Here is a 230,686-nt window from a genome sequence, read left to right as displayed (position 1 = left end):
AGCAGGTCGAACAGGCCGATGATGATCACAAGGCTGGTGTCCTTGAACAACGCGATAAACGTGTTGACGATACCGGGGATCACCAGCTTCAAGGCTTGCGGCAGAATCACCAGGCCCATGCTGCGCCAGTAACCCAGGCCCATCGCGGCAGCCGCTTCGTACTGACCTTTAGGGATCGCCTGCAAACCACCACGCACCACTTCGGCCACATAGGCCGACTGGAACAGGATCACGCCGATCAACGCCCGCAGCAGCTTGTCGATGCCCATGCCTTCAGGCAGGAACAGCGGCAGCATCACCGAGGACATGAACAGCACGGTGATCAACGGCACGCCGCGCCAGAACTCGATGAACGTCACGCAAATCACACGAATTGCCGGCATGTTCGAACGCCGTCCCAGCGCCAGCACGATGCCCAGAGGCAAGGCGCCGGCGATACCGACGGTGGCGATCACCAGGGTCAGCATCAGGCCGCCCCACTGGCTGGTCGCCACGTTGGTCAGGCCGAAGATCCCGCCGTGCAACAGGAAGAACGCAATGATCGGGTACAGCACCAGGAAGCTCAGGCCGTAGATCGCCTTGCGTTGGAAACGCGAGATGAACAACGGTGCCACGCCAACGATGGCCAGCCACACGGTCAGGTCTACACGCCAGCGCAGGTCGCCGGGGTAGTAGCCGTACATGAACTGCCCAAAGCGCTGTTGGATGAACACCCAGCAGGCGCCTTCTTTCGTGCAATCGGCGCGGGTCGTACCGACCCAGTTGGCGTCGAGGATGGCCCAGTGCAGGATCGGCGGCACCACCAGGTAGATCAGGTAGAACGCCAACAGCGTCAGCAGGGTGTTGAGCCAACTGGAAAACAAGTTGGCGCGCATCCATGCCACCGGGCCGAAGACTTTGCTCGGCGGCGGCATATCAGGTTTGAAAGTATGCGTACTCATGGGCGTTTCCTCACCGCTCGATCAGCGCAATGCGCTTGTTGTACCAGTTCATCAGCAGGGAAATGCTGATGCTGATCGCCAGGTACACGCTCATGGTGATGGCAATGACTTCGATGGCCTGGCCGGTCTGGTTGAGCACCGTGCCGGCAAACAGCGAAACCATTTCCGGGTAACCGATACCGGCGGCCAACGACGAGTTTTTCGCCAGGTTCAGGTATTGGCTGGTCAGCGGCGGAATGATCACCCGCAGGGCTTGCGGGATGATGACCTTGCGCAGCGTCGGCCCAGGGCGCAGGCCCAGGGAGCGCGCAGCTTCGGTCTGGCCGTGGCTGACGGACTTGATGCCCGAACGCACGATCTCGGCGATAAACGCTGCCGTGTACACGGTAAGCGCCAGGGTCAGCGCCAGCAGCTCAGGGATCAGCACCCAGCCGCCGACAAAGTTGAAACCTTGCAGCGTGGGCATTTCCCAGTGCAGCGGTGCACCGAAGATCAGGGCGCACAACGCCGGGATCACGAAGAACAGCGCCAGGCCCGCCCAGAATTTGTGGAACGGAACGCCGGTGGCTTCAAAGCGTTTGTTGGCCCAACGCGCCATCGCCACGATTGCCACGATCGCCACCACCACACTGGCCACAAACGGCCAGAACCCATCAGCGGCCAGCGCTGCCGGCATATTCAGGCCACGGCTGCTGACAAAGAAGGTGTCGCCGAAGTTATGGCTGTTACGCGGCCCCGGCATGGTCAGGAACACCGCGAAGTACCAGAACAGGATTTGCAGCAGCGGCGGAATGTTGCGGAACACTTCCACATACACGGTCGCCAGCTTGTTGATCATCCAGTTCGGCGACAGACGCGCCACGCCGATGATGAAACCGAGCAAGGTCGCCAGGACCACGCCGATCACGGTCACCAGCAGGGTATTGAGCAAGCCGATTACAAAGACGCGGGCATAGCTGTCCGATTCGGTGTAGTCGATCAAATGCTGCGCGATGCCGAACCCGGCACTGCGCTCAAGAAAGTCGAAACCCGAGGTAATGCCTCGGTGCTGAAGGTTGGTCTGGGTATTGTCGAAGAGGTACCAGCCCAGCGAGATCACCGCCACAATCGTGATGATCTGGAAGAGCCACGCACGCACTTTGGGATCGCTGAAGCTGAGCTTCTGCTTTGGTGCGCCGATTTGATTTTGCATGAAGTGCCCCGGAAAGAATGGAACAGAACATCACCCGGTGGTTGGCCCACCGGGTGACAGAACCATCAGCGATCAGCGCACAGGGGGTGCGTATTGAATGCCGCCGTTGTTCCACAGTGCGTTCAGGCCACGGTCGATTTCCAGCGGGGTGCTCTTGCCGAGGTTGCGCTCGAACACTTCGCCGTAGTTACCGACTTGCTTGACGATCTGTACGACCCAGTCTTTCTTCACTTTCAGGTCTTTGCCGTATTCGCCGTCAGCACCGAGCAGACGTGCAACGTCCGGGTTCTTGGTGGATTTGGCTTCAGCTTCAACGTTTTTGGAAGTGATGCCGGCTTCTTCAGCGTTGAGCATGGCGTAGCCAACCCAGCGCACGATGGCCAGCCACTCGTCGTCGCCGTTACGCACGACTGGGCCCAGCGGTTCTTTGGAGATGGTTTCCGGCAGAACCACGTAGTCCTTCGGCGCGGCCAGCTTGCTGCGCTGGGCGAACAGTTGGGACTTGTCGGAAGTCAGTACGTCGCAACGACCGGATTCCAGCGACTTGGCGCTTTCGTCGGAGGTGTCGAAGGTGATCGGGGTGTATTTGAGGTTGTTGCCACGGAAGTAGTCGGAAACGTTCAGCTCGGTGGTGGTACCAGCCTGGATGCAGATGGTTGCACCGTCCAGTTCCTTGGCGCTTTTTACGCCCAGCTTGTTGTTAACCAGGAAGCCGATGCCGTCGTAGTAGGTGATGAAGCCTGGGAATTTCAGGCCCATGCCGGCGTCGCGAGAGCTGGTCATGGTGGTGTTACGGGACAGAATGTCGACCTCGCCAGACTGAAGCGCGGTGAAACGCTCCTTGGCGTTCAACTGGCTGAACTTGACCTTGGTCGCGTCGCCGAACACAGCAGCAGCGACAGCGCGGCAAACGTCAGCGTCGATCCCGAGGATCTTGCCGCTGGCATCCGGTACCGAGAAACCCGGCAAGCCGTCACTCACGCCGCATTGCACGAAGCCTTTCTTCTGCACGGCGTCCAGAGTGGCGCCAGCTTGGGCGAAACCACTGACACCCAGTACAGCGGCCGCGGAAACGATGGCCAGGGTGGATTTCAATACCTTCATTCAAACCTCCAAATACGCTCTTGTTGTGTCGGAGCTCGAACCTCAGCGCACCCTTATGAGGCGATATTGACCCGTGTTGGTTTTTTTTAGGGTCAAGCGGCATGAGGCTGTCGCAGTAATTCCAGCGGCTATCCCATAAACGGCAGTCACTGATAGTGTTACCGTCCCGGGATAGTTCTGACATCGACCTACACATAGCAAGCGCCGTACCAGAGTGGTGGCTGAGTCGTTTCAGCCCATGGTCAATAGGAAAAGATTCAACCTTGCGACATTCTCTTAACAGATCAACCTATGACGCACCGTTCCGTCGCACTTAATCGGAGCGCACGCACATTTATGGAGCAGACATGACCGAACCCTTGATTCTTCAGCCCGCCAAGCCCGCAGACGCCTGCGTAATCTGGTTGCATGGCCTGGGTGCCGATCGCTACGACTTTTTGCCGGTGGCCGAAGCGCTGCAGGAAAGCTTGCTGACGACGCGCTTTGTATTACCCCAAGCGCCGACCCGCGCGGTGACTATTAATGGCGGCTACGAAATGCCGAGCTGGTACGACATCAAGGCCATGAGCCCGGCCCGTTCGATCAGCCTGGAAGAGCTGGATGAGTCGTCCAGAATGGTCACCGATTTGATCAAAACTGAAAAAAGCAGCGGAATAGACGCCTCGCGAATTTTCCTCGCCGGTTTTTCCCAAGGTGGCGCGGTGGTTTTCCACACAGCGTTTACCAAATGGCAGGGTGCCTTGGGTGGCGTCATCGCCCTCTCCACCTACGCGCCCACTTTCAGCGATGAGCTGGAATTGTCCGCCAGCCAGCAGCGCATTCCCGCTCTGTGCCTGCACGGCCAGCACGACGAGGTGGTGCAGAACGCGATGGGCCGTACGGCTTACGAACACCTGAAGAGCCGTGGTGTCACCGTGACATGGCAGGAATACCCAATGGGCCACGAAGTGTTACCTCAGGAGATACACGATATCGGCGCCTGGTTGAGCGCTCGCCTAGGCTGATACTCCGCATTTATGTAGCCGTATGACAGACACACTACGCCGCGCCCGATTCTTGCATTACACTGCCCGGCGTACATTCCTTAACCAATTAATGAGATCACCGTGCTCAAAGCACTTAAGAAGATGTTCGGCAAAAGCGAGGCTGAGCCGCTCGCGCCTGTCCCCAGTGCTCCTGTCCCCGCCTCCGGCAGCCGCAATGACGGCCAACAGCCCGACCGGACCGCACCTATCGCGCAGCCGAAGACGCCGCCGGTGACATCGCCCGAACAGGCAACCCCTCAGGCTGAAGCCGCGCCCGCCCCCAAGCCTCGCCGGGAACGCGCCCCTAAACCGCCGGTGATCCCATGGAAACTCGAAGACTTTGTCGTCGAGCCCCAGGAAGGTAAAACCCGTTTCCACGACTTCAAACTGGCCCCGGAACTGATGCATGCCATCCAGGACCTGGGCTTCCCGTACTGCACGCCGATCCAGGCGCAGGTATTGGGCTTTACCCTTGCCGGCAAAGACGCCATCGGCCGTGCCCAGACCGGCACTGGCAAGACCGCCGCGTTCCTGATCTCGATCATCACCCAGCTGCTGCAAACGCCGCCGCCGAAAGAGCGCTACATGGGTGAACCGCGCGCGCTGATCATCGCCCCGACCCGGGAGCTGGTGGTGCAGATCGCCAAGGACGCCGCCGACCTGACCAAATACACCGGCCTTAACGTGATGACCTTCGTCGGTGGCATGGACTTCGACAAGCAGCTCAAACACCTCGAAGCCCGTCACTGCGACATTCTGGTAGCGACCCCTGGCCGCCTGCTGGACTTCAACCAGCGCGGCGACGTGCACCTGGACATGGTCGAAGTGATGGTGCTGGACGAAGCCGACCGCATGCTCGACATGGGTTTCATCCCGCAAGTGCGCCAGATCATTCGTCAGACCCCGCCGAAAAACGAGCGTCAGACCCTGCTGTTCTCCGCGACCTTCACCGAAGACGTGATGAACCTCGCCAAGCAGTGGACCACCGACCCGTCCATCGTCGAGATTGAAGCGCTGAACGTCGCCAGCGAAAACGTCGAACAGCACATCTACGCGGTGGCCGGTGCCGACAAGTACAAACTGCTCTACAACCTGATCAACGACAACGGTTGGGAGCGCGTGATGGTGTTCGCCAACCGCAAAGACGAAGTACGCCGCATCGAAGAGCGTCTGGTACGTGATGGTGTCAACGCCGCGCAACTGTCCGGCGATGTGCCGCAACACAAGCGCATCAAGACACTGGAAGGCTTCCGCGAAGGCAAGATCCGCGTGCTGGTGGCCACTGACGTGGCGGGCCGTGGGATTCACATCGATGGCATCAGCCACGTGATCAACTTCACCCTGCCGGAAGTGCCGGACGACTATGTGCACCGGATTGGCCGTACTGGCCGTGCGGGCGCAGCGGGTGTGTCGATCAGCTTTGCCGGTGAAGATGACTCGTATCAGTTGCCGTCGATCGAGACGTTGCTGGGGCGCAAGATCAGTTGCGAGACACCGCCGACGCACTTGCTGCGAGCTGTAGAACGCAAACGCCCGTAAGCTGAAACCCGGTCAAAAATGTGGGAGGGGGCTTGCCCCCCGATAGCAGTGGATCAGTCGATACATAATTTGACTGACACACCGCTATCGGGGGGCAAGCCCCCTCCCACATTTGGTTCTGTGTTCGGCTGGCTACTTCCAGCGGTCCGCTGCAGCGTGGTCGCTGTCCCGCCCTTCCACCCAGCGCGAACCTTCTGGGGTGTTCTCTTTCTTCCAGAACGGCGCTCGCGTCTTCAAGTAGTCCATCACAAACGCACAGGCATCAAACGCAGCCTGGCGATGGGCACTGGCTGCCGCGACAAACACAATCGGCTCACCCGGCTCCAACGCGCCGACGCGGTGCAGTACGTCCAGCTTGAGCAACGGCCAACGCTGCTCTGCTTCCACGGCGATCTTGGCCAGGGCCTTTTCGGTCATGCCGGGGTAATGCTCCAAGAACATCCCCGATACGTCGCGACCATCATTGAAGTCGCGTACATAACCGACAAAACTCACCACCGCGCCCACGCCCACGTTGGCCGCGTGCATTGCGTTAACTTCAGCACCGGGATCAAACGCCTCAACCTGCACACGGATGGCCATGCTCAGCCTCCGGTCACGGGCGGGAAGAAGGCAACTTCGTCTCCGGCGTGTACCGGTTCGTCGAGACTGCACAACTCCTCATTGCGGGCGCACATCAGGCTTGGCTCGTTGAGGACTGCAAACTCCGGGTCACTGGCCAGGGCCAGGCGCACGGCATCCACGGTGGCAAACTCACCTTCCATCTCCAGCGAATCGAAGCCCACCGATTCGGCGTAGCGCGCAAAAAACAGGACGTTAATACTCATACTTGATCCGCCTTGAAATGCCCGCTCTTGCCGCCCAGCTTTTCCAGCAGGCGAATACTTTCGATGGTCATGCCGCGATCCACGGCCTTGCACATGTCGTAGAGGGTCAGCGCAGCGACGCTGGCTGCCGTCAATGCTTCCATTTCCACGCCGGTCTGCCCGGACAGCTTGCAGCGCGCCACGATATGAACCGCGTCCTCGCCATCGGCACTCAGTTCGACCTTGACGCCGGTGAGCATCAGCGGATGGCACAGGGGGATCAGATCACTGGTTTTTTTTGCTGCCTGGATCCCGGCGATGCGGGCCACGGCAAACACGTCGCCCTTGGGATGGGCGCCGTCGACAATCATTTGCAGGGTGCTTGGCAACATGCGCACCCGCGCTTCAGCCACCGCCTCACGGAACGTCACGGACTTGTCGGTGACGTCGACCATATGGGCGCGACCTTGGGAATCGAGATGAGTCAGCACAGCGATACTCCTGATCAGGAGCCGCGATTGTAAACCCAACACACAACAAAATGTGGGAGGGAGCAAGCCCCCTCCCACACTGACCGCATTTACAAATGAGACTCTGCGTATTCAGCCAGGATCGAACGTGGAACACCCTGCAGCGCAATGTGCACGCCGTTCGGGAAGTCTTTGAAGCGTTCAGTCAGATAGGTCAGCCCGGAGCTGGTCGCGGACAGGTAAGGGGTGTCGATCTGTGCCAGGTTGCCCAGGCACACCACTTTGGAACCGGCGCCGGCACGGGTGATGATGGTTTTCATCTGGTGCGGCGTGAGGTTCTGGCATTCATCGATCAAAATCAGGCTTTGCTGGAAGCTGCGACCTCGGATGTAGTTGAGGGATTTGAACTGCAACGGCACTTTGCTGAGGATGTAGTCGACGCTGCCATGGGTGTTTTCGTCATCCATGTGCAAGGCTTCGAGGTTGTCGGTGATCGCCCCCAGCCACGGCTCCATTTTTTCCGCTTCGGTGCCGGGCAGGAAGCCAATTTCCTGGTCCAGCCCCTGCACGGAGCGGGTGGCGATGATGCGGCGATAGCGCTTGGTCACCATGGTCTGCTCGATAGCGGCAGCCAGGGCGAGGATGGTTTTACCGGAACCCGCAGCGCCGGTCAGGTTGACCAAGTGGATGTCCGGATCGAGCAGCGCATACAGCGCCAGGCTCTGGTAGATGTCGCGCGGTTTCAGGCCCCAGGCTTCCTGGTGCAACAGGGGTTCCTGATGCAGGTCGAGGATCAGCAGCTTGTCGACCTGGATCTCTTTGATCCAGCCCACGAAGCCCTGTTCGTCGATGATGAATTCATTGATGTGCACGGCCGGCAGGTTGTCGATCAGTTGTACCTGGTGCCAGGTGCGGCCATGGTCCTGACGGGTTTCGACCTTGCTCACGAGGTCCCAGAAGGAACCGGTCACCGTGTGATAACCACGGGACAGCATTGAAACGTCATCGACCAGTTGGTCGGTGCTGTAGTCCTCGGCCGCGATCCCACACGCTCGTGCCTTGAGGCGCATATTGATGTCTTTGGTCACCAACACCAGGCGCAAGTCCTTGTCACGCGCGTGCAGGTCGATCAATTGGTTAATGATTTTGTTGTCGTTGAGGTTTTCCGGCAGCAGGCTGTTGGGCTCGCTGCGCTTGCTCATCAGAATCGACAGCAAGCCCTTGGGCCCGCTCTTGCCACGCTGGATCGGCACGCCGACTTCAACGTCCTCGGGTGACGCTTCGCCCAGGGTCTTGTCGATCAGGCGGATGGCCTGGCGGCATTCGGCGGCGACGCTGTGGTGCCCACTTTTGAGTTTGTCGAGTTCCTCAAGCACGATCATCGGGATGGCGACGTGGTGCTCTTCGAAATTGAGCAGTGCGTTTGGATCGTGGATCAATACGTTGGTATCAAGCACATAAAGGATTGGCTGGTCGGAAGAAGGGGTGCGTCCATGATCATCCATACTCGGTCACCTTTGTGGGAGCCAGTCGACGCAATACCACGACAGTGCTGCGCCTTGATTCGACCACCGACTGCACCTGAGTGACGTCAAGCGCAGTGCCCACATGAGGAGTCTTGGAAGACGCCACCTGTGTTGCAGGTTTCGGCGATCTGACTTCGTAATACCGCAAAACCCATGACAGGAAAAAGCACTTTGACGCTTTTTTGAAGTTTATTTTTCAGGATGACGAATAGCACTAGCCGAGTGCCATGCACCCCGTTAAAGTCGGAAGTCCGCCTGCATCGAAATGTCGCACAAAATCACCCCGAAAACGCCTCATACCCAACAGGGCCGGGCACTTCATCTTTTTAACGAAATGCTTCCCGGCAGTCCTGCCAACCCAAGCCACTCTGCGCCGTTGCCTGTAGCAACAGCGGCAATGCCACCCGCGCCTTGTCTTGAGTGTCGTGAAACACAATCACCCCTTTGCGCCATAGCAACATCAGTGTGAGCACGCGCTGCATCGACTCATCGGCCTTGAGCTTGCCTGGATCATCCTGGGAATCGATGTCCCACAACGCCACCTGCAAACCCTGGGATTGAAAGAAGCCCTGACTGTCCGCGCGGCGCTGGCCGTACGGTGGGCGGAACAGCGGCACGTAGTTTTCCGGCATCAGGTTCTGTACCAACGACGCACTGCGGGTGACGGAGCTCTGCCAGTCCACCCAATGGCTGTGGGAGCGGTACTGCCAACCCTGGGTGCCGACGCACTGGCCTTGGTACAACGCCTCCACTTGCGCGGCGGAACTGCGCTCGACACGGGTTTGCAAGCTGCTGCCGAGGGCAAAGAACGTTGCGTTCATCTTCTGCTTGCGCAGGTAGTCGGCGAGCCAGTCGGTATTGCCGCTGACCGGTGCAGGGCCGCCGTCGAACGTCAGCAGGAACAGGCGGTCGTTGAATTCGTCGCCATTGCGCTCATGGTCGCCAAACCGAGCAACTTCGCTGCTGATCTGCGGGAAAAGCGCGGCCTTTCTCAGCAGTTCGTCCAGGTAACGTTCATGGAAGGTATGGCTGGGGGCGGCCCAACCTATATAGAAGGAGTCTTGGCTGACTTCGAACTTGCCGGCCTGTTCGCGCAGGTCGTCCATGTTTTCCACCAGGTAGCAGAACGAGGCATCCACCTCGCAGCTCTGCTGGGCGACGGTGTAGTTTTCCAGCAGGCGTTGCCAGAGCTGGCGGCGCAGGTCGTCGATGGCGGCCTGGTTGATGATCCTCAGGCCCAGGCGCTGCTTGAGCGCCGCGTCATCCAGGGACTCGCTGGCCAACAGGCTGCGGGCGAACATCAGGATTTCGGCGCGCGAGGCTACGTCGAACAGCGCAGGGCTGCTGAGTTTTTCAGGCCAGGTGCCACGGTCCAGACTGGCTACATCCACCGGTGCCGCCTGGGCATTCAGGCACAGCAGGCAAGCCGACAACAAAAGCGCTATTCGCACGCAGGGTCTCCCTCTCCAGAGTCACCGGCCATCATAGCGGATCGCGCCTATCGCCATCATAGGTGGAGTCAAAACGCCCGAGCCCCTAGAATCCCCCCACGATTACAGGAGACGACTTCATGCTGACGGTGATTTCCCCCGCCAAAACCCTCGATTTCGAATCAAAACCGGCGACCCCACGCTTCACCCAGCCGCAGTTCCTGGACCATTCCCAGGAATTGATCGAGCAACTGCGTGAGTTCAGCCCAGCGCAAATCAGCGAACTCATGCATGTCTCCGACAAAATCGGCGGCCTCAACGCCGCACGTTTCGGCAGCTGGACCCCGGCTTTCACCCCCGAAAACGCCAAACAAGCCTTGCTGGCATTCAAGGGCGACGTGTACACCGGCCTCAACGCCGACACCTTCACCGATGCCGACTTCAGCTACGCCCAGGACCACCTGCGCATGCTCTCGGGCCTTTACGGCCTGCTGCGCCCTCTGGACCTGATGATGCCGTATCGCCTGGAGATGGGCACCAAACTGGCCAACGCACGTGGCAAGGACCTGTACGCCTTCTGGGGCACGCGCATCAGCGAATGGCTGAACGAAGCCCTGGCCGAGCAAGGCGATGACGTGCTGCTCAACCTGGCGTCCAACGAGTACTTCTCGGCGGTCAAGCGCACAGCCCTGAACGCTCGGATCATCAACACCGAGTTCAAAGACCTGAAGAATGGCCAATACAAGATCATCAGCTTCTACGCCAAAAAGGCCCGGGGCATGATGAGCCGCTTCGTGATTGAAGAACGCATCAACGATCCCGCCAAGCTCAAGCAGTTCGATGTGCAGGGTTATCGCTTCAATGCGGAGCAGTCCAAACCGGACAACCTGGTGTTTTTGCGCGATCACGCACCGGAATAAAGCTCTCAACAGCACCGATGTTCAAATGTGGGAGGGGGCTTGCTCCCGATAGCAGAGTGTCAGTCACTGATTGGGTGACTGATACACCGCTATCGGGAGCAAGCCCCCTCCCACATTTTTATCTGCGTTGAATCCGACAAACGCCAACGTTTTGACGTCAAAAAATATCCTTTCGCATTCCTAACGTTTCTTTCACTCGACATTTCTAAATTTTTTTCGTAGTGGCACCACTTTTTTAAAACACTAGTGGCACAAAACTATCTCTCCAAGCCAACTCCCTATAACTACTGGCCCAAATAGCAAGTGCTATCAATATAGTACTAGTGCCATCCCTCCTAATATTTCAAGAAATTTCAGCGCTCTAGATAGGCGGTCTGGAACTTCGTCCCAAAGCACGGCTCATACCACCGGTAACGAAATTCTCTGTTTCTGTAGGAGATGACTTACATGGCGACCAACGGAAGTAGCGAAGTTGTCATATTAAACTTTGACTCATTGGTCATATTGCCAACCGATTAATTAAGAGCGGCGACAAGGATGATTTGCTTCTCCCTATAAGGCCAGGGCTAAGCCTCCCCTAATGGTCAGTGACACAACCCAAGGCATTGATATTTAAAGGCTTGCCGCCTCTATCAAAGCCCTGCGGCACTGGCGCCAGGCCCTTCTCCCAGGAAGGCCGGCTGCATTTGAGGGCAGGTCCCAACAATAAGGCCAAGTTGCGCACAACTTGAGTGCAATCGTTAGTCACTCATTATTCAACATGCCTGTACGCGGTAAGTCGGCGTCTATTCGCCTAACTTTCGTGGCATTTGTGACGCTTGCAAACATGAACTCCGGCCATTAATTGGCATGATTAACACAGAGGTAAATGCGATGCGCATCAGCATATTTGGTCTAGGTTACGTTGGCGCAGTGTGTGCCGGTTGCTTGTCTGCCCGTGGCCACGAAGTGGTAGGCGTAGACATCTCCAAGGATAAGATCGACCTGATCAACGCTGGCAAATCGCCAATCGTTGAACCGGGTCTGGGCGAGCTGTTGAGCCAGGGTATCGAAACCGGTCGACTGCGCGGCACCACCAACTTCGCCGACGCCATCCGTGATACCGACCTGTCGATGATTTGCGTCGGTACGCCGAGCAAGAAAAACGGCGATCTGGAACTCGACTACATCGAAGCCGTGTGCCGCGAGATCGGTTTTGTCCTGCGTGACAAAGCCACCCGCCACACCGTCGTCGTACGTAGCACCGTACTGCCAGGCACCGTGGCCAACGTGGTAATCCCGATCCTCGAAGACTGCTCCGGCAAGAAAGCCGGCGTCGACTTCGGTGTCGCGGTCAACCCGGAATTCCTGCGTGAATCCACCGCCATCGCCGACTACGACTTGCCACCGATGACCGTCATTGGCGAGTTCGACAAAGCTTCCGGCGATGTCCTGCAATCCCTGTACGAAGAACTCGACGCACCGATCATCCGCAAGGACATCGCCGTTGCCGAGATGATCAAGTACACCTGCAACGTGTGGCACGCCACCAAGGTGACCTTCGCCAACGAGATCGGCAACATCGCCAAGGCCGTCGGCGTCGATGGTCGTGAAGTGATGGAAGTGGTCTGCCAGGACAAGACCCTCAACCTGTCCCAGTACTACATGCGCCCAGGCTTTGCGTTCGGCGGCTCGTGCCTGCCAAAAGACGTGCGCGCCCTGACCTACCGCGCCAGCACCCTGGACGTGGAAGCGCCGCTGCTCAACTCGCTGATGCGCAGCAACGAGTCCCAGGTGCAGAACGCCTTCGACATCGTTGCCGGCCACGACAAACGCAAAGTCGCCCTGCTGGGCCTGAGCTTCAAGGCCGGTACCGACGACCTGCGTGAAAGCCCGCTGGTAGAGCTGGCAGAAATGCTGATCGGCAAAGGTTTCGACCTGAGCATCTACGACAGCAACGTCGAGTACGCCCGTGTCCACGGTGCGAACAAAGATTACATCGAAGGCAAGATCCCGCACGTGTCGTCCCTGCTCAACTCGGACTTCGACGACGTGATCAATAACTCCGACGTGATCATCCTCGGTAACCGTGACGAGAAATTCCGCGCCCTGGCGCAGAACGCACCGCACGGCAAGCAAGTGATCGACCTGGTGGGCTTCATGTCCAAAGCCACCTGCGCGACCGGTCGCACCGAAGGCATCTGCTGGTAACAGCAACGGCAAGTTTCAGGCGGCGCGCGTTTCCATCCCCAGCGCTCGCCGCCTGAAACCTCCTTCACCTTCGGAAGATGCTTATGTCCAAGTTAAAACACGTACTACTGCAATCCGCCGGCTGGCTGTTCTTCCTCAGCCTGCTGATGGGTCTCGCCCTGCTGTTGCCGGCGAGTACGTTCGACTCCGAGTCGAAGAATTTTATTTTCCTGATTGGCGCCGTCGGTATCTGGCGCTATTCGATGGGTGCTACGCATTTCTTTCGCGGCATGCTGTTCTTGTACGTGGTCTACCCGCACCTGCGTCGTAAAGTGCGCAAGCTGGGCAAGTCTGCCGACCCGTCCCACGTGTTCCTGATGGTTACAAGCTTCAGGATCGATGCGCTGACCACCGCGCAGGTCTACAGCTCCGTGATCCGCGAGGCCATCGAATGCGGCTTCCCCACCACCGTGGTCTGCTCGCTGGTGGAAATGTCCGATGAGCTGCTGGTCAAGAGCCTCTGGGAGAAGATGAACCCTCCAGAGCACGTGAAGCTCGACTTCGTGCGCATCGCCGGCACCGGCAAGCGCGACGGCCTGGCCTTCGGTTTCCGCGCCATCTCCCGCCACTTGCCGGACGACCGCGCCGTGGTGGCGGTGATCGATGGCGACACCGTGCTTGCCGAAGGCGTAGTGCGCAAAACCGTGCCGTGGTTCCAGCTGTTCGGCAATGTCGGCGGCCTGACCACCAACGAGTTCTGCGAAGTACGCGGCGGCTACATCATGAGCGAGTGGCACAAACTGCGCTTCGCCCAGCGCCACATCAACATGTGCTCCATGGCCCTGTCCAAGCGCGTGCTGACCATGACCGGTCGCATGTCAGTGTTCCGTGCCAGCGTGGTCACCGACCCGGGCTTTATCGCCGACGTGGAAAGCGACTCGCTGCAACACTGGCGCCTGGGCCGCTTCAAGTTCCTCACCGGCGACGATAAGTCCAGCTGGTTCAGCCTGATGCGCTTGGGCTACGACACCTTCTACGTGCCGGACGCCGCGATCAACACCGTGGAACACCCGCCGGAAAAGAGCTTTATCAAGGCCAGCCGCAAGCTGATGTTCCGCTGGTACGGCAACAACCTGCGCCAGAACTCCCGCGCCCTCGGCCTGGGCGTACGCCGCCTCGGTCTGTTCACCAGCGTGGTGCTGTTCGACCAGCGCGTGTCGATGTGGACCTCCCTGCTCGGCCTGACCGTGGCGATTATCGCCACCTTCAAATACGGCGGCGCGTTCATCCTCGCGTACCTGCTGTGGATCGGTATTACCCGCCTGATCCTCACGCTGTTGCTGTCGTGTTCCGGCCACAAGATCGGCCCGGCTTACCCGGCGATTCTCTATTACAACCAGATCATGGGCGCGCTGGTGAAGATCTACGTGTTCTTCCGCCTTGATCAACAGTCCTGGACTCGCCAGGACACCAAACTGACCCGCGATTTGGCCAGCTTTCAACGTTGGTTCAACACCTGGTCGTCTCGGACCATGACCTTCTCCGCCGGCAGCATTTTCGTCGCCGTGTTGCTGATGATGGTCTGACCCTGCCAAGCCTGAATTAACTAGGAAATCGAAAATTATGAACAGCCAAGCAAACGTCAATGTTGTCCACGAATCCGAAGCCCAACGCCAACACGCACGGGTAAAAATCCCGGCCAAATTGCGCTTCTTCGGCAATGACGGCAAACCCACCGAAGCGCGGGTTCTGGACCTGTCCGCCGGTGGCCTGGCATTCACTGCAACCCAACCGCTTAACGTCGGCGAAGTGCACAAGGGCCGCCTGCAGTTCGTGATCGATAACCTCGGTCTGGCGATGGATGTCGAATTGCAGATCCGCTCTTACGACCGCCAGAGCGGCCGTACCGGTTGCCAGTTCCAGAACCTGGAACAGCAGGATATTTCCACCCTGCGCCACCTGATCACCTCGCACTTGTCCGGCGACATCGTGTCCATGGGTGACGTGCTGGCGACCCTGCAACGCGACAACTTCACCAAGGCGCGCAAGGTCAAGGACAGCGGCAGCGGCATGACCGCACTCGGTCGCCTGCGTGCAGTGACGTTCAGCGCGGGGATCTTCATCGTGGGCCTGGCGGCGTTCGGGTTTGTCTTCAAGTCGGTGTACGGCATGTACTTCGTCAGCCACGCCCAGGCCGGTCTGGTCAGCGTGCCGGGTATGAACGTGACGATGCCGCGCGACGGCACCGTGCAAAGCCTGCTCAAAGGTGACGCGATCGCCGCCAAAGGCGCGCCGCTGGCGACCTTCAGCACCAGCATGCTGGATGTGCTCAAGGGCCATTTGGACGAAGACCAGCTGCAACCGGCCAAGGTTGAAGAACTGTTCGGCAAGCAAATGACCGGCACCCTGACCTCGCCGTGTGATTGCGTGGTTGCCCAGCAAATGGTCGCCGACGGTCAGTACGCCAGCAAAGGCGATGTGATCTTCCAACTGGTGCCACGCGGCGCTCCGGCCAATGTGGAAGCGCGTTTCACCTATCGCCAGTTCGGCGACGTGCGCCCAGGTACGCCAGTGAGCTTCCAGGTTGCCGACGAAGACCAAGTGCGTACCGGCACTATCGTCAGCAGCACCAGCCTGAACAGCGCCGATCTGTCCTCCGACATCCGCGTACAGATCAAGCCTGATGCACCGCTGGACAGCGCATTCGCCGGCCGCCCGGTAGAAGTCACCAGCGACCGTGGCCCATCGCTGAACTGGCTGATCGATAAAGCCATGGCTGCCGGACTGTAAGCGAGGAGATGCCTGTGATGACGCGCCTAAAAACACCGCAATCCCTGTGGGAGCGGGCTTGCTCGCGATGGGATCAGCGCGGTTTGCCTGACGGACCGGGTCGCCTGTATCGGGAGCAAGCCCCCTCCCACATGGGTTCGGTGGCGTTGCTGGCTATTGCGGTGAGCCTCGCCGGTTGCGCCGGCCTGCCCGACCAACGCCTGGCCAATGAAGCGCTTAAGCGTGGCGACACCGTCACCGCGCAGCAGAATTACCAGCAACTGGCAGACCTGGGTTACAGCGAGGCCCAAGTGGGCCTGGCCGATATCCAGGTAGGCACCCGCGATCCGGCGCAAATCAAACAGGCCGAAGCCACTTACCGTGCAGCGGCAGACACTTCGCCGCGCGCCCAGGCTCGCCTGGGACGCCTGCTGGTGGCCAAGCCTGGCTCCACCGAAGCCGAGCACCATGAAGCTGAAGGCCTGCTGAAAAAAGCCTTTGCCAATGGTGAAGGCAACACCCTGATTCCACTGGCGATGCTGTACCTGCAATACCCGCACAGCTTCCCGAATGTGAACGCCCAGCAGCAAATCAGCAAATGGCAGGCCGACGGTTACCCGGAAGCCGGCCTTGCGCAAGTGCTGCTGTATCGCACCCAAGGCACCTACGACCAGCACCTGGATGATGTGGAGCGCATCTGCAAAGCCGCGCTGAACACCACCGATATCTGCTACGTCGAGCTGGCTACGGTCTATCAGAAACAAGCCGCGCCGGAAAAACAGGCCGAATTGCTCAAGCAGATGGAAGCCGGTTACAGCCGTGGCACCGTCACCGCCCAGCGCGTCGACAGCGTCGCCCGTGTGCTCGGCGATGCCACCCTTGGCACGCCGGACGAAAAAACCGCCCAGGCCCTGCTGGAAAAAATCGCCCCTGGCTACCCGGCGTCCTGGGTCAGCCTCGCGCAACTGCTCTACGACTTCCCGGAACTGGGCGACGTCGACCAAATGATGAAGTACCTCGACAACGGCCGCGCGGCCGACCAGCCTCGCGCCGAACTGCTCCTGGGCAAGCTCTACTACGAAGGCAAGTGGGTACCGGCCGATGCCAAGGCCGCCGAAGCGCACTTCGAAAAAGCCGTGGGCAAGGAAGTCGCTGCCGATTACTACCTCGGCCAGATCTACCGCCGTGGCTACCTCGGCAAGGTCTACCCGCAAAAGGCCCTGGACCACTTGCTGACCGCGGCGCGAAACGGCCAGAACAGCGCCGACTTCGCCATCGCCCAACTGTTTTCCCAAGGCAAGGGCACCAAGCCCGACCCATTGAACGCCTATGTCTTCAGCCAATTGGCCAAAGCCCAGGACACCCCGCAAGCCGTTGAGCTGGCCACCCAGCTTGAAGCACCGCTGACGCCGGAACAACGCGCCCAGGGCCAACGCCTGGTGCAACAGGAACTGGCCGCCCGCGGCACCCTGGCCCAGAGCACGTTGCAACTGCACGCCCTGGATGAAGAAGACGACGGCGAGGAATCCCTATGAAGCTCAATCCATTCGTCAAGGCCGGTATTGGCCTGACCTTCGCCCTGCTGTGGTCGTGCCCGACCCTGGCCGCGCTGACCGAAGCCAAGAACTTCGGCCTGGAAGTGAAAATCACCGGCCAGTCCGAAGATGACCGCGACCTGGGCACGCAAAAAGGCGGCGACGTCAACGGCGTCGGTATCGACCTGCGCCCTTGGATCTACGGTGAAAGCGGCAACTGGAGCGCCTACGCCATGGGCCAGGCGGTTGCATCGAGCGACATCATCGAGACCGACACCCTGCAACAGTCGGCCGACGACGAAAACCAGCAAACCACCAACAACGACCGCAAGACCAAGAAGAACTACTTGGCGATGCGTGAATTCTGGGTCGGCTACAGCGGCTTCACGCCCTACCCTGGCGAGATCCTCAAGCTCGGTCGCCAACGCCTGCGCAATGACGACGGCCAATGGCGCGACACCAACATCGAAGCGCTGAACTGGACCTTCGACACCACCTTGCTCAAAGCCAACGTGGGCGTCGCCGAACGCTTCAGCGAATACCGCACCGACCTCAAGGAACTGTCGCCTGTCGACAAGGACCGCCAGCACCTCTACGCCGACGCCGCTTACCAGTGGACGCCAGGCCAGTGGATCGGCTTGCGCGGTCATCACACCCATGACAACGGCAAGCTCGACTACCCGGAACCGGGTCAACCCACCGACTCGTTGGACAAGCGCGAAAACGGCGACCTGACCTGGCTCGGCATCGAAGCCAACAGCGACGCCTACAACTGGCGCAACACCAACACCGTCAACTACTGGGCAAGCGTGACGGGCATGCGTGGCGACCGCGACAAGGTCAACGCGTTGAAGTCCGACGGTTCGAGCCCTGATCAGGCCAAGCGCAGTGACAATCTCAGTGGCTGGGCCACCGATATCGGCGTGCGCCTGCGCCTCGACCCGCAGTGGCAAGTGGGTGCGGCTTACTCCCGCGCCAGCGCCGATTACGAGCAGAACGGCCTGCAAAGCAACCGTTCGAACTGGACCGGTACTCAGTCCCGCGTGCACCGCTTCGGCGAAGCGTTTCGCGGCGAGATGAACAACATGCAGTCCATGAGCCTGTTCGGGTCCTGGCAGTTGCGCGAGGACTACGACGCCAGCCTGGTGTACCACAAGTTCTGGCGCGTGGATGGCAACAAGCCGGTGAGCAGCAACGGCATTGCCGCGCTGGATAACACCACCGACGCCGCCGGTGACATCGTCGCCAGCACCTCCTTGCCACTGGCCGACGGCAAGAAAGACCTCGGTCAGGAGATGGACCTGGTCGTCACCAAGTACTTCAAGAAAGGCCTTCTGCCGGCCGCGCTCAGCCAGTCGGTTGACGAACCCTCGGCCCTGGTGCGTTTCCGTGCCGGTGTGTTCAAACCGGGCGACGCTTATGGCAGCAAAGTCGACTCCTACATGCACCGCGCCTTTGTCGACGTGGTCTGGAAATTCTGATGGGAGCCTGCGCAATGAATGCTCAAAGCCTACTCGTCGCGGCAATGCTGATGGCCAGCGCCACAGCGTTCGCCGATACGGCGGCCAAGGCGCCGACCATCGCCAAGGAACTGCAACAGGCCAAGACCTACACCATTTCCAGCCCGCCTACGGCGCCGCTGGAAATGGCCAAGCCGACCCTGCCGGACCTGTCGGGTTACACCGCCGCCGCGATGGAAAAGAAGATCGTGCGCAGCAAGCCCGGCAAAATCAGCATCCGCCGCATGATGCAGGAAGACGCCCTCAAGGACTTTATCGGCGGCGACAACAAGATGGCCGAATGGGTAGTGCGCCAACACGGCATTCCCCAGGCGATCTTTGTCGACGACGGCTACATGAACCTCAAGGACTTGCTGGGTAAAGTGCCCAAGCAGTACTTCAGCGAAACCTCGCCGGGTGTGTTCCTGGCCAAGTTGCCGATCGTGGTCGGGCGCAAAGGCATCCTGGACATCGATAACAAGACCCAGGAGCTGCGCCTGTCCCAACAGGCCGGTTCGTTCCTGATCAACGACGGCCAGTTGTTTGTGCGTGACACCAAAATCACCGGTTGGGACGAAAAGGCCAACGGCCCGGCGCTGTTCAAGTCGCCGAAGGAATTCCGCCCGTTCCTGCTGGCCTGGGGCGGCACCGAGACGTACATCTCCAAGACCAAGATGGCCAGTTTCGGCTACGCCAACAGTAAGTCGTACGGGGTGAGTATTTCCCAGTACACGCCGAACATGGCCAAGGTGCTCAAGCGCCCTGAACCGACCGGCTGGATCATCGACTCCGAGTTCTCGGACATGTGGTACGGCTTCTACTGCTATGAGACCACGGGCTTCGTGATCAAGGGCAATACCTACAAAGACAACATCGTCTACGGCATTGACCCCCACGACCGTTCCCACGGCCTGATCATCGCGGACAACACCGTCTACGGCACAAAGAAGAAGCACGGCATCATCATTTCCCGTGAAGTGAACGACAGCTTCATCTTCAACAACCGCAGCTACGACAACAAGCTGTCGGGCCTGGTGATCGACCGTAATAGCGTCAACAACCTGATCGCCGACAACGAGATCTACCGCAACCACACTGACGGCATCACCCTCTATGAGAGCGGCGACAACCTGTTGTGGGGCAACAAGGTGATCAGCAACCGTCGCCACGGCATTCGTGTGCGTAACAGCGTGAACATCAAGCTGTACGAAAACACCTCGATGGCCAACGGCCTGACCGGCGTGTACGGCCACATCAAGGATTTGACCGACACCGACCGCGACATCGCCCTCGACCCCTTCGACGCCAAGGTCTCGCTGATCGTGGTCGGCGGTGAGCTGGCAGGGAACGGCAGCGGGCCGCTGTCCATCGACTCGCCGCTGAGCATTGAGCTGTATCGCGTGTCGATGCTGGCGCCGACCAAATCCAGTGGCATCAGCTTCTCCGGCGTCCTAGGCGAACGCCAGGAAGAAATTCTCGACCTGCTGGTACGCCAGCAGAAAGCCGTGCTGATCGACCCTGTCGAACGCCAGACCGAAATGCAGGACTGAGGATGACCCTTATGCACCCACACATGATCAAACTGCTGAGCCTCTCGGGTCTGACCCTCGGCCTGCTCGCGGCCAGCCAGGGCGTACGCGCCGACGAACTGAAGGCACCGACCTTCACCGCCGAACCGTGCTGCAGCCTGTGCCCGGCCGCCCATGACGCGAAGAACTACACCACGCGCTACCAGCAGAACTTCACCACCCTGGTAGAAGCCCAGGGCGACTGGCTGTTCCGTACCCAGGAAGACTTGCGCACCGAATTCGACACCAGCCCCGCCGGCTACAAACGCATGCAACAACTGCACGATGCGTTCAAGGCCAAGGGCGTGGAACTGGTGGTGGTCTACCAGCCGACCCGTGGCCTGGTGAACCGCAACAAACTCAACCCTGAAGAGAAAGCCAAGTTCGACTTCGACAAGGCCCTGGGCAACTACAAAACCATGCTCGGCCGTTTCGCCAAGATGGGCTACGTGGTGCCGGACCTGTCGCCGCTCACCAATGAGCAACTGCCGGATGAACTGCCGGCCCACGATTTCTACTTCCGTGGCGACCAGCACTGGACCCCATACGGCGCCCAGCGCACTGCGAAAATCGTCGGCGCCAAAGTGCGTGCGATGCCTGAGTTTGCCGATATTCCGAAGCGTGAATTCGAGACCAAGCGCTCCGGGCGCATGGGCAAGACCGGCACCCTGCACAACATGGCCGGGCAATTGTGCGGCACCAGCTACGCGATCCAGTACATGGACCAGTTCACCACCGAGCCCAAGGGCGAAGCCGGTGACGGCGACCTGTTCGGCGACTCGGGCAACCCGCAGATCACCCTCGTGGGCACCAGCCACAGCGGCAAAAACTACAACTTCGCCGGCTTCCTGGAGCAGGAAATCGGTGCCGACATTCTCAACGTGGCCTTTCCCGGCGGCGGCCTGGAAGGTTCGATGATCCAGTACCTGGGCAGCGAAGAATTCCAGAAGACCCCGCCGAAAATCCTTATCTGGGAGTTCTCGCCGCTGTATCGCCTGGACCAGGAGACCATCTACCGCCAGATGATGTCGCTGCTCGACAACGGCTGCGAAGGCAAGACCGCGCAGATGACCGCGAGCACTACATTGAAACCCGGCAAGAACGAATTGATGGTTAACAGTTCGAACAAAGACCTGCGCAACGCCAACCATCAGGTTGATATCCGCTTCGCCGATCCATCGGTGAAAACCTTGCAAGCCACCCTCTGGTACATGAACGGGCGCCACGAGGACATCAAGATCGAGAAACCCGAAACATCCGATACAGACGGGCGTTTCGCCTTTGAACTGCGCACCGATGAAGACTGGGCCTCGCAGAACTTGCTGGCCGTGGAAGTGCAGGGCCCCGAAGCGGGCGCTGCCGCGCAGAAGGTCGAAGCGAAAATTTGCACACGCAACGTATTCCCAAGCGGCGGTCAGAAGACTGCCTCACTCGGGCAATGAGGTTACTTATGCAGAAGTTATGGATTCCATCGTTGCTGGGCCTGGCGATCTTCGCCGGCTCGGTCAACGCCGCCGCCCCACTGCGTCCGCCCCAGGGCTACTTCGCACCAATCGAAGCGTTCAAGACGGGCGACTTCAAGGAAAACTGCGACACCATGCCGACGCCCTACACCGGGCCTCTGCAGTTTCGCAGCAAGTACGAAGGCTCCGACAAGGCCCGCTCCACGCTGAACGTGCAGTCGGAAAAAGCCTTCCGTGACAGCACGGCCGACATCACCAAGCTGGAAAAAGACACCAGCAAACGCGTGATGCAGTTCATGCGTGACGGTCGCCCAGAGCAGCTTGAATGCACCTTGAACTGGCTGGTGTCGTGGGCCAAGGCCGATGCGTTGATGTCCAAGGACTTCAACCACACCGGCAAGTCCATGCGCAAATGGGCACTGGGCAGCATGGCTTCGGCCTATGTGCGTTTGAAGTTCTCCGACTCGCACCCGCTGGCCAATCACCAGCAGGAATCGCAGCTGATCGAAGCCTGGTTCAACAAACTGGCCGACCAAGTGGTAAGCGATTGGGACAATCTGCCCCTGGAAAAAACCAACAACCACTCTTACTGGGCCGCCTGGTCAGTGATGGCTACGTCCATCGCCACCAACCGTCGCGACCTGTTTGATTGGGCGGTCAAGGAATACAAGGTCGGCGTGAATCAGGTCGACGACCAAGGCTTCTTGCCCAACGAATTGAAGCGTCAGCAACGCGCCCTGTCGTACCACAACTACGCCCTGCCGCCGCTGTCGATGATCGCCAGTTTTGCCTTGGTCAACGGTGTTGATCTGCGCCAGGAAAACAACAGCGCGCTCAAACGCCTGGGCGACAAAGTGCTGGCCGGGGTCAAGGATCCGGAGATCTTCGAACAGAAGAACGGTAAAGAGCAGGACATGAAGGACTTGAAGCAGGACATGAAATTCGCCTGGCTCGAACCCTTCTGCACCCTCTACACCTGCGCGCCAGATGTGGTGGAGCGCAAACACGGGATGCAGCCGTTCAAGACCTTCCGCCTCGGGGGTGACCTGACCAAGGTCTACGACCCGTCGCACGAAAAAGGCAACAAAGGCAGCTGATGGAACACGGTTAGAAATGTGGGAGGGGGCTTGCTCCCGATGGCGGTGTAACAGTCGCCCTCTGTGTTGAATGACACACCGCTATCGGGGGCAAGCCCCCTCCCACACTTGAACCGCGCTTGCCAGTGAAATTGTTGTACCGCCCCCCCGTCTTTTCGTGGGGGGGTTTGGGGGGGCTGCGGCCCTTGACTGTTGGTTAAACATGGAGAGATCGGGATGGTTTTCTCGTCCAATGTGTTCCTGTTTCTGTTCTTGCCGATCTTTCTCGGCTTGTACTACTTGAGCGGGCAACGCTATCGCAACCTGCTGCTGCTGATTGCCAGCTACGTGTTCTACGCCTGGTGGCGAGTGGACTTCCTGGCGCTGTTCGCGGCGGTGACGCTGTGGAACTACTGGATCGGCCTCAAGGTCGGTGCAGCCGGCGTGCGCACCAAGCCGGCCCAACGCTGGCTGCTGCTGGGCGTGGTGGTCGACCTGTGCATCCTCGGCTACTTCAAGTACGCCAACTTCGGCGTCGACAGCATCAACGTGATGATGAAGTCGGCCGGCCTGGAGCCGTTCATCCTGACCCACGTGCTGTTGCCGATCGGGATCTCGTTCTACATCTTCGAGTCCATCAGCTACATCATCGACGTGTACCGTGGCGACACTCCGGCGACGCGCAACCTGATCGACTTTGCGGCATTCGTGGCGATCTTCCCGCACTTGATCGCCGGCCCGGTATTGCGTTTTCGCGACCTGGCTGACCAGTTCAACAACCGCACCCACACCCTCGACAAGTTTTCCGAGGGCTGCACGCGGTTCATGCAGGGTTTCATCAAGAAGGTCTTCATCGCCGACACCCTCGCGGTGGTGGCCGACCATTGCTTCGCCCTGCAAAACCCGACCACGGGCGATGCCTGGCTCGGCGCGCTGGCCTACACCGCGCAGCTGTACTTCGACTTCTCCGGCTACAGCGACATGGCCATCGGCCTGGGCTTGATGATGGGTTTCCGCTTCATGGAAAACTTCAAGCAGCCGTACATCAGCCAGTCGATCACCGAGTTCTGGCGCCGCTGGCACATCAGCCTCTCTACCTGGCTGCGTGACTACCTGTACATCACTCTGGGCGGCAACCGTAAAGGCACGCTGACCACCTACCGCAACCTGTTCCTGACCATGCTGCTCGGTGGCCTGTGGCACGGTGCGAACATCACTTACATCGTGTGGGGTGCCTGGCACGGCATGTGGCTGGCGATTGAAAAAGCCATTGGCCTCAATACCGCGCCGCGCAGTTTCAACGTCCTCCGCTGGGCCTTCACTTTCCTGCTGGTGGTAATGGGCTGGGTGATCTTCCGCTCCGAAAACCTGCACGTCGCCGGCCGTATGTACGGTGCGATGTTCAGCTTTGGTGAGTGGTCGCTGTCGGAACTCAACCGCGCCAACCTCACCGGCCTGCAAGTGGCGACCCTGGTGGTGGCGTACGCAACCTTGGCGTTCTTCGGCCTGCGCGATTTCTACACCAACCGCCCTGCTGAAAAAACCAAGCCTGTCGACCCAAGCCTGATCAAGGCGGTACCCGGCGACAACCCCGGCAGCATCCACCAGCCAGGTTTCACCGTTGGCCAGGACGCCGCCGTGCAACCGGCCTACTGGACCGCTGACTGGCCACGCTACGCCATGCGCGCTGCGGTGCTGCTGCTGTTCGTGGCGTCGATTCTCAAACTGTCGGCGCAGAGTTTCTCGCCGTTCCTTTACTTCCAATTCTGAGGGAGCCGACCATGACCCGTTCATTACGCGTCCTCTATATCAGCCTGTTCATGGTGCTGCTGTTGGCCCTGGGCGCCTGGTCGCTGCGTAGCTTCTTTGGCTTCAGCACCAACGCCGAGGCCACGGTGCTCAACGGCCGCTGGACCAAGGCCGTCGAGACTCACTACGACGACGAGTTCCCGATCAAGCGCCTTGGCACCAACCTCTGGGCGGCGCTGGATTACAAGCTGTTCAATGAAGGCCGCCCTGGCGTGGTGCTGGGCCGCGATCACTGGTTGTACAGCGACGAGGAGTTCAACCCCGCCGTCAACGAAGACCAGAACCTGCAAGGCAACTACGCGCTGGTCGAAGGCGTACGCCAGAAGCTCAAGGCCCAAGGCATCCAACTGGTGATGGCGATCGTGCCGGCCAAGGTGCGCCTGTACCCGGAACACCTGGGTGAAGTAAAACCGGCGAGCATCCACGCCAATCTGTACCAGGACTTCCATGCCCGTGTTGCCGCAGACAACATCCCTGCTCCCGACCTGCTCGGCCCGTTGCAACAGGCCAAGTTGAGCGGTAAGCAAGTGTTCCTGCGCACCGACACCCACTGGACACCGGACGGTGCCGAAGTCGCCGCCAAGCAATTGGCCAAGGCGATTGCCGACAAGACCCCGCTGAGCGGCGAGCCACAGCGCTTTGTCACCGAGGCTGAAAAGACCGAGCCACACAAAGGCGACCTGCGTCTGTTCCTGCCCCTGGACCCGCTGTTCGAAAACCTGATGCCGCCCAAAGAACCGCTGGAAAAACGCGTCACGCACCTGGCCGAAACCAAAGGCGACGACGCGCTGTTTGCCGACAGCGAAACCCCGGTGGCACTCGTGGGCACCAGCTACAGCGCCAACCCGAACTGGAACTTTGTCGGTGCGCTCAAGCAAGCCTTGGGCAGCGACGTCATCAACTACTCCGAAGACGGCCACGGCCCGATCCTGCCGATGCTCAGCTACCTGAAAAGTGATGACTTCAAGAACAGCCCGCCACAGGTGCTGATCTGGGAGTTTCCTGAACGTTATCTGCCCGTAAACAACGAAATCGGTGATGCCGACCCCGCGTGGGTTGCGCAACTTAAACAAGCCGGTTCGCGCCAACAGAACATGGCACTGAACACCCCAGCTATTAAAAATCAGAAATCCGAGACGCCCGACCGGGCGCAAAACTGAAAGAGAGGTAACTCACATGACTTTCACTACAACTCCTCGTCGTCTCGCTAAAACCCTGGCTATTGCTGCCGGTCTGAGCTTCGTATCCCTGTCCGCCTTCGCCGGTGGTGATGCCGCGCTCTACGGCCCTACCGCGCCAAAAGGTTCGAGCTTCGTACGTATCTATAACGCCAGCAACCAGGAAGTCAGCGCCACCGTCGGCAACACCAATCTCAACGAGGTTGCGCCACTGGCCAGCAGCGACTTCAGCTTCATGCCGGGCGGTGACTACAGCGCCAAGGTTGGTAGCCAGAGCCTGCCGGTCAAACTCGCCGCCGATCACTACTACACCTTGGTCAACAGCGGCAGCGGCCAACCTCAACTGATCGAGGAACCGCCGTTCAAGAACAAGCAAAAGTCTCTGGTGCGCGTGCAGAACCTCAGCGACAAGGCCCTGACCCTGAAGACCGCCGATGGCAAGACTGATGTGGTCAAGTCGGTGGCTGCCAAAGGCCGTGGCGAGCGCGAAATCAACCCGGTGAAAGTAAGCCTGGCGTTGTATGACGGTGACAAGAAAGTCGGCGATGTGAAGCCGGTTGCGTTGGAACGTGGTGAAGCGGCGGTGCTGTATGTCACCGGCTCGGGTTCGAGCTTGTCGCCAGTTTGGGTCAAGCGCCCGGTGTCGACCCGCTGATTAGCTTTTGAAATTGACGCTCCCCCTTGTGGGAGCGGGCTTACTCGCGAATACGGTGGTTCGGTAACAGATGTGCTGACTGAATCACCGCCATCGGGAGCAAGCCCCCTCCCACAGGCTCTGACCCAATTGATTCAAGGAGAAACACATGATCCCAGTAATCCTTTCCGGTGGTAGCGGCTCACGTCTTTGGCCGCTTTCCCGCAAACAGTTCCCAAAACAATTCCTGGCCCTGACCGGTGAGCACACGCTGTTCCAGCAAACCCTGGAACGCCTGGTGTTCGAAGGCATGGACTCCCCGATCGTGGTCTGCAACAAGGACCATCGCTTCATCGTCAACGAGCAACTGGCCAACCGTAAACTGGAATGCCAACGCATCCTGATGGAACCGTTCGGTCGCAACACCGCGCCGGCCGTGGCCCTGACCGCGATGATGCTGGTCAACGAAGGCCGTGACGAGCTGATGCTGGTGTTGCCTGCCGACCACGTGATCGACGACCAGAAAGCCCTGCAACGCGCCCTGGCCCTGGCCACCGTGGCTGCCGAACGTGGCGAGATGGTGCTCTTCGGCGTACCGGCGACCCGTCCGGAAACCGGCTACGGCTACATCAAGTCCACCAACGATTCGCTGCTGCCCGAAGGCGTGAGCCGCGTGCAGCAGTTCGTGGAAAAACCCGATGAAAAACGCGCCGTCGAGTTCGTCAAAAGCGGCGGTTATTTCTGGAACAGCGGCATGTTCCTGTTCCGCGCCAGCCGCTTCCTGGAAGAGCTGAAAAAGCACGACCCGGACATCTACGACACCTGCGTGCTGACCCTTGAACGCAGCCAGCAAGACGCCGACACCGTGTCCTTCGACGAAGCCACCTTCGCCTGCTGCCCGGACAACTCCATCGACTACGCCGTGATGGAAAAAACCCAACGCGCCTGCGTCGTACCGCTGAGCGCCGGTTGGAGCGACGTAGGTTGCTGGGCTTCGCTGTGGGCGGTCAACGATAAAGACGCCAACGGTAACGTCACCAAGGGCGACGTGGTAATCCAGGACAGCAAGAACTGCATGATCCACGGCAACGGCAAACTGGTGTCGGTGATCGGCCTGGAAAACATCGTCGTGGTGGAAACCAAGGACGCGATGATGATTGCCCACAAGGACAAGGTCCAGGGCGTCAAGCAGATGGTCAACACCCTCAACGAACAGGGCCGCAGCGAAACCCAGAACCACTGCGAAGTCTATCGTCCGTGGGGCTCCTACGACTCGGTGGACATGGGCGGACGCTTCCAGGTCAAGCACATCTCGGTCAAGCCGGGCGCCTGCCTGTCGCTGCAGATGCACCACCACCGCGCCGAACACTGGATCGTGGTGAGCGGCACTGCCGAAGTCACCTGTGACGAGAACGTGTTCCTGCTCTGCGAGAACCAGTCCACCTACATCCCGATCGCCTCGGTGCACCGCCTGCGCAACCCGGGCAAGATCCCGTTGGAGATCATCGAAGTGCAATCGGGCAGCTACCTGGGCGAAGACGATATCGAGCGTTTTGAAGATATCTACGGTCGCTCGACGCCGGTTGAACGTGGCGTGTCGGTGAAAACTATCGCGCAGTAAAACAGTCGTACAAGAAGCCCTCACCCAGCCCATTGCGTCCCCTATCCGCAGTGGGTTGGGTGGGGGCTTTTTGTTTGGGATTTGCGCTGGCTGTGAGGGCCTCATCGGGGGCAAGCCCCCTCCCACCTTCGACCGTATTTCAAAGGCTGTACGCGGATAAATGTGGGCGGGGGCTTGCCCCTCCTACATTCGACCGCACTCCAAAGGCTGTACGCGGATAAATGTGGCCGGGGGCTTGCCCCTCCCACCTTCGACCGCACTCCAAAGGCTGTACGCGGATAAATGTGGGAGGGGGCTTGCCCCTCCTACATTCGACCGCACTCCAAAGTGCTGTACGCGGATAAATGTGGGAGGGGGCTTGCCCCCGATGAGGCCGGCACGCCCACCACAGCACTCAAGGTAGCCAATCCCACCTACGCTTAAGTTAGGATGCTCGTTCCCTATTCGAGGTGGTCTCCATGTTCTTCGGCGTTCTCCTGATCATCACCTGGCTGATCCTCCTGCTACGCTACCCGGCCAAGGCCCTTCCGGTTTCCCTTGCTGCCTTAGCAGGCCTGGGTTGCGTGGCCGTCTGGGTGGTCTGGCTGGACAGCCGCGAAGCCTCGCAACTGGCCCGTCTTGAACTGCGCATCACCTACGCCCCGCAGGACTGCCCCGCCGACCGCCCGCTGAAACTGACCCTGAACAACGGCAACGACGTGCCGCTGACCGAACTGCGCTGGCGCGTCGCCGCCTATGCGCCGGGCGACACGGTCAACCTGGCCGATAACGTCTATGCTGCCCCGCGCTATCGAGGCCCCGGCGAATTGCAGGCCGGCGCGACGTGGGACGATTGTCTTCCCACCCCACCGCTGCGCCCCGGTTACCGCCCGCAAACCCTGGAATTTCGTGCCGAGCACCTGCAAGGCAGCTTCTCGGACTGACAAAGGACTGATCCATGCCCAACGTACTCATCACCGGATGTTCCAGCGGCATCGGTCGCGCCCTGACCGATACCTTCAAGGCTGCTGGCTTCGACGTATGGGCCAGCGCCCGCCGCCAGGACGACGTCGACGCCCTTAGCGCCGCCGGTTTCAACGCTCTGCAACTGGACGTTAACGACAGCGCCGCCCTGCAACACCTGGCCGAGCAATGGGGGGAGTTGGACGTGTTGATCAACAATGCCGGCTACGGCGCCATGGGCCCGCTGCTCGATGGCGGCACAGAAGCGATGCAGCGGCAATTCGAGACCAATGTGTTTTCCATCGTCGGCGTGACCCAGGCGTTCTTTCCCGCACTGCGTCGCAGCAAAGGCCTGGTGGTAAATATCGGCAGCGTTTCCGGCGTATTGGTCACCCCGTTTGCCGGCGCCTACTGCGCCTCCAAGGCAGCAGTGCATGCCTTGAGCGATGCTTTGCGCATGGAGCTGGCACCCTTTGGCATCCGAGTGATGGAAGTGCAACCTGGCGCCATCGATACAAGCTTTGCAAAAAACGCGGGCGCCCAGGCCGAGCTGTTGATCAACGAAAAATCGCCGTGGTGGCCGTTGCGCGAAGGTATCCGTGCACGCAGCCAGGCCTCTCAGGACAAGCCCACCCCAGCCAGCGTGTTTGCGGCGGATGTGCTCAAGGCGGTGCAACAACCACAGCCGCCGCGCCTTTTGCGCTCGGGCAACGGCAGCCGGGCGTTGCCGTTGATGGCGGCGTTGTTGCCCAAGGGGTTGCTTGAGACCGTATTGAAAAAGCGCTTCGGCTTGGCCGGAAAGCTTTAACCCTTCATAAAATCAATAAACGCCCGCACTTTCAGGGGCAGGTGCCGCGTGTCCGGATACACCCCATAAACCCCCTGTGGGGCGAAACGATGGTCTGCCAGCAAGCGGATCAATCGCCCAGCCTCCAGGTCATCCTGTACCAGCCATTGCGGCAGGACTGCCACTCCATGGCCGCGCACGGCAAACGCCTGGAGCACTGCAGCGCTGTCGGCCACCAGTGCAGCGGGCCCGGTGCGGAACTGATGCTCGCCACCCGAAGGGTCGGTCACGCTCAGTTCCGTCAAACGGCCATGGCCCAGCTTGGGCATGTGTTCCAGCTCATCCAGCGTTTGCGCCCCGGCAAGCGCTGGCGCCGCTACCGCAAACACCTCGAACGTCGACAACTGCACCGCGCGATGATTGGAATCCAGCAGCCGCCCCAATCTTATTGCCACATCAAAGCGCTCGGAGATCAAATCAGCGTGAGTGGAGGATGTGGATAAGTGAATGTTCAAGTCCGGGTGCTGGCTGCGGAAAGCTTCCACCGCCGGGGCAACCACGGCCAGCGCATATTCCACTGTGGTGGTGATGCGCAGGGTGCCCTTGAGCTGGGCATGCTCCGAGCGGGCTTCTTCCACGGCCAATTGCGCTTCTTCGAGCACGCGTGTGCAACGCAGGTAGAAGCGTTCGCCGGCATCGGTCAGCGCCAGCTGACGGGTGTTGCGGGTCAGCAAGGTGACGCCGAGTTCAGCTTCCAGGCGCTTGAGGTTGAAACTGACCACGGCGCGGGTCTGGCCCAGTAGATCGGCCGCTGCCGTGAGCGAGCCGGCCTCGACCACGGCCTTGAACGTATCGAATCGGTCCAGGCTTACCATCAGCCGGGCCCTCCCTTGTCAAAATATTTTTGACAAAGTAGCAGCCAAAGCGGCGTATCCCAAACTCGCCGTGACGCCTACCCTGCCGGCCTCTCTTGCAGGATCGCGCCCATGACCTACCCCTCGAAAGTCACCTGGATCTTTTTACTGGGCTTTGCCCTCGACCTGGTGAACATGTTCGTCGCCACGGTCGCCTACCCGGATATCGCCCGCGAATTGCACGCCTCGGTCACACAATTGGCGTGGGTGGGCAACGCCTACATGCTCGGCCTCACCGTGATTATTCCGTTCAGCGTATGGCTGGCAGCCATGATGGGTGAGCGCGGCTTGATGGTCGTCAGCTTGCTGCTGTTTGCCGGGGCGTCGGTAATGGTGGGGCAGGCGAGTTCGATTGAAGCGCTGATCGGTTGGCGTTTATTGCAAGGGTTGGGCGGCGGCCTGTTGATTCCCGTGGGACAGGCGATGGCTTATCGGCATTTTCCTCCCGCAGAGCGCAGCCAACTCACGGCCAGGGTGATGTCGGTGGCGCTGTTGGTTCCCGCACTGTCACCGGCGTTGGGCGGCTTGATTGTCGACAGCCTCTCCTGGCGCTGGATCTTCTATGCCAACCTGCCGCTGGCATTGATCACCTTGCTGCTCGCACAGCTGTGGATAAAACCCGACACCCCCACGCGTGTACGTCCCAAGCTGGAGGTGAGGCGTATTTTCAAACAGGTCAGCAGCCCTATGCTGCGAATCGCCATGCTGGTCTATTTGTTCATTCCCGGCGTATTCATCGGCACCAGCCTGATCGCCATCCTCTACCTTCACGACCTTGGATACGACGCCACCCAAACCGGCGCGCTGATGCTGCCTTGGGCAATGGCCTCGGCACTGGCGATTTTCCTCGGCAAAAAACTGTTCAATCGCTGCGGGCCAAAACCGTTGCTGATGGCGGGCATGGCGCTGCAATGCAGTGGCATTCTGGTGTTGAACGAACCGGCCCTGATTATTCCGGCCTACGCCTTGATGGGCCTGGGCGGCAGCTTGTGCAGCAGCACGGCACAGACGCTGGCGTTTCTCGACATCCCCGCCGAACGCATGGGCCACGCCAGCGCTTTGTGGAATATCAATCGGCAAATCAGCTTTTGCCTGGGCGCAGCCGCACTCAGTGCGCTGTTGTCGGCCTTGGATTCTTACGCCTTAACCTTCACGATTGCAGCAGCCTTGACCCTGCTGCCTCTTTTTGCAGTGCTGCGCCTGGATGCGTCCAGGATCCGCACATTGCTCCACCCTGCCAGTGAGTCTCCCTGATGATCGATTACAGCGATTTTTTTGAAGAAGTGATCCAGACCCACGTCGAGATCGAGCAATGGTTTGCCGGGGTTGCGCCAGAAGGCACCCTGCAAAACCTGCTTGCGCGCTTCTCGCCAGAGTTCAGCATGATAGCCCCCGCCACCGGCACACGCGTCAATGCCGCCGGGGTCAACGCGCTGTTCACTCGCCTGGGCGGAATGCGCCCGGGATTGAAAATCACCTTGAGTGAAATGACCGGGATTGACCGACATGCGCGCGGGGCCACGGTGACTTATCGGGAGCTTCAGGTGGATGACAGCGGCACTAGGACCGATCGCCGCGCGACCGTGGTGTTTGAGAAGCAGGCGAGTGGCGCGCTGTTGTGGCGGCATTTGCATGAAACTTATGTAGCGCCATGAAATAACTCACAGGCCTGCTCCTACAAAAAATAGCGAACGGCCCGACATCATTACCAGGAAACTATCCCCAGGATCTTTCACCTCTGTCTACTCACAGGTGAAAGGATGCCAAGCGATTTCCTGCGAAGCGGGGTGCCGGATGCGCACACCACAACTCGCCAGCGACTGACCAGCCTGCTGGACCTGCCCAAACTGTATCGAACCATTGATGCCGACCCGACCATCGTCGGGGCAGGTGTGGTGCATATCGGCAGCGGCTATCAGGTGACGGTGCTGCGCGAGTTTGTGCCGCTGTGCAGCATCAGGCCTAAGAGGGTGATTCTGCGGGAAGTGGCGCGGCCGGTGATGACTGCCGATGAGTATGCGCAGTGGTTGGCAAACTCACCGCGCGAGTCGCAGCTATGGCGCGAGGCAGCGGGGATGGCCTTGGCATGCAGTGGGGCTGTGATTGGGATTATCGTTGCCAAGGTAGGCATCGCGTCAGCGCCTATCAGTGCAGGTTCCAGCCTTGCAATTACTTACATTGCTTATACCGCTGCAGCCGCCAGTGCTTTGCAATGTGGCAACGGCATATGGAGAACCTACAAAGAACTAACCAACCCATCTGAAAACGACTATTACGACAGCCTTAGTTGGTATCAGGCAATGACCGTAGCCTTGGATGGCATTTCTTTGGTGGGTGCGGGCAGCACGACATTTGTCACGGTAAAGACTGTCATGACTATCAAAAATACGACAGGCCGCAACCTGACCGACATTTTGAGGCGTATGAGCCGACAGGAACGCGCAAAGCTGACATACGAAGTTCTGCGCCTGCAGAACCCTCGTCACTCTGGCGAAATAATTCGGTTAAAGCAGTTGGCCGGAACACTCCCCAAGCGCTTCAACAACGGCCAGTTACGCCAAGACCTTCTCATTCAACTCTCCGATCAGGTGGGTGCCGCTCTGGCAGTTACCGGCAGCGGCCTGTCCGGAAATATCAACCCTATTGTTATCGGCATTTATGAAGAGTTCAGCAGCCATGAACAATGACATCAACACCCTGCAAGATCCCCGAACGTTAACTCGATACACCCGACGTTTTGCATTCACTGTGGGTATGGGGGTCTCAATGAACTTAGTCAGCATTTCAGGCAACCTGTCACATAGCCTGTCGTATTACGCCCGAATAAATTATCTCCCTGTCGAATATGCGGTCGTGGCAAGCATGGCACTGCTACTGGCCATGTGCATTGGCCTGACCTTGGTGGCGGTGGGGTTTCGCTCTGGGCCGCCACTGCTTGCAGGCGTCGCGGCACTGAACGCCTTGCTTTCAGCAGGCTACTTGGGAAACAACCCGGTTACTTTGTTTGCATTATTTCCATTACTTCAATCGCTGTTCTGCCTGCTGATTTTAAATACAAGAAACCACCGCCGATTCGTCAGCATGCTGCGGGTCAAACGTCGAAGAAAGTTCAGAGCGAACGCAAAAACCTGAAGCGGTGCCCAATCTGCCTATCAACAAAAATCGAATGTGGGAGCCCCCTCCCACATTTCAGTTCGGCGTTTGGTTAACGATCACGGTGCAGGTGATGCCCGCCGCCAACAAAACGCCTTCCGGCACTTCATCAATGTGAATTCGCACCGGCACACGCTGGGCCAGGCGCACCCAGTTGAAGGTCGGGTTCACGTCGGCGATCAGCTCGCGGCTCTCGGGGTTGTCACGGTCGTAGATGCCTCGGGAGATGCTTTCTACGTGGCCCTTCAACGTCTCGCCGCTCATCAACTGCATATCGGCTTTGTCACCGACGTTCACATGGGGCAGCTTGGTTTCTTCGAAGAAGCCATAGACCCAGAACGAGTTCATACCCACCACGGCCAGCTTGGCTTCACCGATGCGCGCGTAGTCGCCACGATGCACGTTGAGGTTAGTGACGTAGCCATCCACCGCCGCCACGACCTGGGTGCGTTTCAAGTTGAGTTCGGCCGCTTCGAGTTGTGCCAGCGCGTGCTGGTAATCCGCCAGGGCCGAGTCGGCGATGTTGCTGGCGTCGTCGCGGTTTTCCTTGGAAATCACCAAGGCGTCGAGGTCGGCGCGGCGGTGGGCGTTGACCTTGCGCATCTCCCAGGTGGCTTTGCGCGAGGCCACCAACGATTGCGCTTGCTTGACCGCAATGCGGTAGTGCTCGGGGTCGATCTGCATCAGCAGGTCGCCCTTTTTGACCAATTGGTTATCGCGCACGGGCACGTCGATCACTTCGCCGGTAACGTCCGCCGCGACGTTGATGATGTCGGCGCGTACCCGGCCGTCGCGGGTCCATGGCGTTTCCATGTAGTGCACCCACAACGTGCGGCCAATCCAGATCGCCAAAGCCAATACCAGCAGGGTCGCAAGCAGGCTGAAAAACTTTTTCATCGGGGCATTCTCAACGGTAGACGGTCAGCGCCAGGGCGCCGAACAGGCAAACGAACAGGCTCAGGCGCAGCAACGCCGGGTGCCAGAAAAAACGGTACAGGTCGAAGCCGGCCAAGAAGCGGTCCAGCGCCCACGCCAGGCCTGCAGCGATCAGGAACATCAAGGTCATCGTCGGCATGTAGAGGCCGTGGAACGCGATTTCACGGGGCATGGGGGGATCCTTTAAGGGCCGCCAGCGGCGATTGCGGGTCGAGCAACGAGGTGCGGATAAAGTGCAGGTAGCTCTTCACCCGGCGCAGCGCCGAGGTGTCGAAGTGTGGGGCGAAGGGTTCGTCGGTGGCCTGCACGCGGCTGATCGCGTGGTCGACGGCGATCAGGCCGCGCTCCAGATTGCTCGCGCTGGGTTGCAGGAACAGCCGCACCAGCGAGCGGCCCATCACGCGGATCGCCTGGCGCCACGGCTGGGACTCGGCATACGCCGGGTGCACTGGCAGGATCGCTTGTTCCTTGCGCAACTCGATGATCGCGTGACCGACTTCCAGCACAACAAACATCCAGCGCAGCAAATCACGTTGTACCTGCGGCTGACCGACGGCGAGGCCATAGGCTTGGTGCAACAGGTCACGGGTGCGGCTTTCAAAACTCGACGCCAAACCCTTGAGCTTGCCGCTGATCGCGTACACCACCTGCTCGCGCAAATCCTGCTCCAGGCGGCGCCACAGCCAGCGGCTGTTGGGCGGCAGGATGATCGCGCCGGCGGCCGCACACACCAGCATGCCGATGATCATGGCGATGTAGTCGTTGATGAAGGTATAGGGGTTGTAAACCGTGAGATTGTCCGGCACCGAGCCCGTGCTGAAGAAAATCAGCAGGCCCACGCCAACGCCTGCGTACTGCGGGCGTGAGGCGAGGAAAGCACCGAGGATGATCACCGGCGCGAGCATCACGCACAGCAGCGGGAAGCCGTCGATCCACGGGAACACGAAGAACATTTCGACAAAGCCCACCAACGCTCCGATCAAGGTGCCGCAGGCCATCTGGAACGCCATGCGTTTCGGGTTGGGCGTGGCGGCTGACAGGCCGACGGTGGCGGCGGCAATCAGGGTCATGGTGGCGCCGCTGGGCCAGGCGGTCGCCACCCAATAACTGCCGAGTACGATCAGGATAAACGACGCACGAATCCCCGAAGCAGCGCAGGCCAGCCAATTGGTTTTCGGCGTGTAGGCTTCGTCCCAGTCTTCCCGCGCATGGCTGTGGTCGGCCAGTGAGGCATGGGTTTGCGCGTAGTTGTGCAGGTCGTCGACGAAGCGGTAAAGCAACTCGTAGGCGGTATGGAAATCCAGTTGCTCGGCCTCAGTGGGCTCACCTTCCTGGAAGGCCGTGCGCAGGCTGCGTACCTTGGCCGGCAGGCCGTCTTTGTAGGCCGACAGTTGGTTGACGAGGCGTGCCGCATCGGGGCTGGTTAATGCGCGACCGGAGAACCCATCGAGCACTTCGGCAAGGTCCTGCAGGCCGGGCTTGATCGCCGCCGCCACGTGATCCGCAGCATCCGTGCGCAGCCGTTCGAGCAACTGGTGCAAGGCATTGAAGCGCGTGGTTATGCTCATGAATTCGCTGTTGAGGCGACTGAGCCGGCCATTGCGCCGGCGCATATGCGGGTCTTCGAACACGGTAACGCTGCGCAGCCCTTCCAGGCCCACGGCTTCGGCGATGAAGCGCACGTTGCTGGCCTCGAAGCCTTCACGCTGGCTGCGCCCGCGCAAGCCATCGGTGACGAACTGCGCGAACACCCCGAAGCGCTGATACAAGGCATTGCGCATGGCGGCGCTGGAGGTCTGCGGCAGAATCGCAGCGCTCACCAGGGTGGAGCAGATAATTCCCAGGGAGATTTCCAGTACTCGCCAAACGGCCGCCATAAAGGCGCCATCAGGATGGGCCAGCGCCGGTAGGCCAACCATCGCCGCCGTATAACCGGCCAGCACAAACCCATAGGCGCGGAAGTTACGGTTGCGCGTCGCACCGGCGGTGCAGATGCCGACCCAGATCGCCAAGGCGCCCAGAAACAGTTCGGTGTTTTGCGCAAACAAGGCGATCAACAACACCATCACCGCAGAGCCCGTCAGGGTGCCGAGGAAGCGGTAAAAGCTCTTGGCGAACACCTGGCCGCTCTGCGGCTGCATCACGATAAACACGGTGATCATCGCGGTGCGTGGTTGCGGCAACTCCAGGCGCATGGCCAGCCACAGAGTGAGGAACGCGGCGATCAACACCTTGAAGATGTACACCCAGGTCACGCCGTCGCTGCGTGCCCAGTCGAAAAAACCACGGCGCCACTCAAGGGAATGCAGCCAGCGCAGCGGTGCAGGCAAGGGAGTCATTACAACCTACTCAGTGATCGAATACGGCGAGGGCCGCCGGGGTTTTGCTCGGGAGGGTCTTGGCGTCCTGCGGTGCGTCCTTGCCTGCTTCGAGGCCACCGCCCAGAGCGGTCACCAGCTCGGCGTGTGCGCTCAAACGCGCGGCCTGGACCTGCTGCTCGATCTGTTGCTGGCGAAACAACAGGGTCTGGGCGTTGAGCACATTGAGGTAATCGGTGAGGCCGCGCTGGTAGGCGATCATCGCGATGTCATAGGTTTTCTGCGCCGAGGCCACCGATTGCGCGGCGAAGCCTTGTTGCTTGTCCATGGATTCTCGGCGGATCAACTGGTCGCTGATGCCCTTGAGCGCATTGATCAGGGTCTGGTTGTAACGAGCAACGGCGATGTCGTAACCGGCGCTGGCTTCACCCAACTCGGCACGCAAGCGGCCGCCGTCGAAGATCGGCAAGGTGATCGCCGGACCGACGTTGTAGTTGAATTTCTTGCCCGCCAGAAACTCCAGCATGCCGCCGCCGGTGGCCATGTAGCCGAGGCTGCCGACCAGATCCACGTTGGGATAAAAACCCGCGTGAGCCACATCGATGCCACGGGCCTGGGCCGCCACTTGCCAACGGCTGGCGACCACATCCGGGCGCTGGCCGAGCAACTGCGCAGGCAGGGTGGACGGCAGTTTCAGTGGCGCGGCAAGGGACAGGCTCGGCCGTTGCAACTGCGCGCCCTCCCCCGGGCCTTTACCCGCCAAGGCCGCCAGTTGGTTACGGCTCAGGGCGATTTCTTCGTCGAGGGCGTCCAGTTGGCGGTGGGTTTCCGGCAGCGGGGTTTCGGCCTGGCTTACATCGAAGTGGGTGCCGATCCCGGCATCAAGGCGTTTGTTGGCCAGGTCGAGGATCTGCTGCTGCTGGGCCAACGTAGCGGCGACGATATCGCGGTTGGCGTAGTGCAACGACAGCTGTATATAGGCGCGCACCACGTTGTTCTGCAATTCCAATTGGGCCTGGCGCGCCTCGGCAGCGCTCATGTGCGCCAGGTCGACGGCACGCTCGGTGGCGTTGCTTTCGCGGCCCCACAGATCGAGGGCGTAGCTCAGGCCCAAGGATGAGTTGTTATCCCAGGTGTTGGCGCCGCTCAGTTCGCCGGGGCCGTAGAACTGATCCTTGGGCCAGTTGTGGCGCTTGAGGGTGGTGTCGCTGTTGACCTGCAACGACTCGGCCGACTCGGCAACCCCAGCCATCGCCCGCGCTTCTCGCACCCGCGCGGCGGCGATGGCCATGCTCGGGCTGCTGTGCGTGGCGAGTTCGACCCAATGGTTGAGTTGCGGGTCGCCGTAGGCTTGCCACCATTGCGCGGTGGGCCAATGGGCGTCCTGGGCGGCGCTCTGGATCGCTTCGTCGGTGGCCAGGGTATTGGCGTTCAACGCGTGGCCTTGGGGGGCGATTCCTCCGGTTCCGATGCAGCCGCTGATTGCTAACGATAAGGCCCAAACACTGAGAGTCTTCAGCTCTCTGCTGATGCGACGCGGCACGGCAAGCGAATTCCTGAGGTGGTGATGCGGGGAAGGTGGCGCAATTCTAGGGGGCGGGAGGAATGGCGATAAGCTGGCATTCCTGTGAATCTTTGTTACCGTTCAAGCGATAATCCGTTGGTAGGGATCACTGGACGGCGTAACTTTCTGTCACAATTTGTTATCTCCCCTGAGAACACTCCATGGACACTTTGCAAAACATGCGCGCCTTCAGTTGCGTGGCCGAAGCCGGCAGCTTCACCGCCGCTGCCGCCCAACTGGACACCACCACGGCCAACGTCTCGCGCGCGGTCTCCAATCTGGAGGCCCATCTGCAAACCCGCTTGCTCAACCGCACTACCCGGCGCATTGCCCTTACCGAAGCAGGTAAACGCTACCTGCTGCGCTGCGAACAGATCCTGGCCTACGTCGAAGAAGCCGAGGCCGAAGCCAGCGACGCCCATGCGCGCCCCGCCGGACAGTTGAAAGTGCACACCATGACCGGTATCGGCCAGCACTTCGTAATCGACGCCATTGCCCGCTACCGCCGCACCCACCCGGACGTGACCTTCGACCTGACCCTGGCCAACCGCGTGCCGGACCTGTTGGACGAGGGCTATGACGTGTCCATCGTGCTGGCCAGCGAACTGCCGGATTCAGGCTTCGTCTCCCAACGCCTGGGCATCACCTACAGCATCGCCTGCGCCTCGCCCGACTACGTCAAGGCCAAGGGCTGTGCACAGCGCCCCCAGGACTTGCTCAACCATGCCTGCCTGCGCCTGGTCAGCCCGGTGATTCAGTTGGACAAGTGGACCTTCAACGGCCCCGAAGGCCAGGAAAGCGTGGCGATCAACACCTCGCCGTTTCTGGTGAACTCGGCGGACGCGATGAAAACCGCGATCACCAGCGGCATGGGCGTCGGCCTGTTGCCGGTGTATGCGGCCATTGAAGGCCTGCGTAATGGCACCTTGGTGCGGGTCATGCCCACCTACCGTTCCCAAGAGCTGAACCTGTACGCCATCTACCCCTCGCGCCAGTACCTGGATGCGAAGATCAAGACCTGGGTGGAATACCTGCGCGGTTCGTTGCCGGAGATCCTGGCAGCGCATCAGGCGGAGCTGGTGGCGTACGAGTTGAGTGGCAGCCTGAGCGGTGCGCGGCTGGCGAACTGATTGCTACCAGGCGATACAGGTCAAATGTGGGAGGGGGCTTGCTCCCGATGGCAGTGGATCGGTCAATACATCTGGCGACTGACGCACCGCTATCGGGAGCAAGCCCCCTCCTACATGTTTCCCTGCCCACTTTAGGTCTGCCGTGTCCTGACAACAGTGGCAAGGAATGTTAGCTTGCTTGGCATTCTTCCGTAGTCGATGAGCCCGCCTGCCATGAAAAAGACTGTTCTCGCCTTCAGCCGCGTCACCCCAGCCATGATCGAACGCCTGCAACAGGATTTCGAGGTGATCGCGCCTAATCCCAAGCTGGGCGACATCAATGCGCAGTTCAATGAAGCCCTGCCCCACGCCCACGGTTTGATCGGCGTGGGTCGCAAGTTGGGCCGTGCGCAGCTCGAAGGCGCGAGCAAACTGGAGGTGGTGTCCAGCGTGTCAGTGGGCTACGACAACTACGACGTGCCGTACTTCAACGAGCGCGGGATCATGCTCACCAACACCCCTGACGTACTCACCGAAAGCACCGCCGACCTGGCGTTCGCCCTGCTGATGAGCAGCGCGCGCCGAGTGGCAGAGCTGGACGCCTGGACCAAGGCCGGTCAGTGGAAAGCCAGCGTCGGCGCGCCGTTGTTTGGCTGTGATGTACACGGCAAGACCCTGGGCATCGTCGGCATGGGCAATATCGGCGCGGCCGTGGCCCGTCGCGGGCGCCTGGGCTTCAACATGCCGATTCTGTACAGCGGTAACAGCCGCAAGCTGGAGCTGGAACAGGAGTTGGGCGCGCAATTCCGTAGCCTGGACCAGTTGCTGGCCGAGGCGGATTTTGTCTGCCTGGTGGTGCCGCTGAGCGACAAGACCCGTCACCTGATCAGCACGCGCGAGCTGGGGCTGATGAAATCCAGCGCGATTCTGATCAACATCTCCCGTGGCCCGGTGGTCGACGAACCGGCGCTGATCCAGGCCCTGCAGGACCAGACCATTCGCGGCGCCGGGCTGGATGTGTATGAGCAGGAGCCACTGGCGCAGTCGCCGTTGTTCCAATTGAGCAACGCGGTGACCCTGCCGCATATCGGCTCGGCAACCAATGAAACCCGTGAGGCCATGGCCAACCGCGCGTTGGACAACCTGCGCAGTGCTCTGCTGGGCGAGCGTCCGCAGGATTTGGTGAACCCGCAGGTCTGGAAGGGCTGATGTTAAGGGTCCTGATCGCGCCTACAGTTTCCTGCGGCTGGGTCGATAACCTTTCATAGATCGTCATCCCTGATCCACAGAAGGTTTTTATGTCCACCACCAAAGCCCGCGCAGACTCACTCTCACTTCTGCTCTTTACCTTGCGCAGCGGCAAGCTGATGGCCATCAACCTGCTGAAAGTCAGCGAAATTATTCCCTGCCCGCCGCTGACCAAACTGCCGGAGTCTCATCCGAACGTTAAAGGCATCGCCACCCTGCGCGGTGCCTCGCTGTCGGTGATCGACCTGAGCCGCGCCCTGGGCGAACGGCCCTTGGAAGACCCGAACGGCGGCTGCCTGATTGTCACTGACGTGAGCCGTTCCAAACAGGGTCTGCATGTGCAGGCGGTGAGCAAGATCGTGCACTGCCTGACGACCGACATCCGCCCGCCACCCTACGGCTCCGGCGGCAACCGTGCGTTTATCACTGGGGTGACTCAGGTGGAAGGCGGCCTGGTGCAGGTGCTGGACATTGAAAAAGTCATCCACGGCATCGCGCCGGCACCGATTGAAGCGGCGCCCACCGACTTGACCATGGAAGAAGCCGAAGTGCTCGGCAATGCGCGAATTCTGGTGGTGGACGACAGCCAGGTCGCCCTGCAGCAGTCGGTTCATACCCTGCGCAACCTCGGCCTGACCTGCCACACCGCGCGCAGCGCCAAGGAAGCAATTGATGTGCTGCTGGAACTGCAAGGCACCGCCGCGCAGATCAATGTCGTGGTGTCGGACATTGAGATGTCCGAGATGGACGGTTACGCCCTGACCCGCACCCTGCGTGAAACGCCAGACTTCCAGCATCTGTACGTTTTGCTGCACACCTCCCTGGACAGCGCGATGAACAGCGAAAAAGCGCGCCTGGCCGGCGCCAACGCGGTACTGACCAAGTTCTCATCCCCCGAACTGACCAAATGCCTGGTGGTGGCTGCGCAAACCGTGGCGCAACAGGGTCTGTAATCGGTGACGGCGTATTACCAACTGCTGCGCCGCGACCTCACTGCCGGCCTGCCCGCGCCACAATGGCCGGCCGGGACCGTGCTGGACCATTACCGTGACGCGTTGGCGCCAGCGATTCACGCCGTACTGCGCATGACCCAGGATCAGGGCGGTGGTCGTGTCGCCAACCTCGATGAATGGCGGCAACAGTTCGTCACCGATGCCGAATTCGACCCCACGCTGTGCCTGGTCGCCAGCAACGCCGACGGTATCCTCGGCGTAGCCCAGTGCTGGACCAGCGCCTTCATCAAGAACCTCTCCATACATCCTTGCGCTCAAGGCCAGGGGCTGGGCCGCGCGTTATTGCTGCACACCTTCCAGGTGTTCAAACAACGTGGTGAACCCTATGTGGACCTCAAGGTACTGGAAAGCAACCTACGCGCCCGGCAGCTGTACGAGAGCGCGGGTATGGTGTTTGTACTGCGCGATGTGGTCGAAGAGGACTGACAGGCGCTGGCGCATAACTTGCTTCCAGAGAATCGTACCGGTGGAAAGAGGTAAAAACCCGTCACCGTAACTGCGTGCCCTCTGACCTAGCCTGGTGACAGATCCGCCATGAACACCCATTTCTCCTGCGTCGGTTGCGGTAAATGCTGCACCGACCACCACGTCCCCCTGACCCTCGCCGAAGCCCGTATGTGGGCGGCGGACGGCGGTAACGTCATTGTTCTGGTAGAGGGATTCCTCGGTAGCGGACTGGGCCTGCCCCAACAGCAACGCGAGCACGCCGAACGCCGTTCGGTGGTGGTACCCAGCGGCAACACCGAAGCATTTGTGGCAATCACGTTTGCCGCCTACAACGCCGGGCGCTGCCGGAATCTTGACGAAGACAACCTGTGTCGCATCTATGAGCGTCGACCGTTGGTCTGCCGCATCTACCCGATGGAGATCAACCCGCATATCCCGCTCAACCCTGCCGCCAAGGATTGCCCGCCAGAATCCTGGGAACAGGGCCCGGCGTTGATCATCGGCGGCGAACTGATGGACCAGGAACTCGCAGCGCTGATCCAGCGTTCGCGCCAGGCAGACCGCGATGACGTGCAGACCAAGGAAGCGGTGTGCGCCTTGCTGGGCATTCGCACCACAGCGCTCAAGGGGGATGGGTTTACCGCGTACTTGCCGGACATGGGCGCATTTGCCCAGGCGATTGAGTTGGCAATTGATCAGCCGTCCGTGGCCAATGAGTGGGTGTTTCATGTGTCCGGGCTGGACATCGCCGAACAGGTGCTGGACGCCGGGGCGCAGATTGCTACCGAAGTGCCGGCCAACTACGCGTTTATTTCGTTGCGGGCTGCATAGTCTCTTTATCGACCTAACCCAAAAGCGCTCATGGCGCAGCGTCTAACCGGTAATGCCGGATTATCCGCTGATACTCACCATTCTGTTTCAGCTGTTCGAGGGCACAGTTGAGTTCCTTGCGCAGTGCGGTGTCGGGCTTACGCACCGCAATCGCCACGCCATCCCCCAGCAATGCGGCCGAAATGGGCGGGCCCAGGAAGTCGAAATCCCGACCTTCGTCGGTGTCGAGCAAGGCTTCGCGAATTTCTACGGTGCCTTGCAGGGTTGCGTCGATTTCGCCGGCTATCAGACTGCGGACCAAATCATTATTGAGCCAGAAGCTCTTGACGATGACGCCCCTGTGCGCCCACTTCGTACGGGCAAACGCTTCACGATTGCTCCCCAGCAATACGCCAACCCGCTTGCCCTTGAGCGACTTAACATGGGGCAGCAGGCCTGATGTGCTGCGGCCCACCAGCCGGGTGGTAAAGGGATAGAGGTTATCGGTGAAGCTTACCCAACGCCGCCGTTCCGACGTGGGCGCCATCCCCATGATCGCGTCGAATTTTCTGGCTTCAAGGGAGAGGAAGTCTTCGACAACCACTTGGTCGACCCAAACGCAGCGCGCATTCAACTGCACGCACAGGGCATTGCCCAACTCGATATTGAGGCCAACCAACTGCCCTTGCGGGTCGCGGCTCTGGAAGGGGGGGAATTGCGCAGCAACGGCGAAGCGGATTTCGCGACGCGTTTGATCATCGGCCGCAAGGGCATCAGCCGAAAACAACAGGGCAAGCACTACACAGATGTGTATCAGGGCCAAGGGAAACGTCCTTTTCCGGAAAGACCAGCGTCGCCTCGCTCCCCCCATGAACCTCGGGGGCAGAGCAAAGGCTGTGCAAGCTTTCAAGAAACGGCAGTGGACCTACAATCAGAAAGATCAGCAGAAGCTGTAGGCAACAATCGACACAATGTGCCGCTTGTTAACCTCAGCGTTTACCCATCGAACGACGGGTGCCCGGCGGCGCCATGCCCGGTGACTTGGTGTGGCCGTTTTTGGCACCGTTCTTGTACCAAGGCTGGGCGGCATTCTTGGCCCCAGCCAGCTCACCCGGCTTGAACGGAAACTTAAACGCCGGGATCTCGGCTTTTTCGACGCCTTCAGCGCTGGCCGGATCGACGATGTCGGTCGCGTCAACAGGGGGTTGTGTCGGGGAAGTCATGGAAGCTCCGGAGCGTGCAGAAAATGATGCGGGGCCGGCTTGCGGGCCACACTGGCGCGCAGTATACCTGCGCGCCTGAGATCTTTAACCACCGCCTGTACGAATGGTCGGAGTTTGCTGACAGCGCTGTCAGTTAGCAGTCACCCTGCTGACCGGGTTGAAGGGCTATAAAGATCACTCACTCTCCCCATCCTTTGCCCCGGCGCCTCACCCATGCAGATTCAACGAAAAACCGCCCTGATTGTGGGTGTCCTCGTGGTCGTAGCGATTGCAGCCTGGGCGCTGACCCGGCCGGCCAAGACCAAGCTGGCAGTACCGACCGCGATCCCGGTCCGGGTGGTGAGCGTGGTGCAACAGGATATCCCGCGTTTTGTCAGCGGCATTGGCACGGTGTTATCGCTGCACAGCGTGGTGATTCGCCCGCAAGTCGACGGCATCCTGACCCAATTGCTGGTCAAGGAAGGCCAACGGGTCAAGGCCGGCGACCTGCTGGCGACCATTGATGACCGCTCGATTCGCGCCAGTCTCGACCAGGCCAAGGCGCAGTTGGGCGAGAGCCAGGCGCAACTGCAGGTAGCGCTGGTCAACCTCAAGCGCTACAAGGAGTTGAGCATCGACGACGGCGTGTCCAAGCAGACCTATGACCAGCAACAAGCTCTGGTCAACCAGCTCAAGGCCACCGCCCAAGGCAACCAGGCCGCAATCGATTCGGCCCAGGTCCAGCTTTCCTACACCCAGATCCGCTCCCCCGTCAGTGGCCGCGTCGGTATTCGTAACGTGGACGCGGGCAATTTCCTGCGCACCAGTGATACCCAGGGCCTGTTCTCAGTGACCCAGATCGACCCGATTGCCGTTGAGTTCTCGCTGCCGCAGCAGATGCTGCCGACCCTGCAAGGCCTGATCGCCGCGCCTGCCCCGGCGAGTGTCGACGCCTATCTGGGCGCTGACACCGACGGCCAGACCGGCGACTTGCTCGGTGAAGGCCATTTGAGCCTGATCGACAACCAGATCAGCTCCACCACCGGTACCCTGCGCGCCAAGGCTGAGTTCAGCAACGCCTCCCAGCGCCTGTGGCCGGGGCAACTGGTGACCATCAAAATCCAGACCGCCCTCGACAAAAATGCCCTGGTGGTGCCGCCGACCGTGGTGCAACGCGGCCTGGACTCGCACTTTGTGTACCGGGTCAAGGGGGACAAGGTTGAGGTGGTGCCGGTGCAGGTCACCTATCAAAACAGCGACGTGAACATCATCACGGGTGTGCAAGCCGGTGACGTGCTGGTCAGTGATGGCCAGTCGCGACTCAAGGCCGGTGCTCAGGTGGAGGTGCTCAAAGAACCACCGCAAGTGATCCAGACCGTCGATGCCAAGGTGCAGCCATGAGCCGCTCGCCTTCAGCCTGGTGCGTCGACCACCCGGTCGCCACCCTGCTGCTGACCTTCGCCCTGGTACTGCTCGGGATGATTGCCTTCCCTCGCCTGGCCATCGCCCCACTACCGGAAGCGGAATTTCCGACGATCCAGGTCACCGCACAATTGCCCGGCGCCAGCCCGGACACCATGGCCTCATCGGTGGCCACGCCGTTGGAAGTGCAATTCAGTGCCATCCCCGGCATGACCCAGATGACCTCCAGCAGTGCCCTGGGCTCAAGCCTGCTGACCCTGCAATTCACACTCGACAAGAGCATCGACACCGCCGCCCAGGAAGTGCAGGCGGCGATCAACACCGCGTCGGGCAAGCTGCCCAGCGACATGCCGAGCCTGCCGACCTGGAAAAAGGTCAACCCGGCGGACAGCCCGGTACTGATCCTCAGCGTCAGCTCCGACAGCATGCCGAGCACCGAGCTGAGTGACTACGTGGAAACCCTGCTCGCGCGGCAGATCAGCCAGATTGACGGTGTGGGCCAGATCAACATCACCGGCCAGCAACGCCCGGCGATACGCGTGCAGGCCTCGCCTGACAAACTCGCCGCCATCGGCCTCACCCTGGCCGATGTGCGCCTGGCAATCCAGCAATCGAGCCTTAACCTGGCCAAGGGCGCGATCTATGGGGAAAACAGCGTGTCGACCTTGTCGACCAACGACCAGCTGTTTCACCCGGAGGACTACGCCCAACTGATCGTTTCCTACAAGGACGGTGCACCGGTTCAACTGCGAGATATCGCCAAAGTCATCAACGGTTCGGAAAACGCCTACGTGCAAGCCTGGTCCGGTGATACACCCGGCGTAAACCTGGTGATCTCGCGCCAGCCCGGCGCAAACATCGTCGAAACCGTGGACCGCATCCAGGCTGAACTGCCGCGCCTGCAAGGCATGTTGCCGGCGTCGGTGCAGGTCAGCGTACTGACCGACCGCACCAAGACCATCCGCGCCTCGCTGCATGAGGTGGAAGTGACGCTGCTGATCGCCATCCTGCTGGTGGTGGCGGTGATGGCGTTGTTCCTGCGCCAGTTGTCGGCGACGCTGATTGTGTCCAGCGTGCTCGGCGTGTCGCTGGTCGCCAGTTTCGCGGTGATGTACCTGATGGGGTTCAGCCTGAACAACCTGACCCTGGTGGCGATTGTCATCAGCGTTGGCTTCGTGGTGGATGACGCCATCGTGGTGGTGGAAAACATCCATCGCCATCTGGAAGCGGGCCTCGACAAACGCGAAGCGGCCATCAAGGGCGCGGGGGAGATCGGCTTTACGGTGGTGTCCATCAGCTTCTCGCTGGTGGCGGCGTTTATTCCGCTGCTGTTCATGGGAGGCGTGGTCGGGCGCTTGTTCAAGGAGTTCGCGCTGACGGCGACGTCGACCATCCTGATTTCGGTGGTGGTCTCGTTGACCCTGGCGCCAACCTTGGCCGCGCTGTTCATGCGCGCCCCGACCCACCCCGCCCACGACAAACCCGGCTTCAGCGAACGCCTGCTGGCCGGATACTCGCGCAACCTGCGCCGCGCACTGGCCCATCAACGCACCATGGCCGCCATTTTTGTGGTGACCCTGGCCCTGGCCGTGGTCGGCTACGTGTTTATCCCCAAGGGCTTCTTTCCGGTACAGGACACCGGCTTTGTGCTCGGCACCAGCGAAGCGGCGGCCGATGTGTCGTACCCGGACATGGTCGCCAAGCACAAAGCCTTGGCCGAGATCGTCAAGGATGACCCGGCGGTGCAGGCGTTTTCCCATTCGGTGGGCGTGACGGGCAGCAACCAGACTATCGCCAACGGGCGCTTCTGGATCGCCCTGAAAGACCGGGGTGATCGAGATGTTTCGGCCAGCCAGTTCATCGACCGCATCCGCCCGAAACTGGCCAAAGTGCCGGGCATCGTGCTGTACCTCCGTGCCGGCCAGGACATCAACCTCAGCTCCGGCCCTAGCCGTGCCCAGTACCAATACGTGCTCAAGAGCAACGACGGCCCGACGCTCAACACCTGGACCCAGCGCCTCACCGAAAAACTGCGTGCCAACCCGGCGTTTCGCGACCTGTCCAACGACCTGCAACTGGGCGGCAGCATCACCCACATCAGCATCGATCGTCAGGCGGCCGCACGCTTTGGCCTGACCGCGACCGATGTCGACCAGGCGCTGTATGACGCCTTCGGCCAGCGCCAGATCAACGAGTTCCAGACCGAGATCAACCAGTACCAGGTGGTACTGGAACTGGACACCCAACAACGGGGCAAGGCCGAGAGCCTGAACTACTTCTACCTGCGCTCGCCGCTGACCAACGAAATGGTGCCGCTGTCGGCACTGGCCAAGGTCGACCCGCCCACCGTGGGGCCGTTGTCCATCAGCCATGACGGCATGTTCCCGGCTGCCAACCTGTCGTTCAACCTGGCGCCCGGCGTGGCGTTGGGTGATGCGGTCGTCATGCTCAACCAGGCCAAGAATGAAATCGGCATGCCGACGACCATCATCGGCAACTTCCAGGGCGCGGCACAGGCGTTCCAAAGCTCGCTGGCCAGCCAGCCGTGGCTGATCCTTGCGGCGCTGGTGGCGGTCTACATCATCCTTGGGGTGCTGTATGAGAGCTTCGTGCACCCGCTGACGATTATTTCCACCTTGCCCTCCGCCGGTTTGGGCGCGTTGATCATGTTGTGGTTAATGGGGCAGGACTTTTCGATCATGGCGTTGATCGGCCTGGTGCTGTTGATCGGCATCGTGAAGAAGAACGGCATCCTGATGATCGACTTCGCCCTGGAGGCCCAGCGCGTGCGCGGGCTACCGCCGGAAGAAGCGATCTATGAAGCCTGCGTGACGCGGTTCCGCCCGATCATCATGACGACACTCGCCGCCCTGCTCGGCGCGGTGCCGCTGATGGTCGGCAGCGGACCGGGTGCAGAAATGCGCCAGCCGCTGGGGATAGCCGTGGTCGGCGGCCTGCTGGTGAGCCAGGCGCTGACGCTGTTCACCACGCCGGTCATATACTTGTACCTTGAGCGTTTTTTCCACCGGCCCAAACCAGCTGCCGAGCTGGCGACCACACACTGAGGCGGGTCATGCGCGTACTGATTGTTGAAGATGAAGAAAAAACCGCCGACTACCTGCACCGCGGCCTGACGGAACAGGGCTACACCGTCGACGTGGCCCGCGAAGGCGTCGAAGGTCTCCACTTGGCGCTGGAGAACGATTACGCGGTGATCGTGCTCGACGTGATGCTGCCCGGCCTCGACGGCTTTGGCGTGCTGCGTGCCTTGCGTGCGCGCAAGCAGACGCCAGTGATCATGCTCACCGCCCGCGAGCGCGTGGAAGACCGCATACGCGGGCTGCGCGAGGGCGCCGACGATTATCTGGGCAAGCCGTTCTCGTTTCTCGAACTGGTGGCGCGCCTGCAAGCCCTGACCCGGCGCAGCGGTGGTCATGAGCCAGTGCAAGTCACCGTCGCCGACCTGTGGATTGACCTGATCAGCCGCAAAGCCAGCCGCAACGGTGTGCGCCTGGACCTGACGGCCAAGGAGTTCTCGCTGCTCAGCGTGTTGGCGCGGCGCCAGGGTGAAATTCTGTCCAAGACAGCGATTGCAGAGATGGTTTGGGACATCAATTTCGACAGCGACGCCAATGTGGTCGAAGTCGCGATCAAGCGCCTGCGCGCCAAGCTGGATGGGCCCTTCGAACACAAACTGCTGCACACCATTCGTGGCATGGGTTATGTGCTGGAGAACCGCAGTGCCGTCTAATTCCATCGCCTTGCGCCTGAGTGGCATGTTCACGTTGGTGGCGCTGCTGATTTTTGTGTTGATCGGTGGCGCGCTGTACCAGCAGGTCGACCGCAGCCTCGGATTGTTGCCGGGCGCGGAACTGGATGCGCGCTACAGCGTGCTGGAGTCCTCGGTGAACCGCTTCGGTACGCCGGACCATTGGGTGAAGATCAAGGCCAAGCTCAAACTATTGAGTGAGGAAGACAAGCGCATCCGCTTCTGGGTAGTCAGCACTGATCCGAACTTCGAGTATGGCGAGCCGGATGCGCAGATCCGCGCCTTCGCCGAGGGCCCCAGCGGCAAGCGCGATTTGCATCTGCCGGGCTACACCCATCCGTTCAAAGTGCTGGTGAGCCAGTTTCCAGCCAAGGACCAGCGCCCGCCGTTGCGCTTCATGATTGCCATCGACACCGAGAACTTCCGCGCCACTCAGCATCACTTGCTGGTGGCATTGGTCAGCCTGGCGCTGGTTGGCGTGGTGCTGGCTGCGCTGTTGGGGTTCTGGGTGTCGCGCATTGGCCTCAAGCCCCTGGGTAGACTCTCGGATGAAGCGCGCAAACTCGCGCCGCCAAAACTCTCCGGACGCCTGCAACTGTCGCCACTCCCCCCGGAGCTCAAGCAGTTCGTCAACTCGTTCAACTCCACCCTCGACCGCGTTGAGCAGGCCTACTCGCGCCTGGAATCCTTTAATGCCGATGTGGCCCATGAACTGCGTTCACCGCTGACCAATCTGATCGGCCAGACCCAAGTGGCGCTGACCCGTGGGCGTTCGGCCGAGCATTATCTGGAAGTGCTGGAGTCGAACCTGGAAGAGCTGGAACGCCTGCGTTCGATCATCAATGACATGCTATTCCTCGCCAGCGCCGACCAGGGCAGCAAGGCCACCAAGCTGATCGAAAGCTCCCTGGCCGATGAGGTGGCGACCACGCTCGACTACTTGGACTTCATTCTCGAAGACGCTCAGGTGCGGGTGCAGGTCCACGGCGACGCCCAGGTACAGATCGAAAAAGCCCACCTGCGCCGTGCGCTGATCAACCTGTTGAGCAATGCGGTTCAGCACACGGCGCCGGGGCAGGTGATCGACGTGAACATTGACGTGCTGGACCATCAGGTGGCCATCGCCGTGACCAACCCCGGCGAGGCAATTGCCGGCGAGCACCTGCCGCGGTTGTTCGAGCGGTTCTATCGGGTGGACGCCTCGCGTAGCAACAGCGGGGCGAATCATGGATTGGGGCTGGCGATCGTCAAGGCGATTGCGTTGATGCACGGTGGCGACGTGTTTGTGCGCAGCGAACAGGGGGGCAATACCTTCGGCATTACTCTGCCGATGTAGGCCGCCCACATGGAATCAGATCCAATCACTGTTGCGATTTGGGCAACAGTCATTCTCTTGTTACACTCTATATCGTACCGCTCACCTGCGTTAATTTGACGCATCGATGAGCGCGGCGGCAAAGGCAGCTACCCGCTTACCCGAATTTCCCTCGACTTATTTCCAGGGCTCTACACTGGGAATCTGTCTTAAAGCCGCTGATATCAGCGGCTTTTTTTTGCCGTAAAAAAGGCCAGGCACACCCCCACGACATTGGCCGTTTTCGATAGACCAAAGGAGCTTTACCGGTGAAGAACTCGCTGACGTTCACCCCGTTATTCCTCGCGATTGCAGCAACGATCGTCCCCCTTGCCCACGCGGCAGACACTACCGCCACTGAAGGTTTTATCGAGGGCTCGCACCTCAACATCAACACCCGCAACTACTACATGAACCGCGACCGTCGTGACATTCATACCGATGACAGCAAGGAGTGGGGCCAAGGCTTTCTCGGCACTTTCGAATCCGGCTACACCCAAGGCACCGTCGGCTTCGGCCTGGATGCCCACGCCATGCTCGGCCTCAAACTCGACGGCGGTGGAGGCACTGACGGCTCCAGCATTCTTCCCTACGGCAGTACTGACGGCAGCGGCAAAGCCCCCGGATCGTTCTCCACCGCTGGCGCTACTTTGAAGATGCGTGCCTTTGATACCGAGTTGAAGGCCGGTGATCTGTTCCTCAACAACCCGGTCATCGCGGGCGGCCAGACGCGCATGCTGCCGCAGACTTTCCGCGGCGTGAGCCTAAGCAATCACAGCTTCGACGGTTGGATGTTCGAAGGCGGCCAGGCCAGCTTCACCAAGCTCTACAACCAGAGCGGCCACCGTCGCATTGGCACCAGCTACGGCGCCCTGCCGACTAACACCGACAGCCAGCACATGAACTGGGCCGGCGTTTCGTTCAGCGGCATTCCCGGCCTGACCAGCAACCTGTACGCCTCCGAACTCAAGGACGTGTGGCACCAGTACTACTACGACCTGGACTACACCTACGCACTCAATGACTTGGTCAGCCTCAACCCGGGTCTGCACTACTACCACACCCAAGACACCGGCCAGTCGTTGCTCGGCGGCATCGACAACAACACCTACAGCCTGCATTTCTCCGTGGGCGTGGGTAATCACAGCGTCACCGCCGCTTACCAGCGGGTCAACGGAAACACGCCGTTCGACTACATCGCCCAGGGCGACAGCGTGTACCTGGATAACTCCCAACAATACTCGGACTTCAACGGCCCCAACGAGCGCTCGTGGAAGCTCAAGTACGCCTATGACTTCGCCGGCCTCGGTATGCCCGGGCTGACCTCGGCGGTGTCCTACATCAGTGGCAAGACCGACCTGACCAAGGTCGACCCGCAAAGCAGAGGCTACAGCGCCTGGTACAGCGCCGATGGCAAAGACGCCAAGCACTGGGAACGGGATATCGACGTGAAATACGTGGTGCAAGGCGGCAAGGCCAAGGATTTGGCCATGCGCTTTCAATGGGCAACCAACCGCGGCAGCAATGGTTATTCGGCGGTTGACCGGGACGTGGATGAATATCGGGTGATTATCGACTACCCGATCAACGTATTCTGACCCCTGGAATCTTTCTTTTTAGCCAATGATTTAATTTTCATCGGGTAGAACTAAACTGCCAGCATTCACACCGCTGAAGTCTGCCCGATGAGTCAACGCCCTGTTCGTACCTCGCCTGCACATCCTGAGCTTTTTCTGATTCTGGGCAGCGGCCTCACGGTCGCCCTGATTGTGATTATCGTTGCGGCGTTGTTGGTCCGCGAACACGCCAGCACCCTTCAGGAAGCCAAACGTTCAACCACCAACATTGCCCAACTGATCAATGCCGACGTGCTGCGCAACGTTGAATTGTATGACCTGGCACTCAAAGGGCTGATTGCGGCCAAACAACGTGAAGACCTGTCCCAGGTGGCCGCGAGTATCCAGCATCTGGTGCAGTTCGACCTCGCCACCGCAGCGCCTTTCAAGGGCGAAGTGCTGTTATTGGACCCCACCGGCGCCGTTATCGCAGACTCATCAACGCTGCAGCCGACGCCGCGTAATTTTTCTAACCGCGATTATTTCCAGGTGCACGTAAAGGACAGCCAGGCCGGTTTGTTCATCAGCCGACCGTTCAAAATCCATTGCGACTGTGACCAGGTCTGGCGCATGGCATTCAGCCGGCGAGTATCGGGACCCAACGGTGAATTTGCCGGCGTTGCGGTCGCGACCATGCGTCTGGCGTATTTCGACCAGCTGTTCAACACCCTGACCATCGGCAACGGCAGCAGCGTCAACCTGCTCAACAACAAAGGCATTTTGTTGGCCCAACAGCCGCTGCTCGAACGCGACATGATCGATAAGGACTTGAGCGAGCGACCGAACTTCAAGCGCATGCTGAGTGAAGGCAGTGGCAGCTTCCAAGCCATCTCGGCTCTCAGCGGCAAGGAGCGCCTGTACACGTTCACCAACGTCGGGGAATTACCGCTGATCGTGGTAGTGGCACTGTCCAGTGAAGATGTATTCGCCCCTTGGAAACGCGCCGCGCTGCTGACCAGTGGCGCCACCGGCATCCTGTGTATAGGTCTGTTGTGGCTGACCTGGATGCTGCGTCGTGAACTGCGACGACGCTACCGCGCAGAACGGGTGCTGTCAGAACTGGCAGCCACCGACGCCCTCACCGGCCTGCCCAACCGCCGCATTCTGGATGAACGCCTGCGCCTGGAATGGGACCGCGCCCAACGCTCAACGGAGCCGATGACGCTTCTGATGATTGACGTGGACCACTTCAAGGCTTTTAACGATCGCCATGGCCATAAGGGGGGCGATGAAGCCTTACGCTCCGTGGCCCAAGTGATCGGCGGCAACATTCGTCGCCCTGCTGATCTGGCGGCGCGCTATGGCGGTGAGGAATTTGCAGTGGTGCTTCCGATTACCGATGCCAAGGGCGCACAGGTAATCGCCGAGCACATCCGCAGCAGCGTCGAACACTTACCGCGGATAGCCGGGGATGAGAGGCCGATTACTGTGAGTATTGGTATGAGCACCTGGGATAAGCACAGTCGTATGTCGTTGGAAGCATTGCTGCTGAGTGCGGACCAGGCGTTGTATGAGGCCAAGCATACGGGGCGTAATCGGATCGTGGATGCAGCGACGCTGTCATGAGGCATCAGACTAATGTCCACAGAAGACTTGCTGTCACAGCATTACTCACTACAACAGGCCCGCTTGCCGCAGCAAGTCTGTTCACCAGAAAAACAGCCATAAAAAAAGGCCACCCGAAGGCAGCCTTTAAAAACTAAAGAAAGAGAGTTGTTACTTACACCGCCGCAACGGGACGCATGTAAGAGATCGGTGCGGTGCTGGCATCTTCGAAGGTCACGACTTCCCAAGCGTCTGTCTGCTCAATCAACTTGCGCAGCAGCTGGTTGTTAAGGGCGTGGCCCGACTTGAAGCCTTTGAACTCGCCTATCAGGCTATTGCCCAGCAGGTAGAGGTCACCGATTGCATCGAGGATCTTGTGCTTCACGAATTCGTCTTCGTAGCGAAGGCCGTCTTCGTTCAGTACACCATCCGCGTCGACCACAATGGCGTTTTCAACGCTGCCGCCGAGTGCGAGGTTGTGCTTGCGCAGGTACTCGATGTCACTCATGAAACCAAAGGTACGGGCGCGGCTGACTTCTTTTACGAACGAAGTGCTGGAAAAATCCACGCTTGCACTTTGGGTGCGGTCACGGAATACCGGGTGATCGAAATCGATCTCAAAGCTCACTTTAAAGCCTTCGAACGGGACGAAGGTGGCGCGCTTGTCGCCGTCTTCTACTGTCACTTCCCGCAGAATGCGTATGAACTTCTTGGCTGCGTCCTGTTCTTCCAGGCCGGCAGATTGAATCAAGAATACGAAGGGTCCAGCGCTGCCATCCATGATAGGGACTTCGGACGCGGAGAGCTCGACGTAGGCGTTATCGATGCCCAGGCCAGCCATGGCCGAGAGCAAGTGCTCCACCGTGTCCACTTTGACGTCACCGTTGACCAATGTGGTCGACATAGTGGTTTCGCCAACGTTTTCCGCGCGAGCAGGAATCTGCACCACAGGGTCCAGGTCGGCACGAACAAACACGATGCCGGTGTCGACAGGTGCAGGTTTGAGGGTCAGGTATACCTTCTCCCCGGAGTGCAGACCTACACCTGTGGCACGGATAATATTCTTCAGGGTGCGTTGTTTAATCATGGCTTGGACCGCTTGAGCGCAAATTGCGAACTGGTATCAACAAAGGCTGGCGATAATAGCAGACCAGACCTTTGCTGAACACCAATCACCTTCATAGCCCTGATACATTCCATCAATCGGCCTGACGACGCAGGAATGCCGGGATGTCCAGGTAGTCCAGGTCATCTTGCGGATTCGGGCTACGGGACGCCGCAGCACCGGCCTGAGCCTGGTTGCGCATCACGGTCGGACGATCCAGGTCACGGTAGTTCACCGACGGCATTTCCGGGCGCACAGGCGCTGGAGCTGCAGCCGATTGGCTGGCGTGGCTGGCATGGTTTGTATGAACGGTGTTGTCGATAACCTTTACAGGCTTCTCGATTTTCGCGCCCAGGCCGGTAGCAACCACAGTCACGTGCAGTTCGTCGCGCATGTCTGGATCGATAACGGTACCGACTTTGACCATCGCGTGCTCGGAAGCGAAGGCTTCGATGATGCTACCCACGTCGGAGTACTCACCCAGGGACAGGTCAGGACCGGCAGTGATGTTCACCAGGATGCCGCGTGCGCCTTGCAGGTTCACGTCTTCCAGCAGCGGGTTGCGGATGGCCGCTTCGGTGGCTTCACGTGCACGGTTAGGACCGCTGGCGCAGCCAGTGCCCATCATCGCCATTCCCATTTCGCTCATGACAGTACGTACGTCGGCAAAGTCGACGTTGATCATGCCTGGGCGTTTGATGATGTCGGAAATACCGCGAACGGCACCGGCCAGTACATCGTCAGCCTTGGCGAACGCAGACAGCAGGCTCGCGTCCTTGCCCAGGATGGTCAGCAATTTCTCGTTAGGAATGGTGATCAACGAGTCGACGCTTTCAGACAGCAGACGGATACCTTCGTCGGCGATCTGCATGCGCTTGCGACCTTCGAACGGGAACGGACGGGTCACGACTGCAACCGTCAGAATGCCCATTTCCTTGGCCACTTCGGCAATGATCGGGGCCGCACCGGTACCGGTACCGCCGCCCATGCCAGTGGTGATGAACACCATGTTGGTGCCTTGCAGCACTTCGGCAATACGCTCACGGTCTTCCAAAGCGGCTTGACGGCCAACTTCCGGATTGGCGCCAGCGCCGAGGCCCTTGGTCACAGCAGTGCCCAATTGCAGGATGGTCCGCGCGCCGATGCTTTTCAGCGCCTGGGCATCAGTGTTGGCGCAGATGAATTCAACGCCTTCAATGTTGCTCTTGACCATATGGTTGACAGCGTTGCCGCCGCCACCGCCTACACCGATCACTTTGATGACCGGGCTGGCGGGGATGTTGTCTACGAGTTCGAACATGTTCCCTCTCCTTTCGTTATCTCTAGTTTTTTCGCCTACTGCTTACATCGGTGTTGCGGTAAAGCTTTAGAAATTGCCTTTTACCCAAGCCTGCAACCGTTCGAACAACGGCGCTTTGGCCTCGTCGTCGCTGCGGTAGCTGTCACGGATGCTCGGGCCCGACAGGGAAATGCCGTCGGTCTGCTTTTGCAGTCCGTACAACAGCAAGCCCACACCGGTGGAATAAATCGGGTTGCGCACCACGTCTCCCAGGCCTTTGACGCCATGGGGCACGCCCAGGCGGACCGGCATGTGGAAGATTTCCTCGGCCAGTTCGACCGCGCCTTCCATCTTCGAGGTGCCACCCGTCAGCACGATGCCGGCCGGGATCAAATCTTCGTAGCCACTGCGACGCAGTTCAGCCTGGATCAGGGTGAACAGCTCGTCGTAACGCGGCTCGACCACTTCGGCCAAAGCCTGGCGCGACAGTTCGCGCGGTGGACGGTCGCCCACGCTCGGAACCTTGATGGTTTCGCCGGCACCGGCCAACTTGGCCAGGGCGCAGGCGTAGCGGATCTTGATTTCTTCGGCGTACTGGGTCGGTGTACGCAACGCCATGGCGATGTCGTTGGTAACCTGGTCGCCTGCAATCGGGATTACGGCGGTGTGACGGATCGCACCCTCGGTGAAGATCGCGATGTCGGTGGTGCCGCCGCCGATGTCCACCAGGCACACGCCCAGCTCTTTCTCGTCGTCGGTCAGTACCGAGTACGCAGACGCCAGTTGCTCAAGAATGATGTCGTCGATTTCCAGGCCGCAGCGGCGCACGCATTTTTCAATGTTCTGTGCAGCGTTGACAGCGCAGGTCACCACGTGGACCTTGGCTTCCAGACGTACGCCCGACATGCCCAGAGGCTCGCGAACGCCTTCCTGGTTATCGATCACGTAATCCTGCGGCAGGGTGTGCAGCACGCGCTGATCGGCCGGGATCGCCACGGCCTGGGCGGCGTCGAGGACGCGCTCTAGGTCGGCGGCGCTGACTTCACGGTCACGGATCGCCACGATGCCGTGGGAGTTTAGGCTACGGATATGGTTGCCCGCGACGCCGACAAACGCCGAGTGAATCCGGCAACCGGCCATCAGCTGCGCTTCTTCGATAGCGCGCTGGATCGATTGCACAGTGGACTCGATGTTCACCACCACGCCCTTCTTCAGGCCCCGGGACGGATGCGTGCCAATACCGACGATTTCGATCGCGCCGTCTTCCCCGACCTCGCCCACCAGCGCCACCACTTTGGAGGTGCCGATATCGAGACCGACGATCATTTTGCCGCTTTGCACGTTTGCCATGGGTCCTGCCTCTTCTTAATTCTTCGCGACAGCGGGTTGCGCTGCCGTGGGCGCAGCCGGTTCACGCCAGCCGACGGCAAGGCCGTTGGCGTAACGCAGGTCGACGCTCGCAATGTTCGTAATCTGTTCTTTCAAGGTCTTGTCGTAGATGGCAATGAAACGGCGCATCTTTTCCACCAAGCGGTCGCGTCCCAGCAACAACTGGATGCCCGGGCCGGAACTGCCTGCCCCGGTCGTCAAAAACCAGCTACCCCGTTCACGCAGTTCCAGGCGTGCAATGGAGAAGCCCATTGGCCGCAGCATCTGGCTCAAGGCCTGGTACTGCTGCATTACTTGCTGCTGCGCCCGCTGCGGCCCGAACAGCTGCGGCAGGTGCTCATAGTTGGCCAGCTCACGTGGGGTGAACGCCTGGCCCTGGTTGTTCAACAGCGCTTCATCACCCCAACGGGCCACGGGCAGTTGTTCCTCCAGGCGGATCGTCACCTGGTCCGGCCACACACGACGAACTTCGGCGTGGGCGATCCACGGCATCTGTTCCAGCTCACCGCGCATACCGGCCAGGTCGATGGTGAAGAAGCTCGCGGCCAGGTACGGGCCAATGCGCTGCTGCACCGCTTGCTGGCTGATGTAGCTCAAGTCGCCCTGCACGCTGATCTTGGTGATCGGACGGTCGGCGTACGGCAATAGACGCTGCGCACCTTCGTAAGTGCCGAAACCCAATGCCACCAGCAGCACCGGCCAGAACAGCGCCTTGAGGAAACCAAAGTTGGCTTTCGGCAGGCGCGCCGACATCGGCTCTTTAGCCACCATTCGGCTGGCACCCCGTGGCACCGGCTTGCGGCTCGGTGCTTGTGGGGGCTGATGACGAAGCGATGCGCCTTTCATGTCCTTAGCCTCTTGGCTCAATGCTGGCGGCAAGAATTGCCAGCACCAACTGCTGGAAATCCAAGCCGGCTGCGCGAGCGGCCATAGGTACCAGGCTGTGGTCGGTCATGCCCGGCGCAGTGTTGACTTCCAGGAACCAGAACTCCCCTTGGTCATCCTGCATCACGTCTGCCCGCGCCCAGCCGGCGATACCCAGCGCCTCACAGGCCTTCGCCGTGAGGTCCATCAATTCCTGTTCCTTGGCTGCGTCAAGGCCGCACGGGACCCGATACTGGGTATCGGATGCCAGGTACTTGGCGTCGTAGTCGTAAAAGGTGTGGGGCGTGCCCAATGCGATAGGCGGCAATACTTGGCCACGCAGGGTGGCGATGGTGTACTCGGGACCCTGGATCCACTGTTCCACCAACACTTGCGAATCGTAGGTACTTGCCGCTTTCCATGCGTCGATCAATTCGGCGGCCGAGTTCACTTTGGCCATGCCGATACTGGAGCCTTCATGGGCTGGTTTGACGATCAAAGGCAGGCCCAGTTCCTTGGCTGCAGAAATACAATCGTCTTCGCTGCACAGAACAGCGTGACGCGGGGTTGGAATACCCAGGCTGTGCCATACCTGCTTGGTGCGCAGCTTGTCCATGGCCAGTGCGGAGGCGAGGATGCCACTGCCAGTGTAAGGAATACCGGCGCATTCCAGCAGGCCCTGCATGCTGCCGTCTTCACCGCCACGGCCGTGAAGAATAATGAAGGCGCGGTCGATCTTTTCGGCCTGCAGGCGGGCGAGGAAGTCATCGCCCACGTCGATACCAAACGCATTCACGCCGGCGCTTTGCAGGGCTTCGAGCACGGCGTTGCCGGACTTGAGCGACACTTCGCGCTCGGCGCTCTTGCCGCCGAACAGCACCGCCACACGGCCGAAGTCGGCTGGCGCGATTGTCGAAAACAGGGAGCCGTAGTCAGTGGTCATTTCGACTTCCCCTTCTCGGCGGCAAACAGCGGGCTCGCCAATAGTTTAGGGGCAAGGCCGCCGATATCACCTGCGCCTTGGCACAGCAGAATGTCACCAGCGCGCAGCAGCGGTTTGACGATCGGTGCCAGGTCCACACCGCGCTCGATGTAGATCGGGTCAAGCTGACCACGCTGACGAATGCTGTTGCACAGCTTGCGGCTATCGGCGCCCGGGATCGGTTCTTCACCGGCCGGGTAAACCTCCATCAACAGCAGCACGTTGGCATCGGCCAATACATTGACGAAGTCGTCATACAGATCGCGGGTCCGGCTGTAGCGGTGCGGTTGGTAGACCATCACCAGGCGGCGCTCCGGCCAACCACCGCGCACGGCCTTGATCACTGCGGCAACTTCAGTCGGGTGGTGACCGTAGTCGTCCACCAGCATCACGTCGCCACCCTCTACCGGCAGTTGGCCGTAGACTTGGAAGCGACGGCCGACACCCGCAAAACGCGACAGGCCTTCCACAATGGCTTCATCGCTGACGCCTTCATCGGAAGCGATGCAGATGGTCGCCAGGGAATTCAATACGTTGTGGTTGCCCGGCATGTTCACCGACACATCCAGCGGCTCACGGTCAGGACGCAGTACGGTGAAGAAGGTTTGCATGCCTTCCTGGCGCACATTGATCGCACGCACGTCGGCGTCTTCGCTGAAGCCGTAGGTCACGGTCGGACGCTTGACCAGCGGCAGGATTTCACGCACTACCGGATCGTCCAGGCATACCACGGCCAAACCGTAGAACGGCAGGTTATGCAGGAACTCAACGAAGGTTTTCTTCAACTTGTTGAAGTCACCGTCGTAGGTCGCCATGTGATCTTCGTCAATGTTGGTCACGACGGCCACAAGCGGTTGCAGGTGCAGGAAGCTCGCGTCGCTTTCATCGGCTTCGGCGATCAGGTAGCGGCTGGTGCCGAGCTGGGCATTGGTGCCGGCTGCATTCAGGCGGCCACCGATAACGAAGGTCGGGTCCAGGCCACCAGCGGCGAACACCGAAGCGATCAGGCTGGTCGTGGTGGTCTTGCCGTGGGTACCGGCGACGGCGATGCCGTGGCGATAACGCATCAACTCGGCCAGCATCTCGGCACGTGGCACCACGGGAATGCGGCGCTCAAGGGCGGTGGCCACTTCCGGGTTGGAAGTGTTCACGGCGCTGGACACCACCAGCACGTCGGCCTCAGCGGCGTTCTCAGCGCGGTGGCCGATGAAAATCTGTGCACCAAACGACTTCAGGCGCTCGGTGACCGGCGACTCTTTCAAGTCCGAGCCGGACACTTGGTAGCCCAAGTTCAGTAACACTTCGGCAATGCCGCACATGCCCACGCCGCCGATACCGACGAAGTGGATGCGACGGATGCGGCGCATCTCGGGTTGTGGCATGGCTTTCTGATTCTCAACCATGGGCCACCTCCAGGCAGATATCCACCACGGTGCGGGTTGCGTCAGGTTTGGCCAGGCGGCTTGCGGTGCTCGCCATGTTGTTGAGTCGTTCCGGTTGCATCAAAACCTCGGTCAGGCGTGCGGCCAAATCGGCGGCGCCAGTCGTTCTTTGCGGCAGCAGGAAGGCAGCGCCCTCCCCGGCCAAATATTCGGCGTTGCGGGTCTGGTGATCGTCGATGGCGTGGGGCAAAGGCACCAGCAAGGACGGCAGACCGGCGGCGGCCAGTTCACTGACGGTCAGCGCACCAGCGCGACAAACCACCAGGTCGGCCCAGCCATAGGCATGGGCCATGTCTTTGATGAAAGGCTGTACGTTCGCCTCGACACCGGCTTCGCGATAACGCGTGGCGGTGATTTCATCGTGGTTCTTGCCGGCCTGATGGAAGATCTCCGGGCGCAATTCCACAGGGAGTTGCGCCACCGCTTCCGGTAGCAATTTGTTCAATGGCTCAGCGCCCAGGCTTCCGCCCAGGATCAGCAGGTGCGCCTTGCGACCCGCGAGCGCTTCGCGGGCGATGTCCATAAACAGCTCGGTGCGCACCGGGTTGCCGGTGGTACGGCGCTTATCCGACACACTGAAAGTGTTGGGAAACGCTTCACACACCCGCGCAGCCAACGGCACCAGCAAGCGGTTGGCGGTGCCGGCCACAGCGTTCTGCTCGTGCACGATCACCGGCACACCGGCGAGCTTGGCCGCGACGCCGCCAGGGCCGGTTACATAACCGCCAAAACCGAGCACACACACTGGCTGCAATTCACGGATGACCTTGCGCGCCTGCCACACCGCCTTGAGCAAGACGAAAGGTGCCTTGAGCAAGGACAACTTGCCTTTGCCGCGCAGGCCTGTGACGTTGATCAGATGCAACGGCAAGCCGGCACTCGGTACCAATTCGTTTTCGATACCGCGCGGCGTGCCCAACCAATGCACGGTGTAGCCACGGTTCTGGAACTCGCGCGCACACGCCAGGGCTGGGAATACGTGGCCCCCAGTGCCGCCAGCCATGATCAGCACATTAGCGCCCATGGGTCGGCTCCTCGGCGAAGTCGCTTTCGCTGAACTCCATCTCTTCGCTGCCCAAGTGGGTTCGACTCTCCCACTCAATGCGCAGCAACAAGCCCAGACAGGCGCAGCAAATCACCAGCGAACTGCCGCCGTAACTGAGGAACGGCAAGGTCAGCCCCTTGGTCGGCAGCAGGCCGACGTTCACACCGATATTGATCAAGAACTGGCCGATCCACAGGAACGACAAGCCGTACGCCACATAGGCGGCGAAATACTGTTTGGCCTTCTCGGCCCACAAGCCGATGTACATGCCGCGTACGCACACGAACACAAACAGCGCGACGGTGCACAGCGAACCAACCACGCCCAACTCTTCGGCGAGTACCGAGAACACGAAGTCGGTGTGGGCTTCCGGAAGGTAGAACTGCTTTTGCACGCTATTGCCCAGGCCAACGCCCAGCCACTCACCACGACCAAAGGCGATCAACGCCTGGGTCAATTGATATCCGGAGCCAAACTGGTCGGACCACGGGTCGGTAAAGGTAATCAGACGCGCCATCCGGTAGGGTTGCGCCTGCACCAGGATGGTCACGGCCGCCACTGCCAGCACCACCATCAAACTGAAGCGGAACAGGCCCACGCCGCCGAGGAACAGCATCGCCGCGGCCGCGCCCATCATCACGACGGTGGCGCCGAAGTCGGGCTCCATCAGCAAGAGGCCGGCCATGGGCAGAAGCACGATGAATGGCTTGAAGAAGCCCATCCAGCTTTCGCGCACTTCCTTCTGACGACGCACCAGGTAACCGGCGAGATAGATCACCACGAACACCTTGGCGATTTCCGACGGTTGCACGTTGAACGCGCCGAAACCAATCCAGCGCATCGAGCCGTTCACCTCGCGGCCGATACCCGGCACGATCACCATGACCAGCAAGCCAAACGCGCCGATCAGCATCAGCCAACCGAGACGCTGCCAGGTGGCGATGGGGATCATCATGGTGACGATGCACGCACCCAGACCGATGATCAGGTACACCAAGTGACGGATCATCATGTAAAGGGTGTTGCCCGACTGCACGGCAGCCACTTCGGAAGACGCCGAGGTGATCATCACCAGGCCCAGGCCCAGTAGCGCGAGGCAACCGGCGAGCATTGGGAAATCAAGGTCGATGCCACGCCCGGTGATGATCGGCGACGGGTACGGCTTAATGATGTTTCTGAAATCAATGCTCATGCCAAGCCCTCCACGGCGCGGGCGAACAACTGGCCGCGCTCTTCGTAGTTCTTGAACATGTCGAAACTGGCGCACGCCGGCGACAGCAGTACCGCATCGCCTGGTTGGGCCAGGGCTTTGCATTGGGCAATGGCGTCGTCCAAGGAGGTGGCACGCACCTGTGGCACGGCGTCACCAAGCGCGGCGGCGATCAAGTCGGAGTCGCGGCCCATCAAGACCACGGCGCGGCAATGCGCAGCCACCGGTGCCTTGAGATCTTTGAAATCTGCGCCTTTACCATCGCCACCGGCGATCAGCACCAGCTTGCCGTCGATATCGGCGCCAAGCCCTTCGATCGCAGCCAGTGCGGCGCCGACGTTGGTGGCTTTGGAGTCGTTGTAATAGCTGACGCCATCGAGATCACGCACCCACTGGCAGCGGTGTTCAAGACCGGCGAAGGTGCGCAGGCTGGAGAGCATCGCGTCGAATGGCAGACCGACGGCATGGCCAAGCGCCAATGCCGCCAGGGCGTTGGACTGATTATGGGCACCACGAATTTTCAGCTCGCGCACTGGCATCAGGTTCTGAAATTCGAAGGCCAGGTATTTCTCGCCGTTCTCTTCGCGGATACCGAAGGCCTTGAAGTCGGGCTTGCCCAAACCGAAGGTCCAGCAGGGCATGCCCTCGCCCATCAGCGGACGGCTCAGGGCATCCTGGCGGTTGACCACAAATTGCTTGGCGCCGCGGAAGATCCGGTGCTTGGCCAGATGATATGCCGGCAGGCCGCTGTAGCGGTCCATGTGGTCTTCGCTGACGTTCAGAACAGTGGCGACTTCGGCGCCGAGGTCATGGGTGGTTTCCAGCTGGAAACTAGACAGTTCCATCACGTACAGCTCGATGTCGTCGCTGAGCAGGTCCAGCGCCGGGGTGCCGAGGTTACCGCCCACGGCCACGCGCTTGCCGGCCGCCATCGCCATCTCACCGACCAGTGTGGTCACGGTGCTTTTCGCGTTGGAACCGCTGATGGCTACGATCGGCGCCTTCGCGTTACGCGCGAACAGGTCGATATCGCCGGACAGCTTAACGCCACGGGCCGCAGCCGCTTGCAGGGCCGGTGTCGCCAGTGCCAGGCCGGGGCTCACGTAGAGCTCATCTGCGCGGCATAGAAACTCGACATCCAGCTCGCCACAACGCACTTCCACGTGCGGATAGTCACGGCGCAGCGTGACCAGCTCCGGTGGATTTTCCCGCGTATCGGCCACGGCAAACGACGTGCCCCGGTTCGCCAGGAAGCGAACCAGGGACATGCCGCTCTTGCCGAGGCCGACAACGATGCGGAAGTGGTCTGAAGCGATCAGGGACACTCGTTTCTACCTCAGTTTCAGGGTGGCAAGGCCAACCAGTACGAGAATCACAGTGATGATCCAAAAACGGACGATCACGCGTGGCTCGGGCCAGCCCTTGAGTTCAAAGTGGTGGTGAATCGGCGCCATGCGGAACACGCGGCGCCCGGTCAACTTGAAGGACGCCACCTGGATGACCACCGACAGGGTTTCCATCACGAACACACCGCCCATGATGAACAACACGATTTCCTGGCGAACAATCACCGCGATGGTGCCCAGGGCTGCACCGAGCGCCAGTGCGCCGACGTCGCCCATGAAGACTTGTGCCGGGTAGGTGTTGAACCACAGGAAGCCCAGGCCGGCACCGATCAGTGCGCCGCAGAACACAATCAGTTCACCCGCGCCCGGTACATAAGGGATCAGCAGGTACTCAGCGAATTTCACGTTACCTGACAGGTAGCAGAAGATGCCAAGCGCGCCGCCCACCATCACCGTCGGCATGATCGCCAGACCGTCGAGGCCGTCGGTCAGGTTCACCGCGTTGCTGGAGCCGACGATCACGAAGTAGGTCAGCACCACGAAGCCGATACCCAATGGAATGCTGGCGTCCTTGAGCATCGGGATGATCAGGGTGGTTTCCACTGCGCTTGGCGCCGTGGTGTACAGGAAGATCGCTGCGCCCAGGCCGAACACCGACTGCCAGAAATACTTCCAGCGGCTTGGCAGCCCCTTGGAGTTTTTCTCGATCACTTTGCGGTAGTCATCGACCCAGCCGATGGCGCCGAACAGCAGGGTCACCAGCAGCACCACCCAGACGTAGCGGTTGTGCAGGTCGGCCCACAGCAAGGTGCTGATGCCGATGGACGACAGGATCAACGCGCCGCCCATTGTCGGTGTGCCGGACTTGGACAGGTGCGACTGCGGGCCGTCATTACGAACCGATTGACCAATTTGCAGGTTCTGCAGGGTGCGGATCATCCACGGCCCCAAAAACAGCGACAAAGACAGCGCGGTCAGCACACCCAGGATCCCGCGCAGGGTCAGGTACTGAAAGACCGCGAAGCCTTTGTGGAACTGTTGCAGATACTCAGCCAGCAGCAGCAGCATTAATGTTTCTCCGTACTTGAGCCACACAAGGCCGCGACGACGTTTTCCATCACCGCGCTGCGCGATCCCTTGATCAAAATGGTTGTGTGTTTGTCTTGTTCTGCTGTGCCCAGCGCCTGAATCAACTCGGCCTGGGTTGCGAAATGTCGCGCACCTTGGCCGAAGGCAGCCACGGCATGGGCCATGTTCGTACCAACGGCGTAGAGGGCGTCGACTTTGCCTGCGGCATACGCGCCGACTTCGCGGTGGCCTTGTTCAGCCCAGTCGCCCAATTCGCCGATGTCACCCAGTACCAGCACCTTGCGACCGTCAAAACCGTTTAGCAGGTCTACAGCGGCATTAATGGACGATGGGTTGGCGTTGTAGGTGTCATCAATCACACGCATGCCGTTGGTTGCCAACTGCGCCACGGTACGACCCTTGACCGGTTGCACCGCGCCCAGGCCCGTGGCAATACCGAACAGCGAAACGCCCAAGGCATGGGCCGCAGCGGCGGCGGCCAGGGCATTGGCGACGTTATGGTTGCCCAACAAATTCAGTTGCACGTGTTCGTCACCTTGCGGGGTGTGCAAGGTGAAGGACGGGCAGCCACGGGCATCGACGGTGATGTTGGATGCATGGAAATCAGCCGCTGCGTTAAGCACGGCAAATGTCAGGACCTTGCGACCGGCGGCGCGTACACGCCAGGTCTCGAAGGCCTTGTCGTCCAAATTCAAAACCGCGGTGCCAGATGCATCCAGGCCCTCAAGAATCTCGCCCTTGGCTTCGACGATTTTTTCCGGTCCACCGAACTCGCCAACGTGGGCAGTACCGGCGTTGTTGATAATTGCTACGTGGGGCTTGGTCAGCGCCACGGTGTAGGCGATTTCGCCGATACGCGAAGCCCCCAGTTCGATCACTGCCGCCGTGTGTTCCGGGGCGAGTTCAAGCAGGGTCAGCGGAGCGCCAAAGTCATTATTAAGGTTGCCACGGGTCGCAAGCACCGGGCCGCGCGTACGCAGTACACCAGCAAGCAGTTCCTTGACCGTTGTCTTGCCGCTGGAGCCGGTAACGGCTGCGACAGGCTTATTAAAAGCAGCACGGTTCAGCGCACCCAATTGACCGAGAGCCAAGCGGGTATCCGCGACGAGCAGTTGCGGCAAGGTGGAGTCGGCGACTTCGCGCTGAACCAAGGCAGCCACGGCACCTTTGGCGGCCACTTCATTCAGGTAGTCGTGACCGTCAAAGCGCGGTCCGGCCAAGGCGACAAACAGTTGCCCAGGCTTGATCGCGCGACTGTCGATACTCACGCCATCGAAGCAGCAATCGCTCGACAGCATACGAGCGGACAGAGCCTGGGTCAGTTCGCTGAATTTCATCGCTTTAAGCATGGGCAACCTCCCAGGCGGTCAAAGCGTGATCGGCCTCGACCAGATCGGAGAAGGCATGACGCTCGCCATTGATTTCCTGGTAGTCCTCGTGTCCCTTGCCGGCCAGTACTATCACATCATCAGCGCTGGCACTGGCGATCAACTGGGCGATGGCGGCACCACGACCGGCAACGAAAGTAGCCTTGGACGCGTCTTTAAAGCCTGCGCGGATATCGTCGAAGATCTGGCTCGGGTTTTCGCTGCGCGGGTTGTCATCGGTGACGAGTACGCCGTCGGCCAGTCGCTCGACAATCTCGGCCATCAGCGGACGCTTGCCGCGATCGCGATCACCGCCGCAACCGAACAGGCACAGCAACTTCCCTTTGGCGTGAGGACGCAAGGCTTCGAGGACTTTTTCAAGGGCATCCGGGGTGTGGGCGTAATCAACCACCACCAGCGGCTGGGTGCCGCCACCCAGGCGCTGCATGCGACCGGCCGGACCTTCCAGCTTCGGCAGCACTTTGAGGATTTCGTCCAGGGCGTAATCCAGGCCAAGCAGCGCGCCGATAGCGGCGAGGACGTTGCTGAGGTTGAAGCGCCCGAGCAAGGTGCTGCGCAGGTGATGTTCGCCTTGGGGCGTTACCAACGTGGCGCGAACACCTTCGTCATTAAATTGGGCTTCGCGGCAATACAGGTACGCGCTGGAGTCCAGCAGGCTGTAGCTGATCAAACGCGATTCGCTGTCCTGCGCGGCCAACTGGCGACCGAACTCGTCGTCCAGGTTCACAACCCGGCACTTCAGGTCATTCCAGGCGAACAGCTTGGCCTTGGCGGACGCATACGCCTCCATCGTGCCGTGGTAGTCCAAGTGGTCGCGGGACAGGTTGGTCATCACCGCCACATCAAAGGCCAGGGCGGTTACGCGGCCCTGGTCCAGACCATGGGACGAGACTTCCATGGCAACCGCCTTGGCACCGGCCTTTTTCAGGTCGGCCAGGGTCGCTTGCACAGCAATAGGATTGGGCGTGGTGTGCAGGCCGCTTTGAAGCGCGCCATAAAAACCGGTGCCAAGGGTGCCAACGATGCCGCAGTGCTGGCCCAGCAGGTCAAGCGCTTGGGCAACCAGTTGGGTCACACTGGTCTTGCCGTTGGTACCGGTCACACCCACCAGATTGAGATGGCGGCTCGGATCGCCATAGAAACGCCCGGCGATGTCCGACAATTGCTTGGCCAAGCCTTTGACAGGGATCAGCGGCACGTCGGTGATCGGCAGCACGGTGGCGCCTTCCACTTCATAAGCCACGGCTGCGGCGCCGCGCTGCAAGGCGTCGGCGATATGCGCACGACCATCGACCTTGCCGCCTGGCACCGCCAGGAACAGGTCACCGGCGCGCACGTTACGGCTGTCGAGGGTCAACTCGCGAATCAGCAGATCGCGACCAGCGTGGGCGAAAATCTTATTCAGGCTAAGAGACATCAGCCGCGCCCTCCATTGGCTTTGACTGCAGCAACCGGTGGTCCGGCATTCGCTTGTTGAGTCGGCGGCAAGTTGTCCGGCGTGATGTTCATCAAGCGCAGGGTGCCGGACATAACTTTGCTGAACACTGGCGCCGAGACCAGACCACCGAAGTAACCGGCTTTGCTCGGCTCGTCGATCACTACAACAATGGCGTAACGTGGATCGCTCATCGGGCCAAAGCCGGCGAACAGCGAACGGTAGGAGTTTTCGGCATAGCCCTTGGTACCCACCGACGTTTTACGCGCGGTACCGGACTTGCCTGCCACGTGATACGCCGGCACCTGGGCACGGAATACGCCGCGCGGCGCTTCGATCACTTGTTGCAGCATGCCTTGCATAGTCTTGGCGACGTTTTCCGGGATCACCTGAGTGGCTTTCGGCGCTTCGTCGACGTGAATCAGGCTCAGCGGCACCATGCGACCGTTGTTGGCCAGCACGGAGAACGCGTGCGCCAGCTGGATTGCGGTTACCGACAGGCCGTAACCGTAGGAAAGCGTGGCGGTCTCAGCTTTTTTCCAGTCGCGGTAGTTCGGCAGGTTGCCGACACGCTCACCGGGAAAATCCAGACCGGTGGGTTGGCCCAAGCCGATTTTCTGCGCCAGGTGGTAGATGGTTTCACCGCCGATATCGAAGGCGACCTTACTCATGCCCACGTTACTGGAGTTGATCAGGATGCCTGTCAAATCCAACACCGGACCTTCGGTGCGCGATACGTCACGAATAGTGTATTTGCCCAGTTGCAAAGTACCTGGGTACACCTCGACCTTGTCGCTGGGTTTCCAGCGCCCGGTTTCCAGGGCGGCACTCATGGATATGGCTTTCATGGTCGAACCCGGCTCGAACACGTCGATCATGGCGCGGTTGCGCATCATCGCCGGCTGCAGGTTGCGACGGTTATTCGGGTTGTAGGTCGGCTGGTTGACCATAGCCAGGATCTCGCCGGTCTTCACGTCCATGATCACGAGGCTGCCGGCCTTGGCGCCGTTCTCGATGATCGCGTTACGCAGCTCGCGGTTGGCCAGGTATTGCAGACGCAGGTCAATCGACAACGCCAAGGGCTTACCGGCCTTGGCGTTTTTGGTGACTTGGACATCCTTGATCAGTCTGCCGCGCCGATCCTTGATGACTTGTCGTTTACCGGGAACACCAGCCAGCCATTCGTCGTAGGCCAACTCCACGCCTTCGCGGCCGTGGTCATCGATGTCGGTAAAGCCGACCATGTGGGCGGTGGTTTCACCGGCCGGATAGAAACGACGGAATTCCTCGATGCCGTAGACACCGGGGACTTTAAGGTCGAGCACTTGCTGGCCCTGCTCGGGGGTGAGGCCACGAACAAGGTAGATGAATTCTTTATTGGCTTGAGCCTCAAGGCGCTCGGCCAAGGCTTTTGGATCCTGGCCCAGTGCGGCAGCCAGTTGTGGCCACCTGTCCTTGGCAACCTGCAACTCCTTGGCGTTGGCCCACAGGGTAGTTACCGGCGTACTGACGGCCAGAGGCTCGCCGTTACGATCGGTAATCAGGCCGCGGTGCGCAGGAATCGGGATATGACGAAGGCTACGGGCGTCGCCCTGGCCGATCAGGAAGTCACGGTCGACGACCTGCAAGTCAATGATCCGCCAGGCAATCGCCCCCACCATCAATGCCAGCAACCCGAGCATCAGTCGGAAGCGCCATGGATAAAGTGCGCCCTCGAGCTTCATCATGGCGCCACCATGCGGACTTCGGCCGCGCCCGGAATGTGCATTTTCAGTTGTTCGGTGGCCAGAACTTCGATACGGCTATGGGCCGTCCAGGTGCTTTGCTCCAGGATCAACCGACCCCATTCCGCCTGCGCTTTGTCGCGCACACTCAATTCCCCGTACAGGGTGTTAAGCAGTTGACGGTTGTAGTGGGCGCTGTAGGACACCGCAATCGCGGACACCAGCACGCCGACAAACAGCAGCAACATAAAGAAGCTGCCGCCCGGCAGGGGCTTGGCAAAAAGCTTGCTCACCGCAGCTTCTCCGCGACGCGCATGACGGCGCTACGGGAGCGTGGGTTGGCCTTGAGTTCGGCTTCGGAAGCAAACTGCGCTTTGCCATGGATTTTGATTTTCGGCACAAAGGCTTCGAAACGCACCGGCAGGTTGCGCGGCAGGTTGTCGGACTCACCCTTGACCAACCGACGCATGAACAATTTGACGATGCGGTCTTCAAGGGAGTGGAAACTGATCACCACCAGACGACCGCCCACTTCCAAAGCGTCCAGCGCGGCTTCAAGACCAGCTTCCAGATCGCCCAGTTCGTTGTTGACGTGAATGCGCAGGCCTTGGAACGCACGGGTCGCAGGATTCTTGCCCTTTTCCCATGCAGGGTTGGCGACTTTGAGTACTTCGGCCAGGTCGGCGGTGCGTTCAAACGGCTGAATTTCACGGCGCTCCACCACGGCACGTGCCATGCGACCAGCGAAACGCTCTTCACCGTATTCCTTGAATACGCGGGTAATTTCTTCATGGGGAGCGGTGGCGATGAACTGTGCCGCACTGATGCCACGGGTAGGATCCATGCGCATATCCAGAGGGCCATCGTTCATGAAGCTGAAGCCGCGCTCCGGATCATCGAGCTGTGGCGAAGACACGCCTAAGTCGAGCAAAACCCCGGCAACCTTGCCCGCCATACCACGCTCGGCGACTTCAGCACCCAGCTCGGCAAAGCTGCGCTGCACAACGACAAAGCGGCCGTCTTCGGCCGCTAGCGCTTGCCCGGTGGCAATCGCTTGGGGGTCTTTGTCGAACCCGAGGAGCTTGCCGTCGGGACCGAGCTGGCTGAGTATCAACCGGCTGTGCCCGCCCCTGCCAAAGGTGCCATCCAAATAGCAGCCATCCGCGCGTACGGCGAGAGCCTCAACGGCTTCGTCAAGCAGTACGGTGATGTGGTTAAAGCCGCTATCAATAGTCACAGGATCAAATCACGCAGTTCATCAGGCATAGCGCCCGGTTGTTGAATAGCAGCCAGGTCAGCTGCAGAAACAGCATCCCAGGCATCTTCGTCCCACAATTGGAACTTGTTCAGTTGGCCAACCAGCATTGCGCGCTTGTCCAGCTTGGCGTACTCGCGAAGACGCGGGGGCACCAGGAAACGACCACTGCCATCGAGCTCAAGGTCGACGGCATTACCGATCAGCAAACGCTGCAGGCGGCGGTTTTCTTCACGCAATGAAGGCAGGGCGCGCAATTTGGTTTCAATCAACTCCCACTCATCGAGCGGGTAAACACATAAACAAGGATCAACAGCATCGATAGTGATGATTAATTGCCCGGAACTTCGCGAAATCAGCTCGTCACGATACCGGCTCGGCATGGCGAGACGGCCTTTTGCATCGAGACTGATAGCGTTAGCTCCGCGAAACACAGATGCGTTTCTCCAAATTTTAGCGTTTTACGTTCAAAAAACCCACTTTGTGCCACTTTCCGCCACTTGCGCACACTATAGGAATGCGCCCACCACACCGTCAAGGCGCGGATTCAAGGAAAAGCCTTACAGAACGGAGATTTAGGAGCGTAAAAGCAGGAGAAACCAGAGTTCGGCGGTATTTTTGACCCAATAAGGGCAAATAGCTCAAAGAGCTACGACTTAAAGTTAAAGTAATTTATTAAGAGTAAGATTTTTTTGGTATTACGAAGATGCATCTGCCAATGATTTGGCAGGGAAGGATTCTTGCGTTATTACCGGTTTTCTGCCCGAGACTCGGGCAGAAGGAAAAAGGTGGAGAGTCGATCTGTAAGCCGGGTTCTGTCTTGAACAGTCATTCGTCTACGATGGCCATCACTGGACATCTTTAGCAACCTACCCGGTCCCAGCGCGGGCCACGCCTTGGGACCCTATTTGGTCTTGCTCCAAGTGGGGTTTACCTAGCCACGAACTGTTGCCAGTCGTGCGGTGCGCTCTTACCGCACCTTTTCACCCTTACCGGTACCGAAGTACTTAGGCGGTTATTTTCTGTGGCACTTTCCGTAGGCTCACGCCTCCCAGGCATTACCTGGCACTTCGCCCTATGGAGCCCGGACTTTCCTCCCCCCCCTAATTTTCATAGAGGGCAGCGACTGTCCAATCGACTCTCCGCCGCGCAGGTTAACGGCACGGCGGCCTCAGGACAAGTAATAATAGTCACCAAGGCCATCACGTTCAGACGGAATACCGGTTTAACCCCGGAACTATTCAGCTTTCTGTTTATCCAGCGCAACTTGATACAACACATTCTTGCGCAGACCGGTAATTTCTGCAGCCAGGGCCGCGGCGCGCTTGAGAGGCATCTCCTTGAGGAGCAGGTCAAGAATACGCATGGCCTCGCTGCCGACCGCATCTTCGGCCTCCGGCGCCGTCCAGCCCGCCACCAGCACCACACACTCGCCACGCTGTTGATTGCTGTCGCCCTCGACAAATGCACGCAACTCCTCCAGCGGCAGCCCCTTGAGGGTTTCGAATGTTTTAGTCAGTTCTCGCGCCAACAATGCCAGGCGCTCGCCGCCAAACACCAATTCCATATCTTGCAGACATTCAAGGATGCGGTGCGGCGCTTCGTAGAAGATCAAAGTACGCGGCTCTTCCTTTACCGCTTCAAGACGCGCACGACGCCCCACTGCTTTGGCCGGCAGGAAACCTTCGAAAATAAACCGATCTGAAGGCAGCCCCGCGGCAGACAATGCAGCAATCAGTGCGCACGCACCCGGAACAGGCACTACATTGATACCAGCGGCCCGCGCCTGGCGAACCAAGTGGTAACCCGGATCAGAAATCAGCGGCGTTCCCGCGTCGGAGATCAGCGCCACATCGTCACCGGCCAGCAGGCGCACGATAAAGCGGCTGCCTTCTTCGCGCTCGTTGTGCTCGTGACAGGCGGCTAATGGCGTGCTGATACCAAAATGCTGCATCAACCGCTGGGAGTGCCGGGTGTCTTCCGCCGCGATCAATTTAACCTCGCGCAACACTTTCAGCGCCCGGGCACTGATGTCGTCCAGGTTGCCAATGGGCGTCGCCACGACAAAAAGCGAGCCTGCAGTGGAATTCAAAGGACCTGGAGCAGTCAAAACGCACACCTCGATGGTTGGCAAAAGCCGCATTGTAGCGCGTAGATGCTTTGAAAATATGCCATCACGGTCGATGCCGTTTCCGCCGCCGATTGCCTACAACAGCCCAATACCAACATTTGCACGACCTAAATCGACGGTTTCACACCAGTAACATCGCGCCTGGGCCAGTGCTTGGGTACAATTCCACGCTAATTTGATCGGTATCAGGAACACTTACATGATCGCTTGCCTGCGGCTGCTCTCTGCCCTCTGCCTCGCTGCCTTACTGGCGGCTTGCGCCAGCTCGCCCTCGTCCAGCCTTGGCGAACTTCCACGGACCCCGGATGCCAGTATCGAGCAACTGCTCGAACAGGCAACCACCGCCAAGACGCCAGAAAAGGCCGCATTGCTGCGCCTGAGTGCGGCAGACATGGCCTACAAACAAAACGACCCTGGCCGCTCGTCGCAAATTCTTGCCCAAGTGCCCCTGAATGCCCTCAAGCCGGCAGCACAAGTGTTCGCCAGCACCCTGGCCGCCGAGCTGGCCATGGCACGCAACCAGCCGAAGGCTGCGCTGACTGCCTTGAACCACGCTAGCCTGCAAAGTCTGAAGGACCTGCCGACTGAACAGCAGATTCGCACAGGTACCGTGCATGCTCGTGCTTATGAGGCTGATGGCCAGACCCTCAACGCCGCCCGCGAGCGTGTCGCCATGGCGCCACTGCTCACTGGCGATGCAGCCCAAAGCAATCACGAAGCCATCTGGACTTTGATTGCCGCACTACCTGCCGAACAGCTGCAAGCCAGTGGCAACCCGACCCTGGACGGCTGGATCACCTTGGCCCAGGCGGTCAAGGGTGCCGGCACGCTGGAGCAACAACAAGCCGCTATCGACACCTGGCGCGCGCAGAACCCCGGCCACCCGGCTGCCGTGCAGTTGCCAACACCGCTGACCAAGCTCAAGGAACTCGCAAGCCAGCCCTTGAGCAAGATTGCCCTGCTACTGCCCCAAGAGGGCCCCCTGGCTTCCGTGGGCAAGGCACTGCGCGAAGGCTTCATGGCCGCTCACTACCAGGCAGAACAAGCCGGGCAGAAGCCCCCGGTGATCGAGTTCTATGACAGCTCGCGCCTGACTTCCATCGACGACTTCTACGCCAAGGCCCAGGCTGCCGGCGTGCAATTAGTAGTCGGCCCACTGGAGAAGCCGCTGGTCAAGCAGCTCAGTGCGCGCCCGCAACTGCCGATCACCACCCTGGCACTGAACTACAGCGAAACCGATCAAGGTCCAGCGCAATTGTTCCAGTTCGGCCTGGCCGCTGAAGACGAAGCTCGCGAAGTCTCGCGCCGTGCCCGTGCCGACGGCCTGCATCGCGCTGCCGCGATGGTGCCCCGTGGCGAATGGGGTGAGCGCGTCTACAAAGCGTTCCGCCAGGATTGGGAAGCCAACGGCGGCACCGTCATGGGGGTCGAGTACGTCGACCAGCCGGTCGCCCTGGCCCAGCAGATTGCCGATCTGTTCCAACTGCGTAAAAGCGAAGGCCGCGCCAAGAGCCTGCAAAGCACCGTTGGTACTGACGTAGCGGCACAACCGTCGCGTCGCCAGGACATCGAATTCATCTTCCTGGCCGTCACTCCGCAACTGGCCCAGCAGATCAAGCCGACCCTGAACTTCCAGTACGCCGGTGATGTACCGGTCTACGCAACGTCCCACGTTTTCAGCGCCAGCGGTGACCGCAACCAGTACCTGGATATGACCAATGTGATGTTCTGCGAAACGCCTTGGCTGCTCAACACCACTGACCCGCTGCGCAACCAGGTTGCGGCGCAATGGCCACAAGCCAACGGCAGCCTGGGCCGCCTGTATGCAATGGGTGTCGACGCCTACCGCCTCGCGCCACGCCTTGGCCAGCTCAAGGCCCTGCCGGACACACGGGTTGACGGCCTTTCGGGCAACCTGGGTATCAGCGCCAACCAGCGCGTTGATCGCCAGATGCCATGGGCGAAGTTCGTCGGTGGCGAGATCCAACGCCTGCCGGACACCCCGCGCTGATGCCCGAGAGGTCCAGTGCGCAAAGCGGCAAGGATGCCGAACTTCAAGCTCTGCAACACTTGCAAAAACAAGGCCTGCGCCTGCTGGCGCAGAACTGGTTGTGTAAACGCGGCGAGCTTGATCTGGTCATGCTTGACGGCGATACAGTAGTATTCGTCGAAGTCCGCTACAGAAAACACGCACAATGGGGTGGCGCGCTCGCCAGTATCGACGGGCGCAAGCGTCAGAAGCTGATACTCGCCGCGCAGTTTTTCCTGCAAAAAGAGCATCGCTGGGCCAACTCCCCCTGCCGTTTCGACGTGGTTGCCATAGAAAGCACACCGTCAGGCAAGGCTGATCTGAACTGGCTCAAAGATGCCTTCGACAGCTGATTCGCCGGACATCTTCACCACACACTTTTGCTCTTTGCTTTGCGGGCTGCACATTCCTGTGCCAAATAGCCGCGCTAATTAAGGTCACACAGATGGACATGCAATCCCGAATTCGCCAGCTTTTCCAGGCCAGCATCGACACCAAGCAACAGGCGATGGACGTACTTGCACCGCACATCGAGCAAGCCAGTCAGGTCATGGTTAATGCCTTGCTCACCGAACGCAAAATGCTTTCGTGCGGCAACGGCGGTTCGGCCGGCGATGCCCAGCATTTCTCGTCCGAATTGCTCAACCGCTTCGAGCGGGAGCGTCCGAGCCTGCCGGCTATCGCCTTGACCACCGATTCGTCGACGATCACCTCGATAGCCAATGACTACAGCTACAACGAAATCTTCTCCAAGCAGATCCGCGCCTTGGGCCAACCAGGCGATGTACTGCTGGCGATTTCCACCAGCGGCAACTCGGCGAATATTATTCAAGCGATCCAGGCCGCACATGATCGCGAAATGATTGTCGTAGCATTGACCGGACGCGATGGCGGCGGCATGGCCTCGCTGTTGCTGCCCGAAGATGTTGAAATTCGCGTCCCGGCCAATGTCACCGCACGTATTCAGGAAGTCCACCTGCTGGCGATCCACTGCCTGTGCGATCTGATCGACAGCCAACTGTTTGGGAGTGAAGAATGACCGTTAACCGCCTCGGCCTCTTGGCCATTACGCTGTGCCTCGGCATCAGCGGCTGCAGCACGGCGATCACTGCGACACGTGACACCCCTATTCAGGATGACAAGGGCACCCGCACCTTCGGCAGCAAGATTGACGACTCGTTGATCGAAACAAAGGTCGAAGTAAACGTCGCCAAAGCCGCAACGGACTTGGGCAACGGTGCGTCGCGTATCGTCGTAACCAGCTTCAACGGCGTGGTGCTGCTCGCAGGCCAAACGCCGCGCGCCGACCTCAAGGCCCAGGCCGAACAGGCCGCTGCGTCGGTTCAGCGGGTCAAGAAGGTCCACAACGAATTGCAGGTCATGGATCCGATCACCCTGCTTGCCATCAGTAATGACGCGCTGCTGACCACCAAGATCAAAGCGCAGATGCTCACCGACAATGCGATCCCCGGCTCGCGCATCAAGGTCGTGACGGACAACGGCATCGTTTACCTGATGGGCCTGCTGACCCAGGCAGAAGCCACCCGTGCGTCCAACCTGGTACAGGGCGTATCCGGCGTGCAGAAAATCGTGAAGGTGTTCGAATACATCGACTGATGTAATCGACAGCCACAAAAAAGGGCGCCGTGCATTGACTGCACGGCGCCCTTTTTATTAGCCGTTGTTTACTGGTACTGCGAGTACGGGTTGCCTTGGAACTGGTTGTTCTGCTGTGGCGCCTGTTGCTGGGTGCCCGGCTGGCCGTACTGCTGGCCAGGGATTGGGCCCAGGTTAACTTCCACGCGACGGTTCTGAGCGCGACCGTTGACGTCGGCGTTGCTGGCAATCGGGTTATCCGGACCGGCACCACGGGCACTCAGGTTTGCACCGTTGACGCCTTGGGAGGTCAAGTAGTTGGCCACGCTCTGCGCACGACGCTGGGACAGGTCCATGTTCAGTTGGCGGCTACCGGTACTGTCGGTGTAGCCAACAATCTGGATGGTGTTTTGGTTGAACTGTTTGAGGGAGTTGGCCAGATTGTTCAGCGGCTGATAGAAGCTGCTGGAGATCGCATCCGAGTTGGTCGCGAAGGTGATGTTGCCCGGCATGATCAGCTTGATCTGGTCACCCTGGCGCTGAACTTCAACTCCAGTGTTGGCCATGCTCTCGCGCAGTTTCTTTTCCTGTTGGTCGGCGTAGTAGCCATAACCCGCGGCACCAGCACCCGCCACCACCGCACCGATCAGCGCACCCTTGCCACGGTTGTTATGGTCAATGGCAGCACCGGCCAACGCACCGGCAAGAGCACCGAGACCACCGTACTTGGCGGTTTTGCTCATACCGCTGGATTCATTATTCGCCTGTCCCTGGCTGCTGCCGTCATAAGGATTAGGTGAAGCGCAGCCGGACAAAAGGGCTACGGCGGTGGCGACTACAAGCAGACGACGCGGAGTGAACATGAAGAGAGCTCCTACTTTTTGCATTCTGTGGTGCAGAGGACATTGGCAATGGACCTTTGCCGAGTTTGGAACACGACAAATGGCAAAAATTCCGTGAACACTCGCGCAGCTGTAACGAAACGTTAGCCCGCATTACCGCTGTAGAAAACGTAGCAGACCCAGCCTGAACGCGACCTGCGTTTTTACTACAACAGATTACCCCTCATGAAACATGCATCAGCCCGCTTTCACCTCCTCAAGCCCGCACAAATGGATTCTCGCGCATCTCATCGCCCAGTCGCGTGTCCGGTCCGTGGCCGGTGACCACCGTGGCACTCTCGTCCAGCGTATAAAGCCGCTGCTTGATCGAGCGCACAATCGTGGCCTGGTCCCCACCCCACAAATCTGTACGCCCCACGCCACGACGGAAAAGCGTATCGCCGGCGATCAGCAGCTTGGCGTCCGCAAACCAGAAACTCATCGAGCCCGGCGTGTGACCCGGAGTATGCAAGGCAACGCCACAGCCGCAGGCTAACTCTTCATCATCTTCAAGCCAACGGTCTGGCGACGGCACGGGGGTATAAGGCACGCGAAACATCTGGCACTGCATTTCCAGGTTGTCCCACAGAAACTGGTCTTCCTTATGCAGGTGCAAGGTGGCGCCAGTTTTCTCTTTCAACTGACCCGATGCCAGGAAGTGATCGAGGTGGGCATGGGTATGGATGATGCTCACCACCTTGAGGCCCAGCGCGTCCAGGCGGGCCAGGATCAATTCATGGTTGCCGCCCGGGTCGACCACAATGGCTTTTTTAGTAATGGGATCGCCGATGATGGTGCAGTTGCACTGCAGGGGACCGACAGGGAAGGTTTCGCGTATGAGGGGTGGCTGTGCGGTTTCCATGAACGGGCCTCTGGTGCAAATTAACTGGGGGGTTGGGCAGTATCGCCACGATAATTGCACTATTAAAACAGACTGGGACCGCTTCGCGGCCCAACGCAAGCAAGCTCGCTCGCCACAAGAAGCTTACTCACACAAAAAACTCTCACCGCAAACGGTCAAGCGCTAACCAATCAACCTCAACTCCTGCGCCCTCGCCACCGCCTGAGTGCGTCGCTCCACGCCGAGCTTGCTGTTGATATGGCTGGCGTGAGTCTTGACAGTGTGCAGGGAGATAAACAGTCGGTTGCTGATCTCCTGGTTGGAGCAACCTTGGGCGATGAGTTGCAGCACTGCCAGTTCCCGGGCGCTCAGACTTTCATGACTAGGTGACGCGTGCACTTCAGCAACGGTAGGCAGAAGTGCCAGAAGGCTCTGATTCAGCAAGCCATGGGGATCCTTGCCGAGTTGCTCGCGCATCCAGTCCGGGTGGTTTTCCAGCAGCCTCTGGAAAGGTTGCAACGCCCCTCCGGCGCCAGCCTCAAGCGCTCGGGACAGTACCGGCCGCGCCTTGGCTTCCTGACCGCATTCCAGCAGCAACTGCGTCTGCTGGGCGAATGCCATCAGTGCAATCATCTGCCGCCCACAGCTATGAGCGTGTTGCGCCAGTTCGTCGAGCCGTTGCAAAGCAGCGTCGGGTTGATGACGAATGGCATCAAGGGCGGCTTGTTGCAGCCCGATATGTTGCGGCAAATGCGGGTGGAATTCCGGCGCAGCGGCAGCATGCTCGCCGTTGTAAGTCTGCCCCAGCCGCGTCAACCAGGCATCGGCCAGATCGGTGCGGCCTTGGGCCAGCCACAGCTCGCATTTGATCAGGGTGATCATCGCCAGATAGTAGATCGGCGGCACGTCCCAGATATGCATCAAGCGTTCGGCTTCGGCGAGTTCGGCGAAGGCTTTGGAAAAGTCATTGCGCCGCCCTTCGAAGCTGGCGATCACGCAATGGCCGATCAGTACGCTGATGTCGCGACAGGCGCGCGCCTCGGCCAGACCCGCCCGCAGGTGAGCGATACCGGCGTCAGGTTGATTACGCATTAACAGCAAATAGCCTTCGTACAACGACAGTCGCGCACGCACCGCATACAGCCTCTGCGGCGCCAGACCGTGCAAACGTTGCAGGCCCTGACGCACTTCATCAAGGGCACGCAGGATCTCACCGCGGGCCTGCAATACCCGCGCGCGGTCGTAATGGGCCAGGGCTTCGAACAAAGGGTTGCCGACGCGCTGCGCCAGTTCCAGGGATTCGCGGTTCAGGCCACGGGCGCGCCACAAATCGCCATCGGCGATGGCCAAGTTGGACAGCGTCGACAGACACACCAGGCGCTGGCCGTAACGCCGTTGCGGCAGGCTTTCCAACGCCTCACTGCAATAGCGCTGAGTCAATTCACGATCACCTCGGCCCCGAGCGATAATCCCGCTCAGCGCCAGCCATTGGGCCAGCATTGAGCGCTGTGCAGTGGCCGAGGGCGCCGGCAGGAAGCGACTGAGGTACGCGGACAATTCCTCCGCCGCATCCAACTGGCAGGCCAACCCCAATGCCCAGCTGTACAACACGATCAAGCGCGGTGTGCTGATCAGCAGGCTGTCGGGCAAGTCCATTTTCCAGCGCAGCAACATGCCGACATTCTGCTCGGCCAGCAGTTGCTCTTCGGACAGGTTCTGCACCAGGTTGGCCGCCACGTCGAGGTGCCCGGCGCGTAAAGCCTGCTCCACCGCCTCATCGATCAAACCCTGGGCGTTGAACCAACGACACGCGCGCAGGTGCAGGCTGGCGGCTGGCAATACATTGCTGCTCGCACGGCGGGTGCGCAGCAGGTCGGAGAATAAATGATGATAACGGTACCAGTGGCCCTGCTCGTCCAAGGGCACCAGGAACACTTGGTGCGCTTGCAGATAACGCAGGATTTCGGCGCTGTCATGAGCTTCGCGCACGGCGTCACACAGTTCGCTGCAGAAACGGTCCTGGGGCGCAGTGTCGAACAGGAACGCCTGCACTTCGGGTGGCAAGCAATCGATCACCTCCTCCAGCAGGTAGTCGCGGATCAGCCCTTCTCCACCGTGCAGGCTTTGCGGCAATGCGTCTTCGTTGCCGGCTTCGGAAGCCGCCAGCAGCCAGAAACGCAAACCGGCTACCCAGCCTTCGCTGCGGCGGATCAGGTTGTCGAGGGCCTCACCACTCAGGGAACTGCTGTGGCGATCCAATAGCGCCTGAGATTCGGCATGGGTCAGGCGCAGGTCTTGCTCGTGCAACTCCAGCAAGTGCCGTGACAGACGCAAGCGTGCCAGATGCCAGTCGGGGCGCTGGCGACTGGTGACCAATACCAGCAGGCCATCCGGCAAATGGTTGAGGAAAAACTGAAGACAACGGTCCAGCACCGGACCCTGGGCCAGATGATAGTCATCCAGTACCAGTAACAATGGCGCGCGCGTGGACAGGTGAACCGCGAGCTCATCAAGCAGGCCATCGAGCCATTCTTCAAAGGCAAAGGGCTGGTGACGCTGGCGCATTTTCAGCAAGCCCAGGGATTGAGCGCCGAGTGCGGGGAAGTAGTGTTGCAACCCCTCGAGCAGACGCTCAAGGAAGCGCCCCGGGTCGTTGTCCCGAGGGCTCAGCCCAAGCCATAGACTTTGCCAGTGAGCCGGCAGGCTCTGGCAGAACTCCACCGCCAGCGAACTCTTACCGAACCCCGCCGGGGCGCTGACCAGCAGCAACCGTCCTTCGAGACCAGCGCTCAGCCGTTCACACAGGCGGGGGCGCAGCACATAGCCGTCAGGCAGCGGAGGCCTGTAGAAGCGACCTTCCAGAGTCGGGATTACCGCACTGGCAGGCCCTTGGATTCGGGACAGATCAGTCATCGCCGGGCTCTTGTAGAAGGCTGTTGTCGGCATTGCAGATGTCCGCAGACTAGCGGTAAAAGCAGCAGCTTTGTAGATCTTTGCAACATTTGCCTGAAAAAGAACTGAGACAAAAAATATCGCCACAAACAAAAAGTGGGAGGGGGCTTGCTCCCGATAGTGGCGGATCAGTCAATACACGTGCTGACTGTCACACCGCTATCGGGGGCAAGCCCCCTCCCACATTGAGTTACTCGTGCCGCTTAGCGAACACCGTCCTGGCGCAGGGCCGCTGGGGTGAAGTCGCTGGTCGTGGCGGTGAAGCCGAAATCATAGGCCTGCTTCTCTTCGTTCTTCATGCCCAAAGCCAGGTAGCGGCCGGACTGCAGGTCGTAGAGGGTTTCCAGGGCATACCACGGCACCTGTTTGTCGTAGTAGTTCTCGGCATGGGCCTCGGCGACGCGCCACAGTTGGCCGCGACCGTCGTAGTGATCGATCACTGCCGCTTGCCAGGTGTCTTCGTCGATGAAGAAGTCACGCTTGGCATAGATGTGGCGCTGACCTTCTTTCAAAGTGGCGACCACATGCCAGACACGGCGCAGCTCGTAGCGCGTCAGGTCCTGGTTGATGTGGCCGGCCTTGATGATGTCAGCGTACTTGAGTTTCGGATCGTCGATCTTGTAGCTGTTGGAGGCGATGTAGATTTCCTTCTTGCCTTCCAGTTTCCAGTCGTAGCGATCCGGCGCACCGTTGTACATGTCGAGGTTATCGGAGGTACGCAGGCCGTCGGCGGCGGTACCCGGCCCGTCATAGGACACTTGCGGCGCCCGGCGCACACGGCGCTGGCCGGCGTTGTAGACCCACGCCGAACGCGGCTCCTTCACTTGGTCCAGGGTTTCGTGCACCAGCAGCACACCACCGGCCAGACGTGCCGGCGCGGTCACTTGCTGCTTGAAGTAGAACAGCACGTTGCCCGGGTTTTTCGGATCGAAGTCCTTCATCTTGTCGCGGAACACGAACTGGTCGCGAAAGTACACCAGGCTGTAGGAACCGTTGGTTTGCGGCGTGGCCTGGGTCACCAGGCGGGTCACGCTGCCACCGCGATAACGGGTGATGTGGTTCCAGATAACTTCCACGCCGCTTTTCGGGATCGGGAACGGTACGGCGGTTTCAAAGTTTTCCAGGCCGTTGCCGCCCGACACCAGGTTGGTGGTGGTGGCGTTCTTCTTGATGGCGGCGAACACATCCGCCGGCACGGTAGCGCCGCGATGGGTCGGGTAGACCGGCATCTTGAAGGTTTCCGGGTAACGCTTGAACATCGCGTACTGCCCCGGTGCCAGCTTGTCTTTGTACTGCTCGACGTTCTGCGCGGTGATGGTGAATTGCGGTTGTTCACTGGCGTATGGGTTGGCCAGGAAGCCTTTGGCATCCACAGCACCCGCGTTGGTAGGCAGTGGCGACCACTTAGGGATAGTGCCCGCCGCGTTACCGGCCATTTCAGCGCCCATCGGGGTCAGGCTCGTACCCAGCTTGGCGGCTTCATCCGCCGACACTGCCGCCATGACGTTACTCGCCAGGATCGACAGCCCAAGCACACCGACGTGCAACAGACTTTTGGTTATTTTCATGTTCTGGTTCTTCCTGAAAATACAGTGTGCTTAGAAGTTCGCGCCGAGGCTGAGGGCGACAAAGTCGCGATCATTCACCGTCGTGAACTTGCCACCAAAGAAGTTGGTGTAAGCCAGGCTGGCGGTGTAGGTGTTCTGGTACTCGGCGTCCAGCCCCAGGCTGACGGCTTTGCGACCCTCTTCGAAGTTAGCGCCAGGGCCAGGAGCATAGCCCTTGACGTCATGGGACCAGGCCACGTTTGGCTTAAGGTTTACACCCGCGAAGACGTCCGGGTATTCCCAGATAGCCCGACCGCGATAGCCCCAGGAAGTGGCAGTGGTGAAGCCATCGTTGTTGCAGTTGGTGCTCAAGCCGTTGGCGTTGGCAAGCCCAGCACCTTGCGCGGTGGAGGTATTCAGCGCGTTACAGGCATTGTTCGGAAGTGTGCCCGGGCCAAAGACAGGGTCACGGCCGTAGCGCACGTCCGACTTGCTTTCCAGACCACCCACATGGGTGACACCTACTTCACCAACCAGGGTCAAACGGCTGGCGCCCATGACTTGGTCGAAGAAGTGGGTAAACGTAGTTTGGAACTGACTGACCTCTTTACGACGATAGCCATGCAAATCCTGACCTGGCGATCCGTTGAGCAAGGAGGCATTACCCAAAACCGGGCCGCCAAGCGGCTTCACGCCAGCAAACAGAATGTCAGTGGAGTTCAACTGCACCGGCGCGTTCGGGCGATAGCTCAACTCACCGCTCCAGGCCGTCCCGGTAGGCAAGGTGGTGGAAAAGCTTAAGCCATACAGACGGATATCTTCTGGGTACTCGATGAAGTAGTTGGAGTTACCCGCGACTACCAGCGGCGCTAATTGCCCCACTTGCGCAGCACTGGCAAACGCCGCCCGAGAAGCGCCTTGCGCACTGAAAATCGGCGCCCGGCTGTGATAGTTCATGAAGTACGCACCGAACTCAGTGTCGAGCGGCTCGAAGTTGTAGTGCATCGCGGCGCCCCACTGACCACTGTCACGTGCGTCACGATCAGGACCGCGTTTTACCAAGACACCTTCATTGTTGATATCAACTCCACGGGCTGCCAACGCAGGCAAGAATTGCGCCGGGACAGCGGAGCGTTTATTCAGCACCCTCAAATTGTCTTTGCAGCCATCAGACACGATGTCCGGCTGTGAGAAGAACGTCCCGCAGTTATCCGTGACGGTCTGATCCCATTCCAACTGATAAAAGGCTTCCGCCGACAAGTTATCGGTCAGCGTTTGCGACACATAGAACATGTTGACCGGAATCAGGCCTTCCTTGATTTCGGCGCCCGGACGACGGAACGCAGACACGTCGATCGGGTTGATGGAGTTGATGCCGCCGCCGATGAAGGTACTTTCGCCCCAACTCACCACCTGCTTACCGAACCGCACGCTACCCGGCTGATCTGCAATCGCGTAGTTGTGGTAGATGAACGCGTCGAGAATCTGCCCGCCAGAAGACTTGGCGCCTTCTTTGCGGTTGTTGTCGCTGATGTCCTTGAACTCACGGCTCTCGTCCTTGAGTTCGAAGTCATACCAGTACTTGCCGCGCACGAATACACCGGTGTCGCCGTATTTCAACTCCAGGTCATGAATACCCTTGAAGATCTTCGAGAACGTTTCACCGCGCTTGAAGTTCAAGTGTCCATCATCGGAGGTCTGGGACAGGCCTTTACCACCGTTGTTGGCGCCGATCAGATCCTGGTTGGGCTTAGCTGTCGACCAACTCGCCCCCACCGAAAGCGACGAGTCAAAACTCCCTTCGATTTCACCGATATTGAAACTGACGCCGAATGCGGGCCCGGCGAGCGTAGAGGCGAGACTGACGGCCAGGGGCAGTCTTGCCCGGCGCCAGAACTGGTTTACTGAGGTCATCGACGCTACTCCATGTGCATTATTGTTATGGCAGTGAGTTCTTTCTGTGATGCTTGTAACGGCCGGAATACAACGATTCCAATGCCGCCTGGCAACTGAACCTCCATGGCCCGAAGCGACGCATCCTTGAAAAACTCTGGGTGGGACTATAGCCAGCAGGGGGTACCGCTTGATCCCTCTAAAGTGTGATTTGCATCACCAACCCGTCTGCCACAGCCCTTTCGCCATGTCGGCGAAGGCCGACGCGGCAAGGATGGCTGAAAATTGGCAAATCACAAGTGAGGGCGCGAGATAGAGCATCGCCGTGCCACGAGGGCACGGCAAATCAGCTCAGAGGGTGGACAGGAAGGTACTGTTGTTGGCCTGCCACTCGACGATGTCAATACGGATACGTTTTTTGTCGAGCTTACCGACACTGGTCTTGGGAATTTCGGTAACAACGGCGATCTGGCTCGGAATCGCCCACTTGCTCAAATGGCCCAGTTCGACAAAAGGCTTGAGGTGCTCCTTGAGCTCGCGGGCCCCTATCACATGGCCATCATGCACCACCAGCAGCGCAAACGGACGCTCGCCCCACTGCGGATCGGCGATGCCCACCACCGCTACTTCGCGTACCGCCGGGTGACGGCTGACCAGGTCTTCAAGGGCCAGGGAGGAGATCCACTCGCCGCCGGTCTTGATCACATCCTTGATGCGGTCGCGGATATCGATCACGCCAAATGCATCCAGCGTGGCCACATCGCCGGTGTGCATCCAGCCGCCGGCCCATAGCTCCGCGCCCTTCTGCGGCTCGTTGAAATAGCCCTCGCTGAGCCACGGCGCACGCAGCACCAGCTCGCCCTGGGACTCGCCGTCGGCGGGCAGGAAGTTGCCCTCGCTGTCGATGATTGCCGCGTCCACCAACGGCCCTGGCACGCCGGCCTTGATGCGGTAGGTGATGCGCTCGTCTTCGCTGCCGGCAAGTAGTTCTTCGTTGAGGTGGGCGCAAGACACCAGCGGCCCGGTCTCGGACATGCCGTACGCAGCGGTCAGCTGAATCCCACGCGCCTTCGCCGCCTCATACAACGTGCGATTGAGGGCGCTGCCACCGATGACGATTTTCCAACCGCCAAAATCGACGCCTTGGGCGGCCTTGGCGTTGAGCACCATTTGCAGGATGGTCGGCACGCAGTGGGAGAAAGTGACCTTCTCCTTGCGCCACAGCTCCACCAGGTATTCGGGGTCGTAGCGGCCGGGGTAGACCTGTTTCAAGCCGAGCATGGTCGCCACATACGGCAGCCCCCAGGCGTGCACATGAAACATCGGCGTGATCGGCATGTACACGTCGTTGGTGCCCAGCAGGCGCACGCTGTCGATGCAGCCCATGATGGTCGACACCCCGATGGTGTGCAGTACCAATTGGCGGTGGGTGAAGTACACGCCTTTGGGGTTACCGGTGGTGCCGGTGGTGTAGAACGTGGTCGCGACGGAATGCTCGTCGAAATCCTGAAAGTCGTACTTGGTGCTGGCGGCAGCCAACAGGGTTTCGTACTCGCCTACCAGGTTAGGCAGCTCGGCCGTTTTTGATTCACCGTCAGTGAGCAGCAGCGTCTTGTCGACGGTGGTAAGTTGCCCGGCGATGGCTTGGTACAAGCCCACGAACTCACTGTTGACCAGCACAAAGCGGTCTTCGGCGTGGTTCATGGTGTAGAGAATCTGTTCCGGCGACAGGCGCACGTTGATGGTGTGGATCACCGCGCCGATCATCGGGATAGCAAACATGCATTCCAGGTAACGATGGCTGTCCCAGTCCATCACTGCCACGGTATCACCGGCCTTTACCCCGGCTTCGGTCAGCACGTTGGCCAAGCGCGCGACCCGCTCGATCAGGGTCGGGTAGGTGTAACGCAGCTTGTCGCGGTAGACGATTTCCCGGGTCTTTTCGTAGCGGGCGCCGGACATCAACAGGCGCTTGATCAACAGCGGATATTGGTACGCACCTTCGGCGGGGGGAATAACACGGGTCTGCAACATACGAATCCCTTTTATGACTGCACGGTCTTGGCTGAACGATCTGCACTGTAGAGCGCTTATGTTTCAGCTAAATCAGCCAAAGGAATGATTTGCAGCCCCCAGTGAATGCTAGCTTTGCGCCATTATCCAGGGACACTAGAGGTCAAATGTGGGAGGGGGCTTGCTCCCGATAGCGGTGTTTCAGTCGACACATGTATTGACTGATCCACCGCCATCGGGAGCAAGCCCCCACATTCGATTGTGCTCACTTGAGACCCGCGTTTACTTCATGCTCGTGAACGCCAGTTTCACGCCGATTGCAATCAACACCGCCCCCATGGTCCGATCAAACCAGTGCCCCATCCGCGCAAAGCCTGCGCGCACGCGCTGCTGGCTGAACAACATCGCCACCAGGCAAAACCACAGCGCCGTCGCCACCGCCAGATACACACCGTAACCGGCCTGGATCGCCAGCGGCGTGTGCGGGTTGATCACTACGGTGAACAGCGACAGGAAGAACAGCGTGGCCTTGGGATTCAAGCCATTGGTCACGAAACCGGCGGTAAACGCGCCGCGCGGGGTGCGCTCGCCCGCTTCACGGTGCAACTCGCCCTCGGCGACAGGCTTGGCCGGTTGCGCGCGCAGGGCCTTGAAGCCGATGTACAGCAGGTAGGCCGCCGCCGCCCATTTCAGGGCGTTGAACAACACGATGGACTGGGAAACGATCAGGCCGATACCGAGCAACGAATAGCCCACGTGCAGAAAAATCGCCGAGCCCACACCCAGCGCGGTCCAAGTCCCGGCGCGACGGCCGTGGGTAACACTTTCGCGAACCACCACCGCGAAATCCGGGCCGGGGCTGGCCACCGCCAACAGGTGAATCAGGGCTACGGTCAAAAACTCGGCGGCGTACATATTCACTCCATTAAGTAACGGATTATTTCATCTGATAGGCTCGGCAGATTACGCCTTCGAACCCTGTCGCAAAAGGTACAGTTGATGACGAACAATCGCCGCGCCGTCTTCCTTGATCACCCGTCCCTGGACCTTGGGGACCTCGACCTCAGCGGTCTGAGAGACTGCTTCAGCGACCTGCAGCTGTACTCTGATACCACGCCGCTGAATGTGATTGCGCGCCTGCAAGGCGTCCAAGTAGTTATCAGCAACAAGATTGCCCTGAACACCGAAACCCTGGCGGCCTGCCCGGACCTCAAGCTGATCCTGGTATCGGCCACCGGCACCAACAACGTTGACCTCGACGCCGCCCGCGCCCACGGCATCACGGTGAGCAATTGCCAGGGCTACGGCACGCCTTCAGTGGCGCAGCATACGATCATGCTGCTGCTCAACCTGGTGACGCGTGTAAAGGACTATCAGCGCGATGTGAGCGCAGGCAAATGGCAAGAAGCCAAGCAGTTCTGCCTGCTGGACTACCCCATCGTCGAGCTTGAAGGCAAAACCCTCGGTTTGCTCGGCCATGGTGAATTGGGCAGCGCCGTGGCGCGGCTGGCCGAGGCTTTTGGCATGCGCGTAATTCTTGGGGCCATTCCCGGGCGCCCTGCACGTGCCGACCGCGTGCCCCTGGATGAACTGCTGGCCCAAGTGGACGCACTCACCCTCCACTGCCCACTCAACGAGCACACTCGCGACTTTATCGGCGCCCGCGAACTCGCACTGCTCAAGCCAGGCGCGTTTGTGGTCAACACCGCGCGCGGTGGCTTGATCAACGAACAGGCCCTGGCGGATGCCTTGCGCAGCGGTCACTTGGGCGGCGCGGCCACCGATGTGCTGAGCGTGGAGCCACCGGTCAACGGCAACCCGTTGCTGGCCGATGACATTCCCCGGCTGATCGTCACACCGCACAATGCCTGGGGCAGTCGCGAAGCGCGGCAGCGGATCGTCGGCCAACTGACGGAAAACGCCCTGGGCTTTTTCAGCGGCGCCCCGCTGCGCGTCGTCAGTTGATAAACTGCGCCCCTTTTCAAGGAGCAGACCATGGATCCGCGCAGTGAAGTACTGCTTCGTCAGGCCGAACTTTTTCAAGGCAACCTGCTGTTGGTGGGCTTGCCCGCCGACGACCTGCTGGGTCGCCTGCCCAACGCCCATGGGTGGTGCTGGCATGCAGGTGACCAAGCGGCGCTCGACGCACGCTTCCCGGACCGCAGCCAATTTGGCGTGAATGTGCCAGAGCGTGAGTTCGACGCCGCGGTGATTTTCCTGCCCAAGTCCAAGGACCTCACTGACTACCTGCTCAACGCCGTGGCCGCACGCCTGCCCGGCGCCGAGCTGTTTTTGGTCGGCGAGAAAAAAAGCGGTATCGAAAGTGCCGCCAAGCAGATGATCCCCTTCGGCAAGCCGCGCAAGCTCGACAACGCCCGGCATTGCCAGCTGTGGCAAATCACCGTTGCCAACGCGCCGCAAGCAGTGGAACTGGAGAGCCTGGCGCAAGTCTTCGAAGTGCCACTGGCCGAAGGTCCGCTCAAAGTAGTGAGCCTGCCGGGCGTGTTCAGCCATGGCCGCCTGGATCGTGGCACCGAGTTGTTGCTGGCGCATTTGGACAAATTGCCGAGTGGCCATCTGTTGGACTTTGGTTGCGGCGCCGGCGTGCTGGGGGCTGCGGTGAAACGTCGCTACCCGCACAACAGCGTGACGATGCTGGACGTGGACGCCTTCGCCGCTGCCAGCAGCCGCTTGACCCTCGCTGCCAATGGGCTGGAAGCCGAGGTGCTCACCGGTGATGGCATCGATGCTGCACCGATGGGTCTGAATGCGATCTTGAGCAACCCGCCGTTCCATGTCGGTGTGCACACCGATTATTTCGCCACCGAGAACCTGCTGCGAAAAGCAGCGAAACACTTGGCAAAAGGCGGCGAACTTCGCTTGGTAGCTAACAGTTTCCTGAAATACCAACCGCTGATTGAAGAGCATTTGGGCGTGTGTGCGATCAAGGCCGAGGGCAATGGTTTTCGCATCTACCGTGCCAAACGCGGCTGATGGCTATTTGAAAAAGAAGGCTTGCCGAATGGATTTTGCCTAGGCAGAATCCGCTCCGTCCTAGGGGAGTAGTCTCCCACGAGCGCCACGCTCGTCCGGCATACGTCAACATACTTGGTCAACAGACCATGGCGTATGCGACCCAGGAGTCCGCACAGACGGACCGGGGTTTGACAAGACCTATGACACGCACACCTTACCCGGGGCGGGAAGGCTGTACGTGTCATAGCCGTGTCGACCCGCCCCTGGAAACTTACCTGATGCTGGATTCATTACTCGTTCCTACCGCAATCGTTGCCTTGGCCGAAATCGGCGACAAGACGCAACTGCTCGCGCTCATTCTCGCTGCTCGCTTCCGCAAGCCTTGGCCAATCATCGCCGGCATCGTCGCCGCGACCCTGGCCAACCATGCGGCTGCAGGCGCAGTGGGGGCCTGGTTTGGCAGTTTTTTCTCGGATGCGGTGTTGCACTGGATCCTCGCAGCGAGCTTCTGCGCCACTGCGCTGTGGACCCTGGTGCCAGACAAACTCGACGATGACGAAGCCAGTACCACCCGCAAGTTCGGGCCGTTCCTGACCACGCTGATTGCATTCTTCCTGGCGGAAATCGGTGACAAGACTCAGATCGCCACGGTGATGCTGGCCGCGCAATATCCGGAGCTGTGGCTGGTGATTATCGGCACCACTCTGGGCATGTTGATTGCCAACGTACCGGTGGTTCTGGCGGGGAATTTCGCGGCGGAGAAACTGCCGCTGACGTTGATTCGTCGACTGGCGGCTACGGCGTTTTTTGTCCTGGCGATCGTGGCGGTGTACAAGGCCATGCAGAGCAGCGGCTGGATCTAAGGATCTAAGCCTGCAAACCCAATCCAATGTGGGAGGGGGCTTGCCCCCGATAGCAGTAGATCAGTCAATGCATCTGCTAACTGACCCAACACCATCGGGGGCAAGCCCCCTCCCACATTTGGATCTTCATCAGCCTTAGGACTTCTTGGCCTGTTGATACAACGGCATCACCTTAGGAATCGCCGCCTGCAAGGACGCGATTCGGCTGTCCGACGCCGGGTGAGTACTCATGAACTCCGGTGGCGAGCCTTCCGATGCCTTGGCCATCTTGTTCCACAGCGTGATGGCGGCGTTCGGGTTGTAGCCGGCGCGAGCCGACAGTTCCAGGCCGATCAGGTCCGCTTCGTTTTCATTGCTCCGGCTGTTGGGCAAGGTCATGCCGTAGTTGGCAACCGTGTCCGCCAATGCCAGGCTATCTTGACCCAAGCCGAACAACGCACCAGCACCCTGCTTGGCGATCTCGATACCGTACGCTTTGGACATTGCCTCACGACCGTGCTCGCGCAAGGCGTGGGCGATTTCATGGCCCATCACTGCTGCCAACTCGTCATCGGTAAGCTTGAGATTGTCGATCAGTGCGCTGTACACAAAGATCTTGCCGCCAGGCCCACAGTTGGCGTTCATCTCATCGCTTTTGATCAAATTCACTTCCCACTTCCACTGCGCTGCATCAGGACGGAAGGTGGGCGCCTGGGCGATCAAACGCTTGGCAATTGCCTGCACGCGCTTGGCGTTGGCGCTGGTCTTGTCCAACTGGCCTTTGGTACTGGCCTCACCCAGCGTCTGCTGGTAGGACTGGGCATACATCTGGTCGACTTCCTGACTCGACAGCATGCTGAACATGTATTGCTTGCGCTCAACCCCAACGGCGCCGCCGCTGGTGGTATTGACCGACTGACACCCAGCCAGCAGCATCGCCGCAGCCAATACACTTACCGCCAATGTTCTTTTCATCAACACTCTCTCCCTGAAAAAGACGCCCTGAAAAACGCCCTCAAAACATGGCGCGTATCGTAGGCGCTCATTTGTATCAGCGCCAGATACAACAGACGCGTAACCGCGGATTTTCGGATACATCCCACGGCGCCTTCAGGTTTAGGCCGGAGTCAGGCACTCCGGCCCATTGAGCTTGGGATCGTTGACCATATTAGCCAGGACCCGCTCGCGCAGTGGGATGGGCTCACTGGCCAATAGACCTTGCAGCACATGCAACGGCGTCTCGGGATCGAGCCAGGCGACCTGCCCTGCGGCATCAAGAATCAGCGGCCGGCGCTGGCTCTGGGCCGCCTGGGTCACCACCGCCGTGCTCAACCACACTTGCTCCTGCACAGGGTAGGCCTCCCAGATCGCCGCAAAAAACAACGTGGAGCCTTCCCCCGGCGTCAGCCAGTACGGGCGTTTGCGCTGGGTGCCGCGCCATTCATAAAAACCATTGGCGGGCAGCAGGCAGCGGCGCTGGCGAAAGGCCTCGCGGAACATCGGCTGCTCGGCGAGGGTTTCGGCGCGAGCATGGGCCGGGGTGCGGGAAAGGTCGGTCAGCCAGGGCGGCGTCAGGCCCCAACGGGCGCGGGCCAGGGTGTGATGGCCGTCGTTCAGGCGCTGGATCAGCACCGAATCATTCGGGGAGATGTTCCACTGGGCCTGCTGGTCAGCCGGAAAGCCTGGCAAGGCAGCAAAGGAGGGATTCCAGCGAAACAGGGCATAACGTCCACACATGGGGCAACACGACTCTTGGGTAAACCGGCCGACAGCCTAACAGACCAGCACGTCGGGGAAGCTGTCGGGTTCATCACCCGGCAGCGGTTGCGCCCCGATATAGGCAGTAATCAGCTCCCGGGCATCAGCCGCCCGGTCATTGTCTACTTCCAAACCCAAAAGTCCGAAGATCGGTAGCTCGCCGGTGCCGCCGAGCAAATGGCGCCCCACCAAATGTGCTTCGATGCCTTCGCTGGCGAGCATCTGTTGCAGCAGCTCGCCTTCCATCAGGTTTTCCGGTTCGTAGATTCGCTGCATGAGCTTGCCTGTTATTCGTTTTCACTGCGGGTTTCAAGCATCCACTCTTCACCATGGACCTGCAGGTCGAAAATAATCGGTCGGCAACATACCTGACAATCTTCTATGTAGGTCTGATCACCGCCGGATAAATCCACCGCTGTCTCTACCGTTTCACCACAATAAGGACAATCGTACGTCGTAGTTTCCAGCATCGCAGCCTCCAAGGTGACTTGTGCGTATAATCGCCGGTCTATTTACAGGGCTATTTCCGGCCGAGCCCATTACTCGGGCCGCACCCTGATATTTCCTCTACTTACCCTAGCCGTTTCTAACAAGAGAGCATGATGGGCGAATTCGATACCATCCGACCTTACAACGACAGCGAAGTCCCGGCAGTGCTGGACCGACTGTTCAGTGACAAGGCCTTTCTGGACATCCTGACCCACTTCCGCTTCCCGCGCTTTGCCGGCGCCCTGGGCTGGCTGCTCAAGCCGATGATTGCCCGCAAGCTGCGCCGTGAATTTGCCGGCGTCACCACCGTGGCTACGCTGCAGGACAAAGTCGAGTACTACGTCGACCATACCATTGACCGGGCGACCGATGGCGTTACCTACACAGGCGTCGAACAGCTCAAATCCGGTACCGCTTACCTGTTTCTGGCCAACCACCGCGACATCGTGATGGACCCGGCCTTCGTCAACTATGCCGTGTACCACGCCGGCCTGCCGACGCCACGCATCGCCATCGGCGACAACTTGCTGCAAAAGCCGTTTGTCAGCGACCTGATGCGCCTGAACAAGAGCTTTATCGTGCACCGCTCGATCACCGGGCGAAAGGAGAAGATGGCGGCGTTCAACCTGCTATCGGCCTACATCAATCATTCGATACGCAACGACTGCCAGTCGATCTGGATCGCCCAGGCCGAAGGCCGCGCCAAGGATGGGGATGACCGCACCGAGTCAGCCATCCTCAAGATGTTCCATGTCAGCCGCAAGGACGAGCCGTTTGCCGAGGTGATCCAGTCACTGAACCTGACGCCGGTATCCATCAGCTACGAGTACGACCCGTGCGATGCAGCCAAGGCCCGCGAGTTGTATATCCGCGCCACCACCGGGACCTACGTCAAGGCACAGGGTGAAGATGACGTGAGCATTGCCCTGGGCATCACCGGCTACAAAGGCCGCGTGCACATCAACTTCGCGCCGCCTATTAGCGAGCGCTTCGAAGACACCAAAGTGCTGGCCGTGGAAATGGATCGGCAAATTCTCGGCGGTTATCGGCTATTCCCGGTGCACTACCTGGCGTACGCCCAGTGGGCCGACGCCGACCCGCAATTGCAGGTGCCAAAGGCGGCCGAAGTGTTCCCGGCGGATGAGCTGGCGAAGGCGAAAGCTGAGTGGGAACGGCGCTTGAACGAATGCCCGGCGGAACACCGACCATTTCTGGTGGTGCAATATGCGACGCCGGTGCGTAATCAATATCGGGTCAAGGCCGGAATCCCGCTGTAAACACCGATCAGAAAATGTGGAAGGGGGCTTGCTCCCGATAGCGGTGAGTCAGCTAATGAATACTTGGCTGACACACCGCTATCGGGGGCAAGCCCCCTCTTACATTGGTTCTGCCGTGTTTTAGATTCGGGTGCTGAGCCAGGAAATAGCCAGCGCCAGCACCAGGCAGGCGAACCCGATGCGGTAAGCCACACGATTTGCCCGCTCGGTACGCGCGTCCAGGAACAGCATGGGCTGATCAATCGCGCGCGCTTCACTTTGCGCAGCCAGGTCAGCCATGGCGCGCTGCTCGCGCAGGCGGGTGATGGAGAGCAGCGCTGCACCGGAGCAGGCCACCAATAAAGCCACAACATTGATCAACAGTGCGGGCAGCGCCATCGCAAACCTCGGGTGAAACGGTGTCTGGGTATCGGTTCCGATATCAACCTGAACGGTAGAGGCGGCCAGCGCCAAACCGCTCCATCTTCCATGGACGGCTAATGTATCCAGTAATTTACGGCGTCACCTGAACGTCACCTTAACAAGCCACTCTGTTGCCCTTCGAACACTCAGGAGCTTGTCATGCTGCACGCGCACAACCAGGATCGGCTGTATCTAATTGCCCAAAGCGATGAGCAGGAGGCGCTGGTCGGCAGCCTGGCGTTCAACGTGCAGGACCGCCATTGGCTGGTCTATTGCGCCCTTGGCGGGCACCAGCATGCAGACTCGCCAGAGGCCGACCTGTTGACGGGTGTGAGCCTGCTGGACTTCTGTATCGACACCGCCGCGTGAAACTGCAGACGAAAAAAAACCGGGCACATGACTGAGCCCGGTTTTTATTTGGACGGTTACTGCGAGCTGAGCAATGAACCGATGCTTGGATCCTTGAACAGGCGAGTCAAGGCGTCGCTCAGGACGTCGCTGACCAGCTTGGTGTTGGTTTCCTGGTTCGGCGACATACCGAAACGCTGGTTCAACGATGCGCCGTAACGACCGCTATAGCGACGGGTGCCAGCGGTGACATCGGACTTGAAGGTTGCGCCGATGGCGGCTTCAGTCACATAGAGACCTTCTTTAGGCGACTGATACTTCAGCTCAGCCAAGGTGATGGTCAACTGAGGAGCGCCCGGCGCGTTGGCGCTCGGGGTAAAGCCCAGCAGGCGCACGGCGGCTTCGGCCTGAGCTTGCAACTTGGGCAGCACGTCCTGACCAGTCACCGAGATAAGCGCGGTCTCCGGGTACAAGCCCCCGCGAGAGCCCAACGTTGGCGAAGGACGACCATCCACTACACGCACCGACACTGGCTGACCATGACCCACTGGCGCCAACTGCGTGGTGAGCTTCGGTTGCGGGCTCAGTTGTTGCGGGCTGTTGGCGCAGCCAACCAAGGTCAAACTGGTCACAGTGATCAAACCGAACAACAGGCGTTGCAACATGCGCTTCTCTCCAGAAATCAGGTACCGACAGGCCGGCAGTATAACGGGGCGCCCCCGCAGGGAACTAGCGTCAGTTACAACCTATGACTCGTCGGCTCGACAGCGGTTCGCTGTCACCGATATGTAATAGCCGTTACATGGGCTCGTCATCCTCGCAAGGCATGCTTGGCCTCAATCTCAGGAGGTCTATCGCCATGCATTTTCTCTGGACGCTGTTTACGCGCAAACCTGCCCTTCGCCAGTTCGCCCGGCTTGATGCGCAAGGCCGCTGCCAGGCCTTCAAAGAGTGCAGCCAGCCGCCTTTGGGCGACGGCTGGGTGGAAATTGATGAAATCCGCCTGAGCTGGATGCACCACCCGCTGCCCGCCGGCGCCCGTGTCAGCCCACGCCCGGCGCGGTCGCCGCGGCACCAGCCGTTGGCCGCCTGACCGAAGACCTAATAAAAGTCATAAAACACGCCCATTTCCCTGACGTTCTTCGCTACAATCTCCCCCCGATTATAAGGACGTCTCCTGATCGGGCCTCGCAGCATCGTTAATGCCTCGGTATTAACTCCAAGAATCGCCCACAGAGAGCCGCCCACACAGATCGAGTGAAGCTGGCGCGCTTGCTGTTTCCTTTGCAAACCACCCGCCTTTACCGAATCTGCCAGAGCTGCCATTGCGCTCGGCCACTTGAGTTGTTTGCCCGTATTGCCGCGTGTCGGCAGATGTCTTGCGGGCCAAGTGCCAGGCTGAGGCAGCCCTTTTTTGAGGTTCACGTCTTCAAAAGAGCGTGAAAAAACGGGTTTTCACAACTTCACAAGAGTGTGGCGAGCAAATGAATAGTTTGGCGTTTGTAAAAGCACCATCAGCGTCTGGAACAGCCCAACCACACAGGACTGAGTACTCCTCAACAACCGGAGCTTGAGCCTGTCCGCTACGGATTGATTGCACGAATCGCACGCTTTGACCATAAGTCGAATTGCCACAGGCGCCCATGAATGCGTTCATAGGCAGATTAGGCCGGGCAGGAAGCGTGCGCCGAAGTTGCAAAGAATTGCGAAACGGACATGGCGATCCTGGCCATGGGTAACCTGGGGCAACACGTGAACCGCCCCGTCACTCCTGGCAGCCATGCCGTCAATTTGGTGCTGCAGATTTTGGAGACGCGTTAAATGGCGCATAACGAAGCAGTCGACGTAGTACTGGTAGGGGCCGGCATCATGAGTGCCACCCTGGCCGTATTGCTCAAAGAGCTCGACCCCGGCCTCAAGCTGGAAGTCGTTGAGCTGATGGATTCGGGTGCAGCGGAGAGTTCCAACCCATGGAACAACGCCGGTACCGGTCATGCCGGTCTGTGCGAGCTGAACTACACGCCGCAGGCCGCCGATGGTTCCATCGACATCAAGAAAGCCGTGCACATCAACACTCAGTTCGAGGTGTCGAAGCAGTTCTGGGCGTACCTGACCAAAAAGGGCACCTTTGGCTCGTCCAAGTCCTTTATCAGTCCGGTGCCGCACCTGAGCTTCGTACAGGGCGACAAAGGCGTGGACTTCCTCAAGAAGCGCTTTGAAACCCTCAGCCAGCACCACGCGTTTTCGGACATGCACTACACCGAAGACCGCAGCGAAATGGCCGAATGGATGCCGCTGATGATGCCGGGCCGCCCGCTCGACGAAAAAATCGCTGCCACTCGCGTAATGAATGGCACCGACGTCAACTTCGGCGCCCTGACCAATCAGCTGCTTAGCCATCTGACCAGCTCCCCGGATGCCCAGGTCAAGTACAGCAAGCGCGTGACCGGCCTCAAGCGCAACGGCGCCAGCTGGACCGTGAGCATCAAGGACGTCAACAGCGGTACCAGCCGTGAGGTGGACGCCAAGTTTGTATTCCTCGGCGCCGGTGGCGCGGCGCTGCCGCTGCTGCAAGCTTCGGGCATCGAAGAAAGTAAAGGCTTCGGCGGCTTCCCGGTCAGCGGCCAATGGCTGCGTTGCGACAACCCGGAAGTGGTCAAGCACCACCAGGCCAAGGTCTACAGCCAGGCCGCCGTCGGCTCGCCACCGATGTCGGTGCCGCACCTCGACACCCGTGTAGTGGATGGCAAGAAATCCCTGCTGTTCGGGCCATACGCCGGTTTCACCACCAAGTTCCTCAAGCACGGCTCGTTCCTAGACCTGCCGATGTCGATTCGTGCCAGCAACATCGGCCCGATGCTGGCCGTGGCCCGCGACAACATGGACCTGACCAAGTACCTGGTCAGCGAAGTGCGTCAGTCCATGGAACAACGCCTGGAATCCCTGCGTCGCTTCTACCCTGAGGCGAAAGCCGAAGACTGGCGTCTTGAAGTGGCCGGCCAACGGGTGCAGATCATCAAGAAAGACCCGAAAAAAGGCGGCGTGCTGCAATTCGGCACCGAGCTGGTAGCGGCCAAAGACGGCTCGCTGGCGGCGCTGCTGGGCGCGTCCCCAGGCGCTTCGGTGACGGTGTCGATCATGCTGGAACTGATTGAGCGCTGCTTCCCGGCCAAAGCCGCCGGTGAGTGGGCAGCCAAGCTGCACGAGATCTTCCCTGCCCGGGAAAAAGTGCTTGAGACTGATGCCGAGCTGTATCGCAAGATCAACACGCAGAACAACATCAGCCTGGAACTGGTTGAGCAAAGCAACGAGGCCGAAAGCTACGCTTGAGGCCTGGCTGCAATAAAAAAACGCCCCTCGGGGCGTTTTTTTGTGGCCGGGATAATCAGCCGCGAGCGTTTTTGATCAGCTCGATGTAATCGTCCGCGTTGCGCTGATCCTTGATCAGATCAACGAAGGTCTGCCCATGCTCATCCTTGCCATCCAGGTCCAGGCCGGCTTCCTTGAAAAAGCCCAGGAAGCGCTCAAAGTCGTCGATACGCAGGCCACGATAAGCCTTGATCAGTTTGTGCAGGGACGGTGAAGTCGCGTCGACCGGCTCGAAGTCCAGGAACAACTTGATCTGATCGTCGCCGATCTCATCGCCAATCACCTGTTTCTTATCTTTACGCATTACCGACTCCAGCCTGCAGACATTTACACGGGGTTTGAAGTCTACCTGCGAGCCGCGGGCTTCGAAAGCGCTGAAGAACCAATATGGGATCAATCCCCCACCACATTTATTCTTCAATGTTAGCGCTACTTGGTACGTACAACGCCGGTATGCAGGTCCGCCCAGATATGGCCGTTGGCGTAACTGAGGAACTGAACATACACCGTGTCATTGCGCAGCAAATCGACGATCACCCGGTACTGGGCCACCGGATAAGACAGCGTCAGGGTCTTGCTCTTGTCGTCAAACACCGGCTTTTTCAGGCTTTTACTTTCGGCATCGAAGTTGAGCACCACTTGGCTGATGCTCGCACCTTTGTTCAGGGGCTTGCCCTTCAGCCGGAGCATCAGTGGCGAGGTCACCGGGATAGGTTGCTGGTTGGATTGGCGCTGGTTGCCCACCACCACCGCGTACTCCGTGACTTGCAGCAACTGCTGCTGGTCAGGGCTTTCAGTCCGCAGGGTGAGGTCATCGGGAGGCAGAAATTGACCATGCATAGGCGCCGGTGCGGCGGCCAGGGGCAAACTCAGGGTCAGCGCCAGGGCGGCGCAAGTGCGAATCAACAGGCTCATGGACAGCTCCAGACGCAGGGGCCAAGCACGATAGCATGACAACCCTGCGCCGGGCCTGGATCACATACCTTTGACGGCGTAGATCCCATTGGCGTTGCGCCAGTAGCCTTTGTAGTCCATGCCATAACCGAAGATGTAGCGGTCGATGCACGGCAGGCCAACGTAATCAGCCTTAAGGTCCGGGCGAGCCTTGCGGTCGTGGTCTTTGTCGATCAGTACGGCGGTGTGCACTTTGCGCGCGCCGGCGTGTTTGCAGAAATCGATGATCGCGCCGAGGGTGTGACCTTCGTCGAGGATGTCGTCGATGATCAGCACGTCGCGGTCAATGAACGAGACTTCCGGCTTGGCCTTCCAGAACAGATCGCCGCCAGTGGTTTCGTTGCGATAGCGAGTCGCGTGCAGGTAAGACGCTTCCAGCGGAAATTGCAGGTGAGTCAGCAATTTGCCGGCGAAGATCAGGCCGCCGTTCATCACGCAAAAGACCACCGGGTTGGTGTCGGCCATTTCGCGAGTGATGTGGGCGCCAACCTTGGCGATCGCAGCTTCGACTTGCGCTTCGGTGTACAGGCAATCAGCCTCACGCATGATTTGACGGATATGCTCAAGATCAGCGGACATGGCGCTCTCCAAGGGGGTGCTGTGGCAAGAAAAGCGGGCGAAGGTACGCTTCTCATGCGCTCCGAGCAAGCCTTAATGGACTAACGTACTAGATGCCTATAGGACAACACCCTCGGATAGATTAATCTAGGCCGGTTTTTTTGCCCGCCGCCGGAGCCTTTCCCATGCCCACTCGCGAGATCCGCCACCCGCTGATCCAGCACAAGCTCGGCCTTATGCGCCGCGCCGACATTAGCACGAAGAACTTCCGTGAGCTTGCTCAGGAAGTCGGAGCGTTGCTCACTTACGAAGCCACCAAGGATTTGCCCCTGGAAACCTACGAGATCCCCGGTTGGGCCGGTCCCGTCCAGGTGGAAAAAATCGCTGGTAAGAAAATAACCGTGGTGCCGATCCTGCGCGCCGGTATCGGCATGCTCGAAGGCGTACTCAGCCTGATTCCGGGTGCCAAAGTCAGCGCCGTGGGCGTGGCCCGCAACGAAGAAACCTTGCAGGCTCACACCTACCTGGAAAAACTCGTACCGGAAATCGACGAGCGCCTGGCCATGATTATTGACCCGATGCTCGCTACCGGCAGTTCCATGGTCGCCACCATCGACCTGCTGAAGAAAGCCGGCTGCAAGGACATCCGCGCCATGGTGCTGGTCGCCGCTCCCGAAGGCATCGCTGCCGTCGAGAAAGCCCACCCGGACGTGCAGATCTACACCGCTTCCATCGATGAGCGCCTGAATGAACACGGTTACATCATCCCTGGCCTGGGCGACGCGGGTGACAAGATCTTCGGCACCAAGCAGAAGGACGCGTGAGCATGCAGGATGAATTCAACGACCCGCTTTGGCGCCAGATCCTGTCTGGCGCACAAATGCTCTTCGTAGCATTTGGCGCGCTGGTGTTGATGCCGCTGATCACAGGTCTTGATCCAAACGTCGCACTGTTCACCGCCGGCCTGGGCACGTTGTTGTTCCAGGTGGTGACAGGGCGGCAGGTGCCGGTATTCCTGGCATCGAGCTTTGCCTTCATTACCCCGATCATTCTCGCCAAGCAGCAGTTCGGCCTGGCGGCGACCATGGGCGGGGTAATGGCGGCCGGTTTTGTTTACACCTTCCTAGGGGCAGCGGTAAAGATCAAAGGCACTGGTTTCATCGACCGGCTGCTGCCGCCTGTGGTAATCGGGCCAGTGATTATTTCCATCGGCCTGGCCATGGCGCCGATCGCGGCCAACATGGCGATGGGTAAAGGCGACAACGGTGCCGAACTGATCCCGTACAAGACCGCCATGCTGATCTCGATGCCAGCGCTGCTCACCACGTTGATCGTGGCGGTGTTCGGCAAAGGTATCTTCCGCCTGGTGCCGATCATCTCCGGTGTGCTGGTGGGTTTTGCCATGTCGTTCTACTTTGGCGTTGTCGACACGGCCAAGATCGCCGCTGCGCCTTGGTTCGCCCTGCCCCACTTCACCGCGCCGGAATTCAACTGGCAGGCGATCCTGTTTATCGTCCCGGTGGCCCTGGCCCCTGCGATTGAACACATCGGCGGGGTGATTGCGGTGGGCAGCGTGACCGGTCGCGACTACCTGAAGAAGCCTGGCCTGCACCGCACCCTGCTGGGTGACGGGATCGCCACCACGGCAGCAGGCATGTTTGGCGGCCCGCCAAACACTACCTACGCCGAAGTAACCGGCGCGGTAATGCTGACCAAGAACTACAACCCGAAAATCATGACCTGGGCGGCGGCATTCGCCATCAGCCTGGCGTTTATCGGCAAGTTCGGCGCGCTACTGCAGAGCATTCCGGTGCCGGTAATGGGGGGGATCCTGTGCCTGCTGTTCGGCTCGATTGCCGCGGTGGGGATGAACACATTGATTCGCCACAAGATCGACCTGGGCGAGGCGCGCAATCTGGTGATTGTGTCGGTGACCCTGGTGTTCGGTATTGGCGGTGTGCTGGTGGGGACCGGAACTGGTCCAGATGACTTCGGCCTGAAGGGCATTGCTCTGTGCGCGGTGGTAGCGATTGGTTTGAACCTGCTGCTGCCGGGCAATGATGGCTGGAAGAACAAGAAGCCAGATGAGCCGTTGATCTAACTGCCAATACAAACCAATGTGGGAGAGGGCTTGCCCCCGATAGCAGTGTGTCAGTCAATACATTAACTGACTGATACGCCGCCATCGGGGGCAAGCCCCCTCCCACATTTGATTTCAGCGCCCGTTAAAGCTCGCCGAGGCCATCAATCAGCGCCTGGTTCTGCTCCGGCGTACCGATGCTGATCCGCAGGAACTGGGCAATCCGCTCCTGCTTAAAGTGCCGCACGATAATCCCTTGCTCACGCAGCTTGGCCGCCAGGCCGGCAGCGTCATGCCGTGGGTGGCGCGCAAAGATGAAGTTGGCCGCTGATGGCAGCACCTCAAACCCTTTGCCTTCCAATTGCGCGACTACTTTGTTACGGCTGTCGATCACCAACTGGCACGTCTTCTCGAAGTACTCACGGTCCTCAAACGCCGCTGCCGCGCCGACAATCGCCAAACGATCCAGCGGGTAGGAGTTGAAGCTGTTCTTGACCCGCTCCAGCGCCTCGATCAGGTCCGGGTGACCCACGGCCAAGCCCACGCGCAAACCGGCCAGTGAGCGCGATTTGGAAAGGGTCTGGGTCACCAGCAGATTCGGGTAGCGATCCACCAGACTGATGGCGGTTTCGCCGCCGAAGTCGATATAGGCTTCATCGACCACCACCACCGAATCCGGGCTGGCCTTGAGGATCTGCTCTACTGCGTCCAGCGCCAGCACGCAGCCGGTCGGCGCATTCGGGTTGGGGAAGATGATCCCGCCGTTGGGCCTGGCGTAATCCGCAACACGGATCTGAAATTTCTCATCCAACGGCACCGGGTCGGACTGGATGCCGTAAAGACCGCAGTACACCGGATAGAAGCTGTAGCTGATATCCGGGAACAGCAGCGGCAGGTCGTGCTGGAACAGGCCGTGGAAGATGTGCGCGAGCACTTCATCAGAGCCGTTACCGAGAAACACTTTGCCGGCGTCGACCCCGTAATACTTGGCCACCGCCTGCTTGAGCAGGTCGCTGTTGGGGTCCGGGTACAAACGCAGGTTGTCGTTCAACTCGGCCTGCATCGCGGCCAGTGCTTTGGGCGACGGACCGTAGGGGTTCTCATTGGTGTTGAGCTTGACCAGCTTGGTCAGCTTTGGCTGTTCGCCGGGCACGTAAGGCACGAGGTCCCTGACGAAGGGGCTCCAGAATTTGCTCATGTGTTATTTCCCTTCTTCCAGGATTCGATACTCAGCACTACGGGCGTGTGCGCTCAACGACTCACCACGGGCCAGCACCGAAGCGGTCTTGCCCAACTCGGAAGCACCTTGTGGCGAGCAAAAGATGATCGACGAGCGCTTCTGGAAGTCGTACACCCCCAGCGGTGATGAGAACCGCGCGGTGCCGGAGGTCGGCAACACATGGTTCGGGCCGGCGCAGTAGTCGCCCAGCGCTTCACTGGTGTGACGCCCCATGAAGATCGCACCGGCATGGCGAATCGACGGCAGCCAGGCCTGTGGGTCAGCCACGGACAGCTCCAGGTGCTCCGGGGCGATACGGTTGGCCACTTCGATGGCCTGTTCCATGTCACGCACCAGGATCAGCGCGCCACGGCCGTTGATGGATTTCTCGATGATCTCTGCACGGTCCATGGTAGGCAGCAGCTTATCGATGCTGGCGGCGACCTTGTCGAGGAACTCGGCATCGGGGCTGACCAGAATCGCCTGGGCGTCTTCGTCGTGCTCGGCCTGGGAGAACAGGTCCATGGCGATCCAATCCGGATCGGTCTGGCCGTCGCACACTACGAGGATTTCCGAGGGACCGGCGATCATGTCGATGCCAACCTGGCCAAAAACGTGGCGCTTGGCGGTGGCGACGTAGATGTTGCCAGGCCCCACCACTTTGTCGACCTTCGGCACGCTTTCGGTGCCGTAGGCCAGGGCCGCGACGGCTTGAGCACCGCCAATGGTGAACACACGGTCAACACCAGCGATGCAGGCCGCAGCCAGCACCAGTTCGTTGATTTCGCCGCGCGGGGTCGGTACCACCATAACCACTTCGGTCACGCCCGCCACCTTGGCCGGAATTGCGTTCATCAACACCGACGATGGATACGACGCTTTGCCACCCGGCACGTAGAGACCGGCACGATCCAGCGGCGTGACCTTTTGGCCCAGCACAGTGCCGTCGGCTTCGGTATAGCTCCAGGAGTCCTGTTTCTGCTTTTCGTGGTAGCTGCGCACACGCGCCGCCGCGACTTCCAGGGCTTCACGCTGAGGCGCAGTGATGCGCGTCAGTGCGAGCTCCAGGCGTTCGCGGGGAAGAATCAGATCGGACATGGACTTGACGTCCAGACCGTCGAACTGACGGGTGAAATCCACCAGCGCCGCATCACCACGCTCGCGCACGGCCTTGATGATGTCGAGCACCCGCTGGTTGACCGAGTCGTCGGACACGCTTTCCCAGCTCAGCAGATGATCCAGATGATGGGCGAAATCCGGGTCGGCAGCGTTGAGTCGGGCAATTGCAGTGGACGTGGTCATAGCGAGGGCCTCAATAGAATTGGCAAAAACTCAGGCGCCCTAAACTAGCAGTCGTTTCCGCTTGGGCACCTGAGAATTCTGGCTATGAGGCGGATAGACGGGCGCAGCCTTTCAGCTACGCGGGTAGGTCAACCGCGGTGTCGAGACTCCACTGCGGTGCGCAGGGTGTCGATCAACGCTTGGATACGGGCGTGCTGCATCTTCATCGACGCTTTGTTGACGATCAAGCGGGAGCTGATATCGGCGATGAAGTCCTGTGGTTCGAGACCGTTGGCACGCAGGGTGTTGCCGGTGTCGACCACATCGATGATCTTGTCGGCCAGGCCGATCAGCGGCGCCAGCTCCATCGAGCCGTAGAGCTTGATGATGTCGACCTGGCGGCCTTGCTCGGCATAATAACGCTTGGCGACGTTGACGAACTTGGTCGCCACGCGCAGGCGGCCTTTAGGCTCGACGTCACCGACACGGCCGGCGGTCATCAGCTTGCACAGGGCAATACGCAGGTCCAGCGGCTCATACAGGCCCTGGCCACCGTATTCCATCAACACGTCTTTACCGGCGACGCCGAGGTCGGCCGCGCCATGCTCAACGTAGGTCGGCACGTCGGTAGCCCGCACGATCAGCAGGCGAACGTCGTCCTGGGTCGTAGGGATGATCAGCTTGCGGCTCTTGTCCGGATTCTCGGTCGGCACGATGCCCGCTTCAGCCAGAAGCGGCAAAGTGTCGTCAAGGATGCGGCCCTTGGACAGTGCGATGGTCAACATGGGAAACGTCAGTCCTTCATCAGGCTATTGCTGTCCGGTCGCAAACGGCGCCAGACGCAGATCGAGGCCATGACAGCCTCGATTTGAAACAAATTCAGCATACTGCGAGCTGACACCGTCTGTAGTGAGTGGGCTTGCCCCACGCTGAATTGCGTAGCGACCCAAAAAACGGGACTGCTACGCAGTCCGGCGCGGGGCAAGCCCGCTCACCACAGTGACGGTGTTTTCAGCTCCGGGAACTAGCCCGGTACGCGGCGGATTTTAGCGCCGAGCATCTGCAGTTTCTCTTCGATGCACTCGTAACCACGGTCGATGTGGTAGATGCGGTCGATCAGAGTGTCGCCTTCGGCGATCAGCGCCGAGATCACCAGACTGGCCGAAGCACGCAGGTCGGTAGCCATGACTGGCGCGCCCTTGAGCTTCTCGGTGCCGGTAACGATGGCGGTGTTGCCTTCAACCTGAATCTTCGCGCCCATGCGGTGCAGTTCATACACGTGCATGAAGCGGTTTTCGAAGATGGTCTCTATCACGGCACCAGTGCCTTCGGCAATCGCGTTCAGGGAGATGAACTGCGCTTGCATGTCAGTCGGGAACGCCGGGTACGGAGCGGTCCGCACGTTGACGGCTTTCGGCCGCTTGCCGTGCATGTTCAACTCGATCCAGTCTTCGCCGGTGGTGATTTCGGCGCCGGCTTCGCGCAGTTTTTCCAGGACCGCTTCCAGGATGGTCGGATCGGTGTCCTTTACCTTGACGCGACCACCGGTAACGGCGGCAGCAACCAGGTAGGTACCGGTCTCGATGCGGTCAGGCATCACTTTATAGGTTGCAGTGTGCAGGCGCTCTACACCATCAATGGTAATGGTGTCGGTGCCGGCACCGGAAACCTTCGCGCCCATGGCGTTCAGGAAGTTGGCCAGGTCGACCACTTCCGGCTCGCGCGCGGCGTTTTGCAGGACGCTGCGGCCTTTGGCCAGGGCAGCGGCCATCATGATGTTCTCGGTACCGGTCACGCTGACGGTATCAAAGAAGAAGTTCGCTCCACGCAGGCCGCCTTCCGGCGCCTTGGCTTTGATGTAGCCGCCTTCAACGTCAATGACTGCGCCCATGGCTTCCAGGCCACGGATGTGCAGGTCCACTGGACGCGATCCGATAGCGCAGCCGCCAGGCAGGGCGACTTCGGCTTCACCGAAACGGGCAACCATCGGGCCCAGCACCAAGATCGACGCACGCATGGTTTTCACCAGTTCGTACGGGGCGATCAGGGTCTTGATGGTGCGTGGGTCAATTTCGACGGCCAGCTTCTCATCAATCACAGGCTCGATGCCCATGCGACCGAACAGCTCGATCATGGTAGTGATGTCGTGCAGGTGCGGCAGGTTGGCCACGGTCACCGGGCCATCGCACAGCAGGGTCGCTGCCAGGATCGGCAAGGCGGAGTTTTTTGCACCGGAAATGCGAATCTCGCCATCAAGGCGAGCACCGCCGGTAATAATCAATTTATCCATAAGAATCTCGACGCCTAGGGGGCTCAGGTGCGCTCGGCCCAGGCCGCGCGGCTGAAAAATTTCATAGTGACCGCATGGATGCTGCCATCGGTGATCCACGGGTTCAAATGGGCATAGATCTGCTGCTGACGCTTGACTGGGCTCAATGCCGCCAGTTCATCGCTAATCACGTTCAGCTGGAAGTTGCAGCCTTCGCCTTCAACTTCTACGGTCGTATCCGGCAGCTTTCCTTCAAGAAAGCTCTTAACTTCTAGGGCCTGCATGCTCAACCTCTATCGGCGCCCAGTGCGCACGGGTCGCACATCATACAAAAAAGCCCCGCGCCTGCGAACCCCGCATAGCAGGACTCTGACGGGGGGCTTCTCTAATAATGTGTATTAAGGATGCGCCAACAGCTCGGTCAGACCGGAAACTTCGGCAATTTCGCGCATGTCTTCGGGCAACGCACGGATGCTAACCGGCTTCTTAGCCGCTTCGGCATCACGCATGAAGCACAGCAGCAACGACAACCCGACACTGCTGGACTTGGTTACCGCTGAGCAATCCAGGACCAGCTCCGGCGCAGCGCTCGACTTGATCAGCGCTTGGCCATGCTTGCGCAGAGCCGGGCCGGTTCGGTAATCCAGCACCCCGCTGATGAACAGCTGGCCAGAGTCGCCGAGACGAACAGCCGACTCGGTCATTGCGCCGGCTTCCCAGCAGCTTTATCGGTTTCTTCCTTGGCCTTGGCGACTTCACCGGCCCAACCATTGATGGTTTTGTCCAGGTCGTTGCCATTGCGCTGCATGGCGTCGGCAAACTGGTCACGGAACAGCTTGCCGATATTGATGCCGTTGATGATCACGTTGCGCAGTTTCCACTCGCCGTTGATCTTCTCCAAGGTGTACTGCACCGGGTACACGGCACCGTTATTACCTTTGACGCTCATGTTGACGCTGGTGCGATCGCCCGACTCATCACCGGCTGGAGCAACGGTAATACCTTGGTTGTTGTACTCAAGCAAAGCGTTGCCATAGAACTGGAACAGGCCGCGCTTGAAGTTTTCCTGGAACGTCTGCATCTGCGCAGGCGTGGCCTTGCGCGAATATTTGACCGTCATGATGCTGCGTGAGATGCCTTCAGCATCGACGACCGGGCCGACGATGCTGTTGAGCGCTTCATAGAACTTGGTTGGATCTTGCTTGTACTGTTCTTTATTGGCCGTCAGGTCAGCCAGCATCTTGCTGGTGGTGTCCTGCACCAGTTCGTGCGCAGAACCTGCCGCGTTGGCCATCAATGGCAGTGCTGCAAGCAGTACCAGCAGGCCACGTCGCAAGGTAGAGATCATGAACAGATTCCTCATTTGGCGTCTTTATTGACCGTATTGAGCAAAAATTTTCCGATCAGGTCCTCAAGTACCAGCGACGACTGAGTGTCGTGGATGGTCGAACCATCCTTGAGCAGGGCTGTTTCCCCGCCCACGCTGACACCGATGTACTTCTCGCCCAGCAGCCCCGCAGTGAGGATAGATGCAGTAGAGTCGGTAGGCAGATTATCCACCTTCTTGTCCAGTTGCATCGTCACTCGCCCGGTGAAGCTGTCGCGATCCAGATCGATTGCCGTGACCTTGCCAATGGTTACACCGGCCATGGTCACTTTAGCTCTGACAGTCAAACCGGCGATATTGTCGAAGTACGCGTAAAGTTTATAAGTATCGGCGGTTGGGCTGGCCGAAAGACCGCTGACTCGCAGAGCCAGCAACAGTAAAGCCAGGATGCCAGCCAGCAAGAAAAGGCCGACACCGATTTCCACAGTGCGGTTTTGCATCAGAAGTCTCCAAACATCAAGGCGGTCAAAATGAAGTCAAGGCCAAGTACTGCCAGCGAGGCGTACACAACGGTCTTGGTGGTGGCACGACTGATCCCTTCTGAGGTGGGCTCACAGTCATAGCCTTGGAATACGGCGATCCAGGTCACTACAAAGGCGAAGACGATGCTCTTTATAATGCCATTGAGCACGTCACCACTGAAGGTCACGCTGTTTTGCATGTTGGCCCAGTAGGAGCCGTCGTAGACGCCAAGCCAGTCCACCGCTACCCACGAACCGCCCCAGATACCGACCACGCTGAAGATCATCGCCAGCAATGGCAGGGAAATAAAGCCGGCCCACAGGCGCGGGGCAACAATGTATTTGAGCGGGTCCACACCGATCATTTCGAGGCTGGACAGCTGCTCGGTAGACTTCATGTTGCCAATTTCGGCAGTCAACGCGGAACCTGCGCGCCCGGCGAACAGCAACGCGGTCACCACCGGTCCCAGTTCACGTAGCAGCGTCAGGGCAACCATCTGCCCCACTGCCTGCTCCGAACCGTAGCTGGACAGGATATTGAAGCCCTGCAACGCCAGCACCATGCCAATGAACACCCCGGAGACCACAATGATCACCAGGGACATCACACCCACCGAATGCAGCTGCTTGATCAACAGGCCAAAGCCACCGCCAATACCGCCGCGGCCGAGCAAGGCGTGGAACAGGAAAATCGTCGAGCGGCCGAGCACTTCGACGATGTCGATGCCGGAGCGACCGAAAAGGCGAACTTTCTCGATAAGAGATGTTTTGCGCATCAACGCTTCCCCAGAAGATCTGAGCGGTAATCCGCTGCCGGAAAGTGGAAAGGCACAGGGCCATCGGGGTCGCCGGTCATGAATTGGCGAATGCGCGGGTTGTCGGCGTTCATCAGCTCTTCAGGCGTACCCTGCCCCAGCACCTGGCCATCACCGACCACATAGAGGTAATCGGCAATGCTCGCGGTTTCTGCAAGGTCGTGGGAGACCACGATACTGGTGATACCCAGGGCATCGTTGAGCAGACGGATCAGTCGTACCAGCACCCCCATGGCGATCGGATCCTGACCGACGAAGGGCTCGTCGTACATGAGAATCTGTGGATCGAGGGCAATGGCTCGCGCCAGGGCCACACGGCGCTTCATGCCGCCGGACAGTTCGTCGGGCATCAGATCAATTGCGCCACGGAGGCCGACGGCCTGCAATTTCAGCAATACAATGTCGCGAATCATTTCATCGGACAGCTGGGTATGCACCCGCAGCGGAAACGCTACGTTCTCGAACACATCGAGGTCGGTGAACAGCGCACCGCTCTGGAACAGCACGCCCATATGCTTGCGCGCATCGAACAGATCACTGCGCGACAGCGTAGGCAGGTTTTGGCCATTGACCCACACTTCGCCGGCGCTGGGACGCAATTGCATGCCCATCAACCGCAACAGCGTGGTCTTGCCGCAACCGGACGGCCCCATGATGCCCGTGACCTTGCCACGGGGAATGCGAATATCGACGTTATTGAAGATGCTGCGCGTCCCGCGCTTGAAGGTCAGTCCCTTCAGCTCGACCGCGTAGGCGTTATCGGCACTCATCTAAACTCCTTGGGATGCAGCCTCTCACTCAGACACCACGCATGCGACAAACGTTTGCAACGGCGACGCATATAGATAGCCACATGGGCTGGGCGGACCGAACTGGCGGCGAACTATATCACTGCTGGTACAAGGCGCCCAAGGCCGGAACAGCGCTAGTTCAGTTTGGGGACAGGGAAAAAACGTTGCCGACTGTGTGACTGAGGATCGATCTCAGTCCCCTGCTGAATAAAGCCTGACGAACTTGCGTGAGGGAATTGATCATTACCGCTATAATCGCCGACTTTTCGTCAGGCTATACGATTTCAGACATGAGCCAATCCAGCGACCTTATCCAATCCGCACAACGCACCATCCGCCTCGAAGTCGAAGCCGTAGAAGGCTTACTGGCCCATATCGACGCAGATTTCGTACGCGCCTGCGAGATGATTCTGGCCAGCAAGGGCCGCGTTGTCGTGGTCGGCATGGGCAAATCGGGCCACGTCGGCAACAAGATCGCCGCCACCCTGGCGAGCACCGGGACCACGGCGTTTTTCGTGCATCCGGCGGAGGCGAGCCACGGCGACATGGGCATGATCACCAAAGATGACATCATCCTGGCGCTGTCCAACTCCGGTACCACCAACGAAATCGTGACCCTGCTGCCGCTGATCAAGCGCCTTGGCATCCAGATGATCAGCGTCACCGGCAACCCGGAGTCGACGCTGGCCAAGGCTGCCGATGTTAACCTGAACGTTCACGTCGCCCACGAAGCCTGCCCGCTGAATCTGGCACCGACCTCCTCCACTACCGCTGCCTTGGTTATGGGCGACGCTCTGGCCGTTGCACTGCTTGAAGCTCGCGGGTTCACCGCTGAAGACTTCGCGTTCTCCCACCCGGGTGGCGCGCTGGGCCGCCGCCTACTGCTGAAAGTGGAAAACGTTATGCATTCAGGCGATGAATTGCCCCACGTCCAGCGCGGCACTTTACTGAAGGACGCGCTGATGGAAATGACTCGCAAGGGCCTGGGCATGACCGTGATCCTTGAAGCTGATGGCCGCCTGGCTGGGGTCTTCACCGACGGCGACCTGCGCCGCACCCTGGACCGCACCATCGATATCCACACTGCGACGATCGATGCAGTGATGACGCCACACGGCAAGACCGCACGCCCTGAGATGCTGGCAGCCGAAGCATTGAAGATCATGGAAGACCACAAGATCGGCGCCCTGGTGGTTGTCGATAGCGACGACCACCCGGTTGGCGCCCTGAACATGCACGACTTGCTGCGTGCGGGAGTGATGTAAATGACCAGCGACCTGTTGCAACGCGGCAAAAACATCAGACTGGCGATTTTCGACGTTGACGGCGTGCTGACCGATGGCCGCCTGTACTTCCTCGAAGACGGCAGCGAATTCAAGACGTTCAACACCCTCGACGGCCAAGGCATCAAGATGCTGATGGCTGCAGGCGTGCAAACCGCGATTATCAGCGGCCGAAAAACTCCCGTTGTGGAACGCCGCGCACAAAACCTGGGGATTCCTCACCTGTATCAGGGCCGCGAGGATAAACTGGTAGTTCTGGACGAGCTTCTTGGCCAACTCAACCTAAGCTATGAGCAGGTCGCCTACTTAGGCGATGATCTGCCCGACCTGCCGGTCATTCGTCGAGTAGGGCTTGGCATGGCCGTCGCCAATGCGGCGGCGTTTGTTCGCGAGCACGCCCATGGCATCACCTGCGCCCGTGGTGGCGAAGGTGCAGCACGCGAGTTCTGCGAACTGATCCTGCGAGCCCAAGGCAGCCTTGAAGCGGCCCACGCCGCCTACCTATAGAGCGTTTTATGCTGAGCAAAAAGATTCGCAACTTCCTGTTATTCGGGGTCATTGCCGCGCTGTTCCTCGCGGTGGGCTACTGGAATATCAGTCCGGGGCGCTTCCTCGACCAGCCTGTTGCGCAGGTCGACGAGGGGGCCATCGACTATTACGCCACCAATGCCTATAGCGTGCAGTTCCTGCCCGACGGCAAGCTGCAGTACGAAATGACGTCGGACAAAGTCGAGCACTTGAAGGCCACCGAAGTCACTCTGCTGACTAATCCGGACCTGAACCTGTACCGCGGCACCGAATTTCCGTGGCATGTCACCAGCAAGCGTGGTGAGGTGAACCCCGACGGCACCGAGGTAGAACTGATTGACTCGGTACGTGTTGCGCGCACGGACGCCAAAGCCCGTGACACGGTGATTACCAGCAGTCGCATGACCGTATTCCCGCAGAAGCAATATGCGCAGACCGAGCAAGACGTTAGAATCGACGGCGCTGGCGGTGTATCGACTGGCAAGGGAATGAAAGCGTATTTGAAAGAAAGCAGGATACACCTGCTATCGAACGTAAGAGGACAGTATGAGGCTCGTTAAAACTCTCCCTATTTTGCTCGGTTTGGGCGCAGCACTGGGAAGCGTGAGCGCCTGGGCTCTGCCGAACGATAGCCAGCAACCGATCCACATCTCGGCTGACGATGCGCAACTGGATGACAAGCAAGGTGTTGCCACCTATACCGGCGGCGTAATCATCACCCAAGGGTCGATGAAGATCACCGGTAATACCGTGACACTGACGCGTACCCAAGCCGGTGACATCGACGTCGTGACCTCAGTGGGCAACCTGGCTTACTTCGAACAGAAGCAGTCCGCTGCCGACACTGGCCCGATGAAGGGCTACGGCAAGACCATTCAGTATCACGCCCAGCAGAATCGCATTGTGCTGATCGACCAGGCCAAGGTGCTCAGCCCCGATGGCAACTCCACGGAAGGTGAAAAGATCACCTATGACACCGTGAAACAGATCGCTAACGCCGGTCGTGCCAATGGCAGCAAGGTCACCGCACCGCGCCCACGCATCGACATGGTTATCCAGCCGAAGAAGAAGGCCGAGTAATGGCAACCCTGAAAGCCCAGCATCTGGCCAAGGCCTATAAAAGCCGTCAGGTCGTGCGCGACGTCAGCCTGTCGATCGACAGCGGCCAGATCGTCGGCTTGCTCGGCCCCAACGGCGCAGGCAAGACCACATGCTTCTACATGATTGTTGGCCTGGTCCAGGCGGATCAGGGTCGCGTACTGATCGACGACCTGGATGTCAGCCACCAGCCAATGCACGGTCGTGCACGCGCGGGTATCGGCTATCTTCCTCAAGAAGCATCGATCTTCCGCAAACTGTCAGTTGCCGACAACATTATGGCCATCCTTGAAACTCGCAAGGAACTGGACCGTGACGGCCGCCGACAGGAGCTGGAAAGCCTGCTGCAGGAATTCCATATCAACCACATTCGCGACAACCTTGGCATGAGCCTGTCCGGTGGTGAGCGGCGTCGCGTGGAAATCGCCCGCGCCCTGGCCACTGCCCCCAAGTTCATTCTGCTGGACGAACCGTTTGCCGGCGTCGACCCTATCTCGGTTGGCGACATCAAGCAGATCATCCATCACCTCAAGGCCAAGGGTATCGGTGTACTGATCACCGATCACAACGTGCGTGAGACCCTCGATATCTGCGAAACCGCGTATATCGTCAACGATGGTCAACTGATCGCAGAAGGCGACTCCGCCACCATCCTGGCCAACGAACTGGTCAAGGAAGTGTATCTGGGTCACGAGTTTCGCCTGTAAAGCCGCCTGCACAAACAAGGCGGTGGCAGGTCGTTTGCCTGATGCGCGGGAGTCAATGAAAACCTCCGGTTTTTTATTGTTACCGCGCTCTAGGCAAAGCCCTCGATATCAGGCATATAATTTGCTTATGTTTGGCGCTCACGCGCCCTGTCGTGGATGGCGCGTTGCGCCGGCGAATAAGGTGTTAAGCCCCTGCCATGAAACCATCGCTAGTCCTAAGAATGGGCCAGCAGCTGACGATGACACCGCAGCTGCAACAGGCCATCCGCCTGCTCCAATTGTCGACCCTGGACCTGCAACAGGAAATCCAGGAGGCCCTGGAGTCTAATCCGATGCTCGAACGCCAGGAAGAAGGCGACGACTTCGATAATGCAGACCCGTTGGCCGACAACATCGAGCAAAAACCCAACGCAGACGTGCAGGAACCGTCCTACCAGGAAACCGCCCCTACGGTGGATAACCTTGAGGAAGGCGATTGGAACGAACGCATTCCCAACGAGCTTCCCGTAGACACTGCTTGGGAAGACGTCTACCAGACCAGCGCCAGCAGCCTGCCCAGCAACGACGATGATGAGTGGGACTTCACTACCCGCACGTCCGCCGGCGAAAGTCTGCAGAGCCATCTGTTGTGGCAACTGAACCTCGCACCGATGTCGGACACCGATCGCCTGATCGCCGTCACCCTGATCGATTGCATCAATAACCAAGGCTATCTGGACGAGACACTCGAAGAGATTCTTGAGGCCTTCGACCCCGAACTAGATATCGAACTGGACGAAATCGAAGCCGTCCTGCACCGCATCCAGCAATTTGAGCCCGCGGGTATTGGTGCGCGCACCCTTAGCGAATGCCTGCAGCTGCAACTGCGCCAGCTGCCCGCCAAGACCCCATGGCTCGCCGAGGCCCAGCGCCTGGTCACCGAATACATCGACCTGCTCGGCAGCCGCGATTACAGCCAACTGATGCGTCGCATGAAACTCAAGGAAGACGATCTGCGCCAGGTCATCGAGCTGGTGCAAAGCCTCAACCCGCGTCCCGGCTCGCAGATCGAGTCCAGCGAGGCCGAATACGTAGTTCCTGACGTGATCGTGCGCAAGGACAACGAGCGCTGGCTGGTGGAGCTTAACCAGGAGTCAGTGCCACGCCTGCGAGTCAACCCGCAATATGCAGGTTTCGTGCGACGCGCCGACACCAGCGCCGACAACACCTTCATGCGCAACCAGTTGCAGGAGGCGCGCTGGTTCATCAAGAGCCTGCAAAGCCGTAACGAAACCCTGATGAAAGTCGCCACGCAGATCGTCGAGCATCAGCGCGGCTTCCTGGAATACGGCGATGAAGCGATGAAGCCTTTGGTTCTGCACGATATCGCCGAAGCGGTAGGCATGCACGAGTCGACGATTTCCCGCGTTACCACGCAAAAATTCATGCATACCCCACGGGGTATTTATGAGTTGAAATACTTTTTCTCCAGCCATGTCAGCACCTCAGAAGGCGGCGAATGCTCGTCCACGGCAATCCGCGCAATCATCAAAAAACTGGTTGCCGCGGAAAATCAGAAAAAGCCGTTGAGTGACAGCAAGATCGCTGGTTTACTGGAGGCACAAGGCATTCAGGTCGCCCGTCGAACCGTCGCCAAGTACCGCGAATCCCTTGGGATCGCGCCTTCCAGCGAGCGTAAGCGTTTGATGTGACGGGCGGGCCACAGCGTTCCAGTGGCGGGTATTCCTACCCGCCGCTTTATGCACTGGCAACGAAGGAGAAGCTGTATGCAAGTCAACATCAGTGGACACCATGTAGAAGTCACCCCTCCCCTGCGCGAATATGTCGAGCAAAAGCTGAAAAAGCTTGAGGGTCATTTTGACAAGATCACCAATGTGCAAGTGATCATGAAGGTCGACAAGCTTCAGCAGAAAATCGAAGCGACCCTACAGATTCCCGGTGGCGAAGTAGTCGCCAACGCCGAGCATGAAGACATGTATGCATCAATCGATGCCTTGACTGACAAGCTCGACCGCCAACTTAAAAAGCATAAGGAAAAGCAGCAGAGCCTTCTTCAGGGCACAGGCCGCTAACACTCCCCACCCATGATTCGACTTGAAACCATCCTGACCCCCGGCCGTTCCCTCGTGAACGTGCCGGGCGGCAGCAAGAAGAAAGCCCTCGAACAAATTGCCAACCTGATCAGCAGCCAAGTGCCTGAACTGGAGATGCAAGATGTCTTCGAGGCTCTGATTGCTCGTGAAAAACTGGGTTCCACCGGTTTTGGTAACGGCATCGCCATTCCTCACTGTCGCCTCAAAGGCTGTGAGACACCTGTCAGCGCGCTGCTGCACTTGGACGCGCCTATCGATTTCGATGCCATTGATGGCGCCCCGGTCGACCTGCTGTTTGTTCTGTTGGTCCCACAGGCCGCCACCGATGCGCACTTGGAACTGCTTCGGCAGATCGCCAGCATGCTCGACCGCAAAGAAGTACGCGACAAACTGCGCAGTGCCGGCAGCAATGAGGCGCTGTACCAAGTTGTCCTGGATGAGCAAAACGGGCAGTAATCATGCGTTTGATCATCGTCAGCGGCCGCTCCGGCTCGGGTAAAAGTACCGCCCTCAACGTTCTTGAGGACAACGGCTTCTATTGCATCGATAACCTGCCGGCCGGCCTACTGCCGGAGTTGGCGGAACTCGCTCTGATCCACACCGAGCTGGCGCAACCTCTGGTTGCCGTTTCGATCGACGCCCGCAACCTACCCAGCCACCTCTCTCGGTTCCCGGAACTGTTGGAAGAAGTGCGCGCCAAGCATATTCATTGTGATGTGCTGTACCTGGACGCCGATGAAGAGACGCTGCTCAAACGCTTCTCCGAAACCCGTCGACGCCACCCCCTCAGCAGCCCTCACCGTTCTCTGGCTGAAGCCATCGAGGACGAAACCAAGTTGCTGGGGCCGATCATTGACCTCGCCGACCTTAAGATCAACACCACCGGCCTTAACCTTTACCAGCTGCGCGATGCCATCAAACTGCGCCTGCTGAATCAGCCGGAGCCTGGCACGGCGTTTCTCGTCGAGTCTTTTGGCTTCAAACGTGGCATGCCGGTGGATGCCGATCTGGTGTTCGACGTGCGCTGCCTGCCCAACCCCTACTGGAAGCCAGAGTTACGCGACCAATCAGGGCTGGACCTACCTGTGGCTGAGTACCTAGCCGCGCAGCCGGATGTGGAGGAGATGTTCCAGGACATTTCCAGCTATCTGCTCAAGTGGCTGCCGCGCTTTGCCGCGAGCAACCGGGCCTATGTCACTATTGCCATTGGATGCACCGGCGGTCATCACCGTTCGGTATACCTGACCGAGCGCTTGGGCCAAGCACTGCAACAAACCCTCAAGAACGTCCAGGTTCGCCACCGCGACCTTAGCTGAAAGGAACACCTGCGCGATGCCCGCTCTGGAAATTGAAATCATCAACAAGTTGGGCTTGCACGCCCGCGCCTCGGCCAAGTTTGTCGGAGTAGCCGGGCAGTTCCCCTGCCAGATCAGGGCTGGACGCACACCTGAAAGCATGGTCGACGGCAAAAGCATCATGGCGATGATGATGCTGGCGGCCGGCAAAGGCACCAAAATTCATTTGAAGACCGAAGGCGAGCAAGACCAGGAAGCGATGGAAGCTCTGGTGGCGTTGATCAACAACTACTTTGATGAGGGTGAGTAACCTCACCCTTTGACACAAACGTGAAGCCGCAACGGCTTCACCCCAATGCGGTATCCATCGCCATCATCAAGCAAAATCCAATGCAGAGCCCCAAGCTGGCGAGCTTTTCGTGGCCATTGCGCCGCGACTCCGGGATCACCTCATGGGTCACTACCAACAGCATCGCCCCGGCAGCCAGCGCCAGCCCCAAAGGCAACAACACCTCGGCCAGGCTCACCAGCCAAGCGCAGAGTACGGCAAACACCGGTTCCACCAAGCCTGAAGCAGCACCAATCAGGAATGCCTTGGCCCGCGACATCCCTGCCCCGGCCAACACCAACGCAATCACAAGACCTTCGGGCACATCCTGCAAGGCGATGCCCATGGCCAAGCTGTCGGCATCCGGCATGCCGCCGCCGGCAGAGACGCCAACCGCCATGCCTTCCGGAATGTTGTGAGCAATGATAGCGAACACGAATAGCCAGATGCGCGGCGGTATCACCGGTTTGTCCGGCGTGCCCACCAGCATTTCTGGACTCGCGCCGGAGACCTTGCGGTCAACCAGATACAGCCCGAACGCTCCCAACATAATGCCGAAACTGATCAGCCCGCTCGCGCCCCAGGACGTAAGCCCCAGGCTTTCTGCAGCAGCGATACCCGGTACCACCAGTGAAAAGGCGGTTGCAGCCAGCATCACGCCAGCCCCAAAGCCCAGCAAGGTATCGCTCACGGCCACCGGCATCCGCCGAATCACCAATACCGGAACCGCGCCCAGCGCAGTACCGAGCGCGCAGATCGCCCCGCCCTGCAAAGCACGCAGGATGCGCGGTTCAAGGTCCAGCCAGGCCAGCCCGTGGGCCACCAGCAATGCAGTACCTGCCAGTAGCAGTAGCGAGCCAAGCGCATAGCGAAACAGTCGCACGCTGCCGATCGCCAGTGTTTCAGTGCCCATAGTCGGCCTTAGATCTTGTTATAGAGGTAAATGTCAGGCCATAGCAGCCTGATAGCGTGCGGCAACTTCTGGCCAGTTAATAACACTGTAGAAGGCATTGATGTATTCCGGGCGGCGGTTCTGGTAGCGCAAATAGTAAGCATGCTCCCATACGTCCAGGCCGAGGATCGGCGTGTTGCCGTTCATCAGCGGGCTGTCTTGGTTACCGCTGCTTTCCACCACCAAGGTCTTTTGCGGCGTAACGCTCAGCCAAGCCCAGCCGCTGCCGAAGCGGGTCAATGCGGCTTTGGTGAAGGCCTCCTTGAAACTATCAAAACCTCCAACTTGCTCGTCAATTGCCTTGCCCAATGCGCCCTCTGGCTTACCGCCCCCTTGAGGTGACATCACCGCCCAGAACAGCGAGTGGTTAGCGTGACCGCCACCTTGGTTGATCACGGCTGCGCGAAGCTTTTCCGGTATTTGGTGCACGCTGGACACCAGTTTTTCCACCGGCCAGCCGGCGAACTCAGTGCCCTCGACGGCGGCATTAAGGTTGTTGATGTAGGTCTGGTGATGCTTGGTGTAGTGAATTTCCATGGTTTGCGCATCAATATGCGGCTCCAGGGCATCGTAGGCGTAAGGCAAGGCAGGCAAGGTATAGGTCATATCAATGTGCTCCGTATTGAGGCGTAGTCGGTTGCGCCGCAGTACCGCCCAGCAAGCGATGGGTGCGCGGGTACTCGCCGTGATCGCTGATGAAATTCAACAGTTCGACGTAAGTCTTGCTGCTCTGGCGCAGGGCCGCCTCCCGCAGCTGCGGGCTCAGGCGCGCGTCCTGCATGGTCTGCAGCAAGCGCTGGTGAATGGCGCAAAGGTATTCGGCGCTTTCCTCAGGCTGATTCAAGTGCAGATGCAGGTCCGCCAGGTTGTGATGGGAAATGACGCAAGCCGCCACTGCTTCGTCGGCATTCGCCCAGCGTTCGAACAACACCTGGGCCAAGGCCAGGGCTTGCAAATAGGCCTCGCGAGCGTCAACCAACTCGCCTTGCATAAAGCAGCGATTGGCCCGTTCGATCGTGCGCTTCCAGTGCTCCATGGTGAGCCTCCAAAGCAAAGTCGGTGATTAAACGCCGCCAGCCGTGAGCTTTTCCGGATCCAGCAGGATTTCCAGTTGGCTGCGCGGCAAGTCGGTGTGTTCAAGGGCGACATCAATCACTGGACGGCCTTGCTGATAGGCCTTCTTGGCGATTTCAGCAGCCTTTTGGTATCCAATGATCGGGTTGAGTGCAGTAACCAGTATCGGGTTGCGCGACAGTGCTTCCTTGAGCTTGGCTTCATTGACCTTGAAGCTGGCGATGGCTTTGTCCGCCAGCAGGCGGCTGGAGTTGGCCAGCAGTTCGAGGCTGCTGAGCAGGTTCTGGGCGATGATAGGCAGCATCACGTTCAGCTCGAAGTTGCCGGATTGGCCAGCGACGGTAATCACCGTGTCATTGCCAATGACTTGTGCAGCCACCATGGCAGTCGCTTCAGGGATTACAGGGTTGACCTTGCCGGGCATGATCGAAGACCCCGGCTGCAGGCCTTCCAGCTCGATCTCACCCAGGCCGGCAAGTGGACCGGAGTTCATCCAGCGCAGGTCATTGGCGATTTTCATCAGCGATACGGCGGTGGCTTTCAGTTGGCCGGACACCGCCACGGCTGTGTCCTGGGAACCAATCAGCGCAAACAGGTTTTTACCCGGAGTGAATTTCACATCCGTCAGGCTGCTTAGTTGCTGACTGAAACGCGCCGCGAATTCCGGATGGGCGTTGATCCCAGTGCCCACCGCCGTTCCGCCTTGCGCGAGGGCCTGCAGGCTTGGCAGCAAGTCCTGCAGATGACCGATATTGGCTTTGAGTTGCTGCGCCCAACCATCGAGTACCTGACTCATACGGACCGGCATGGCGTCCATCAGGTGCGTGCGGCCTGTCTTGATGAACGGGTGAACTTCTTTGGCTTTCTGCTCGATCACCTGCACCAGGTGAAGAAGCGCCGGAAGCGTTTGCTCGTGCAATACCAGCGCCGCGCTGACGTGAATAGTGGTCGGGATAATGTCGTTGCTGCTTTGGCCGCAGTTGACGTGATCGTTCGGGTTCACCGCTTCGCCCAGCAAACGGCTGGCGAGGGTCGCGATCACTTCGTTGGCGTTCATGTTGGAGCTGGTACCAGAGCCGGTCTGGAAGATATCCACCGGGAAGTGCTGCATGAAGTCGCCTTCCAGCAACCCTTGGGCAGCATCAACGATGGCCTTGCCCTGCCCTTCGCTGATTTGCTTGAGGTCGACGTTGACCTTGGCGGCAGCAGCCTTGGCAAGGATCAAGGCGCGAATAAACTGTGCCGGCATACGTTGGTGGCTGATAGGGAAGTTGTTCACCGCGCGCTGGGTCTGTGCGCCATACAAGGCCTCGGCAGGCACTTGCAGTTCGCCCATGCTGTCGCGTTCGATACGGGTGTTACTCATCGTTAGATCCTTGCACCAGGTCGGAGTGGGAGATTGATGGCAGCAATTCGCACGTCGCCAATTGCCAGGCAAAGGTCTGCCAGCGCTTGAGGCGGCAGGCACAGTGGGAGAGTTTTTCCAAGTCGCGCAGAGGGCGCCAAGCCTGATCCAGACAAGTGGAACGCCAATGCCAAGGCAAGGCGATATCACTGGCGGTATCGATTAACAGGCGGAATGATGTTTCAGCGATCGTCCACGGATGAGTCGCAGTGCAGCACGCCAGGTATCGACCCTCATTTAGGTAATGTTCGATCAGGCGAGGTTCATCAGGATCGAGGCCGCATCGAATCTGACGACTCATCCAGCGCCAGCTTTCCAGGTACGGATCCTCATGCAGGACAGAACTCATGATCCACGCTCATTCGATAATGATATTTATTATTAAATGATATTGAGAATCAACGCAATGGCAGCATTGTGATCGCCCTGAATTCCAAGCACAAAAAAAGCGCGCTATCCGTGGGATAGCGCGCTTCTCAGAGAGGATCGATCAGCTGCCGGCGACAGTCATCCGCTCGATCAACACCGAACCGGTGCGAATATTGCTGCGCAGTTCCAGATCGTTACCGACGGCAACGATCTGCTTGAACATGTCACGCATATTGCCGGCAATCGTCACTTCCTGAACCGCGAACTGAATCTCGCCATTTTCCACCCAGAAACCCGCCGCGCCGCGTGAGTAATCGCCGGTGACCATGTTCAGGCCGTGCCCCATCAATTCGGTTACCAACAGGCCACGTCCCATACGCCGCAACAGCGCTGCCTGATCTTCATCGCCATGGGTCACGAACAGGTTATGTACGCCGCCGGAGTTGGCAGTGCTGGGCAGGCCGAGTTTGCGACCTGAGTAAGTACCCAGTACGTAAGACACCAACTCACCGTTCTCGACGAACGGCTTGGCGTACGTGGCCAGGCCATCGCCATCGAACGCCGAGCTGCCCATGGCGCGCATCAAGTGCGGACGCTCATCAATGGTCAACCAATCGGGAAACAGCTTCTGGCCAATGGCGCCTTCAAGGAACGACGACTTACGATACAGATTGCCGCCCGAAATCGCGCCAAGGAAACTGCCAAACAAACCGCCCGCCAGCTCCGCTGAAAACAGCACCGGCACTTCGCAGGTTGGCACCGGACGGGCGCCCAGGCGGCTAGCGGCACGTTGTGCGGCACGCTGACCAATGCTGACCGGGTCGGCCAGCAGTTCACCCTGACGGCTCACGTCATACCAGTAATCACGCTGCATCTGGCCATTGGCCTCGGCGATCATCACGCAGCTCAAGCTATGACGGGTGGATGCATATCCCCCGATAAACCCGTGGCTGTTGCCATAAACACGACAGCCTTGGTGAGTATTCAACGTGGTGCCATCGGCGTTCTTGATGCGGGCATCAGCATCAAACGCAGCGGCTTCACAGGTCAGCGCCAGCTCAATGGCCTGCTCGGGCGTAATGTCCCAGGCATGGAAAAGATCGAAATCCTTCAAGTCCTTGGCCATCAGCGCTTTGTCTGCCAGACCTGAGCTTTCATCTTCGGAAGTGTGCTTGGCAATCGCCAACGCGGCGGCCACAGTCTCGCGAATGGCTTCCGGGCCACTGGCGGAGGTACTGGCCGACCCTTTGCGCTGCCCCGAATACAAGGTGATGCCAAAGCCCTGGTCGCGGTTGAATTCAACAGTTTCCACTTCCCGCTGACGTACCGACGTCGACAGACCCTGCTCCAGCGAGACCGCAACTTCACAGGCACTGGCCCCCTGGCGCTTAGCCTCGGCAAGGATCTGCTCGACTTGTTCCTGCAGGGCCGGTAACGCTTGCGGACCGACGCTTTGGGCTGCACTCATGGTTTTCTCCACTCAAATTCTGCTTTCGGTTAAGGCCATCGAGCGACCGGGCCGGACAAGCGGCCCCCGACTGGTTATCATGGCGGCGTTTCTTTGCGGACTGCCACCATGGTTGATTCTTACGACGACTCCCTCGATGGGGAGAAAAGCAAAACCCAGGTCAAACGTGAGCTGCATGCTCTGGTTGACCTTGGCGAGCGCCTTACAACGCTCAAGAAAGACTTGATTGCAAAACTGCCACTGACCGACGAGATGCGCCGGGCGCTTGCTGACGCACCCAAGCACACTGCGAATATCGCGCGTAAACGGCACATCATGTTTATCGGCAAGCTGATGCGCGATCAGGACACTGACGCCATTCTGGCCTTGCTTGATCAAACCGATGCCTCCACTCGCCAGTACAACGAACGTTTCCATAATCTGGAACGTTGGCGTGACCGCCTGATCTCGGGCGATGACGCAGTGCTGGAGAAATTCGTGCTGGACTACCCGGATGCGGACCGCCAACAACTGCGCTCCCTGATCCGTCAGGCCCAGCATGAGCAGGCGCATAACAAGGCGCCCGCCACCAGCCGTAAAATCTTCAAATACATCCGTGAGCTGGACGAGACTCAACGCGGACTGCGTTGATGCCCTTCCCCGGGTGGCGGTCTTCGCCACCCGAAGCTCCATCCCTTACGACCCCGTGCCACCCACGGTGATCGCATCAATTTTCAGGGTTGGCTGGCCGACACCGACCGGTACTGACTGCCCATCTTTCCCGCACACGCCGACGCCGCTGTCCAGCGCCAAGTCGTTGCCGACCATCGACACCTTGCTCATGGCTTCCGGGCCATTGCCAATCAACGTTGCCCCTTTGACCGGCGCGGTAATCTTGCCGTCTTCGATCAGGTATGCCTCGCTGGTGGAGAACACGAATTTGCCACTGGTGATATCCACTTGGCCGCCGCCGAGGTTGGCGCAGTAGATACCGCGTTTAACCGAGGCGATGATTTCCGCCGGATCGCTTTCGCCACCGAGCATGTAGGTGTTGGTCATGCGGGGCATCGGCAGGTGCGCGTAGGACTCACGGCGGCCGTTACCGGTGCGCGCCACGCCCATCAGGCGGGCATTGAGTTTGTCTTGCATGTAGCCCTTGAGCACACCGTTTTCAATCAGGGTGGTGCATTCAGTGGGCGTGCCTTCGTCATCGACGCTCAGCGAACCACGGCGACCAGCCAAGGTTCCGTCATCGACAATGGTGCAGAGCTTGGACGCAACCATCTCGCCCATACGCCCGCTGTAGGCAGAGCTGCCCTTGCGGTTGAAGTCACCTTCCAGGCCGTGGCCCACGGCTTCGTGGAGCAATACCCCTGACCAGCCAGAACCCAGCACCACCGGCAGCGTACCCGCCGGGGCCGGAATAGCTTCCAGGTTCACCAACGCCTGGCGCAGCGCTTCACGGGCATAGCCCATCGCGCGGTCTTCAGTAAGGAAATAACGGTAGTCAGTACGCCCGCCGCCGCCATGCCCACCGCGCTCGCGGCGACCGTTCTGTTCGACGATCACACTGACATTGAAGCGCACCAAAGGCCGTACATCCGCCGCCAGGCCGCCGTCGGTGGATGCCACCAGGATGCGCTCCCACACACCGGCCATGCTCACGGTGACCTGCTGGATACGTGGATCCAGGGCGCGGGTAGCCGCGTCGATGCGCTTGAGCAAATCGACCTTTTCCGCCCGGCTGATCACTTCCAAAGGATTGTCCGGCGCGTATAGCTGGGCCACGTCCTGAGTGCTGAACGCTTGCACCGTGCCATTTTGGCCGGCGCGGGAGATCGAACGCGCTGCACGTGCGGCAAGACCCAAGGCCTCCAAAGTGATTGCGTTGCTGTAGGCAAAACCGGTCTTTTCACCGGATTGCGCGCGCACGCCGACACCTTGGTCGAGGTTGAAACTGCCTTCCTTGACGATGCCATCTTCCAGCGCCCAGGACTCGGAAATCTGGCCCTGGAAATACAGGTCAGCGGCGTCGATTCCTGGCCCGGCAAGATCGCCCAACACGGTTTGCAAGCTTTCGATGGTCACGCCACCGGGTGCCAGGAGGTGTTCACTGACTGAGGACAACAACTCGCTCATAGGTTTGGCCTTAAATTCATCGTTCTGAAGCAGGTCGCTGCGCGCCCTGCGAGAAAAAGCGCCGATGGTTGACCACCGGCATGCGCGCCCGTATCGACGCCTGTTCACTGCTATCGCGCTCGGCCAGCAACACCGCTTCGCCTTGATCCTGTTGTGTCAGCACACGCCCCCACGGGTCGACAATCGCGGCATGACCATGGGTTTCCCGTGGCCCCGGATGCACGCCGCCCTGGGCCGCCGCCAGCACATAGCACTGGGTTTCGATGGCCCGTGCGCGTATCAGCACGTCCCAGTGCGCGGCACCGGTTACAGCGGTAAAGGCCGAGGGCGCAGTGATCAGTTCAGCCCCCGCCGCCCGCAGCTCGCTGTACAGCTCAGGAAAGCGAAGGTCGTAACACACCGTAAGGCCCAAACGGCCGACCGGTGTATCCGCCACCACCACGTTACTCCCGAAAGCATAGTCGTCGGACTCCCGATAGCGACCCCGGGCATCCGCCACATCCACGTCAAACAAATGCAGCTTGTCGTACCGAGCAACGATTTCGCCATGATCATCGATCAACAGCGAGCAGGCATTGGATTTGGAGTTCGGTTGGTCCTTGGGCGGCAACGGCAATGTGCCGGCCACTATCCATAAGGTGAGGTCGCGGGCGGTCTGTTTCAACCACGGCAGGATCGGACCTTCGCCCAGAGCCTCAGCCCGACCGATGTCCGCCACGTCGCGGCGGCCCATTGCGGCGAAGTTTTCCGGCAGCACCGCCAGCTTCGCGCCGCCCGCCGCCGCTTTTTCCAACAAACGCCGAGCCTGTGCCAGATTGGCCAACACATCGCTCTGGCTGACCATTTGAATTACCGCAAAGGACATGAGCCGACACTCCGTAATGGGCATGCACCAAAAAAAGAGAGCCCCATGCTACTCCGCAGGCCCTCAGTTTGGTTTTTCAAATGGCTTGTCGAAGGTGATTTTTGGATCCTTCCACGGTCCTTCCACCTTGTATTGGACGCTGGCAAAACGCGAAACCCGATCACCAATCAGCTTGTCGATCAGGAACAAAGCCCCACCAATGGCAGGTGCACCGACGATCAGTGCAGCGATCGGCAGGTTGTTGGTCACAGGCAACGTCACCAACAACTTGGCATCGACGCGGTCAGCTACCAAGTCCAAGGTACCGTTCAGTTCCAAGTTGCTCGACGGCCCAGTCATAGTGATCGGCTCCCGCGTGACGAACACACCGTTGCTCGCCGCCAACAGGCCTTTGACTCGGTCATAGCTCAAGCCTTTGCCGAGCAGGTCGGAGAAATCCAGCCGCAGGCGTCGCCCGATGGAGTTGAAGTTGAGCAGACCGAACACCCGCAGCGCCTGGGCGCCACCTTCTACTTCAACAAACTGACCCTTTCGGAACGCTGCATCCAGGCTACCGGAGAAGCGCTTTGGCCCGACCCATGCCGGCGAACCAGGCCAACGCCCATCCACATCCAGATGGAAGTCTTCGCTGGTTACAGTGGGTGCATAGCCCCAGCCCTTGAGTACATCGGCGATATTTTTACCGTCCAGGCGGCCTTTGTACCAACTGCTGCTGCCCCCTGGAGCGCCTTCCCATCCGCCAGCGCCTTTGAGCTGCATGCCCTTCAGACCCAGGTCCAGATCGCTGAAAGCCAAGCCTTTAGTAGTTGGACGGATTTTTAGCGACCACGCGCCCAGCAGCTCGGGCCCCTGGAACAGTTGCGCAATAGCGATATCCAGAGCCGGAATATCCTTTGGGTCGATGCTGCCCAACGGGTCGGGGGCGTTTTCATCGGCCTGCACCGTAGGGTCCACCGCCGGTAGTTTTACGTATTGCAGGTTGACCCCAATCGGCGCGACCTTACTATCAGGCAAGGTCACACTGCCCTTGGCCTGCTGACTGTCGAACTGCAAGCCCCAGGCAACGGGTTTTCGGTCCAACTGCAGATTGACCTGATCGAACTGAGTGCCTAAACCGGTGAGCTTGCCTATCTTGAAGTCGGCACCGCTTAGCAGTTGCTTGGCACTGCCACCCGGATCGTTGCCGGCATACTGGCTCACCAGTTTTTTCCACGGATCGATGTCGAGCTCCGAAAGCACCCCACGAATGCGTAAGCCTTTGGCCGCGGGCAGCACTGCATCGCCATCGCCGAGGAACAACTCGCCACGGCCATCATTGAATTTGTCCGGCGGCGCAGCAAAGGTAAAGTTGGCCAGCTCACCGTAATCAAACCAGTAGCGTCGTTCGGCGCCCTGCAAGGTCATGCGGAATACGCTGTCACGCCCCTGGCTCGCTGGCATGCCGAACGGTGCAGGCAAGTCCACCGCAACACCCTTGAGATTGGAGCTGACCATCAACTGGCTGTCGGCACCGTCCAGGTTGAGCTGCAACTGATACGGAATATCACCGGAAACCGGCAACGGCTGGCTGATTTTCAACCACTCTGTCAGCCGCTTGACCGTCACCTGGCCCCTGGCGGTTACACGGGTGCTGATATTGCCCGGTTTGCCATCGGCAAAGATTTGCGCGGAGATCGGCCGGTCAAACGCCTGGGCCGTGATGTTCTCGCCACTGAGGCCCTTGGCGCTGTCGAAGCGGAAATTGCCCTTGAGTTGAGTCAGGTCCAGGGGTGGTTCAGCCAGTTGCAGGCGTGCCTTGTCGGTCTGGAAATCCACTACGATCTTGGGCTCGATGCCTTTAACAAGCGGAACATCCAGGTCCAACTTGCCTTGCAGGTCGCCTTCGCCTTTCCAGCCGGCAAAGGTGGAAGCGGTACCAATCGGCGCTTCTTGAAGGATCTTCAGCCCATCCCCCAGGCCGCCGGCAAAACTACCTGTCAGCAGCAGGTGACTTTCCTTGCCGGACGGTGCGTGGGGAATATTGACGTACACGTCCTTGACCTTGGTATCCAACAACTGGCCCTTGCTGGCCAGGATACGCACACCAGTCTCTTCGACAAACACCTCACCCTTAACCTTGCTCACATGAGGCCAGCCCGGCTGGAACGCTAACTCGGCGTCATGCACCTTGAAGAACAGGCTGATATTGCGCGAAGCCGGCAACGCGTCGTGATTCAACGAACCCTGATACTGGAAAAACCCTTGATCCACCGCCCCCTTGAGAATCGCCGTGCGCAGCCATTCATCAAGGGCTGGGCTCAGCACCGCAGGCAGGTACTTTGGAGTGAAACGCCCATCGCCGTCGACCATACCGACCCGCAGGTCCATGTAGTCTTCCTGGCTATGGTCGAAATGCAGGCGGATCAGGAAGTCCGCAGCGATCTTGCCTTCTTCTCCCAGCACCTTGATATACGGGGCGATGAGGGTGAAGCCTTCTTTATCCAGCTTCCAGGTCAGGCGCGCATTGGCCTGAAGATATTGCCAGGGCTTGGCGAAGATCGGATCGAGGTGCAGGGAAAAATCCTTGCTGTCCATGCGCAACTCGCCACCGCCCAAGTCGCCGCTGATACTGCCAGACACGTTTCGCGCGGCCGGTGCTCCGAAATAGGCGTCAAACCCGACCCGCTCAAGGTTGGCAGCAAAACTGACTTTTTGATCGGTCGTATCCTGAGGACGGAAATCCACCAGCACGTTGCGCAATAGGCCGATAGCCTTCAGATGCTCGACGGTCTTGGCGAAGCCTTCCGGCAGCGGCGCCAGAGCGTTCAGCAATGGCGTGATAGGGGTCAGGTCGAGGCGGTCAGCCTGCAGCTTCCAGACTTCCTGGTCCTTATCGGTGGCCAGAGTCTGTTGCAATTGCAGGCGCGACTCCCAGCGAGTTTCACCCAGGTTCATCGCCAGGGAATCAAACAGCACCTTAAGTCCCGTATCACTACGTTGCAGGTAAGCCGTGAGGGCCAGGTTTTCGATGAGCACTGGCTTGCGTTCTGCGTAGCGGCCTTTCACTTGTGGAGAGTTGAGGCGCACCACCGCGCTCTGCACAGTACCTTTGCCCCAGTTCAGCCAGAATTCACCGCCGGCTTTGAACTGCGTGAGTGTCCACTGCTGAGTCAGCTTGGCCGGAATCCACTTGGCCCAGTCGCTTTGCGGCAGGCTGAGGTAGGCCTGAACCTCGGCATCCTTCCATTGGCTGGCGCGAATGCGGCTGCGCAGGCTGAGCGCCATAGGCTGCCCGTCTGGCAGGGTCAGGCGTGCGTCCAGACGTTGACGGGTGATGCCGGTGTGCAGACTCAGACCCACGTAGGTCAACGTGACCGGTGCCTGATCGAACGGTTGCAAAGTGAGCTGACTGTCGAGCAAGGACACGCGCTTTACCATCTGCATGCGCTTGAGCAATTGCTCCGGATCCAGCGGCTGCTCGTCCTGAACCGGCATGCCCTGAAGCGCCCAATGACCGTCCTTGTCTTCCTTGGCGCTCAGTTGCAGACCGCTGACCTGCAGGTGCGCGAGACGCACCTCACGCGCCATCAGGCTGTCCCAGATAGCCGGCACCACTTCGACCTGGTCAAGACGCAAGGCACTGCTGCCCTCGCCGACCATCACGTCATGGGCCAGCAACACCGGGGCAAAACCGCTCCAGCGCCCTTCCAGGCTGCCGATGTGCAGCGGCACGCCCACCGCGGCCTGAGCCTTAGCTTCGACTTCGGCACGATATTCGGCTACCAGGGGGGTCAATTCACGACCCAAGCTCACATACACCGCCGCCAAAACCAGCAGCAAGGCGCACAGACCCAGGCCCCAGCGGGTCAAAGCGGCAAAAAAGCGTATCAGACGCTCCATGTCAGGCGACCCTCAAGGCAGTAGGCGGACGGCAGCTCAAGGTCTGCCGGTCTCGAAGAAAGAACGCGAATGGGGATCAGAGCAGCACCACGTCGTATTGTTCCTGGGAATACATGGTTTCAACCTGGAAACGAATCGTGCGCCCAATAAATCCTTCCAGCTCGGCAACGTTGCCGGACTCTTCGTCCAGCAGCCGGTCGACCACTTTCTGATTGGCAAGCACTCTATAACCTTCGGCCTGATAGGCCCGCGCCTCTCGTAAGATTTCCCGGAAAATCTCGTAGCAAACCGTTTCGGGGGTCTTTAACTTACCCCGTCCCTGGCAACTGCTGCACGGTTCGCATAGCACCTGCTCAAGGCTTTCACGGGTGCGCTTGCGCGTCATCTGCACGAGGCCCAGCTCGGTAATACCGATGATATTGGTCTTGGCGTGATCGCGTTCGAGCTGCTTCTCCAGGGTGCGCAGCACCTGACGCTGGTGGTCTTCATCTTCCATGTCGATAAAGTCGATGATGATGATGCCGCCCAGGTTGCGCAGGCGCAGTTGGCGCGCAATCGCAGTAGCGGCCTCAAGGTTGGTCTTGAAGATGGTCTCTTCGAGATTGCGATGGCCAACGAAAGCGCCAGTGTTGACGTCAATGGTGGTCATAGCTTCCGCCGGGTCCACCACGAGATAGCCCCCGGACTTGAGCGGGACCTTGCGCTCCAGGGCCTTCTGGATTTCGTCTTCGACGCCATACAGGTCGAAGATCGGCCGCTCGCCAGGGTAGTGTTCCAAGCGGTCAGCAATTTCCGGCATCAACTCGGCAACAAATTGCGTGGTTCGCTGGAAGGTTTCCCGCGAGTCGATACGAATTTTCTCGATCTTGGGGCTGACCAGGTCGCGCAACGTCCGCAGCGCCAGGCCCAGGTCTTCATAGATGACGCTTGGCGCACCGATGGTTTTGATCTGTGCGCCGATCTGATCCCACAGACGCCGCAGGTAGCGGATGTCCATTAGGATTTCATCAGCACCCGCGCCTTCAGCGGCAGTACGCAGAATAAAACCGCCCGCCTCTTTGATACCTTCGGCGGCCACGCAGTCGCTGACCACCTTTTTCAGGCGCTCGCGCTCGGCCTCATCTTCGATTTTCAGCGAAATGCCGACGTGGGCAGTACGCGGCATGTACACCAAGTAACGCGATGGAATCGACAACTGGGTGGTCAGGCGTGCGCCCTTGGAACCGATGGGGTCCTTGGTGACTTGCACCACCAGGCTCTGCCCTTCATGTACCAGGGCGCTGATGCTTTCTACCGCTGGCCCTTCGCGCAGGGAAATTTCCGACGCGTGGATAAACGCAGCGCGGTCCAGGCCTATGTCGACAAAAGCCGCCTGCATGCCCGGCAACACCCGCACTACTTTGCCTTTATAGATATTGCCCACGATCCCGCGTTTCTGGGTGCGCTCAACGTGCACTTCTTGCAGAACACCGTTCTCTACCACCGCCACGCGCGATTCCATCGGCGTGATATTGATCAGAATCTCTTCACTCATGGCTGGGTCTCGTTCAGGCGTTTTCACAATAGTGACCGATCGCTTAAGGCTGGGCGCTGATGCAAGGCGTTTAGCGCACGGTAAGGTTTTGCCAACAGGGTATGCCGAATTGGTCGAGCAGTTGCGCGGTTTCGCACACCGGCAGCCCTACTACGGCGGAATAACTGCCATTGAGGCCCGCGACAAACACCGAGCCAAGCCCTTGAATAGCATAGCCGCCCGCCTTGTCCTGGGGTTCGCCACTGTGCCAGTAGGCTGTCGCTTGTTCGACAGTGATCCCACAAAAACGTACACGACTGCTTACACATTGGGTTTCGCAGCGCTGGCCATCGGTGAGCGCGATGGCGGTGAGCACCTCATGCTCACGTCCAGACAAGGCCATCAACATCGCCAGGGCATCGGCCTGGTCTACCGGCTTACCGAGGATCTGACCGTCCACGATCACTGCCGTGTCGGCACCCAGCACACAAGCATCCAATGGATGATCAAGCGCAGCAAATCCGGCCAACGCCTTGCCGCGCGCAAGACGCTCGACGTAGGCAACAGCTGATTCATTGGTAAGAGGAGTTTCATCGATAGCGGCGCTGACCACGGTGAAAGGCACACCGATCTGGGTCAGCAATTCACGCCGTCTTGGGGAGCCCGAGGCCAGATAAAGCGAATTCATTGCAGACTCTCCCTGTGGGGTTCGATAACCAGGCAGAGCCTCGCAATCCATTCAATTGATTTTATAGCGTCGACGTAACCCACGCAGACCGAAACTGATCCAGGGCCACAACAGCGCACTGACCAAAGCAGGCAAAACCAGCGCCAGGGTCGGCTGACGGTTACCGGTCAAGGCACTGAGCCACAGTTGTACCAACTGCGCCAGGCCGAAGATCACCAGAATCACCAGGCACTGCTGCCACATCGGGAACATGCGCAAACGCTGCTGCAACGACAGCACCAGAAAGGTGATGAGGGTCAGGATCAACGCGTTCTGGCCCAGCAAGGTGCCATATAGCACATCTTCCGCCAAGCCCAGGAACATGGCTGTGACCATGCCCACTTTATGCGGCAGGTTCAGTGACCAGAAGGCCAGCAGCAATGCCAGCCAGAGGGGTCGCAAGATTTCCATGAATTGCGGCAGCGGTGAAACGCTGAGCAGCAGTCCAATGGCGAACGTCAACCAAACGATCCAGCCATTGCTCGAATGAGTACTGGCCATTATTCCTCCCTCTGCCGCGTGGTAGCCGCAGCTGCAGCTGGAGGCTTCGTAGCGGGCGTCGTGGTGGCGGGCGTGCTGACCGGCGGTTTCGCCGCGGCCGGTTTCACCGGATGCGCGTTATGGGCCGCGGGCTTGACCGGCGTGGCCACAGGCGCTGCAACTGCTGGAGTTGCCGCCGGAACAACGGGAGTCGCCGCGGCGGGCTTGGGTACGGTCGCGGGAATCACCGGCGCCGTGCCGTTTTTCTTGTCCTCCGCTTCCTGGGCCTGGGCGGCGTCGTTGGCGCGCTCTTCCGGGGTGCGGTTATCGCTGAACACCAGCAGCAGGTAGCGGCTGCGGTTCAAGGCGGCAGTGGGCACGGCGCGTACAATGGCGAAGGGCTGACCGGAATCGTGGATCACTTCCTTAACTGTCGCTACCGGGTAACCCGCGGGGAACCGCTGACCCAGACCGGAGCTGACCAACAGGTCGCCTTCCTTGATGTCGGCGGTGTCGGCGACGTGACGCAGTTCCAGGCGCTCGGGGTTGCCGGTGCCGCTGGCAATCGCGCGCAAGCCGTTACGGTTCACTTGCACCGGAATGCTGTGGGTCGTGTCCGTCAGCAGCAGAACCCGCGATGTGTAGGGCATCAGCTCTACTACTTGCCCCATGAGGCCACGGGCATCCAGTACCGGCTGCCCGAGGACTACACCGTCGCGCCCACCCTTGTTGATGATGATGCGGTGAGTAAAGGGATTCGGGTCCATGCCGATCAACTCGGCCACTTCGACCTTCTCGTTGACCAGTGCCGAAGAATTGAGCAGCTCGCGCAGCCGAACGTTCTGCTCCGTGAGGGCCGCGAGCTTTTGCATGCGCCCCTGCAAAAGCAGGTTTTCAGTCTTGAGTTTTTCGTTTTCGGCGACGAGCTCGGTGCGGCTGCCAAATTGGCTGGACACGCCCTGGAACAGACGTTGCGGCAGGTCGGTGATCCAGTAAGTCTGCATCAACACCAGCGACATCTGGCTACGCACCGGCTTGAGCAGTGAGAAGCGGGCATCGACCACCATCAGCGCGACCGAAAGCACGACCAGCACCAATAAGCGCACGCCCAATGAGGGGCCTTTGGCGAAAAGCGGTTTAATAAGCCGCTCCTCCCAGGCAAATGTTCTCTTTATTCATACGGCATCTAACCGGCCTGGATGCAGATTGAAGAAGATAAACGCCGACAGGCAGCACTGAGAAGTGCTGCCTGCGGGCGAAACATGGCGCAACCAACGAGCTTATTCGCTGGAAAGCAGGTCCATGGTGTGTTTATCCATCATTTCCAGTGCACGACCACCGCCACGCGCAACGCAGGTCAGCGGGTCTTCGGCGACGATCACCGGCAGGCCGGTTTCCTGGGCCAGCAACTTGTCGAGGTCACGCAACAGGGCGCCACCACCGGTCAGCACCAGGCCTCGCTCGGCGATATCGGAAGCCAGCTCCGGCGGCGATTGCTCCAGGGCGCTCTTCACAGCCTGAACGATGGTGGCCAGGGACTCTTGCAGAGCTTCCAGCACTTCATTGGAGTTCAGGGTGAAAGCACGTGGAACGCCTTCGGCCAGGTTGCGACCGCGAACATCGACTTCGCGAACTTCGCCGCCCGGGTAAGCGGTACCGATTTCCTGCTTGATGCGCTCGGCGGTGGATTCGCCGATCAGGCTGCCGTAGTTACGACGAACGTAAGTGATGATCGCTTCGTCGAAACGGTCGCCGCCTACGCGTACGGATTCGGCATACACCACACCGTTCAGGGAAATCAGGGCGATCTCGGTAGTACCACCACCGATATCCACCACCATCGAACCGCGAGCTTCTTCAACCGGCAGGCCGGCACCGATCGCAGCAGCCATTGGCTCTTCGATCAGGAATACTTCGCGGGCACCGGCGCCAAGGGCCGATTCACGGATGGCACGACGCTCAACCTGGGTGGACTTGCATGGAACGCAGATCAGCACACGAGGGCTGGGCTGCAGGAAACTGTTTTCGTGAACCTTGTTGATGAAGTACTGCAGCATCTTCTCGCAGACACTGAAGTCGGCGATCACGCCGTCTTTCATCGGACGAATGGCAGCAATATTGCCTGGTGTACGGCCGAGCATGCGCTTGGCCTCGGTGCCAACGGCAACGACACTTTTCTGATTACCATGGGTCCGAATGGCCACAACCGATGGCTCATTCAGAACGATACCGCGCTCGCGCACGTAAATAAGGGTGTTGGCAGTGCCCAGGTCAATGGAAAGATCGCTGGAAAACATGCCACGCAGTTTCTTGAACATGGGGAAAGGACCCTAGGCAACGCGTGGGTAAAAAAGTGCGGCAAACTCTAACAACGACAGGGATTTTGGGCAAGGCGCCAATGTGCTAAATTGGCCGACTTTCTGTGCACCAACCCCCACAATCGCGGCCTTATGACCGTAGAAATGCGGTAGTGTTCCGACAATCTAACACACGGACAGCCTCCGTTCTGTTTTCCACAGGAGATTCCCATGGCGCTTGAACGCTCCGACGTGGAAAAAATCGCGCATCTGGCCTCGCTTGGCCTCAATGACGCCGATCTTCCACAGACCACCGCAGCCCTGAACAGCATTCTCGGGCTGGTTGACCAAATGCAGGCCGTAAACACCGACGGCATCGAGCCCCTGGCTCACCCGCTGGAAGCGAGCCAGCGCCTGCGCGCAGACGTCGTGACCGAGCGCAATAATCGCGAGGCCTACCAGTCCATCGCGCCAGCGGTCGAAAACGGCCTGTACCTGGTTCCGAAAGTCATCGACTAAAGGGAAAGAGCCTGCAATGCATCACATGACTCTGGCCGAGATCGCCCGCGGTCTCGCCGACAAAACGTTTTCTTCCGAAGAGCTGACCAAGACCTTGCTGGCGCGTATCGCCGAGCTCGATCCCAAGGTCAACAGCTTCATCAGCATCACCGAAGAGCTGGCCCTGAGCCAGGCCAAGGCCGCCGACGTACGTCGCGCCAACGGTGAAAATGGCGCGCTGCTGGGCGCACCTATCGCCCACAAAGACCTGTTCTGCACCCAGGGTATTCGCACCAGTTGCGGCTCGAAGATGCTCGACAACTTCAAAGCGCCCTACGACGCCACCGTGGTATCCAAGCTGGCCGCTGCTGGGGCCGTGACCCTGGGCAAAACCAACATGGACGAATTCGCCATGGGTTCGGCCAACGAGTCGAGCTACTACGGCGCGGTGAAAAACCCGTGGAACCTGGAACACGTGCCGGGCGGTTCGTCCGGTGGTTCCGCCGCCGCCGTTGCCGCGCGCCTCCTCCCGGCCGCCACGGCCACTGACACCGGCGGCTCCATTCGCCAACCAGCCGCCTTCACCAACCTCACCGGTTTGAAGCCGACTTACGGTCGCGTTTCCCGTTGGGGCATGATCGCCTACGCATCCAGCCTCGATCAGGGCGGCCCTCTGGCCCGCACCGCCGAAGACTGCGCGATTTTGTTACAAGGCATGGCTGGCTTTGATCCGCAGGACTCCACAAGCATCGATGAGCCAGTCCCGGACTACAGCAGCAGCCTGAATACCTCGCTCAAAGGCCTGCGCATCGGCGTGCCGAAGGAATACTTCAGCGCCGGTCTCGACCCGCGTATCGCCGAATTGGTGCACAACAGCGTCAAGACGCTGGAAGGCCTGGGCGCCGTGATCAAGGAAATCAGCCTGCCGAACAACCAGCACGCCATTCCTGCGTACTACGTGATCGCGCCGGCGGAAGCTTCGTCCAACCTGTCGCGTTTCGACGGCGTGCGCTTCGGCTACCGCTGCGAAAATCCGAAGGACCTGACCGATCTGTACAAACGCTCCCGTGGCGAAGGTTTCGGCGCCGAAGTTCAACGCCGCATTATGGTCGGTGCCTACGCCCTGTCGGCCGGCTACTACGACGCGTACTACCTCAAGGCGCAAAAAATCCGTCGCCTGATCAAGAACGACTTCATGGCTGCCTTTGAAGAAGTCGACGTGATCCTCGGCCCAACCACGCCGAACCCGGCCTGGAAGATCGGCGCCAAGACCGGCGACCCGATTGCCGAGTACCTGGAAGACCTCTACACCATCACCGCCAACCTCGCGGGCTTGCCGGGCTTGTCCATGCCCGCCGGCTTCGTCGATGGCCTGCCGGTGGGCGTGCAACTGCTCGCGCCGTACTTCCAAGAAGGCCGCCTGCTCAATGTGGCGCACCAGTACCAGTTGAACACCGACTGGCACACTCGCACCCCTAACGGCTTCTGAGGAGAACACTATGCAATGGGAAGTTGTGATCGGGCTGGAGATTCATACCCAGCTCGCCACCCAATCGAAGATTTTCTCCGGTAGCGCCACCACGTTCGGCTCCGAGCCCAACACCCAGGCGAGCCTGGTAGACCTGGGCATGCCCGGCGTATTGCCGGTGCTGAACCAGGAAGCGGTACGCATGGCGGTGATGTTCGGCCTGGCGATTGACGCCGAGATCGGTCAGCACAACGTGTTCGCGCGCAAAAACTACTTCTACCCGGACCTGCCCAAGGGCTACCAGATCAGCCAGATGGAACTGCCAATTGTCGGCAAGGGCTACCTGGACATCCCGTTGGAAGACGGCACCATCAAGCGTGTCGGCGTGACCCGTGCGCACCTTGAAGAAGACGCTGGCAAGAGCCTGCATGAAGAATTCAACGGCGCCACCGGGATCGACCTGAACCGCGCCGGCACTCCGCTACTGGAGATCGTGTCCGAGCCGGACATGCGCAGCGCCAAGGAAGCCGTGGCCTACGTCAAGACCATCCACGCGCTGGTCCGCTACCTGGGCATCTGCGACGGCAACATGGCAGAAGGCTCACTGCGCTGTGACTGCAACGTGTCGGTGCGGCCAAAAGGCCAGGCCGAGTACGGCACCCGCTGCGAGATCAAGAACGTCAACTCGTTCCGCTTCATCGAGAAGGCGATCAACACCGAAGTACGTCGCCAGATCGAACTGATCGAAGACGGCGGCAAGGTGATCCAGCAGACCCGCCTGTACGACCCGAACAAAGACGAAACCCGCGCCATGCGCAGCAAAGAGGAAGCCAACGACTACCGTTACTTCCCCGATCCGGACCTGTTGCCGGTGGTGCTTGAGGATTCGTTCCTCAATGACATCCGCGCAACCCTGCCGGAATTGCCTCCGCAAAAACGCGAGCGCTTCCAGGAGCAGTTCGGCCTGTCGGTCTACGATGCCAGCGTATTGGCGTCCAGCCGCGAGCAAGCCGACTACTTCGAAAAAGTCGTGAGCATTGCCGGTGACGCCAAGCTGGCGGCCAACTGGGTGATGGTTGAGCTGGGCAGCCTGCTGAACAAGCAGGGCCTGGAAATCGACGAAGCCCCGGTGACCGCCGAGCAGTTGGGCGGCATGCTGCTGCGCATCAAGGACAACACCATCTCCGGCAAAATCGCCAAGACCGTGTTTGAAGCCATGGCGAGCGGTGAAGGCAGCGCCGACGAGATCATCGAGAAGCGCGGTCTGAAGCAAGTCACCGACAGCGGCGCAATCTCGGCGGTGCTGGATGAGATGCTGGCGGCCAACGCCGAACAGGTCGAGCAATACCGAGCGGCAGACGAAGCCAAGCGCGGCAAGATGTTCGGCTTCTTTGTCGGCCAGGCCATGAAAGCCTCCAAAGGCAAGGCCAACCCGCAACAGGTGAACGAACTGCTGAAAAGCAAGCTCGAAGGCTGAATGCGATGAATGGTCCGGTTGAGAATTCACGCTTAACTCGGACCCGCGGTGGGAGGGGGCTTGCCCCCGATGGCGGAGTGTCAGTCATTACTGTTTTGACTGAATCACCGCTATCGGCGACGAGCCCCCTCCCATATTTGTGATGGGGGCACCTTGATAATGAAGCGTCTATTAGGCCTATGCGCCCTGTTTTCACTACTGGCCGGCTGCGCCAGCGGCCTCATCAACCCCAACGGCTACGACGAAACCGGCACCGCCTCCTATTACGGAGCCCGGCACCATGGCAAGAAAACAGCCAGCGGTGAACCTTTCAACCAGAACGCCCTGACCGCCGCCCACCGGCAATTGCCCTTCGGCACCCAGGTCAAGGTCACTAATCTCGACAACGACAAATCCGTCGTTGTGCGCATCAATGATCGCGGCCCGCATACCCGCGGGCGCTTGATTGATCTTTCACGCAAGGCTGCCGAGCAACTGGGTATGCTGAGCAGCGGCACTGCACGGGTTCGCGTGCAAGCCCTGAGCAACTGAAGACGGAGCCCTGGCCATTTTCGGATTAACCGCCCTCTCGCCCTGGAGCCTGCTCGAACTGATCAGCGGGCTTGTGCTGCTGATCATCGGCGCCGAAATCCTGGTGCGCGCCGCGGTGCGCCTGGCGGCCAGCCTAAAAGTGCGACCGTTAATCATCGGCCTGACGATCGTGGCCTTCGGCAGCAGCGCGCCACAGATGACCGTCAGCCTGCAGGCCACCCTGGCCGGCAATACCGACATCGCCGTGGGCAGCGTAATCGGCAGCAGCATCTTCAACATCCTGGTGACCCTTGGCCTGTCGGCGCTGATCATCCCCTTGCGAGTCTCGCGTCAGTTGGTACGCCTGGATATACCGGTAATGATCCTCGCCGGCCTGCTGGTGTTTACCCTTGCAGCCAATGAAGAACTGACGCCGCTTGATGGTCTTCTGCTGCTGATTGCTTTGATGGCCTACCTTGGCGTGCTGCACTACCAGACCCGACACTCGCGGCGTCCACGCACGCTGGACACCGTGACCCAGGCGCCCTGGCTGAGCAGTGTATTGCTGATGCTCGGCGGTTTTCTGATCCTAGTGCTAGCCGGCCACCTGCTGCTCGGTGCGGCGGTGGACGTGGCCAGCGACCTGGGTTTGTCGGAACGCGTCATCGGCCTGACGCTTATCGGCGTCGGTACCTCGCTGCCGTGCCTCGCGACCTCACTGATTGCCGCCCTGCGCGGCCAGCGAGAAATTGCCGTGGGTAACGTGATCGGCAGCAACCTGTTCAACCTGCTGGGCGTGTTGGGTCTAACCGCGCTGCTGGCGCCATCGCCACTGTCGGTGTCGCCCAACGCCCTGGATTTCGACCTGCCGGTGATGCTCGGCGTGGTGGTGCTGTGCCTGCCGGTGTTTTATACCGGCTACCGCGTCACCCGCGCCGAAGGTCTGGTATTGCTGGGCCTGTACCTGGCGTATGGGCTGCACGTGATGTCGTTTACCACCGGCATGCCCCTGGCCAACAAGCTTGAACAATTGATGCTGTATTACGTCCTGCCAGCGCTGGTGGTGATCCTGATATTCACCTCGCTGCGCGCCTGGCGCCGCCAACACAAGAGGGAATCGAAATGACCGATCAGAAAAAGCCCGGGGTTGAGATGCGTCGCCAGGTCATGGGCGATGTATTCGTCGACCGCGCCCTGGGCAACGCCACCGACTTCACCCAGCCGCTGCAGGATTTCGTCAATGAACATGCGTGGGGCAGTGTGTGGAACCGCGAAGGTTTGCCGCTGAAGACGCGCAGCCTGATCACCCTCGCCGCCCTCACCGCGCTCAAGTGCCCGCAGGAGCTCAAAGGCCATGTGCGTGGCGCGTTGAACAACGGCTGTACTGTGGAGGAAATTCGCGAAGCGCTGCTGCATTGCGCGGTGTATGCCGGTGTACCGGCTGCGATTGATGCGTTCCGCGCGGCCCAGGAAGTGATCGACAGCTACCAGAAGGAAGGCTAGATCCAGCCACCCGCCTGCAATACGAAAATCCCAATATTCGTGGTCACTGCCGCCATCAGCGTAGTGATCACGATAATCGCCGCCGCCAGCTCATGATTCCCCTCGGCCGCCCTGGCCATCACGAAACTTGCAGCGGCCGTCGGCGCGCCGAAGTACAGGAACAGAATCCCCAACTCCGGACCGCGAAAGCCCAGCAGCCACGCGCCCAAGGTCGCGACAACCGGCAGCCAGACCATCTTCATCAAGCTCGCGCTCAGCGCCATATTGCCGCTCTTGCGCAACGCCGCCAGTGACAAAGTGCCGCCAATGCAAATCAAGGCCAGCGGCAAGGTGGTATCCGCCAGGTACTGCATGGATTTTTCCAGCCAGCCCGGCAGGCCAATCTGAAAAAACGCGAACGGCGCCGCCACGATGACGCTGATGATCAGCGGGTTGGCCACCACACTTTTGCAGATACTCCACGGGTCGGACTTGATCACCGGGCTGTACACCGCCAGCACGATGGTCGACAGGGTGTTGTAGAACAGGATGACCAGCGCCGCGAGAATCGCGCCGAGGGAAATACCGTAGTCGCCGTACATGCTGGCGGCCAGGGCCAGGCCGATCACCCCGTTATTGCCGCGAAACGCGCCCTGGGTGTAGATGCCCCGGTCTTCACGCTTGCAGCGAAAAATCGCCCAACCCCAAGCCAGGCCAAAGCTCGCCAGCGTGGCGACGGCAAAATAGATCAGCAAACCCGGTTTGAGCGCCGAGTGCAGGTCGGCATGCAGGATGCCCAGGAACAGCAACGCAGGCATGGTGACGTTGAACACCAGGGACGAAGCCGTGTGGATAAAGTTGTCGTTGATCCAGTTGATGCGCTTGAGCAGCACACCCAGGAACAGCATGGCAAATACCGGCGCGGTGATGGTGAGGGTGGTGAGGAAGATAGCCAGCATGCCGGGGAGAACCTTGGTGAGCGTCGTTAGGTGGCTAATGATAAGCCATACAGCCCAACGGCGCCCGGTAGACCGCTATCGGGGGGCAAGTCGAATCGTCGCACCGACCCTCCCACACTCGACCGCATTCCTACAGAATAAACGCGGTCAAACTGTGGGAGGGGCCTTGCCCCCGATGCAGGCGACTCGGTCTCAGGTAATGGGCGCCGGGTTAAACAACGTGATGTCGTTATGCAGCTTGTGATGCTCCGCCCAGGTCTTTTTCTTACCGCTGGCCACATCCAGATAGAAGTGGAACAACTCCCAACCCAGCTCCTCGATACTCGCACGCCCGGTAGCGATGCGCCCGGCGTCGATATCGATGAGGTCCGGCCAGCGCTGCGCCAGCTCCGTACGGGTCGACACCTTCACCACCGGCGCCATTGCCAGCCCGTACGGCGTGCCACGCCCGGTGGTAAACACATGCAGGTTCATCCCCGCCGCCAATTGCAGCGTACCGCAGACAAAGTCGCTGGCCGGCGTCGCACAAAAAATCAGGCCCTTGCTCTTGAAGCGCTCACCCGGACCCAGCACGCCGTTGATCGCGCTGCTGCCGGACTTGACGATGGAACCCAGGGACTTCTCGACAATATTCGACAACCCGCCCTTCTTGTTGCCCGGCGTGGTATTGGCGCTGCGATCTGCTTCGCCTTTGGCCAAGTAACGGTCGTACCAGTCCATTTCCCTGACCAACTCCTCGGCAACTTCCTTTGTTTGCGCACGAGAAGTCAGCAGGTAGATGGCATCGCGGACTTCGGTCACTTCGGAAAACATAACCGTCGCCCCAGCCCGCAACAACAAGTCAGAGGCGTAACCCAGCGCGGGGTTGGCGGTGATGCCGGAAAACGCATCACTGCCGCCGCACTGCATACCCAGGATCAGTTCGGATGCCGGCACGGTTTCCCGGCGGCGCTGGTCGAGCTTCTTCAGGCGGACTTCGGCCAAGTCCATGATCTGCTCGATCATCTCGGTAAAGCCGTGGCTGGAATCCTGCAACCGATACAGCCACGGCTCGCTCAGGTCGACCGAGCTGTCGTTGTCGTGCATCACCTGCCCGGCCTGCAATTTCTCGCACCCCAGGCTGATCACCAGGGCTTCGCCGCCCAAGTTCGGGTTGCGCGCCAGGTTGCGTACGGTACGGATCGGGATGTACGCATCTGTCGCAGTGATCGCCACCCCGCAGCCGTAGCTGTGGGTCAGCGCCACTACGTCATCGACGTGTGGGTACTTGGGCAGCAATTCGTCCTTGATGCGCTTGACCGCATGGTCCAGCACCCCGGTCACACACTGCACCGTGGTGGTGATGCCAAGGATGTTACGCGTGCCCACAGTACCGTCGGCGTTGCGATAGCCCTCGAAGGTAAACCCCTCCAGCGGTGCCTGGGTTTCGGGCACCTCGGTGGACAGCGGCAAGCTGTCCAGCGGTGGCGCGGTCGGCATGCGCAATTGATCTTCCTGGACCCAACTGCCGCGCGGAATCGGCGCCAGGGCGTAACCGATGGTCTGGCCGTAGCGAATAATCTGACCGCCTTCGGGGATGTCTTCCAGGGTCACTTTGTGGCTCTGGGGGATGAAATCCACGGTCACTAGGCCGTCCGGAAACTCGGTACCGGCCGGTACGCCCTGGTCATTGACCACGATCACTACGTTGTCGCGCTCGTGCAAACGAATGGAACGCGGCGAGTCGGCATGTTCAATCAACTGCATCACGGGGCCCCTCAGGAATGCGCTTCGGTTAGGTTGGTCAACTCTGGCCCCTTGGTTGGCGGCTCTTTGAGTACTACACGTTTGATCGGACCGACGATGACCAGATAGCTGAACACCGCCACCAGCGCGTTGGCGCCGACAAACACCAGGGCCCATTTAAAGGAACCGGTGGTGCTGATGATGTAGCCGATCACGATAGGCGTGGTGATAGAAGCCAGGTTACCGAAGGTGTTGAACAAGCCACCACTGAGACCGGCGATTTGTTTCGGCGAGGTGTCGGACACCACCGCCCAACCCAGTGCGCCAACGCCTTTGCCAAAGAAGGCCAAGGCCATGAAGCCCACCACCATCCATTCAACGTCAACGTAGTTACACGCGATGATGCTACTGGAGACCAGCAAGCCCGCAATGATCGGCGCCTTGCGGGCGAACGTCAGCGAATGGCCTTTGCGCAGCAGGTAGTCGGAAATGACCCCACCCAACACGCCACCGATAAACCCGCAGATCGCCGGCAACGAGGCGATGAAACCGGCCTTGAGGATGGTCATGCCACGGTCCTGCACCAGGTACACCGGGAACCAGGTCAGGAAGAAGTAAGTGATGCCATTGATGCAGTACTGGCCCAGGTACACGCCTAACATCATGCGGTTGGTCAGCAACTGGCGGATGTAATCCCACTTCGGCCCGTCGGTTTTCTTACCCTTGCCTTTGTCCTGATCCATATCGACCATCGCGCCATTGGCAGCGATGTGGTTGAGCTCAGCTTCGTTGATCATCGGGTGCTGGCGCGGGCTGTGGATCACTTTCAGCCAGATCAGCGAGAACACGATGCCGATCACGCCCATCACGATAAACACGTGCTGCCAGCCAAAGCGGTAGACGATCCAGCCCATCAGCGGCGCGAACAACACCGTGGCGAAGTACTGCGCCGAGTTGAAGATCGCCGAGGCCGTACCGCGCTCGGCGGTGGGGAACCAGGCCGCCACAATCCGAGCGTTACCCGGGAAGGAAGGCGCTTCGGCCAGGCCCACCATAAAGCGCAGCATGAACAGCGCAACAACCGCGGTGGATACACCGAACTCACCGACATAGCCTTGCAGCACGGTGAACAGTGACCAGGTGAAGATGCTCAGGGCGTAGACTTTTTTCGAGCCGAATCGGTCCAGCAGCCAGCCACCGGGAATTTGCCCGGCCACGTAGGCCCAACCGAATGCAGAGAAGATATAACCGAGGGTGACCGCGTCGATGCCGAGGTCTTTCTGCAGGCTGGAGCCCGCGATGGCGATGGTCGCCCGGTCGGCGTAGTTGATCGTGGTCACCAGGAACAGCATGAGCAGGATCAAATAGCGGACGTGAGTCGGCTTGGTCGCTTGCATGTAGAAGTACTCCCACTAATTATTTTTTTTGCGGGTAATAGTTTTGTGTTTTTAGCGTGGGAGCCGGCAGGCGTCCGGCCCCCACTGGGTGCAGCGTCTTACGAGCCGATGTAGCTGGTTTTCACCACTGTGTAGAACTCTTGTGCATAGCGACCTTGCTCCCGCGAGCCATAGGACGAGCCTTTACGGCCACCGAACGGAACGTGGTAATCCACGCCTGCCGTGGGCAGGTTGACCATCACCATCCCAGCCTGGGAGTGGCGCTTGAAGTGGTTGGCGTATTTCAACGATGTGGTGGCAATGCCCGCTGACAAACCGAATTCGGTGTCGTTGGCCATGGCCAGTGCTGCCTCGTAGTCCGCAACGCGCACAACGTTTGCCACTGGACCGAAAATTTCTTCACGGCTGATGCGCATGGCGGCTTCGCTGTCTGCAAACAGCGTCGGTGCCAAGTAGTAACCCTCGGTGTCACACGTCACCAGGCCGCCACCGCTGACCAGCCGCGCGCCTTCGCTTTGGCCAATGTCGATGTATTTCAAGTCCTGATCCAACTGAGCTTGGGAAACCACCGGACCGATGTCGGTACCGCTTTTCAACGCGTGGCCAACCTTGATCGACTTCATGCGCTCGGCCATGGCCGCGACGAACTGGTCGTGAATACCAGCGGTGACGATCAAACGGCTGGACGCGGTGCAACGCTGGCCAGTGGAGTAGAACGCGCTCTGTACCGACAGCTCGACAGCTTGCTTGAGGTCGGCGTCGTCGAGAATGATCTGCGGATTCTTGCCGCCCATTTCCAACTGCACTTTGGCCTGGCGCGACACGCAGCTGACGGCGATCTGACGGCCCACACCGACGGAGCCGGTGAAGCTGATGCCGTCGACTTTCGGACTGTTGACCAGCACGTCGCCTACCACGCGGCCGCTGCCCATCACCAGATTGAACACACCGGCAGGGAAACCGGCGCGGGAGATAATTTCTGCGAGGGCCCAGGCGCAGCCCGGTACCAGTTCGGCCGGCTTGATGACTACGCAGTTGCCGTAAGCAAGCGCCGGGGCGATCTTCCATGCAGGAATGGCGATCGGGAAGTTCCACGGCGTGATCAGGCCGACCACACCGAGCGCTTCACGGGTGACTTCAACGTTGACACCCGGGCGTACCGACGGCACGTAGTCGCCGGACAAACGCAGGCACTCACCGGCGAAGAACTTGAAAATGTTACCGGCGCGGGTCACTTCGCCGATGGCTTCAGGCAAGGTCTTGCCCTCTTCCCGGGCCAGCAGGGTGCCGAGCTCTTCACGGCGCGCGAGGATTTCGCTGCCAACTTTATCCAACGCATCATGACGCGCCTGGATACCGGACGTGGACCACGCCGGAAATGCTGCGCGGGCGGCGTCGATGGCAGCGTTGACTTGAGTGACGTCAGCCTTGGCGTATTCACCAATGACATCAGACAACTCCGAGGGATTGAGGTTGGTGCAGTAGTCGGCGCCGGTTACCCATTGGCCGTTGATGTAGTTTTCGTAACGTTGGACTTGGGACACGAATCTTCTCCTGACGCAAAAGGCCGCTGATTACTCAGCGGCCTTGTGAATGGGTTATTGCGGACCTTGCTTGTCGATCAGCGCGGCCAGGGCTTCGTATTCTTCCGGCAGCAAGTCGGTCAGCGGCGTACGCACTGGGCCTGCGTCATAGCCAGCGATTTTTGCGCCTGCCTTGACGATACTCACGGCATAGCCGGACTTGCGGTTACGGATGTCCAGGTAAGGCAGGAAGAAGTCGTCGATGATCTTGGCGACGGTGGCGTGATCATCCTTGGCAATAGCGTGGTAGAAGTCCATCGCGGTTTTCGGGATGAAGTTGAACACCGCCGAAGAGTAAACCGGCACGCCCAGAGCCTTGTAGGCAGCGGCGTAAACCTCTGCAGTCGGCAGGCCGCCGAGGTAGCTGAAACGATCGCCCAGACGACGGCGGATCGACACCATCAACTCGATATCGCCCAGGCCATCCTTGTAGCCGATCAGGTTCGGGCAGCGCTCGGCCAAACGCTCCAGCAACGGAGCGGTCAGGCGGCACACGTTACGGTTGTAGACCACCACACCGATTTTCACCGATTTGCACACCGCTTCAACGTGGGCTGCAACGCCGTCCTGACTGGCTTCGGTGAGGTAGTGCGGCAGCAACAACAGACCTTTAGCGCCCAGGCGTTCAGCCTCTTGGGCATATTCGATGGCTTGGCGTGTCGAACCGCCAACACCGGCGAGGATCGGCACGCTGGTGGCGCAAGTATCAACAGCGGTCTTTACCACTTGGGAATATTCGCTGGCCGCCAGGGAGAAAAACTCACCCGTGCCACCTGCGGCGAACAATGCGGTGGCGCCGTAAGGGGCCAGCCATTCAAGACGCTTGATATAGCCCGCTTGGTGGAAGTCACCCTGGGCGTTGAAATCGGTCACCGGGAAAGACAGCAGACCGTGGGAGAGGATGGACTTCAGCTCTTGTGGATTCATTATTCGAACACCCTGGGTAAAGACTTTCTGTCGAAAGATTGTTGTTGGTTTTGGTGATGTCGTACGTCATCGTACAACTATAAAAAGATTCGTCAACTGCAATTCATCGACCTTCGGTTTAAACGGTGTTGATAGAAGCGTTCTTGACGTAGGAAATTTATCCTCTATGCTCGTCAGTGCTGTATATACATACAGCCATTACGGAAGATTCCTACGACATAGCAAGGAGCTAACATGTCAGGTCTTGATCTCGTAGCACCCGAAAAAACTCAACCGATCCTGCGCTTCGAAGGTGGCGAACACACCGTCATCGGCGACGACACACTGTTGCGCTTCAATACGAACGCCCCGGCGATTCCCGCCCGGCAAGTCGAACTGCACCTACCCAATGGGCTGGCACTGACCTACGGCCAAGTGATTGCCCTGGGCGGTGACTTTTATGGCATTCCTGGCAAGCCGATCAGCGATGGCGCCTCCCCTGCCGAGCGCGTGCAACGCTTCACCGCTGCCTTTAACTCGCTGGCAGTGTTGCCGGCCTCACGGGACGAAGCAGGAAAGATTCTCGCGGTGATGCAAAAGGAAATCAGCGCGGTCAATCAAGCCATTAAAGATGGCAAACAACCCCATGAAGCCTATGACGCGCTGGGTGATACGTTGTCCGAGGAATGGAACCGAATCACCGGGGGCGGCAGTACGGTATCGGCGCTGGTTCCGCTGGGCCGTTACCTGAAACTGGCGGCGGACAACGCCGATCACTTCGGCGAATGGGCGCTATCGGCCTACCTGGCGGGGCATACGGCAGCGTTGCAACAGGCCGTGATAGCGCATCAAACCGGTACCGATCAGGCACTGGAGCTGGCGTATGCCATGAACAGTTTTGCTGATCACTTCTTGACCGATCTGTTTTCCGCGGGCCACTTGCGAGTGCCACGCAAGCAACTGGCGGCGGTGGTCACGCCGGGAGAGTTGGGCTCGCTGATCAGTCGCTTCATGCACGATGAAGACAGCAAATTCGGGCTGAAGGTGCGCAATGCCATGGGTGATGAGTGGCACGCCTATGGAGATAAGCGCTATTTCGATACCGTTGACGCAAACAATCGAGCACAGGTCAAACGCGCCGTTCAGGCATCCGCAGACGAGATCTTTGAGACCTTCATCAGTGGTATCGCGCCCTCCCCGGCCAACTTCAAGGCTCCACTGTATGTGCCGGATTTGAACGCAGCACAGAACCCGGCAAATAACTTTTCGCCATTGTTCAAGATGGAGGGTGACAAAGTGCTGCGCCGCAAGGACGTGAATGACCTGAACGACAAGCATTGGACCAATGATTGGTGGGGGTGGAGTACGTATTTGTTGCTTAAGGACTACAAGCCGAGCCCTCAGACCTAGACACTACCGTTTGTCGATACTGTGATTTCTAACAGTTATGCACAGTTCATACACGAGGGATAACAAACCTCAGGGGCTAAGGCATTAGCTCCTGAGGCGATTCGCTGTAGCTCTCCTGATACCTGAAGTCGCCGCATCAGGACGTCGCCATGCCCCATTCCGAATATGCCGACAACGGAACTGACACCACGAACATCAAGAGGTCGTAACGTGGCGCAGGTTCCAGTCCGTGCTTGATTCTGCTTCTAGAACTCACACTGAGAAGAGAGGTGCTTCATGAAAACCACTGATGAAATTTTCGGCCTACTGGCATCCGGTTTCGAAGCCAGTCGGGATGAAAAAGATCAAGACTTTGATCCCGATAGGCCTTTGGCTGAGCTGATCGCTGACAAGAAAGAAAGGCTTCGGGTGATCAACTCGTCAATGACGGAGCTTCATTTACAACTGCCCGACGACGTGGCCGAGAAACCAACACTGGACGAATTGGCTGCCTATATCCAATCCAGGCAACAGTCATAGAAAAACGCTGAATGGCACATCGTCACGCTAGACACCCTGATCACCAAGCCGCCCAGTGATACCAACCAGCGGCGGCTTGATCAGCATGCCCTTTCAGCCTCTTCATGGGCATGGCGCAGCCGTTCACGGCTGTTAGTCAGGTGCAAACGCATCGCCGCCCGCGCCGCATCTGAGTCCTGGCGGGCAATCGCCTCGTAAATCTCTTCGTGCTCACGGCTCAGGCGCCCCATGTAATGCTGTTGATCATCATGGGCCAGGCGCGCCGAATTCAAGCGGGTACGTGGAATGATGCTGGTGCCCAGGTGCGTCATGATGTCGGTGAAGTAACGGTTGCCGGTGGAGAGTGCGATTTCCAGGTGAAATGCGAAGTCTGAGGCGACGGCATCGCCGGCGTGCGCGGCGCTTTCATTCAACGCATCGAGTGCTGCACGCATCGCAGCCAACTGCTCTTCGCTACGACGCAGGGCCGCCAGGCCGGCAGACTCCACTTCCAGGCTGATACGCAACTCCAGAATCGCCAACACATCGCGCAGGGTCACGACCGTGGCGGGATCAATCCGGAAACCGCTGGGGCTCGGCGTGTCCAGCACGAAAGTGCCGATACCATGACGGGTTTCCACCTGCCCCGCCGCCTGCAAACGTGAGATGGCTTCGCGCACTACGGTGCGACTGACGCCATGGGCTTCCATGATCGCGGACTCCGTGGGCAGCTTGTCGCCCCGTTTGAGTTCGCCGTCACGGATCTGCTCAGACAGCACCGTGACCAATTCCTGGGCAAGGCTGCGGCGCTTGCGGGGAAGACGAGGGGCGGTGCTGGCGTTTTCCATGTGGAATCATCTATCTCGGTTGAGTAAAGAGGCATCATAGCCCATGGCGGTTGTACGATCACCGTTCAGTCGCGACTTTCACTTATATCCTTCACGCAAAAAAATGCCCCGACACAAATCGAGGCATTTTTCAGGCACACCCGAAGGCAAACGCCGATTACTTCACCACTTTCAGGCTAGGCCGGCCGCTAGGACGCGGTGGCTCGGCATCTGGTGGTGGCAGATCATCACCTTCTTCGCTTTCGATCGATTCGTCGTCCTCGAAAGGTGACTCCAGATCAAACACCATGCCCTGACCATTTTCCCGAGCATAAATCCCAAGAATGGCGCCAATCGGCACGTAGAGCGTGTGCGGTACACCGCCAAAACGCCCTTCGAAACTGACCGCCTCATTGTCCATGTGCAGGTGGCGCACGGCACTCGGCGATACATTGAGCACAATCTGCCCGTCACTGGCAAAACCCTGCGGTACCTGAACCGCAGGAAATTCGGAATTGACCAGCATGTGCGGGGTGCAATCGTTATCCACAATCCACTCGTAGAGCGCGCGGACCAGGTAAGGTCGACTGGAGTTCATCAACGGCTCCTTAAGCCTTAGCGCATATCGCGTTCGACACCAGACAGACTTGCCTGGAAAGCCTCACGCGCAAACTGGCGCTCCATGTAATCAAGCAGCGGCTTGGCCGGCCGCGGCAGTTCAATACCGAGAATCGGCAAACGCCAGAGTATCGGTAATAGGCAGCAATCCACCAAACTTTGTTCCTCGCTGAGGAAAAAAGGTTTATCGGCGAACAACGGCGAAACGCCGGTCAGGCTCTCGCGCAATTCCTTACGCGCCACGACACGGGCCGCCTCTTTGCTGCGCGAATCCAGAATCACATCCACCAGCCCACACCAGTCGCGCTGGATCCGATGGATCAGCAGGCGACTGTTGGCACGCGCCACCGGATATACCGGCAGCAAAGGCGGATGAGGATAACGCTCATCCAGGTATTCCATCACCACGGTCGACTCCCACAACGCCAGGTCACGATCGACCAGGGTGGGCAAGCTGCCGTAAGGGTTCACTTCGATCAGTTTTGGCGGATGACGGCCCGCCTCCACACTGATGATCTCGGCGCTGACACCCTTCTCTGCGAGCACGATACGTACTCGGTGGGAATAGTGGTCGGCGGGGTCGGAGTAACAGGCCAACCGATTGGTCACGCCCATGGCGGTCCTCCTCGCTTGTTGAAATTATCGGAAGCTCAAAAACGAGCGCGCCCAGAGAGCATCTCTGTAACGGCGGGTTAACCCGTTCGCTACGTATTCAGAGATGCCGCTGGGCGCGCAAGATTAACAGCAATTGCTTACGGTTGGATCAATGCACATCCTTCCAGTATTCGCGTTTGAGCAGATAGGCGAATACGAAGAAGAAAGCCAGGTACAGCAAGACGTAAGTACCAATGCGCTGGTGCTGCAGTTTGACCGGGTTGGCCGAGTAGGCCAGGAAGGTCACGAGGTTCTTGACCTTCTCGTCGAACTGCTCGTCAGTCAGCGAACCGGGGGTTTCGATCTTCAGTTGATCGCACGCTTCATGAGTCAAAGGCGTACCGGTCAACGGATCATATTGCTTCTTACCGTCTTCAACGACCTGGATCTGCTTGCATCCTACCACTTGCTTGCCCTGAAGGCCGACCAGAACGTTAGGCATGCCGACGTTCGGGAATACTCGGTTGTTCACGCGATAAGGCCGGGCCGGATCTTCGTAGAACGACTTCAGGTAGCCGTACAGCCAGTCGGTGCCGCGCACACGGGCTACCAGGGTCAGATCAGGCGGTGCGGCGCCGAACCAGGCCTTGGCGTCCGCCGGTTGCATACCGATATTCATGTGGTCGCCAATCTTGGCACCGGTGAACACCAGCTTATCCAACATCAGTTCGTGGGGAATGCCCAAATCATCGGCAACCCGCTCGTACCGCTGGAACTTGGCACTGTGACAGCCCATGCAATAGTTGGCGAACGTACGCGCGCCGTCTTGCATGGCAGCCTTGTCAGACACGTCGATATCGACTTTTTCCAGCTCCGGACCACCGTGCTCGGCAGCGAAGGACAGTAGCGGCAGCGCCGCAAGCATCAATGCAACGAATAATTTTTTCATCAGCCAGTCACCCTTTCCGGAACCGGTTTGGTCTTCTCAAGCCGGGTATAGAACGGCATCAGAATGAAGTAGGCGAAGTACAGGAAGGTGCAGACCTGCGACAGCAACGTACGTTCAGGAGTTGGCGCCAATACGCCCAACACACCCAGGATCACGAACGAAATGCAGAACACCCACAACCAGATCTTGCTCAGCCAGCCTTTGTAGCGCATGGATTTGACCGGACTTCGATCGAGCCAAGGCAACACGAACAGCACGGCAATGGCTGCACCCATGGCGATCACGCCCATGAGCTTGTCGGGGATGGCCCGCAAGATTGCGTAGAACGGCGTGAAATACCAAACCGGGGCAATGTGCTCAGGTGTCTTGAAAGCGTTGGCCTGTTCGAAGTTCGGCTTCTCCAGGAAATAACCGCCCATCTCCGGGAAAAAGAACACGATCGAGCAGAACACGAACAAGAACACGACCACGCCGACGATGTCTTTCACGGTGTAGTACGGGTGGAATGGGATGCCATCCAGCGGGATGCCGTTCTCGTCCTTGTGCTTCTTGATGTCCACGCCGTCCGGGTTGTTAGAGCCAACTTCGTGCAACGCCAAGATGTGCAGAACCACCAAGCCTAGGATCACGATAGGCAAGGCCACCACGTGCAAGGCAAAGAAGCGGTTCAGGGTGATACCGGAGATCAGGTAGTCACCACGAATCCACTGGGTCAGATCGTTGCCGATAACCGGGATCGCGCCGAACAGCGAGATGATCACCTGGGCGCCCCAGTACGACATCTGCCCCCAAGGTAACAGGTAACCCATGAAGGCTTCGGCCATCAGCGCCAGGTAGATCAGCATGCCGAAGACCCACACTAACTCGCGGGGTTTCTGGTACGAACCGTAGAGCAGGCCACGGAACATATGCAGGTACACGACGATGAAGAACATCGACGCGCCCACGGCATGTAGCAATCGAAGGATCGCGCCATGATTGACGTCACGCATGATGCCTTCGACGGAAGCAAACGCCTCCTCCGCTGACGGGGTGTAACTCATCGTCAGCCATACACCGGTCACGATCTGGTTGACCAGCACCAGAAGGGCCAGGGAGCCGAAGAAGTAGAAGAAGTTGAAGTTTTTTGGCGCGTAGTACTTGCTGAGATGGTCTTCCCACATCTTAGTGGCGGGGAAGCGCGCATCTACCCAATCCATGAACTTGCTCATCACGCGTTCTCCTTATCGAGGCCAATGACAATAAGGTCGTCAGTTTCGTAGGTATGCGGAGGCACGGGCAGGTTCAAAGGAGCAGGCTGGGACTTGTAGACACGACCGGCGAGGTCGTAGTGAGAACCGTGGCACGGGCAGAAATAGCCGCCGACCCAGTCCTTCCCCAGATCTGCCGGGGCTACTTCCGGGCGGAAGGTGGGCGAGCACCCCAGATGGGTACATAGACCAACCAGTAGCAGAATCTCTGGTTTGATCGAGCGCACTTCGTTTTTGGCGTAGGCGGGTTGGTCGGAATTCTCAGATTTTGGGTCAGACAACTGGCCTTCGATCTTTTTCAGATTCCCCAGGATTTCCTCAGTACGACGAACGATGAAGACTGGCTGGCCGCGCCACTCAGCAATCATCTGCTGGCCTGGCTCGATCTTGCTGACATTCACCTTCACCGGTGCACCTGCGGCTTTCGCCTTGGCACTGGGAAACCATGACCCCACGAACGGGACCGCAGCCCCCACCGCTCCTGCAGCACCCACCACGGATGTGGCTGCTACTAAGAAGCGACGCCGGCCTGCATTCACGCCGTCATTGCTCATTCAGTCCTCTCCCATCAGCTTTTTGGCCTGTTAAATCAGGCGTCTACTAAGTATTGAATCTTTACTTATAAAAATTTTGTCGGATGGTAATGAAAAGCCCCACGTATGACAAGGGAATTGCCCGAGGCTCTGCCTCCAGGCCTTGTAGTATAGGGGGTCTACGGATGTGGCAAGTTGTCACGGCGAAAAATCTAGATAAATCGCAGGCAATAAAAAACGCCCAGCTCCGTGAGGAGGCTGGGCGTTTTTGTGGAACGTAAAGCGAATTAACGCTTCGAGTACTGCGGACGCTTACGCGCTTTACGCAGACCGACTTTCTTACGTTCAACTTCACGAGCATCGCGAGTAACGAAGCCAGCTTTGCGCAGAGCGCCACGCAGGGTTTCGTCGTACTGCATCAGAGCGCGAGTGATACCGTGGCGAATTGCGCCAGCTTGACCACTTACACCGCCACCGATAACGGTGACATAGATGTCGAACTTCTCAACAGTCTCGGTCAGTTCCAGCGGCTGACGAACTACCATGCGGGCAGTTTCGCGACCGAAGAAATTTTCCAGAGTGCGGTTGTTGATCGAGATGTTGCCAGTGCCCGGACGCAGGAAAACGCGTGCGGTTGCGGTTTTGCGACGGCCAGTGCCGTAATTTTGAGTCGCCGACATAATGAACTATTCCGTTAAAACTTCAGTTCTTGGGGCTGCTGAGCAGCATGAGGGTGTACAGCGCCCGCATAGACTTTCAGCTTGCGAAACATATCGCGACCCAGTGGGCCCTTAGGCAGCATACCTTTGACCGCGATTTCGATCGGGGCTTCAGGCTTCTTGGAGATCAGGCCTTCGAAGTTCGAAGACTTGATACCGCCTGGGAAACCGGAGTGACGGTAGTACATTTTGTCTTGCGCTTTGTTGCCGGTAACACGTACCTGCTCAGCGTTGATGATCACGATGTAGTCACCGGTATCAACGTGAGGGGTGTACTCAGGCTTGTGCTTGCCACGCAGACGGCTGGCGACTTCAGTGGCCAGACGACCCAGGGTCTGACCAGCGGCGTCGACGACAAACCAGTCGCGCTGAACTGTTTCCGGTTTTGCAGTAAAAGTTGTCATTCTTTAATAGCCTCAGGGGCCGCCCTGTAAATTAGACGGCGGATCTTACTGAATAGTGCGTACTTTGACAAGTCAAAGGCAGCCGGATACAGACGCTATCGGGGGCTCGGGTCGGCGCGTCCGTTCAACGGCAAGATTCTTCGGCAGGCGGCGCATCACTTCCACTGCAGAAAGAGGTGGGCAATTATGCAGATTGCGAAAAAAAATTCAACCTGCTTTTATGATTGTTTTCCCCGAAGGAGTACCCGATGGATTATCGACAGCTGGGCCGTACGGATCTGAACGTGAGCGCGATAGCCTTGGGCACCATGACCTGGGGCGAGCAAAACAGCGAGGCAGAGGCCTTCGCGCAGATCGAGCGAGCCAAGGCCGCGGGGATCAACTTCCTCGACACGGCCGAAATGTATCCGGTGCCGCCCAAGGGCGACACCTATGCCACCACCGAGCGTTATATCGGTAATTACTTCAAAAGCCGTGGCGACCGTGCCGACTGGATCCTCGCCAGCAAGATCGCCGGCCCCGGCAACACCATCGATTACATCCGCGATGGCCACCTGCGCCACAACCGCAAGCACATCGTCGACGCCTTGGACGCCAGCCTCAAGCGCCTGCAAACAGACTGGATCGACCTCTATCAATTGCACTGGCCAGAGCGCAGCACCAATTTCTTCGGCCAACTGAGCTACAAGCACAAGGACGAAGACGACCTCACCCCACTGGAAGAAACCCTCGAAGCGCTGGACGAACAGGTAAAAGCCGGCAAGATTCGCCACATCGGCCTGTCCAATGAAACCCCATGGGGCACCATGAAATTCCTCGCTTTGGCCGAAGCCCGTGGCTGGACCCGTGCAGTGTCGATCCAGAATCCCTACAACCTGCTCAACCGCAGCTTTGAAGTGGGCCTGGCGGAAATCGCCATTCGTGAGCAGTGCGGCCTGCTGGCCTACTCGCCCCTGGCATTCGGCATGCTCAGCGGTAAATACGAAGGTGGTGCACGCCCGGCGAAAGCGCGTCTGACGGAATACAGCCGTTTCAGCCGTTACTTCAACCCGCAGTCGGAAGCGGCTTGCAGCCGATATGTTGCACTGGCTCGGGAGCATGGCCTGGACCCGGCGCAGATGGCGTTGGCGTTCGTGACCCAGCAACCGTTCGTGACCAGCAACATTATTGGCGCAACGTCGCTGGAGCAACTGGACAGCAACATCGCCAGTGCTGATCTGACGCTGTCGAAGGAAGTCCTGGAAGGGATTGAGGCGATTCAGAAGGATCATCCGAATCCTGCGCCTTGACTGATCTGTAGACCGCTATCGGGGGCAAGCCCCCTCCCACATTGGCATGCACTCCACGTGTGGGAGGGGGCTCGCCCCCGATGACGCTCCAAGACCAGCAAAAAATCAAAGCGCCCGCGCGATGATCTCCTTCATGATCTCATTGGTTCCCGCATAAATCCGCTGCACCCGAGCATCCGCCCAGGCTCGTGCAATCGGGTACTCCCACATGAAGCCGTAACCGCCGTGCAACTGCACGCATTCGTCGAGCACCTTGCATTGCAGGTCAGTGGCCCAGTACTTAGCCATCGCAGCTGTAGGCACATCCAGCTTGCCCTCCAGGTGCAGCGCCATGCATTTATCGACAAACACTCTGCCGATCTGAATCTCAGTCGCCATCTCCGCTAACTTGAACCGCGTGTTCTGGAAATCGGCAATCGCTTTGCCGAACGCTTTGCGTTCACGGGTGTACTCCAGCGTCCATTGCAACGCCGCTTCGGCTGAGGTGATCGCGCCGATGGCCACGGTCAATCGCTCCTGGGGCAGTTCCTGCATCAAGTAGGCGAAGCCCATGCCCGCCTGGCCCAACAAGTTTTCCTTGGGCACCCGCACGTCCTGGAAGAAAAGCTCCGAGGTGTCCTGGGCCTTCATGCCGACCTTCTCCAGGCGCTTGCCCTTGGCGAAGCCGTGCGTGTCAGCCTCCACCAGAAACAGGCTGGTCCCCTTCGCGCCGGCCTTGGGATCGGTCTTGGCCACGACGATTACCAGCTCGGCCAGATAGCCGTTGGTGATAAAGGTCTTGGAACCGTTGATCACATACTCGTCGCCATCCAGCACGGCGGTGGTCTTGACCCCTTGCAGGTCGGAACCGGCGCCCGGCTCGGTCATTGCGATGGCGGTGACCATCTCGCCGGAGATCAATTTGGGCAGGTATTTGTGCTTCAGCGCCTCACTGCCGTAATGCAGGATATAAGGCGCGACGATGTCCGAATGCAGAGAGAAACCAATACCGGTCAGGCCCAGCCGACTGATCTCCTCAATCACCACCGCACTGTAGAGAAAGTCCGCACCCAACCCGCCATACGCCTCTGGAAGATGGGAGCACAGCATCCCCGCCTCCCCTGCCTTGCTCCATAGAGTGCGGTCGATATACCCCTGTTTTTCCCATTGCCCATGGAACGGCGCAGCGTCTTTTTCGAGGAAGGTGCGCACGCTCTCGCGAAAGAGTTCGTGCTCAGGGCTGAACAAAGTTCTGGGAATCATGGGTCACCTGCGTGGATTGTCGGACAAAAACAAGCCCACAGAGCCTATGCCGCGAAAGCATGACAGGACACTGGACACATGCGACAAAAAATAAGACGATCCAGCCGTCTGGTGACCACTTTCCCCTATAAGAATAAATGAAATTATGTCTAACCAAATCTCCACGCCCCTGAGGCGCGTCAGCATTTTGGCCATTGATCGGGTATTCGCTTCGACCCTCATGCAAGCCAAGGATTTCTTCCACCTCGCAAGCCTGCGTTATGGCAAACAGCAAGGCCTGGGCCTGACGCCGGCGTTTGAAACACGCCTGGTGAGCCCGGATGGGCAATCGGTGCGCAGCTTCAGCGATGTGATCATGCCCGTGGACGGCGGCCTCGAAGACGCCGACATCATCGTATTACCGGCCTTCTGGGATGACTTCGACGCCCTGTGCACCCGCTACCCCCAAGTGCTGCCGTGGCTGCGTGATCAACACGCTCGCGGCGCCGTGCTCTGTGGCGAAGCCACCGGGGTGTTCTGGCTGGCGGAAGCTGGACTGCTCGATGGCAAGGAGGCGACCACCTACTGGCGCTTCTTCAATGCATTCAGCGAGCGCTTTCCCAAGGTCCAACTCAACCAGGACAAGCACCTCACCGACGCCGACAACCTGTATTGCGCCGGTGGCACTACCTCGGCGTGCGACCTGTATATCTACCTGATCGAACGCTTCTGCGGCGCCAACATCGCCCAGGCCGTGGCCCGTGACATTCTCTACGAAGTGCAGCGCAGCTACTCGCCGGGGCGTATCGGCTTTGGTGGGCAGAAGCTGCACCAGGACGTGATCATCCTGCAGATCCAGCATTGGCTCGAAGAGCATTTTGCCGACAAATTCCGCTTCGAAGACGTCGCCCGGGAGCACGGCATGAGCATCCGCAACTTCATGCGGCGCTTCCAGACCGCCACCGGCGATAAGCCGCTGCATTACCTGCAACGACTGCGTATCGAGACGGCCAAAGGCCTACTCTCGGGCAGCCGCAAGAGCATCAAGACCATCAGTTATGAGGTGGGTTACGACGATGCGAGTTTCTTTGCGCGGTTGTTCAGGCAACACACGGAGTTGTCGCCAAACCAATATCGCCAGCAGTTCCAGCAGGCCGCGTAAGCAAATGCGGGAGGGGGCTTGCTCCCGATAGCGGCGGATCAGTCAGTGCATCTGTTACTGAAAGACCGCTATCGAGGGCAAGCCCCCTCCCGCATTTTTTACTGTGTCGGTCTTAGGGTTTGTGCCCGCGCGACAGGAACTCGTGGGACTGCATCTCAAGCAAGCGACTCAGTGTGCGCTGGAACTCAAAGTTCAAGCGGCCGCCGGTATACAGGTCCTTGAGCTCGACTTCCGCCGAGATGATCAGCTTCACGTTACGGTCGTAGAACTCATCGACCATGTTGATAAAACGGCGCGCGATGTCGTCGGTGGTGACGCTCATCTGCTCCACGCCGCTCAAGATCACCGCGTGGAAAATCTTGCCCAGTTCGATGTAGTCGTTCTGGCTACGCGGACCGTCGCACAACTGGCGGAATTCGAACCAGGCCACGTCATCGCAAGTACGCAGCGCGATGATTTCGCGGTTCTCGATCATCAGCTTGTCGTTTTCCACCGCCTGGGTGCATTCCGGCGTCAGCGCGCGAAAGCTTTTGCGCAGGCTTTCGTGGGCGGCTTCATTCAGCGGGAAGTGGAACAGCTCCGCTTGCTCCAGATGGCGCAGGCGGTAGTCAACACCGCTGTCGACGTTGACGATCTCGGTGTTCTGCTTGATCAACGCGATGGCTGGCAGGAAACGCGCACGTTGCAGGCCGTCCTTGTACAAGCCGTCCGGCACGATGTTCGAGGTGGCGACCAGGGTCACGCCGTTCTTGAACAGCTCTTCCATCAGGGTGCCAAGGATCATGGCGTCGGTGATATCGGAGACGAAGAATTCATCGAAGCAGATCACCCGCGCTTCATCGGAGAAGCGCTTGGCGATGATGGTCAGCGGGTTTTTCTCACCCGGCAGGGTCTTCATCTCTTCGTGCACACGCTTCATGAAGCGGTGGAAGTGGGTGCGGACCTTTTCCTTGAACGGCAGCGCTTCGAAGAAGGTGTCGACCAGATAGGTCTTGCCACGGCCCACGCCGCCCCAGAAATACAGGCCTTTGACCGGCGCATGGTCTTTCTTGCCAAACAGCTTGCTGAGCATCCCTGGCTTGCTTTGCGAGGCCGCAACCAGGTCGTCGTACAGACGTTGCAAATGACGCACCGCCGTTTCCTGGGCCGCGTCATGGAAGAACTCAGGGCGTTTCAGATCAGCTTGATATCGTTCTAGGGGCGTCATAATTTCGTTAGCAAGGCAACAAAAACGGGCCGTCACTGTAACGACGGCCCTGGATAATGGCAATCAACCCTTGGTCGGGTTAATCCTCGATTGGGGTCAACGCGATGCGCAACGCTTGGATGGCGGCATCGCGGGTCGCGCTGTCGGCGAACTGAGCGCTGTCGGCCACGGCCGCGCCGTCCAGCCAAACGCTGAAGCCCAAGGCTTCAGGACGCACGTCCAGCATCACGCCACTTTGCAGCTGCTTGGTCACTGCGCCAGCGGCTTTACCGTCGGCAAAGTTGCGCGACAGCAGCAGTTGCTCGCCATCGGCAGCCAACAGGCGGAAGCGGAAGCTGCCGTCGTCTTCGCGAAAGCTCACAAAGCGCGCTGCTTTTGCGGCTTTCTTCTTGGCGCTGACCGGAGCAGCAGTCTGCTCTACGAATGAACGCAAGCCAACCGCCTCACGCAACTCGGCGAGGAAAGGTGCGGCCACGGCACGGGCCTTCTTGGCGCCGACCAGCAGCAGGTCTTCCATGTCCGACGGGCGCGACATCAGTTGATGATAGCGTTCGCGGGCTTCGCCCAGTTGGCCGTCCAACAGCTGGAACAGACGGCTCTTGGCCTCGCCCCAGCCCAGGCCTTGCAGCAGCTCGCCGCGGAACTCTTCTTCCTGGGCCTTGCTGGCAAACGCCTGATAGAGGGTGAACAGGTGCGAGTTGTCCGGGTCCTTGGCTTCGCCGGGTGCGCGCGAATCGGTGACGATCCGCGAGATGGCGTCTTTCATGTCCTTGGCGCTGGTGAACAACGGGATGGTGTTGTCGTAGCTCTTGGACATCTTGCGGCCGTCCAGGCCCGGCAAGGTGGCGACGCTTTCTTCGATCAACGCCTCGGGCATGGTGAAGAATTCTTTGCCGTTGCCGAACAGGTGGTTGAACCGCTGGCCGATGTCGCGGGCCATTTCCACGTGCTGGATCTGGTCACGGCCGACCGGCACTTTGTGCGCGTTGAACATCAGGATGTCGGCCGCCATCAGCACCGGATAGCTGTACAAGCCCATGGTGATGCCCGCGTCCGGGTCTTCGCCGGTTTCCACGTTCTTGTCCACCGAGGCCTTGTAGGCGTGGGCGCGGTTGAGCAGGCCCTTGGCGGCGACGCAGGTCAGCAGCCAGGTGAGCTCGGGGATCTCTGGAATGTCGGACTGCCGGTAGAAGGTCACTCGATCCACATCCAGGCCACCGGCCAGCCAGGTCGCAGCGATTTCCATACGCGAGCGCTGGATGCGCTGCGGGTCATCGCATTTGATCAGGGCGTGGTAGTCGGCCAGGAAGTAGAAGGAATCGGCGTTGGCGTCCTGGCTGGCCAGGATCGCCGGGCGGATCGCACCGGCGTAGTTGCCCAGGTGCGGCGTGCCAGTGGTGGTGATGCCGGTGAGGATACGGGTACGAGTCGTCATGGGTAATCGCTTATCAGACTGCTATCAATTCGAGAGGCGCGGCAGTACCAGATCCTTGAGATCGGTCAGCTTGCCATGAAAAAAGTGTCCGCATTCTGCCACTTTCAGCAGCTCATGGGGGCGATTCAGAGCCGCGGACCAGTCGTAGACGAGTTGCGGCTCGACCACTTCGTCGGTTTCCGGCTGGATCAGGGTCAACGGGCAGCCTTGGGGCAGTACATCCGTGTCGCGCAGGCGCATCACAGCGGCAGCGACCATAAACAGGTGTGCGAGTTTTTCGCCCTTGGCTTCCAGGCGACCACCGAGGCTGGCTGCCACATAACCACCGAAGGAAAAACCAAGTAAGGTCATCGGCAGTCCGGGATGTTTTTCCCGCAGCCAGGTAGCGGCCGCTTCAGCATCGTCGACTTCGCCAGTGGCCATGTCGTGGGTACCGGCACTCGCACCGACGCCACGGTAATTAAAACGCAGCGTAATCAAACCGGCGTCGCGGGCGGTACGTTGCAGGGTCGAAACGACTTTATTGAGCATGGTCCCGCCCTGCACCGGATTAGGGTGGCAGATCAGCGCCAGGCCACGTGGCTCGGGGTGATCCAGGTACAGGGCTTCCAATTGGCCTACCGGGCCATCGATCAAAACGGGGGTTTCACGCATGAGCAAGGAATGAACTCCGTGACCTCTCAAAGGGTCGACTCGTCTAGCTAAAAGTCTGTGCATGGCATCATTGCGAGCTTAATCGCGGTATACAGCGCAGGTTTGAGCCGTTAACGTAAAGCAAAGCCGTTTATAGAGGAAGGACTCGTGGAACACTCGCTCTTAGTTTGGTTGTTGCCGACTCTTGCCCTGGTTGCCGGTGTCGCCATTGGATTCCTGGTTGCTCGCCTGCTGCCGAATGCCGCGCCTAACCGCACGCAGCGTCAGTTGGATGACATTCAGGAACGTTTTGACAGTTATCAGAACGAGGTTGTTACCCACTTCAACAGCACCGCAAACCTGGTCAAGAAGCTCACTCAGAGCTATCAGGAAGTACAGGATCATCTCGCCGATGGCGCCAATCGCCTCGCCCTCGACGACATCACTCGTCAGCGTCTGCTGGCTGCGCTGCATTCCGATGCACCGCAAACTCCGCGGGAACGCCTGACCCCACCTCGGGAAAACCAGGAGCCACCACGGGACTACGCGCCAAAAACGCCAAACGCCCCAGGGATGTTGGATGAGCATTACGGCTTGAAGAAGTAAGTTATTTTCAAGCAATAAAAAAAGCCCGGTTGATCGATGATCAACCGGGCTTTTTGTTGGCCCTCGCCCTTGTGGGAGGAGGCTTGCCCCCGATGGCGTTAGATCAGTTGATACATGTGCAGACTGACACACAGCTATCGGGGGCAAGCCCCCTCCCGCATTGGTTTTCAGGCCACGGGCTGTTCTTGAAGCCACCCTGCCTCGATGCGCACATGCCGCCCATGGAAGCGCTTGAGGCTGCTGCGGTGGCCGACACTGACAATGCTCAGCCCCGGCAACTCATCGATCAGCGCCTTATACAGCGTCGCCTCATCCTCTTCATCCATCGCAGAGGTCGCTTCGTCCATGTACAGCCATTGCGGCGCGAACAGCAAGGCCCGGGCAAAGGCCAGCCGTTGTTGCTCGCCCGGTGAAAGCATGCGTTGCCAGTGGTTGGCCTCGTCCAAACGCGTGACCAGGTGCGGCAGGCGGCAGGTTAGCAGGACCTGTGCATAACGTTCTGCCGGGTAGGTGCTGTCGTCCTGTGGATAACTCAACACGGATTTCAACGTACCAATCGGCAGGTAGGGCTTCTGCGGAAGGAACAGATAACGCGCCGCCGGCATGCGAATGCTGCCGTAACCCTCCAGCCACAGATGGCCCATCGCGCGCAGCAAGGTGCTTTTGCCGCTGCCGGAACGGCCGCTGAGCATCAGGCGCTGGCCCGGTTCAACAATCATGTTGGCGTCGGTCAGCAAGTGGCGACCATCGCTCAGGTTCATGCCCAAGCCCTGCACTACCAGACGCTCGCCCTCCGCGCTGACCTCTATGGCTGCCGGGCGTTGCTCGTTTTCACTCATGGCTTGCTGGAAGCTCAGCAGACGGTCACTGGTAGCACGCCAGGCGGCCAGGTCGGTGTAAGCGCTGATAAACCAGCTGAAGTTACTTTGCACGTTGCCGAACGCCGAGTTGATTTGCATGAGCTCACCCAGTTCGATCTTGCCGGCAAAGTACCGTGGCGCGGCCACGACAAATGCAAAGACAATCGCAATCTGCTCATAGCCTGCGGTGAAGAATGTCAGGCGCTTGGACACCTTCATGATGTCCCAGAAGTTGTGCCAGACCTTGCCGAAACGCGCGCTCAAGCGCTGGTTCTCGTTGGGCTCGCCGTTGTACAGGGCAATGCTCTCGGCATTCTCGCGGACCCGCACCATGGAGAAACGCAGGTCAGCTTCGAAACGTTGTTGTTGGTTGCTCAAGCCAATCAAGCGGCGACCGATCAGATGGGTCAACCAACTGCCGACACCGGCGTAAACCAACGCACACCAGAACATGTAGCCGGGGATGGTGATGCCGAACACTTCAATGCTACCCGACACGCCCCACAGGATGACGGAGAACGACACGAGGCTGACGACATTGCGCAGCAGCCCGAGGCCAAGACTTAACGTGTTCGAGGTGAAGCTATTGAGGTCTTCCGAAATACGCTGGTCCGGGTTGTCGGTGTAACCGCCCTGCTCCAGCTGGTAGTAGTTTTTTTGGCTTAGCCAGCGCGCAAAATGCTTTTCAGTGAGCCACGCCCGCCAGCGAATGGTCAGCATCTGCGTCAGGTAAAGACGGTACACCGCGGCGAGAATGGCCACCGCTGCGATGCCGCAGAAATAGCCGATCTGCTGCCAGAAAGCGGCGGTGTCTTTGTTCTCGAGGGCGTTGTAGAAGTCCTTGTACCAGTGGTTGAGCCACACGGAAATCGCCACGCTGAACAGCGACAGGGCGATCACCGCTGCCAGCAACAACCAGGCCTTGCCCTTCTCTTCACTGTGCCAATAGGGCGTGATCATCGCCCAGGTTCGCCGAAAAAATTGCCCACGCACAGCGTCGTTGACCGCAGAGTACTCAGCGTTCTGATTCATCGTTCAGGCTCGTAGGAAAGAAGGCAGGCGTTTGAACCGATCATAGTTGATCGGTTCAGGGCTCCGTGCGGCCTGAAGCGGGTTGTTCAGCCTAGGTTCAGCGTCGTACCGGACGTTTCTGCAGCTTGCGTTGCAGGGTGCGGCGGTGCATGCCTAGGGCGCGGGCGGTAGCGGAGATGTTGCCTTCGTGCTCGGTCAGGACACGCTGAATGTGCTCCCACTGCAGGCGGTCCACCGACATCGGGTTTTCCGGCACCAGGGTGTCGAGGTCGGCATGCTCGGAGAGTAAGGCGGCCAGCACATCGTCGGCGTCCGCCGGTTTGCACAGGTAATTGCAGGCGCCGCGCTTGATGGCCTCGACGGCGGTGGCGATGCTGGAGTAACCGGTGAGAATCACCACGCGCATTTCCGGGTCGAGTTCCAGCAGCTTGGGCAGCAGCACCAGACCGGAGTCGCCGTCCATCTTCAGGTCGAGCGCGGCGTAGTCCGGCAAATCGGCCTGTGCGATGGTCAGGCCTTCTTCAGCCGAACCTGCGGTGCTCACACGAAAGCCGCGACGGCTCATGGCGCGCGCCATCACGCGGGTAAAGGTAGCGTCGTCATCTACCAGCAGCAGGTGCGGCAGTTCTTCGCCTTCGACTTGGATCTCGTCACTCATCGATATCTCCTCGTGCAACACGGGGCAGGCGCAGCTCGGTGAGCGTACCGCCTTCCTCATGACTATAGAGCTTCACTGAGCCACCCGCGCGGGTCACGCTGGCCTTGCTCAAAAACAGGCCCAAGCCGAAGCCTTTGCCCTTGGTGGTAAAGAAAGGTTTGCCGATCTGCTCGGCAATAGCCAGCGGCACGCCGGCGCCGTGGTCACGAATGCTGATGGTCACGTTTTCTGCGTCCCAATCCAACTGTACGCCAAGGCCTTCCGGGCAGGCGTCGGCGGCATTGTTCAGCAGATTGAGCAGCGCCTGAGTCAGGTCCGGCGGCGGCGCCATGCGCGGTACGGTGCCCTGCCCCAGCAGACTGAAACGATAACTGGCTTCGGGACGCATCAGGTGCCAGCGGTTGAGCGCTTCGTCGAGCCACTGTGTCACGTCCTGCATCTCCACCGCCAGGCGGCGATTGGCTTCGGCGGCGCGCACCAATTGCTGCAAAGTCTGCTTGCACTGCTTGACCTGCTCGCGCAATACGCCGAGGTCTTCTTGCAGCGCAGGATCGGGGTGGTCCTGAACCATTTCGTTAAGCAGCACGCTCATGGTGGCCAGCGGCGTACCCAACTCGTGGGCGGCTCCGGCGGCCTGGGTGGCAACGGCCAGCAATTGCTGGTCGCGCAGGCCTTCTTCACGGCGAATGGCGCGCAGTTCTTCCTGGCGGCGCAGTTCTTCGGCCATGCGCGCGGCGAAGAAGGTGATGACGGCGGCAGACAGGGCAAAACTCAGCCACATCCCATAGATCTGCAGGTTTTCCCGGGCAATTGGGAACGTTTGCAGCGGGTAGAACTGTGCCAGCAGCAAGGTGTAGAGGGTCAGGGCGATACCCGACAGCACCACCGAGTAGCGCCACGGCAACGTCACGGCGGCGATGGTCAACGGCACCAGGTAATAAGACACGAACGGGTTGGTGGAGCCACCGGAGAAATACAGCAACACACTGTGGATAAACAGATCGCAGGCCAGTTGCAGCGCGTATTCGAGTTCGGTCACCGGCCATGTAGTGCGCAAGCGGATGGCAGTGAACACGCACAGCACGATAGAGAAACCGAGGGTCACGCCCAGTTGTAGCCACGGCAGCGGCAGCAGGTCGAACCAATAGGCAAGCCCGACCGAACCGGCCTGTGCGGCCAGTACCAGGGTACGAATGAACGTCAGGCGCCAGAGATTCTGGCGGGTGGCGGAAGTCAGTTTTACGGCGGCGAGCATGAGCTCTCCCGGTGAGCGCAGCGGGTAGATCGCATCGAGTATAACCAAGACACGACGATGGCAGGGTGCGTGCGGCAAACCGCCACAGCACCTTCGCACACATATTCTGCGGCATTCATTCAGGAACCGCTGTGAACGACGGACCACCCAAGGCGCATTTCCCACGCGTCACTCAGGCGGTGCCCATGACTGTAATTGATCACAGCAGGACCGAGGGCTGGTTACGGAGGCTCTGAATGGAACTTCAGCTACAGGCCCACCGCTTCCACCCGGCAAGGCACAGTCGCTGAGCCTGGCAAACGGCCCTTCTACAATTTGTTTGTATTGTGTAAACCCGAAGAACCCCACGTCGCCGTCTACAGTCATACCGAACACGAATATCCCAAGGAGCTTCCATGTCTCGTTTCAATCGCAGTGCAGCCGTTCTCACCCTCAGCGCGCTGGCCAGCCTTCCGGCGCTGGCCGCCGATGAGCTGCATTACAACCAGATCTCTCTGCGTGCCGAAGTCAGCCAGGAAGTGGCCCGCGACAAGATGATCGTTACGCTCTACACCGAGTCCCAGAACAGTGACCCGGCCAAACTCGCCGCCACTATCACCACCGCCATGAACACAGCGCTGGGCCAGGCTCGTGAAGTCAAGGCTGTGACTCTGCGCCAGGGCAGCCGCAACAGCTACCCGATCTACGACAACAAGACCCAGAAAATTACCGGCTGGCGTGAACGTGCCGAACTGCGTCTGGAAAGCGCGGACTTCCCGGCACTGTCCAAACTCACAGGCGAGCTGCTGAGCACCCTGAAAATGGACAGCATGGATTTCGCCATCGCCGACAGCACCCGCAAGGCCAGCGAAGACGCCCTGCTCAAGGACGCGGTGGCTGCCTTCAAAGCGCGCGCGCAACTGGCCACCGACGCCCTGGGCGGCAAGGGTTACAAAATCGTCAACCTGAACTTCAACACCAATGGTTATCCACAACCCTACGCACGCGGCGCGATGATGATGAAAGCTGCCGAGATGGATTCTGCACCGACGCCGGAAGTCGAGGCCGGTACCAGCCAGGTCAACATGAGCGCCGACGGGGTGATCGAAGTCTTGCAGTAACCGTTTCAATTCATAAAAACGGCGCAGCCTGATGGCTGCGCTTTTTTTTGCCTGTCATTCCATCAATGCAATAACGCCCAGCGGCGCCCGCCAAACAAACCACACTTTAATAGGGTCGCCGCTATCAAAGAGGGCGATGCCGATACAGCTGCCCCCGAACGAAGCAGACCTATACTTAAAAATAAATTGCACATAAAACGCCAACATAAAAATTGAACCGTTGCCTTGTGGGCTGCCACTTAGTTAAGCCAACCACTTCTAACTCACTGCTTAACTAATCGAACACACCAACAGGAACCAATCACACAACTTTTATGCTTCGGAGCAAAACACGAAAACCGTAAATTTCAATGACAACACAACTCCATTCAGGCACAGGGCAACCAGGCACCGACAAGAAGTCGGAACAAACACTTATGCCTGATAGATCGACTTAGAAAACATTATTCGAGCGCTCATAAGGATGATGGGATTGCGAGAGTTAACCCAATGGAAACGACGCGAAACATAATCTAACCAGCATCAAAATACCGGCAGTTGAAAACAATAGTCACACCGAAGCTATTGCTTGGCGACGGACGATTAACACTATGACATCCACGAGTAAAATGAGCCTTTAATGAACATACATTCAGCGTCCCCACTTCCACCTGCACATCGCCATCATGCTCATTCAATCAGCGCTCCCCCCTCTTCACAGAATATAACTGAGAGCGGAAGGGGCACCTCGCGCCATACGACGAGTCCGGCCACGCCCAGCAATCCTGAAGCAGCTGTCCAAACAAGAGTGATTTATGGGTCAGACACTTTATCTGCGCCTTCGGCTGGCTACACCCTGCAAGAACGCAAGCAGCGCATCAATGATTACGCTTTTCGCGTCATGATGCTGACTGAAAAAATACCCAGCATCCATCAGGGTGAAAGAAGCGTTAACTTCCAGAATGCCCGACTGTTCATGGAGCCCGCCGGCTACTTCAGCGGTGGTTTATTGGCCGCGGGGTACGACCCTCATGAAAAATTCACAGTGACGTTCTCTTCCTACACGGGAATGGGAAAGCCGGAAAACCTGAGCAGCAGGTCGGAGCGCACCTACTTTGCATGGGAAATTGCAGCAGGTGCTTTAGCGCACGATAAAGTGCAACGGGGCGGCCCGGTCAACTTCAACGAAATGGATATAGCGGCGAAGGATAAAAGGAAGATCGACCAACTGGAGTCGGTTGGTAAAACCCTTCAAAATCATTGGGAAAATGAAGTATCCAAACCCATGCGCGATCCTTCGGGCCCACTGGCGGCCATCTCTGGAGAAGCGGACGCGTATGTTGTAAAAGGAACATTGCAAAGCCTGCGCAGTGATATAGGGAGCTTTAACAAGTTAAGCCCTCAAGGGCAACAAGCGGTCGCGCGCACCCTGGACAACAACTCGCAAGTCATCATTCCAAACGTATACGGCTATCCAATGTCAGGATATGCCTTTATTGCGTACACCCCTTATGATGGAAATTATGAACACCGGCCCAACCAAGGGTTAATGATTGACATCAAGAATGGTTCTGTCCATGAATTACATGGTGATGCAGATTTTGCAAGCTGGGCTAAAGACAACCACGCCAACTTACTGAGAAGTTTTAATACCCGAGACATACAAGGAGGCAAGGATTCGCACTGGCCAAGTGCGGCCTATGTGCTTGATACGTTAATCTCAGGAGCCAATGCCCACTTCCCTGGTTATCACAACTTTCTTTCAGATGAGGAGATACCGGCGGCGCAACTATTTAACTACACCCGAGCCCGAGGCGGTGATTATCGGTTGAAGTTTGGCACCTTGAACAATGGCGTGGCCTCTCACTATCAAGCGGTGAATGCCAAGAATGCGTTATGGTCCGACCAGACTGAAGTCTTTGGTTCCTCGCAGCAGGACTGGAAGTCTGCGAAAGACTTCTGGGGTAATACATTCGGGTACGTCCCTGTCATTGGCAACACGGGCAACATCGTATTCGGCGTCCATGATGGTCTCTACGGTATGACGGCAGAAGATCGTGTGGGAGGCAATGCAGCAGCGGTCATATCAAGCCTGCAATTAGCCCATGAACTTGCTCCAGGCGCTGTAGAGTCCGGACTGAGTGACACCCTCAAGGGTACTGGCCTCCCGAGTGCCGAAAATTACACCTGGAAGCGAAACTCGCAGACACACGACTTTGAGTTCGTAAACGCTCCCAAGCCCCCAAAAAATACCGATGACATCAGCGTTCCAACTAAAGGACTGCCTGGCAACCGGCTGCGCCCCAGCCAAGCGGGGAACATCAGCCAGCACGCGGTGCCGGACGGCGAGCAACTGATCAAAAACACTGCACCCAACGCCAAGGGTATTTATCAGATCAAGGATGCGAGCACAGGCGCCGACCGCTGGCTCATCCGCTACGCCGACGCAACCGGCACCAGCAAGGTGTACGAGATCCGGGAGGATTTCAAACTGAGCAACAACTATGTGCAGATCATTGACCGCGAAACCAGACTGCCAGTGACGACAGTCCACTCTTCGGGCAATGGCGAATGGGTGTCGGCCAAAGGAAACGGCGGTATCAGGTTGCCCTGGGGGCGCAGCATCTCACCCCCACAAATCGAGGAAATAAAGCCCACACCGTCCTTTGCCAATCATTTCCTCAATACCGACGGCAAACAGATGGAAGGTTCCGCAAGAGTCGATGAATTCTTGAAAATCAAAGCGGGAACCAACTACGACTTCGCCACTACCAATTTCGAGGTCAGCGGAAGCCGCCCCAGAGCGAATTTCAAGGTGTTTTGGAACATCGACGAGACTGGATTTTCCGTTGAATCGGGTGAAAAGGCACAGCTCACGGAACACAGCTCCAGCGAATACTCACCCAACTTTGTTTTAGATATAAACCGCAATCCCTACAGCGTCACCTCGACCGAAAATGGGCTAACCGAGACCCTGCAACTGGACGCCACGGCGGGTTCGGCCGAAAACATCAGGCAAGCGAGGCTCAGGCAGTTTGAGAGCGCAATTGCTGATGCGGACCTACGTGCGCGCATTTCCGAAGTAGCCCATCAAGGCTCAATAGCCCCGGCCACCATTGAGTTGAACGGCAGTTCGGTACTGCAGGATGGCTACTACTTTGGCGCTGACGACACCCAGTTCCACATCAATCACGATGTGTCTAATGGCGGGTCCGATAGCGTGACAACGGTCCGGATCACCTCCAAAGGGCACCTCTCCAACCCGGAAAAAGATATCAACCGTGTTCCGGGTGTGGAGGTGATCATCAAGAGAACGTTCACGATCCGGGAAGGCAATGATCTGGATAGTTTATTCACGATCGACAAAGACGCCCCCACTCACATCGAAGTAGTGGTCGCCCCATAGCCGAAGCCTGGCTACAACGCCCCCTTACATGACGCCCCTGAACGGCGGTAACCTCGGTCACCGCCGTTTTCATTTGGCTACGGTTACATGCCTGCCACTTCAGGGGTCTCCATGGAAAGAATCGCCTTAAAACCGCTCCTCCTCGCCGCCGGCCTGCTGGCGTTCATGCCAATGGCCCAGGCCGCCAGCACCCTGGTCTATTGCTCGGAAGCGAGCCCCGCCGGATTCGATCCCAGCCAGTACACCAGCGGCACTGATTTTGATGCTTCCGCCGAAACCGTGTTCAACCGTCTGACCCAATTCAAGCGCGGTGGCACCGAAGTCGAACCCGGTCTGGCAACACGCTGGGATGTGTCCAGCGATGGCCTGACGTATACCTTCCACCTGCGCGATGGCGTCAAGTTCCACACCACCGATTTCTTCACGCCCACCCGTGACTTCAATGCCGAAGACGTGCTGTTCACCTTCAACCGTCTGCTCGATGCCGACAGTCCGTTTCGCAAGGCCTACCCTTCCGAATCGCCGTACTTCACTGACATGGGCCTGAACACCACGATCAAAAGCGTCGAAAAACTCGACGAACATACCGTGCGTTTCAACCTGAACAACGTCGATGCGTCCTTCGTGCAAAACCTGGCCATGAGCTTTGCCTCGGTGCAGTCAGCCGAGTACGCCGCGCAGTTGCTCAAGCAAGGCGCAGCCTCGGACATCAATCAGAAGCCGGTGGGCACTGGACCATTTGTGTTCAAGCGCTACCAAAAGGACTCGCAGATTCGCTACGTGGCCAATAAACAGTATTGGAAACCCGAGGACGTAAAGCTCGATAACCTGGTGTTCGCCATCACCCCGGATGCGGCGTCGCGCCTGCAAAAACTCAAGGCCGGCGAATGCCAGGTCAGCGGCTACCCGCGCCCCGCCGATATCGAAGTGATGAAACAAGACCCGAATTTGCGCGTGCTGCAGCAAGCCGGGTTCAACCTGGGCTTCCTGGCGTACAACGTGACCCACCCGCCACTGGACCAGCTCAAGGTGCGCCAAGCCCTGGACATGGCGATCGACAAGCCGGCGATCATCAAGGCCGTGTACCAGAGCGCCGGACAATTGGCGCAGAACGCACTGCCACCGGCGCAGTGGTCTTATGACCCCACCATCAAGGACGCCCCTTACGATCCCACCAAAGCCAAGGCGCTACTTAAAGAAGCAGGGGTTGCACCCGGTACCACCATCAACCTGTGGGCGATGACCGTACAACGCGCGTCCAACCCGAATGCGCGCATGTCGGCACAGATGATCCAGCAGGATTGGGAAAAAGTGGGCATCAAGGCCAATATCGTCAGTTATGAATGGGGCGAGTACATCAAGCGCGCCAAAAATGGCGAGCACGACGCGATGATTTACGGCTGGACCGGTGATAACGGCGACCCGGATAACTGGCTCGGCGTGCTCTACAGTTGTGCCGCGGTGAAGGGCAGCAACTACGCCAAATGGTGTAACCCGGCCTACGACAAGCTGGTGCAGCAAGCAAAGGTCAGCAGTGACCGTGAGCAGCGCATCAAGTGGTATCAACAGGCGCAAAAAATTCTTAAAGAACAAGTACCTATAACGCCTATTGCAAACTCGACGGTTTTCCAACCCCTGCGCAAAGAAGTCAAAGACTTCAAGATCAGCCCGTTTGGCCTGACGCCCTTCTACGGCGTGAGTCTAGATAAGTAACAGCGACGCCCCAACCAAGTGCGCTAGACGCCTTGGTTGGGCTTTTTTGGTGCGCCCTGCGCACCGAAAAAACCCTCAAAACAGATACAAATATGTCAAAACTTTCATAATTGCGACATTCCTGTACGTTCGTACCACTCTTTCCCGCCTGCAACGGTTCAGCATCTTGCAATGGGTATGGCGCCTGCATAAGTATCCGCAGGCCGACTCACGAGGTCGCCCTCACCACCAAAAATGACAACAAATCATGAGGCCAACATGCTTAAACACGCAGTCATTCCGTTAATTGTTAGCGCTGGCCTTATGGCCGCAGCCCCTTTCGCCCAAGCGGCGACTAACCTGGTGTTCTGCTCCGAAGGGAGCCCGGCCGGTTTCGATCCAGGCCAGTACACCACCGGAACAGACTTCGATGCTTCGGCCGAAACCATGTTCAACCGTCTGAGCCAGTTCGAACGTGGCGGCACCGCTGTTGTTCCTGGCCTCGCCACCAGCTGGGACGTATCCCCGGATGGCCTGACGTACACCTTCCACCTGCGCGAAGGCGTCAAGTTCCACACCACCCCGTACTTCAAGCCCACTCGTGAATTCTCGGCTGACGACGTACTGTTCACCTTCAACCGAATGATCAACAAAGACGATCCATTCCGTAAGGCCTACCCCACTGAGTTCCCGTACTTCACGGACATGGGTATGGACACCAACATCAAGAACATCGAGAAAGTCGACGCCCACACCGTCAAGTTCACCCTTGGCACCGTGGACGCCGCTTTTATCCAAAACCTGGCGATGAGCTTCGCGTCGATCCAGTCGGCCGAATATGCCGCCCAGTTGCTGAAGAACGGTACGCCTCAGGACATCAACCAGAAGCCAATCGGCACTGGCCCGTTCGTGTTCAAGAGCTACCAGAAAGACTCGAACATTCGTTACACCGGCAACAAGGACTACTGGAAACCTGAAGACGTGAAGATCGACAACCTGATCTTCGCTATCACCACCGACCCGTCGGTGCGTATCCAGAAGCTCAAGAAAAACGAATGCCAGATCACCCTCTTCCCGCGTCCGGCCGACCTCAAGGCGCTGGGCGAAGACAAGGACTTGAAACTGCCGAACCAGGCCGGTTTCAACCTGGGTTATGTCGCCTACAACGTCATGGACAAGGTCAAGGGCAGCGACCAGCCCAACCCACTGGCTGACCTGCGCGTGCGCCAGGCGCTGGACATGTCGGTCAACAAGCAGCAGATCATCGACTCCGTTTACCAGGGCGCCGGCCAATTGGCTGTCAACGCCATGCCGCCGACTCAATGGTCCTACGACACCACCATCAAGGACGCCGCCTACAACCCCGAGAAAGCCAAGGCGCTGCTCAAGGAAGCGGGCGTCAAGGAAGGTACCGAAATCGTGCTGTGGGCCATGCCGGTTCAGCGTCCGTACAACCCGAACGCCAAACTGATGGCTGAAATGCTGCAGAACGACTGGTCCAAGATCGGCCTGAAGGTCAAGATCACCAGCTACGAGTGGGGCGAGTACATCAAGCGTTCCAAAGGCGGCGAGAACCAGGCCATGATCATTGGCTGGAGCGGCGACAATGGTGACCCGGACAACTGGCTGAACGTGCTGTTTGGCTGCGATTCCCTGTCCGGCAACAACTTCTCCAAGTGGTGCGACAAGAAATTCGACGGCGTCGTGAAAGAAGCCAAGGCCACATCGGATGTCGCCAAACGCACCGAGCTGTATAAGCAGGCGCAACATATCCTCAAAGATGCAGTCCCGATGACACCTATCGCGCACTCGACGGTGTATCAACCCATGCGCAACACCGTGCAGGACTTCAAGATCAGCCCGTTTGGCTTGAACTCCTTCTACGGCGTGAGCGTCAGCGGCAAGTAAGGATCATTGACGGCGACGTTTCGTAACGTCGCCGTTATTACATCCGCCTGGCCCTTAGGAAATTGACCACGTTCGCAGCCGATGCTTCCTACAGCAACGAACTGCGAAACGGGACTCCGTTGCCTACAGGGTCAATCCAATTTGGCGCATTTACTGTGAAGTCCGCGACCCATAACGTCGTAGGACAGCAGAGGCTCCGACTTGGGAAAGGCACTTGCTGTGTGTGGGATCAGTGATGTCTCCCTGGCTTTGCGCCTGGGTGATTGCTCGCTGATGACAACTACAAACAAGGATCGGGATCGTCATGCGCCATACCACCGTTCTATCCGCCATTTTTGGCACCAGCCTGCTGGCCATGGCCACCATGGGCCACGCTGCCGACAAGAAGAGCCTGGTGTTCTGCTCGGAAGGCAGCCCGGCAGGTTTTGACACCGCGCAATACACCACCGCCACCGACAACGACGCGGCCGAGCCGCTGTACAACCGGCTGGTCGAGTTTGAAAAAGGTGCAACCAACGTACAGCCTGGGCTGGCGACCAAATGGGATATTTCCGAAGACGGTCTGACCTACACCTTCCATTTGCGTGAAGGGGTGAAATTCCACAGCAACAAGGAGTTCAAGCCGACGCGCGACTTCAATGCCGACGACGTGCTGTTCACCTTCAACCGCATGCTGGACCCCGACCACCCTTTCCGTAAGGCCTACCCCACCGAGTTTCCGTACTTCAACGGGATGAGCCTGAACAAGAACATTGCCAAGGTCGAAAAAACCGACGCAAACACCGTGGTGATGACCCTGAACACGGTGGACGCCGCGTTCATACAAAACATCGCCATGAGCTTCGCTTCGATCCTCTCAGCCGAATACGCCGAGCAGTTGCTCAAGAGCGGCAAGCCCAGCGACATCAACCAAAAACCGATCGGCACTGGCCCGTTCGTGTTCCAGCGCTATCAGAAAGACTCGCAGATCCGTTACACGGGCAACAAACAGTACTGGGACCCGAGTCGCGTTCAGCTCGATCAACTGATTTTCGCCATCAACACCGACGCCTCGGTGCGGGTGCAGAAGCTCAAGGCCGGGGAATGCCAGGTGACCCTGCATCCGCGTCCGGCTGACGTCGATGCGCTCAAGGCCGACCCGAAGCTTCAACTGCTGACCAAACCGGGCTTCAACCTCGGCTACATCGCCTACAACGTGCGCCACAAGCCATTCGACCAGCTCGAAGTGCGCCAGGCGCTGGATATGGCGGTGAATAAGCAGAGCATCCTGAATGCCGTGTACCAAGGCGCGGGGCAACTGGCGGTCAACGCCATGCCGCCGACGCAATGGTCTTACGACGACACCATCAAAGACGCCGCCTACAACCCGGAAAAAGCCAAGGAACTGCTCAAGGCTGCCGGTGTGAAGGAAGGTACCGAGATCACCCTGTGGGCGATGCCGGTGCAACGGCCGTACAACCCCAACGCCAAGCTGATGGCCGAAATGCTGCAAAGCGATTGGGCCAAGATCGGCCTGAAAGTGAAGATCGTCAGCTACGAATGGGGCGAGTACATCAAGCGCACCAAGAACGGTGAGCACGATATCAGCCTGATCGGCTGGACCGGCGACAACGGTGACCCGGACAACTGGCTGGGCACTCTCTACAGCTGCGACGCTATCGGCGGGAACAACTACTCCATGTGGTGTGACCCGGCGTACGACAAGCTGATCAAGCAAGCCAAGGTCGTCACCGACCGCGAACAAAGGACTGTTCTCTACAAGCAGGCTCAGCAATTGCTCAAGCAGCAAGTGCCGATCACGCCTGTCGCCCACTCGACGGTCAACCAGCCGTTAAGCACCAAAGTCGAAGGGTTCAAAGTGAGCCCCTTCGGCCGCAACGTGTTCTCGGGCGTCAGTATTACCCCATAAGAAAATAACCGGATTGCAGGAGAGCGAAGTCAGCTCTCCGGCAAACGTGCAGCCTTTTATTGGGATTTTTCCTACGGCAAACGTTTGCAAGTGCCTGAACGAGTTACACACCAATAGTCGGTTCACCTAAAAAGACCGGCATAAAAAAAGAGAACCAAAGGAGCTTCACCCATGAAACTGAGCAGCAAAGCGCTTCTGGCCCTGGCCATCAGCACCATCACGGCAACCGCCTACGCTGAAACCCAAAGCCAGGACTTCGTTCCTACCACGTTGGCCGGCACCAGCGCCCAAAGCGAGGCCAAAGGCTTTATTGACGGTCAAAGCCTGGGCGGCACCACGCGTAACTGGTACTCGAACGAAAAATTCAACCGCAACACCCGCATCACCTATTTCAAGGATAAAGGCGACCTGACCAAGACCAGCATTTCCCGTCGTTACAACTGGGACCAAGGCACCATCCTCAATTACACCTCTGGGTTTACCCAAGGCACCGTTGGGGTCAGCACCGAAGTTGCGGCCTACAACGTGATCGCTCTGATCCGTGATCAAAAAGACATCGGCGGCGGCTCCAACCGCACCCTGGCCCACGACCGCGGTGACGCGGTGGACCAGTGGAGCAAACTGGGCCTGGCCAACGTCAAGTTCCGCGTATCCAACACCACGCTGACCGCCGGTCGCCAGAACTTCAGCAGCGGCATCGTCGACACCATCGGCAACCGTGCCCTGCCGTCGAGCTTTGAAGGTGTGAGCTTCAACAGCGAAGAATTCAGCAACCTGTCGTTTCAGGGCGGCGTGTTCGATCGCGTTTCGCCACGTACCGAACAGAGCCTGTCGAAGTTCCGCAGTGAGTACAACAGCAAGGGCGCAGCGGGCGTCGAGACTGACAAGGTTTACACCCTGGGCGCTAACTACCAGCCGCTCAAGAGCCTGAAAACCAGCTTCTTCGCAGCCAACGTGAAGGACTTCTGGAACCAGTACTACTTCGGCGCTACCCACGAGCTGGGTGACAGCTCGGTACTGGGCCTGACCACCGGCTTCAACTACTACAAAACCGTCGATGAAGGCAAAAAGCTGATGGGGGATATCGACAACGATACCTACTCCCTGTCCCTGGGACTGACCCACCAGGCCCACAGCCTGACGTTCTCGTACCAGCAAGTGAACGGTAACGAGTACTTCGACTACCTGCACGAAACCAACGGTATCTACCTGGCCAACTCCCTGACGTCGGACTTCAACGGCCCGAACGAGAAGTCCTTCCAGGTTGCCTACGGTATCAACATGGCCGAATACGGCGTGCCTGGCCTGAAGTTCAACATCTACACCGCTCGCGGCTGGGGCATCGACGGTACGCACTACACCGGCAACCGCGGTGTAGAGAACAAAGGCTACGACGGTGTCCAGGCTCAGGATGGCGAACACCACTATGAATACGGTGTTGGCGCGTCTTACGCCCTGCAAAGTGGCCCGCTCAAAGCCACCACCATTCGCGCCACCTACGTAGCGCACCGTGCTAGTGAACAACAGTCTGACGGCAACCTGAACGAATTCCGTCTGGTTACCACCATCCCGTTCAACATTCTTTAATTAGCGCCAGGTAGACGGCGGGCTCAGGACGAGCCCGCCGTCTACGCTTGTCTGGTCCCATCGATTGCAGAGGGCTCTGAATGAAAATGCTACCGCTACAAGCCGCCATGGCTGCTGCGCTGTTGAGCGTGGCTGTCGGGATTTCAGCCAAACCGCTGGTGGTCTGCACCGAAGCCAGCCCGGAAGGTTTTGACCCGGTCCTTTACACCACCGCCGTCACCGCCGATGCCGCCGCTGAAACCATGTTCAACCGCCTGGTCGACTTCAAGCCAGGCACCACCGAAGTGGTGCCTGCACTGGCCAAAGACCTGCCAGAGATCAGCGCCGATGGCCTGACCTACACGTTCCACCTGCGTGACGACATCAAGTTCCACACTACCGACTACTTCAAACCCACGCGCAACCTGAATGCCGATGACGTGCTGTGGAGCTTCCAGCGCCAGCTGGACCCGAATCACCCTTGGCACAACAAGTCCGTCGTGGGCTATCCCTACTTTGAAAGCATGGGCTTCAAGGAACTGCTCAAGAGCGTAGAGAAGACTGACGATCACACCGTCGTCTTTACCCTGACTCGTCCTGAAGCACCGTTTTTGGCCGACCTGGGTATGGCGTTCTCTTCGATCCACTCCGCCGAATACGCCGACCAACTGCTCAAGTCCGGTAAGACCGACGACCTGAACGCCAAGCCGATCGGTACCGGTCCGTTCATCTTCACGCGCTACGCCAAGGACGCCCAGGTACGCTTCAAGGCCAACCCGGAGTATTTCCGTGGCAAGCCGGCAGCAGATCCGCTGATCCTCGCGGTCACTACCGACAACAACGTACGCCTGCAGAAGCTCAAGGCGAACGAATGTCAGATCGCGCTGTTCCCCAAGCCCGATGACATTCCAAGCATCAGGAAAGACCCGAACCTCAAGGTCGATGAGCTGGCGGCGATGACCACCAGTTACACCGCAATGAACACCACTCACAAGTACATGAGCGATGCACGGGTTCGACACGCGATCAATATCGCGTTCGACAAAGCAGGCTATACCGAAGCCCTGTTCGGCAAAGGCAATGCGGTCGTGGGCACCGGCCCGTATCCACCGACTTTGCTGGGTTTCAATACGAACCTGAAAAACCCGCCCCGTGACCTCGACAAAGCCCGCGCCCTGCTCAAGGAAGCCGGTGTACCGGAAGGCACCGAGTTCACCCTGTTTACCCGTAACGGCGGCGGCCCAACCAACCCCAACCCGATGCTCGGCGCCCAGCGCATGCAAGCGGATCTGGCGCAGGTTGGCTTGAAGGTGAATATCAAAGTCATGGAATGGGGCGAGATGCTCAAGCGCGCTAAAAACGGCGAGCACGACATGGTCTCGGCTGGCTGGGTAGGCGATAACGGCGACCCGGACAACTTCCTCACGCCCAACCTGAGTTGCGATGCCGCTAAAAACGGCGAAAACTACGCCCGCTGGTGTAACAAAGAGTTTCAAGCCCTGATCGACAAAGCCCGCGCAATTGATGAACCCGCGGCTCGGGCTGCGCTCTATGAACAAGCACAGGACGTTTTCGAAAAGGACCAACCATGGCTTCCCATGGCTTACCCGAAACTGTTCACCGCCATGCGTAAAAACGTAGAAGGCTTTACCCAAAGCCCTCTAGGTACAAATAACTTCGCCACCACCCAGGTGAAGTAAATAAGAGAAACGCTCGGCGCCGTCCACCAGGACGGTGCCGAACCTGCCTAACCGGCTGATTGAGGTACACACCAAGATGTTTAGTTTTATTGCCCGCCGACTGGGGTTATTGATCCCCACGTTTTTCGGCATCACGTTGCTGACGTTTGCGTTGATTCGCATGATCCCCGGCGACCCCGTCGAAGTCATGATGGGCGAACGACGAGTCGACCCCGAGATGCACGCACAGGCAATGGAGCGCCTTGGCCTTAACAAGCCGCTGTATGCGCAATATTTGGACTATGTCGGCAAACTCGCCCAAGGCGACCTTGGCGAATCGCTGCGTACCCGTACCAGCGTCTGGACCGAATTCACCGCCCTTTTCCCGGCGACCCTGGAACTGTCCATGGCCGCCCTGTTGTTCGCCGGTATCCTGGGCCTGTTGGCCGGGGTGATCGCGGCACTCAAGCGAGGATCCCTGTTCGACCACGGGGTGATGGGCATCTCCCTCGCGGGCTATTCGATGCCGATCTTCTGGTGGGGCCTGATCCTGATCATGTTCTTCTCGGTGAGCCTGGGCTGGACCCCGGTTTCCGGGCGTATCGACCTGCTCTACGACATCGAGCCGCGCACCGGCTTCATGCTGATCGACACCCTACTGGCTGACGAGCCGGACGCGTTCTGGGATGCACTGCACCACCTCATCCTGCCGGCCATCGTGCTCGGCACTATTCCATTGGCAGTGATCGCACGGATGACCCGTTCATCCATGCTCGAAGTGCTGCGTGAAGACTACATCCGTACCGCCAAGGCCAAAGGCCTGTCGCCGGCACGCGTGGTATTTGTCCACGGCCTTCGTAACGCGCTGATCCCGGTACTGACCGTGGTCGGCCTGCAAGTCGGCACCCTGCTGGCTGGTGCGGTACTGACCGAAACCATCTTCTCGTGGCCCGGTATCGGCAAATGGCTGATCGAAGCCATTGGCGCGCGGGACTACCCGGTGGTGCAAAACGGCATCCTGCTGATCGCCTGTCTGGTGATCCTGGTGAACTTCGTGGTGGATATCCTCTACGGCTTCGCCAACCCACGCATCCGTCACCAGCGCTGAGATCATGACCATGACCACACCTACTCCCGTGTCAGCAGTCGATCAAAGCCTGCTGTACCCGTCCCCGTACAAAGAATTCTGGCAAGCCTTTTCCAAGAACAAAGGCGCGGTTGCCGGCCTGTTCTTCATGTTGTTGATCGTGTTTTGCGCGATCTTCGCGCCGTGGGTTGCACCCCACAACCCGAGTGAGCAATACCGTGACTTCCTGCTCACCCCGCCGTCGTGGCTGGAAGGCGGTCAGATCCAGTTCCTGCTCGGCACCGACGAGCTGGGCCGTGACTTGCTCTCGCGCCTGATCCAAGGTTCGCGCCTGTCGCTGCTGATCGGTTTGTCGTCGGTGGTGATGTCGCTGATTCCGGGCATCCTGCTGGGGCTGTTCGCCGGCTTTTTCCCGCGCCTGCTCGGCCCGACCATCATGCGTTTGATGGACATCATGCTGGCCCTGCCGTCGCTGCTGCTGGCGGTTGCCATTGTCGCAATCCTCGGCCCTGGCCTGATCAACACTGTGATCGCCATCGCTATCGTCTCGCTGCCGTCCTATGTGCGTCTGACCCGCGCAGCGGTGATGGGCGAGTTGAACCGTGACTACGTGACCGCCGCGCGCCTCGCCGGTGCCGGCCTGCCACGCCTGATGTTCATCACCGTGCTGCCTAACTGCATGGCACCGCTGATCGTGCAGGCGACCCTGAGTTTCTCTTCGGCGATTCTCGACGCTGCCGCGTTGGGCTTCCTCGGTTTGGGCGTTCAACCGCCAACCCCTGAGTGGGGCACCATGCTGGCTTCGGCCCGTGACTACATCGAACGCGCCTGGTGGGTGGTGAGCTTGCCTGGTTTGACCATTTTGCTCAGCGTGCTGGCAATCAACTTGATGGGTGACGGACTGCGCGACGCGCTGGACCCGAAACTCAAGAACGCCGCCTGAGGAGATTCCCATGTCACTGTTAGAAATCAAGAATCTCAACGTACGATTCGGCGACAAGACCGCCGTACCAGTGGTCGATGGCCTCGACATTTCGGTCGACAAAGGCGAAGTCCTGGCGATCGTTGGCGAATCGGGCTCGGGTAAATCCGTGACCATGATGGCGCTGATGGGACTGATCGAGCATCCCGGCATCGTTACCGCCGACGCCCTGAACTTTGACGGCAAGGACATGCTCAAGCTGAGCAACCGCCAGCGCCGCCAGATCGTCGGCAAAGACCTGGCGATGGTGTTCCAGGACCCGATGACTGCGCTGAACCCGAGCTACACCGTGGGTTTCCAGATTGAGGAAGTGCTGCGCCTGCACCTGAAAATGTCCGGCAAGCAAGCGCGCAAGCGTGCCATCGAGCTGTTGGAAAAGGTCGAAATCCCAGGCGCCGCCAGCCGTATGGACGCCTACCCGCACCAACTGTCCGGCGGCATGAGCCAACGTGTGGCAATCGCCATGGCCATTGCCGGCGAACCGAAGCTGTTGATCGCCGATGAGCCGACTACCGCGCTGGACGTGACCATCCAGGCACAGATCATGGACCTGCTGCTGGCCCTGCAGAAAGAGCAGAACATGGGCCTGGTGCTGATCACCCACGACCTCGCCGTCGTGGCGGAAACCGCCCAGCGCGTGTGCGTGATGTACGCCGGCCAAGCCGTGGAAGTCGGCCAAGTGCCGCAACTGTTCGACATTCCGGCACACCCGTACAGCGAAGCGCTGCTCAAGGCGATCCCTGAACACAGCCTCGGAGCTACGCGCCTGGCCACGCTGCCGGGTATCGTGCCCGGCCGCTATGACCGCCCGCAGGGTTGCCTGCTGTCGCCGCGTTGCCCGTATGTGCAGGACAGCTGCCGTCAGACACGCCCGGGCCTCGACCCTAAATCCAACAGCCTTGCACGCTGCTTCTACCCCTTGAACCAGGAGGTGGCGTAATGGCCGTCGTTCTTACCGCCCGCGACCTGACCCGTCACTACGAAGTGTCCCGTGGCCTGTTCAAGGGCCACGCCACCGTGCGCGCCCTCAATGGTGTGTCGTTCGAACTGGAAGCCGGCAAGACCCTCGCGGTTGTAGGCGAGTCGGGTTGCGGCAAATCTACCCTGGCCCGTGCACTGACGTTGATTGAAGAACCGTCGTCCGGCTCCCTGAAAATCGCCGGCCAGGAAGTGGCCGGCGCCGACAAGGCCCAGCGCAAGCAATTGCGCAAAGACGTGCAGATGGTGTTCCAGAGCCCGTACGCCTCGTTGAACCCGCGCCAGAAGGTCGGCGATCAACTCGGCGAGCCGCTGTTGATCAACACCAATCTGTCCGCCGCCGAACGCCGCGAAAAAGTGCAGGCGATGATGAAGCAAGTGGGCCTGCGCCCTGAGCATTATCAGCGCTACCCGCACATGTTCTCCGGTGGTCAGCGCCAGCGCATCGCCCTGGCCCGCGCCATGATGCTGCAACCGAAAGTGCTGGTGGCGGATGAACCGACCTCGGCACTGGACGTGTCGATCCAGGCGCAGGTACTCAACCTGTTCATGGATTTGCAGCAGGAATTCAACACGGCCTACGTGTTCATTTCCCACAACCTGGCGGTGGTGCAGCACGTCGCGGATGACGTGATGGTGATGTACCTCGGCCGTCCAGTGGAGGTGGGCCCTAAAGAAGACATCTACGCGCGCCCTTTGCACCCGTACACCCAGGCGCTGTTGTCGGCCACCCCTACCATTCATCCGGATCCGAACAAACCGAAGATCAAAATCGTCGGCGAGTTGCCCAATCCACTGAACCCGCCGTCAGGATGCGCTTTCCACAAGCGCTGCCCGTACGCGACGGCGCGGTGCAGCAGCGAGGAGCCGCAATTGCGCGCCTTGGATAACCGGCAGGTGGCTTGCCACTATGCCGAGCAGTTCGTGGCCTGATCCCCACAAAAAAGGCCCTGGGGTTTCACCCCAGAGCCTTGCTTGAGTTCTACAGCCCTTCCCGCCAGGTTGCGCATCAGCCTGGCAGGAGGGGTTTTTTATGTCTGGCTGTCGCCTTCATCGTCCGGGTCATCGCTGTCCGGATCGTCGGTGGTGGAGTCTTCATCATCCTTGCTGCCGCCTTGGTCTTGATCACCCGGTTCAGCCTCGGACTTGGCCAGTTGCAGATCCTGCGCACTGTGCACCGCCGACAGCGCCACACCGCCCTGCGCCGGGTTATGCGCCCAGGCCGTCGACATCCCCAACGACAACAGCACCAGCACCTTTATCAACAACACTACGCGTTGAAAAATACTCATGGTTGATTCCGTCCAGTCAGTAGGTGAATCCCGCGCGGCAGCTGTTCAGCCCCGCCAGCGTTGACGCTAGCCGCGATACGGTGTTTGCGCCAGGGCTCAGGTGTCGCCGTCGTCGTAGGTTTCGCTGTCTTCGCCTTCGTTGTAAGGGTTTTCCGCATCCTCCTTGGGCGCAGGCTGGGCTTGCGGCTGCCAACTGCCGGAGTTGACCTCGTTTTGCTTCTTCTTGGTGACAGGGCCGGTGTCCTTCCACTGCGGCGCTCCTGCGCCCGCCAGTGCCGGAAGGGCCGTCAGCCCCAGAGCGGCCAGCAACACCAAGGGGATGGCGCGTTGAACATTTCGCACGGTGGTCTCCTTTACAGTCGGTGGGTAAACGCTAGACCCGATGCAGGCTTCTCGCCAATCCCATGCCTGTTGAAAGCAAAAATGTGGGAGGGGGCTTGCCCCCGATAGCGTAGTGTCAGCCCCGAATGTACTGGCTGACACACTGCTATCGGGGGCAAGCCCCCTCCCACATTTGTTTTGCAACGCCCAAGAAGAAGGGCGAAGCCATCACAGCTTCGCCCTTCTTCTTACCGCTCAGACCTTAATGGTGCTCGCGAGTAGCCCGGAATTTCACATCCGGCCAACGCGCCTCCATAAATGCCAGGAGTCTATAAGGGTTCGGGTTCGAAACGAGTAGCTTGATAGATAAAGGGCATTGAACACATTGCCAATGTAGCTGTTACCACCCAAATGCTATGCCCACCGAACAAACCGTAAATTTGTCCGCCCAATGCCGGACCAAAAACGGCACTGGCACTCCAGCAAACAGAAAAAAGCCCGAAGTAATGCCCGCTTTTACCAGATTGCGCAAACTGCATAACAAGTACGCTTAGGGTCGGCAAAAATAGAATTTCGCCAAGCGTCCAAAGTGCAGTTGATATAAAAACATAAAATGGATCAGAGCCAAAAGGCAACATACTTAGCCCAACAGCAAGCAGCAGACTGCCGGTTAAAATCTGGCGACGAGCCCCCCAGCGCTCAGTCCAGTGAGAAATTGGAATTTGCAGTACCACAATCAACCCAGCATTCAATGCAAATTGCCATCCTATAAAGTCCGCACCGAGGTGATAGTAGTCGATCAAGTAATTCCCAAGCATGCTGTAGATCGGTTCAAAGGCAAGTCCAAGTAAAACGCTGGCCGCCAATAGCCAGAGAAAAGATCGGTCTCTGTAGGGCTTTTGGGAAGTCTTATTGAAGTCGTCTGGAACACACGACACTTCTACAGTTCTATGTAAAATCGAATAGGCAAACCACAGAAGCCCAGAAAACATCACCGCAGCACTGACAAAAAACAACCATCGAAAGTCGATTTGTGCCAATGCACCGCCCATCACCCCTGCAACCGCCATTCCTAAATTCGCTGCGACGCGATTCAATGCCTGGGCCCGAGGCCTTTCCATCACATCACAATATTCCATGATTAAACGTTGGTGCAGTGTTCGAACGGCCCCATCAAATACACCGCCTAATACCAGAAGCCCAGCAAGCACATACATATTCGTACTAAGCCCCAAGAGAACCAGTACGATGCCACATCCGAATAAAAGTATTAGAGTAAGTTTTGCGCAAGGGACATGATCACTTAATAAGCCCCCACCCAACGAACCTACTAAAAGGCCGACACCATAACCCGACAACAACCAGCCGACCCATTCAATAGGCAAACCCAGAATTTGACGGAGATACAGCGCCATAAACAGCTTGACCATGGCGCTCACTCGATTAATAAAAATCAGTGATGCAAGCACCCAAGCCACTTGACTGAAATAATGATTAAGTCGAGAGGCAAAGAAATTAAACCTAACCATATAGCGAATCCAAATCCCGAAACACCGCCCCATCTATTCCGCTTGACTCGAACGGAATATCTAAGCGCGCAACATTATTTGCATCGTAAAAATATAGCGCCTTTAACGACTTACACCCAGCCTCTATTAACAGAGGGTTATTTATTAAAAAATACCTGACTGAGGGGCTAAGTGCTGCCATCCGAATAAGCAAACGCCAATCACCGAAATTATTTTCCGGAATAACAGCTCTCGTACCAAACCGTTTTTTATATTGAAACGTCCCCTTAGTCAGAAATGGCTCGCACCCCTGAAAATCAACATAGTCAATAGCTGAACTATTCGCCGCCCACTCTATAATTGAGTGATAAACAAAGTTTTGAGAGCCGTTAACCCGATAAGTACCGCTCCCATTTTTAACTCCGATTAGCCGAGCATTTAGTATCCGACCAGACTTATCAATTTGAGAAACGCTTCCCGCGACCCACTCCTTGGCATCGTATATCCGAAACAACACGCCTTGTTTGAACAAGCGAGCGTATGCTTCTTTTTCCTCGACGCTACGCGCCAGATCTCCATAGCGACTCTTCATCGTTGGCAAATGCATCGAGTGATAAAACTCAAAAAAATCATGATCTTCAAACGAAACATTGTAATGAAATCCCTGAGCGACACATTGCTCTCGCCGCTTACCCTCTCTCTTAGACAGCTGGCTCTTTATGTCATCCCAGGGTCCAGACACATCAACCGCCTGATGGATACGACTTACCCCCACAACATCACTGTCCAGCGCAAAGTGGCTAATGATCGTCTTAGGGGCCATTAGACATAACATCTCGCTTTTGACTATTTGCAGAAAGCATTCAAGCTCCCTCCATTCAAAAGCGCCTTGACGGACTACAGATGAACGTTCGAAAAAACGCTCTTCTATAAACGGCGCAATATAGACCAACCCCTCTCTGACACCCACATATGTAATTTCAGCCTCTTCACCTAATACAGAGTATCCCTTGACAACGCGAAAATGGCATAACTTATCTACCGACATACTCACAACCCAACTTTATGATTAACGCTAGCGAAAAAACGCCAGCATTTCTTCAGCAGTGTTTATATAAGTCAAACCATTTGCAGCGATGCGTTTATAATCCTGACATGAGTAGGAGCCAGAAGCATGTATGGTACATCCGTTACTCGGCGTTAATAATCCACGATCAATTGCATTCAAACACCCGCAGAGCGCCATGACTAATGACCACTCCTTAAGATCCCGAGGGTCTGAGGGTAGCTTCACCGGGGTATTCGCTAATAATTGCACGCACTCGCTATAACGCTGCAAGCATTCATGAAGAGATACAACAATACCTGAACCGCCGCCTTCTCTTATTGCTGCAGTCATCTCATCAGCAGTAGTAGGCTGATGTGTATAAAAAGTTGGTTCAAGGACCTCACTTGGACTCCAAGTCGTAGCAGGGAAATGTGGGGATGCTGATTGCCCCCATAGTCCGCCGACCAAACGTGAATAGCGAGGCGTAGACGTTCCTGAAAAATCACCATCCAGCATGTGGAGTACCATGTCACTTGTAGCCAAATGCTGGACCAATAGAAATGATGGCGATGCTACAGCGTGTTTGTTTTCCCTTAAAAATTTTACCCCTGACAAATAGCCTAAGAGTCCATATGCGCTTGAGACTGCATGCACATGTACTGTTTTTCTGCCCACATCCCAAGCGTCTCCGTATTCGAAGTCAAAAAAAGCTCGGGTTTGGTCAGAAAAGCGGTAGTTTTCAAGGCGTAGCGAATGCCATAACTTTAAGTCGCTGATCCCTGCCTTAGAAAACGCCCCCTTAAAATCCTGACCGATCACCTTCACTCGTTCTGGCGAGTCCGTATCTAGCACGAAAATTGGATTTAGAGCACGAAGCCTCGGGTTGTCATATAGTTCTGTAGATCTAAGTTTTTCGACAGTTTGGGCTGGGGTCAGTGTAATAATCCTCAGTTGTGTTTCATCAACCAATTTTGCCTGCAGGGCACGCAGTACAGCGTCGCGCAATGCTATTGCCTTATTTCCCGAGGAAGGTGAAAACAGTAAAATCCTCTCCCCTGTTTTCTGGATATGACAGATAGCGCGAGCAACTATCAGGGTCGATGCAAGTGTTTTCGTTGTTTGTGTATTTGGATTTCCTCTCAGATCAAGTAAGCGTAGTGGTACGTCCCTATACGCTCCAAGCTCAAAAAACTGCGCTGTCGCTACTGAAAGAAATTGGCGCATAGGCTCATTTAATAACGGCAGTTCCATTGAAGGTTCGAACCCGCCATTAGAGCCAGGCGATTCAAAACCGGCAGAACTTTGTGAAAGTAAATCATAGTAGCGTTCTAGAACAGCGACCCTTTCATTGACTCTTCCTTCCACGCTTCTTAACGCCGCTGCCGGGTTAGCATTATCCATCTGTAGTTACTCCATAAAATAGGGTAGCGCGACATGGAAGCTAGACGTAGGAAAAACCCTTGTCATCATGAAAATCAAGACGAACAAAGAAATAGAATAGAGCTACTTATATGAAGGATTTGGACTACTGCTTTATAAGAAAAAACCACAGATAAATATTTAGAAAACCACTATGGCACTCATCGGGAGGTCCCACAAAAAAGGGCGAAGCCATCACAGCTTCGCCCTTCTTCTTACCGCACAGACCTTAATGGTGCTCGCGAGTAGCCCGGAATTTCACATCCGGCCAACGCTCTTCCATCAGCGCCAGGTTGACCCGTGTCGGCGCCAGGTAGGTCAGGTGACCACCGCCGTCGACCGCCAGGTTTTCCACAGCCTTGTTGGAGAACTCTTCCAACTTCTTCTTATCGCTGCAATCGATCCAGCGCGCGGAGTACACGGTGATTGGCTCGTAGGAGCATTCGACCTTGTATTCCTCTTTCAAGCGGCTGGCGACCACATCGAACTGCAGCACACCGACGGCCCCGAGGATGATGTCGTTGCTGCGCTCGGGGAAGAACACCTGGGTGGCGCCCTCTTCCGCCAGTTGCTGCAGGCCTTGGCGCAGTTGCTTGGATTTCAGCGGGTCACGCAGGCGTACGCGGCGGAACAGTTCCGGGGCGAAGTGCGGGATACCGGTGAAGCCCAGCGCTTCGCCTTCGGTGAAGGTGTCGCCAATCTGGATGGTGCCGTGGTTGTGCAGGCCGATGATGTCGCCGGCGTAAGCCTCTTCGAGTTGTTCACGCTCGGAGGAGAAGAACGTCAGGGCGTCGCCGATGCGTACGTCCTTGCCGGTGCGCACGTGGCGCATCTTCATGCCTTTTTCGTATTTGCCGGAGCAGATGCGCATGAAGGCGATACGGTCGCGGTGTTTCGGGTCCATGTTCGCCTGGATCTTGAACACGAAACCGGTGAATTTTTCTTCGACCGGCTCAACCGTGCGCTCGTTGGCGACACGGGCCAAAGGCTTCGGCGCCCAGTCCACGACGGCGTCGAGTACATGGTCGACACCGAAGTTGCCCAACGCGGTACCGAAGAACACCGGAGTCAGTTGGCCGTCGAGGAATTCCTGCTGATTGAACTCATGGCAGGCGCCCTGCACCAGTTCCAACTGGTCGACAAAACGGTCGTACTCGTCACCCAGATGGGCGCGGGCTTCGTCCGAGTCGAGTTTCTCGATGATCTTGGTTTCGGTGCGTTCGTGACCGTGGCCGGCGGTGTAGACAATGATGTAGTCATCCGCCAAGTGGTACACGCCCTTGAAGTCGCGGTAGCAACCAATCGGCCAGGTGATCGGCGCGGCCTTGATCTTCAGGACTGCTTCGATTTCATCCAACAGCTCGATCGGGTCGCGGATATCGCGGTCGAGTTTGTTGATGAAGCTGACGATAGGTGTATCGCGCAGGCGGCATACGTCCATCAACGCGATGGTCCGTGGCTCAACGCCCTTACCGCCGTCGAGGACCATCAAGGCCGAGTCCACCGCAGTCAGGGTGCGGTAAGTGTCTTCGGAGAAGTCTTCGTGGCCCGGGGTGTCGAGCAGGTTGACCATGTGGTCGCGATACGGGAATTGCATGACCGACGTGGTAATGGAAATACCCCGTTGTTTCTCCATCTCCATCCAATCGGATGTCGCATGGCGGTCGGATTTGCGGGATTTCACCGTGCCGGCCACAGCGATCGCCTTGCCCATCAGCAGGAGCTTCTCGGTGATGGTGGTTTTACCGGCATCGGGGTGGGAAATAATAGCGAAAGTGCGGCGTTTCGCGACTTCGGCGGCCTGGTGGGTCATGGGAAATCGCCTGGCAGGTGAGTCAAAAAAGGGCGGCGAGTATAGCGCAAACCCCGGGGGCCGGACCACCGTTCACCCGATTGGGGGTGGCTAAATGCTGCCAAGTATGGAACCTTTTAAAAGGTAGAGACGTCCACTCCCCTGCTACCGCACTCGGAACAGGGGCTGATAAATCAGCAAGTTAGCCTGACGAGGCTGCGCTCATGGCTCGGATTGATACCGCGTTGCCGGTATGGACGAGCTGCTTTTCGCGACCACATTCGCCGACAGCCAGGAATGGCATTGCCGCTCGGAAATGTGTTCGCCGACAAAAGAAAAAAGGAGTCCGCCTGTGGCTATTCGCTATGGCAAAGGGCTGATAGGAGGAGTGGTTGTCGTCGCTCTCCTGGCCCTGCTGGTCCACTGGATCGGCATCAACACGATCGAACTGTACCGCGACGATTTGTTGTTTTACCTGCAAGCTCATTTGATCCTTGTTCTAGTGTCCATGCTGGCGGCCCTGATTGTGGGCATCCCCGCCGGTATCCTGCTCAGCCGACCGAACATGGTCGGGCGCGCAGAACGCTTCATGCAGATCTTCAACATCGGTAACACCGTCCCTCCCCTGGCCGTACTGGCCATCGCCCTCGGCGTCCTCGGCATCGGCAGTGGTCCGGCCATCTTCGCGTTGTTTCTCGCGTCCCTCCTGCCCATCGTGCGCAACACCTACGAAGGCCTGAAAAACGTTCAAGGCTCACTGAAAGAAGCGGCCACCGGCATCGGCATGACGCCTCGCCAGGTGCTGTTTCGTGTGGAATTGCCCAACGCCGTGCCGATCATCATCGGCGGCGTGCGCGTGGCGCTGGCGATCAATGTGGGTACTGCGCCGCTCGCGTTCCTGATTGGTGCAAACAGCCTCGGCAGTCTGATCTTCCCCGGCATCGCCCTGAACAATCAGCCGCAATTGCTGCTCGGCGCCGCGTGCACCGCGTTGCTGGCCTTGCTGCTTGACGGTCTGGTGACCATGGCCAGCCGCCTCTGGCTGGAACGCGGGTTGCGTCCGTCTTAAGGCTTTGCAAAGGAATTCACATGAAAAAACTGACCTTGATATTGAGCTGCGCCCTGCTGTTGGCAGGTATTGCGCAAGCCGCTGAAAAACCGGTGATCCGCATCGGCGCACGGGTGTTCACCGAACAGACCCTGCTGGCCGAAATTACTTCCCAGTACCTGCGCACCAAGGGTTACGACACCCGCGTGACCGGCGGCCTGGGCAGCAACCTGGCGCGCAGTGCCCAGGAAAGCGGGCAACTGGATCTGATCTGGGAATACACCGGCGTGTCGCTGGTGGCCTACAACCACATCGACGAGAAGCTCAACAGCGAACAGTCCTACGCTCGGGTCAAAGAACTCGACGCGAAAAAAGGCCTGGTCTGGCTCTCGCCATCGCGCTTCAGCAACACCTACGCCCTGGCACTGCCAGAGAAAGTGGCTGAAGAGCATCCTGAGATCAACAGCATCAGCGACCTCACCAAAGCCATGGCGCAAGACACCAAGGAACACCGCCTGGTGGCCCTGGACACCGAGTTCGCCAACCGCTCCGACGGCTTGGCCGGCATGGTCAAGCTGTATGACATGAACCTGACCCGCAAGAACACGCGGCAGATGGACGCCGGCCTGGTCTACACCGCCTTGCGTAATGGCCAGGTGTTTGCCGGTTTGGTCTACACCACCGACGGTCGCCTGAACGCCTTCAAGCTCAAGCTGCTGGCGGATGACATGCACTACTTCCCGGACTACACCGCAGCGCCAGTGGTGCGTCAGGAATACCTCGACAAGCACCCGCAACTGGCTGCCGAGCTCAAGCCGCTGGCCACTCTGTTCGACGACGAAACCATGCGCCAGCTGAATGCGCGGGTCGACGTCGACCATGAAAGCCCATCCGCTGTTGCCGCCGATTTCCTGCGCCAACATCCCATCAACTAAGAAGGAGAAGACATGGAATTCCTGAACGCCTTTTCCCATCTTGATTGGGCCCAAGTCCTGCACCTGACCTGGCAGCACATCACCCTGGTCGGCATCGCGGTAATTCTGGCAATTGTCGTGGGTGTGCCCCTGGGCGTGCTGATGACGCGCTTCCCGACCTTGGCTGGCCCGCTGCAAGCCAGCGCCACGGTGCTGCTGACCGTACCGTCCATCGCGCTGTTCGGCCTGCTGCTGCCGTTCTACTCCAAGTTTGGCCAGGGCCTGGGGCCGATGCCGGCGATCACCGCCGTGTTCCTCTACTCCCTGTTGCCGATCATGCGTAACACCTACTTGGCGCTGACCGGCGTCGAACCGGGCATTCGCGAGGCCGCCAAAGGCATCGGCATGACCTTCGGCCAGCGCCTGCGCATGGTCGAACTGCCCATCGCCGTGCCGGTGATCCTCGCCGGTGTGCGCACCGCCGTGGTGATGAACATTGGCGTCATGACCATCGCCGCCACCATCGGCGCCGGTGGCCTGGGTGTACTTATTCTGGCTTCCATCAGCCGCAGCGACATGTCGATGCTGATCGTTGGCGCCGTGCTGGTCAGTCTCCTGGCCATCTTCGCCGACCTGCTTCTGCAATGGCTGCAACGCTCGCTGACTCCAAAAGGACTGCTCAAATGATCGAACTTCAAAACCTGACCAAGACTTTTCAAAGCAACGGCAAAACTGTTTCGGCCGTGAACGACGTAAGCCTGACCGTCAACGAAGGCGAGATTTGCGTATTCCTCGGCCCTTCGGGCTGCGGCAAGAGCACCACGCTGAAAATGATCAACCGCCTGATCAAGCCGACCTCGGGCAAGATCCTGATCAACGGCGAAGACACCACCGACCTCGACGAAGTGACACTGCGTCGCAACATCGGCTATGTGATCCAGCAGATCGGCCTGTTCCCGAACATGACCATCGAGGAAAACATCGTGGTCGTGCCCAAGCTGCTCGGCTGGGACAAGCAAAAATGCCACGACCGCGCCCGCGAGTTGATGAGCATGATCAAGCTGGAGCCTAAGCAGTATCTGCACCGCTACCCGCGTGAACTGTCGGGCGGCCAGCAACAGCGGATCGGCGTGATTCGCGCACTGGCGGCCGATGCGCCGTTGTTGCTGATGGATGAGCCGTTCGGCGCGGTCGACCCGATCAACCGCGAGATGATCCAGAACGAGTTCTTTGAGATGCAACGCGCGCTGAACAAGACCGTAATCATGGTCAGCCACGACATCGACGAAGCCATCAAACTGGGTGACAAGATCGCGATCTTCCGCGCCGGCAAGCTGCTGCAGATCGACCATCCGGATACGCTGCTGGCGCACCCGGCCGATGAGTTCGTCAGCAACTTCGTGGGCCAGGACAGCACCCTCAAGCGCCTGCTGCTGGTGAAGGCCGAAGACGCGGCGGACAACGCCCCGTCGGTGAGCCCGGAAACCCCGGTGGCCGATGCCCTGGAGCTGATGGACGAAACCGACCGCCGCTATGTGGTCGTCACCTGCGCCGAGAACAAAGCGCTGGGTTATGTACGACGTCGCGACCTGCACCGTCAGACCGGCACTTGTGGCCAGTACCTGCGCGAATTCAACGCCACGGCGGCGTATGACGAGCACTTGCGCATCCTGTTGTCGCGTATGTACGAGTTCAACCGTTCGTGGCTGCCGGTGATGGATGCCGAGCGGGTGTTCCTGGGTGAAGTGACCCAGGAGTCGATTGCCGAGTACCTGAGCTCCGGTAAGTCCCGTGGGGGCAAGACCAGTATCGTTTCGCCGGCTGAGACAGCCTTGAGCTGATGCACAGTTAGACCCATTCACGCTGAAACGGCCCATCACTGTTCGAGTTTTCCACAAACCCGGCAGTGCATGAGCCGAGTCAGGACGCGATAAGCCGCGCAAATCTCATTCTAACTAAGCCTTAAAGACTGTCAGAACTCACAGGTTCCAAGGATTCAGGAATAGGTTCCAATGCGCCTCGACACATCGAAACGCTCTTGCACCTAACGTCTTGAACCTACGAGGCTCCCTATGAGTACGAAAGAATCGGCCACTCCAATCTCCGGGGAAAAACCCCGGGCCCCAGCGGCAATGATCATCGGTGGAATCGCTGATCCACAGCGTGTCAAACAAGGCAACGACTTCACATTGACGATCGCTGCCCAGCTCGTGGACGAACGCGGCACCGCGATTCCAAACGTCACCACAACCTGGAGTACAAGCACATCAGGGGCCAGCTTCGCATCAGGCCCGGGGCCATTGAACGGTACGCTGACGGTAAGGAATGTACAGAGCACTACAAACGTTTCATTTATCGTTTCCACGGCTCAATACCCGAACATTAAGAAGACCCATAGCTTCACCCTGATTCCGTTCTGACGTTTTGTTGGCTGATTGCCCCACGCTGATAGCCTTCGTGGCGAAGGCACTTACTCCTTCGCCACGAAAGCGCTGAATCCCCTTCAATTTTCCCCTTTTGGGGAACATCAATCCGTCACACCTGTCGGTTACATAAGTAGCTGCACGCCATCGCGCGACGAACGCGTGCAAAAACGCGACATTTTTAGTTGATCTCAAGCCCCTCACGCCCTAAAGTTCGCGCCGAACGTCCATGCTGGAAACGATCCATCCGGCTCAAGTACTGACGACGAGACAGCAAGGCCAAGGGACGCAGTTGATCCCATGGCCTTTTTGCTTTCGGCGACATGCCTTGGGAAGTAGGCGAACCAAAGTGGGGATACGGAGGACGTTCATTTGCACCCATTGCTAATTTTAGTTTGCCCTTAGGAGTTCCCAGCATGTCGATCAACGTCGAAGATTATTTCGCGCGCGCCACTTTTGACAAAATGAAGGCGTTCGCCGACAAGCAAGAAACCCCGTTCGTGGTAATCGACACCGCCATGATCAGCCAGGCCTACGATGACCTGCGCGCCGGTTTCGAATTCGCCAAGGTGTATTACGCGGTCAAGGCCAACCCAGCTGTCGAGATCATCGACCTGTTGAAAGACAAGGGTTCGAGCTTCGACATCGCCTCGATCTATGAGCTGGACAAGGTCATGGACCGTGGCGTCAGCGCCGACCGTATCAGCTACGGCAACACCATCAAGAAATCCAAGGACATCCGCTACTTCTACGAGAAGGGCGTGCGCCTGTTCTCCACCGACTCCGAAGCCGACCTGCGCAATATCGCCAAGGCCGCGCCGGGTTCGAAAGTGTATGTGCGCATCCTCACCGAAGGCTCGACCACCGCTGACTGGCCTCTGTCGCGCAAGTTCGGCTGCCAGACCGACATGGCCATGGACCTGCTGATCCTCGCCCGTGACCTGGGCCTGGTGCCGTACGGTATCTCGTTCCACGTAGGCTCCCAGCAGCGCGACATCAGCGTGTGGGACGCGGCAATCGCCAAGGTCAAAGTGATCTTCGAGCGCCTGAAGGAAGAAGACAACATCCACCTCAAGCTGATCAACATGGGCGGCGGCTTCCCGGCCAACTACATCACCCGCACCAACAGCCTGGAAACCTACGCTGAAGAAATCATCCGCTTCCTCAAGGAAGACTTCGGCGACGACCTGCCGGAAATCATCCTGGAGCCAGGCCGTTCGTTGATCGCCAACGCCGGTATCCTGGTCAGCGAAGTGGTGTTGGTTGCACGTAAGTCCCGTACCGCCGTCGAGCGTTGGGTGTACACGGATGTGGGCAAGTTCTCCGGCCTGATCGAAACCATGGACGAAGCCATCAAGTTCCCGATCTGGACCGAGAAGAAAGGCGAGATGGAAGAAGTGGTCATCGCCGGCCCAACCTGTGACAGCGCCGACATCATGTACGAAAACTACAAGTACGGCCTGCCGCTGAACCTGGCCATCGGTGATCGTTTGTACTGGTTGTCGACCGGTGCCTACACCACCAGCTACAGCGCAGTTGAGTTCAATGGCTTTCCGCCGCTGAAGTCGTTCTACGTGTAAGTAGCCGGCCAATAAAAAACCCATGACGTGTCATGGGTTTTTTTATGCCTCAGCAAAGGCTCGTAGCGCGCTCTTGATAGGCCTGCGCCATGGCACGAATCCGCGGATCGCTGGCCGCAGCCAGCGCCTCGTGCGCTACCCGCAAAAACTTCAGGTTCCCGCCGGCCAGTGCTTTCTGCAACCACTCCAAGGCGAGCTCGATCTGGCCTCTGTCGGCCAACACCGCCGCATAACTGAACTGCCCGCGAAAATCCCCGCCTTCGGCTGAGCGGCGGTACCACTCAACGGCTGCATCCAGGTCCTTCGGGCAAAACTGGCCTTCTTCCAGGTAGCGCCCCAGCAGGTTCATCGACTTGGCGTGCCCCTGCTCCGCCGCCTGGCGATAACGCATCAGTGCTTGCTGCTGATCTTCAGCAACACCACGGCCGGTCGCCAGTAAGTTGGCGTAGTTGTACTGCCCCCAATCCAATCCGGCCTGCGCCGCCAAGCGGTACTCCCGCACCGCCGCCGCTTCATCGACGGCACAGCCCCAGCCATGCTCAAGGCAACGCCCGGCCATATTACGGGCCATCAAATGCCCTCTCTGAGCCGCGATGCGGAACCAGCGCAATGCCAGCGCTTCATCGCGTGCAATGCCGCGTCCCTCCAGCAGGATTTGCCCGAGCAAGGCCTGGGCGTCCACCACACCTTCCTTCGCTGCGATCAGAATCGCCTGGGCGGCGCGTACCGGTGAGTCGTCGAGCATGCCTTGCAGTTGTTCGACGTTGAGCACCTCTTCGCGGCGCAATAGGAAGCCCATGCTCAGACCTCTACCCAGCGACGCAGCAGGTTGTGATAGGTGCCGGTGAGCTGAATCAGCGCGGGATGATCGGGCACGTCGCGGGTCAGTTGCTGGATCGCGCCGTCCATCTCGAACAGCAACGTGCGCTGGCTGTCTTCGCGCACCAGGCTTTGGGTCCAGAAGAACGAGGCATAGCGCGCGCCACGGGTTACGGCGTTGACTTTGTGAAGGCTGGAGCCGGGGTACAGCACCATGTCGCCGGCGGGCAACTTGACCCGTTGCAGACCGAAAGTGTCCTGGATCTCCAGTTCGCCGCCGTCGTATTCATCCGGGTCGCTGAAAAACAGCGTGGATGAAAGGTCGGTGCGCACCCGCTCGTGACTGCCTTTAGGCTGACGCACGGCGTTGTCGATATGGAAGTCGAAACTGCCACCGGCGGTGTAGCAGTTCAGCAACGGAGGGAACACCTTGTGTGGTAACGCCGCTGACATGAACAGAGGGTTTTGCCACAAACGTTCGAGCATCGCCGCGCCGATTTCCTTGGCCAGCGGGTGGCCTTCGGGCAATTGCAGATTGTGTTTGGCTTTGGCGGACTGATGCCCAGCGGTAATTTTTCCGTCGGCCCAATCGGCACTTTCCAGGGCTTGGCGGATGCGCTGCACTTCCTCGCGAGAGAACAGGCCGGGAATGTGCAGCAGCATGGGGCAATACCTGTAGGCAGAGAGGCGCCAATGGTATTGATTCTTATCCGCCCTGTAAAACGCCATGACGGACGAGTCCGTAAAAACCGTAAGCAAAAAGTGTAAAGAATGTAAATTCAGCGCAATTAGCAATGTATCGCAATTGATATGAATACTTGTTCACCCTATATTCCGCGGCCTCACATCCTTGGGGAAAGGACACGTCATGTCGCGCACTACGCTAAAAACAACTGCCAGTTCACCGCGTTTGCTGGCCTCGGCCATCGGCGTCGCCCTCGGTGCCAGTTCTGTCGCCCATATGGCGCAAGCGGCCGAAGACACAGAACAAAAAGGCCAGCGCAACAGCATCTCCCTGGGCGCCACCAGCATTACCGGGGAAGAACAGGACGCCACCTCCTACCAGGTCGAGAAAGCCTCTTCGCAGAAATACACTGCGCCTCTGGTGGACACGCCACGTTCCGTCACCGTCGTGCCGCAACAAATACTCAAGGACACCGCCGCTACCTCGTTGCAGGATGCCTTGCGCACCGTACCGGGCATTACCTTCGGCGCCGGCGAAGGCGGCAACCCTCAAGGTGACCGTCCATTCATCCGCGGCTTCGATGCCCAGGGTGACACCTACCTGGACGGTGTTCGCGACACCGGCGGCCAGAGCCGTGAGATTTTCGACATCGAGTCCATTGAAGTCAGCAAAGGCCCGAACTCCTCTTTCGGCGGTCGTGGCTCGGCCGGTGGCAGCCTCAATCTGGTGAGCAAAACCCCGCAAGCCCGGGACTTCACCAACGGCGGTTTCACCTACGGTTCCGACCAGACCCGTCGCTACGTGCTCGATGTAAACCGCCAGTTCCTCGACGACAGCGCCGCGTTCCGCCTGAACCTGATGACCCATGAGCAGAACGTGGCCGGCCGTGACGCCGTGAATTACGACCGTTGGGGCGTGGCCCCGTCGCTGACCTTTGGCCTGGGCACCCCGACCCGCGTCAACCTCAGCTACTACCACATGGAAAGCAACGACCTGCCGGATTCGGGCATTCCCTACGGCTATAGCTCGTCGACCGCCACTACCCACGGCCATGACAAGCCCACCGACGGCGGCGACAGCAATAACTTCTACGGTCTCAAGGATCGTGACTTCCGAAAGACCCGCGCCGACATCAGCACAATCTCCATTGAGCACGACCTGAACGACGACATGACGCTGAAAAACACCCTGCGCCATGGCAGCACCGACCAGGACTACGTCCTTACCCAGCCCGACGACAGCCAGCGCAACGTCAACCGTTTCGGTACCGTTTGGCGCCGCGCCAACACCCGCGTGTCGACCACCACGACCACCACCAACCAGACCGACCTGTTCGGCAACTTCCAGGCCCTGGGCTTCAAGCACAGTTACTCCACCGGTCTGGAATTCACTGGCGAAGAAACCCGCGTCAGCGGTTACACCGTCAGCCCGAACACCAACCCGACCTGTACCGTGGCCGCCGGCAGCCTGGGCGGTCAGTGCACCTCGCTGAGCAACCCGAACCCGGATGACGCCTGGACCGGCAGCATCGCGCGCAACTACAACGGCACCAACACCAAGGCCACCAGCCGCGCCGCCTACGTGTTCGACACCATTGAGCTGGACCCGAAATGGTTGCTGAACGTCGGCCTGCGCTACGACACCTTCGACACTGAAGCCAACACCAATGCCGTCCCCTCCTCGACGGTCAAAGCACGCAGCAAGGTCAAGGACGACAGCCAGTTCTTCAACTGGCAGGCCGGCCTGGTCTGGAAGCCGTTGGACAACGGCAGCATCTACACCTCCTACGCCACTTCGGCATCGCCGGCCGGCGGCCTGGTGGGTGAAGGCGTCGACAACAACGCGATCCCGACCGGTATCAACACCAGCGACCTGAAACCCGAAGAAACCGTCAACTACGAGCTGGGCACCAAGTGGGACCTGTTCCACAACCGTCTGTCCCTGGCTGCAGCGGTGTTCCGCACCGAGAAGAAAAACACCCGCATCCTGGTGGATTCCAACACCTACGAAACCGCGGGCGAGTCGCGAGTCGATGGCCTGGAACTGTCGGCCAGCGGCAAGATCACCGATCAATGGCAAGTGTTCGCCGGCTACAGCTACCTGAAAGCCGAACTGGTTGACCCAGGCAAAAACGGTAACCGCCAGGGCGTGGTCCAGGCCGGTTCCAACAAAGGCAACCAAATGCCCAACACCCCGAAGAACGCCTTCAGCCTGTGGACCACGTACGACGTATCGCCGAAGCTGACCGTCGGCGGTGGCGCGTTCTACGTCGACCAGGTTTATGGCGATGCGGCCAACACCGTGTACGTGCCGTCCTACACTCGCTACGACGCCATGGCCAGCTACAAGCTGACCAAAAACGTCGACCTGCAGTTGAATGTGCAAAACCTCACGGACAAGACTTATTACGACAAGGCCTACGCCTCGCACTTCGCCAACCAGGCGGCTGGGCGCACGGCGCTGGTGTCCACCAGCTTCCACTTCTAACCACCGCTCCACATAGCAAAAAGCCCCACGCATCGGATGCGTGGGGCTTTTGCGTGTTAAACAGAATGTTTCTCGACAGGCCACGGCATAATGCGCGCCGTGCCCTACATACCCAGACAGACGAGGCGGTCAGACGTGTTGAAGAAAACCCTGTTCCAGTTGCACTGGTTTTTCGGCATTACTGCCGGGCTGGTGCTGGCCTTGATGGGGATCACCGGGGCTGCGGTCTCGTTCCAGGATGAACTACTGCGGGCTCTCAACCCCCACGTACTGAGCGTAGAAAAACGCGAAGCCGGCGTGCTTCCGCCTGCCGAACTGGTGCGCAAACTGGAAGCCACCGAAGGCAAGACCGTGTCCATGCTGTTCGTGGAAAGCGAAAGTGGCAACGCCGCGCGCGTGTTCTTTACCCCACCGCCGGGTGAGCGACGTGGCCAACTGCGCTACTTCGATCCCTACACCGGCGACTACATGGGCGATGCGGTTGGCCAGGACTTCTTCGGTTTTATCCTGCAACTGCACCGCTTCCTCGCGATGGGTGAAACCGGGCGAAATATCACGGGCGCCTGCACGCTGATCCTGGTGTTTTTCTGCCTGTCCGGCCTGTACCTGCGCTGGCCGCGCCAGGTGGCAAACTGGCGCGTGTGGCTGACCTTGGACTGGCGCAAAAAAGGCCGCAGTTTCAACTGGGACCTGCACTCGGTATTCGGCACCTGGTGCCTGCTGGCTTACTTGCTCGCGGCGCTCACCGGGTTGTCCTGGTCCTACGACTGGTACAGCCAGGGCCTGAACAAACTGCTGTCCGATGCGCCGCAAACCGAGCGGATGCGCAAGCGCAGCCCGCCGCCGGAAGGCCCGGCACCGGTCGCCAACTATGACGCGATGTGGAGCAGCATCTACAGCCAGGCCGGCCCGGGTTTGAATGCCTATAACATCCGCATGCCCGCCGTTGCAGGGCAACCGGCGACCGTCTACTACCTGCTGAAAGACTCGCCCCATGACCGTGCCCTCAACCAGATCAACCTGGACCCGGCCACCGGCGAGGTAAAATCCCATGACCAGTACGCCAGCAAAAGCTTCAAGGCGCAGTTGCTGACCAGCATCTATGCGCTGCACACCGGCAGTTACTTCGGCCTGGCCGGGCGAATCATCCTTACCGTCAGCTCATTGCTGATGCCGCTGTTCTTCATCACTGGCTGGTTGCTGTACCTGGACCGTCGCCGCAAAAAACGCCAGGTGCGCGACACCCGCAACGGCCTCAGCGCCAACCACAGCGACGCTCCGGCCTGGCTGATCGGTTTTGCCAGCCAGAGCGGGTTTGCCGAGCAACTGGCCTGGCAGACCGCCGGACAATTGCAGGCAGCTGGCCTGCCAGTGAAAGTGCAGTCCTTGGGCAGTGTGAGCCAGGACGACCTGCGCCAATCAGAAAATGCGCTGTTCGTGGTCAGCACCTTCGGCGACGGCGAAGCCCCGGACAACGCCCGTGGTTTTGAACGCGCAGTGCTCGGCCAGGACCTGTCCCTCAAGGGCCTGAATTACTCGGTGCTGGCGCTGGGTGATCGTCAGTACGAACACTTCTGCGGCTTTGCCCGGCGCCTGCATTTCTGGCTGACCAACCAGGGCGGCAACCCGCTGTTTGCCCCGGTGGAAGTGGACAGCGGCGACACGGCCGCGCTGCTGCATTGGCAACAAGAGCTCGGACAGTTAACCGGTCAGGCACCGGCCGCTGCATGGCCGACGGCCCAGTACGAACACTGGACACTCACCCAACGCAGCCTGCTCAACCGCAACAGCACGGGCTCGGACGTTTACCTGCTCGGCCTCACCCCGCCTTCGCCACAAAGCTGGCAAGCCGGCGATTTGGTAGAAGTGCTGCCCCGCAACTGCCCATGGGCCATTGAGCACTTCCTGAGTGGGCTTGGCCTGACCGGCACCGATGGCGTGTTGATCGACGGTTTGGCCACTCCACTCGCTCAAGCCCTGGCCACGCGCCAACTGCCGGGAAACCGTGCGCATCTGGTGGGCATGCATGCCCAGGCGCTGGTGAACGCATTGGCGCCCTTGGGCATGCGCGAATACTCCATCGCCTCGATTGCCAGCGACGGCGTGCTGGAGTTGATCGTGCGCCAGGAACGCCACCCCGACGGCAGCCTGGGCCTGGGTTCCGGCTGGCTCACCGAACACGCAGCCCTCGGCACGGGCATCAGCCTGCGCCTGCGGCGTAACAGTGGCTTCCACCTGCCGGACGTCCCAGTGCCGCTGATCCTGCTGGGCAATGGCACCGGTCTGGCGGGCTTGCGCAGCTTGCTCAAGGCGCGGATTGCCGATGGCCAGCAGCGCAACTGGCTGCTGTTCGGCGAACGCAATATCGCCCACGACTACCTGTGCCAGGACGAACTGCAAGGCTGGCTGGCCAGCGGTGATTTGGCGTTGCTGGACCTGGCATTCTCCCGCGATCAGGAAGAGAAGATTTACGTGCAGGACCGCCTGCGCGAATCGGCCGATGTGCTGCGCAAATGGCTGGCCGATGGTGCAGCGATTTACGTGTGCGGAAGTTTGCAGGGGATGGCGGCCGGGGTGGATCAGGCGCTGGTCGACATACTGGGAAGTGAAGCGGTGGAGCGCCTGATCGAACAAGGCCGCTACCGCCGGGATGTCTACTGATGTGATCCAATGTGGGAGGGGGCAAGCCTCCTCCCACATTTAGAGTGCATTTCAAGTCAGACCGGTTGCAGTTTTTGCTGGAATACCGAGACCCCATCCAGGTCGCGCAAAGTCACTGTCAACTCCGCTGTCTGCCCATCAATCTGCACTTCGCCAAAAAACTGAAACCCGGCAAACGGCGAGGTGTTCTGCGCGGGTGGGGCCTTCTCGAACACCACCTCAGGGCCAAAGGTTTTATCCAAGGGGTTCGGGCCGAAGCTGCCCGCATTCAAAGGCCCGGCAACAAACTCCCAGAACGGCTCAAAATCCTGAAACGCCGCCCGATCCGGGTGATAGTGATGCGCCGCGCAGTAGTGCACATCCGCCGTCAGCCACACGTGATTACGTACTTTCTGCGCACGCAGAAATGCCAACAGTTCGGCGATTTCCAGCTCGCGCCCTTGCGCCGGGCCGGGGTCACCATTGGCAATCGCCTCCCAGCGCGGCACGCCGGGGCTGACTTCACCGTCGGGCACACCCAGGCCAATGGGCATGTCGGCGGCGATCACTTTCCATTGCGCCATTGAAGCCTTGAGTTCGCGCTTGAGCCAGTCCAGCTGTTCGCGGCCAAGGAAGGTTTTTTCACCGCCCAGATTGTCATCGTTGCCGCCGCGATAGCTGCGCATATCCAGCACAAACACATCCAGCAGCGGCCCGTAGCTTAGCTTGCGATAAATCCGCCCGCCGCCATCGGCGCCCTGCAAACGCATCGGCGCATATTCCAACCAGGCCTGGCGCGCACGACCGACCAGGGTGTTGATGTCCTTGGTCTGGTAACGCTCGTCGAGTTGCTTGCTGGGCGACCAGTTGTTCACAACCTCGTGGTCGTCCCACTGCCAGATCTGCGGCACTTCAGCATTGAAGCGGCGTACGTTTTCATCCAGCAGGTTGTAGCGGTAGTTGCCGCGGTATTCGTCGAGGGTTTCAGCAACTTTGCTCTTGGCCTCGGTGGTGATATTGCGCCAGATGCGTCCGCCTTCGGTGGGCAGTTGCGCCGGCACCGGGCCGTCGGCGTAGATGGTGTCGCCGCTGTGGATAAAGAAGTCCGGCAGGCGCAGGCGCATGGCTTCGTAGATGCGCATGCCGCCGATGTCCGGGTTGATGCCGAAGCCTTGGCCGACGGTGTCGCCACTCCACACAAACCGGATGTCGCGACGCTGTTGCGGCACGCTGCGCAGGTGGCCGAACCACGGCTCGCTGGCGATACCGGTTTGGGCATCTTCGAAGTGCACACGGTAGAAAATCGCCTGGTCGGCGGGCAGCCCGGTGAGTTCGACGCGGGCGGTGAAGTCGCTGCGGTTGTCGGCCAAAGGCGAGATGAATCGGCGTGGGTTGCTGAACACGCTGCGGGTGTCCCACTCCACCACCATCCTCGCCGGGCGGTCGCTGCGGCTCCAGATCAGGGCGCGGTCGCCCAGTAGGTCGCCGGACTGTACGCCGTCGGTGAGTTGCGGCCGGTCCTTCACCGAAGCAATCACCGCCGGCGCCAGACCCGGCAGCAAAAGGCCGGCGCCGACGACTTGCATCACACGGCGCCGGCCCAGATCGAAATGGCTCATGCAGGTGCCCTCTTGAGTATCAAAAGGGCCACTTAAGCACGCGCTTATGACACCGGTGCGACAGCCAGTTCCACCGTTTCAGGACGTTTGATCACGGCATAGACCAAACCGGTCAACAGGCTACCCGCGACAATCGCCAACAGGTAAAAGAGCGCGTGGTTGATCGCACCCGGGATCACCAGCACAAACAGCCCACCATGGGGCGCGGCGAGTTTGCAGCCGAAATACATCGACAAAGCGCCAGTCAACGCGCCACCGGCGATGCTGGACGGGATCACCCGCAGCGGGTCTTTAGCCGCAAACGGGATCGCGCCTTCAGAGATAAAGCACAGGCCAAGGATCATCGCGGCCTTGCCGGCTTCGCGCTCGGTCTGGGCAAATTTACGACGCGCCAGGAACGTTGCGATGCCCATGCCAATCGGCGGCACCATGCCGGCGGCCATGGTCGCGGCCATCGGCGCCCCACTGGACGCTGCCAGCAAACCCACCGAAAACGCATAGGCTGCCTTGTTGATCGGCCCGCCCAGATCCACGCACATCATGCCGCCCAGCAGGATGCCCAACAGCACCGCATTGGTGGTGCCCATGGTGCTGAGGAAATCCGTGAGACTGGTCAGCATGCGCGCTACAGGCGGGCCCACCAGATAGATCATCGCCAGGCCGGTAATCAGGCTCGCCAGCAACGGGATGATCAGGATCGGCTTGAGCGCCTCCATGCTTTGCGGTAATTGCACAGCACGGGTGATCAACTTGACGCAGTAACCCGCCAGGAAACCGGCAAGGATGCCGCCGATAAACCCCGCCCCCAACGTGCCGGCCAACAGGCCGCCGATCATACCCGGTGCGATACCCGGACGGTCGGCAATCGAGTACGCGATATAACCCGCCAACAGCGGCACCATCAGCGTAAAGGCGCTGTTGCCGACGGTTTTCAACGCGGCCGCCAAAGTACCTTCCTGCTCGAACGCGTGAATGCCAAAGGCAAACGACAAAGCGATCAACAAGCCGCCCGCCACCACCATCGGCAACATGAACGACACCCCGGTGAGCAGGTGTTTGTACACGCCGGTTTTTTCTTTCTTGGCCACGGCAGCGTTGCCCGCGTTTTCCACCGCGCCTTCGGCCAAGGCCTTGTTGAGGGTCGCTTCGGATTGCTTGAGCGCAATACCGGTGCCGCAGCGGTAGATCTTCTTGCCGGCGAAGCGCTCGGTGGCGACTTCAATATCCGCCGCGAGCAACACCACGTCCGCGTTGGCGATAGCCTCCGGGCTCAGCGGCGTGCGTGCGCCGACCGAGCCTTGGGTCTCGACCTGCAAGTCATAGCCCAGGCGCTTGGCCGTCTGCTGCAAGGCTTCGGCGGCCATGAAGGTATGGGCCACGCCAGTGGGGCAAGCGGTAACCGCGACGATACGCGGTACCTGCTTCGACGCCGCTGGCGCTTGGCTGGCGACATGCACCAGTGCTTCTTCAGCGCCCCGGCGCAATACCGCTTCAACATCCGCCAGCGCTTGGGCCGGCGTGCTCTGAAACACGCGCTTGCCAACAAAGCGCTGCATATCCACCGGGGTGCTGCTGACCAGCAACACCCACTCGGCAGCGTCGATGGTCGCCTGGGACAGCGCGCGTTCCGGGTGCTGCACATCCACCACTTCAACGCTGGTGCTCCAACCCTGGCGTTGCGCGGCAGCGTCCAACAAGCGGGCACACAGCACACTGGTGACCATGCCGTTCGGGCAGGCAGTAACAATGGCTAACTTCATCACAAACCCTCTTATTGTTCTGTCAGCGGGCGTACGAGGACGCCGCTTTCGAGGTGCGCCAACTGCGCGTCATCGCTGATGCCAAAACCGATCTGCGTCACCGCCATCGCAGCAATCGCAGTGGCGCGGCGCAGGGTGTGCTCGGGGGCTTCGCCGCTGAGCAGACCGTGGAGCATGCCGGCCAGCAGCGAGTCGCCGGCGCCTACGGTGCTGGCCACCGCGACCTTGGGCGGCGTCGCATGCAGTGTGGCGCCCGAGCTGTACCAGCTCACGCCTGCGGCACCGTCGGAGACCACCACATGCTCCACACCTTGTTGATGCAGTTGGCTGATGGCATCCGCAGCGTTATCCAGAGCGTCGGCGAGTTCCTCAGTATTGGGTTTGACCAACCACGGGCCCGCCTGCAAACCGGCGCGCAACGCTTCGCCGCTGGTGTCCAGCGCGACTTTCAAACCGAGGTGTTTCAACTGCACCAACACCCCATGCAACCACTGCGGGGTGACGCCGCGAGGCAAGCTGCCGGCGACCACCACCGCGTCATGCCCGGGGGCAATTCGCGTGAGTTGATCGAGCAACGCCTGTTGCGCCTGCTCACTGACCAGCGGACCTGGCGCGTTGATGTCGGTGACCCGGCCGTCCTGCTCGGCAATCTTGATATTGCTGCGGGTTTCGCCGGGGACGCGGATAAACGCGTCGGCAAAACCACGGCGTGCGATCAGGGCCTCAAAAGCTTGAGGATTGTCCTCCCCCAGAAAGCCGCCCACGGTCACCTGATGCCCAAGATCTGCCAACACTTGCGCCACATTCACACCCTTGCCGGCGGCATGGGTGAGCACGGTGTCGCTGCGGTTGACTTCACCGGGTTCCAGGCGCGGCAGGCGCACCGTAAGGTCCAACGCCGGGTTCAGCGTCAGGCTTAGAATCCTTGCCATTTACACGGCCTCCACAAGGGCACGCACTTCAGCAGGAGAACCCACCGCCAGTGCTTTTTGCGCCAGGCCCTGGGCCTCGCTCAGACTGAATTCACGCACCCGCGCCTTGACTTCAGGAATGCTGCGGGCGGACACACTCAACTCATCCACACCCAAGCCGACCAGCACCGGCACCGCCAGCGGGTCTGCCGCCAGCTCGCCGCATACGCCGACCCATTTGCCATGGGCATGGGCCGCACGCACGGTGATATCGATCAGTTGCAGTACCGCGGGGTGCAGGCCATCGGCCTGGGCCGACAAGGTCGGGTGGCCACGGTCGATGGCCAGGGTGTACTGGGTCAAGTCGTTGGTGCCAACGCTGAAGAAGTCGACCTCTTTGGCCAGCACCGGCGCCAACAACGCAGCGGATGGCACTTCGATCATGATGCCCAGTTGCAGGTCGGCCACCGGGATTTCCAGACGCAGGCGCTCGGTCATGTCCCGGGCTGCGCGCCATTCATCCACGCTGCCGACCATGGGAAACATGATGCGAAGGGGACGGTTATCCGCCGAGCGCAACAGCGCGCGCAATTGCGCCTCCATGATCTGCGGGCGTTGCAGCGTTAGGCGAATGCCACGCACACCGAGGAAGGGGTTTTCTTCCTCGGCAATCGGCCAGTAAGGCAACGGTTTATCGCCGCCCACATCAAGGGTGCGCACCACCAGCGGGCGCCCGTCGAGGCCGTCGAGAACGCGGCGGTATTCGGCTTCCTGGGTGGCTTCGTCCGGGGCTTGCGGGTGGGCCATGAAGATCAGTTCGGTGCGCAACAGGCCAATGCCTTCGGCGCCCTGCTCGACCGCTTTGGCAACACCTGCGCTCTCGCCAATATTGGCAAACACTTCCACGGCGTGGCCGTCACGGGTGACAGCTGGCTCGTGACGCTGGGCCGAGGCGGCTTGCAAGCGTTGTTCGCGGGTGTCGCGCTCGACGGTAGCGCGTTGCAGGGTGGCGGCGTCGGCGTCCACGTGCAGGCGACCGCGCTGGCCATCCAGCAACAGCGGCGTGCCGGAGGCCAGCAGCAACACGGCCGGACCGGCGCCGACCAGCGCGGGGATACCAAGGGCACGGGCGACGATAGCGCTGTGGGCCGTAGCGCCACCACGGGCAGTGAGGATGCCGGCAACGCGAGCCGGGTCCAGACGGGCAACGTCTGAAGGGCCGACTTCGTCCATCACCAGGATGTAGGGCTCGGTAGGCTCTTGGGCGGTTTCGACACCGCACAGTTGGGCCAGCACCCGCCGACCAATGTCACGCAGATCGGCGGCGCGTTCAGCGAGAAGAGCATCCTGCAACGACTCCTGCTGCTTGGCGGCGGCTTCGATCACGCTCATCCAGGCGGCTTCGGCGCTTTCGCCTTGCTTGAGACGGGTGTCGACTTCATCGGTGAGTTCCGGGTCGTCGAGCATTTCCTGGTGGGTGATAAAAATCTCGCGAATCGCCTTGGATTGGCTGCGCTCGATCAGGCCATGGATATCGCGGCGTACCTCAGCGAGTGCATCTTGCAGGCGCTGGCGCTCAATGGCCGAGGACTCACCGCGCAGCGGGTAATCGAACACTTGCTGGATCTGCACATGCGCAGGGCCGATGGCAATGCCGGGCGCAGCGGCGATGGCCTGGACCTGGCTGCCGGCCAGCGGTGCGCTGAGCGTGGGTTCGGCCTCAACGATGGCAGGCTGGGCGCTCGCGGTCGGCAATGGCTCGACCTCTTCACCCAGGCCCTCTTCTACTGCCGCCAATAGCGCGGGCAGCGCATCACCAGCAATGGTCGGCTCGGCGACAAACTCCAGCACCTGGCCGCGACGGGCGCCCAGGCTGAGCAACTTGCTCAGGCTCTTCACCGACACGGCGCCCACGGGGCCATCGACGATGCGCACACGGATGTCGCCTTCAAAACTTTTTGCCAATTGCGCGAGGATCTTCGCCGGCCGCGCGTGCAGGCCATGGGCGTTGGCCAGGGTGATGCAGGCGCTCGGCCAGTCCGGCGGCAGTTCACCACCCAGCACTTCGAGTACCGCACGGCTGCTGGTGGCGCGACCCAATTCCTGGCCTCGGCCTTCGATCAACAGCGCGCACAGGCGTTCAAGCAACGCCTGATGGGCTTCGCCCAGGCTGGCCAGGCAGAACAGGCCATTGAGCGGCTGACCGAGATAGCGCATGGGTTTGTCGGGCGTGACGAACGCCAGACCAGGGCGCTTGACCGTCTGCTCGCTGTGCAACCACCACAAGCCATCGCCCAGGGGCAACGCATCGACCTGCTGCAACACAGCGGCGAAACCATTGCTCACACAATCGGCCTGGCGCAACAGGCGTGCGCCTCTCCAGACAAGCTCTTCGAAGTCATCGGCGGACACGCCCAGGCTGATCATCTGCGCGTCCAGCGCCAGCTCCTGCGGGGCGCCTTGCAGCAGTTTCAGCAACGCTTCAGCGCTGCCAGCACGGCGCAAGGCCTGGCCCAGATCGGTTTCACCGAGGGCGCGGGTGAGCAGTTGCAGCAGGCGTAGGTGTTCATCGGACTTGGCGGCAATGCCGATGGCCAGGTAGACAATCTGACCGTCGCCCCAGTCCACCCCTTCGGGGAACTGCAACAGGCGCACGCCGGTGGAAAACACTTGGTCGCGGGTTTCGGGAGTGCCGTGGGGGATGGCAATACCCTGGCCGAGAAAGGTCGAGCCTTGGGCTTCACGGGCTTGCAAGCCGCTGAGGTATCCCTCGGCGACCAGGCCATCAGCCACCAGTTTGTCAGCGAGCAGGTGCAAGGCAGCAGATTTATCCGCAGCCACTTGGCCCATGGATATCTGCTCTACAGTGAGCTCAAGCATGCCGTTCTCCTAGTTAGTGCAATGGGTGCACTAGGTATTGTTTTGAATAAAACAGTGTAGAGGCGTTCGGTAATAACTGACTGAGTAGTCAATTGGCAGTAGGCACTCAGTAGCGAACGTCGTAAAAATACGCTGGCTGAAACGTTTAATCTAGAATTTAAGGCAGATTACGCGTTAATTGTGCATCCTTGAAGGACCACTCGGCACTTGAGCTGGAACATGGGTCGTAGGCTGGAATCGGTTACGATTGGAAAAAATGTCGGGGCAAGCTCCAAAAAACAAGGAAATCCCGGTTTGAAACTCAGTGATATCGCGCGTCTAGCCGGTGTGTCCGTGACCACCGCCAGCTACGTCATCAATGGCAAGGCCGAACAGCAACGCATCAGCAACGCCACCGTTGAGCGAGTGCGTGCCGTGGTCGAAGCCCATGGCTTTACGCCCAACCCCCAAGCCGCCGGGCTGCGCAGTCGGCACACGCGCACCTTGGGCTTTATTCTGCCCGACTTGGAAAACCCCAGTTACGCACGAATCGCCAAGCTATTGGAACAAGGCGCCCGCGCGCGCGGCTATCAGTTGCTGATCGCCAGTTCCGACGATGAGGCGGACAGCGAGCGCCAACTGCTGCAACTGTTCCGCGCGCGGCGTTGCGATGCGTTGTTCGTGGCCAGTTGCCTGCCCGCCAGCGATAACAGCTACCGCGAGCTGCAAGCCAAAGGTTTACCGGTGATCGCTATCGACCGGGTGATGGAACCAGACCAGTTCTGCTCAGTGGTCAGCGACGACCGCCAGGCGTGCCAGCAACTGACCAGCAGCCTGCTGCAACCACTGCCCAAACAGATCGTGCTGATCGGCGCACGGCCTGAGCTGAACATCAGCCAGGAGCGTGCCGATGGTTTTCGTGAAGCGCTGCAAGGCTTCACAGGCGAGGTGATCGTCGAACACGGCGAATCCTTCAGCCGTGATTGCGGCAGACAGTTGATGGAGCAACTGCTGCAACGACTGGGGCATTTGCCTGACGCACTGGTGACCACGTCCTACGTGCTCTTGCAGGGTGTGTTTGACGCGCTGCATGACTTCCCACTCAAGTCGCGCCCGCTGCGCTTGGGCACCTTTGGTGACACTCAACTGCTGGATTTTCTGCCGCTGCCGGTCAACGCCATGGCCCAGCAACATCAACTGATTGCCGACGCAGCCTTGCGCCTGGCCTTGGCCGCGATTGAAGAAGAACAGTACCAACCGGGCGTGCATGCGATCGGCCGGACCTTCAAACAGCGGATCCACGAGGCCTGAGCGTGGAGCTGATCGACACCCATACCCACTTGGACTTCCCGGACTTCGACAACGATCGCCCGCAAGTCCTCGCCCGCAGCCGTACACTCGGTGTGCAACGCATGGTGGTGTTGGGGGTGTATCAGCAAAATTGGCAGCGACTGTGGGATCTGGTGCAGGCGGATGAGGGATTGTTCGCGGCTTTCGGCTTGCACCCGGTGTATCTGGACGACCACCGTCCCGCCGACCTCACGGCATTGGGCGAATGGCTGAGCCGCCTGCACGGCCACCGGCAACTGTGTGCGGTGGGCGAAATTGGCCTGGATTACTTCCTTGAACACCTGGACCGCGAACGCCAGCAGAGCCTGTTCGAAGCCCAGCTCAAACTGGCCGTGGACTTCCAACTGCCGGCGCTGCTGCACGTACGCCGCAGCCACGCAGCCGTGATCGCCACCCTCAAGCGCATCCGCCTGCCACGAGGTGGCATCATCCACGCGTTCGCCGGAAGCCGGGAGGAAGCCCACGAGTACATCAAGCTGGGCTTCAAGCTCGGCCTCGGCGGTGCCGGCACGTGGCCCCAGGCTTTGCGCATGCACAAGGTGCTGGCGCAATTGCCGCTGGACGCGGTGGTACTGGAAACCGACGCCCCCGACATGGCACCGGCCATGTACGCTGGCCAGCGCAATAGCCCTGAGCATTTGCCCGAAATCTGCACCGCCCTGGCCGAACGCATGGGCACCAGCCCGCTATTGCTGGCCGAGGCGAGCACACGCAATGCGTGGGAGCTGTTCAAGTGGTAAGGCCGGGATCACTGCTTGCAGGTTAAGGGTCATTCGCTGCCGATGGCGGGCGTAGCGCAGCACCAGGAAATGCACCAACAGCACCAACAGTGACACGTTGAGCTGGCCGATCACGCTGATCAGCCCCACCCATTCAGTCACCAGTGCCACGATCAGCACCACGCTGGTCAATATCGCCATGCTCGGGCGTACCAGCGCCCAGTGGTCCAGCGCTTTGAAGTGGCGCAATTGCCGTGGGCAGTTCAGTTCCAACACATGCTGACAGTAGGGGCAGTCGAAGGGTTCTTCGATGGCGATGGCATTCAGTTGCCAGGGCTTGAGTTCAAACGTGATGTCGCAATGGGCGCAGTGCCCCTTGATGCCAGCGGCGGTGGTCATCGTCGTGCCTCCCCTTAAGCGGGATTGAGTGAAATAAATTCTCACTCATTCCCGCGAACAAAAAAGGCACCCAGGGAAATCCAGACGAGAACTACATCACCAGAAGACCAATCCTACTCCGCCCCCTTACACGCGAAAGGCCCCGATCAATTGCTTCAACTCGATCACCTGCAATGAGAGCTGCCGGCTTGCCGCCTCGGTCTGATGTGCGCCTTGGGCCGCATGTTCGCCGGCCCGATTGATTTCGACGATGTTCTGGTCGATATCGTGGGCGACGGCAGTCTGTTGTTCCACGGCGGCAGCGATTTGCTGGTTCTGGTCGACGATCATGCCGACGGCGCCGAGGATGTTTTCCAGCGCCTGCTGGACCTTTTCCGATTGGCCGACGGTACCGCTGGCCATTTCATGGCTGGTGCCCATGGCCTTCACTGCCGCGCCGACACCGCTGTGCAGGCGGCTGATCATCTGTTCGATTTCTTCGGTGGAATGCTGAGTGCGCCGAGCCAGCGTGCGCACTTCATCGGCCACCACCGCAAAACCGCGTCCCTGCTCACCAGCCCGCGCGGCCTCAATCGCCGCGTTGAGCGCCAGCAGGTTAGTTTGCTCGGCGATGCTTTTTATGACTTCCAACACGCTGCTGATCGACTGGCTGTCAGTGGCCAGTTGGTTGATCACCCCCACTGACAAATCTATCTCCGAGGCCAGCCGCGCAATGCTGCTCTGCTGGGATTGCACCAGTCCACGGCCACTTACGGTTTCATCGTTGACGCTGTGAGCACTGCTGACCGCCGCGGCCGCACTGCGCGCCACTTCCTGGGCGGTGGCCGACATCTGGTTCATGGCCGTCGCCACTTGTTCGATTTGCGTGCGCTGGCCAGAGACCGCTTGATTGCTGCGGGCCGAAACTGTTTCCACTTGTCCGGCCTGCAGTTCGACCTGGCTGACGGTGTGACCGACGCGTTCGATCAAGTCATGGATTTTCGCCACGGTGCCGTTGAACACCTGGCCGAGATCGCCCAACTCGTCGCGGCTTTGGGCGACAAACGTGACGGTCATGTCGCCGGCCGCCACCTTGTCCATCATCGCCCCCAGGCGTCGCAGGGTGGTGCGCGTCGAGGCGTAGAAGCCTGCGTACAGATAGAAGATCAGCAGAAATACCGCTGTCAGTGCCGAGACCAGTACCACCATGTGTGTACGGTTCTGCGCCAGGCGCTGATCCAGTTGCTGCCCGAGAAAACTCAGGGTGGCGTCATCGAGCTGATAGGTCTTGGCCATCAATTGGCTGACGCTGTCGTAGAAAGCCTGCCAGGGAGCTTCGAGGGTTTCAGCCATGACCACCTGCTCTTCAAACAACTCGCTGCCTTGCTTGAGGCTGGCGTTGCTGGCCTTCGCCAAGCCATCAAGCGCAGCGTGAGCAGCTTTGCTGGAGCCCAGGGCGTCCTGCAATTTTAAGCCGTATTCGGCCTGGAGTTTTTCCAGCTGTTGCAGCAGTTCGTCAAAACGGGTGCTTGAGGAGGAATTGAGGAAGCCCTGTCCCAGGGAGTAAGCGCCCATCGCCCGCCCCTCTCCCAGGGTTTGAGTGACTTGGGGGGTGACACTGGTGATCAGTTCGCTGAGTTGGCGTAAATCGCTCTGCGGGTCACGGCTCAAGCCGGATTGGCTGGCAATGATCTGGCTGAGCATCTGCGCTTTATTCAGCAACTTGCCGATCAGCGCACTTTTGCTCAGCAACGAAGTTTCCTGTTGCTGGGCCTTGAAGGCGGCGATCAGTTCGTCGCGCTTGCCTTCAAACACGGTGATTTGCTCGGGCTCGGTGGCCATCGGGTTGAGGCCTTGCAAACGGGTGAGCACGCTCTGCTCCAAGGCGCCGATCTTGGCCTCAAGGTCACCGGCTTTGCCGGACTGGCCGAGGGTTGCGTTGATCTGCACCTGGTTATTCAGGGTCTCCAGATCTCGGCGCAGGGCCAGGCTGCTGCCGAGCAGATCAAGGCTTTGCAGTTCGACACGGGTGCCCTGGAATTCGCGCCAGGAATCACGCACCAGGTAATAGTTGGTCGCGAGCATCGGCAGCAGGAACAGCACGCTGATCAGGCTGAACTTCATGCCGAAGCTCAGGCGATTCATCAGCGCGATGGCGGGATAGAGCAAGCTCTTCACAGGTGAACTCCCTTTTCTTTTATTTTTATTGAGGCGCAGGGCGGCGGCAGAAAGCCACTATTTGGCGCTCTGTCTATATAGCTCAATTTGAAAGGGAGTTTTGTAACTTAAGGTTAACGACAGGAGCGAAGGACTCGCTCCTGTCGGAGGGTCAAGGCAGCACAGTCCAAATGGCGAAACCGGCATACCACAGCACTGCCGCGCGCAGCAGCAGCTCCCAAAGCCGATCCAGGCTATTGATGCCGTCTGCACCTACCACCGGCGGCGGGATTTCAGCAGCGACCAGGCCGACTTTTCCCACCAGTTGCGCGGCGCTGATGTCCCAGTTCAACAGCTCGTGAAGCATGACACGACTGACTGCGACGAAATTGCCCACCAAGGCAAAGCTGGCCGCCAGCAGGCGCACCGGCAACCAGTCAAACGCATGACGCAATTGCCCGGCGCGTTCAGCCACCAGTGGGTTCTGGCTGTGTTCACTGGCCAGGGCCAAAAGCCGATAGGCCAGCGCGGCGACCGGCCCCAACAGGAAGTACCAGAAAATCACTGCGAAAAAGCTCTGGTAAGCCTGCCACAACAAATGGCCCTGAACGCGTTCCAGCAGTTGCTCACCGCTGTCGGCACCCAGCTTCAGGTCGCGCTCGGCCACGTGCTCGGAAGCTTGCAAATCACCCCGGCGCCAGGCGTCGCGAAACGGCCCAAGCCCGGCCAACAGATCACCACGGCCCAAGCTGTAGATCACCACCAGCAGGTGCACCGGCAGCGCCAACAAGCCATAGGCCACCGGTTCCAGCACCAGCAGCAACAACGCCAGCAACGCCACCGGCAGCAACACCAACAGGACCAGAATCAACCAAGGTTGCTTGCCCAGGCGCGGGCTCGACTCTAACTTGGCCAATTCACGCAACCAGCCGCCGTCACGCTGCAATCGCTGGCGCATGGCCGAGAACTTCTCGATCCACACCGCCAGCACCAATACCAGAAAACTCATCGTGCGTGTCCTCCATCCTGCAGAGCGCTGCGAAAGCGCGTCCAATCAAAAGCGGGGCCGGGATCGGTCTTGCGCCCCGGGGCGATATCGCTGTGACCGCATATGCGCTGCGGCGTAATACCGGGATAGGCTGCCAGCAACTGAAGGGTAAGGTCGATCAGCGACCTATATTGAGCGTCGGTGAAGGGCAGGTCATCCGTGCCTTCCAGCTCTATACCCAAGGAAAAGTCATTACAGGTTTCACGCCCTTCGTAGCATGAAACCCCGGCATGCCAGGCGCGGTCGATGCAGGACACAAACTGCGTCACCGCGCCGTCGCGCTCAATCAGAAAATGCGCAGACACCCGTAGCTCTGCAATCCCTTCAAAGTAGGGATGTTCCGTGACATCCAGGCGATTCTGGAAAAACTCCTGCACCTTGCCAGTGGCGAACTGCGCCGGTGGCAGGCTGATGTTATGCACCACCAACAGTGAGATTTCGCCTGTGGGGCGCTCGTTGAAGTTGGGCGAAGGGCAATGGCGAATGCCCTGGCACCAACCGCTGGCGGGGTCCAACTGCATACAGGATCCTTGAACGTGACTAAGTGTGACCAGTATGCCGCGTTCGACCCCGTGGTTGCGATCACTTGCCGCGATTGAGTTGACGCAGTTGCCCCACCACTGCCGCCAGTACTCGCTCGAACAGCGGCCCATCATCCAGGATGTACAGCGCCCCACGCTTGAACGCCAGCGCCAGTTGGCCTGCACTTTTATCCAGGACTTTGAGCCCGGTGCGGCCAACAAAAACGTAGGTATTGGCCGGTGCCATGATCGCCATCAGCTTGCACCGCAGGGCGCTGGGCTGCCCTGGCTGGAACACGACCCAGTCACCGATCCGCAATTTGTAAACCTTGAGCAGGTCCGGATCATCCGCCGGGAGATCTTCAACTGAACCAGGCGGCGTTGTGCTGAGCACTAAAGGTTCGCGCACTTCGATCAACCCATCGACACCCTCGGTCGGCTGGACATGCAGGGCCTGCAAACGAACAAAAAAATCACGGGTGCTGAAGGGGTCGAAGGCTGCGCTGGTCAACCCGTCGCGTAGGGCCTTGAGCAAGCCCGGCAACTGCTCTACTAAATGGCCCCCGGCTTCGGTGTCTTGCGGCAGGCTCACACTCCAGATCAGCTCATCCATGGTGCGCAGCGCTGCTTGCCATTGCACCGACTGCTCGCCGTACTTGAGGCTGGCCAGCAACAGCACCTGACTCCAGGCCTGTTGCAGAAACAGCACCACAGCTCGCGGTAAAACCTTGCCCAATAGCCGTCGATTGAGCACCTCGGCCACCCGTGCTCGCGCCGCGTCAGTGCGCACGCGCCCTTCTTCGGCGTCGCGAGTGTGCTGCTCAAGCAACTCGCAGCGCCGACGCTCATCAGCGGTAAACGCATTGAACTCAGTCAGCAACAGGGAAAAAATCGCCGGGTCTTCGACATACTCATTGAGCAAACGCTGAACCACCTGCTCGATGCGCAGATACAGACTGTCGCGCTGGTAGTCAGCGACCGGGCTCCAGCCCATGGCGGTCGTGGCAATTTCATTCAACAGGCGCCGCGCTGGGTGGCTGGCACGGCTGAAAAAACTCTTGTCCAGCACCGCCACTTTCAGCAGTGGGATCTGCAGTCGGCCGATCAAAGCCTTGAAGGCGTCCGGCACGGCGCGGTCGTTGAGGATAAATTCGAACAGCAAGGCGATCAGGTTGATTACATCTTCGTCCGCATCCTCCACGACCCGCGACTTGCCACTTTTGACGCTGACACGGGTGAGCAATTGCTCAAGCTGGTTACGCAGGTCGAAATCATCTTCGACTTCCGGTTCCGGCACGTACTGCTGCAAATGGGACAACAGCCGCAACAGGTCGCGGGTGGCGATGGGCTGGGGTTCTGCGCTGGCCTCAAGCGTAGGCGACACGCTACCGCGCACGGGGGCCAACAGCGCCTGCAAAGCGGCGAAGGCTTGCTGGCCATTCTCGTCGACGGGTTGCTCCGCGCTGGGCAATGCTGCTTCACGCTGGTAATCACGAGTGGCGCGCTCGCCAGGGCGACGGGAGGGTACAGCCTTGAGTTCCGGCAATACGCCGGTGGCGCCCAGCAACTGGTTGGCTTCCCCGTAGAGTTGGTCGGCGTCACTGAGCACGTATTTTTCAAACAGTTTGAGCATGATCAGTTTGACGCGGATCTCCACACCCAAACTGCGCCCCGCACGCAGGAAAAACTCGCACAGTAGCGCCGGGCCCAAAGGGTTTTCACGATCATCCAGGTTATTGCCCAGCAAGGCACTCAAGCGCGCGGTCAACTGCCCAAGCGCCAGGCCGTCTCGGTTGCGCACCCGGCCGACCATAGCCTCAAGTGCCACGGCTTTTTCCAATTCATCCTTGGATGAACTTGGCGCCGTGTCATAGGACATCACCGGCACCATCTGAAGCTCGCCCCTCCCCGCCTGACCCAGGCCGCCAAAGGCTTGGAATAGCCGCTCCATGAACACGCGCTCGAAATTCTTGCGCTTGAGGCGCAGGTCACGCATGGCTTCAAAGAAAATATGGTGATCCACGTTGCTGCGGGCCTTGTCGGCCATCTCGAACAACGTGTCGTCGGCGTTATCGAACAATTCCTGCAGCCCCTGCTGCAACTGTTGCGCGGCTCTGTCGCGAACCTGCAGCAGTACCACCGGCAGGCGCGCGAGCGGCGATGGCGTGGCGTGTGCCCTGTTGATTGGCACCACCTTTCCGTCATTGTGCATCCTGGCCTCCTGAAACGGCGGTATTGAGTTGGGGAAAGATCGGGTACAGGCCCGTTGGGCGCTGTGGAAACCGCTCATCACCAGGACGTCAAAGCTATGACGCCAATTGCAAGGCGCAGGATTATCTTGCAAATGAGGGCCGTTGCGCCAGCACCCTCTGACATTGCGTGGTAAATCAGCGGTGACTCTGGGTTCGAATGCACGCTACCCCTATAATCGGGACACTTTGTTTGTGGAGCCTGTTATGCCGAACCTCCGTCTTGCCGACCTCACCGCCGAAATCGAAGCCAACGTGCGCCGTGCACTGCTGGAAGACATCGGCAGCGGCGACATCACCGCGCAGTTGATCCCGACCGAACGGCTGGCCACCGCCACCATCATTACCCGCGATATCGCTGTGATTGCCGGTACGGCCTGGGTAGACGCAGTCTTCCGCCAACTGGACCCAAGGGTCGCCGTGCACTGGCAAGTGACCGACGGCGAGCGCGTCAGCCCCAACCAAGCCCTGTTCCACCTCGAAGGCCCGGCGCGCTCGTTGCTCACCGGCGAACGCTCTGCCCTGAACTTCCTGCAGTTGCTGTCCGGGGTCGCCACACGCGCCCGGTTCCTCGCAGATTTTGTCGCCAGCACCCAGGTCAAGCTGCTGGATACCCGAAAAACCCTGCCCGGCCTGCGCCTGGCGCAGAAATACGCCGTGACCTGTGGTGGCTGCCACAACCACCGGATTGGCTTGTATGACGCGTTCCTGATCAAGGAAAACCACATCGCGGCCTGCGGTGGTATCGCCCAAGCCATTACCGCCGCGCACAAAATCGCGCCCGGCAGGCCGGTGGAAATCGAAGTGGAAAGCTTGGACGAACTACGCGAAGCACTGGCAGCGGGCGCCGACATCATCATGCTGGATGAATTGAGCCTGGAAGATATGCGTGAGGCCGTGCGCCTGAACGGCGGCAAGGCGAAGCTGGAAGCCAGTGGCGGGATCAATGAAAGCACCCTGCTGCCCATCGCTGAAACCGGAGTGGACTACATCTCCATCGGCGCGATGACCAAGGATGTTAAGGCGGTGGACTTGTCTATGCGACTGAGCATCTGAGGTCAATATTTGATGCTTGATTGTGGTGAGCGGGCTGCCCCGCACACCACACAAGTACGTCGGCGTCAGACGACCAGGTTATTCATCTCGCAATACTCTTCCCAATCCACACCCAGCACCTCGGCCGCCTCTTTGTGCAAGGCCAGCCGTGCGGCTTCGAACTCTTCCGGTGTCGAGGTGTACTTGAGGGTCAACTCCCAAGGCTGGAGGCCCTGGCTCTCGGCCTCGTCCTCGAATGCCCACTGGATCTGGTCGCGCTGATCATCGGCGCTCAGGTCCTTGATCTCTTCTTTGAGCTGCGGCGATTCCCCGATGTATTTTTCGAGGGCTGCTTGATGTCGAACTTCCTGGGTCATTTCAGTCGTGGTCATGTTGTTCTCTTAGATCGAGGAATGGGGATGCATCTGGGTCATCAAGGTTGCGCAGATACAAAAGAGCGGGCATGAATGCCGACTCGTCTGGCCTTCAGAACCATTCTGGGATCATCTGAAAACGTTGCCGTTTAAACACGGCATCTAAAACAGTAGCGCCTTTATGCCCGAGACAGGAATCGAACCTGCGACCTTCGCGTTACGAGTGCGCTGCTCTACCAACTGAGCTACACGGGCGGTGGGCTAAAGCTAGCACCGCATCGGGCGTCCGGCAACTTACACCCCTCAGCGAGCAATGACCCCCTGGGCCCAGAAACGTGGTTGCAGGTGATTTCCATGGTCACTCAGGTATTGCTGCTGGGCTTGCGCGATGTGAGGGACATCGCGCAGTGCAATCGCAATCAACAGACCAACGGCCAGCACACTCAGTACTTTCCAAGCCCACCCAACCAGCGGTAGCGCAACCGTTGCCGAGGCACCCCACACATGCAGCGCCATTAGCCAGCCGATTGTCAGTGCCAGCCAGACTTGGGAAATGGGCATCACGATCACGCCGTCGACCATGGACTGCACCAAGGCGCCGACCAACGCTGCAAACAGACATAAGCGCAACAGATCAACGCGCTCGGCAGACAGCGCCCTCTGACGCAGCACACCAAGCGCGGCCCATCCGGAACGCCACGCCAACACCGCCACGCAGAGTGCCGACGGCACACCCCATTCGCTGGCCCATTGCAAAACGGACTGATGCGGATGGGCGGCGATCTCGTTGGCAATATCAGCAAAATGCATCGGCCCGAACCCGAGCCATGGCCGCTCGACAAGCATATGCCATGCCTGCCACCAGATTGGACCACGCCCAGACAGCGAGGTGGTGAGGCGATCACCGGCGCCACTGGAAAGCACAATCCCCAAGTGGTCGGCCAGCGCCGTAAATACCAGCCAGTACAACAACAGGCCGCCTGCGACAGCGGCCAACTGCCACCCCATCCAGCGTCGCCCCCAGGGCCCCAGCAGCGCCAGCAGTAAACCCGCCGCGCCCATCCCTAGCCATGTACCGCGCGTAGCACCGCTTATCGCAATCAGCCACCAGACGCACAACAAAGCAAACGCCGCACCTCGCACGGCGCGGGAGATATTGGGTATCAGCAGGGGAAGCACCAGTAACGGCAGGGTGAATGTCTGGAACTGACCGTAGAAGCGCTTGTTGGAAAAGCCGGACAGCAACAGGTCAGGATCCAGCGTGCGTGCACCACTGGTGAATGCGAGCGCACCGGCATACAGATATTGGATGGTTTTGATCAGGCACAGCAGCAGCACAACCAGGATCAGCACACGATCCATCGGGTCACCGCCGTGGCGCCGGAGTAAGGCAAACGCTACGGCAATTGCAGCGCAACTGAAAAACAATGCCACTTCGGTGAAGGCCCAGAGCGGCTGATGGGCCAGTACCGAAGACACCATGCCCATCACCAGAACCAGCGCCAGGCCCCAGCCCGTAAGCCTATCCACCAAGGGTTCAAGCCTGGTAACCGACAGCCCATACAGCACCGCACAGACCCCGATGGCAATCTGCACTACGCGCTGCAGATCGTGCCCACTGAACGGTGCGCAGATCCCAATCGTCAGCAAGCACACCACTGCTACCAGGAACACACCGCCTCGCTGCTGTACGGATAACGCCATCGGCCACCTCTACTTCCCTGTGGATGGTTTAGCAGTTATGCGCCGCAACCCTTGCCGGCATATTTCTCTTCAGCAGTTGTAGTGCATTTCCAGCCGGTGGCGCTGCGCGTCAGGCTGATGGTCTTGCCCAGCACAGGCGCTGGCGCATCAAGTATTTCGCAACTGATGGAGCCCACGCCCGTCGTGACGTCGCCTGCTACATCGATCTTGCAGTTGGCGGTCGGGGTCGTGCCGCCAATCAAGGCCAAGGTGGGTACGGTGCCCTGATTGAAGGTGTCTTCGTAGCCGGCCTTCAAGGCAGTAATTTCAGCCAGGCCGGCAGTGAACTTGGCCTTGGCCTGGTGTGTGGTGTACATCGGGAGGCCGATGGTGGCCAAAATGCCGATGATTGCCACGACGATCAACAACTCGATCAAGGTAAAGCCTCTTTGACTCATCACATTCACTCTCCAGAATAGAACTCATGACAAGGCGCGTCCTGCACCCCGTTTTTTTCAGCGGCGCCAGTGTACTCACCCGTAAGCGGGCAATCGCGCACAAGACGCACATTCTGACATTTTATCCTGCGCCCTCGACACGCCCGAATCCGTCACCTGACTACGCTATAAATCTTCGAAGGTTTATATGCGGAACCGCGACATGAACAACGCTTCAACGATTTATGCTTGGGAAGGCATCAACCGAAAAGGGCGCAGGGTGTCCGGGCAAACCAAGGGGCACAACCCTGCCCTGGTCAAGGCACAACTACGCCAGCAAGGCATCAGCCCTGGCCGTGTGCGCAAGCACTCCCCGATGCTGCCAAGCCTTACTCATTCGGTTAAAGCCACTGACATCACGCTGTTCACTCGCCAACTGGCAACGCTGCTCAGAGCCGGAATCCCCCTTTTGCAAGCCTTCGATATCATCAACGAAGGCTTCGACAACCGCGCGGTGCGTGAGCTGGTACAAGACCTGAAACAGCACATCGCAGCCGGCACCAGTCTGGCCGAGGCGTTGCGTAAACAACCGCGCTACTTCGATGAGCTGTACTGCAACCTGGTGGCCGCGGGCGAACAAGCGGGTGCGCTGGAGACCCTGCTGGACCGGGTAGCGATCCACCGCGAAAAGAGCGAGCAACTCAATGGCAGGATTAAAAAGGCCATGACCTACCCCGTTGCGGTCCTGGTGGTTGCCAGCCTGGTCACCGGCATACTGCTGGTTCACGTAGTTCCGCAGTTCCAAACCCTGTTCGCCGGGGTTGACGGTAAGCTGCCAACGCTTACCTTGCAGGTGATCGCCTTGTCGGCATTCGTGCAGCAAGCCTGGTGGATGCTGGTGTTGGGCATTGCCGCCGGAATCATGGGGTTGCGTAAGGCCTATCGGAGCTCGCCGCGTTTTCGCTACTGGCTCGACGCCGGTTTGTTGAATGCGCCCTTGGCAGGCAAACTGCTGACAAAATCCGCAGTGGCCCGCTACGCCCGTACGTTGTCCACCACCTTTGCAGCGGGTGTTCCACTGGTACAGGCTTTGGACTCAGTCGCCGGCGCCGTGGGCAATGCTCCGTTCAAACAGGCAATCGAACATATGCGTCACGATGTATCCACTGGCATGCAGTTGAATCACTCCATGGCCAACAGCGGCCTGTTTCCCAGTATGGCGATTCAGATGACAGCAATCGGCGAAGAATCGGGCATGCTGGAACAGATGCTGGAAAAAGTCGCCAACCACTATGAGAACGACGTGGACGACCAAGTCGACAGCCTCACCAGCCTGATGGAACCGCTGATCATGGTGGTTCTGGGGGGGATTGTCGCGACGCTGGTCATCGCCATGTACCTGCCGGTCTTCCAACTGGGGAGCGCATTTTGAATTTGCTGTTGAGTGAGCACCCATGGGCCTTTGTGGCGATAGCGTCGGTACTGGGGCTGATCGTCGGCAGTTTTCTCAATGTGCTCGTGTGGCGCCTGCCAAAAATGCTCGAACGGGAATGGCGTGCTCAGGCCCACGAAGTGCTCGGTTTACCTGCTGAGCCTGCCGGGCCGACCTACAACCTGATGCACCCCAACTCGTGCTGCCCGCACTGTGATCATCCGATCCGGCCGTGGGAAAACATCCCGGTGCTCAGTTACCTGATACTCCGAGGCCGCTGCGCCCACTGCCAGGCAACCATCAGCTCACGCTACCCCTTCACCGAGCTTGCGTGCGGGCTGATCTCGGCCTGGGTCGCCCTACATTTCGGCTTTGGCTGGCAAGCCGCAGCAGTGCTGATATTGAGTTGGGGGTTGCTGGCAATGAGCCTGATCGACGCGGACCACCAATTACTGCCGGATGTGCTGGTGCTGCCATTGCTGTGGCTGGGGTTGATCGTCAACAGCTTTGAATTACTGACGACTTTACCCGACGCCCTTTGGGGCACAGTGATCGGCTACATGAGCTTATGGAGCGTGTTCTGGCTGTTCAAATTGGTCACCGGTAAGGACGGCATGGGCCACGGCGACTTCAAGTTACTGGCTCTGCTCGGCGCCTGGGGTGGTTGGCAGATTTTGCCGATGACACTGTTGATGTCGTCGCTGGTGGGAGTGGTTATCGGGCTGATCCTGATGCGCGTGCGCAAGACTCAGGCTTCGGCCCCGATGCCGTTTGGTCCGTATCTGGCAATTGCCGGCTGGATTGCATTGCTCTGGGGTGGTCAAATAACCGACTTCTATTTGCAGTCTGTCGGTTTCAGATGACCACTTCTGTTGCAACACCCTGGATTCTTGGCCTCACCGGCGGCATCGGCAGCGGTAAAAGCGCGGCGGCCCAGCACTTTATCGACCTGGGCGTGGACCTGGTCGACGCCGACCACGCCGCGCGCTGGGTGGTCGAGCCTGGCCGGCCGGCACTGGCACGCATCGCCGAGCACTTTGGTGCACACGTGCTGCAGCCCGACGGTCAACTGGACCGCGCCGCGTTGCGCAAGCTGATCTTTGAAGTACCTGAAGAGCGCCTATGGCTGGAAGGCTTGCTACACCCGCTGATCGGCGAGGAGATTCGCAGCCACCTGGCGCGCGCGCGCTCGCCTTACGCGATCCTGGTGTCGCCGTTGCTGATCGAGTCCGGCCAGTACAGCATGACCCAGCGCATCCTGGTGATCGACGTGCCGCAATCGGTGCAGATTCAGCGTACCCTGCAGCGCGACGGCATCAGCGAACAGCAAGTACAGGCGATTCTAAAGGCTCAGTCCAGCCGTGAAGACCGCCTGAACCATGCCGATGACGTACTGGTCAATGACCAGGACCTCGCCTGGCTGCACAGCGAGGTCGAGCGACTGCATCACTTTTACCTTACTTTGCGTGGAGGCCGATCATGAGCCAACCCTTGACCGTCGACTGCCCAACCTGCGGCGCCCCCGTGGAATGGAAAACCGACAATCTCAACCGGCCGTTTTGCTCGGACCGTTGCAAACTCATCGATCTGGGCGCCTGGGCCGCTGAAGAACACAAGATCCCCGTAGCCCCGGACGCAGAAGACGAGCTGTTTTCCGAAGATCTGCCGCCTCGCCATTAAGGCCGCATAAAGGCATATTCCTGCTGGTCGTCGAGGTTTTCTGCAAGGTATTGCAGCTCGTCGGCCAGGTCTTCAAAACTGCGCACGCCCTTGCTCTGCTGCACAACCGCACTGAGCATGGCCCGCAGGGTCAGGCCTGGGTCGAAACCGATTTCCTGCGCCGCATCCTGGCTTTTTCGCAACTCCTGCCGTGCCCACTCATACACACCCATGATCCGTGCTCCCGCCTGCTTATCTAAAATTTGGCAGAGCATGGGCCTGCTCGCTCGCCCTGGGTTTGATCTGGATCAACGCTGCGAATCGTCATCCTTCCAAGGCGCAGAGAGGTAGCGGGTGCGGTTGAAGGTCTCCAGCCATTCGGGGCAAAACACCACCAGAGCGCTGATGACCATGCCGTTGATAAAGGCCTCTGGGAAGATGATCAGCCACAGGTAGCCGACGAAATCTTCCAGCCATTCTGGCATGGCAAAACGGCCGTCAAACCATAGCAAACCCAACCCCAGTAACAGGCAGAGCAAGGCGGACAGCGCGGCAGCAAAAAAACCGGAGCAAAAGATATACACGAAAGGATTGCGCGGCTGCGCCCGCTCGACCACAAGCGCACAGCCTTCGGTGATCAGCACCGGCAGCACGACCAGCAGCAGGCCGTTGACGCCAAGGGCCGCCAGGTCCTGGCGCCCAAGCAGCATTAACCCGAACTGGGCGGCAAAACCACCGACGATGGCCAGGGGCCAATCCAGCAGCAGGGTTACGGCGGTCATACCAATAAAGTGGTAGGACACACCAGTGTCGAAATCCCGCCGCACCAGCCACAACATGAACAGTGCGAACACCGTACCGAACAGCAAATGCTGGCGCCGCCGGTCGGCAAACAACTCGACCCAGGGCGAGCGCAGGATCGCCCATAGCAGCACCGGCGCATACATCAGCCAACCGATGCCCAGGGTTGTGGGCGCCAGCACTGCGGCGCTGATCACGGCCTCACCTGCTCCAGGGCCTGGCGCAATTCGGCAGCAGTGCCGTATTCGTGCTGAGAAACCAACGCACCGTTTTCCAGCTGCAGCCACAGCACTTTATCCGCCGCTGCGGGATAACGCGGGGCGATACGCGCGTCACGGTCCAGCATGACCCGGTAGTTGTAGGATTGCATGGCGGGTACCGCGAACAGTTTGGCGATCAGTCGAGGCATGCGCTGGATATCGGCGACGAACACTGCATGCCGTGCTTCTAAGTAGCCTTTAGGTTGGCCTTGCAGCGCCGCATCTACCAGCTTCGCTGCGTCCATGCTGCGCGCCACCAGCAGAATCTGCGCATGGTTATCGAGGGTATAGGCTTGGTCGAATTGATCGAGCAAGGTCCAGGGAGTGAGGCGCTCGCCCACTTCAACAGCCTGCGCCCATACCGGTAAAAGACTTAGCAACAACACCACCAGAAACTTCACTGCACGCTCCTCATTTGGGGGGATTACGCTTGAAAGGCCAGTCTACACCCTGGCTTTTGCGGCAGGACTTCCTGCGGTCATCATTTGGACGCTAAGCTGCATGCATGGATGACTCAGATTATTTGCGCCTGCTCACCGTAGCAGCCGAACAAGCCAATGCGTTCCTGTCCAATGCCCGCAAATGGGAGCGTGAGCGTTGGGTCTGCCAGCGCCTGCTGCAAGGTTTGAACGTGCCTTACCGCGCCGAAGAGTTTCATGCCGCAGGTCAAGAACCACCGGATGTGCTGTTTCGCGATGCCAGTTTCGAGGTGTTTTTCGTACTTGATGAAGGGCGGCGACTGAACGACGAATGGCGAGACGAACTGCTGCGCCGGCGTAGCGCATTCTCCCTCAGCCAACTGGTGCGGCGCGAAGCCAAGCCTCGGCGAATCCCCGCTCATGAATTCCTGCTGCGCCTGGCGCCCACGTTGCGCAAGAAGGCCCACAACTACAAAGAGCGCGGGATGGACCTGGGCGAACTGGATCTTGTCGCGTTCACCAGCCTCAAGCGCGAAGTGCTCGACCTCAACAGCCACTTCCCACCCCCCACCGAATACTTGCGCCAAGGCTGGCGCTCGCTGTCTCTGGTGGGGCCAACGTTCGCGCGAGTGCTGTTCGCTCACCCGGACGCCCCGGATTTCTTGCGCAACAACCTGGGGCGCAGCATAGTGTTCGACGTGGGGATCAGCCTCTGATCCCAACCCGACTGTAACGTGGCGCCCTTTTGCAACGTCTACCTGACGAGGCCTTATATGACCAGTCGCCTGAACCCCGACGACCAAAAGCATGTCGAAGAGTATCTGCAACTCTCCCAAAACCGAGTCGAGCGCAAGCCTTTCCGGCCGTGGCTGCTCCTTGGTGTGGTGCTGGTGGTGGTGATCGGGCTCGGTCTGCTGAGCCGCCTTTTGAGTTACCTAACGCTATGAGCTGCCTGGCGCTCGCGAGGGTAACTGCTCCGATTTCTTTTAGCCTTGCGAGATATCCCTATGACCCATCGTATTATTATCGTCGGCGGCGGCGCCGGCGGTCTGGAGTTGGCTACCCGCCTGGGTAAGACTCTGGGCAAGCGTGGCACTGCCAGCATCACGCTGGTGGACACCAACCTGACCCATATCTGGAAGCCGCTGCTGCACGAAGTGGCCGCCGGGTCGCTGAACTCTTCGGAAGACGAACTCAACTACGTCGCCCAGGCCAAATGGAACCACTTCGAGTTCCAACTGGGGCGCATGAGCGGGCTTGACCGAGAGCAGAAGAAGATTCAGTTGGCCGCCACCCTCGACGAAGAGGGCCGCGAACTGGTGCCTGCGCGCGTTCTGAGCTACGACAGCCTAGTGATTGCGGTAGGCAGCACCACTAACGACTTCGGCACCGAGGGCGCGGCGCAACACTGCCTGTTTCTCGACACCCGCAAACAGGCCGAACGTTTTCACCAGCAACTGCTCAACCACTACCTGCGCGCACATGCCGGACAGACCGATGTCGTCGAGCAGATCAGTGTCGCCATCGTCGGCGCCGGCGCCACCGGCGTCGAACTCGCCGCCGAGCTGCATAACGCTGCCCATGAGCTGGCTGCCTACGGCCTGGACCGAATCAAGCCGGAAAACATGCACATCACCCTGATCGAAGCCGGCCCACGCGTACTGCCCGCCCTACCGGAGCGTATTGGCGGGCCTGTGCATAAAACCCTGGAGAAGCTCGGCGTGACCGTACTGACCAACTCGGCCGTCAGCGAAGTCACCGCCGATGCACTGATTACCAGCAGCGGCCAGGTGATTCCGGCCAGTCTTAAAGTGTGGGCTGCGGGGATTCGCGCGCCAGGGTTCCTCAAGGATATTGATGGCCTGGAAACCAACCGCATCAATCAGCTGCAAGTGCTGCCGACGCTGCAAACCACCCGCGACGAAAATATCTTTGCGTTCGGCGACTGCGCCGCGTGCCCGCAACCGGGCACCGACCGCAACGTACCACCACGGGCCCAGGCTGCCCACCAGCAAGCATCGTTGCTGGCTAAGTCGCTGAAGCTACGCATCGAGGGCAAGGAGCTGCCGTCGTACAAGTACACCGACTATGGATCGCTGATCTCGCTGTCACGCTTTTCAGCGGTGGGTAACTTGATGGGCAATCTGACAGGCAGTGTGATGCTGGAAGGCTGGCTGGCGCGGATGTTCTACGTGTCGCTGTACCGGATGCACCAGATGGCGCTCTATGGCTTCTTCCGCACGGCGATGCTGATGCTGGGCAGCAGGATTGGGCGTGGTACTGAGCCGCGACTCAAACTTCACTAACAACATAAAATAATGTCGGAGGGGGCCTGCTCCCGATCGCGGTGGGTCAGCTATGTCTTCATTGGCTGACAGACTGCTGTCGGGATCAGGCCCCCTCTCACGTTTGATGCGCAGTGTTTTGAGGTTTTGCGTGCGCAAAAAAAATCCCCGTATCTTTCGATACGAGGATTTTTAATATGGTCGGGGTAGGGGGATTCGAACTCCCGACATCCTGCTCCCAAAGCAGGCGCGCTACCGGACTGCGCTATACCCCGGTAAAAAAAAGGCGACCTCTCAGTCGCCTTCTTCGATCAGCGCTTTTGGCCTCTGATCTTAAGATTCGATTCCAGCGCTAACTGGTCTCAAAAATGGTGGGTCGTGTGGGATTCGAACCTACGACCAATTGGTTAAAAGCCAACTGCTCTACCAACTGAGCTAACGACCCAAAAATGGTCGGGGTAGGGGGATTCGAACTCCCGACATCCTGCTCCCAAAGCAGGCGCGCTACCGGACTGCGCTATACCCCGGTTTGAAATTGGCTCCGTGACCAGGACTCGAACCTGGGACCCAATGATTAACAGTCATTTGCTCTACCGACTGAGCTATCACGGAACTACATATTTCAAAGTACAACTTTTACTGCTTGAAACTCTCCTCTTCGACCCTGTCCGTATCGCTACGTTAGCGTCTCTGAGGCGCGCTATTCTACAATCTTAAAAACCCCTGTCAACCCTTTAAATTGCTTTTAAGACAATGATTTGCGCTTCTTTCTGATTTCTTCTTGGGGAGAAGAAACCCGTGGGCTGACGTTGCTGCGGGGCGCACTTTACAAGCCTTTCCCTTACAGTTCAACGCCCTAACGAAAAAAAAGGTCCCGCGATGCGGGACCTTCTCTCATAACGCTGCAATCCAGGCTTAATGGAAGACGATTTCGTCGTTCTCCACAGTCGCCTCTACGCTGGTGCCTGGCATAAAGCTGCCTGACAGGATCAACTGCGCCAGCGGGTTTTCGATCCAGCGCTGGATCGCACGTTTCAAAGGCCGTGCACCATACACCGGGTCGTAACCGACTGCGATCAGCTTGTCTAACGCCTCGCGGCTCAGCTCCAGCGACAGCTCGCGCTCTGCCAGACGACCGCGCAAGCGGCCCAACTGGATCTCGGTGATGCCCGCGATCTGATCACGCGCCAATGGCTCGAAGATCACCACTTCGTCGACCCGGTTGATGAATTCCGGGCGGAAGTGTGTGGTCAGCGCATCCATTACCGCAGCGCGCTGGGCCTCACGATCACCTACCAACTCCTGGATCTGGGAGGAGCCCAGGTTGGACGTCATCACGATCACCGTGTTGCGGAAGTCAACGGTACGCCCGTGACTGTCCGTCAACCGACCATCTTCCAGCACTTGCAGCAGGATGTTGAATACATCCGGATGCGCCTTCTCGACCTCATCCAGCAGGATCACCGAGTAAGGCTTACGCCGCACGGCTTCGGTCAGGTAACCGCCCTCCTCGTAGCCCACATAGCCTGGTGGAGCACCGATCAGGCGAGCCACCGAGTGTTTTTCCATGAACTCGGACATATCGATCCGCACCATGGCCTCTTCAGTATCAAAGAGAAACTCAGCCAGCGCCTTGCATAGCTCGGTCTTACCCACGCCGGTCGGGCCAAGAAACATGAACGAGCCGCT

The 230,686-nt window shown here is 59.2% G+C and carries 212 protein-coding genes, 5 tRNA genes, 1 other RNA gene and 1 riboswitch (2 of these 219 running past the window's edge); of the genes, 96 read left to right on the top strand and 122 right to left on the bottom strand.

Going from position 1 to position 230,686, the window contains the following annotated elements; all coding sequences use genetic code 11:
• From LRO94_RS05870 to LRO94_RS05860, 3 genes are all read right to left on the bottom strand, one after another.
• Positions 1-941 carry the 5' portion of an amino acid ABC transporter permease gene (locus LRO94_RS05870; RefSeq protein ID WP_032886381.1) on the bottom strand. Its footprint begins 157 nt before the window's first position, so 941 of the gene's 1,098 nt are visible here — the first part of the coding sequence; its start codon is at positions 939-941; its stop codon lies off the left edge, out of view.
• A gap of 10 nt (positions 942-951) precedes the next feature.
• Positions 952-2,133, bottom strand: coding sequence for an amino acid ABC transporter permease (locus LRO94_RS05865; RefSeq protein ID WP_032886379.1), 1,182 nt, complete (start codon positions 2,131-2,133; stop codon positions 952-954).
• Positions 2,134-2,205: 72 nt separating this feature from the next.
• Positions 2,206-3,237, bottom strand: coding sequence for an amino acid ABC transporter substrate-binding protein (locus LRO94_RS05860; protein ID WP_010212954.1), 1,032 nt, complete (start codon positions 3,235-3,237; stop codon positions 2,206-2,208).
• Positions 3,238-3,584: 347 nt separating this feature from the next.
• Between LRO94_RS05860 and LRO94_RS05855 the strand changes: the two genes are divergently transcribed.
• Together LRO94_RS05855 and rhlB are read left to right on the top strand one after the other, a co-directional pair.
• Positions 3,585-4,241: an alpha/beta hydrolase gene (locus tag LRO94_RS05855; RefSeq protein ID WP_122752433.1), complete on the top strand. Its 657-nt coding sequence runs from the start codon at positions 3,585-3,587 to the stop codon at positions 4,239-4,241.
• 96 nt (positions 4,242-4,337) lie between these two features.
• Positions 4,338-5,801 carry an ATP-dependent RNA helicase RhlB gene (gene rhlB / locus LRO94_RS05850; protein WP_177326431.1) on the top strand — a complete coding sequence of 488 codons (1,464 nt, stop codon included), beginning with the start codon at positions 4,338-4,340 and terminating at the stop codon, positions 5,799-5,801.
• A 132-nt stretch (positions 5,802-5,933) separates the two neighbouring features.
• On the opposite strand, the gene moaE is transcribed toward rhlB, so the two are convergent.
• From moaE to LRO94_RS05825, 5 genes are all read right to left on the bottom strand, one after another.
• On the bottom strand, positions 5,934-6,383 hold the full coding sequence (gene moaE, locus LRO94_RS05845) for a molybdopterin synthase catalytic subunit MoaE (protein ID WP_095183887.1): 450 nt from the start codon (positions 6,381-6,383) through the stop codon (positions 5,934-5,936).
• Between the two features lie 2 nt (positions 6,384-6,385).
• Complete coding sequence (moaD, locus tag LRO94_RS05840; protein WP_032886374.1) at positions 6,386-6,628, bottom strand: molybdopterin converting factor subunit 1; 243 nt, start codon at positions 6,626-6,628, stop codon at positions 6,386-6,388.
• On the bottom strand, positions 6,625-7,098 hold the full coding sequence (gene moaC / locus LRO94_RS05835) for a cyclic pyranopterin monophosphate synthase MoaC (RefSeq protein ID WP_032886373.1): 474 nt from the start codon (positions 7,096-7,098) through the stop codon (positions 6,625-6,627). The genes moaD and moaC overlap by 4 nt, the downstream gene beginning before the upstream one ends.
• 89 nt (positions 7,099-7,187) lie before the next feature.
• On the bottom strand, positions 7,188-8,582 hold the full coding sequence (locus LRO94_RS05830; protein ID WP_032886372.1) for a PhoH family protein: 1,395 nt from the start codon (positions 8,580-8,582) through the stop codon (positions 7,188-7,190).
• A 347-nt stretch (positions 8,583-8,929) separates the two neighbouring features.
• Positions 8,930-10,054: a polysaccharide deacetylase family protein gene (locus LRO94_RS05825; RefSeq protein WP_032886371.1), complete on the bottom strand. Its 1,125-nt coding sequence runs from the start codon at positions 10,052-10,054 to the stop codon at positions 8,930-8,932.
• A gap of 119 nt (positions 10,055-10,173) precedes the next feature.
• On the opposite strand from LRO94_RS05825, the gene yaaA reads away from it, so the two are divergent.
• The 15 genes from yaaA (at position 10,174) to LRO94_RS05750 (ending at position 30,024) form a co-directional block, all read left to right on the top strand.
• Entirely contained in the window at positions 10,174-10,953 is a 780-nt protein-coding gene (gene yaaA, locus LRO94_RS05820; protein WP_095183885.1) for a peroxide stress protein YaaA, read from the top strand.
• Positions 10,954-11,826: 873 nt separating this feature from the next.
• Positions 11,827-13,143 carry a nucleotide sugar dehydrogenase gene (locus LRO94_RS05815; protein WP_095183884.1) on the top strand — a complete coding sequence of 439 codons (1,317 nt, stop codon included), beginning with the start codon at positions 11,827-11,829 and terminating at the stop codon, positions 13,141-13,143.
• Between the two features lie 83 nt (positions 13,144-13,226).
• Entirely contained in the window at positions 13,227-14,708 is a 1,482-nt protein-coding gene (gene alg8 / locus LRO94_RS05810) for a mannuronan synthase (protein ID WP_032886367.1), read from the top strand.
• 37 nt (positions 14,709-14,745) lie between these two features.
• Entirely contained in the window at positions 14,746-15,912 is a 1,167-nt protein-coding gene (locus tag LRO94_RS05805) for an alginate biosynthesis protein Alg44 (protein WP_032886365.1), read from the top strand.
• 131 nt (positions 15,913-16,043) lie between these two features.
• Positions 16,044-17,426, top strand: coding sequence for an alginate biosynthesis TPR repeat lipoprotein AlgK (gene algK / locus LRO94_RS05800; protein ID WP_032886363.1), 1,383 nt, complete (start codon positions 16,044-16,046; stop codon positions 17,424-17,426).
• The gene (locus tag LRO94_RS05795; RefSeq protein ID WP_032886361.1) at positions 17,423-18,907 is read left to right on the top strand and encodes an alginate export family protein; all 1,485 of its coding nucleotides are present in this window, start codon (positions 17,423-17,425) and stop codon (positions 18,905-18,907) included. Before algK ends, LRO94_RS05795 begins: the two co-directional genes overlap by 4 nt.
• Positions 18,907-20,475, top strand: coding sequence for a mannuronan 5-epimerase AlgG (gene algG, locus LRO94_RS05790; protein ID WP_032886358.1), 1,569 nt, complete (start codon positions 18,907-18,909; stop codon positions 20,473-20,475). Before LRO94_RS05795 ends, algG begins: the two co-directional genes overlap by 1 nt.
• An 11-nt stretch (positions 20,476-20,486) precedes the next feature.
• Positions 20,487-21,935: an alginate O-acetyltransferase gene (locus LRO94_RS05785; protein WP_032886487.1), complete on the top strand. Its 1,449-nt coding sequence runs from the start codon at positions 20,487-20,489 to the stop codon at positions 21,933-21,935.
• Positions 21,936-21,943: 8 nt separating this feature from the next.
• The gene (locus LRO94_RS05780) at positions 21,944-23,053 is read left to right on the top strand and encodes a mannuronate-specific alginate lyase (protein ID WP_081797682.1); all 1,110 of its coding nucleotides are present in this window, start codon (positions 21,944-21,946) and stop codon (positions 23,051-23,053) included.
• Between the two features lie 216 nt (positions 23,054-23,269).
• On the top strand, positions 23,270-24,802 hold the full coding sequence (locus tag LRO94_RS05775; protein ID WP_032886355.1) for an MBOAT family O-acyltransferase: 1,533 nt from the start codon (positions 23,270-23,272) through the stop codon (positions 24,800-24,802).
• 11 nt (positions 24,803-24,813) lie between these two features.
• Positions 24,814-26,001: an alginate O-acetyltransferase gene (locus tag LRO94_RS05770; protein ID WP_099601163.1), complete on the top strand. Its 1,188-nt coding sequence runs from the start codon at positions 24,814-24,816 to the stop codon at positions 25,999-26,001.
• A 16-nt stretch (positions 26,002-26,017) separates the two neighbouring features.
• On the top strand, positions 26,018-26,674 hold the full coding sequence (locus LRO94_RS05765) for an alginate O-acetyltransferase AlgF (RefSeq protein WP_032886353.1): 657 nt from the start codon (positions 26,018-26,020) through the stop codon (positions 26,672-26,674).
• Between the two features lie 148 nt (positions 26,675-26,822).
• Positions 26,823-28,274, top strand: a complete 1,452-nt coding sequence (locus LRO94_RS05760) for a mannose-1-phosphate guanylyltransferase/mannose-6-phosphate isomerase (protein ID WP_032886351.1) — start codon at positions 26,823-26,825, stop codon at positions 28,272-28,274.
• Positions 28,275-28,732: 458 nt separating this feature from the next.
• Positions 28,733-29,197, top strand: coding sequence for a multidrug transporter (locus LRO94_RS05755; protein WP_099601162.1), 465 nt, complete (start codon positions 28,733-28,735; stop codon positions 29,195-29,197).
• A 14-nt stretch (positions 29,198-29,211) separates the two neighbouring features.
• Entirely contained in the window at positions 29,212-30,024 is an 813-nt protein-coding gene (locus LRO94_RS05750) for an SDR family oxidoreductase (protein WP_179179502.1), read from the top strand.
• Here the strand turns inward: LRO94_RS05750 and LRO94_RS05745 are convergent.
• Positions 30,021-30,878: a LysR family transcriptional regulator gene (locus tag LRO94_RS05745; protein WP_032886347.1), complete on the bottom strand. Its 858-nt coding sequence runs from the start codon at positions 30,876-30,878 to the stop codon at positions 30,021-30,023. The genes LRO94_RS05750 and LRO94_RS05745 overlap by 4 nt on opposite strands.
• Positions 30,879-30,989: 111 nt before the next feature.
• On the opposite strand from LRO94_RS05745, the gene LRO94_RS05740 reads away from it, so the two are divergent.
• The 4 genes from LRO94_RS05740 (at position 30,990) to LRO94_RS05725 (ending at position 34,049) form a co-directional block, all read left to right on the top strand.
• Complete coding sequence (locus LRO94_RS05740) at positions 30,990-32,171, top strand: MFS transporter (protein WP_233896965.1); 1,182 nt, start codon at positions 30,990-30,992, stop codon at positions 32,169-32,171.
• Positions 32,171-32,572 carry a hypothetical protein gene (locus LRO94_RS05735; protein ID WP_032886344.1) on the top strand — a complete coding sequence of 134 codons (402 nt, stop codon included), beginning with the start codon at positions 32,171-32,173 and terminating at the stop codon, positions 32,570-32,572. The genes LRO94_RS05740 and LRO94_RS05735 overlap by 1 nt, the downstream gene beginning before the upstream one ends.
• 105 nt (positions 32,573-32,677) lie before the next feature.
• Positions 32,678-33,604, top strand: coding sequence for a hypothetical protein (locus tag LRO94_RS05730; protein WP_050442824.1), 927 nt, complete (start codon positions 32,678-32,680; stop codon positions 33,602-33,604).
• Positions 33,594-34,049: a hypothetical protein gene (locus tag LRO94_RS05725; RefSeq protein ID WP_233896964.1), complete on the top strand. Its 456-nt coding sequence runs from the start codon at positions 33,594-33,596 to the stop codon at positions 34,047-34,049. Before LRO94_RS05730 ends, LRO94_RS05725 begins: the two co-directional genes overlap by 11 nt.
• A 57-nt stretch (positions 34,050-34,106) precedes the next feature.
• Here LRO94_RS05725 and LRO94_RS05720 read toward each other — a convergent pair whose 3' ends face one another.
• Genes LRO94_RS05720 through LRO94_RS05705 form a run of 4 tightly spaced genes read right to left on the bottom strand, consistent with a single transcriptional unit; the run spans position 34,107 to position 38,867 of the window.
• A complete protein-coding gene (locus LRO94_RS05720; protein ID WP_179179503.1) occupies positions 34,107-34,967 on the bottom strand; it encodes an efflux RND transporter periplasmic adaptor subunit in 861 nt (286 codons plus the stop codon).
• Between the two features lie 10 nt (positions 34,968-34,977).
• Positions 34,978-35,178 carry a DUF1656 domain-containing protein gene (locus LRO94_RS05715; RefSeq protein ID WP_032886341.1) on the bottom strand — a complete coding sequence of 67 codons (201 nt, stop codon included), beginning with the start codon at positions 35,176-35,178 and terminating at the stop codon, positions 34,978-34,980.
• Entirely contained in the window at positions 35,168-37,345 is a 2,178-nt protein-coding gene (locus LRO94_RS05710) for an FUSC family protein (RefSeq protein WP_032886340.1), read from the bottom strand. The genes LRO94_RS05715 and LRO94_RS05710 overlap by 11 nt, the downstream gene beginning before the upstream one ends.
• Before the next feature lie 10 nt (positions 37,346-37,355).
• Positions 37,356-38,867: an efflux transporter outer membrane subunit gene (locus LRO94_RS05705; protein ID WP_179179504.1), complete on the bottom strand. Its 1,512-nt coding sequence runs from the start codon at positions 38,865-38,867 to the stop codon at positions 37,356-37,358.
• 182 nt (positions 38,868-39,049) lie between these two features.
• On the opposite strand from LRO94_RS05705, the gene LRO94_RS05700 reads away from it, so the two are divergent.
• The 5 genes from LRO94_RS05700 to LRO94_RS05680 all read left to right on the top strand — a co-directional run bounded on the left by LRO94_RS05700 (position 39,050) and on the right by LRO94_RS05680 (position 43,536).
• Positions 39,050-40,018 carry a LysR family transcriptional regulator gene (locus LRO94_RS05700; RefSeq protein ID WP_027604744.1) on the top strand — a complete coding sequence of 323 codons (969 nt, stop codon included), beginning with the start codon at positions 39,050-39,052 and terminating at the stop codon, positions 40,016-40,018.
• 213 nt (positions 40,019-40,231) lie between these two features.
• Entirely contained in the window at positions 40,232-41,206 is a 975-nt protein-coding gene (locus LRO94_RS05695) for a 2-hydroxyacid dehydrogenase (protein ID WP_032886485.1), read from the top strand.
• A gap of 89 nt (positions 41,207-41,295) precedes the next feature.
• The gene (locus tag LRO94_RS05690; protein ID WP_032886338.1) at positions 41,296-42,198 is read left to right on the top strand and encodes a chemotaxis protein CheV; all 903 of its coding nucleotides are present in this window, start codon (positions 41,296-41,298) and stop codon (positions 42,196-42,198) included.
• A 3-nt stretch (positions 42,199-42,201) separates the two neighbouring features.
• Positions 42,202-42,684, top strand: coding sequence for a GNAT family N-acetyltransferase (locus LRO94_RS05685; protein WP_032886337.1), 483 nt, complete (start codon positions 42,202-42,204; stop codon positions 42,682-42,684).
• A 108-nt stretch (positions 42,685-42,792) separates the two neighbouring features.
• Positions 42,793-43,536: a YkgJ family cysteine cluster protein gene (locus tag LRO94_RS05680; RefSeq protein WP_122680341.1), complete on the top strand. Its 744-nt coding sequence runs from the start codon at positions 42,793-42,795 to the stop codon at positions 43,534-43,536.
• 28 nt (positions 43,537-43,564) lie between these two features.
• Here LRO94_RS05680 and LRO94_RS05675 read toward each other — a convergent pair whose 3' ends face one another.
• Together LRO94_RS05675 and LRO94_RS05670 are read right to left on the bottom strand one after the other, a co-directional pair.
• Positions 43,565-44,338 carry a transporter substrate-binding domain-containing protein gene (locus tag LRO94_RS05675; RefSeq protein ID WP_095183873.1) on the bottom strand — a complete coding sequence of 258 codons (774 nt, stop codon included), beginning with the start codon at positions 44,336-44,338 and terminating at the stop codon, positions 43,565-43,567.
• 166 nt (positions 44,339-44,504) lie between these two features.
• Positions 44,505-44,738: a hypothetical protein gene (locus tag LRO94_RS05670; protein WP_032886334.1), complete on the bottom strand. Its 234-nt coding sequence runs from the start codon at positions 44,736-44,738 to the stop codon at positions 44,505-44,507.
• 213 nt (positions 44,739-44,951) lie between these two features.
• Here LRO94_RS05670 and LRO94_RS05665 point away from each other — a divergent pair, with 213 nt between their 5' ends.
• The 6 genes from LRO94_RS05665 to LRO94_RS05640 all read left to right on the top strand — a co-directional run bounded on the left by LRO94_RS05665 (position 44,952) and on the right by LRO94_RS05640 (position 54,444).
• Positions 44,952-46,118: an efflux RND transporter periplasmic adaptor subunit gene (locus tag LRO94_RS05665; RefSeq protein ID WP_179179505.1), complete on the top strand. Its 1,167-nt coding sequence runs from the start codon at positions 44,952-44,954 to the stop codon at positions 46,116-46,118.
• Positions 46,115-49,204, top strand: a complete 3,090-nt coding sequence (locus LRO94_RS05660) for a multidrug efflux RND transporter permease subunit (protein ID WP_122680342.1) — start codon at positions 46,115-46,117, stop codon at positions 49,202-49,204. The genes LRO94_RS05665 and LRO94_RS05660 overlap by 4 nt, the downstream gene beginning before the upstream one ends.
• An 8-nt stretch (positions 49,205-49,212) precedes the next feature.
• On the top strand, positions 49,213-49,890 hold the full coding sequence (locus tag LRO94_RS05655; RefSeq protein ID WP_032886331.1) for a heavy metal response regulator transcription factor: 678 nt from the start codon (positions 49,213-49,215) through the stop codon (positions 49,888-49,890).
• Positions 49,880-51,244 (top strand): heavy metal sensor histidine kinase, encoded by a 1,365-nt coding sequence (locus LRO94_RS05650; protein ID WP_095183870.1) that lies wholly within the window; start codon positions 49,880-49,882, stop codon positions 51,242-51,244. The genes LRO94_RS05655 and LRO94_RS05650 overlap by 11 nt, the downstream gene beginning before the upstream one ends.
• 287 nt (positions 51,245-51,531) lie before the next feature.
• Positions 51,532-52,860, top strand: coding sequence for an OprD family porin (locus tag LRO94_RS05645; protein WP_179179506.1), 1,329 nt, complete (start codon positions 51,532-51,534; stop codon positions 52,858-52,860).
• 87 nt (positions 52,861-52,947) lie between these two features.
• Positions 52,948-54,444: a sensor domain-containing diguanylate cyclase gene (locus LRO94_RS05640; RefSeq protein ID WP_099601152.1), complete on the top strand. Its 1,497-nt coding sequence runs from the start codon at positions 52,948-52,950 to the stop codon at positions 54,442-54,444.
• 154 nt (positions 54,445-54,598) lie between these two features.
• Here LRO94_RS05640 and lpxC read toward each other — a convergent pair whose 3' ends face one another.
• From lpxC to rsmI, 18 genes are all read right to left on the bottom strand, one after another.
• Entirely contained in the window at positions 54,599-55,510 is a 912-nt protein-coding gene (gene lpxC, locus LRO94_RS05635) for a UDP-3-O-acyl-N-acetylglucosamine deacetylase (RefSeq protein ID WP_003171886.1), read from the bottom strand.
• Positions 55,511-55,622: 112 nt separating this feature from the next.
• On the bottom strand, positions 55,623-56,828 hold the full coding sequence (ftsZ, locus tag LRO94_RS05630; protein WP_095183868.1) for a cell division protein FtsZ: 1,206 nt from the start codon (positions 56,826-56,828) through the stop codon (positions 55,623-55,625).
• 66 nt (positions 56,829-56,894) lie between these two features.
• Entirely contained in the window at positions 56,895-58,157 is a 1,263-nt protein-coding gene (ftsA, locus tag LRO94_RS05625; protein ID WP_032886326.1) for a cell division protein FtsA, read from the bottom strand.
• A 15-nt stretch (positions 58,158-58,172) separates the two neighbouring features.
• Complete coding sequence (locus LRO94_RS05620; RefSeq protein ID WP_032886325.1) at positions 58,173-59,042, bottom strand: cell division protein FtsQ/DivIB; 870 nt, start codon at positions 59,040-59,042, stop codon at positions 58,173-58,175.
• A gap of 4 nt (positions 59,043-59,046) precedes the next feature.
• Positions 59,047-60,003 (bottom strand): D-alanine--D-alanine ligase, encoded by a 957-nt coding sequence (locus tag LRO94_RS05615; protein WP_099601151.1) that lies wholly within the window; start codon positions 60,001-60,003, stop codon positions 59,047-59,049.
• Positions 60,000-61,445: a UDP-N-acetylmuramate--L-alanine ligase gene (gene murC / locus LRO94_RS05610; RefSeq protein WP_032886323.1), complete on the bottom strand. Its 1,446-nt coding sequence runs from the start codon at positions 61,443-61,445 to the stop codon at positions 60,000-60,002. The genes LRO94_RS05615 and murC overlap by 4 nt, the downstream gene beginning before the upstream one ends.
• The gene (gene murG / locus LRO94_RS05605) at positions 61,438-62,508 is read right to left on the bottom strand and encodes an undecaprenyldiphospho-muramoylpentapeptide beta-N-acetylglucosaminyltransferase (protein ID WP_032886322.1); all 1,071 of its coding nucleotides are present in this window, start codon (positions 62,506-62,508) and stop codon (positions 61,438-61,440) included. Before murG ends, murC begins: the two co-directional genes overlap by 8 nt.
• Positions 62,498-63,721, bottom strand: coding sequence for a putative lipid II flippase FtsW (ftsW, locus tag LRO94_RS05600; protein ID WP_032886321.1), 1,224 nt, complete (start codon positions 63,719-63,721; stop codon positions 62,498-62,500). The genes murG and ftsW overlap by 11 nt, the downstream gene beginning before the upstream one ends.
• Positions 63,718-65,064: a UDP-N-acetylmuramoyl-L-alanine--D-glutamate ligase gene (murD, locus tag LRO94_RS05595; protein ID WP_032886320.1), complete on the bottom strand. Its 1,347-nt coding sequence runs from the start codon at positions 65,062-65,064 to the stop codon at positions 63,718-63,720. The genes ftsW and murD overlap by 4 nt, the downstream gene beginning before the upstream one ends.
• 6 nt (positions 65,065-65,070) lie before the next feature.
• On the bottom strand, positions 65,071-66,153 hold the full coding sequence (mraY, locus tag LRO94_RS05590) for a phospho-N-acetylmuramoyl-pentapeptide-transferase (RefSeq protein WP_032886319.1): 1,083 nt from the start codon (positions 66,151-66,153) through the stop codon (positions 65,071-65,073).
• Positions 66,153-67,523 carry a UDP-N-acetylmuramoyl-tripeptide--D-alanyl-D-alanine ligase gene (locus tag LRO94_RS05585; protein WP_179179507.1) on the bottom strand — a complete coding sequence of 457 codons (1,371 nt, stop codon included), beginning with the start codon at positions 67,521-67,523 and terminating at the stop codon, positions 66,153-66,155. Before LRO94_RS05585 ends, mraY begins: the two co-directional genes overlap by 1 nt.
• The gene (gene murE / locus LRO94_RS05580; RefSeq protein ID WP_179179508.1) at positions 67,516-68,979 is read right to left on the bottom strand and encodes a UDP-N-acetylmuramoyl-L-alanyl-D-glutamate--2,6-diaminopimelate ligase; all 1,464 of its coding nucleotides are present in this window, start codon (positions 68,977-68,979) and stop codon (positions 67,516-67,518) included. The genes LRO94_RS05585 and murE overlap by 8 nt, the downstream gene beginning before the upstream one ends.
• A complete protein-coding gene (locus LRO94_RS05575; RefSeq protein WP_163033163.1) occupies positions 68,979-70,721 on the bottom strand; it encodes a peptidoglycan D,D-transpeptidase FtsI family protein in 1,743 nt (580 codons plus the stop codon). Before LRO94_RS05575 ends, murE begins: the two co-directional genes overlap by 1 nt.
• Positions 70,721-71,014 (bottom strand): cell division protein FtsL, encoded by a 294-nt coding sequence (gene ftsL, locus LRO94_RS05570; RefSeq protein WP_003216203.1) that lies wholly within the window; start codon positions 71,012-71,014, stop codon positions 70,721-70,723. Before ftsL ends, LRO94_RS05575 begins: the two co-directional genes overlap by 1 nt.
• Entirely contained in the window at positions 71,011-71,958 is a 948-nt protein-coding gene (gene rsmH / locus LRO94_RS05565) for a 16S rRNA (cytosine(1402)-N(4))-methyltransferase RsmH (RefSeq protein ID WP_032886315.1), read from the bottom strand. Before rsmH ends, ftsL begins: the two co-directional genes overlap by 4 nt.
• Positions 71,955-72,410, bottom strand: coding sequence for a division/cell wall cluster transcriptional repressor MraZ (gene mraZ, locus LRO94_RS05560; protein WP_003171868.1), 456 nt, complete (start codon positions 72,408-72,410; stop codon positions 71,955-71,957). Before mraZ ends, rsmH begins: the two co-directional genes overlap by 4 nt.
• Positions 72,411-72,764: 354 nt before the next feature.
• Positions 72,765-73,118: RNase P RNA component class A (gene rnpB, locus LRO94_RS05555), an RNA gene on the bottom strand.
• A gap of 95 nt (positions 73,119-73,213) precedes the next feature.
• Positions 73,214-74,119, bottom strand: coding sequence for a 16S rRNA (cytidine(1402)-2'-O)-methyltransferase (gene rsmI, locus LRO94_RS05550; RefSeq protein ID WP_163033157.1), 906 nt, complete (start codon positions 74,117-74,119; stop codon positions 73,214-73,216).
• 187 nt (positions 74,120-74,306) lie between these two features.
• Here rsmI and LRO94_RS05545 point away from each other — a divergent pair, with 187 nt between their 5' ends.
• The 4 genes from LRO94_RS05545 to LRO94_RS05530 all read left to right on the top strand — a co-directional run bounded on the left by LRO94_RS05545 (position 74,307) and on the right by LRO94_RS05530 (position 77,753).
• Positions 74,307-76,118, top strand: coding sequence for a penicillin-binding protein activator (locus tag LRO94_RS05545; RefSeq protein ID WP_179179509.1), 1,812 nt, complete (start codon positions 74,307-74,309; stop codon positions 76,116-76,118).
• Positions 76,118-76,489, top strand: a complete 372-nt coding sequence (locus tag LRO94_RS05540; RefSeq protein WP_032886313.1) for a YraN family protein — start codon at positions 76,118-76,120, stop codon at positions 76,487-76,489. Before LRO94_RS05545 ends, LRO94_RS05540 begins: the two co-directional genes overlap by 1 nt.
• A gap of 92 nt (positions 76,490-76,581) precedes the next feature.
• A complete protein-coding gene (locus LRO94_RS05535; protein WP_032886312.1) occupies positions 76,582-77,175 on the top strand; it encodes a phosphoheptose isomerase in 594 nt (197 codons plus the stop codon).
• Positions 77,172-77,753 carry a BON domain-containing protein gene (locus LRO94_RS05530; RefSeq protein WP_032886311.1) on the top strand — a complete coding sequence of 194 codons (582 nt, stop codon included), beginning with the start codon at positions 77,172-77,174 and terminating at the stop codon, positions 77,751-77,753. The genes LRO94_RS05535 and LRO94_RS05530 overlap by 4 nt, the downstream gene beginning before the upstream one ends.
• 68 nt (positions 77,754-77,821) lie before the next feature.
• Here LRO94_RS05530 and LRO94_RS05525 read toward each other — a convergent pair whose 3' ends face one another.
• From LRO94_RS05525 to LRO94_RS05495, 7 genes are all read right to left on the bottom strand, one after another.
• Entirely contained in the window at positions 77,822-78,595 is a 774-nt protein-coding gene (locus LRO94_RS05525) for an OmpA family lipoprotein (RefSeq protein ID WP_032886310.1), read from the bottom strand.
• A gap of 235 nt (positions 78,596-78,830) precedes the next feature.
• Positions 78,831-79,475 carry an MBL fold metallo-hydrolase gene (locus tag LRO94_RS05520; RefSeq protein WP_095183863.1) on the bottom strand — a complete coding sequence of 215 codons (645 nt, stop codon included), beginning with the start codon at positions 79,473-79,475 and terminating at the stop codon, positions 78,831-78,833.
• A 162-nt stretch (positions 79,476-79,637) separates the two neighbouring features.
• Complete coding sequence (locus LRO94_RS05515) at positions 79,638-82,367, bottom strand: LuxR C-terminal-related transcriptional regulator (protein WP_122752421.1); 2,730 nt, start codon at positions 82,365-82,367, stop codon at positions 79,638-79,640.
• 242 nt (positions 82,368-82,609) lie between these two features.
• Complete coding sequence (locus LRO94_RS05510) at positions 82,610-83,974, bottom strand: DUF1329 domain-containing protein (RefSeq protein ID WP_032886307.1); 1,365 nt, start codon at positions 83,972-83,974, stop codon at positions 82,610-82,612.
• A 30-nt stretch (positions 83,975-84,004) separates the two neighbouring features.
• A complete protein-coding gene (locus tag LRO94_RS05505; protein ID WP_032886306.1) occupies positions 84,005-85,867 on the bottom strand; it encodes a DUF1302 domain-containing protein in 1,863 nt (620 codons plus the stop codon).
• A gap of 330 nt (positions 85,868-86,197) precedes the next feature.
• The gene (locus tag LRO94_RS05500; RefSeq protein WP_032886305.1) at positions 86,198-87,880 is read right to left on the bottom strand and encodes a fatty acid--CoA ligase; all 1,683 of its coding nucleotides are present in this window, start codon (positions 87,878-87,880) and stop codon (positions 86,198-86,200) included.
• Positions 87,881-88,141: 261 nt separating this feature from the next.
• The gene (locus LRO94_RS05495; RefSeq protein ID WP_016978297.1) at positions 88,142-88,774 is read right to left on the bottom strand and encodes a LysE family translocator; all 633 of its coding nucleotides are present in this window, start codon (positions 88,772-88,774) and stop codon (positions 88,142-88,144) included.
• A gap of 84 nt (positions 88,775-88,858) precedes the next feature.
• On the opposite strand from LRO94_RS05495, the gene LRO94_RS05490 reads away from it, so the two are divergent.
• From LRO94_RS05490 to LRO94_RS05480, 3 genes are all read left to right on the top strand, one after another.
• Complete coding sequence (locus LRO94_RS05490) at positions 88,859-89,824, top strand: 2-hydroxyacid dehydrogenase (RefSeq protein ID WP_032886304.1); 966 nt, start codon at positions 88,859-88,861, stop codon at positions 89,822-89,824.
• 30 nt (positions 89,825-89,854) lie between these two features.
• The gene (locus tag LRO94_RS05485; protein ID WP_032886303.1) at positions 89,855-90,853 is read left to right on the top strand and encodes a class I SAM-dependent methyltransferase; all 999 of its coding nucleotides are present in this window, start codon (positions 89,855-89,857) and stop codon (positions 90,851-90,853) included.
• 50 nt (positions 90,854-90,903) lie between these two features.
• Positions 90,904-91,025: riboswitch (yybP-ykoY riboswitch) on the top strand.
• A gap of 88 nt (positions 91,026-91,113) precedes the next feature.
• Complete coding sequence (locus LRO94_RS05480; RefSeq protein ID WP_005784895.1) at positions 91,114-91,698, top strand: TMEM165/GDT1 family protein; 585 nt, start codon at positions 91,114-91,116, stop codon at positions 91,696-91,698.
• A 135-nt stretch (positions 91,699-91,833) separates the two neighbouring features.
• Here the strand turns inward: LRO94_RS05480 and LRO94_RS05475 are convergent, their stop codons facing one another.
• The 4 genes from LRO94_RS05475 to LRO94_RS05460 form a co-directional block, all read right to left on the bottom strand.
• Entirely contained in the window at positions 91,834-92,652 is an 819-nt protein-coding gene (locus LRO94_RS05475) for a M48 family metallopeptidase (protein WP_032886302.1), read from the bottom strand.
• A gap of 141 nt (positions 92,653-92,793) precedes the next feature.
• On the bottom strand, positions 92,794-93,414 hold the full coding sequence (locus LRO94_RS05470; protein ID WP_179179510.1) for an SOS response-associated peptidase: 621 nt from the start codon (positions 93,412-93,414) through the stop codon (positions 92,794-92,796).
• 36 nt (positions 93,415-93,450) lie between these two features.
• Positions 93,451-93,711: a putative signal transducing protein gene (locus tag LRO94_RS05465; protein WP_095183856.1), complete on the bottom strand. Its 261-nt coding sequence runs from the start codon at positions 93,709-93,711 to the stop codon at positions 93,451-93,453.
• Between the two features lie 11 nt (positions 93,712-93,722).
• Positions 93,723-93,905: a CPXCG motif-containing cysteine-rich protein gene (locus LRO94_RS05460; protein ID WP_081797681.1), complete on the bottom strand. Its 183-nt coding sequence runs from the start codon at positions 93,903-93,905 to the stop codon at positions 93,723-93,725.
• Positions 93,906-94,037: 132 nt separating this feature from the next.
• Here LRO94_RS05460 and LRO94_RS05455 point away from each other — a divergent pair, with 132 nt between their 5' ends.
• Positions 94,038-95,201 carry a 1-acyl-sn-glycerol-3-phosphate acyltransferase gene (locus LRO94_RS05455; RefSeq protein ID WP_177326426.1) on the top strand — a complete coding sequence of 388 codons (1,164 nt, stop codon included), beginning with the start codon at positions 94,038-94,040 and terminating at the stop codon, positions 95,199-95,201.
• Positions 95,202-95,321: 120 nt separating this feature from the next.
• On the opposite strand, the gene LRO94_RS05450 is transcribed toward LRO94_RS05455, so the two are convergent.
• Positions 95,322-95,579 carry a hypothetical protein gene (locus LRO94_RS05450; RefSeq protein WP_095184310.1) on the bottom strand — a complete coding sequence of 86 codons (258 nt, stop codon included), beginning with the start codon at positions 95,577-95,579 and terminating at the stop codon, positions 95,322-95,324.
• A 183-nt stretch (positions 95,580-95,762) separates the two neighbouring features.
• On the opposite strand from LRO94_RS05450, the gene LRO94_RS05445 reads away from it, so the two are divergent.
• Positions 95,763-95,972, top strand: coding sequence for a hypothetical protein (locus tag LRO94_RS05445; protein ID WP_032886298.1), 210 nt, complete (start codon positions 95,763-95,765; stop codon positions 95,970-95,972).
• A gap of 56 nt (positions 95,973-96,028) precedes the next feature.
• Here LRO94_RS05445 and LRO94_RS05440 read toward each other — a convergent pair whose 3' ends face one another.
• Positions 96,029-96,616, bottom strand: coding sequence for a YajG family lipoprotein (locus LRO94_RS05440; protein ID WP_032886297.1), 588 nt, complete (start codon positions 96,614-96,616; stop codon positions 96,029-96,031).
• Between the two features lie 194 nt (positions 96,617-96,810).
• On the opposite strand from LRO94_RS05440, the gene LRO94_RS05435 reads away from it, so the two are divergent.
• The gene (locus tag LRO94_RS05435) at positions 96,811-97,044 is read left to right on the top strand and encodes a hypothetical protein (RefSeq protein ID WP_032886296.1); all 234 of its coding nucleotides are present in this window, start codon (positions 96,811-96,813) and stop codon (positions 97,042-97,044) included.
• Between the two features lie 728 nt (positions 97,045-97,772).
• On the top strand, positions 97,773-99,281 hold the full coding sequence (gene mqo / locus LRO94_RS05430) for a malate dehydrogenase (quinone) (protein WP_179179511.1): 1,509 nt from the start codon (positions 97,773-97,775) through the stop codon (positions 99,279-99,281).
• 55 nt (positions 99,282-99,336) lie between these two features.
• Here the strand turns inward: mqo and LRO94_RS05425 are convergent, their stop codons facing one another.
• The 3 genes from LRO94_RS05425 to LRO94_RS05415 form a co-directional block, all read right to left on the bottom strand.
• Entirely contained in the window at positions 99,337-99,624 is a 288-nt protein-coding gene (locus tag LRO94_RS05425) for a PA4642 family protein (protein WP_095183854.1), read from the bottom strand.
• 125 nt (positions 99,625-99,749) lie between these two features.
• Entirely contained in the window at positions 99,750-100,235 is a 486-nt protein-coding gene (locus LRO94_RS05420; RefSeq protein ID WP_032886293.1) for a hypothetical protein, read from the bottom strand.
• Between the two features lie 60 nt (positions 100,236-100,295).
• Positions 100,296-100,853 (bottom strand): hypoxanthine-guanine phosphoribosyltransferase, encoded by a 558-nt coding sequence (locus LRO94_RS05415; RefSeq protein WP_032886291.1) that lies wholly within the window; start codon positions 100,851-100,853, stop codon positions 100,296-100,298.
• Between the two features lie 164 nt (positions 100,854-101,017).
• On the opposite strand from LRO94_RS05415, the gene upp reads away from it, so the two are divergent.
• Positions 101,018-101,656 (top strand): uracil phosphoribosyltransferase, encoded by a 639-nt coding sequence (gene upp, locus LRO94_RS05410; protein WP_004372055.1) that lies wholly within the window; start codon positions 101,018-101,020, stop codon positions 101,654-101,656.
• A 2-nt stretch (positions 101,657-101,658) separates the two neighbouring features.
• Positions 101,659-102,933, top strand: coding sequence for a uracil-xanthine permease family protein (locus LRO94_RS05405; protein WP_179179512.1), 1,275 nt, complete (start codon positions 101,659-101,661; stop codon positions 102,931-102,933).
• A gap of 124 nt (positions 102,934-103,057) precedes the next feature.
• Here LRO94_RS05405 and hisC read toward each other — a convergent pair whose 3' ends face one another.
• From hisC to LRO94_RS05355, 10 genes are all read right to left on the bottom strand, one after another.
• Positions 103,058-104,110, bottom strand: coding sequence for a histidinol-phosphate transaminase (gene hisC / locus LRO94_RS05400; protein WP_032886289.1), 1,053 nt, complete (start codon positions 104,108-104,110; stop codon positions 103,058-103,060).
• 3 nt (positions 104,111-104,113) lie between these two features.
• Complete coding sequence (gene hisD, locus LRO94_RS05395; RefSeq protein WP_032886288.1) at positions 104,114-105,433, bottom strand: histidinol dehydrogenase; 1,320 nt, start codon at positions 105,431-105,433, stop codon at positions 104,114-104,116.
• A gap of 128 nt (positions 105,434-105,561) precedes the next feature.
• Positions 105,562-106,197, bottom strand: a complete 636-nt coding sequence (gene hisG, locus LRO94_RS05390) for an ATP phosphoribosyltransferase (RefSeq protein ID WP_003171824.1) — start codon at positions 106,195-106,197, stop codon at positions 105,562-105,564.
• A 239-nt stretch (positions 106,198-106,436) separates the two neighbouring features.
• Positions 106,437-107,702: a UDP-N-acetylglucosamine 1-carboxyvinyltransferase gene (gene murA / locus LRO94_RS05385; protein ID WP_010213103.1), complete on the bottom strand. Its 1,266-nt coding sequence runs from the start codon at positions 107,700-107,702 to the stop codon at positions 106,437-106,439.
• 23 nt (positions 107,703-107,725) lie between these two features.
• On the bottom strand, positions 107,726-107,965 hold the full coding sequence (locus tag LRO94_RS05380; protein ID WP_032886286.1) for a BolA family protein: 240 nt from the start codon (positions 107,963-107,965) through the stop codon (positions 107,726-107,728).
• A gap of 114 nt (positions 107,966-108,079) precedes the next feature.
• Entirely contained in the window at positions 108,080-108,385 is a 306-nt protein-coding gene (locus LRO94_RS05375; RefSeq protein ID WP_032886285.1) for an STAS domain-containing protein, read from the bottom strand.
• Complete coding sequence (locus LRO94_RS05370; RefSeq protein ID WP_032886283.1) at positions 108,382-109,029, bottom strand: MlaC/ttg2D family ABC transporter substrate-binding protein; 648 nt, start codon at positions 109,027-109,029, stop codon at positions 108,382-108,384. Before LRO94_RS05370 ends, LRO94_RS05375 begins: the two co-directional genes overlap by 4 nt.
• Before the next feature lie 11 nt (positions 109,030-109,040).
• Positions 109,041-109,508, bottom strand: a complete 468-nt coding sequence (mlaD, locus tag LRO94_RS05365; protein WP_003171814.1) for an outer membrane lipid asymmetry maintenance protein MlaD — start codon at positions 109,506-109,508, stop codon at positions 109,041-109,043.
• Complete coding sequence (gene mlaE, locus LRO94_RS05360) at positions 109,508-110,305, bottom strand: lipid asymmetry maintenance ABC transporter permease subunit MlaE (RefSeq protein WP_010213107.1); 798 nt, start codon at positions 110,303-110,305, stop codon at positions 109,508-109,510. The genes mlaD and mlaE overlap by 1 nt, the downstream gene beginning before the upstream one ends.
• Complete coding sequence (locus LRO94_RS05355) at positions 110,305-111,114, bottom strand: ATP-binding cassette domain-containing protein (protein WP_003171811.1); 810 nt, start codon at positions 111,112-111,114, stop codon at positions 110,305-110,307. The genes mlaE and LRO94_RS05355 overlap by 1 nt, the downstream gene beginning before the upstream one ends.
• 311 nt (positions 111,115-111,425) lie before the next feature.
• On the opposite strand from LRO94_RS05355, the gene LRO94_RS05350 reads away from it, so the two are divergent.
• The 10 genes from LRO94_RS05350 (at position 111,426) to LRO94_RS05305 (ending at position 118,449) form a co-directional block, all read left to right on the top strand.
• Positions 111,426-112,400, top strand: a complete 975-nt coding sequence (locus tag LRO94_RS05350) for a KpsF/GutQ family sugar-phosphate isomerase (RefSeq protein WP_032886281.1) — start codon at positions 111,426-111,428, stop codon at positions 112,398-112,400.
• Complete coding sequence (locus tag LRO94_RS05345; RefSeq protein WP_032886280.1) at positions 112,401-112,925, top strand: KdsC family phosphatase; 525 nt, start codon at positions 112,401-112,403, stop codon at positions 112,923-112,925.
• A gap of 8 nt (positions 112,926-112,933) precedes the next feature.
• Positions 112,934-113,506 carry an LPS export ABC transporter periplasmic protein LptC gene (gene lptC, locus LRO94_RS05340; protein ID WP_032886279.1) on the top strand — a complete coding sequence of 191 codons (573 nt, stop codon included), beginning with the start codon at positions 112,934-112,936 and terminating at the stop codon, positions 113,504-113,506.
• Entirely contained in the window at positions 113,493-114,026 is a 534-nt protein-coding gene (lptA, locus tag LRO94_RS05335) for a lipopolysaccharide transport periplasmic protein LptA (protein ID WP_095183848.1), read from the top strand. The genes lptC and lptA overlap by 14 nt, the downstream gene beginning before the upstream one ends.
• Positions 114,026-114,751 carry an LPS export ABC transporter ATP-binding protein gene (gene lptB, locus LRO94_RS05330; RefSeq protein ID WP_004372092.1) on the top strand — a complete coding sequence of 242 codons (726 nt, stop codon included), beginning with the start codon at positions 114,026-114,028 and terminating at the stop codon, positions 114,749-114,751. The genes lptA and lptB overlap by 1 nt, the downstream gene beginning before the upstream one ends.
• Positions 114,752-114,948: 197 nt before the next feature.
• Positions 114,949-116,442: an RNA polymerase factor sigma-54 gene (locus LRO94_RS05325; protein WP_122764743.1), complete on the top strand. Its 1,494-nt coding sequence runs from the start codon at positions 114,949-114,951 to the stop codon at positions 116,440-116,442.
• Between the two features lie 75 nt (positions 116,443-116,517).
• Positions 116,518-116,823 carry a ribosome hibernation-promoting factor, HPF/YfiA family gene (gene hpf / locus LRO94_RS05320; RefSeq protein ID WP_095183847.1) on the top strand — a complete coding sequence of 102 codons (306 nt, stop codon included), beginning with the start codon at positions 116,518-116,520 and terminating at the stop codon, positions 116,821-116,823.
• A 12-nt stretch (positions 116,824-116,835) separates the two neighbouring features.
• Positions 116,836-117,300: a PTS IIA-like nitrogen regulatory protein PtsN gene (gene ptsN, locus LRO94_RS05315; protein WP_032886276.1), complete on the top strand. Its 465-nt coding sequence runs from the start codon at positions 116,836-116,838 to the stop codon at positions 117,298-117,300.
• A 2-nt stretch (positions 117,301-117,302) separates the two neighbouring features.
• Entirely contained in the window at positions 117,303-118,160 is an 858-nt protein-coding gene (gene rapZ / locus LRO94_RS05310) for an RNase adapter RapZ (RefSeq protein WP_179179513.1), read from the top strand.
• A 16-nt stretch (positions 118,161-118,176) separates the two neighbouring features.
• Positions 118,177-118,449: an HPr family phosphocarrier protein gene (locus LRO94_RS05305; RefSeq protein WP_032886274.1), complete on the top strand. Its 273-nt coding sequence runs from the start codon at positions 118,177-118,179 to the stop codon at positions 118,447-118,449.
• 37 nt (positions 118,450-118,486) lie between these two features.
• On the opposite strand, the gene LRO94_RS05300 is transcribed toward LRO94_RS05305, so the two are convergent.
• From LRO94_RS05300 to pmbA, 6 genes are all read right to left on the bottom strand, one after another.
• Positions 118,487-119,380: a ZIP family metal transporter gene (locus LRO94_RS05300; protein WP_122755593.1), complete on the bottom strand. Its 894-nt coding sequence runs from the start codon at positions 119,378-119,380 to the stop codon at positions 118,487-118,489.
• Between the two features lie 33 nt (positions 119,381-119,413).
• Complete coding sequence (locus LRO94_RS05295; RefSeq protein WP_122752415.1) at positions 119,414-120,025, bottom strand: superoxide dismutase; 612 nt, start codon at positions 120,023-120,025, stop codon at positions 119,414-119,416.
• 1 nt (position 120,026) lies between these two features.
• Positions 120,027-120,455, bottom strand: a complete 429-nt coding sequence (locus LRO94_RS05290; protein WP_032886271.1) for a hypothetical protein — start codon at positions 120,453-120,455, stop codon at positions 120,027-120,029.
• 27 nt (positions 120,456-120,482) lie between these two features.
• A complete protein-coding gene (locus LRO94_RS05285) occupies positions 120,483-121,859 on the bottom strand; it encodes a class II fumarate hydratase (protein WP_095183842.1) in 1,377 nt (458 codons plus the stop codon).
• Entirely contained in the window at positions 121,852-122,247 is a 396-nt protein-coding gene (locus LRO94_RS05280; protein WP_095183841.1) for a FagA protein, read from the bottom strand. The genes LRO94_RS05285 and LRO94_RS05280 overlap by 8 nt, the downstream gene beginning before the upstream one ends.
• Before the next feature lie 141 nt (positions 122,248-122,388).
• On the bottom strand, positions 122,389-123,735 hold the full coding sequence (gene pmbA, locus LRO94_RS05275; protein ID WP_032886268.1) for a metalloprotease PmbA: 1,347 nt from the start codon (positions 123,733-123,735) through the stop codon (positions 122,389-122,391).
• 108 nt (positions 123,736-123,843) lie between these two features.
• On the opposite strand from pmbA, the gene yjgA reads away from it, so the two are divergent.
• A complete protein-coding gene (gene yjgA, locus LRO94_RS05270) occupies positions 123,844-124,365 on the top strand; it encodes a ribosome biogenesis factor YjgA (RefSeq protein WP_017138246.1) in 522 nt (173 codons plus the stop codon).
• A 45-nt stretch (positions 124,366-124,410) separates the two neighbouring features.
• Here the strand turns inward: yjgA and tldD are convergent, their stop codons facing one another.
• The 8 genes from tldD to mreB all read right to left on the bottom strand — a co-directional run bounded on the left by tldD (position 124,411) and on the right by mreB (position 135,635).
• Positions 124,411-125,853: a metalloprotease TldD gene (gene tldD, locus LRO94_RS05265; RefSeq protein WP_032886267.1), complete on the bottom strand. Its 1,443-nt coding sequence runs from the start codon at positions 125,851-125,853 to the stop codon at positions 124,411-124,413.
• Positions 125,854-125,869: 16 nt separating this feature from the next.
• Positions 125,870-126,718, bottom strand: a complete 849-nt coding sequence (locus tag LRO94_RS05260; protein ID WP_099601135.1) for a carbon-nitrogen hydrolase family protein — start codon at positions 126,716-126,718, stop codon at positions 125,870-125,872.
• Positions 126,719-126,781: 63 nt separating this feature from the next.
• Positions 126,782-130,597 (bottom strand): YhdP family protein, encoded by a 3,816-nt coding sequence (locus tag LRO94_RS05255; RefSeq protein WP_179179514.1) that lies wholly within the window; start codon positions 130,595-130,597, stop codon positions 126,782-126,784.
• 76 nt (positions 130,598-130,673) lie between these two features.
• Positions 130,674-132,131 (bottom strand): ribonuclease G, encoded by a 1,458-nt coding sequence (gene rng / locus LRO94_RS05250; RefSeq protein WP_032886264.1) that lies wholly within the window; start codon positions 132,129-132,131, stop codon positions 130,674-130,676.
• A 70-nt stretch (positions 132,132-132,201) separates the two neighbouring features.
• The gene (locus tag LRO94_RS05245; RefSeq protein ID WP_179179515.1) at positions 132,202-132,798 is read right to left on the bottom strand and encodes a Maf family protein; all 597 of its coding nucleotides are present in this window, start codon (positions 132,796-132,798) and stop codon (positions 132,202-132,204) included.
• 51 nt (positions 132,799-132,849) lie between these two features.
• Positions 132,850-133,338, bottom strand: a complete 489-nt coding sequence (gene mreD, locus LRO94_RS05240) for a rod shape-determining protein MreD (RefSeq protein WP_032886262.1) — start codon at positions 133,336-133,338, stop codon at positions 132,850-132,852.
• On the bottom strand, positions 133,338-134,459 hold the full coding sequence (mreC, locus tag LRO94_RS05235) for a rod shape-determining protein MreC (RefSeq protein WP_179180094.1): 1,122 nt from the start codon (positions 134,457-134,459) through the stop codon (positions 133,338-133,340). Before mreC ends, mreD begins: the two co-directional genes overlap by 1 nt.
• 138 nt (positions 134,460-134,597) lie before the next feature.
• Positions 134,598-135,635 carry a rod shape-determining protein MreB gene (gene mreB / locus LRO94_RS05230; protein ID WP_002555108.1) on the bottom strand — a complete coding sequence of 346 codons (1,038 nt, stop codon included), beginning with the start codon at positions 135,633-135,635 and terminating at the stop codon, positions 134,598-134,600.
• Positions 135,636-135,845: 210 nt separating this feature from the next.
• Between mreB and gatC the strand changes: the two genes are divergently transcribed.
• The 6 genes from gatC to LRO94_RS05200 all read left to right on the top strand — a co-directional run bounded on the left by gatC (position 135,846) and on the right by LRO94_RS05200 (position 141,070).
• Entirely contained in the window at positions 135,846-136,133 is a 288-nt protein-coding gene (gene gatC, locus LRO94_RS05225) for an Asp-tRNA(Asn)/Glu-tRNA(Gln) amidotransferase subunit GatC (RefSeq protein WP_003188556.1), read from the top strand.
• A gap of 16 nt (positions 136,134-136,149) precedes the next feature.
• On the top strand, positions 136,150-137,601 hold the full coding sequence (gene gatA / locus LRO94_RS05220) for an Asp-tRNA(Asn)/Glu-tRNA(Gln) amidotransferase subunit GatA (protein ID WP_032886260.1): 1,452 nt from the start codon (positions 136,150-136,152) through the stop codon (positions 137,599-137,601).
• Between the two features lie 10 nt (positions 137,602-137,611).
• A complete protein-coding gene (gene gatB, locus LRO94_RS05215) occupies positions 137,612-139,057 on the top strand; it encodes an Asp-tRNA(Asn)/Glu-tRNA(Gln) amidotransferase subunit GatB (RefSeq protein ID WP_032886259.1) in 1,446 nt (481 codons plus the stop codon).
• Positions 139,058-139,216: 159 nt separating this feature from the next.
• Entirely contained in the window at positions 139,217-139,588 is a 372-nt protein-coding gene (locus LRO94_RS05210) for a septal ring lytic transglycosylase RlpA family protein (RefSeq protein WP_032886258.1), read from the top strand.
• Positions 139,589-139,646: 58 nt separating this feature from the next.
• A complete protein-coding gene (locus tag LRO94_RS05205) occupies positions 139,647-140,693 on the top strand; it encodes a calcium/sodium antiporter (RefSeq protein ID WP_179180095.1) in 1,047 nt (348 codons plus the stop codon).
• The gene (locus tag LRO94_RS05200; RefSeq protein WP_032886256.1) at positions 140,690-141,070 is read left to right on the top strand and encodes a carboxymuconolactone decarboxylase family protein; all 381 of its coding nucleotides are present in this window, start codon (positions 140,690-140,692) and stop codon (positions 141,068-141,070) included. The genes LRO94_RS05205 and LRO94_RS05200 overlap by 4 nt, the downstream gene beginning before the upstream one ends.
• Here LRO94_RS05200 and LRO94_RS05195 read toward each other — a convergent pair.
• From LRO94_RS05195 to kdgD, 5 genes are all read right to left on the bottom strand, one after another.
• On the bottom strand, positions 141,067-142,008 hold the full coding sequence (locus LRO94_RS05195; protein ID WP_179179516.1) for an AEC family transporter: 942 nt from the start codon (positions 142,006-142,008) through the stop codon (positions 141,067-141,069). The genes LRO94_RS05200 and LRO94_RS05195 overlap by 4 nt on opposite strands.
• A gap of 192 nt (positions 142,009-142,200) precedes the next feature.
• Positions 142,201-143,754: a galactarate dehydratase gene (gene garD, locus LRO94_RS05190; protein WP_032886254.1), complete on the bottom strand. Its 1,554-nt coding sequence runs from the start codon at positions 143,752-143,754 to the stop codon at positions 142,201-142,203.
• Positions 143,755-143,765: 11 nt separating this feature from the next.
• A complete protein-coding gene (locus LRO94_RS05185; protein ID WP_032886253.1) occupies positions 143,766-145,130 on the bottom strand; it encodes an MFS transporter in 1,365 nt (454 codons plus the stop codon).
• A gap of 98 nt (positions 145,131-145,228) precedes the next feature.
• A complete protein-coding gene (locus tag LRO94_RS05180) occupies positions 145,229-146,674 on the bottom strand; it encodes an aldehyde dehydrogenase family protein (RefSeq protein WP_032886252.1) in 1,446 nt (481 codons plus the stop codon).
• A gap of 54 nt (positions 146,675-146,728) precedes the next feature.
• Positions 146,729-147,640 (bottom strand): 5-dehydro-4-deoxyglucarate dehydratase, encoded by a 912-nt coding sequence (gene kdgD / locus LRO94_RS05175; RefSeq protein WP_032886251.1) that lies wholly within the window; start codon positions 147,638-147,640, stop codon positions 146,729-146,731.
• A 234-nt stretch (positions 147,641-147,874) separates the two neighbouring features.
• Here kdgD and LRO94_RS05170 point away from each other — a divergent pair, with 234 nt between their 5' ends.
• Together LRO94_RS05170 and LRO94_RS05165 are read left to right on the top strand one after the other, a co-directional pair.
• On the top strand, positions 147,875-149,029 hold the full coding sequence (locus tag LRO94_RS05170; protein ID WP_179179517.1) for a phospholipase: 1,155 nt from the start codon (positions 147,875-147,877) through the stop codon (positions 149,027-149,029).
• A 276-nt stretch (positions 149,030-149,305) separates the two neighbouring features.
• A complete protein-coding gene (locus LRO94_RS05165) occupies positions 149,306-149,548 on the top strand; it encodes a hypothetical protein (protein ID WP_032886249.1) in 243 nt (80 codons plus the stop codon).
• 80 nt (positions 149,549-149,628) lie between these two features.
• Here LRO94_RS05165 and LRO94_RS05160 read toward each other — a convergent pair whose 3' ends face one another.
• From LRO94_RS05160 to rplM, 8 genes are all read right to left on the bottom strand, one after another.
• A complete protein-coding gene (locus LRO94_RS05160) occupies positions 149,629-150,375 on the bottom strand; it encodes a FadR/GntR family transcriptional regulator (RefSeq protein WP_179179518.1) in 747 nt (248 codons plus the stop codon).
• A gap of 157 nt (positions 150,376-150,532) precedes the next feature.
• Entirely contained in the window at positions 150,533-150,952 is a 420-nt protein-coding gene (locus tag LRO94_RS05155) for a ClpXP protease specificity-enhancing factor (RefSeq protein WP_032886247.1), read from the bottom strand.
• 17 nt (positions 150,953-150,969) lie between these two features.
• Positions 150,970-151,587, bottom strand: coding sequence for a glutathione S-transferase N-terminal domain-containing protein (locus LRO94_RS05150; RefSeq protein ID WP_032886246.1), 618 nt, complete (start codon positions 151,585-151,587; stop codon positions 150,970-150,972).
• A 148-nt stretch (positions 151,588-151,735) separates the two neighbouring features.
• Entirely contained in the window at positions 151,736-152,515 is a 780-nt protein-coding gene (locus LRO94_RS05145; protein ID WP_095183832.1) for a cytochrome c1, read from the bottom strand.
• Positions 152,515-153,726 carry a cytochrome b gene (locus LRO94_RS05140; protein WP_032886244.1) on the bottom strand — a complete coding sequence of 404 codons (1,212 nt, stop codon included), beginning with the start codon at positions 153,724-153,726 and terminating at the stop codon, positions 152,515-152,517. Before LRO94_RS05140 ends, LRO94_RS05145 begins: the two co-directional genes overlap by 1 nt.
• Positions 153,726-154,319 carry a ubiquinol-cytochrome c reductase iron-sulfur subunit gene (gene petA, locus LRO94_RS05135; protein WP_032886243.1) on the bottom strand — a complete coding sequence of 198 codons (594 nt, stop codon included), beginning with the start codon at positions 154,317-154,319 and terminating at the stop codon, positions 153,726-153,728. The genes LRO94_RS05140 and petA overlap by 1 nt, the downstream gene beginning before the upstream one ends.
• A gap of 266 nt (positions 154,320-154,585) precedes the next feature.
• Positions 154,586-154,978, bottom strand: coding sequence for a 30S ribosomal protein S9 (gene rpsI, locus LRO94_RS05130; protein WP_003216038.1), 393 nt, complete (start codon positions 154,976-154,978; stop codon positions 154,586-154,588).
• Between the two features lie 14 nt (positions 154,979-154,992).
• On the bottom strand, positions 154,993-155,421 hold the full coding sequence (rplM, locus tag LRO94_RS05125) for a 50S ribosomal protein L13 (RefSeq protein WP_003171742.1): 429 nt from the start codon (positions 155,419-155,421) through the stop codon (positions 154,993-154,995).
• A 248-nt stretch (positions 155,422-155,669) separates the two neighbouring features.
• Here rplM and LRO94_RS05120 point away from each other — a divergent pair, with 248 nt between their 5' ends.
• Positions 155,670-156,710, top strand: coding sequence for an NADP(H)-dependent aldo-keto reductase (locus tag LRO94_RS05120; protein WP_179179519.1), 1,041 nt, complete (start codon positions 155,670-155,672; stop codon positions 156,708-156,710).
• Positions 156,711-156,815: 105 nt separating this feature from the next.
• Here the strand turns inward: LRO94_RS05120 and LRO94_RS05115 are convergent, their stop codons facing one another.
• Entirely contained in the window at positions 156,816-157,952 is a 1,137-nt protein-coding gene (locus tag LRO94_RS05115; RefSeq protein WP_099601127.1) for an acyl-CoA dehydrogenase family protein, read from the bottom strand.
• A gap of 220 nt (positions 157,953-158,172) precedes the next feature.
• Between LRO94_RS05115 and LRO94_RS05110 the strand changes: the two genes are divergently transcribed.
• Positions 158,173-159,093: a GlxA family transcriptional regulator gene (locus tag LRO94_RS05110; protein ID WP_177326430.1), complete on the top strand. Its 921-nt coding sequence runs from the start codon at positions 158,173-158,175 to the stop codon at positions 159,091-159,093.
• A gap of 112 nt (positions 159,094-159,205) precedes the next feature.
• Here the strand turns inward: LRO94_RS05110 and zapE are convergent, their stop codons facing one another.
• The 3 genes from zapE to LRO94_RS05095 all read right to left on the bottom strand — a co-directional run bounded on the left by zapE (position 159,206) and on the right by LRO94_RS05095 (position 162,389).
• The gene (gene zapE / locus LRO94_RS05105; RefSeq protein WP_032886239.1) at positions 159,206-160,300 is read right to left on the bottom strand and encodes a cell division protein ZapE; all 1,095 of its coding nucleotides are present in this window, start codon (positions 160,298-160,300) and stop codon (positions 159,206-159,208) included.
• A 79-nt stretch (positions 160,301-160,379) separates the two neighbouring features.
• Positions 160,380-161,735: a tryptophan--tRNA ligase gene (locus LRO94_RS05100; RefSeq protein ID WP_032886238.1), complete on the bottom strand. Its 1,356-nt coding sequence runs from the start codon at positions 161,733-161,735 to the stop codon at positions 160,380-160,382.
• Between the two features lie 24 nt (positions 161,736-161,759).
• Positions 161,760-162,389, bottom strand: coding sequence for an alpha/beta hydrolase (locus LRO94_RS05095; RefSeq protein WP_095183828.1), 630 nt, complete (start codon positions 162,387-162,389; stop codon positions 161,760-161,762).
• Positions 162,390-162,536: 147 nt separating this feature from the next.
• On the opposite strand from LRO94_RS05095, the gene LRO94_RS05090 reads away from it, so the two are divergent.
• Positions 162,537-162,974, top strand: coding sequence for a YhcB family protein (locus LRO94_RS05090; RefSeq protein ID WP_032886236.1), 438 nt, complete (start codon positions 162,537-162,539; stop codon positions 162,972-162,974).
• Between the two features lie 167 nt (positions 162,975-163,141).
• Here the strand turns inward: LRO94_RS05090 and LRO94_RS05085 are convergent, their stop codons facing one another.
• From LRO94_RS05085 to LRO94_RS05075, 3 genes are all read right to left on the bottom strand, one after another.
• On the bottom strand, positions 163,142-164,866 hold the full coding sequence (locus LRO94_RS05085; protein ID WP_032886235.1) for an ABC transporter ATP-binding protein/permease: 1,725 nt from the start codon (positions 164,864-164,866) through the stop codon (positions 163,142-163,144).
• Positions 164,867-164,963: 97 nt separating this feature from the next.
• Positions 164,964-165,524 carry a response regulator transcription factor gene (locus LRO94_RS05080; RefSeq protein ID WP_003171731.1) on the bottom strand — a complete coding sequence of 187 codons (561 nt, stop codon included), beginning with the start codon at positions 165,522-165,524 and terminating at the stop codon, positions 164,964-164,966.
• Positions 165,517-166,779, bottom strand: a complete 1,263-nt coding sequence (locus LRO94_RS05075; protein ID WP_032886234.1) for an ATP-binding protein — start codon at positions 166,777-166,779, stop codon at positions 165,517-165,519. The genes LRO94_RS05080 and LRO94_RS05075 overlap by 8 nt, the downstream gene beginning before the upstream one ends.
• 395 nt (positions 166,780-167,174) lie before the next feature.
• On the opposite strand from LRO94_RS05075, the gene LRO94_RS05070 reads away from it, so the two are divergent.
• From LRO94_RS05070 to LRO94_RS05020, 11 genes are all read left to right on the top strand, one after another.
• Complete coding sequence (locus LRO94_RS05070; RefSeq protein ID WP_095183826.1) at positions 167,175-167,879, top strand: SIMPL domain-containing protein; 705 nt, start codon at positions 167,175-167,177, stop codon at positions 167,877-167,879.
• A gap of 880 nt (positions 167,880-168,759) precedes the next feature.
• Positions 168,760-171,264, top strand: a complete 2,505-nt coding sequence (locus tag LRO94_RS05065; protein WP_233896954.1) for a hypothetical protein — start codon at positions 168,760-168,762, stop codon at positions 171,262-171,264.
• Between the two features lie 111 nt (positions 171,265-171,375).
• Positions 171,376-172,977 (top strand): ABC transporter substrate-binding protein, encoded by a 1,602-nt coding sequence (locus tag LRO94_RS05060; RefSeq protein WP_179179520.1) that lies wholly within the window; start codon positions 171,376-171,378, stop codon positions 172,975-172,977.
• 258 nt (positions 172,978-173,235) lie between these two features.
• Positions 173,236-174,864, top strand: a complete 1,629-nt coding sequence (locus LRO94_RS05055; RefSeq protein ID WP_032886231.1) for an ABC transporter substrate-binding protein — start codon at positions 173,236-173,238, stop codon at positions 174,862-174,864.
• Between the two features lie 355 nt (positions 174,865-175,219).
• Positions 175,220-176,773 carry an ABC transporter substrate-binding protein gene (locus tag LRO94_RS05050; protein WP_371260713.1) on the top strand — a complete coding sequence of 518 codons (1,554 nt, stop codon included), beginning with the start codon at positions 175,220-175,222 and terminating at the stop codon, positions 176,771-176,773.
• A 171-nt stretch (positions 176,774-176,944) separates the two neighbouring features.
• The gene (locus tag LRO94_RS05045; protein ID WP_032886229.1) at positions 176,945-178,360 is read left to right on the top strand and encodes an OprD family outer membrane porin; all 1,416 of its coding nucleotides are present in this window, start codon (positions 176,945-176,947) and stop codon (positions 178,358-178,360) included.
• Between the two features lie 80 nt (positions 178,361-178,440).
• A complete protein-coding gene (locus LRO94_RS05040; RefSeq protein ID WP_032886228.1) occupies positions 178,441-180,039 on the top strand; it encodes an ABC transporter substrate-binding protein in 1,599 nt (532 codons plus the stop codon).
• 76 nt (positions 180,040-180,115) lie between these two features.
• On the top strand, positions 180,116-181,126 hold the full coding sequence (locus LRO94_RS05035) for an ABC transporter permease subunit (protein ID WP_003171721.1): 1,011 nt from the start codon (positions 180,116-180,118) through the stop codon (positions 181,124-181,126).
• Between the two features lie 10 nt (positions 181,127-181,136).
• Positions 181,137-182,048 (top strand): ABC transporter permease subunit, encoded by a 912-nt coding sequence (locus tag LRO94_RS05030; RefSeq protein WP_032886481.1) that lies wholly within the window; start codon positions 181,137-181,139, stop codon positions 182,046-182,048.
• A gap of 10 nt (positions 182,049-182,058) precedes the next feature.
• Positions 182,059-183,027, top strand: coding sequence for an ABC transporter ATP-binding protein (locus tag LRO94_RS05025; RefSeq protein ID WP_095183823.1), 969 nt, complete (start codon positions 182,059-182,061; stop codon positions 183,025-183,027).
• The gene (locus LRO94_RS05020) at positions 183,027-183,998 is read left to right on the top strand and encodes a peptide ABC transporter ATP-binding protein (protein ID WP_095183822.1); all 972 of its coding nucleotides are present in this window, start codon (positions 183,027-183,029) and stop codon (positions 183,996-183,998) included. The genes LRO94_RS05025 and LRO94_RS05020 overlap by 1 nt, the downstream gene beginning before the upstream one ends.
• Positions 183,999-184,096: 98 nt before the next feature.
• Here LRO94_RS05020 and LRO94_RS05015 read toward each other — a convergent pair whose 3' ends face one another.
• The 6 genes from LRO94_RS05015 to LRO94_RS04990 form a co-directional block, all read right to left on the bottom strand.
• The gene (locus LRO94_RS05015; protein WP_122764732.1) at positions 184,097-184,357 is read right to left on the bottom strand and encodes a hypothetical protein; all 261 of its coding nucleotides are present in this window, start codon (positions 184,355-184,357) and stop codon (positions 184,097-184,099) included.
• A gap of 96 nt (positions 184,358-184,453) precedes the next feature.
• Positions 184,454-184,699 (bottom strand): hypothetical protein, encoded by a 246-nt coding sequence (locus LRO94_RS05010; protein WP_032886224.1) that lies wholly within the window; start codon positions 184,697-184,699, stop codon positions 184,454-184,456.
• A gap of 308 nt (positions 184,700-185,007) precedes the next feature.
• On the bottom strand, positions 185,008-186,207 hold the full coding sequence (locus LRO94_RS05005; RefSeq protein WP_122752407.1) for an MFS transporter: 1,200 nt from the start codon (positions 186,205-186,207) through the stop codon (positions 185,008-185,010).
• Complete coding sequence (locus LRO94_RS05000; protein WP_233896952.1) at positions 186,200-187,234, bottom strand: hypothetical protein; 1,035 nt, start codon at positions 187,232-187,234, stop codon at positions 186,200-186,202. Before LRO94_RS05000 ends, LRO94_RS05005 begins: the two co-directional genes overlap by 8 nt.
• Before the next feature lie 27 nt (positions 187,235-187,261).
• The gene (locus LRO94_RS04995; RefSeq protein WP_233896950.1) at positions 187,262-188,635 is read right to left on the bottom strand and encodes a DUF6002 family protein; all 1,374 of its coding nucleotides are present in this window, start codon (positions 188,633-188,635) and stop codon (positions 187,262-187,264) included.
• A gap of 247 nt (positions 188,636-188,882) precedes the next feature.
• The gene (locus LRO94_RS04990) at positions 188,883-190,466 is read right to left on the bottom strand and encodes a peptide chain release factor 3 (RefSeq protein ID WP_032886221.1); all 1,584 of its coding nucleotides are present in this window, start codon (positions 190,464-190,466) and stop codon (positions 188,883-188,885) included.
• Positions 190,467-190,797: 331 nt separating this feature from the next.
• Between LRO94_RS04990 and LRO94_RS04985 the strand changes: the two genes are divergently transcribed.
• The 6 genes from LRO94_RS04985 (at position 190,798) to LRO94_RS04960 (ending at position 196,410) form a co-directional block, all read left to right on the top strand.
• A complete protein-coding gene (locus LRO94_RS04985) occupies positions 190,798-191,514 on the top strand; it encodes an ABC transporter permease (protein WP_032886220.1) in 717 nt (238 codons plus the stop codon).
• 20 nt (positions 191,515-191,534) lie between these two features.
• The gene (locus LRO94_RS04980; protein ID WP_032886219.1) at positions 191,535-192,428 is read left to right on the top strand and encodes a glycine betaine ABC transporter substrate-binding protein; all 894 of its coding nucleotides are present in this window, start codon (positions 191,535-191,537) and stop codon (positions 192,426-192,428) included.
• Positions 192,429-192,440: 12 nt separating this feature from the next.
• Positions 192,441-193,094, top strand: coding sequence for an ABC transporter permease (locus LRO94_RS04975; RefSeq protein WP_027604864.1), 654 nt, complete (start codon positions 192,441-192,443; stop codon positions 193,092-193,094).
• Positions 193,091-194,248, top strand: coding sequence for an osmoprotectant ABC transporter ATP-binding protein OsmV (locus LRO94_RS04970; protein WP_032886218.1), 1,158 nt, complete (start codon positions 193,091-193,093; stop codon positions 194,246-194,248). Before LRO94_RS04975 ends, LRO94_RS04970 begins: the two co-directional genes overlap by 4 nt.
• A gap of 231 nt (positions 194,249-194,479) precedes the next feature.
• Positions 194,480-194,827 carry a hypothetical protein gene (locus LRO94_RS04965; protein ID WP_179179521.1) on the top strand — a complete coding sequence of 116 codons (348 nt, stop codon included), beginning with the start codon at positions 194,480-194,482 and terminating at the stop codon, positions 194,825-194,827.
• A gap of 419 nt (positions 194,828-195,246) precedes the next feature.
• The gene (locus LRO94_RS04960; protein WP_032886216.1) at positions 195,247-196,410 is read left to right on the top strand and encodes a type III PLP-dependent enzyme; all 1,164 of its coding nucleotides are present in this window, start codon (positions 195,247-195,249) and stop codon (positions 196,408-196,410) included.
• A gap of 49 nt (positions 196,411-196,459) precedes the next feature.
• Here LRO94_RS04960 and LRO94_RS04955 read toward each other — a convergent pair whose 3' ends face one another.
• Both LRO94_RS04955 and LRO94_RS04950 read right to left on the bottom strand, forming a co-directional pair.
• A complete protein-coding gene (locus LRO94_RS04955; RefSeq protein WP_032886215.1) occupies positions 196,460-197,209 on the bottom strand; it encodes a tetratricopeptide repeat protein in 750 nt (249 codons plus the stop codon).
• Positions 197,210-197,211: 2 nt separating this feature from the next.
• On the bottom strand, positions 197,212-197,892 hold the full coding sequence (locus LRO94_RS04950; protein ID WP_032886214.1) for a Fe2+-dependent dioxygenase: 681 nt from the start codon (positions 197,890-197,892) through the stop codon (positions 197,212-197,214).
• Positions 197,893-198,097: 205 nt separating this feature from the next.
• Here LRO94_RS04950 and LRO94_RS04945 point away from each other — a divergent pair, with 205 nt between their 5' ends.
• Both LRO94_RS04945 and LRO94_RS04940 read left to right on the top strand, forming a co-directional pair.
• A complete protein-coding gene (locus LRO94_RS04945) occupies positions 198,098-200,401 on the top strand; it encodes a TonB-dependent receptor (protein WP_179179522.1) in 2,304 nt (767 codons plus the stop codon).
• A 135-nt stretch (positions 200,402-200,536) separates the two neighbouring features.
• Positions 200,537-203,062: a PepSY domain-containing protein gene (locus LRO94_RS04940; RefSeq protein ID WP_179179523.1), complete on the top strand. Its 2,526-nt coding sequence runs from the start codon at positions 200,537-200,539 to the stop codon at positions 203,060-203,062.
• Between the two features lie 56 nt (positions 203,063-203,118).
• Here LRO94_RS04940 and LRO94_RS04935 read toward each other — a convergent pair whose 3' ends face one another.
• From LRO94_RS04935 to ptsP, 4 genes are read right to left on the bottom strand one after another with little or no spacing between them, the layout of a single operon-like run.
• Positions 203,119-204,660: an alkaline phosphatase D family protein gene (locus tag LRO94_RS04935; RefSeq protein ID WP_179179524.1), complete on the bottom strand. Its 1,542-nt coding sequence runs from the start codon at positions 204,658-204,660 to the stop codon at positions 203,119-203,121.
• 44 nt (positions 204,661-204,704) lie between these two features.
• Positions 204,705-206,420, bottom strand: coding sequence for a PTS fructose-like transporter subunit IIB (locus tag LRO94_RS04930; RefSeq protein ID WP_179179525.1), 1,716 nt, complete (start codon positions 206,418-206,420; stop codon positions 204,705-204,707).
• An 11-nt stretch (positions 206,421-206,431) separates the two neighbouring features.
• Positions 206,432-207,352: a 1-phosphofructokinase gene (gene pfkB, locus LRO94_RS04925; RefSeq protein WP_032886209.1), complete on the bottom strand. Its 921-nt coding sequence runs from the start codon at positions 207,350-207,352 to the stop codon at positions 206,432-206,434.
• Positions 207,353-210,211, bottom strand: coding sequence for a phosphoenolpyruvate--protein phosphotransferase (gene ptsP, locus LRO94_RS04920; RefSeq protein WP_179179526.1), 2,859 nt, complete (start codon positions 210,209-210,211; stop codon positions 207,353-207,355).
• A gap of 294 nt (positions 210,212-210,505) precedes the next feature.
• Between ptsP and cra the strand changes: the two genes are divergently transcribed.
• Both cra and LRO94_RS04910 read left to right on the top strand, forming a co-directional pair.
• Positions 210,506-211,501, top strand: a complete 996-nt coding sequence (gene cra / locus LRO94_RS04915; protein WP_095183806.1) for a catabolite repressor/activator — start codon at positions 210,506-210,508, stop codon at positions 211,499-211,501.
• A gap of 2 nt (positions 211,502-211,503) precedes the next feature.
• Positions 211,504-212,280: a TatD family hydrolase gene (locus LRO94_RS04910; protein WP_179179527.1), complete on the top strand. Its 777-nt coding sequence runs from the start codon at positions 211,504-211,506 to the stop codon at positions 212,278-212,280.
• On the opposite strand, the gene LRO94_RS04905 is transcribed toward LRO94_RS04910, so the two are convergent.
• The 5 genes from LRO94_RS04905 to LRO94_RS04885 form a co-directional block, all read right to left on the bottom strand.
• Positions 212,227-212,658: a hypothetical protein gene (locus LRO94_RS04905; RefSeq protein ID WP_032886205.1), complete on the bottom strand. Its 432-nt coding sequence runs from the start codon at positions 212,656-212,658 to the stop codon at positions 212,227-212,229. The two genes, LRO94_RS04910 and LRO94_RS04905, sit on opposite strands and share 54 nt — an antisense overlap.
• Positions 212,659-212,784: 126 nt before the next feature.
• Positions 212,785-214,815, bottom strand: a complete 2,031-nt coding sequence (locus tag LRO94_RS04900) for a methyl-accepting chemotaxis protein (protein ID WP_122752399.1) — start codon at positions 214,813-214,815, stop codon at positions 212,785-212,787.
• A 151-nt stretch (positions 214,816-214,966) separates the two neighbouring features.
• Positions 214,967-215,803, bottom strand: a complete 837-nt coding sequence (gene ampE, locus LRO94_RS04895; RefSeq protein WP_179179528.1) for a regulatory signaling modulator protein AmpE — start codon at positions 215,801-215,803, stop codon at positions 214,967-214,969.
• A complete protein-coding gene (ampD, locus tag LRO94_RS04890) occupies positions 215,800-216,363 on the bottom strand; it encodes a 1,6-anhydro-N-acetylmuramyl-L-alanine amidase AmpD (protein ID WP_099601103.1) in 564 nt (187 codons plus the stop codon). The genes ampE and ampD overlap by 4 nt, the downstream gene beginning before the upstream one ends.
• A gap of 61 nt (positions 216,364-216,424) precedes the next feature.
• Positions 216,425-218,575, bottom strand: a complete 2,151-nt coding sequence (locus tag LRO94_RS04885; RefSeq protein WP_179179529.1) for a DUF1631 domain-containing protein — start codon at positions 218,573-218,575, stop codon at positions 216,425-216,427.
• A gap of 244 nt (positions 218,576-218,819) precedes the next feature.
• Between LRO94_RS04885 and nadC the strand changes: the two genes are divergently transcribed.
• Entirely contained in the window at positions 218,820-219,668 is an 849-nt protein-coding gene (gene nadC, locus LRO94_RS04880) for a carboxylating nicotinate-nucleotide diphosphorylase (protein ID WP_179179530.1), read from the top strand.
• 65 nt (positions 219,669-219,733) lie between these two features.
• Here nadC and LRO94_RS04875 read toward each other — a convergent pair whose 3' ends face one another.
• The 4 genes from LRO94_RS04875 to LRO94_RS04860 form a co-directional block, all read right to left on the bottom strand.
• Positions 219,734-220,039 carry a DUF6388 family protein gene (locus LRO94_RS04875; RefSeq protein ID WP_032886199.1) on the bottom strand — a complete coding sequence of 102 codons (306 nt, stop codon included), beginning with the start codon at positions 220,037-220,039 and terminating at the stop codon, positions 219,734-219,736.
• Positions 220,040-220,203: 164 nt separating this feature from the next.
• A tRNA-Thr gene (locus LRO94_RS04870) sits at positions 220,204-220,276 on the bottom strand.
• Between the two features lie 48 nt (positions 220,277-220,324).
• Positions 220,325-221,725, bottom strand: a complete 1,401-nt coding sequence (locus LRO94_RS04865; RefSeq protein WP_179179531.1) for an O-antigen ligase family protein — start codon at positions 221,723-221,725, stop codon at positions 220,325-220,327.
• A 35-nt stretch (positions 221,726-221,760) separates the two neighbouring features.
• Positions 221,761-222,162 (bottom strand): pilin, encoded by a 402-nt coding sequence (locus tag LRO94_RS04860; RefSeq protein WP_179180097.1) that lies wholly within the window; start codon positions 222,160-222,162, stop codon positions 221,761-221,763.
• 202 nt (positions 222,163-222,364) lie between these two features.
• On the opposite strand from LRO94_RS04860, the gene LRO94_RS04855 reads away from it, so the two are divergent.
• Genes LRO94_RS04855 through yacG form a run of 4 tightly spaced genes read left to right on the top strand, consistent with a single transcriptional unit; the run spans position 222,365 to position 225,253 of the window.
• Complete coding sequence (locus LRO94_RS04855; protein ID WP_179179532.1) at positions 222,365-223,573, top strand: type II secretion system F family protein; 1,209 nt, start codon at positions 222,365-222,367, stop codon at positions 223,571-223,573.
• Complete coding sequence (locus LRO94_RS04850) at positions 223,570-224,436, top strand: prepilin peptidase (protein WP_122752396.1); 867 nt, start codon at positions 223,570-223,572, stop codon at positions 224,434-224,436. The genes LRO94_RS04855 and LRO94_RS04850 overlap by 4 nt, the downstream gene beginning before the upstream one ends.
• Positions 224,433-225,056, top strand: coding sequence for a dephospho-CoA kinase (gene coaE / locus LRO94_RS04845; protein WP_032886194.1), 624 nt, complete (start codon positions 224,433-224,435; stop codon positions 225,054-225,056). The genes LRO94_RS04850 and coaE overlap by 4 nt, the downstream gene beginning before the upstream one ends.
• A complete protein-coding gene (gene yacG, locus LRO94_RS04840) occupies positions 225,053-225,253 on the top strand; it encodes a DNA gyrase inhibitor YacG (protein ID WP_032886193.1) in 201 nt (66 codons plus the stop codon). Before coaE ends, yacG begins: the two co-directional genes overlap by 4 nt.
• On the opposite strand, the gene LRO94_RS04835 is transcribed toward yacG, so the two are convergent.
• The 3 genes from LRO94_RS04835 to LRO94_RS04825 all read right to left on the bottom strand — a co-directional run bounded on the left by LRO94_RS04835 (position 225,250) and on the right by LRO94_RS04825 (position 226,694).
• Complete coding sequence (locus LRO94_RS04835; protein WP_032886192.1) at positions 225,250-225,465, bottom strand: hypothetical protein; 216 nt, start codon at positions 225,463-225,465, stop codon at positions 225,250-225,252. The two genes, yacG and LRO94_RS04835, sit on opposite strands and share 4 nt — an antisense overlap.
• Before the next feature lie 75 nt (positions 225,466-225,540).
• Positions 225,541-226,230 carry an energy-coupling factor ABC transporter permease gene (locus tag LRO94_RS04830; protein ID WP_179179533.1) on the bottom strand — a complete coding sequence of 230 codons (690 nt, stop codon included), beginning with the start codon at positions 226,228-226,230 and terminating at the stop codon, positions 225,541-225,543.
• Positions 226,227-226,694 (bottom strand): hypothetical protein, encoded by a 468-nt coding sequence (locus tag LRO94_RS04825; RefSeq protein ID WP_032886190.1) that lies wholly within the window; start codon positions 226,692-226,694, stop codon positions 226,227-226,229. Before LRO94_RS04825 ends, LRO94_RS04830 begins: the two co-directional genes overlap by 4 nt.
• Before the next feature lie 104 nt (positions 226,695-226,798).
• On the opposite strand from LRO94_RS04825, the gene LRO94_RS04820 reads away from it, so the two are divergent.
• The 3 genes from LRO94_RS04820 to LRO94_RS04810 are packed head-to-tail and all read left to right on the top strand — an operon-like array spanning position 226,799 to position 229,018.
• Positions 226,799-227,428: a DUF1780 domain-containing protein gene (locus LRO94_RS04820; protein WP_032886189.1), complete on the top strand. Its 630-nt coding sequence runs from the start codon at positions 226,799-226,801 to the stop codon at positions 227,426-227,428.
• 57 nt (positions 227,429-227,485) lie between these two features.
• Positions 227,486-227,659, top strand: a complete 174-nt coding sequence (locus LRO94_RS04815; RefSeq protein ID WP_032886188.1) for a DUF3094 family protein — start codon at positions 227,486-227,488, stop codon at positions 227,657-227,659.
• Between the two features lie 60 nt (positions 227,660-227,719).
• Positions 227,720-229,018, top strand: coding sequence for an NAD(P)/FAD-dependent oxidoreductase (locus LRO94_RS04810; protein ID WP_032886187.1), 1,299 nt, complete (start codon positions 227,720-227,722; stop codon positions 229,016-229,018).
• Positions 229,019-229,195: 177 nt separating this feature from the next.
• On the opposite strand, the gene LRO94_RS04805 is transcribed toward LRO94_RS04810, so the two are convergent.
• The 5 genes from LRO94_RS04805 to clpB form a co-directional block, all read right to left on the bottom strand.
• Positions 229,196-229,272 (bottom strand) — tRNA-Pro (locus LRO94_RS04805).
• 94 nt (positions 229,273-229,366) lie between these two features.
• Positions 229,367-229,442, bottom strand: a tRNA-Lys gene (locus tag LRO94_RS04800).
• Between the two features lie 5 nt (positions 229,443-229,447).
• Positions 229,448-229,524 (bottom strand) — tRNA-Pro (locus LRO94_RS04795).
• A 9-nt stretch (positions 229,525-229,533) separates the two neighbouring features.
• Positions 229,534-229,609 (bottom strand) — tRNA-Asn (locus tag LRO94_RS04790).
• Between the two features lie 303 nt (positions 229,610-229,912).
• On the bottom strand, positions 229,913-230,686 hold the 3' end of the coding sequence (gene clpB / locus LRO94_RS04785) for an ATP-dependent chaperone ClpB (RefSeq protein WP_032886186.1). Its footprint extends 1,791 nt past the window's final position; the window shows 774 of its 2,565 coding nt (coding positions 1,792-2,565); its start codon lies off the right edge, out of view — the gene reads right to left on this strand; its stop codon occupies positions 229,913-229,915.

This window comes from Pseudomonas sivasensis, assembly GCF_021391435.1.
In the GTDB taxonomy this organism is placed as follows: domain Bacteria; phylum Pseudomonadota; class Gammaproteobacteria; order Pseudomonadales; family Pseudomonadaceae; genus Aquipseudomonas; species Aquipseudomonas sivasensis.
Note: the sequence above shows the minus strand (reverse complement) of the source record. Positions and strands in the feature narration are given on the sequence as shown.

What these genes read in the sequence shown, in the direction of transcription:
- LRO94_RS05405 (WP_179179512.1), top strand. Translation starts at nt 101,659, where the DNA reads ATGCAGGATGAATTCAACGACCCGCTTTGGCGCCAGATCCTGTCTGGC.
- LRO94_RS05290 (WP_032886271.1), bottom strand. Translation starts at nt 120,455, where the DNA reads ATGGAGCACTGGAAGCGCACGATCGAACGGGCCAATCGCTGCTTTATG.
- LRO94_RS05325 (WP_122764743.1), top strand. Translation starts at nt 114,949, where the DNA reads ATGAAACCATCGCTAGTCCTAAGAATGGGCCAGCAGCTGACGATGACA.
- LRO94_RS05720 (WP_179179503.1), bottom strand. Translation starts at nt 34,967, where the DNA reads ATGAAAAAGTTTTTCAGCCTGCTTGCGACCCTGCTGGTATTGGCTTTG.
- LRO94_RS04815 (WP_032886188.1), top strand. Translation starts at nt 227,486, where the DNA reads ATGACCAGTCGCCTGAACCCCGACGACCAAAAGCATGTCGAAGAGTAT.
- LRO94_RS05450 (WP_095184310.1), bottom strand. Translation starts at nt 95,579, where the DNA reads ATGGCGCTGCCCGCACTGTTGATCAATGTTGTGGCTTTATTGGTGGCC.
- hpf (WP_095183847.1), top strand. Translation starts at nt 116,518, where the DNA reads ATGCAAGTCAACATCAGTGGACACCATGTAGAAGTCACCCCTCCCCTG.
- LRO94_RS04945 (WP_179179522.1), top strand. Translation starts at nt 198,098, where the DNA reads ATGTCGCGCACTACGCTAAAAACAACTGCCAGTTCACCGCGTTTGCTG.
- pmbA (WP_032886268.1), bottom strand. Translation starts at nt 123,735, where the DNA reads ATGAGTGCAGCCCAAAGCGTCGGTCCGCAAGCGTTACCGGCCCTGCAG.
- LRO94_RS04965 (WP_179179521.1), top strand. Translation starts at nt 194,480, where the DNA reads ATGAGTACGAAAGAATCGGCCACTCCAATCTCCGGGGAAAAACCCCGG.
- LRO94_RS04990 (WP_032886221.1), bottom strand. Translation starts at nt 190,466, where the DNA reads ATGACCCACCAGGCCGCCGAAGTCGCGAAACGCCGCACTTTCGCTATT.
- LRO94_RS05830 (WP_032886372.1), bottom strand. Translation starts at nt 8,582, where the DNA reads ATGGATGATCATGGACGCACCCCTTCTTCCGACCAGCCAATCCTTTAT.
- LRO94_RS05170 (WP_179179517.1), top strand. Translation starts at nt 147,875, where the DNA reads ATGTCAGGTCTTGATCTCGTAGCACCCGAAAAAACTCAACCGATCCTG.
- LRO94_RS05805 (WP_032886365.1), top strand. Translation starts at nt 14,746, where the DNA reads ATGAACAGCCAAGCAAACGTCAATGTTGTCCACGAATCCGAAGCCCAA.
- mqo (WP_179179511.1), top strand. Translation starts at nt 97,773, where the DNA reads ATGGCGCATAACGAAGCAGTCGACGTAGTACTGGTAGGGGCCGGCATC.
- LRO94_RS05155 (WP_032886247.1), bottom strand. Translation starts at nt 150,952, where the DNA reads ATGAACTCCAGTCGACCTTACCTGGTCCGCGCGCTCTACGAGTGGATT.
- lpxC (WP_003171886.1), bottom strand. Translation starts at nt 55,510, where the DNA reads ATGATTAAACAACGCACCCTGAAGAATATTATCCGTGCCACAGGTGTA.
- pfkB (WP_032886209.1), bottom strand. Translation starts at nt 207,352, where the DNA reads ATGGCAAGGATTCTAAGCCTGACGCTGAACCCGGCGTTGGACCTTACG.
- mraY (WP_032886319.1), bottom strand. Translation starts at nt 66,153, where the DNA reads ATGCTGCTGCTGCTGGCTGAGTATCTGCAACAGTTCCACAAAGGCTTC.
- LRO94_RS04885 (WP_179179529.1), bottom strand. Translation starts at nt 218,575, where the DNA reads ATGCACAATGACGGAAAGGTGGTGCCAATCAACAGGGCACACGCCACG.
- nadC (WP_179179530.1), top strand. Translation starts at nt 218,820, where the DNA reads ATGCCGAACCTCCGTCTTGCCGACCTCACCGCCGAAATCGAAGCCAAC.
- LRO94_RS04865 (WP_179179531.1), bottom strand. Translation starts at nt 221,725, where the DNA reads ATGGCGTTATCCGTACAGCAGCGAGGCGGTGTGTTCCTGGTAGCAGTG.
- LRO94_RS05305 (WP_032886274.1), top strand. Translation starts at nt 118,177, where the DNA reads ATGCCCGCTCTGGAAATTGAAATCATCAACAAGTTGGGCTTGCACGCC.
- LRO94_RS05095 (WP_095183828.1), bottom strand. Translation starts at nt 162,389, where the DNA reads ATGCGTGAAACCCCCGTTTTGATCGATGGCCCGGTAGGCCAATTGGAA.
- LRO94_RS05475 (WP_032886302.1), bottom strand. Translation starts at nt 92,652, where the DNA reads ATGAAAAGAACATTGGCGGTAAGTGTATTGGCTGCGGCGATGCTGCTG.
- moaD (WP_032886374.1), bottom strand. Translation starts at nt 6,628, where the DNA reads ATGAGTATTAACGTCCTGTTTTTTGCGCGCTACGCCGAATCGGTGGGC.
- LRO94_RS05165 (WP_032886249.1), top strand. Translation starts at nt 149,306, where the DNA reads ATGAAAACCACTGATGAAATTTTCGGCCTACTGGCATCCGGTTTCGAA.
- LRO94_RS05060 (WP_179179520.1), top strand. Translation starts at nt 171,376, where the DNA reads ATGGAAAGAATCGCCTTAAAACCGCTCCTCCTCGCCGCCGGCCTGCTG.
- LRO94_RS05000 (WP_233896952.1), bottom strand. Translation starts at nt 187,234, where the DNA reads ATGTCGGTAGATAAGTTATGCCATTTTCGCGTTGTCAAGGGATACTCT.
- LRO94_RS05375 (WP_032886285.1), bottom strand. Translation starts at nt 108,385, where the DNA reads ATGACCGAGTCGGCTGTTCGTCTCGGCGACTCTGGCCAGCTGTTCATC.
- LRO94_RS05795 (WP_032886361.1), top strand. Translation starts at nt 17,423, where the DNA reads ATGAAGCTCAATCCATTCGTCAAGGCCGGTATTGGCCTGACCTTCGCC.
- mlaD (WP_003171814.1), bottom strand. Translation starts at nt 109,508, where the DNA reads ATGCAAAACCGCACTGTGGAAATCGGTGTCGGCCTTTTCTTGCTGGCT.
- LRO94_RS05100 (WP_032886238.1), bottom strand. Translation starts at nt 161,735, where the DNA reads ATGACGACTCGTACCCGTATCCTCACCGGCATCACCACCACTGGCACG.
- murC (WP_032886323.1), bottom strand. Translation starts at nt 61,445, where the DNA reads ATGGTTGAGAATCAGAAAGCCATGCCACAACCCGAGATGCGCCGCATC.
- LRO94_RS04835 (WP_032886192.1), bottom strand. Translation starts at nt 225,465, where the DNA reads ATGGGTGTGTATGAGTGGGCACGGCAGGAGTTGCGAAAAAGCCAGGAT.
- rng (WP_032886264.1), bottom strand. Translation starts at nt 132,131, where the DNA reads ATGAGTGAAGAGATTCTGATCAATATCACGCCGATGGAATCGCGCGTG.
- LRO94_RS05620 (WP_032886325.1), bottom strand. Translation starts at nt 59,042, where the DNA reads ATGAAAGGCGCATCGCTTCGTCATCAGCCCCCACAAGCACCGAGCCGC.
- LRO94_RS05540 (WP_032886313.1), top strand. Translation starts at nt 76,118, where the DNA reads ATGCCCGAGAGGTCCAGTGCGCAAAGCGGCAAGGATGCCGAACTTCAA.
- LRO94_RS05420 (WP_032886293.1), bottom strand. Translation starts at nt 100,235, where the DNA reads ATGAGCCTGTTGATTCGCACTTGCGCCGCCCTGGCGCTGACCCTGAGT.
- petA (WP_032886243.1), bottom strand. Translation starts at nt 154,319, where the DNA reads ATGAGCAATGACGGCGTGAATGCAGGCCGGCGTCGCTTCTTAGTAGCA.
- algG (WP_032886358.1), top strand. Translation starts at nt 18,907, where the DNA reads ATGGGAGCCTGCGCAATGAATGCTCAAAGCCTACTCGTCGCGGCAATG.
- lptC (WP_032886279.1), top strand. Translation starts at nt 112,934, where the DNA reads ATGCTGAGCAAAAAGATTCGCAACTTCCTGTTATTCGGGGTCATTGCC.
- LRO94_RS05775 (WP_032886355.1), top strand. Translation starts at nt 23,270, where the DNA reads ATGGTTTTCTCGTCCAATGTGTTCCTGTTTCTGTTCTTGCCGATCTTT.
- LRO94_RS05780 (WP_081797682.1), top strand. Translation starts at nt 21,944, where the DNA reads ATGCAGAAGTTATGGATTCCATCGTTGCTGGGCCTGGCGATCTTCGCC.
- LRO94_RS05495 (WP_016978297.1), bottom strand. Translation starts at nt 88,774, where the DNA reads ATGTACGCCGCCGAGTTTTTGACCGTAGCCCTGATTCACCTGTTGGCG.
- LRO94_RS05085 (WP_032886235.1), bottom strand. Translation starts at nt 164,866, where the DNA reads ATGAATCAGAACGCTGAGTACTCTGCGGTCAACGACGCTGTGCGTGGG.
- LRO94_RS05185 (WP_032886253.1), bottom strand. Translation starts at nt 145,130, where the DNA reads ATGCAAGCGACCAAGCCGACTCACGTCCGCTATTTGATCCTGCTCATG.
- hisG (WP_003171824.1), bottom strand. Translation starts at nt 106,197, where the DNA reads ATGTTGACCATCGCACTGTCCAAGGGCCGCATCCTTGACGACACTTTG.
- LRO94_RS05255 (WP_179179514.1), bottom strand. Translation starts at nt 130,597, where the DNA reads ATGGAGCGTCTGATACGCTTTTTTGCCGCTTTGACCCGCTGGGGCCTG.
- LRO94_RS04810 (WP_032886187.1), top strand. Translation starts at nt 227,720, where the DNA reads ATGACCCATCGTATTATTATCGTCGGCGGCGGCGCCGGCGGTCTGGAG.
- LRO94_RS05660 (WP_122680342.1), top strand. Translation starts at nt 46,115, where the DNA reads ATGAGCCGCTCGCCTTCAGCCTGGTGCGTCGACCACCCGGTCGCCACC.
- LRO94_RS05765 (WP_032886353.1), top strand. Translation starts at nt 26,018, where the DNA reads ATGACTTTCACTACAACTCCTCGTCGTCTCGCTAAAACCCTGGCTATT.
- LRO94_RS05455 (WP_177326426.1), top strand. Translation starts at nt 94,038, where the DNA reads ATGGGCGAATTCGATACCATCCGACCTTACAACGACAGCGAAGTCCCG.
- mreB (WP_002555108.1), bottom strand. Translation starts at nt 135,635, where the DNA reads ATGTTCAAGAAACTGCGTGGCATGTTTTCCAGCGATCTTTCCATTGAC.
- LRO94_RS05480 (WP_005784895.1), top strand. Translation starts at nt 91,114, where the DNA reads ATGCTGGATTCATTACTCGTTCCTACCGCAATCGTTGCCTTGGCCGAA.
- yaaA (WP_095183885.1), top strand. Translation starts at nt 10,174, where the DNA reads ATGCTGACGGTGATTTCCCCCGCCAAAACCCTCGATTTCGAATCAAAA.
- LRO94_RS05350 (WP_032886281.1), top strand. Translation starts at nt 111,426, where the DNA reads ATGAGCCAATCCAGCGACCTTATCCAATCCGCACAACGCACCATCCGC.
- LRO94_RS05735 (WP_032886344.1), top strand. Translation starts at nt 32,171, where the DNA reads ATGATCGATTACAGCGATTTTTTTGAAGAAGTGATCCAGACCCACGTC.
- gatA (WP_032886260.1), top strand. Translation starts at nt 136,150, where the DNA reads ATGCATCACATGACTCTGGCCGAGATCGCCCGCGGTCTCGCCGACAAA.
- LRO94_RS05285 (WP_095183842.1), bottom strand. Translation starts at nt 121,859, where the DNA reads ATGAGTAACACCCGTATCGAACGCGACAGCATGGGCGAACTGCAAGTG.
- LRO94_RS05115 (WP_099601127.1), bottom strand. Translation starts at nt 157,952, where the DNA reads ATGATTCCCAGAACTTTGTTCAGCCCTGAGCACGAACTCTTTCGCGAG.
- LRO94_RS05460 (WP_081797681.1), bottom strand. Translation starts at nt 93,905, where the DNA reads ATGCTGGAAACTACGACGTACGATTGTCCTTATTGTGGTGAAACGGTA.
- LRO94_RS05490 (WP_032886304.1), top strand. Translation starts at nt 88,859, where the DNA reads ATGACGAACAATCGCCGCGCCGTCTTCCTTGATCACCCGTCCCTGGAC.
- LRO94_RS05150 (WP_032886246.1), bottom strand. Translation starts at nt 151,587, where the DNA reads ATGGGCGTGACCAATCGGTTGGCCTGTTACTCCGACCCCGCCGACCAC.
- LRO94_RS04875 (WP_032886199.1), bottom strand. Translation starts at nt 220,039, where the DNA reads ATGACCACGACTGAAATGACCCAGGAAGTTCGACATCAAGCAGCCCTC.
- LRO94_RS04930 (WP_179179525.1), bottom strand. Translation starts at nt 206,420, where the DNA reads ATGAAGTTAGCCATTGTTACTGCCTGCCCGAACGGCATGGTCACCAGT.
- gatC (WP_003188556.1), top strand. Translation starts at nt 135,846, where the DNA reads ATGGCGCTTGAACGCTCCGACGTGGAAAAAATCGCGCATCTGGCCTCG.
- kdgD (WP_032886251.1), bottom strand. Translation starts at nt 147,640, where the DNA reads ATGAATCCACAAGAGCTGAAGTCCATCCTCTCCCACGGTCTGCTGTCT.
- LRO94_RS05785 (WP_032886487.1), top strand. Translation starts at nt 20,487, where the DNA reads ATGCACCCACACATGATCAAACTGCTGAGCCTCTCGGGTCTGACCCTC.
- LRO94_RS05035 (WP_003171721.1), top strand. Translation starts at nt 180,116, where the DNA reads ATGTTTAGTTTTATTGCCCGCCGACTGGGGTTATTGATCCCCACGTTT.
- LRO94_RS05210 (WP_032886258.1), top strand. Translation starts at nt 139,217, where the DNA reads ATGAAGCGTCTATTAGGCCTATGCGCCCTGTTTTCACTACTGGCCGGC.
- ampE (WP_179179528.1), bottom strand. Translation starts at nt 215,803, where the DNA reads ATGAGTTTTCTGGTATTGGTGCTGGCGGTGTGGATCGAGAAGTTCTCG.
- LRO94_RS05545 (WP_179179509.1), top strand. Translation starts at nt 74,307, where the DNA reads ATGATCGCTTGCCTGCGGCTGCTCTCTGCCCTCTGCCTCGCTGCCTTA.
- LRO94_RS05655 (WP_032886331.1), top strand. Translation starts at nt 49,213, where the DNA reads ATGCGCGTACTGATTGTTGAAGATGAAGAAAAAACCGCCGACTACCTG.
- ptsP (WP_179179526.1), bottom strand. Translation starts at nt 210,211, where the DNA reads ATGCTTGAGCTCACTGTAGAGCAGATATCCATGGGCCAAGTGGCTGCG.
- LRO94_RS05485 (WP_032886303.1), top strand. Translation starts at nt 89,855, where the DNA reads ATGGATCCGCGCAGTGAAGTACTGCTTCGTCAGGCCGAACTTTTTCAA.
- LRO94_RS05535 (WP_032886312.1), top strand. Translation starts at nt 76,582, where the DNA reads ATGGACATGCAATCCCGAATTCGCCAGCTTTTCCAGGCCAGCATCGAC.
- LRO94_RS05295 (WP_122752415.1), bottom strand. Translation starts at nt 120,025, where the DNA reads ATGACCTATACCTTGCCTGCCTTGCCTTACGCCTACGATGCCCTGGAG.
- LRO94_RS04980 (WP_032886219.1), top strand. Translation starts at nt 191,535, where the DNA reads ATGAAAAAACTGACCTTGATATTGAGCTGCGCCCTGCTGTTGGCAGGT.
- LRO94_RS05665 (WP_179179505.1), top strand. Translation starts at nt 44,952, where the DNA reads ATGCAGATTCAACGAAAAACCGCCCTGATTGTGGGTGTCCTCGTGGTC.
- LRO94_RS05440 (WP_032886297.1), bottom strand. Translation starts at nt 96,616, where the DNA reads ATGTTGCAACGCCTGTTGTTCGGTTTGATCACTGTGACCAGTTTGACC.
- LRO94_RS05425 (WP_095183854.1), bottom strand. Translation starts at nt 99,624, where the DNA reads ATGCGTAAAGATAAGAAACAGGTGATTGGCGATGAGATCGGCGACGAT.
- LRO94_RS05510 (WP_032886307.1), bottom strand. Translation starts at nt 83,974, where the DNA reads ATGAAAATAACCAAAAGTCTGTTGCACGTCGGTGTGCTTGGGCTGTCG.
- coaE (WP_032886194.1), top strand. Translation starts at nt 224,433, where the DNA reads ATGACCACTTCTGTTGCAACACCCTGGATTCTTGGCCTCACCGGCGGC.
- moaE (WP_095183887.1), bottom strand. Translation starts at nt 6,383, where the DNA reads ATGGCCATCCGTGTGCAGGTTGAGGCGTTTGATCCCGGTGCTGAAGTT.
- hisC (WP_032886289.1), bottom strand. Translation starts at nt 104,110, where the DNA reads ATGAGCAAATTCTGGAGCCCCTTCGTCAGGGACCTCGTGCCTTACGTG.
- rapZ (WP_179179513.1), top strand. Translation starts at nt 117,303, where the DNA reads ATGCGTTTGATCATCGTCAGCGGCCGCTCCGGCTCGGGTAAAAGTACC.
- LRO94_RS05145 (WP_095183832.1), bottom strand. Translation starts at nt 152,515, where the DNA reads ATGAAAAAATTATTCGTTGCATTGATGCTTGCGGCGCTGCCGCTACTG.
- LRO94_RS05015 (WP_122764732.1), bottom strand. Translation starts at nt 184,357, where the DNA reads ATGAGTATTTTTCAACGCGTAGTGTTGTTGATAAAGGTGCTGGTGCTG.
- LRO94_RS05745 (WP_032886347.1), bottom strand. Translation starts at nt 30,878, where the DNA reads ATGGTAAGCCTGGACCGATTCGATACGTTCAAGGCCGTGGTCGAGGCC.
- algK (WP_032886363.1), top strand. Translation starts at nt 16,044, where the DNA reads ATGGGTTCGGTGGCGTTGCTGGCTATTGCGGTGAGCCTCGCCGGTTGC.
- mreD (WP_032886262.1), bottom strand. Translation starts at nt 133,338, where the DNA reads ATGGCCAGTACTCATTCGAGCAATGGCTGGATCGTTTGGTTGACGTTC.
- LRO94_RS05380 (WP_032886286.1), bottom strand. Translation starts at nt 107,965, where the DNA reads ATGCAGGCCCTAGAAGTTAAGAGCTTTCTTGAAGGAAAGCTGCCGGAT.
- LRO94_RS04860 (WP_179180097.1), bottom strand. Translation starts at nt 222,162, where the DNA reads ATGAGTCAAAGAGGCTTTACCTTGATCGAGTTGTTGATCGTCGTGGCA.
- rpsI (WP_003216038.1), bottom strand. Translation starts at nt 154,978, where the DNA reads ATGTCGGCGACTCAAAATTACGGCACTGGCCGTCGCAAAACCGCAACC.
- LRO94_RS05200 (WP_032886256.1), top strand. Translation starts at nt 140,690, where the DNA reads ATGACCGATCAGAAAAAGCCCGGGGTTGAGATGCGTCGCCAGGTCATG.
- ptsN (WP_032886276.1), top strand. Translation starts at nt 116,836, where the DNA reads ATGATTCGACTTGAAACCATCCTGACCCCCGGCCGTTCCCTCGTGAAC.
- LRO94_RS05260 (WP_099601135.1), bottom strand. Translation starts at nt 126,718, where the DNA reads ATGTCCTTTGCGGTAATTCAAATGGTCAGCCAGAGCGATGTGTTGGCC.
- LRO94_RS05435 (WP_032886296.1), top strand. Translation starts at nt 96,811, where the DNA reads ATGCATTTTCTCTGGACGCTGTTTACGCGCAAACCTGCCCTTCGCCAG.
- LRO94_RS04995 (WP_233896950.1), bottom strand. Translation starts at nt 188,635, where the DNA reads ATGGATAATGCTAACCCGGCAGCGGCGTTAAGAAGCGTGGAAGGAAGA.
- LRO94_RS05755 (WP_099601162.1), top strand. Translation starts at nt 28,733, where the DNA reads ATGTTCTTCGGCGTTCTCCTGATCATCACCTGGCTGATCCTCCTGCTA.
- gatB (WP_032886259.1), top strand. Translation starts at nt 137,612, where the DNA reads ATGCAATGGGAAGTTGTGATCGGGCTGGAGATTCATACCCAGCTCGCC.
- LRO94_RS05725 (WP_233896964.1), top strand. Translation starts at nt 33,594, where the DNA reads ATGAACAATGACATCAACACCCTGCAAGATCCCCGAACGTTAACTCGA.
- LRO94_RS05855 (WP_122752433.1), top strand. Translation starts at nt 3,585, where the DNA reads ATGACCGAACCCTTGATTCTTCAGCCCGCCAAGCCCGCAGACGCCTGC.
- LRO94_RS05245 (WP_179179515.1), bottom strand. Translation starts at nt 132,798, where the DNA reads ATGAATTCGCTTTATCTGGCCTCGGGCTCCCCAAGACGGCGTGAATTG.
- upp (WP_004372055.1), top strand. Translation starts at nt 101,018, where the DNA reads ATGCCCACTCGCGAGATCCGCCACCCGCTGATCCAGCACAAGCTCGGC.
- LRO94_RS05020 (WP_095183822.1), top strand. Translation starts at nt 183,027, where the DNA reads ATGGCCGTCGTTCTTACCGCCCGCGACCTGACCCGTCACTACGAAGTG.
- LRO94_RS05505 (WP_032886306.1), bottom strand. Translation starts at nt 85,867, where the DNA reads ATGACCTCAGTAAACCAGTTCTGGCGCCGGGCAAGACTGCCCCTGGCC.
- ftsA (WP_032886326.1), bottom strand. Translation starts at nt 58,157, where the DNA reads ATGGCAAACGTGCAAAGCGGCAAAATGATCGTCGGTCTCGATATCGGC.
- LRO94_RS05300 (WP_122755593.1), bottom strand. Translation starts at nt 119,380, where the DNA reads ATGGGCACTGAAACACTGGCGATCGGCAGCGTGCGACTGTTTCGCTAT.
- tldD (WP_032886267.1), bottom strand. Translation starts at nt 125,853, where the DNA reads ATGAGCGAGTTGTTGTCCTCAGTCAGTGAACACCTCCTGGCACCCGGT.
- LRO94_RS05065 (WP_233896954.1), top strand. Translation starts at nt 168,760, where the DNA reads ATGATGCTGACTGAAAAAATACCCAGCATCCATCAGGGTGAAAGAAGC.
- rplM (WP_003171742.1), bottom strand. Translation starts at nt 155,421, where the DNA reads ATGACAACTTTTACTGCAAAACCGGAAACAGTTCAGCGCGACTGGTTT.
- LRO94_RS04820 (WP_032886189.1), top strand. Translation starts at nt 226,799, where the DNA reads ATGGATGACTCAGATTATTTGCGCCTGCTCACCGTAGCAGCCGAACAA.
- LRO94_RS05680 (WP_122680341.1), top strand. Translation starts at nt 42,793, where the DNA reads ATGAACACCCATTTCTCCTGCGTCGGTTGCGGTAAATGCTGCACCGAC.
- ftsW (WP_032886321.1), bottom strand. Translation starts at nt 63,721, where the DNA reads ATGAGCATTGATTTCAGAAACATCATTAAGCCGTACCCGTCGCCGATC.
- lptB (WP_004372092.1), top strand. Translation starts at nt 114,026, where the DNA reads ATGGCAACCCTGAAAGCCCAGCATCTGGCCAAGGCCTATAAAAGCCGT.
- LRO94_RS05445 (WP_032886298.1), top strand. Translation starts at nt 95,763, where the DNA reads ATGCTGCACGCGCACAACCAGGATCGGCTGTATCTAATTGCCCAAAGC.
- LRO94_RS05770 (WP_099601163.1), top strand. Translation starts at nt 24,814, where the DNA reads ATGACCCGTTCATTACGCGTCCTCTATATCAGCCTGTTCATGGTGCTG.
- LRO94_RS05160 (WP_179179518.1), bottom strand. Translation starts at nt 150,375, where the DNA reads ATGGAAAACGCCAGCACCGCCCCTCGTCTTCCCCGCAAGCGCCGCAGC.
- mlaE (WP_010213107.1), bottom strand. Translation starts at nt 110,305, where the DNA reads ATGCGCAAAACATCTCTTATCGAGAAAGTTCGCCTTTTCGGTCGCTCC.
- ftsZ (WP_095183868.1), bottom strand. Translation starts at nt 56,828, where the DNA reads ATGTTCGAACTCGTAGACAACATCCCCGCCAGCCCGGTCATCAAAGTG.
- LRO94_RS05370 (WP_032886283.1), bottom strand. Translation starts at nt 109,029, where the DNA reads ATGATCTCTACCTTGCGACGTGGCCTGCTGGTACTGCTTGCAGCACTG.
- rsmI (WP_163033157.1), bottom strand. Translation starts at nt 74,119, where the DNA reads ATGCGGCTTTTGCCAACCATCGAGGTGTGCGTTTTGACTGCTCCAGGT.
- LRO94_RS05690 (WP_032886338.1), top strand. Translation starts at nt 41,296, where the DNA reads ATGTCCACCACCAAAGCCCGCGCAGACTCACTCTCACTTCTGCTCTTT.
- LRO94_RS04960 (WP_032886216.1), top strand. Translation starts at nt 195,247, where the DNA reads ATGTCGATCAACGTCGAAGATTATTTCGCGCGCGCCACTTTTGACAAA.
- LRO94_RS05470 (WP_179179510.1), bottom strand. Translation starts at nt 93,414, where the DNA reads ATGTGTGGACGTTATGCCCTGTTTCGCTGGAATCCCTCCTTTGCTGCC.
- LRO94_RS05815 (WP_095183884.1), top strand. Translation starts at nt 11,827, where the DNA reads ATGCGCATCAGCATATTTGGTCTAGGTTACGTTGGCGCAGTGTGTGCC.
- LRO94_RS05050 (WP_371260713.1), top strand. Translation starts at nt 175,220, where the DNA reads ATGGCCACCATGGGCCACGCTGCCGACAAGAAGAGCCTGGTGTTCTGC.
- LRO94_RS05005 (WP_122752407.1), bottom strand. Translation starts at nt 186,207, where the DNA reads ATGGTTAGGTTTAATTTCTTTGCCTCTCGACTTAATCATTATTTCAGT.
- LRO94_RS05525 (WP_032886310.1), bottom strand. Translation starts at nt 78,595, where the DNA reads ATGTTCACTCCGCGTCGTCTGCTTGTAGTCGCCACCGCCGTAGCCCTT.
- LRO94_RS05640 (WP_099601152.1), top strand. Translation starts at nt 52,948, where the DNA reads ATGAGTCAACGCCCTGTTCGTACCTCGCCTGCACATCCTGAGCTTTTT.
- murE (WP_179179508.1), bottom strand. Translation starts at nt 68,979, where the DNA reads ATGTCTCTTAGCCTGAATAAGATTTTCGCCCACGCTGGTCGCGATCTG.
- LRO94_RS05700 (WP_027604744.1), top strand. Translation starts at nt 39,050, where the DNA reads ATGGACACTTTGCAAAACATGCGCGCCTTCAGTTGCGTGGCCGAAGCC.
- LRO94_RS05575 (WP_163033163.1), bottom strand. Translation starts at nt 70,721, where the DNA reads ATGAAGCTCGAGGGCGCACTTTATCCATGGCGCTTCCGACTGATGCTC.
- LRO94_RS04955 (WP_032886215.1), bottom strand. Translation starts at nt 197,209, where the DNA reads ATGGGCTTCCTATTGCGCCGCGAAGAGGTGCTCAACGTCGAACAACTG.
- ampD (WP_099601103.1), bottom strand. Translation starts at nt 216,363, where the DNA reads ATGCAGTTGGACCCCGCCAGCGGTTGGTGCCAGGGCATTCGCCATTGC.
- LRO94_RS05415 (WP_032886291.1), bottom strand. Translation starts at nt 100,853, where the DNA reads ATGTCCGCTGATCTTGAGCATATCCGTCAAATCATGCGTGAGGCTGAT.
- murA (WP_010213103.1), bottom strand. Translation starts at nt 107,702, where the DNA reads ATGGATAAATTGATTATTACCGGCGGTGCTCGCCTTGATGGCGAGATT.
- LRO94_RS05345 (WP_032886280.1), top strand. Translation starts at nt 112,401, where the DNA reads ATGACCAGCGACCTGTTGCAACGCGGCAAAAACATCAGACTGGCGATT.
- LRO94_RS04950 (WP_032886214.1), bottom strand. Translation starts at nt 197,892, where the DNA reads ATGCTGCTGCACATTCCCGGCCTGTTCTCTCGCGAGGAAGTGCAGCGC.
- zapE (WP_032886239.1), bottom strand. Translation starts at nt 160,300, where the DNA reads ATGACGCCCCTAGAACGATATCAAGCTGATCTGAAACGCCCTGAGTTC.
- murG (WP_032886322.1), bottom strand. Translation starts at nt 62,508, where the DNA reads ATGGGCGCTAATGTGCTGATCATGGCTGGCGGCACTGGGGGCCACGTA.
- yjgA (WP_017138246.1), top strand. Translation starts at nt 123,844, where the DNA reads ATGGTTGATTCTTACGACGACTCCCTCGATGGGGAGAAAAGCAAAACC.
- LRO94_RS04905 (WP_032886205.1), bottom strand. Translation starts at nt 212,658, where the DNA reads ATGACCACCGCCGCTGGCATCAAGGGGCACTGCGCCCATTGCGACATC.
- LRO94_RS04935 (WP_179179524.1), bottom strand. Translation starts at nt 204,660, where the DNA reads ATGAGCCATTTCGATCTGGGCCGGCGCCGTGTGATGCAAGTCGTCGGC.
- LRO94_RS05045 (WP_032886229.1), top strand. Translation starts at nt 176,945, where the DNA reads ATGAAACTGAGCAGCAAAGCGCTTCTGGCCCTGGCCATCAGCACCATC.
- LRO94_RS05750 (WP_179179502.1), top strand. Translation starts at nt 29,212, where the DNA reads ATGCCCAACGTACTCATCACCGGATGTTCCAGCGGCATCGGTCGCGCC.
- LRO94_RS05120 (WP_179179519.1), top strand. Translation starts at nt 155,670, where the DNA reads ATGGATTATCGACAGCTGGGCCGTACGGATCTGAACGTGAGCGCGATA.
- LRO94_RS04970 (WP_032886218.1), top strand. Translation starts at nt 193,091, where the DNA reads ATGATCGAACTTCAAAACCTGACCAAGACTTTTCAAAGCAACGGCAAA.
- LRO94_RS05075 (WP_032886234.1), bottom strand. Translation starts at nt 166,779, where the DNA reads ATGCTCGCCGCCGTAAAACTGACTTCCGCCACCCGCCAGAATCTCTGG.
- lptA (WP_095183848.1), top strand. Translation starts at nt 113,493, where the DNA reads ATGAGGCTCGTTAAAACTCTCCCTATTTTGCTCGGTTTGGGCGCAGCA.
- LRO94_RS05080 (WP_003171731.1), bottom strand. Translation starts at nt 165,524, where the DNA reads ATGAGTGACGAGATCCAAGTCGAAGGCGAAGAACTGCCGCACCTGCTG.
- LRO94_RS05520 (WP_095183863.1), bottom strand. Translation starts at nt 79,475, where the DNA reads ATGGAAACCGCACAGCCACCCCTCATACGCGAAACCTTCCCTGTCGGT.
- LRO94_RS05500 (WP_032886305.1), bottom strand. Translation starts at nt 87,880, where the DNA reads ATGTTGCAGACCCGTGTTATTCCCCCCGCCGAAGGTGCGTACCAATAT.
- hisD (WP_032886288.1), bottom strand. Translation starts at nt 105,433, where the DNA reads ATGACCACGTCCACTGCAATTGCCCGACTCAACGCTGCCGACCCGGAT.
- LRO94_RS04855 (WP_179179532.1), top strand. Translation starts at nt 222,365, where the DNA reads ATGAACAACGCTTCAACGATTTATGCTTGGGAAGGCATCAACCGAAAA.
- LRO94_RS05695 (WP_032886485.1), top strand. Translation starts at nt 40,232, where the DNA reads ATGAAAAAGACTGTTCTCGCCTTCAGCCGCGTCACCCCAGCCATGATC.
- LRO94_RS05025 (WP_095183823.1), top strand. Translation starts at nt 182,059, where the DNA reads ATGTCACTGTTAGAAATCAAGAATCTCAACGTACGATTCGGCGACAAG.
- LRO94_RS05465 (WP_095183856.1), bottom strand. Translation starts at nt 93,711, where the DNA reads ATGCAGCGAATCTACGAACCGGAAAACCTGATGGAAGGCGAGCTGCTG.
- LRO94_RS05530 (WP_032886311.1), top strand. Translation starts at nt 77,172, where the DNA reads ATGACCGTTAACCGCCTCGGCCTCTTGGCCATTACGCTGTGCCTCGGC.
- garD (WP_032886254.1), bottom strand. Translation starts at nt 143,754, where the DNA reads ATGCAGTTGATTGAACATGCCGACTCGCCGCGTTCCATTCGTTTGCAC.
- LRO94_RS05040 (WP_032886228.1), top strand. Translation starts at nt 178,441, where the DNA reads ATGAAAATGCTACCGCTACAAGCCGCCATGGCTGCTGCGCTGTTGAGC.
- LRO94_RS05615 (WP_099601151.1), bottom strand. Translation starts at nt 60,003, where the DNA reads ATGACCACTGACTACGGCTCCCTGTTTTCGACAATCGCGCCAGCCGAC.
- LRO94_RS05730 (WP_050442824.1), top strand. Translation starts at nt 32,678, where the DNA reads ATGCCAAGCGATTTCCTGCGAAGCGGGGTGCCGGATGCGCACACCACA.
- LRO94_RS05860 (WP_010212954.1), bottom strand. Translation starts at nt 3,237, where the DNA reads ATGAAGGTATTGAAATCCACCCTGGCCATCGTTTCCGCGGCCGCTGTA.
- LRO94_RS05515 (WP_122752421.1), bottom strand. Translation starts at nt 82,367, where the DNA reads ATGACTGATCTGTCCCGAATCCAAGGGCCTGCCAGTGCGGTAATCCCG.
- LRO94_RS05760 (WP_032886351.1), top strand. Translation starts at nt 26,823, where the DNA reads ATGATCCCAGTAATCCTTTCCGGTGGTAGCGGCTCACGTCTTTGGCCG.
- LRO94_RS05715 (WP_032886341.1), bottom strand. Translation starts at nt 35,178, where the DNA reads ATGCCCCGTGAAATCGCGTTCCACGGCCTCTACATGCCGACGATGACC.
- LRO94_RS05865 (WP_032886379.1), bottom strand. Translation starts at nt 2,133, where the DNA reads ATGCAAAATCAAATCGGCGCACCAAAGCAGAAGCTCAGCTTCAGCGAT.
- LRO94_RS05585 (WP_179179507.1), bottom strand. Translation starts at nt 67,523, where the DNA reads ATGCTTAAAGCGATGAAATTCAGCGAACTGACCCAGGCTCTGTCCGCT.
- yacG (WP_032886193.1), top strand. Translation starts at nt 225,053, where the DNA reads ATGAGCCAACCCTTGACCGTCGACTGCCCAACCTGCGGCGCCCCCGTG.
- LRO94_RS05055 (WP_032886231.1), top strand. Translation starts at nt 173,236, where the DNA reads ATGCTTAAACACGCAGTCATTCCGTTAATTGTTAGCGCTGGCCTTATG.
- LRO94_RS04975 (WP_027604864.1), top strand. Translation starts at nt 192,441, where the DNA reads ATGGAATTCCTGAACGCCTTTTCCCATCTTGATTGGGCCCAAGTCCTG.
- LRO94_RS05070 (WP_095183826.1), top strand. Translation starts at nt 167,175, where the DNA reads ATGTCTCGTTTCAATCGCAGTGCAGCCGTTCTCACCCTCAGCGCGCTG.
- LRO94_RS05355 (WP_003171811.1), bottom strand. Translation starts at nt 111,114, where the DNA reads ATGAGTGCCGATAACGCCTACGCGGTCGAGCTGAAGGGACTGACCTTC.
- LRO94_RS05195 (WP_179179516.1), bottom strand. Translation starts at nt 142,008, where the DNA reads ATGCTGGCTATCTTCCTCACCACCCTCACCATCACCGCGCCGGTATTT.
- alg8 (WP_032886367.1), top strand. Translation starts at nt 13,227, where the DNA reads ATGTCCAAGTTAAAACACGTACTACTGCAATCCGCCGGCTGGCTGTTC.
- LRO94_RS05740 (WP_233896965.1), top strand. Translation starts at nt 30,990, where the DNA reads ATGACCTACCCCTCGAAAGTCACCTGGATCTTTTTACTGGGCTTTGCC.
- LRO94_RS05670 (WP_032886334.1), bottom strand. Translation starts at nt 44,738, where the DNA reads ATGACTTCCCCGACACAACCCCCTGTTGACGCGACCGACATCGTCGAT.
- LRO94_RS05140 (WP_032886244.1), bottom strand. Translation starts at nt 153,726, where the DNA reads ATGAGCAAGTTCATGGATTGGGTAGATGCGCGCTTCCCCGCCACTAAG.
- LRO94_RS05030 (WP_032886481.1), top strand. Translation starts at nt 181,137, where the DNA reads ATGACCACACCTACTCCCGTGTCAGCAGTCGATCAAAGCCTGCTGTAC.
- LRO94_RS05110 (WP_177326430.1), top strand. Translation starts at nt 158,173, where the DNA reads ATGCAAGCCAAGGATTTCTTCCACCTCGCAAGCCTGCGTTATGGCAAA.
- LRO94_RS05280 (WP_095183841.1), bottom strand. Translation starts at nt 122,247, where the DNA reads ATGAGTTCTGTCCTGCATGAGGATCCGTACCTGGAAAGCTGGCGCTGG.
- LRO94_RS05710 (WP_032886340.1), bottom strand. Translation starts at nt 37,345, where the DNA reads ATGACTCCCTTGCCTGCACCGCTGCGCTGGCTGCATTCCCTTGAGTGG.